The 230686-nt window shown below is 60.8% G+C and carries 207 protein-coding genes, 4 tRNA genes and 2 pseudogenes; 136 read left to right on the top strand and 77 right to left on the bottom strand.

Translation table 11 applies throughout. From position 1 onward, the window contains the following. Positions 1–60: 60 nt before the first annotated feature. The 6 genes from LBW87_RS17305 (at position 61) to gyrB (ending at position 8318) form a co-directional block, all read left to right on the top strand. Positions 61–297, top strand: coding sequence for a hypothetical protein (locus LBW87_RS17305; RefSeq protein ID WP_225202709.1), 237 nt, complete (start codon positions 61–63; stop codon positions 295–297). Positions 298–839: 542 nt separating this feature from the next. Then, positions 840–1157: a hypothetical protein gene (locus LBW87_RS17300; protein ID WP_225202708.1), complete on the top strand. Its 318-nt coding sequence runs from the start codon at positions 840–842 to the stop codon at positions 1155–1157. A gap of 210 nt (positions 1158–1367) precedes the next feature. Then, positions 1368–2135 carry a class II glutamine amidotransferase gene (locus LBW87_RS17295; protein ID WP_225202707.1) on the top strand — a complete coding sequence of 256 codons (768 nt, stop codon included), beginning with the start codon at positions 1368–1370 and terminating at the stop codon, positions 2133–2135. Between the two features lie 386 nt (positions 2136–2521). Next, entirely contained in the window at positions 2522–3925 is a 1404-nt protein-coding gene (gene dnaA / locus LBW87_RS17290; protein WP_225202706.1) for a chromosomal replication initiator protein DnaA, read from the top strand. A gap of 661 nt (positions 3926–4586) precedes the next feature. Continuing rightward, the gene (dnaN, locus tag LBW87_RS17285; protein WP_225202705.1) at positions 4587–5693 is read left to right on the top strand and encodes a DNA polymerase III subunit beta; all 1107 of its coding nucleotides are present in this window, start codon (positions 4587–4589) and stop codon (positions 5691–5693) included. 126 nt (positions 5694–5819) lie between these two features. Then, positions 5820–8318 carry a DNA topoisomerase (ATP-hydrolyzing) subunit B gene (gyrB, locus tag LBW87_RS17280; RefSeq protein WP_225202704.1) on the top strand — a complete coding sequence of 833 codons (2499 nt, stop codon included), beginning with the start codon at positions 5820–5822 and terminating at the stop codon, positions 8316–8318. A 160-nt stretch (positions 8319–8478) separates the two neighbouring features. Here the strand turns inward: gyrB and LBW87_RS17275 are convergent, their stop codons facing one another. Together LBW87_RS17275 and LBW87_RS17270 are read right to left on the bottom strand one after the other, a co-directional pair. Then, complete coding sequence (locus LBW87_RS17275; RefSeq protein WP_225202703.1) at positions 8479–8865, bottom strand: helix-turn-helix domain-containing protein; 387 nt, start codon at positions 8863–8865, stop codon at positions 8479–8481. A 30-nt stretch (positions 8866–8895) separates the two neighbouring features. Beyond that, complete coding sequence (locus LBW87_RS17270) at positions 8896–9159, bottom strand: helix-turn-helix domain-containing protein (RefSeq protein ID WP_008119144.1); 264 nt, start codon at positions 9157–9159, stop codon at positions 8896–8898. 416 nt (positions 9160–9575) lie between these two features. On the opposite strand from LBW87_RS17270, the gene LBW87_RS17265 reads away from it, so the two are divergent. After that, positions 9576–10850, top strand: a complete 1275-nt coding sequence (locus LBW87_RS17265; protein WP_225202702.1) for a DUF445 domain-containing protein — start codon at positions 9576–9578, stop codon at positions 10848–10850. 279 nt (positions 10851–11129) lie between these two features. Continuing rightward, on the top strand, positions 11130–12164 hold the full coding sequence (locus LBW87_RS17260; RefSeq protein WP_225202701.1) for a hypothetical protein: 1035 nt from the start codon (positions 11130–11132) through the stop codon (positions 12162–12164). A 191-nt stretch (positions 12165–12355) separates the two neighbouring features. Here the strand turns inward: LBW87_RS17260 and LBW87_RS17255 are convergent, their stop codons facing one another. From LBW87_RS17255 to LBW87_RS17245, 3 genes are read right to left on the bottom strand one after another with little or no spacing between them, the layout of a single operon-like run. Next, the gene (locus LBW87_RS17255; RefSeq protein ID WP_225202700.1) at positions 12356–13282 is read right to left on the bottom strand and encodes a glutaminase; all 927 of its coding nucleotides are present in this window, start codon (positions 13280–13282) and stop codon (positions 12356–12358) included. 44 nt (positions 13283–13326) lie between these two features. Continuing rightward, complete coding sequence (locus tag LBW87_RS17250; RefSeq protein ID WP_225202699.1) at positions 13327–13965, bottom strand: ATP-binding cassette domain-containing protein; 639 nt, start codon at positions 13963–13965, stop codon at positions 13327–13329. Between the two features lie 25 nt (positions 13966–13990). Continuing rightward, positions 13991–14215 (bottom strand): hypothetical protein, encoded by a 225-nt coding sequence (locus LBW87_RS17245; protein ID WP_225202698.1) that lies wholly within the window; start codon positions 14213–14215, stop codon positions 13991–13993. Positions 14216–14812: 597 nt separating this feature from the next. Here LBW87_RS17245 and LBW87_RS17240 point away from each other — a divergent pair. From LBW87_RS17240 to LBW87_RS17225, 4 genes are read left to right on the top strand one after another with little or no spacing between them, the layout of a single operon-like run. After that, entirely contained in the window at positions 14813–17116 is a 2304-nt protein-coding gene (locus LBW87_RS17240; protein WP_225202697.1) for a cellulose biosynthesis cyclic di-GMP-binding regulatory protein BcsB, read from the top strand. Positions 17117–17127: 11 nt separating this feature from the next. Continuing rightward, complete coding sequence (locus LBW87_RS17235) at positions 17128–19299, top strand: glycosyl transferase family protein (RefSeq protein ID WP_225202696.1); 2172 nt, start codon at positions 17128–17130, stop codon at positions 19297–19299. Between the two features lie 28 nt (positions 19300–19327). After that, positions 19328–21853 (top strand): bacteriophage N4 adsorption protein A, encoded by a 2526-nt coding sequence (locus LBW87_RS17230; RefSeq protein WP_225202695.1) that lies wholly within the window; start codon positions 19328–19330, stop codon positions 21851–21853. 35 nt (positions 21854–21888) lie between these two features. Further along, complete coding sequence (locus LBW87_RS17225) at positions 21889–22767, top strand: hypothetical protein (protein ID WP_225202720.1); 879 nt, start codon at positions 21889–21891, stop codon at positions 22765–22767. Between the two features lie 3 nt (positions 22768–22770). Here LBW87_RS17225 and LBW87_RS17220 read toward each other — a convergent pair whose 3' ends face one another. The 15 genes from LBW87_RS17220 to andAc all read right to left on the bottom strand — a co-directional run bounded on the left by LBW87_RS17220 (position 22771) and on the right by andAc (position 37433). After that, positions 22771–25107 carry a TonB-dependent siderophore receptor gene (locus LBW87_RS17220; RefSeq protein ID WP_225202694.1) on the bottom strand — a complete coding sequence of 779 codons (2337 nt, stop codon included), beginning with the start codon at positions 25105–25107 and terminating at the stop codon, positions 22771–22773. Between the two features lie 214 nt (positions 25108–25321). Beyond that, positions 25322–26347, bottom strand: coding sequence for a FecR domain-containing protein (locus LBW87_RS17215; protein WP_225202693.1), 1026 nt, complete (start codon positions 26345–26347; stop codon positions 25322–25324). Beyond that, positions 26344–26865 (bottom strand): sigma-70 family RNA polymerase sigma factor, encoded by a 522-nt coding sequence (locus tag LBW87_RS17210; protein ID WP_413927656.1) that lies wholly within the window; start codon positions 26863–26865, stop codon positions 26344–26346. The genes LBW87_RS17215 and LBW87_RS17210 overlap by 4 nt, the downstream gene beginning before the upstream one ends. Positions 26866–27001: 136 nt before the next feature. After that, complete coding sequence (locus LBW87_RS17205; RefSeq protein ID WP_225202691.1) at positions 27002–27550, bottom strand: DUF2325 domain-containing protein; 549 nt, start codon at positions 27548–27550, stop codon at positions 27002–27004. A 115-nt stretch (positions 27551–27665) separates the two neighbouring features. Then, positions 27666–27836, bottom strand: a complete 171-nt coding sequence (locus tag LBW87_RS17200) for a hypothetical protein (RefSeq protein ID WP_225202690.1) — start codon at positions 27834–27836, stop codon at positions 27666–27668. Then, complete coding sequence (locus LBW87_RS17195; RefSeq protein ID WP_225202689.1) at positions 27833–28978, bottom strand: PepSY-associated TM helix domain-containing protein; 1146 nt, start codon at positions 28976–28978, stop codon at positions 27833–27835. The genes LBW87_RS17200 and LBW87_RS17195 overlap by 4 nt, the downstream gene beginning before the upstream one ends. Before the next feature lie 87 nt (positions 28979–29065). After that, positions 29066–29926: an alpha/beta hydrolase gene (locus LBW87_RS17190; protein ID WP_413927655.1), complete on the bottom strand. Its 861-nt coding sequence runs from the start codon at positions 29924–29926 to the stop codon at positions 29066–29068. Positions 29927–29930: 4 nt separating this feature from the next. Further along, positions 29931–30641 (bottom strand): ABC transporter ATP-binding protein, encoded by a 711-nt coding sequence (locus LBW87_RS17185; protein WP_225202687.1) that lies wholly within the window; start codon positions 30639–30641, stop codon positions 29931–29933. After that, positions 30638–31417 (bottom strand): ABC transporter ATP-binding protein, encoded by a 780-nt coding sequence (locus tag LBW87_RS17180; protein WP_225202686.1) that lies wholly within the window; start codon positions 31415–31417, stop codon positions 30638–30640. The genes LBW87_RS17185 and LBW87_RS17180 overlap by 4 nt, the downstream gene beginning before the upstream one ends. Further along, complete coding sequence (locus LBW87_RS17175) at positions 31407–32360, bottom strand: branched-chain amino acid ABC transporter permease (protein WP_225202685.1); 954 nt, start codon at positions 32358–32360, stop codon at positions 31407–31409. Before LBW87_RS17175 ends, LBW87_RS17180 begins: the two co-directional genes overlap by 11 nt. A gap of 8 nt (positions 32361–32368) precedes the next feature. Next, positions 32369–33283: a branched-chain amino acid ABC transporter permease gene (locus tag LBW87_RS17170; protein ID WP_225202684.1), complete on the bottom strand. Its 915-nt coding sequence runs from the start codon at positions 33281–33283 to the stop codon at positions 32369–32371. 16 nt (positions 33284–33299) lie between these two features. Beyond that, on the bottom strand, positions 33300–34466 hold the full coding sequence (locus tag LBW87_RS17165; protein ID WP_225202683.1) for an ABC transporter substrate-binding protein: 1167 nt from the start codon (positions 34464–34466) through the stop codon (positions 33300–33302). A 105-nt stretch (positions 34467–34571) separates the two neighbouring features. Next, complete coding sequence (gene andAb, locus LBW87_RS17160; RefSeq protein ID WP_225202682.1) at positions 34572–35651, bottom strand: anthranilate 1,2-dioxygenase ferredoxin subunit AndAb; 1080 nt, start codon at positions 35649–35651, stop codon at positions 34572–34574. 7 nt (positions 35652–35658) lie between these two features. Further along, a complete protein-coding gene (andAd, locus tag LBW87_RS17155) occupies positions 35659–36150 on the bottom strand; it encodes an anthranilate 1,2-dioxygenase small subunit AndAd (protein WP_225202681.1) in 492 nt (163 codons plus the stop codon). A 2-nt stretch (positions 36151–36152) separates the two neighbouring features. Then, entirely contained in the window at positions 36153–37433 is a 1281-nt protein-coding gene (gene andAc, locus LBW87_RS17150; RefSeq protein ID WP_225202680.1) for an anthranilate 1,2-dioxygenase large subunit AndAc, read from the bottom strand. 339 nt (positions 37434–37772) lie between these two features. Here andAc and LBW87_RS17145 point away from each other — a divergent pair, with 339 nt between their 5' ends. Further along, positions 37773–38798, top strand: a complete 1026-nt coding sequence (locus LBW87_RS17145) for an AraC family transcriptional regulator (RefSeq protein WP_225202679.1) — start codon at positions 37773–37775, stop codon at positions 38796–38798. Positions 38799–39008: 210 nt separating this feature from the next. Then, the gene (locus LBW87_RS17140; protein WP_225202678.1) at positions 39009–40112 is read left to right on the top strand and encodes a porin; all 1104 of its coding nucleotides are present in this window, start codon (positions 39009–39011) and stop codon (positions 40110–40112) included. Between the two features lie 85 nt (positions 40113–40197). Here the strand turns inward: LBW87_RS17140 and LBW87_RS17135 are convergent, their stop codons facing one another. Next, positions 40198–41445: an MFS transporter gene (locus tag LBW87_RS17135; protein ID WP_225202677.1), complete on the bottom strand. Its 1248-nt coding sequence runs from the start codon at positions 41443–41445 to the stop codon at positions 40198–40200. 133 nt (positions 41446–41578) lie between these two features. On the opposite strand from LBW87_RS17135, the gene LBW87_RS17130 reads away from it, so the two are divergent. Next, positions 41579–42631, top strand: a complete 1053-nt coding sequence (locus LBW87_RS17130) for a LysR family transcriptional regulator (RefSeq protein ID WP_225202676.1) — start codon at positions 41579–41581, stop codon at positions 42629–42631. 97 nt (positions 42632–42728) lie between these two features. Here LBW87_RS17130 and LBW87_RS17125 read toward each other — a convergent pair whose 3' ends face one another. Next, positions 42729–44216 (bottom strand): acetyl-CoA hydrolase/transferase family protein, encoded by a 1488-nt coding sequence (locus tag LBW87_RS17125; RefSeq protein ID WP_225202675.1) that lies wholly within the window; start codon positions 44214–44216, stop codon positions 42729–42731. A 198-nt stretch (positions 44217–44414) separates the two neighbouring features. Here LBW87_RS17125 and LBW87_RS17120 point away from each other — a divergent pair, with 198 nt between their 5' ends. The 3 genes from LBW87_RS17120 to LBW87_RS17110 all read left to right on the top strand — a co-directional run bounded on the left by LBW87_RS17120 (position 44415) and on the right by LBW87_RS17110 (position 48792). Further along, positions 44415–45314: a LysR family transcriptional regulator gene (locus LBW87_RS17120; RefSeq protein ID WP_225202674.1), complete on the top strand. Its 900-nt coding sequence runs from the start codon at positions 44415–44417 to the stop codon at positions 45312–45314. A gap of 180 nt (positions 45315–45494) precedes the next feature. Further along, complete coding sequence (locus LBW87_RS17115; RefSeq protein WP_225202673.1) at positions 45495–47582, top strand: FUSC family protein; 2088 nt, start codon at positions 45495–45497, stop codon at positions 47580–47582. Between the two features lie 94 nt (positions 47583–47676). Then, the gene (locus LBW87_RS17110) at positions 47677–48792 is read left to right on the top strand and encodes a mechanosensitive ion channel family protein (RefSeq protein ID WP_225202672.1); all 1116 of its coding nucleotides are present in this window, start codon (positions 47677–47679) and stop codon (positions 48790–48792) included. 170 nt (positions 48793–48962) lie between these two features. On the opposite strand, the gene LBW87_RS17105 is transcribed toward LBW87_RS17110, so the two are convergent. Beyond that, positions 48963–49367: a DUF4148 domain-containing protein gene (locus tag LBW87_RS17105; protein WP_225202671.1), complete on the bottom strand. Its 405-nt coding sequence runs from the start codon at positions 49365–49367 to the stop codon at positions 48963–48965. Between the two features lie 460 nt (positions 49368–49827). Between LBW87_RS17105 and LBW87_RS17100 the strand changes: the two genes are divergently transcribed. Beyond that, positions 49828–50559: a glutamine amidotransferase gene (locus tag LBW87_RS17100; RefSeq protein WP_225202670.1), complete on the top strand. Its 732-nt coding sequence runs from the start codon at positions 49828–49830 to the stop codon at positions 50557–50559. Here LBW87_RS17100 and LBW87_RS17095 read toward each other — a convergent pair. Further along, positions 50547–52109 (bottom strand): methyl-accepting chemotaxis protein, encoded by a 1563-nt coding sequence (locus tag LBW87_RS17095; protein WP_225202669.1) that lies wholly within the window; start codon positions 52107–52109, stop codon positions 50547–50549. The two genes, LBW87_RS17100 and LBW87_RS17095, sit on opposite strands and share 13 nt — an antisense overlap. Before the next feature lie 208 nt (positions 52110–52317). Beyond that, a complete protein-coding gene (locus LBW87_RS17090) occupies positions 52318–53625 on the bottom strand; it encodes a Zn-dependent hydrolase (protein ID WP_225202668.1) in 1308 nt (435 codons plus the stop codon). Positions 53626–53906: 281 nt separating this feature from the next. Between LBW87_RS17090 and LBW87_RS17085 the strand changes: the two genes are divergently transcribed. The 3 genes from LBW87_RS17085 to LBW87_RS17075 all read left to right on the top strand — a co-directional run bounded on the left by LBW87_RS17085 (position 53907) and on the right by LBW87_RS17075 (position 62573). Next, a complete protein-coding gene (locus LBW87_RS17085; RefSeq protein ID WP_225202667.1) occupies positions 53907–54212 on the top strand; it encodes a hypothetical protein in 306 nt (101 codons plus the stop codon). Positions 54213–54478: 266 nt separating this feature from the next. Further along, a complete protein-coding gene (locus LBW87_RS17080; protein WP_225202666.1) occupies positions 54479–56629 on the top strand; it encodes a hypothetical protein in 2151 nt (716 codons plus the stop codon). Positions 56630–59597: 2968 nt separating this feature from the next. Further along, complete coding sequence (locus tag LBW87_RS17075; protein ID WP_225202665.1) at positions 59598–62573, top strand: hypothetical protein; 2976 nt, start codon at positions 59598–59600, stop codon at positions 62571–62573. Positions 62574–62588: 15 nt separating this feature from the next. On the opposite strand, the gene LBW87_RS17070 is transcribed toward LBW87_RS17075, so the two are convergent. Beyond that, the gene (locus tag LBW87_RS17070; protein WP_225202664.1) at positions 62589–63845 is read right to left on the bottom strand and encodes an MFS transporter; all 1257 of its coding nucleotides are present in this window, start codon (positions 63843–63845) and stop codon (positions 62589–62591) included. A 110-nt stretch (positions 63846–63955) separates the two neighbouring features. Here LBW87_RS17070 and LBW87_RS17065 point away from each other — a divergent pair, with 110 nt between their 5' ends. Then, on the top strand, positions 63956–64846 hold the full coding sequence (locus LBW87_RS17065) for a LysR family transcriptional regulator (RefSeq protein WP_225202663.1): 891 nt from the start codon (positions 63956–63958) through the stop codon (positions 64844–64846). 6 nt (positions 64847–64852) lie between these two features. Here the strand turns inward: LBW87_RS17065 and LBW87_RS17060 are convergent, their stop codons facing one another. Both LBW87_RS17060 and LBW87_RS17055 read right to left on the bottom strand, forming a co-directional pair. Beyond that, a complete protein-coding gene (locus tag LBW87_RS17060) occupies positions 64853–65332 on the bottom strand; it encodes a hypothetical protein (protein WP_225202662.1) in 480 nt (159 codons plus the stop codon). A 346-nt stretch (positions 65333–65678) separates the two neighbouring features. Further along, positions 65679–66881, bottom strand: coding sequence for a threonine ammonia-lyase (locus LBW87_RS17055; RefSeq protein WP_225202661.1), 1203 nt, complete (start codon positions 66879–66881; stop codon positions 65679–65681). A gap of 205 nt (positions 66882–67086) precedes the next feature. On the opposite strand from LBW87_RS17055, the gene LBW87_RS17050 reads away from it, so the two are divergent. After that, positions 67087–67443, top strand: a complete 357-nt coding sequence (locus LBW87_RS17050; protein ID WP_225202660.1) for a hypothetical protein — start codon at positions 67087–67089, stop codon at positions 67441–67443. Positions 67444–67480: 37 nt separating this feature from the next. Here the strand turns inward: LBW87_RS17050 and LBW87_RS17045 are convergent, their stop codons facing one another. Next, positions 67481–68071, bottom strand: a complete 591-nt coding sequence (locus tag LBW87_RS17045; RefSeq protein WP_225202659.1) for an SRPBCC family protein — start codon at positions 68069–68071, stop codon at positions 67481–67483. Between the two features lie 113 nt (positions 68072–68184). Here LBW87_RS17045 and LBW87_RS17040 point away from each other — a divergent pair, with 113 nt between their 5' ends. After that, positions 68185–68757 (top strand): methylated-DNA--[protein]-cysteine S-methyltransferase, encoded by a 573-nt coding sequence (locus LBW87_RS17040; RefSeq protein WP_225202658.1) that lies wholly within the window; start codon positions 68185–68187, stop codon positions 68755–68757. A gap of 10 nt (positions 68758–68767) precedes the next feature. Here the strand turns inward: LBW87_RS17040 and LBW87_RS17035 are convergent, their stop codons facing one another. Beyond that, a complete protein-coding gene (locus LBW87_RS17035; RefSeq protein ID WP_225202657.1) occupies positions 68768–69400 on the bottom strand; it encodes a response regulator transcription factor in 633 nt (210 codons plus the stop codon). 419 nt (positions 69401–69819) lie between these two features. Here LBW87_RS17035 and hpaC point away from each other — a divergent pair, with 419 nt between their 5' ends. Then, complete coding sequence (hpaC, locus tag LBW87_RS17030; RefSeq protein ID WP_413927654.1) at positions 69820–70392, top strand: 4-hydroxyphenylacetate 3-monooxygenase, reductase component; 573 nt, start codon at positions 69820–69822, stop codon at positions 70390–70392. Between the two features lie 91 nt (positions 70393–70483). Here the strand turns inward: hpaC and ilvD are convergent, their stop codons facing one another. From ilvD to LBW87_RS17005, 5 genes are all read right to left on the bottom strand, one after another. Beyond that, on the bottom strand, positions 70484–72343 hold the full coding sequence (gene ilvD, locus LBW87_RS17025) for a dihydroxy-acid dehydratase (protein WP_225202656.1): 1860 nt from the start codon (positions 72341–72343) through the stop codon (positions 70484–70486). A gap of 228 nt (positions 72344–72571) precedes the next feature. Next, positions 72572–73525, bottom strand: a complete 954-nt coding sequence (locus LBW87_RS17020; protein WP_225202655.1) for a PDR/VanB family oxidoreductase — start codon at positions 73523–73525, stop codon at positions 72572–72574. A gap of 40 nt (positions 73526–73565) precedes the next feature. Further along, positions 73566–74060 (bottom strand): aromatic-ring-hydroxylating dioxygenase subunit beta, encoded by a 495-nt coding sequence (locus LBW87_RS17015; RefSeq protein ID WP_413927653.1) that lies wholly within the window; start codon positions 74058–74060, stop codon positions 73566–73568. Between the two features lie 2 nt (positions 74061–74062). Beyond that, positions 74063–75349, bottom strand: a complete 1287-nt coding sequence (locus LBW87_RS17010; protein ID WP_225202653.1) for an aromatic ring-hydroxylating oxygenase subunit alpha — start codon at positions 75347–75349, stop codon at positions 74063–74065. 44 nt (positions 75350–75393) lie between these two features. Further along, positions 75394–76581 carry an amidase family protein gene (locus tag LBW87_RS17005; RefSeq protein ID WP_225202652.1) on the bottom strand — a complete coding sequence of 396 codons (1188 nt, stop codon included), beginning with the start codon at positions 76579–76581 and terminating at the stop codon, positions 75394–75396. A 260-nt stretch (positions 76582–76841) separates the two neighbouring features. Between LBW87_RS17005 and LBW87_RS17000 the strand changes: the two genes are divergently transcribed. Continuing rightward, a complete protein-coding gene (locus tag LBW87_RS17000; RefSeq protein ID WP_225202651.1) occupies positions 76842–77771 on the top strand; it encodes a LysR family transcriptional regulator in 930 nt (309 codons plus the stop codon). Positions 77772–77876: 105 nt separating this feature from the next. Here the strand turns inward: LBW87_RS17000 and LBW87_RS16995 are convergent, their stop codons facing one another. Both LBW87_RS16995 and LBW87_RS16990 read right to left on the bottom strand, forming a co-directional pair. Continuing rightward, positions 77877–78941, bottom strand: a complete 1065-nt coding sequence (locus LBW87_RS16995; protein WP_225202650.1) for a porin — start codon at positions 78939–78941, stop codon at positions 77877–77879. Positions 78942–79255: 314 nt separating this feature from the next. Beyond that, positions 79256–80773 carry an ATP-binding protein gene (locus tag LBW87_RS16990; protein ID WP_225202649.1) on the bottom strand — a complete coding sequence of 506 codons (1518 nt, stop codon included), beginning with the start codon at positions 80771–80773 and terminating at the stop codon, positions 79256–79258. Between the two features lie 232 nt (positions 80774–81005). Here LBW87_RS16990 and LBW87_RS16985 point away from each other — a divergent pair, with 232 nt between their 5' ends. From LBW87_RS16985 to LBW87_RS16945, 9 genes are all read left to right on the top strand, one after another. Beyond that, positions 81006–82166, top strand: a complete 1161-nt coding sequence (locus tag LBW87_RS16985; protein ID WP_225202648.1) for an acyl-CoA dehydrogenase family protein — start codon at positions 81006–81008, stop codon at positions 82164–82166. A gap of 44 nt (positions 82167–82210) precedes the next feature. Further along, positions 82211–82573, top strand: coding sequence for a hypothetical protein (locus LBW87_RS16980; RefSeq protein ID WP_008117768.1), 363 nt, complete (start codon positions 82211–82213; stop codon positions 82571–82573). 7 nt (positions 82574–82580) lie between these two features. Further along, entirely contained in the window at positions 82581–83324 is a 744-nt protein-coding gene (locus LBW87_RS16975) for an SDR family NAD(P)-dependent oxidoreductase (RefSeq protein WP_225202647.1), read from the top strand. Positions 83325–83385: 61 nt separating this feature from the next. Next, positions 83386–84534 carry an ABC transporter substrate-binding protein gene (locus tag LBW87_RS16970; RefSeq protein ID WP_225202646.1) on the top strand — a complete coding sequence of 383 codons (1149 nt, stop codon included), beginning with the start codon at positions 83386–83388 and terminating at the stop codon, positions 84532–84534. 119 nt (positions 84535–84653) lie between these two features. Further along, entirely contained in the window at positions 84654–85688 is a 1035-nt protein-coding gene (locus LBW87_RS16965; RefSeq protein ID WP_225202645.1) for a branched-chain amino acid ABC transporter permease, read from the top strand. After that, positions 85685–87535, top strand: coding sequence for an ABC transporter permease subunit (locus tag LBW87_RS16960; protein ID WP_225202644.1), 1851 nt, complete (start codon positions 85685–85687; stop codon positions 87533–87535). Before LBW87_RS16965 ends, LBW87_RS16960 begins: the two co-directional genes overlap by 4 nt. After that, positions 87525–88274, top strand: coding sequence for an ABC transporter ATP-binding protein (locus LBW87_RS16955; protein ID WP_225202643.1), 750 nt, complete (start codon positions 87525–87527; stop codon positions 88272–88274). Before LBW87_RS16960 ends, LBW87_RS16955 begins: the two co-directional genes overlap by 11 nt. A 4-nt stretch (positions 88275–88278) precedes the next feature. After that, positions 88279–89313, top strand: coding sequence for a ketopantoate reductase family protein (locus LBW87_RS16950; protein WP_225202642.1), 1035 nt, complete (start codon positions 88279–88281; stop codon positions 89311–89313). Further along, complete coding sequence (locus LBW87_RS16945) at positions 89310–90083, top strand: class II aldolase/adducin family protein (RefSeq protein ID WP_225202641.1); 774 nt, start codon at positions 89310–89312, stop codon at positions 90081–90083. Before LBW87_RS16950 ends, LBW87_RS16945 begins: the two co-directional genes overlap by 4 nt. 166 nt (positions 90084–90249) lie before the next feature. Here the strand turns inward: LBW87_RS16945 and mchS3 are convergent, their stop codons facing one another. The 5 genes from mchS3 to LBW87_RS16920 form a co-directional block, all read right to left on the bottom strand. Beyond that, positions 90250–90693, bottom strand: a complete 444-nt coding sequence (mchS3, locus tag LBW87_RS16940; protein ID WP_225202640.1) for an MchS3 family protein — start codon at positions 90691–90693, stop codon at positions 90250–90252. A 107-nt stretch (positions 90694–90800) separates the two neighbouring features. After that, on the bottom strand, positions 90801–91667 hold the full coding sequence (locus LBW87_RS16935; protein ID WP_225202639.1) for an ABC transporter permease: 867 nt from the start codon (positions 91665–91667) through the stop codon (positions 90801–90803). 27 nt (positions 91668–91694) lie between these two features. After that, a complete protein-coding gene (locus LBW87_RS16930) occupies positions 91695–92537 on the bottom strand; it encodes an ABC transporter ATP-binding protein (RefSeq protein ID WP_225202638.1) in 843 nt (280 codons plus the stop codon). Beyond that, positions 92518–93525 carry an ABC transporter substrate-binding protein gene (locus LBW87_RS16925; protein ID WP_225202637.1) on the bottom strand — a complete coding sequence of 336 codons (1008 nt, stop codon included), beginning with the start codon at positions 93523–93525 and terminating at the stop codon, positions 92518–92520. Before LBW87_RS16925 ends, LBW87_RS16930 begins: the two co-directional genes overlap by 20 nt. A 1-nt stretch (position 93526) precedes the next feature. Continuing rightward, positions 93527–94579, bottom strand: coding sequence for an ABC transporter substrate-binding protein (locus tag LBW87_RS16920; RefSeq protein ID WP_225202636.1), 1053 nt, complete (start codon positions 94577–94579; stop codon positions 93527–93529). 426 nt (positions 94580–95005) lie between these two features. Here LBW87_RS16920 and LBW87_RS16915 point away from each other — a divergent pair, with 426 nt between their 5' ends. Further along, a complete protein-coding gene (locus LBW87_RS16915) occupies positions 95006–96907 on the top strand; it encodes a potassium transporter Kup (RefSeq protein ID WP_225202635.1) in 1902 nt (633 codons plus the stop codon). A 76-nt stretch (positions 96908–96983) separates the two neighbouring features. Here the strand turns inward: LBW87_RS16915 and LBW87_RS16910 are convergent, their stop codons facing one another. From LBW87_RS16910 to rsmB, 7 genes are all read right to left on the bottom strand, one after another. After that, positions 96984–97823, bottom strand: coding sequence for a DMT family transporter (locus tag LBW87_RS16910; protein WP_225202634.1), 840 nt, complete (start codon positions 97821–97823; stop codon positions 96984–96986). After that, entirely contained in the window at positions 97820–98491 is a 672-nt protein-coding gene (trmB, locus tag LBW87_RS16905; RefSeq protein WP_225202633.1) for a tRNA (guanine(46)-N(7))-methyltransferase TrmB, read from the bottom strand. The genes LBW87_RS16910 and trmB overlap by 4 nt, the downstream gene beginning before the upstream one ends. Before the next feature lie 138 nt (positions 98492–98629). After that, entirely contained in the window at positions 98630–98887 is a 258-nt protein-coding gene (locus tag LBW87_RS16900) for a DUF3567 domain-containing protein (RefSeq protein WP_008117739.1), read from the bottom strand. A 495-nt stretch (positions 98888–99382) separates the two neighbouring features. After that, positions 99383–100135: a response regulator gene (locus LBW87_RS16895; RefSeq protein ID WP_225202632.1), complete on the bottom strand. Its 753-nt coding sequence runs from the start codon at positions 100133–100135 to the stop codon at positions 99383–99385. A gap of 131 nt (positions 100136–100266) precedes the next feature. Next, positions 100267–102567 carry a sensor histidine kinase gene (locus tag LBW87_RS16890; protein WP_225202631.1) on the bottom strand — a complete coding sequence of 767 codons (2301 nt, stop codon included), beginning with the start codon at positions 102565–102567 and terminating at the stop codon, positions 100267–100269. Continuing rightward, on the bottom strand, positions 102564–103097 hold the full coding sequence (locus tag LBW87_RS16885) for a DUF4390 domain-containing protein (protein ID WP_225202630.1): 534 nt from the start codon (positions 103095–103097) through the stop codon (positions 102564–102566). Before LBW87_RS16885 ends, LBW87_RS16890 begins: the two co-directional genes overlap by 4 nt. Before the next feature lie 98 nt (positions 103098–103195). Then, positions 103196–104533: a 16S rRNA (cytosine(967)-C(5))-methyltransferase RsmB gene (gene rsmB / locus LBW87_RS16880; RefSeq protein WP_225202629.1), complete on the bottom strand. Its 1338-nt coding sequence runs from the start codon at positions 104531–104533 to the stop codon at positions 103196–103198. A gap of 234 nt (positions 104534–104767) precedes the next feature. Between rsmB and LBW87_RS16875 the strand changes: the two genes are divergently transcribed. Then, on the top strand, positions 104768–105973 hold the full coding sequence (locus LBW87_RS16875; protein WP_225202628.1) for an MFS transporter: 1206 nt from the start codon (positions 104768–104770) through the stop codon (positions 105971–105973). Between the two features lie 110 nt (positions 105974–106083). On the opposite strand, the gene LBW87_RS16870 is transcribed toward LBW87_RS16875, so the two are convergent. The 3 genes from LBW87_RS16870 to LBW87_RS16860 all read right to left on the bottom strand — a co-directional run bounded on the left by LBW87_RS16870 (position 106084) and on the right by LBW87_RS16860 (position 107456). Then, the gene (locus LBW87_RS16870) at positions 106084–106428 is read right to left on the bottom strand and encodes a DUF1840 domain-containing protein (RefSeq protein ID WP_225202627.1); all 345 of its coding nucleotides are present in this window, start codon (positions 106426–106428) and stop codon (positions 106084–106086) included. A 108-nt stretch (positions 106429–106536) separates the two neighbouring features. Continuing rightward, positions 106537–107088 carry a hypothetical protein gene (locus LBW87_RS16865; RefSeq protein ID WP_225202626.1) on the bottom strand — a complete coding sequence of 184 codons (552 nt, stop codon included), beginning with the start codon at positions 107086–107088 and terminating at the stop codon, positions 106537–106539. Next, on the bottom strand, positions 107088–107456 hold the full coding sequence (locus tag LBW87_RS16860; RefSeq protein ID WP_225202625.1) for a hypothetical protein: 369 nt from the start codon (positions 107454–107456) through the stop codon (positions 107088–107090). The genes LBW87_RS16865 and LBW87_RS16860 overlap by 1 nt, the downstream gene beginning before the upstream one ends. Before the next feature lie 180 nt (positions 107457–107636). Between LBW87_RS16860 and LBW87_RS16855 the strand changes: the two genes are divergently transcribed. Next, complete coding sequence (locus LBW87_RS16855; RefSeq protein WP_225202624.1) at positions 107637–109637, top strand: OPT family oligopeptide transporter; 2001 nt, start codon at positions 107637–107639, stop codon at positions 109635–109637. A 50-nt stretch (positions 109638–109687) separates the two neighbouring features. Here LBW87_RS16855 and LBW87_RS16850 read toward each other — a convergent pair whose 3' ends face one another. Beyond that, a complete protein-coding gene (locus LBW87_RS16850; protein ID WP_320442739.1) occupies positions 109688–110059 on the bottom strand; it encodes a hypothetical protein in 372 nt (123 codons plus the stop codon). Positions 110060–110339: 280 nt separating this feature from the next. Then, positions 110340–110840: a hypothetical protein gene (locus LBW87_RS16845; RefSeq protein WP_225202623.1), complete on the bottom strand. Its 501-nt coding sequence runs from the start codon at positions 110838–110840 to the stop codon at positions 110340–110342. An 859-nt stretch (positions 110841–111699) separates the two neighbouring features. Here LBW87_RS16845 and LBW87_RS16840 point away from each other — a divergent pair. Then, positions 111700–113532 (top strand): hypothetical protein, encoded by a 1833-nt coding sequence (locus tag LBW87_RS16840; RefSeq protein WP_225202622.1) that lies wholly within the window; start codon positions 111700–111702, stop codon positions 113530–113532. A 5-nt stretch (positions 113533–113537) separates the two neighbouring features. Beyond that, complete coding sequence (locus LBW87_RS16835) at positions 113538–116651, top strand: hypothetical protein (RefSeq protein WP_225202621.1); 3114 nt, start codon at positions 113538–113540, stop codon at positions 116649–116651. A 19-nt stretch (positions 116652–116670) separates the two neighbouring features. Here the strand turns inward: LBW87_RS16835 and LBW87_RS16830 are convergent, their stop codons facing one another. Both LBW87_RS16830 and LBW87_RS16825 read right to left on the bottom strand, forming a co-directional pair. After that, positions 116671–116937, bottom strand: a complete 267-nt coding sequence (locus LBW87_RS16830) for a helix-turn-helix domain-containing protein (RefSeq protein WP_225202620.1) — start codon at positions 116935–116937, stop codon at positions 116671–116673. Positions 116938–117039: 102 nt separating this feature from the next. Continuing rightward, entirely contained in the window at positions 117040–117384 is a 345-nt protein-coding gene (locus LBW87_RS16825) for a helix-turn-helix domain-containing protein (protein ID WP_225202619.1), read from the bottom strand. Positions 117385–117638: 254 nt separating this feature from the next. Between LBW87_RS16825 and LBW87_RS16820 the strand changes: the two genes are divergently transcribed. The 9 genes from LBW87_RS16820 (at position 117639) to LBW87_RS16780 (ending at position 128807) form a co-directional block, all read left to right on the top strand. Further along, positions 117639–118469, top strand: coding sequence for a hypothetical protein (locus LBW87_RS16820; protein ID WP_225202618.1), 831 nt, complete (start codon positions 117639–117641; stop codon positions 118467–118469). Positions 118470–118829: 360 nt separating this feature from the next. Beyond that, complete coding sequence (locus tag LBW87_RS16815; RefSeq protein ID WP_225202617.1) at positions 118830–119336, top strand: XRE family transcriptional regulator; 507 nt, start codon at positions 118830–118832, stop codon at positions 119334–119336. Positions 119337–120031: 695 nt separating this feature from the next. After that, complete coding sequence (locus LBW87_RS16810) at positions 120032–120772, top strand: hypothetical protein (RefSeq protein WP_225202616.1); 741 nt, start codon at positions 120032–120034, stop codon at positions 120770–120772. 168 nt (positions 120773–120940) lie between these two features. Next, a complete protein-coding gene (locus LBW87_RS16805; RefSeq protein ID WP_225202615.1) occupies positions 120941–121339 on the top strand; it encodes a hypothetical protein in 399 nt (132 codons plus the stop codon). A 126-nt stretch (positions 121340–121465) separates the two neighbouring features. After that, positions 121466–123280, top strand: coding sequence for a DUF4209 domain-containing protein (locus LBW87_RS16800; RefSeq protein WP_225202614.1), 1815 nt, complete (start codon positions 121466–121468; stop codon positions 123278–123280). A gap of 119 nt (positions 123281–123399) precedes the next feature. Next, positions 123400–124131 carry a TraB/GumN family protein gene (locus LBW87_RS16795; protein WP_225202613.1) on the top strand — a complete coding sequence of 244 codons (732 nt, stop codon included), beginning with the start codon at positions 123400–123402 and terminating at the stop codon, positions 124129–124131. Positions 124132–124186: 55 nt separating this feature from the next. Continuing rightward, complete coding sequence (locus LBW87_RS16790) at positions 124187–128233, top strand: ATP-binding protein (protein WP_225202612.1); 4047 nt, start codon at positions 124187–124189, stop codon at positions 128231–128233. 100 nt (positions 128234–128333) lie between these two features. Next, a complete protein-coding gene (locus tag LBW87_RS16785) occupies positions 128334–128513 on the top strand; it encodes a hypothetical protein (protein ID WP_225202611.1) in 180 nt (59 codons plus the stop codon). Between the two features lie 108 nt (positions 128514–128621). Continuing rightward, positions 128622–128807 carry a hypothetical protein gene (locus LBW87_RS16780; RefSeq protein ID WP_225202610.1) on the top strand — a complete coding sequence of 62 codons (186 nt, stop codon included), beginning with the start codon at positions 128622–128624 and terminating at the stop codon, positions 128805–128807. A 76-nt stretch (positions 128808–128883) separates the two neighbouring features. On the opposite strand, the gene LBW87_RS16775 is transcribed toward LBW87_RS16780, so the two are convergent. The 4 genes and pseudogenes from LBW87_RS16775 to LBW87_RS16760 form a co-directional block, all read right to left on the bottom strand. Then, positions 128884–129825 (bottom strand): hypothetical protein, encoded by a 942-nt coding sequence (locus LBW87_RS16775; RefSeq protein ID WP_225202721.1) that lies wholly within the window; start codon positions 129823–129825, stop codon positions 128884–128886. A 210-nt stretch (positions 129826–130035) separates the two neighbouring features. Beyond that, positions 130036–130434 (bottom strand): annotated as a pseudogene (locus LBW87_RS24070) (TniQ family protein); the annotation flags it as partial. Beyond that, the gene (locus LBW87_RS16765; protein ID WP_225202609.1) at positions 130435–131202 is read right to left on the bottom strand and encodes a hypothetical protein; all 768 of its coding nucleotides are present in this window, start codon (positions 131200–131202) and stop codon (positions 130435–130437) included. A 616-nt stretch (positions 131203–131818) separates the two neighbouring features. Beyond that, the gene (locus tag LBW87_RS16760) at positions 131819–133033 is read right to left on the bottom strand and encodes a TniB family NTP-binding protein (protein ID WP_225202608.1); all 1215 of its coding nucleotides are present in this window, start codon (positions 133031–133033) and stop codon (positions 131819–131821) included. A gap of 434 nt (positions 133034–133467) precedes the next feature. On the opposite strand from LBW87_RS16760, the gene LBW87_RS16755 reads away from it, so the two are divergent. After that, complete coding sequence (locus LBW87_RS16755; protein ID WP_225202607.1) at positions 133468–133704, top strand: hypothetical protein; 237 nt, start codon at positions 133468–133470, stop codon at positions 133702–133704. A 14-nt stretch (positions 133705–133718) separates the two neighbouring features. Here the strand turns inward: LBW87_RS16755 and LBW87_RS16750 are convergent, their stop codons facing one another. From LBW87_RS16750 to LBW87_RS16740, 3 genes and pseudogenes are all read right to left on the bottom strand, one after another. After that, positions 133719–135788 (bottom strand): hypothetical protein, encoded by a 2070-nt coding sequence (locus LBW87_RS16750; protein ID WP_225202606.1) that lies wholly within the window; start codon positions 135786–135788, stop codon positions 133719–133721. A 12-nt stretch (positions 135789–135800) separates the two neighbouring features. Then, positions 135801–136562 (bottom strand): hypothetical protein, encoded by a 762-nt coding sequence (locus LBW87_RS16745; RefSeq protein WP_225202605.1) that lies wholly within the window; start codon positions 136560–136562, stop codon positions 135801–135803. Between the two features lie 1079 nt (positions 136563–137641). Then, positions 137642–138772, bottom strand: a pseudogene (locus LBW87_RS16740) (YifB family Mg chelatase-like AAA ATPase); the annotation flags it as partial. 348 nt (positions 138773–139120) lie between these two features. On the opposite strand from LBW87_RS16740, the gene LBW87_RS16735 reads away from it, so the two are divergent. Then, on the top strand, positions 139121–141727 hold the full coding sequence (locus LBW87_RS16735; protein WP_225202604.1) for a chemotaxis protein CheW: 2607 nt from the start codon (positions 139121–139123) through the stop codon (positions 141725–141727). 22 nt (positions 141728–141749) lie between these two features. Here the strand turns inward: LBW87_RS16735 and LBW87_RS16730 are convergent, their stop codons facing one another. Genes LBW87_RS16730 through LBW87_RS16720 form a run of 3 tightly spaced genes read right to left on the bottom strand, consistent with a single transcriptional unit; the run spans position 141750 to position 144474 of the window. Then, entirely contained in the window at positions 141750–142766 is a 1017-nt protein-coding gene (locus tag LBW87_RS16730; protein WP_225202603.1) for an ABC transporter substrate-binding protein, read from the bottom strand. A 24-nt stretch (positions 142767–142790) separates the two neighbouring features. Next, a complete protein-coding gene (locus LBW87_RS16725; protein ID WP_225202602.1) occupies positions 142791–143660 on the bottom strand; it encodes an ABC transporter permease in 870 nt (289 codons plus the stop codon). A gap of 22 nt (positions 143661–143682) precedes the next feature. Continuing rightward, entirely contained in the window at positions 143683–144474 is a 792-nt protein-coding gene (locus LBW87_RS16720) for an ABC transporter ATP-binding protein (protein WP_225202601.1), read from the bottom strand. 182 nt (positions 144475–144656) lie between these two features. Here LBW87_RS16720 and LBW87_RS16715 point away from each other — a divergent pair, with 182 nt between their 5' ends. The 4 genes from LBW87_RS16715 to LBW87_RS16700 all read left to right on the top strand — a co-directional run bounded on the left by LBW87_RS16715 (position 144657) and on the right by LBW87_RS16700 (position 149102). Beyond that, entirely contained in the window at positions 144657–145346 is a 690-nt protein-coding gene (locus LBW87_RS16715) for a response regulator transcription factor (RefSeq protein ID WP_225202600.1), read from the top strand. Continuing rightward, the gene (locus tag LBW87_RS16710) at positions 145346–146746 is read left to right on the top strand and encodes a sensor histidine kinase (protein ID WP_225202599.1); all 1401 of its coding nucleotides are present in this window, start codon (positions 145346–145348) and stop codon (positions 146744–146746) included. The genes LBW87_RS16715 and LBW87_RS16710 overlap by 1 nt, the downstream gene beginning before the upstream one ends. A 124-nt stretch (positions 146747–146870) precedes the next feature. Next, entirely contained in the window at positions 146871–147806 is a 936-nt protein-coding gene (locus tag LBW87_RS16705; RefSeq protein ID WP_225202598.1) for a LysR family transcriptional regulator, read from the top strand. Positions 147807–147971: 165 nt separating this feature from the next. Next, positions 147972–149102 carry an HD-GYP domain-containing protein gene (locus LBW87_RS16700; protein ID WP_225202597.1) on the top strand — a complete coding sequence of 377 codons (1131 nt, stop codon included), beginning with the start codon at positions 147972–147974 and terminating at the stop codon, positions 149100–149102. Between the two features lie 160 nt (positions 149103–149262). Here the strand turns inward: LBW87_RS16700 and LBW87_RS16695 are convergent, their stop codons facing one another. Next, positions 149263–149739, bottom strand: coding sequence for an OsmC family protein (locus LBW87_RS16695; protein ID WP_225202596.1), 477 nt, complete (start codon positions 149737–149739; stop codon positions 149263–149265). A gap of 86 nt (positions 149740–149825) precedes the next feature. Next, a complete protein-coding gene (locus LBW87_RS16690) occupies positions 149826–150071 on the bottom strand; it encodes an accessory factor UbiK family protein (RefSeq protein WP_225202595.1) in 246 nt (81 codons plus the stop codon). A 425-nt stretch (positions 150072–150496) separates the two neighbouring features. Between LBW87_RS16690 and LBW87_RS16685 the strand changes: the two genes are divergently transcribed. The 59 genes from LBW87_RS16685 (at position 150497) to LBW87_RS16395 (ending at position 198867) form a co-directional block, all read left to right on the top strand. Continuing rightward, positions 150497–151294: a TorF family putative porin gene (locus LBW87_RS16685; RefSeq protein WP_225202594.1), complete on the top strand. Its 798-nt coding sequence runs from the start codon at positions 150497–150499 to the stop codon at positions 151292–151294. A gap of 12 nt (positions 151295–151306) precedes the next feature. Further along, complete coding sequence (locus LBW87_RS16680) at positions 151307–151645, top strand: P-II family nitrogen regulator (RefSeq protein WP_006713297.1); 339 nt, start codon at positions 151307–151309, stop codon at positions 151643–151645. 15 nt (positions 151646–151660) lie between these two features. Continuing rightward, positions 151661–153187, top strand: a complete 1527-nt coding sequence (locus LBW87_RS16675; protein ID WP_225202593.1) for an ammonium transporter — start codon at positions 151661–151663, stop codon at positions 153185–153187. A gap of 262 nt (positions 153188–153449) precedes the next feature. Next, positions 153450–154748, top strand: coding sequence for a glutamate--cysteine ligase (gene gshA / locus LBW87_RS16670; protein WP_225202592.1), 1299 nt, complete (start codon positions 153450–153452; stop codon positions 154746–154748). 45 nt (positions 154749–154793) lie between these two features. Next, entirely contained in the window at positions 154794–155750 is a 957-nt protein-coding gene (gshB, locus tag LBW87_RS16665) for a glutathione synthase (protein ID WP_225202591.1), read from the top strand. Positions 155751–155817: 67 nt separating this feature from the next. Next, on the top strand, positions 155818–156228 hold the full coding sequence (locus LBW87_RS16660) for a PTS sugar transporter subunit IIA (RefSeq protein ID WP_193365691.1): 411 nt from the start codon (positions 155818–155820) through the stop codon (positions 156226–156228). Between the two features lie 37 nt (positions 156229–156265). Then, a complete protein-coding gene (locus LBW87_RS16655; RefSeq protein WP_225202590.1) occupies positions 156266–156535 on the top strand; it encodes an HPr family phosphocarrier protein in 270 nt (89 codons plus the stop codon). A 272-nt stretch (positions 156536–156807) separates the two neighbouring features. Continuing rightward, positions 156808–158598, top strand: coding sequence for a phosphoenolpyruvate--protein phosphotransferase (gene ptsP, locus LBW87_RS16650; RefSeq protein WP_225202589.1), 1791 nt, complete (start codon positions 156808–156810; stop codon positions 158596–158598). Positions 158599–158990: 392 nt separating this feature from the next. Continuing rightward, positions 158991–160130, top strand: coding sequence for a homoserine O-succinyltransferase MetX (gene metX / locus LBW87_RS16645; protein ID WP_225202588.1), 1140 nt, complete (start codon positions 158991–158993; stop codon positions 160128–160130). Next, positions 160127–160729: a methionine biosynthesis protein MetW gene (metW, locus tag LBW87_RS16640; protein WP_225202587.1), complete on the top strand. Its 603-nt coding sequence runs from the start codon at positions 160127–160129 to the stop codon at positions 160727–160729. Before metX ends, metW begins: the two co-directional genes overlap by 4 nt. 44 nt (positions 160730–160773) lie before the next feature. Then, on the top strand, positions 160774–162036 hold the full coding sequence (locus LBW87_RS16635; protein ID WP_225202586.1) for an AmpG family muropeptide MFS transporter: 1263 nt from the start codon (positions 160774–160776) through the stop codon (positions 162034–162036). A gap of 128 nt (positions 162037–162164) precedes the next feature. After that, positions 162165–162250 (top strand) — tRNA-Tyr (locus LBW87_RS16630). A gap of 68 nt (positions 162251–162318) precedes the next feature. Continuing rightward, positions 162319–162392, top strand: a tRNA-Gly gene (locus tag LBW87_RS16625). 46 nt (positions 162393–162438) lie between these two features. Next, positions 162439–162513, top strand: a tRNA-Thr gene (locus LBW87_RS16620). Between the two features lie 86 nt (positions 162514–162599). After that, positions 162600–163790, top strand: a complete 1191-nt coding sequence (gene tuf / locus LBW87_RS16615; RefSeq protein WP_225202581.1) for an elongation factor Tu — start codon at positions 162600–162602, stop codon at positions 163788–163790. A 69-nt stretch (positions 163791–163859) separates the two neighbouring features. Continuing rightward, positions 163860–163935, top strand: a tRNA-Trp gene (locus LBW87_RS16610). A 32-nt stretch (positions 163936–163967) separates the two neighbouring features. Continuing rightward, complete coding sequence (gene secE, locus LBW87_RS16605; RefSeq protein ID WP_008113051.1) at positions 163968–164348, top strand: preprotein translocase subunit SecE; 381 nt, start codon at positions 163968–163970, stop codon at positions 164346–164348. 1 nt (position 164349) lies between these two features. Then, positions 164350–164940, top strand: coding sequence for a transcription termination/antitermination protein NusG (gene nusG / locus LBW87_RS16600; protein WP_008113050.1), 591 nt, complete (start codon positions 164350–164352; stop codon positions 164938–164940). A gap of 167 nt (positions 164941–165107) precedes the next feature. Next, the gene (gene rplK, locus LBW87_RS16595) at positions 165108–165539 is read left to right on the top strand and encodes a 50S ribosomal protein L11 (protein WP_008113049.1); all 432 of its coding nucleotides are present in this window, start codon (positions 165108–165110) and stop codon (positions 165537–165539) included. Beyond that, positions 165539–166234 carry a 50S ribosomal protein L1 gene (rplA, locus tag LBW87_RS16590; RefSeq protein WP_225202585.1) on the top strand — a complete coding sequence of 232 codons (696 nt, stop codon included), beginning with the start codon at positions 165539–165541 and terminating at the stop codon, positions 166232–166234. The genes rplK and rplA overlap by 1 nt, the downstream gene beginning before the upstream one ends. Positions 166235–166555: 321 nt before the next feature. Beyond that, positions 166556–167053 (top strand): 50S ribosomal protein L10, encoded by a 498-nt coding sequence (gene rplJ / locus LBW87_RS16585; protein ID WP_225202584.1) that lies wholly within the window; start codon positions 166556–166558, stop codon positions 167051–167053. Between the two features lie 94 nt (positions 167054–167147). Continuing rightward, a complete protein-coding gene (gene rplL / locus LBW87_RS16580) occupies positions 167148–167525 on the top strand; it encodes a 50S ribosomal protein L7/L12 (RefSeq protein ID WP_050470335.1) in 378 nt (125 codons plus the stop codon). A gap of 300 nt (positions 167526–167825) precedes the next feature. After that, positions 167826–171929 (top strand): DNA-directed RNA polymerase subunit beta, encoded by a 4104-nt coding sequence (gene rpoB, locus LBW87_RS16575; protein ID WP_225202718.1) that lies wholly within the window; start codon positions 167826–167828, stop codon positions 171927–171929. A 223-nt stretch (positions 171930–172152) separates the two neighbouring features. Further along, entirely contained in the window at positions 172153–176400 is a 4248-nt protein-coding gene (gene rpoC / locus LBW87_RS16570) for a DNA-directed RNA polymerase subunit beta' (RefSeq protein WP_225202583.1), read from the top strand. A 403-nt stretch (positions 176401–176803) separates the two neighbouring features. Further along, positions 176804–177187 carry a 30S ribosomal protein S12 gene (gene rpsL / locus LBW87_RS16565; protein WP_008113040.1) on the top strand — a complete coding sequence of 128 codons (384 nt, stop codon included), beginning with the start codon at positions 176804–176806 and terminating at the stop codon, positions 177185–177187. A 145-nt stretch (positions 177188–177332) separates the two neighbouring features. Beyond that, on the top strand, positions 177333–177803 hold the full coding sequence (rpsG, locus tag LBW87_RS16560; RefSeq protein WP_008113038.1) for a 30S ribosomal protein S7: 471 nt from the start codon (positions 177333–177335) through the stop codon (positions 177801–177803). 139 nt (positions 177804–177942) lie between these two features. Further along, positions 177943–180048, top strand: coding sequence for an elongation factor G (gene fusA / locus LBW87_RS16555; RefSeq protein WP_225202582.1), 2106 nt, complete (start codon positions 177943–177945; stop codon positions 180046–180048). Positions 180049–180139: 91 nt separating this feature from the next. Continuing rightward, positions 180140–181330 carry an elongation factor Tu gene (tuf, locus tag LBW87_RS16550; protein WP_225202581.1) on the top strand — a complete coding sequence of 397 codons (1191 nt, stop codon included), beginning with the start codon at positions 180140–180142 and terminating at the stop codon, positions 181328–181330. Positions 181331–181411: 81 nt separating this feature from the next. Beyond that, complete coding sequence (gene rpsJ, locus LBW87_RS16545) at positions 181412–181729, top strand: 30S ribosomal protein S10 (protein WP_008113175.1); 318 nt, start codon at positions 181412–181414, stop codon at positions 181727–181729. 160 nt (positions 181730–181889) lie between these two features. After that, positions 181890–182561 carry a 50S ribosomal protein L3 gene (gene rplC / locus LBW87_RS16540; RefSeq protein ID WP_193365675.1) on the top strand — a complete coding sequence of 224 codons (672 nt, stop codon included), beginning with the start codon at positions 181890–181892 and terminating at the stop codon, positions 182559–182561. Between the two features lie 2 nt (positions 182562–182563). Continuing rightward, positions 182564–183184, top strand: coding sequence for a 50S ribosomal protein L4 (gene rplD, locus LBW87_RS16535; RefSeq protein WP_008113173.1), 621 nt, complete (start codon positions 182564–182566; stop codon positions 183182–183184). Continuing rightward, positions 183181–183498, top strand: a complete 318-nt coding sequence (gene rplW / locus LBW87_RS16530; RefSeq protein WP_008113172.1) for a 50S ribosomal protein L23 — start codon at positions 183181–183183, stop codon at positions 183496–183498. Before rplD ends, rplW begins: the two co-directional genes overlap by 4 nt. Continuing rightward, positions 183498–184325 carry a 50S ribosomal protein L2 gene (rplB, locus tag LBW87_RS16525; RefSeq protein WP_225202580.1) on the top strand — a complete coding sequence of 276 codons (828 nt, stop codon included), beginning with the start codon at positions 183498–183500 and terminating at the stop codon, positions 184323–184325. Before rplW ends, rplB begins: the two co-directional genes overlap by 1 nt. 10 nt (positions 184326–184335) lie before the next feature. After that, on the top strand, positions 184336–184611 hold the full coding sequence (gene rpsS, locus LBW87_RS16520; RefSeq protein ID WP_008113170.1) for a 30S ribosomal protein S19: 276 nt from the start codon (positions 184336–184338) through the stop codon (positions 184609–184611). 6 nt (positions 184612–184617) lie between these two features. Further along, complete coding sequence (gene rplV, locus LBW87_RS16515; protein ID WP_225202579.1) at positions 184618–184950, top strand: 50S ribosomal protein L22; 333 nt, start codon at positions 184618–184620, stop codon at positions 184948–184950. 9 nt (positions 184951–184959) lie between these two features. Then, positions 184960–185787, top strand: coding sequence for a 30S ribosomal protein S3 (rpsC, locus tag LBW87_RS16510; protein ID WP_008113165.1), 828 nt, complete (start codon positions 184960–184962; stop codon positions 185785–185787). A gap of 2 nt (positions 185788–185789) precedes the next feature. After that, positions 185790–186209, top strand: coding sequence for a 50S ribosomal protein L16 (gene rplP / locus LBW87_RS16505; protein ID WP_008113163.1), 420 nt, complete (start codon positions 185790–185792; stop codon positions 186207–186209). A gap of 13 nt (positions 186210–186222) precedes the next feature. Further along, on the top strand, positions 186223–186417 hold the full coding sequence (gene rpmC / locus LBW87_RS16500) for a 50S ribosomal protein L29 (protein ID WP_008113161.1): 195 nt from the start codon (positions 186223–186225) through the stop codon (positions 186415–186417). Beyond that, positions 186414–186686, top strand: a complete 273-nt coding sequence (gene rpsQ, locus LBW87_RS16495; RefSeq protein ID WP_008113159.1) for a 30S ribosomal protein S17 — start codon at positions 186414–186416, stop codon at positions 186684–186686. Before rpmC ends, rpsQ begins: the two co-directional genes overlap by 4 nt. 191 nt (positions 186687–186877) lie before the next feature. Beyond that, on the top strand, positions 186878–187246 hold the full coding sequence (gene rplN, locus LBW87_RS16490; protein ID WP_006464924.1) for a 50S ribosomal protein L14: 369 nt from the start codon (positions 186878–186880) through the stop codon (positions 187244–187246). A 9-nt stretch (positions 187247–187255) separates the two neighbouring features. After that, positions 187256–187570: a 50S ribosomal protein L24 gene (rplX, locus tag LBW87_RS16485; RefSeq protein ID WP_008113156.1), complete on the top strand. Its 315-nt coding sequence runs from the start codon at positions 187256–187258 to the stop codon at positions 187568–187570. A gap of 5 nt (positions 187571–187575) precedes the next feature. After that, positions 187576–188115, top strand: coding sequence for a 50S ribosomal protein L5 (gene rplE / locus LBW87_RS16480; protein WP_008113154.1), 540 nt, complete (start codon positions 187576–187578; stop codon positions 188113–188115). Positions 188116–188122: 7 nt separating this feature from the next. Beyond that, complete coding sequence (rpsN, locus tag LBW87_RS16475; protein ID WP_008113152.1) at positions 188123–188428, top strand: 30S ribosomal protein S14; 306 nt, start codon at positions 188123–188125, stop codon at positions 188426–188428. A 14-nt stretch (positions 188429–188442) separates the two neighbouring features. Next, positions 188443–188838: a 30S ribosomal protein S8 gene (rpsH, locus tag LBW87_RS16470; protein WP_008113150.1), complete on the top strand. Its 396-nt coding sequence runs from the start codon at positions 188443–188445 to the stop codon at positions 188836–188838. 10 nt (positions 188839–188848) lie between these two features. After that, on the top strand, positions 188849–189382 hold the full coding sequence (rplF, locus tag LBW87_RS16465; RefSeq protein ID WP_225202578.1) for a 50S ribosomal protein L6: 534 nt from the start codon (positions 188849–188851) through the stop codon (positions 189380–189382). Positions 189383–189394: 12 nt separating this feature from the next. Further along, the gene (gene rplR / locus LBW87_RS16460; RefSeq protein ID WP_008113146.1) at positions 189395–189757 is read left to right on the top strand and encodes a 50S ribosomal protein L18; all 363 of its coding nucleotides are present in this window, start codon (positions 189395–189397) and stop codon (positions 189755–189757) included. Positions 189758–189769: 12 nt separating this feature from the next. Beyond that, complete coding sequence (gene rpsE, locus LBW87_RS16455) at positions 189770–190288, top strand: 30S ribosomal protein S5 (protein WP_008113144.1); 519 nt, start codon at positions 189770–189772, stop codon at positions 190286–190288. 10 nt (positions 190289–190298) lie between these two features. After that, a complete protein-coding gene (gene rpmD / locus LBW87_RS16450; protein WP_008113143.1) occupies positions 190299–190478 on the top strand; it encodes a 50S ribosomal protein L30 in 180 nt (59 codons plus the stop codon). A 26-nt stretch (positions 190479–190504) separates the two neighbouring features. After that, a complete protein-coding gene (gene rplO / locus LBW87_RS16445; protein WP_225202577.1) occupies positions 190505–190939 on the top strand; it encodes a 50S ribosomal protein L15 in 435 nt (144 codons plus the stop codon). A gap of 19 nt (positions 190940–190958) precedes the next feature. Continuing rightward, complete coding sequence (gene secY, locus LBW87_RS16440) at positions 190959–192290, top strand: preprotein translocase subunit SecY (protein WP_008113138.1); 1332 nt, start codon at positions 190959–190961, stop codon at positions 192288–192290. A gap of 98 nt (positions 192291–192388) precedes the next feature. Next, the gene (gene rpmJ / locus LBW87_RS16435; protein WP_006464913.1) at positions 192389–192502 is read left to right on the top strand and encodes a 50S ribosomal protein L36; all 114 of its coding nucleotides are present in this window, start codon (positions 192389–192391) and stop codon (positions 192500–192502) included. A gap of 28 nt (positions 192503–192530) precedes the next feature. Then, positions 192531–192896, top strand: a complete 366-nt coding sequence (gene rpsM, locus LBW87_RS16430) for a 30S ribosomal protein S13 (protein ID WP_040501720.1) — start codon at positions 192531–192533, stop codon at positions 192894–192896. A 51-nt stretch (positions 192897–192947) separates the two neighbouring features. Continuing rightward, positions 192948–193352: a 30S ribosomal protein S11 gene (gene rpsK / locus LBW87_RS16425; protein ID WP_008113134.1), complete on the top strand. Its 405-nt coding sequence runs from the start codon at positions 192948–192950 to the stop codon at positions 193350–193352. 173 nt (positions 193353–193525) lie between these two features. Next, positions 193526–194149 (top strand): 30S ribosomal protein S4, encoded by a 624-nt coding sequence (gene rpsD, locus LBW87_RS16420; RefSeq protein ID WP_008113132.1) that lies wholly within the window; start codon positions 193526–193528, stop codon positions 194147–194149. 105 nt (positions 194150–194254) lie between these two features. Then, on the top strand, positions 194255–195232 hold the full coding sequence (locus LBW87_RS16415) for a DNA-directed RNA polymerase subunit alpha (protein ID WP_008113130.1): 978 nt from the start codon (positions 194255–194257) through the stop codon (positions 195230–195232). Between the two features lie 151 nt (positions 195233–195383). After that, on the top strand, positions 195384–195779 hold the full coding sequence (gene rplQ / locus LBW87_RS16410; protein WP_008113128.1) for a 50S ribosomal protein L17: 396 nt from the start codon (positions 195384–195386) through the stop codon (positions 195777–195779). 137 nt (positions 195780–195916) lie between these two features. Then, positions 195917–196264: a divalent-cation tolerance protein CutA gene (gene cutA / locus LBW87_RS16405; protein ID WP_225202576.1), complete on the top strand. Its 348-nt coding sequence runs from the start codon at positions 195917–195919 to the stop codon at positions 196262–196264. 32 nt (positions 196265–196296) lie between these two features. Next, positions 196297–198090, top strand: coding sequence for a protein-disulfide reductase DsbD (gene dsbD, locus LBW87_RS16400; protein WP_225202575.1), 1794 nt, complete (start codon positions 196297–196299; stop codon positions 198088–198090). A 138-nt stretch (positions 198091–198228) separates the two neighbouring features. Next, complete coding sequence (locus tag LBW87_RS16395; protein ID WP_008113123.1) at positions 198229–198867, top strand: peroxiredoxin; 639 nt, start codon at positions 198229–198231, stop codon at positions 198865–198867. 46 nt (positions 198868–198913) lie between these two features. Here the strand turns inward: LBW87_RS16395 and LBW87_RS16390 are convergent, their stop codons facing one another. Beyond that, complete coding sequence (locus LBW87_RS16390) at positions 198914–199852, bottom strand: LysR family transcriptional regulator (protein WP_225202574.1); 939 nt, start codon at positions 199850–199852, stop codon at positions 198914–198916. 202 nt (positions 199853–200054) lie between these two features. Between LBW87_RS16390 and LBW87_RS16385 the strand changes: the two genes are divergently transcribed. The 3 genes from LBW87_RS16385 to LBW87_RS16375 all read left to right on the top strand — a co-directional run bounded on the left by LBW87_RS16385 (position 200055) and on the right by LBW87_RS16375 (position 204285). Further along, positions 200055–201194, top strand: coding sequence for an iron-containing alcohol dehydrogenase (locus tag LBW87_RS16385; protein ID WP_225202573.1), 1140 nt, complete (start codon positions 200055–200057; stop codon positions 201192–201194). Between the two features lie 143 nt (positions 201195–201337). Next, positions 201338–202927, top strand: coding sequence for an aldehyde dehydrogenase (NADP(+)) (locus tag LBW87_RS16380; RefSeq protein ID WP_225202572.1), 1590 nt, complete (start codon positions 201338–201340; stop codon positions 202925–202927). A 137-nt stretch (positions 202928–203064) separates the two neighbouring features. Further along, on the top strand, positions 203065–204285 hold the full coding sequence (locus LBW87_RS16375) for an ABC transporter substrate-binding protein (protein WP_225202717.1): 1221 nt from the start codon (positions 203065–203067) through the stop codon (positions 204283–204285). A gap of 320 nt (positions 204286–204605) precedes the next feature. Here LBW87_RS16375 and hemB read toward each other — a convergent pair whose 3' ends face one another. Further along, entirely contained in the window at positions 204606–205631 is a 1026-nt protein-coding gene (gene hemB, locus LBW87_RS16370) for a porphobilinogen synthase (protein ID WP_225202571.1), read from the bottom strand. A gap of 295 nt (positions 205632–205926) precedes the next feature. Further along, entirely contained in the window at positions 205927–206682 is a 756-nt protein-coding gene (gene yihA / locus LBW87_RS16365; RefSeq protein WP_225202570.1) for a ribosome biogenesis GTP-binding protein YihA/YsxC, read from the bottom strand. 199 nt (positions 206683–206881) lie between these two features. Here yihA and LBW87_RS16360 point away from each other — a divergent pair, with 199 nt between their 5' ends. The 6 genes from LBW87_RS16360 (at position 206882) to LBW87_RS16335 (ending at position 213231) form a co-directional block, all read left to right on the top strand. After that, positions 206882–207544, top strand: a complete 663-nt coding sequence (locus tag LBW87_RS16360; protein WP_225202569.1) for a c-type cytochrome — start codon at positions 206882–206884, stop codon at positions 207542–207544. Between the two features lie 210 nt (positions 207545–207754). Next, the gene (locus tag LBW87_RS16355; protein WP_225202568.1) at positions 207755–209893 is read left to right on the top strand and encodes a cytochrome c biogenesis protein ResB; all 2139 of its coding nucleotides are present in this window, start codon (positions 207755–207757) and stop codon (positions 209891–209893) included. Between the two features lie 162 nt (positions 209894–210055). Beyond that, a complete protein-coding gene (gene ccsB, locus LBW87_RS16350) occupies positions 210056–211210 on the top strand; it encodes a c-type cytochrome biogenesis protein CcsB (protein ID WP_225202567.1) in 1155 nt (384 codons plus the stop codon). A 10-nt stretch (positions 211211–211220) separates the two neighbouring features. Continuing rightward, positions 211221–211868 (top strand): HAD family hydrolase, encoded by a 648-nt coding sequence (locus LBW87_RS16345; protein ID WP_225202566.1) that lies wholly within the window; start codon positions 211221–211223, stop codon positions 211866–211868. 79 nt (positions 211869–211947) lie between these two features. Beyond that, positions 211948–212532 (top strand): GNAT family N-acetyltransferase, encoded by a 585-nt coding sequence (locus tag LBW87_RS16340; protein WP_225202565.1) that lies wholly within the window; start codon positions 211948–211950, stop codon positions 212530–212532. Positions 212533–212997: 465 nt separating this feature from the next. Next, positions 212998–213231: a hypothetical protein gene (locus LBW87_RS16335; RefSeq protein ID WP_225202564.1), complete on the top strand. Its 234-nt coding sequence runs from the start codon at positions 212998–213000 to the stop codon at positions 213229–213231. 128 nt (positions 213232–213359) lie between these two features. Here the strand turns inward: LBW87_RS16335 and LBW87_RS16330 are convergent, their stop codons facing one another. The 5 genes from LBW87_RS16330 to LBW87_RS16310 form a co-directional block, all read right to left on the bottom strand. Beyond that, positions 213360–214361, bottom strand: a complete 1002-nt coding sequence (locus LBW87_RS16330) for an NAD(P)H-dependent glycerol-3-phosphate dehydrogenase (RefSeq protein ID WP_225202563.1) — start codon at positions 214359–214361, stop codon at positions 213360–213362. A 24-nt stretch (positions 214362–214385) separates the two neighbouring features. Next, positions 214386–214832, bottom strand: a complete 447-nt coding sequence (locus LBW87_RS16325; RefSeq protein WP_225202562.1) for an SH3 domain-containing protein — start codon at positions 214830–214832, stop codon at positions 214386–214388. A 95-nt stretch (positions 214833–214927) separates the two neighbouring features. Then, the gene (secB, locus tag LBW87_RS16320; protein WP_225202561.1) at positions 214928–215419 is read right to left on the bottom strand and encodes a protein-export chaperone SecB; all 492 of its coding nucleotides are present in this window, start codon (positions 215417–215419) and stop codon (positions 214928–214930) included. 59 nt (positions 215420–215478) lie between these two features. Further along, on the bottom strand, positions 215479–215739 hold the full coding sequence (grxC, locus tag LBW87_RS16315) for a glutaredoxin 3 (protein ID WP_225202560.1): 261 nt from the start codon (positions 215737–215739) through the stop codon (positions 215479–215481). Beyond that, positions 215736–216149: a rhodanese-like domain-containing protein gene (locus tag LBW87_RS16310; protein WP_225202559.1), complete on the bottom strand. Its 414-nt coding sequence runs from the start codon at positions 216147–216149 to the stop codon at positions 215736–215738. Before LBW87_RS16310 ends, grxC begins: the two co-directional genes overlap by 4 nt. A 172-nt stretch (positions 216150–216321) precedes the next feature. Here LBW87_RS16310 and gpmA point away from each other — a divergent pair, with 172 nt between their 5' ends. The 8 genes from gpmA to LBW87_RS16270 all read left to right on the top strand — a co-directional run bounded on the left by gpmA (position 216322) and on the right by LBW87_RS16270 (position 225982). Continuing rightward, the gene (gpmA, locus tag LBW87_RS16305) at positions 216322–217068 is read left to right on the top strand and encodes a 2,3-diphosphoglycerate-dependent phosphoglycerate mutase (RefSeq protein ID WP_225202558.1); all 747 of its coding nucleotides are present in this window, start codon (positions 216322–216324) and stop codon (positions 217066–217068) included. 203 nt (positions 217069–217271) lie between these two features. After that, entirely contained in the window at positions 217272–218636 is a 1365-nt protein-coding gene (locus LBW87_RS16300; protein WP_413927658.1) for a murein hydrolase activator EnvC family protein, read from the top strand. A 3-nt stretch (positions 218637–218639) separates the two neighbouring features. Further along, positions 218640–220127, top strand: coding sequence for a S41 family peptidase (locus tag LBW87_RS16295; protein WP_225202556.1), 1488 nt, complete (start codon positions 218640–218642; stop codon positions 220125–220127). Positions 220128–220227: 100 nt separating this feature from the next. Then, complete coding sequence (locus LBW87_RS16290) at positions 220228–220983, top strand: HesA/MoeB/ThiF family protein (RefSeq protein ID WP_225202555.1); 756 nt, start codon at positions 220228–220230, stop codon at positions 220981–220983. Positions 220984–221478: 495 nt separating this feature from the next. Continuing rightward, on the top strand, positions 221479–221925 hold the full coding sequence (gene dksA, locus LBW87_RS16285) for an RNA polymerase-binding protein DksA (protein ID WP_225202554.1): 447 nt from the start codon (positions 221479–221481) through the stop codon (positions 221923–221925). A gap of 136 nt (positions 221926–222061) precedes the next feature. After that, entirely contained in the window at positions 222062–222472 is a 411-nt protein-coding gene (locus LBW87_RS16280; protein ID WP_225202553.1) for a hypothetical protein, read from the top strand. Between the two features lie 180 nt (positions 222473–222652). Next, positions 222653–224677, top strand: coding sequence for a TonB-dependent receptor (locus LBW87_RS16275; protein ID WP_225202552.1), 2025 nt, complete (start codon positions 222653–222655; stop codon positions 224675–224677). A gap of 144 nt (positions 224678–224821) precedes the next feature. After that, positions 224822–225982: a branched-chain amino acid ABC transporter substrate-binding protein gene (locus LBW87_RS16270; protein ID WP_225202551.1), complete on the top strand. Its 1161-nt coding sequence runs from the start codon at positions 224822–224824 to the stop codon at positions 225980–225982. 27 nt (positions 225983–226009) lie between these two features. On the opposite strand, the gene LBW87_RS16265 is transcribed toward LBW87_RS16270, so the two are convergent. Continuing rightward, positions 226010–226474, bottom strand: a complete 465-nt coding sequence (locus LBW87_RS16265) for an Lrp/AsnC ligand binding domain-containing protein (RefSeq protein WP_225202550.1) — start codon at positions 226472–226474, stop codon at positions 226010–226012. A gap of 343 nt (positions 226475–226817) precedes the next feature. On the opposite strand from LBW87_RS16265, the gene LBW87_RS16260 reads away from it, so the two are divergent. The 4 genes from LBW87_RS16260 to LBW87_RS16245 all read left to right on the top strand — a co-directional run. Beyond that, positions 226818–227954, top strand: coding sequence for a branched-chain amino acid ABC transporter substrate-binding protein (locus tag LBW87_RS16260; RefSeq protein ID WP_225202549.1), 1137 nt, complete (start codon positions 226818–226820; stop codon positions 227952–227954). Between the two features lie 181 nt (positions 227955–228135). Then, entirely contained in the window at positions 228136–229146 is a 1011-nt protein-coding gene (gene lhpH, locus LBW87_RS16255; protein ID WP_225202548.1) for a trans-3-hydroxy-L-proline dehydratase, read from the top strand. An 11-nt stretch (positions 229147–229157) separates the two neighbouring features. Further along, complete coding sequence (locus LBW87_RS16250) at positions 229158–230093, top strand: delta(1)-pyrroline-2-carboxylate reductase family protein (protein WP_225202547.1); 936 nt, start codon at positions 229158–229160, stop codon at positions 230091–230093. A gap of 51 nt (positions 230094–230144) precedes the next feature. Next, on the top strand, positions 230145–230686 hold a 542-nt coding region (locus LBW87_RS16245), incomplete at its 3' end, for a branched-chain amino acid ABC transporter permease (RefSeq protein ID WP_225202546.1).

Here is a 230686-nt window from a genome sequence, read left to right as displayed (position 1 = left end):
TCTCAATTCGAGTTCTCTACACTGCAATGCAACATAACACACAACGTAAAGGATCGAATCATGAACACCATCGCTCAAACCGCAGCCCCTACCACCTTCAAGAGCAAGCTGGCAGCTGTCCTGCGTAGCATCTTCATTCACTTCGTCAAGGCGCACGAACTGCAAGCCGTGGCATTGGTTGCTGCTGAGCAAGAGCGCTCGCAAGGCACCAAGCAACTGAACCGCATGGCTGACAAGTTCGAAGCCACCCAGCCTAACCTGGCTGCTGAACTGCGCTTCATCGCTTCGCGCGGCTGATCGAGGTCGCGGCACCTGGCCGCGATGACCCCGACAGTTTCGCAGAAGTCGTACAGGATTCAAGTTTTACCAGTTGCGCGCCATCGCGTGCAATTTGGCGGCAGGCTCAAACGGCCTGTTTGCCTGGTGTAAAGGATTTCGGTTGTTCGGCGCGTACGGCGCTTGTGTTGACGCTGATTCGATCCACGCGTCTGGACACCGATCCGTTGTCTCCTCCTCCCTCTTTAGGAAGGATTAACCCCACAGGCTCAGCCTGTGGGGTTTTTTTTCGTCCCGTGACAAGCGATGGCGGTTTGAACCGCCTGCAGCGAAAAAACAACACCAAACGAATTCAGGGTGGAGGTCGATCGATCCCCCGCAGCTGACAGGTGCGCATGCGCGCGGCGGCTGATGCAGTTTCAGGCGAATCCCACGTCATATTCACATAGCCTATATCAGTTATGAGAACTCTAAAGTGGTCATACAAATTCGCCCAACCTATACTGCGACGCAGCAGAACAAATTTGAACGTCACACAGCGCATTATCAGAGGTAGAAATATCATGTCCTTCCTGACCCTGGCCTTTCCCGTCGAGACCGCGATTCCAGTCGCGCAGACGTTGATCGCCGCCGCCAGCGCGTACCTGCGTCCGGCATTGGGTTTGGGTGCACTGGTGACCTTGCTGATGGTGTTCAAGCCCTTGTTGCTGGGCGTGGCGCAAGCGGTCGTGATCATGGTCAAGCCGCGCAAGTCGCTTGAGCAACGTATTCTGGCGCATCGCTTCAGCGGCAAGCGCATGCTCGATCGCATGGCCAACGAATATAGCGCGACCCAACCGAATTTTGCTGCAGAACTGCGCACCATGGCTGCCCGCGATTGATTCGCTGAACGCGCCTGGTGGTTGTTCTGAATTAGCTGGACCGAATTTGCAGTACGTACCGTGTCTCCTCCTCCCTCTTTAGGAAGGATTAGCCCCGCAGCCAAAAGCTGTGGGGCTTTTTTTTTCTGCATTGCCTTTTGTCATCGAAGTTACGGGCGCTCTCATGGTAACTTTGCCGTTTTGGCAAAACCTCTTCACGCATCAGACATCATGTGCCAGCTCCTCGGGATGAATTGCAACACGCCGACCGATATCGTCTTCAGCTTTACCGGTTTCGCTACCCGTGGGGGACTGACCGATCACCACAGCGACGGTTGGGGCATCGCCTTCTTCGAAGGCGCAGGCGTGCGCACCTTTGTCGACCACCAGGCGGCGGTGGATTCGCCGGTGGCGCAATTGATCAAGCACTATCCGATCAAGTCGCAGCACGTCATTGCCCATATCCGCAAGGCCACGCAAGGACGTGTGGCGCTGGCCAACTGCCACCCTTTCGTGCGTGAGCTCTGGGGCCGCTACTGGGTGTTTGCCCACAATGGCGACCTGAAGAACTTCACGCCGGAACTGGACGGGCCGTTCCACCCGGTGGGCACCACCGACAGCGAACTGGCGTTCTGCTACATCCTGCAGCAACTGCGCAAGCGTTTCGGGTCCGAGCTGCCGCTGCTGGCCGACCTGCGGTTGGCCTTGCGGGAAATCGTCGACTTCATCGCCAGTCACGGCACCTTCAATATGTTGCTTTCAGATGGCTCGGCGCTGTTGACCCACTGCTCGACCAATCTGTACTACATCATCCGCCAGCACCCGTTCGCCACGGCGCGGCTGTCCGACGAAGACCTGTCGGTGGATTTCGCCCAGGTCACCACCGTCAATGACCGGGTCGCGGTGATCGTCACCCAGCCACTGACCAACAACGAAGTCTGGACCCAATATCAGCCGGGCGAGATGAAGGTATTCGTCGATGGCATGGTGGCCGCCTAATTCATAGGCAGCCTTCTGTCCCCGCCGTTGTTGTTGTCCACAGAGACGGACGGCGACCGGCTTCTTTTATCCACAGCGCGACGTGATGACGCGCCTGAATGGCCTCGCATTCTCTCTGTTACAAAAAAATCTGTGGGTAACCAGGGGAGTGGCGCGTCTGCGCATAATGACTCTGTCCCCGTGAACCTGCCGGAGTGCCTGAGTTGTCCACAACCGCTGCCAGCGGCGCTGCCTGTTGGCCTGTGGATATGATGGCCGGGAGTCGAAAATGAACTGGCTGTCCTGTGGATAACTTGGCCCGGGCGAGGTAAAATGCCCCCCTTCGTTTGCGCCAGGCCTGGTCATTGTTGTCCACACTGCGCGCGCGCCACCCTCGATAGAACGCCATGGAAAATTTCTGGCAGACATGCACGACCAAGCTCGAGCATGAACTGACTCCGCAGCAATACAGCGCCTGGATCAAGCCATTGATTCCGCTCGACTACGACGATGGTCAATTGCGCATTGCCGCGCCCAACCGATTCAAGCTGGACTGGGTCAAGGCGCAGTTCGCCAACCGCATCACCGCATTGGCCAGCGACTACTGGGAGCAGCCGATCGAAGTGCTGTTCGTGCTCGATCCGCGTGGCAACCAGGCTCGCCGTACTACCAGCAATGCCCCGCAGGCGGCACCCAACAACGGCAACGGCGCCAGCGGCCTGGGTTTGCCCACGCATGAACAGATGCATCTGGATCCGGAGCCGGTGCGCGCTGTTGCGCCCCGCCAGGAGCAGTCACGCATCAATCCAGTGCTGACCTTCGACAACCTGGTGACCGGTAAGGCCAACCAGCTGGCCCGCGCAGCAGCGACCCAGGTGGCCAACAACCCGGGCGTGTCGTACAACCCGCTATTCCTGTATGGCGGCGTCGGTCTGGGTAAGACCCACATCATCCACGCCATCGGCAATCAGGTGCTGATCGATAATCCTGGCGCCAAGATCCGCTATATCCACGCCGAGCAATATGTGCGCGACGTGGTGACCGCCTATCAGCGCAAGGGCTTCGATGATTTCAAGCGCTACTATCACTCGCTGGACCTGCTGCTGATCGATGACATCCAGTTCTTCGGCGGCAAGAGCCGGACCCAGGAAGAGTTCTTCTACGCCTTCGAGGCACTGATCGCGGCCAAGAAGCAGATCATCATCACCAGCGATACCTATCCCAAGGAAATCACCGGGATGGATGACCGCCTGATCTCGCGCTTCGACTCGGGGCTGACGGTCGCCATCGAACCGCCCGAGCTCGAGATGCGGGTGGCGATCCTGATGAAGAAAGCGGCCGCCGAAGATGTCGTGCTGTCCGATGATGTTGCCTTCTTTGTCGGCAAGCACCTGCGCTCCAACGTGCGCGAGCTCGAAGGCGCCTTGCGCAAGATCCTGGCGTACTCGCGCTTCCACGGCAAGGACATCACCATCGACGTGGTCAAGGAAGCGCTGAAGGATTTGCTGTCGGTGCAGAATCGCCAGATTTCCGTCGAGAACATCCAGAAAACGGTGGCCGACTTCTTCAACATGAAGGTCGCCGACATGTACTCGAAGAAGCGCCCTGCCAACATCGCGCGTCCACGCCAGATCGCGATGTACCTGGCCAAGGAGCTGACGCAGAAGAGCCTGCCCGAGATCGGCGACCTCTTCGGCGGGCGCGACCACACCACCGTCCTGCATGCGGTCCGCAAGATCGCCGCCGACCGGGCCAAGAGCCCCGAGTGCAATCACGAATTGCATGTGCTTGAGCAAACACTCAAGGGCTAGGCCGCTGATAGCGATGGCACCAGCTTGTGGATAAGTTTTTTTCGCGGAATGCCGCAGGGTGTCATGCCCTGCGGCATTTTTCGTTAAAAGAATGACTATTTTCGCGAGTGGGCCCAACTTATCCACAGCAACTTGCCCCAGATATGTTTTCGATGTGCAACAAAAGAGATAGTTGGTAATGGTTGCCTGGTGATTGTTCCGCCTCCAAAAACCGTAAATTTCACGCACGTTCAGCGGCCTGAAAGCTCCCTCGAAGGGGGGATGATTGGTACAATGTAAGACGATATTTCGCCGGATCTCACAGCCGTTTCTTCGGGCAAGGTGAGCCCAGTGGGGCATCAAGGAAAATTCGAAAAAAATCTGCCATCTTCGGTGAAATTTGATTCAATTGTTCCTAATGTTTTGCCAAATGCATCAAGCGGACGCTGATCGTCAACGCTATTTGCAACGCCGTAGCGACGGCGGCCCGGACACCTGCGGTAACCGGGCCCGGATGCCAGGGCTCCGGCGCTCCGCAGCAGGGAGCGCTGCTGGCAGGCGAAAAACGACGGTGCGATCCACCACTTCATCGCAGGGAGGGCACGCGCGGCACTGGTGTAAGCGAGAAGCTGGAAGCAGCCAACAGCATCCTTTGAACCACTATTAGCAAGGACACACAGATATGCAATTGGTTAAAACCCAAAGAGACACGCTCCTGCGCCCCCTGCAGATTGTGAGCGGTATTGTCGAGCGTCGGCACACCATGCCGATTCTGGCCAATATCCTCATCAGCAAGGAAGGCGAGCAAGTCTCATTCCTGTCGACCGACATCGAAGTGCAGATCACCACGCACGCCGAAGTGGGCGCTGGCAGCGATGCCGCCAAGATCACCGTGGCGGCCCGCAAGTTGCTCGATATCCTGCGTGCGCTGCCGGATTCGGGCGAAGTATCGATTTCGCTGTCCAACAAGCGTCTGACCGTGCAATCGGGCAAATCGCGCTTTGCGTTGCAGACGCTGGCCGCCGAAGAATTCCCGATCATGAAAGAGGCGGAGCACTACAACGCCCAGGTGAGCCTGCCGCAGAAGACCCTGAAGCACCTGTTCAACATGGTCCACTTCGCCATGGCGCAGCAGGATATCCGTTACTACCTGAACGGCCTGCTGCTGGTGGTCGAGGGCAAGAACGTGATCGCAGTCGCCACCGACGGCCACCGTCTGGCGTTCTGCCAGGTGGTGACCGAGGCCGAATTCCCGCGCCAAGAAGTGATCATCCCGCGCAAGACCATTCTCGAATTGCAGCGTCTGCTCGACGACAGCGACGACGAGGTCAAGCTGGAGATCGCCAACAACCAAGTCAAGCTGACCTTCGGCGACATCGAGTTGATCTCCAAGCTGGTCGAGGGCAAGTTCCCCGACTACACCCGCGTCATTCCAAGCGGCTACAAGAACGGTTTCACGATCAGTCGCGAACAGCTGCTGCGTTCGCTGCAGCGCGCTGCGATCATGACCAGCGACAAGTTCAAGGGCGTGCGTTGGGTGGTAGCACCCGGCAGCCTGAAGATCAGCTCCACCAATGCCGATCAGGAAGAAGCGGTCGAAGAACTCGAGATCGACTACGGTGGCGACAGTGTCGACATCGGCTTCAACGTCAGCTACCTGCTCGACGTGCTCAACAACCTGAAGCACGACTACGTGCACATTGCACTGGGCGATTCCAACTCCCAGGCCTTGATCACCATCCCTGACAACGCCGACTTCAAGTACGTCGTCATGCCGATGCGTATTTGACGCGACAGCGTCTGCAAGCGACCGAGGGGCCGTTCGATACGGCCCCTCGGTCGCTTTTAAGAATTCCGTTTTTCACCGTTTTTTGCAGTCTCCTAGTCGTTCGGCTAGCTCATTCAGAAGGTAACCATGTCCTCCAGCCCAGCAGACAACACCAATTCCGCGCAACAAAGTTACGGCGCCTCGTCCATCCAGATTCTGGAAGGGCTGGAAGCGGTCCGCAAGCGCCCCGGCATGTACATTGGCGACACTTCTGATGGCACCGGCCTGCATCACCTGGTGTTCGAAGTGCTGGACAACTCGATCGATGAATCGTTGGCCGGCTACTGCACTGAGATCCACGTCACCATCCACGCCGACAATTCGATCTCGATCACCGACAACGGCCGCGGCATTCCGACCGGCCTGAAAATGGATGACAAGCACGAACCCAAGCGTTCGGCGGCCGAGATCGTCATGACCGAACTGCACGCCGGCGGCAAGTTCGACCAGAACTCGTACAAGGTGTCGGGCGGCCTGCACGGCGTGGGTGTGTCGTGCGTGAATGCGTTGTCGAAGCTGCTCAAGCTGACCATCCGTCGCGACGGTCATGTGCATGCGATGGAGTTCGCTAAGGGTATCGTGCAGAACCGCGAGCTCGAGACCGTGGACGGCGTTGCCGTGTCCCCGATCAAGGTCGTGGGCGATACCGACAAGCGCGGCACCGAAGTGCACTTCTGGGCCGACGAAGAAATCTTCACCCACGTCGAGTTCCACTACGAGATCCTGGCCAAGCGCATCCGCGAACTGTCCTTCCTCAACAACGGCGTGAACATCAAGCTGTCCGACCAGCGCACCGGCAAGGAAGAGTTGTTCGCCTTCGAGGGCGGTACCCGAGGCTTCGTCGAATACATCAACAAGAACAAGAACGTGCTGCACCCCACCGTGTTCCAGGCCACCGGCGAGCGGATGTCCGACCACGGCACCAATATCTCGGTGGACGTCTCGATGCAGTGGAACGATGCCTTCAACGAGCAGGTGCTGTGCTTCACCAACAACATTCCGCAGCGCGACGGCGGCAGCCACCTGACCGGCCTGCGCGCGGCGATGACGCGCGTCATCAACAAGTACATCGAAGAACACGATTTCGCCAAGAAGGCCAAGGTCGAGGTGTCGGGTGACGACATGCGCGAAGGCTTGACCTGCGTGTTGTCGGTGAAGGTGCCGGAACCGAAGTTCAGCTCGCAGACCAAGGACAAGCTGGTGTCGTCCGAAGTCCGTGGTCCGGTCGAGGAAATCGTCGCCAAGACGCTGACCGACTACCTGATGGAAAAGCCGAACGACGCCAAGATCATCTGCGGCAAGATCGTCGAAGCCGCCCGTGCCCGCGAAGCTGCGCGCAAGGCGCGTGAGCTGACACGACGCAAGGGCGTCATGGATGGCCTGGGCCTGTCGTCCAAGTTGGCCGACTGCCAGGAACGCGATCCTGCCTTGTGCGAGCTGTACATCGTCGAGGGTGACTCCGCGGGCGGCTCGGCCAAGCAAGGTCGCGACCGCAAGTTCCAGGCGATCCTGCCGCTGCGCGGCAAGGTGCTTAACGTCGAGAAGGCCCGCTTCGAAAAGATGCTGTCGTCCGAGCAGATCACGACCCTCATCGCGACCCTGGGCACCAGCATCGGCGTGGACGAATTCAATGCCGACAAGCTGCGCTACCACCGCATCATCATCATGACCGATGCGGACGTCGACGGCGCCCACATCCGCACACTGCTGCTGACCCTGTTCTATCGTCAGATGCCGCAACTGGTCGAGCGTGGCCACATCTACATCGCCCAGCCGCCGCTGTACAAGGTCAAGGCTGGCAAGGACGAGCGCTACCTGAAGGACGATATCGAGGAAGCGCAATACATGATGCAGATCGCGCTCAACGACGCCGAGATCAAGCCGGCAGAAGACGCCGCCCCGATCTCGGGCGACGCCCTGGTCGAACTGGCGCGCCAATACAATACGGCCAACGCGATCATCATGCGCCTGACACGTGCCATCGACGAAGCGGCCCTGAGCGCCATCATGAACGGCGGCGTGGTGCTGCAGCTGGACAACCTGCAACAGGCTGAAGCAACTGCCATCGAATTGACGCGTGCCATTAACAATCCGAGCATCGAAGTGGTGGCCAAGCAGGACGATCTGTCCGAAAAGCTGGCGCTGCATATCCGTCGTCGCCAGCACGGCAACATCAAGTCCACGGTGATCGATGCCGACTTCGTGTCAGGCCCTGACTATCAGGTGTTGTCGCATGCGGCACAAACCTTCAAGGGTTTGATCCGCAAAGGCGCCACGGTCGCGCGCGGCAACGGCGACAAGCGCAAGGAATCGGCCATCATCGACTTCCGCCAGGCCATGAACTGGTTGTGCGACGAAGCCGAACGCGGCGTCAACAAGCAGCGCTACAAGGGACTGGGTGAAATGAACCCGGAACAGCTGTGGGAAACCACGATGGACCCGACCGTGCGCCGCCTGCTGAAGGTGCAGATCGAAGATGCGATCGCCGCCGACCAGATCTTCATGACCTTGATGGGCGACGACGTCGAACCACGTCGCGCCTTCATCGAGAGCAATGCGCTGCAGGCTGGCAATATTGATGTTTGATGCGTTCGACACCCACCATTGGCTAAATCACCGGTGATTTTCTGAACCGTTGAACTGCCATGGAGCAAACGAAAAAGCCAACTCTGAGGAGTTGGCTTTTTTATGTCATCGGTAGTTGGGCAAGCACCGCAGACGGGGTACTGCAACGGTACTCTATACATCAACGTTCACTCACCAGCGCTGTAAAAAGCTGCTGGTCGCACAGATCGCCGACGTTGATGCCAAGGGCTTCTCCCAGCGTTTCCATATGATGGATGGAGAAGTTCGGGCGGCCTCGCTCGAGCTCACTGAGATACTTGCAACTTAAACCGGCGCGGGCGGCGAGCTCGCGTTGAGTGAGGTCTTGCAGGCGTCGCGCCTTGCGCACGTTGTCGCCGAATATCTGGCGGGCGCTGGGCTTGCTGGGATCGGATGGCGTATCGTCGACAGGGTTGTCGATGATGTAGTCGCCGCCGCGGGACTTGCGTCCGTTGGCAGCCTCTTCGACACACAGCATGATGAACTCATGCGCGCGAAGATCGGGATAGAAGAAATCGATATTGGTCATGGCCGTCAGGAAGAATGAGTGTTGATCGACTCAGTCCAACGCGATATTTGCCGCAACTGAAAACAACGTGGGGTTGAGCAGATCGGGAAGGGTGAGATCCAGGGCGATGGCGAGCGCTTCCATGTTGTTGACGGAGATGTTGCGTTCACCGCGCTCGACTTCGCTGAGGTAAGTACGACTGATATCAGCCCTGAAGGCAAGTTCTTCCTGGGAGATTTCTTTTAATCTGCGCGCTTTTCGAACGTTGAGTCCAAATATTTCGCGAGAGCTAAGCAATGGTTTCGTCTTTTTCATCGCTCAAAGAATCCGATGTCTTGCGATGACGGTCCACCAGCTAAACTTGGTCGACTCACTACTATAAGCGACATTTTTTACATTCCAGCTGAAATTGGTTAGTGGTTCGAAAGTTGTCGATGTGCGACGTTCCGCGCACCCGACTTGTCAACCGGGAGCGCCTGCGCGACGTAGTCATCAACCGCCGATCGTGTCGCTGCGATTGCCAACTTGCGCGACCTACTCTAGTCCCTGACAGCATTCTGGCGGGTGGGCGTCGGTGATCGGCGGCTGGAACTGCTCCATGCCATAACTATCAAAACGCATCGACCCTACGCCCAGCGGATCGCGAGTTGTGCCTGATGGTTACTACTAGGGCTATCATCGACGAATACAAGAATGCCGATGCCGCCCATCTTTTTATTTCACCCAGGATCATGGATAAGACACTTGCCCTGCGTCGTGCCAAGTTGCTCGCACTGTCCTGGCTGATCGGCGCCGCAGTGGTTTTCATCGCTGCTTCACTTGCGCCGCGCATGCTATGGAGTGATCTGCTGCGCGCCATGGCCGAGGCGGCGATGGTGGGCGCCCTGGCAGACTGGTTTGCGGTGAGCGCCCTGTTCCGCCGCATTCCGATTCCGCTGCTGTCGTCGCATACCGCCGTCATCGCGCGCAACAAGGACCGCATCGCCGATAACCTGGCGGTGTTCGTCGAAGAAAAATTTCTCAATCCGCAAGCGCTGGCTACGCTGATCAAGCGCCACGATCCGGCACGGCTGGTCGCCGACTGGCTGGCGGATCCATCTCATGCGCGGCAACTGGGCAGTTATATCTGCGCCGCCCTGGCCCAGGTGCTCGATATGGCCGATGATCGCGCCATCCAGCGTTTTGCGCGCGAAGCCATGCACGCCGCATTCGACCGGGTCGACCTGTCGCGCTCGCTGGGCGCGATCCTTGATGTGCTGACCCGCGACGGGCGTCATCAGGAACTGCTGGACCAGGCCATCGGCCAGGTAGCCGCCCTGCTCAATCGAGAATCCACCCGCGCCTTCATCGCCGAGCACATGATCGAATGGCTGCGCCAGGAATATCCGAAGATCGAGAAGCTGTTGCCGTCGAGCTGGATCGGCGAGAAGTCCGCCGACACCCTGGCGGCGATCATCGACAAGCTGCTCACCGGCATTGCAAACGATCCTGACCATGCTCTGCGCCGGGCTTTCGACGCGCAACTCGCCGACTTCATCGAGCAACTCAAGCACGACCCCGTGCTGCAGGCGCGGGGCGAGCAGATCAAGCGTGAACTGCTCGAGGGCGAAGCCGTCAGCACCTATCTGTCCGGCCTGTGGGGAAATATCCGCAGCTGGCTGCAGCGCGATCTGGCGCAGCCCGATTCGGCATTGCACGCCAAGGCCAGTGGCGCTGCCCGCTGGATCGGGCAGGCGCTGCAAGATGACCCGCTGTTGCGCGCCACGCTCAACACACGCCTGGAGCAGGCGATCGGTGCCCTCGGCCCGGAGATGACCCAACTGCTCACTCGCCACATCAGTGAGACCGTCAAGAATTGGGATGCGGTCGAGCTGGCGCATCAGGTAGAACTCAATATCGGGCGTGACCTGCAGTACATTCGCATCAACGGGACCATCGTCGGCGCGCTGATCGGCGCAGCATTGTTTGGCGCCACGCTGGCGCTGCAATGGATCGTGCACCGCTGAGGCTGCAGGCGGACGCGTCCTTTACCGCTCCTGGTGGCACATAGCTGCCTTCTGTCCTACGAAATTTCCCGCCATCGTCCTATGGATGAGGAAGCGCCGCCGCCGTAAATTCTGCCTGTCGATTCGAACCGTGATGATCGCGCACGCTGCCCCTGGTGGCGTAGCCAGAACTAACAATCCTTGCAGTGAAAAACAAACGGATCAAGCGAGTCGACGCGAGCCTGGTGGCGATCATTGATCGTGCCGGGCGTGATGCTTATTGGACACTGAGGAGGCAACATGAATAATCACGTCGTATATAACGAGAGCGTCGGCGAATCAGCCGCATTGACCGGATCAGGTGTTTCCTGGGGCGCGGTACTGGGTGGCGCCGCCGGTGCGGCCGCGCTCTCGTTCATTCTATTGATCCTCGGCTTCGGCCTGGGATTTTCGTCGGTATCGCCCTGGTCGGGTGAAGGCCTGTCGGCCAAGACCATCGGCATCTCCGGCGCGATCTGGCTGGTCTTCACTCAACTCGCGGCGTCTGCCATCGGTGGCTACCTCGCGGGTCGCCTGCGTGTGAAGTGGGCTGGGGTGCATACCCGCGAAGTCTATTTCCGCGATACCGCCCACGGCTTCCTGGCATGGTCGGTCGCTACCCTGGTCACCGCCGCCGTACTGGGCACCGCCATCACCAGCGTCATCTCGGGCGGTGTGCGTGCCACCGGTGCTGCAGTCGCAGCCGTCGGTGGCGCTGGCGTGGCCGCAGCGGGTGCCGCCGGCAGCAACAGCAATATCGCCGACACCGCTTCGGGTTACTTCATCGATGGCCTGTTCCGGGCACCTAACGCTACCGCACCGGCTGCCCCGGGCGGCGCGCCAGCACCCACCGCCGATGCTGCTCCGCTGGCGCTGCCAGCGACGCGCGGACCGGATGAAGGTCGTGACGGCACCAGCCCGGCGCAACGCCTTGAAGTGGCGCGCATCTTCACCTATGCATTGAGCAATGGCGCACTGACCGATGCCGACCGCGCCTATGTCGGCCAGGTGGTGGCACGTCGCACCGGGCTGAGCCAGGCCGATGCCGAAAAGCGCGTCAATGACACGTTTGCCGCCTACAAGAAGTCTGTCGACGATGCCGCGGTGAAGGCCCGCGAAGCAGCTGACGCTGCCCGCAAGGCCGCTGCCTACGGTTCGCTGTGGATGTTCCTGTCGCTGCTGTGCGGCGCCTTCATCGCCAGCTTCTCGGCCACCTATGGCGGTCGTCGCCGTGATCTTCCCGACTTTGCCGCACCACGTGCCGTGGCACCGTCCCAACCCGTCGTCAACAACTGAGGAGACCATCATGCCTGCGATCCTGCTCTGGCTGCTGGGAGTACCTATCCCACTTATCCTGCTGCTGATTCTGGTGTTCTAAGCTAACGCTGCACCGATCTACAGCGGTACCCTGCAATTGCTCTACCATCCTTCGTGAGGTTCTTGCGCCGTGGCTAGCCACGGCGCTTTTTTTTGTACGAGGGAATCGCTCAGAAAACCGAAAATCCAGAGCGCGCCGAAAACAGTTCGAGCGCCCTGCCGCCGGCCAGCGAGTTACCGTGATAGTCCAGCGCAGGCGACCAGACGCATAGCGCCATGCGGCCCGGCACCACTGCCAGGATGCCGCCGCCGACGCCGCTCTTGGCCGGCAGGCCGATGCGAAACGCAAAGTCGCCGGCAGCGTCGTAGGTGCCGCAGGTGAGCATGATGGACGTCACCCGTCGTACCTCGCTGGGCGTGAGCAAGGTCTCGCTCACGTCGGGCGTGGTGCCGTAATGCACCAGTAGTTGCGCCGCACGAACCAGTTCGGCGCAGCTCATCTCGATCGAGCATTGGCGGAAATAGGTCTGCAACACATCATCGACCGGCGCCTTCAGGTTGCCGAAGCTCTTGATGAAATTGGCCATCGCCGCATTGCGGTAGCCATGCTGGGCTTCCGAGCGCGCCACCCGGGTATTGAAATTGATATCGTCCACGCCGCTGATCTGGCGGATGAATTCAAGAATCGACAAGTGCGCGTTGACGTACTGGCTGCACAGGATATCGCTCACCACCAGCGCACCGGCATTGATGAAGGGATTGCGCGGGATGCCCAGGTCGGTCTCGAGCTGGATCAACGAATTGAATGGCGTACCCGATGGCTCCCGCCCCACCCGCTGCCACAGCGCGTCGCCCAGCCGCCGGTAAGCCATGATCAGGGTGAAGACCTTCGAAATACTCTGTATCGAGAAACGCTCGTGCGCGTCGCCGGCGCAGAAGACGCCGCCATCGGGCAGGTACAGCGCAATACCGAGCTTGTTGCGATCGACATGCCCGAGCTCGGGAATATAGTCGGCCACCTTGCCCTGCAGCGTGAGCGGGCGAACCTCTTCAAGCACCTGCTGCAGCATCGGCGTGAAATCGGTGACAGTGGTCATGGCGGGCGTCCATCGGTTGAGAAGGAGCACATCATGCCACTAACTCAATCCCCGAGATCGATCGTAGTGGCGAGCGTGATGTCGGCCGGCGTCTCGTACATCGCCACCGCCCAGATCTGCCTGGGGTTGGCGGCTTGCGCTGCGAGCGCAGCACTGACGAAATTGATCGAAGCGCGATCGAGGCTGGCAAACGGATCGTCGAGCAGGGTCAGGGCGGCGCCGGCGGCCAGGGCCGCTGCCAGGTAGACCTTGCGCTTGCTGCCGGTCGACAGCATGAAGAGTTTCTTTTCGAGATGGGGCGTCAGCGATAGGCCCTCGCACAGCGCGGCGATGCAGGACTGGTCGAAAGAAGGATGGCGCGCCTGCAGTTCGGCAAATACCTCGGGTGGCGTGGCCTGGTCGTAGGCCTCGGTGCGCGGGTCGATATAGAACACCTGGCGCCGATAGGCGGCGCTGTCCAGGTCCAGCCGCACGCCGTTCAATTCCAGCGTGCCGGAGCGTGCCGGCAATTGCCCGGCCATCAATTGCAGCAGCGAAGTCTTGCCGCGGCCATCGCCGCCGCGAACCAGGTTCACGCCTGGCGTCAGCACGGCCGAAAAGCCGTCGAACAGTGTGTGTCCGGGAAAGCCGAATTCAATGTTGCTCAGGCTCAGCGCGCCTGGCAGATCTGCAGAAACATGCATGTCCGGGAGCCGATAGGTGCGACGATCAACGCGGCGGATGCGCCAGCGGCTTGTCCTTGCGGGAGTCGGCAATCATGGCGATGGCCAGTGCGGTCGGGGGATACAGCAGCACCAGGCCGGCCCAGTCGTGGTCCGACAGGATCATCAAGCCGGCAATGAACAGGTCGAGCACCATCACGCACATCAGCGGCCAGCCGACCGGCGCGCCGAGGAAGGTCTTGCGTCGCTTGTTCTTGAAATATAGTGCCATGGCGATGCCTGTGGTTGCTCGCGATACTTGCCGGATGCGGCGTGCGCTGCACGGCATTCGCGATGGTTGTCTCCTGCCGATGATTATAAAAGATGTCGCCATATATCGCGACGTTGCATGCAGGAAACGAGCACGACTAAATGGGTAACATTTTGATACATCTTGGCGCGGGGTAGCGTCTGCCGGCTCGCCGGTGATGTCGCGCTCGCTATCGAATCCGTACCGCTGTTCCCGATCTTGCGCGCTGATACGGGCGTAGTTCCTGTCATGGCCGGCATCGGCGCCGAAATAGTGCCTGTTTTTTGAGCAGCCGCTTTTCGACGGCACTCGCTTAGATTTGCACCTTCTCCCTCCGCATCGCACGTTATCAAAACTCCAGTTGTTGTCGTAACAACGTGCAGCCTGTGCAACCAAGTGTGACGCTACTAAGTCGTAAAGAAGCAGCACTGAAGAGTACAAAGCCACTGCCGTGCTGTTCAAGAAAAATTGCGCATCACAAAGAATCCAAGACTAACAAGCCACCGCCGCGCCACGATTGCCGGCGGCAGCCTGCGCCCGAGTGCCGGCTGGAAGGCCGCTCTTTCGTGACAGGACACCATGATCTCGCATCGCCCCCACTTCGCTCTGCCCGTTCCGCGCCGCGCCGCGCTGGTCCGCGCCAGCCGCATTGCCTCGTTGCTGCCCTTGTGCCTTGCGCTGCTGGCGCCTGCCGCTGCGCGCGCGGCGCCCCCCGCAGGCGGTGCCGCCGCTGCATTCCATCAGCTCAATGATGACAACTGGATCGAACGGCGCGAGACGCTGTCAACGCTCGGCTTCACTACCCCCTTGGTGCTGGCGTCGAACGACAGCAGCCGCGAAATCTATCTGCCGGTGCCGGCCAATGTGCCGCTGGCCGACGCCGCACTGAAGATGGATGCCAGCTACCTGCGCGCCGACGGTGGCCGGACCACCATGGTGCTGGCGGTCGATACCTTTCCGGTGGCCGCGCGCGCCATGACCGCCGACCAGGGCAATGCCGGCCTGACGCTGGGCATCGACGGCGCGCCGCGCGCCAATGGCTTCGTGCGCCTGTCGGTGAACTGGAGCACGATGCTGTCGGGCCAGACCCAGTGTTCCGACCCGCGCACTCCGGGCAACGTGCTGCGGGTCGAACCCGGCTCCAGTTTCAGCTATCGCTATGACAGCCGCGCCGTCGGCGATCTGCGCACCGCATGGGGCGCCTTGCCGGCAGTGACCGCGATCATGGTCGCCGGCCGCCAGCTCGATGCGCAGTCGTATGACACCGCATGGCGCATCGGCGTGGCGCTGGAACGGGCCGGCAAGCACAGCACGGTCTCGACCATGCCGGTGGTGGGGGATCGTATCGACCTGTCGCGCCTGAAGGTGCCGGCGGCGTTGCGCGCCATCCCGGCCTTCGCCGCGCTCTCTGGCGAAGGTACCCACGTGCTCAAGGACCAGGCCGAAATCGGCGCGTTGCTGTCGCTGGGCCAGAACGGTTTCGATGGCCAGTTGCGGGGTGACATCCTGGTGGGCGACAAGGCCCTGCTCGACAGCATCAACGGCGCGCTCGACGCGCTGGCCGCGCAGGTCGGCGCCAGCGCATCCGATGCCGCGGCCGCCTTCGCCCAGTGGCGCACGCGCCTGCAGCCCCGCGCTGACGGCCTGCAACCGAGCGAGCTGCGACTGGTGTCGGCTTTCGGGCGACCGGTGATTCTGGCCGGTCCGCAATCCGGCGCCGCCTTTGCCAGCATGTTCGACGCCTACTGGCGCAACATCAGCGGTTCGCCCGCACTGGTGGCGCGCGCCGCCCATAAACCGGTGTCGCAAGAGCCGTACATCCTGCTCAAGAACCTGGGGGGCGCGCCAGGTAGTTTCGATGTGATGAGTCGCGCCGACTGGACCGCCTCGTTCGACATCGCCGAAGTGGCCAGCGACGGTCGCCTGCCCTCCGAGCTGGTGCTCGACGTGTCGGCCGCACCCGGTGCGGGACGCACGCCGCCGGTGGTCTCGGTATTTCTCAACGACGTCTTGCTGGGCGCCTCGCATCTGCAGGCCAATGGCCAGCGCGAACGCATCAATGCCCGGATTCCGCCCAACGCATTGGCCGCGCAGAACCAGATAAAAGTGGCCTTCGTGCGCCAGCCATCGAGCGACAATTGCCGCGAGACGCCGCAATCGTTCCCGGTCGCCGTACTGGCATCGAGCCACATCAAGCTTGATAAGGCCAAGGATGAAGCCAACTTCACGGGCATGGTGCGACGCTTCGCCACCGGCGCCGAGTTGCTGGTGCCCAAGGCCTATCTGAGCGATTCGGCGGCGACGTTGCAGCGGGTCGTGATGGTCGCGGCCAGTACCGGCCTGCCGGCCGGGCGCACCACCATGAAGGTGGTCGATGATGGCGCCCAGGCCGCGCCGAGCGGCAACTTCCTGGCCTTCGACACCGGCTTCAAGGACGACAAGAGCCTGGTCGTGGTCAAGCAGAACACGCTGGTGTTGAACGACAGTAGCAACAAGCCGATGCTGGATGTGAGCGGCTTCAACCGGCTCGGCATCGTCGAGGTGACGCAGGCGAGCGGTCATGACGGCGTGGTGTGGCGCAGCGTCGGCCAGTCCGCGCCTGCCGTGGCCAAGCCGTTCCAGCTGTCCAGCGGCAACGTGGCCGCCATCGGTAACGCGGGTTTGCTGTCCGAGATCAATACCAGCGACACCAGCGGTCGGGACTACGTGCAGGACGCGCCATCGATCACCATCCCCGACATCCTGTGGTGGGTCGTGCCGCTGAGCATCATCGCCCTGTTCGTCCTGATGCTGGTGCTGGCCAGCCGTGCGCGCCGTCGTCGTGCGGCAGAGCAGGAACGCGCCCGTGAAGCCGGCCTCCAGCAGAAGAAGCGGGACCAGTAACGGGAACGGCCATGTTTACCACTGCCAATGCCACGGCCCAGCTCAACTTCCTGTTCGCCAATTATTATTCGGCGCTGGAAATTGCCGCTGCCGTGGTGGCCATCCTGATCCTGCTGTCGGCGCTGGACGATCTGTTCTTCGACCTCTGGTACTGGACCCGCCGCATCTACCGCAGCTTCACCATCGACCGCGTGCGTACGCCCCTGACGGTGGAGCAACTGCACCAGCGCGACGAGCAGCCGATCGCCATCATGGTCCCGGCCTGGATGGAGCGCGACGTCATCGCCCAGATGGTCGAAGACATGGTGGCGGTGCTCGACTACCACCAGTACCAGATCTTCGTGGGCACCTACGTCAACGACGCCGGCACCATCGAAGAAGTCGAGCGCATGCGGGTGCGCTACAAGCAATTGCACCGGGTCGAGGTGCCGCACGCCGGCCCCACCTGCAAGGCCGACTGCCTGAACTGGGTGGTCAAGGCGATTTTCGCCTACGAGCAGCGTCACGATGTCGAGTTTGCCGGCGTGGTGCTGCACGACAGCGAAGACGTGCTGCACCCGCAGGAGTTGAAGTTCTTCAACTACCTGCTGCCCCGCAAGGACATGATCCAGTTGCCGGTGGCCTCGCTGGAACGTGAATGGTTCGAGCTGGTGGCCGGCACCTACATGGACGAATTCGCCGAGAGCCACGCCAAGGACATGATGGTGCGCGAAAGCGTGGCCGGCATGGTGCCGTCGGCCGGCGTGGGCACTTGCTTCTCGCGCCGCGCGCTGCATGCGCTGATGGCCGAGTCCGACGGCGAACCCTTCAACGTGGCCAGCCTCACCGAGGATTACGAAGTCGGCACGCGTCTGTCGCAGATGGGCATGCAGACCATCTTCGCGCGCTTTCCGGTCAAGTACACGGTGCGCCGCAAGCCCTGGTTCTTCGGCAGCGGCAAGCGCACCATCGACAGCACGCTCGAGATTCCGCTGGCCGTACGTGAATACTTTCCCGACCGCTTTCGCCAGGCCTATCGCCAGAAGGCGCGCTGGGTGATCGGCATCGGCCTGCAAAGCTGGGAACAGATGGCGTGGAAGGGACCGCTGGCCGAACGCTACCTGCTGCTGCACGACCGCAAGGGCGTCATCACCGCCTTCGTCAGCATGCTGGCCTATGTGCTGGCATTGCAGTTCCTGATCTTTTCGGCGGCCACCACTTTCCAGTGGTGGGATGTGTTCTACCCGCCCCTGCTGGCCGGCGACGGATGGTGGCGCACGGTATTGCTGCTCAATGCGCTGGCCATGCTCAATCGCGCCGGCCACCGTTTTTATTTCACCACCCAACTGTATGGATGGCGGCACGGGCTGATGGCGCTGCCGCGCATGGTGGTGGCCAACTTCGTCAACTTCATGGCGGTCGCCCGCGCCTGGCGCCTGTTCTTGTTGTACCTGTTCGCGGGCCGCGCCCTGGCCTGGGACAAGACCATGCATGATTTTCCCAACGAAGGCGCGGCCACCCGCCCGCGCCAGCGTCTGGGCGACCTGCTCAAGACCTGGCAGGCGGTCGACGACAGCACGCTGGCGCGCGCCCTGGAAGAGCAGCGGCGGACCCAGATGCCGCTGGGATCGGTCATGGTGTCGCACGGCTGGCTGGATGAAGAAACCCTGGCCGAGGCGCTGGCCTATCAGGAGCGGCTGCCGCGCGTGGCGCTCACGCGTGAGCTGGTCGAGCGTCATGCCGGCCAGTTGCCCGACGAGGCATGCGCCCGCCTGCGAGCGCTCTATCTCGGCCCTGGCACCGACGGCCACCCCGATGAAGGCCTGGCGCGCATCGCGGTGGCCAGCGCCCTGAGTGAACAGGCACGCGGAGAACTGGAAACCCTATTGGGACGCGCCCCATTCGCGATGGTGGCGCGCGAGTCCGAGATTGCGGCCGGCCTGCGCCTGTTGCGCGGCCAGCGCAATGCCTTCGATCGCGACCAGACCGAGGCCCGGGTGCCGCTGCTGGGCGACCTGCTGATCACCAGCGGCTTGCTGTCGCGTCCTGTATTCGAGGCCGCCATGACGCGCTACCGGCCGGAACGACATGGCCGCATCGGCGACTACCTGGTCAACGAAGCGGTGATCTCGCGCGAGGCCATCGAACAGGCCGTGAATCAGCAGCGTAGCCTGCTGGCGCAAGGTCGCGCCGGTCCGGCCTGAAACCTGTCATCCCCATGAGAACAAGAAGATGAAACCACACCGCCTTTTTCTGACCCTGCTGGCCGCGTGGCTGGCCACGCCGCTGGCGCAGGCACAGACGCAGGTGTTGCCGCTGCCCCTGTCGGGTCCGGCCTATCAGCTGGCGCAGCAGGCCTATGCGTCGTCGGCACGCGGCGACTACCAGCGCGCGCAGGCGCAGTTGCGCGAAGCGATCCGGCTGCGTCCTGATTCGCCGGAGCTGCGTCGACAACTGCGCCAACTACGTGAACAACGGGCCGCCGGCGCCGCCTCACGCGACGCCGGTTATGCCGATGCCAGCGCGGCCTATCGAGCCACCGCCGCCGGTCGTCATGACGACGCCGTCAGGCTGGCGCGCCAGGCGGTGGCGAAGTCGCCGCGCAACGATGCCTATTGGCTGTTGCTGGGCAATGCGCTGAACCAGACCCGTCAATACGAGCAGGCGCAGCAAGCGCTGGCGCAAGGCCAGCAGATGGCGGGCAGCAGCGCGCCATTGCAGCGCCGTCAGTTGGAATTGCGGCGCGAGATGGCGGCGATGCAGGCCGCGCTGGCGATGCAGGCGCAGCAACGCAATGACGCAGCGGGCGAAGTCGCGGCAGCGCAGATGGCGGTGCAGTACGCGCCCGAGAATATTTCCTATCGCTTGCTGCTGGCCACGGCGCTGCTGCGCGACGAACAGTTGCAACAGGCCGAACAGGTGGCCGATGAGGCGCGCGCCCGTGACGAATATCGCGCCGGGCCGCTGCTGCTGCGCGCCTATGCGCGCCTGCGCCAGGGGCGCGAGCAAGAGGCCATGGCCGACTTCGCGCAGGCGCGTGCGCTGGCACGCGGCCACGAACAATTGCCGGCCAGATTGCTCGAAGCCGACGCCGAATTGGCGTTGCAACGACCCCAGCGCGCATTGGACCTGCTCGACGACGATAGCGTCGACATGAGCGACCAGATGCGGGCGGCGCAGTGGCGCCAGACGCGGCTGGCCGCGCAACAGGCGCTGACGCGTTATCGACGCGCCGCCCTGGCGCTGCATGACGATGCCGCGCCGCTGAGTGCCAAACAGTTTCCGGTGCCGAGCCTCGATTGCAGCGCGGGTGCCGCCCTTGACGGTTGCCTGGTGGCGCCGGGCGCCGTGCCGCGCGATCGCGGTTACGACCAGGCACTGATTGCCTATCGCGCCATGGATGAACGCGACTATGCGCGCGCCGCCGAAGCGGCCGGCGCTGCGGTGCAACTGGCGCCCGGCAATCTCGACTATCGCGCGCTGCAGCTTGATGCGCTGGTCGCGGCCGAGCAATGGGTCCCGGCCGAACAGGCGGCCACCGACGCCGTGTCACAACAAGCCGTCGAGTTGGGACCGATGCTGGCGCGACGTGGCGCCATTCGCGAACGACTGGGCCGCAATGCCGAGGCCCGGGCCGACTACCGCGCCGCGCTGGACGCAGGCGGCTTGCCGCTTGCATCCGAGATCACCTTGCTGGCCAATACCGGCCGCAGCCGCCAGGCGCGCGAGAAATTCATCGCCGGGCGCGACGCTGGCGCACTGGACGATCTGGATGATCTGCAAATGGCTTACCTGGCGCAACGCGCCGGCGACAGCGACGCTGCGCAAGCGGCCTTCAGTCGCGCCGATGTGGCCGGCAAGTTGCCCGACAATGCGCTGGAAGACGCCGCTTTCGCAGCGCTGCATGAGGGCGACGACAGCCGCGCCCTGGCCTGGTTCGAACGCAGCGTCGACGCCGCCGACGGCGGTCGCATCGAGCGCACTGACCAGCAGCGTTTCGACACCCGGCGCGCCATCTCGAGCGTCGACCGCAGTGTCGGCGCGACTGCCTCCATCATGCGCAGCGGCGGCGGTCCCAGCGCCGGCAACGGTGGACGCCCGGGGGCATCCAGCCGCGCCAGCACGCTGCAGGCGGGCGCCGAACTCTGGTGGCGGCCGTTCGGTTACATGGATGGCCGCACGGTTGAAGTGTTCGGTCGGGCATTCCAGACGCTGCAGGACCAGTCCGGCGGCAGCACCGGCGCGCAGACTGCGCAAGCCACCGTGGGTGCGCGCTGGAAGCCGTTTTCCAGCCAGAACGTGGTGGTCTCGATGGGACGCCTGGTGCCGCTGGGCTCACAGGCATCGGCCGACTGGCTGGCGCAACTGGCTTATTCGGACGGCATCGGCACCGACCTGCGCGCGGACCGCGCGTCGTGGTGGACCACCCAGTGGTATGCCGAGGCCGGTCGCTACCTGCAACACCCCCAGACCTACGGCGTGGCGTCGCTGCAGGCCGGACGCAGCGTGCGGCTGGACAACATCCTGCCGGGGCTGGTGGCGTTTCCGCACCTGACCCTCAATACCGACTACAACTCGCTCAACAGCAACCGCAGCGCCACCGGGTTTGGCCCGGGCATCAACCTGCGCTACTGGTTCCGGGCGGACACCTATCACGCGCCGCGCGCATCGCTCGACCTGTCATTGCAGTACCGCTTCAAGATCCAGGGCGATGAACGCGCCAAGGGATTCTTCGTGACCACTACGCTGTCCTACTGACCGGATCAATTTTCGGTGAGGTTTTCTTGTCCAGCATGCAACCTGCCGGCCGCCCGGCGCGCCGCGTCCTACTGACCGCCTTGTCGCTGGGGGCGGCATTGCTGCTGGGCGCCTGCGCCGGCTGTGATCCTTCCCGGGCCCGCCTGGGCGAGCCGCTGCAGGTCGATGGCGTGGTCTGGCAACCCGACAATGCCACCGCCATGCCCCGGGGCAACTGGGATCAACTGGGTGCGCGTGAGCTGCTGGTGCAGTGGAGCGCAGTGGATGGCATGGCCTTCGTGCCAGGCAGCGCCATGCCGGCCGCCCCCAACCTGCCGGACTGGCACCGCATTGCGCATGAACCCTGGGCGCGCAAGGTGATCATGGGCCTGGCGGGCCGCTTTGACGAAAAGGTGGCGCGCGCCGACATCGAGCAACTGGTGGCCGATTCCATCGAGCTGGCCAAGTTGCCGACGCCGCTGAAGGTGAGCGGCTGGTATTTTCCGGTAGAGATCGATCCCACCTGGTCCGAGGCGCCCCGTCTGGGCGCCCTGCTGGCCAAGTTGCCGCGTCCGCTCTGGATTACCGTCTATGACAGTGCCAATGTCGGCCCGGAGGCGCTGGCCGACGGCTTGATGAAATGGCTGCCGCCGGACGTGGGCGTGTTCTTCCAGGATGGCGTCGGCGTCTATGCGCGCCAGCCGCAGGTGGCGCTGCATTACGCCGAAGTCTTGAGCCGGCGGCTCGGCAGCGGCCGCCTGCGCATCATCGCCGAGGCTTTCCGGCCCCAGGTCGGCGGCGGCTTTCGCAGTGCCACCGCCGCCGAGATCCGACCCCAGGTCAACCTGTATCGCGACTATCACGTCACCATCTTCGACGGCCCGCATTACCTGCCGCCACCACTGGTGGATGAATTGAGCCGGCCCGAGCGCTAAGGCTCAGAAATCGACGGCAGCCGACAGCAATACCGTGCGCGCGGCGGCGACGGTCACGTAAGGCGTGGCAATCAGCCAGTAATCGCGGTTGAACAGGTTCTCGACCGTGGCCCGCAGGACCAGCTGGCGCGCGCCGATGCGGGTGCGGTAGCGAGCCCCGATATCGAAGCGGGTCCAGCCCGGCAGGCGTAGCTGGTTCCCGGCATTGAAATAGACCGGCGAGGTATGCAGCGCTCGCGCGTTCAACGCCAGGCCGGCCAGCCACGGCGTATCCCAATCCGCCCCCAGGTTGAAGGCGCGGCGTGGCACGCCCGGGGCCACATGGCCATCGTTGGCATGGTTGGTGGTACGCAATAGCCGGGCGTTGTAGAACGTGGCGCTGGCCATCAGGCGCACATCGGACATTGGTTCGCCATAGGCGGCCAGCTCCAGCCCGCGATTGCGTTGCTGGCCATCGTAGCCATAGGAGGTGGCCGACGGCGTACCCGGAAGTTGCGTGATGACGGCGCTGGGATTGTCGATCTGGAACAGGGCCGCGCTGGTCATCATGCGGCCCCAGTCGACCTTGACGCCGGTTTCCAGCTGGCGCGAGCGATACGGCGGCAGGATCTCGCCAGCATTCACCATGCCCGAGGGGACGATGGTGCCGCGCGTGAGGCCGGCGGTGTAGTTGGCATAAAGCGCGACGTCGTCGTCGGGCTTGATCACCACGCCCAGCAGCGGCGACAGCGCGCTGGCCCGGTAGGCCGACTCCTGCACGCCGGATTGGGTGTCATAGCTGTCGTAGCGCACCTGCTGCTGGCGGGCGCCGAGGAAGAGTCGGAAGTGGTCGTCGAGCATCGACAGCGTGTCGGTCAGGGTCACGCTGGTGAGCACCATCTCGTAGGCTTTTTTAGGCGCCGTGCGCGCATCCGTGATCGCGGGCAATGGCGCAGCACTGTAGATGCTGTAACGGGCCGTATCGGTCGATGTCACATAGGCGTTGCCGCCCACCTGGCGCAACTGCGTCAGGCCGGCATCGATGGCATGACGCACGCCGGCGCCCTGCAGGCGCAACCGCAGGCCCAGGTCGGCGGTGGTGGTGCGGGTGGTGGCGTCGTAGTAGGCATTGCGCAGCGTGCCATTGCCGGCGGCGTCGACCGAGCCGGTCGGCAGGTTCTGCCATGACGCGCCGTTACGGTAGCCGATGGCGCCGTGCAGGGTCAGCTCGGGACGCAGGTCGACTTCCAGCCGGGACGCCAGCACATCGTCGTACAAGCGCACCCGGGTGCCGGGGTAGAAGTTGCTATCGGCGCGCGGTGGCGCTGGGATCGCGGTGACGCCCGGCAGGAACCCCAGTTGCGGGCGGAAGTTCTCGACATCCTCGCGCTGGCTGAACGCATCGAGCGACCAGCGCAGGGTGCGGCTGCGATAGTCCAGCGCCAGCGCGCCCACGCCCAGCTGCTGGCGGCCGTCCCGGATGCCGGCCTCGCCATCCTTGTAGACGCCATTGACCCGTATGCCCCAGGCATTGTCGGGGCCGAAGCGGCGTCCCACGTCGGCCTCTAGTCCGCCCTGGGCATGGCTTTGCAGGCTGGTGGTCAGGCGCGTCAAGGGCGTCTCGCCGGCGCGCTTGGTGACGATGTTGATGCTGCCGCCGACGCTGCCACCGGGGCTGATGCCATTGAGCACCGTGCCCGGTCCCTTCAGCACTTCGACCCGCTCCATGATGGCGGCCGGCATGTGGCCGGCCGAGGAAAGACCGAACAGGCCGTTGAGCCCGACATCGTCATTGGCCAGGCTGTAGCCGCGGATCTGGAAGGTGTCGCCGAAGCCGCCGGTGGAGGTCAGCATGCGCACCGAGGCATCGTTGACGACCACTTCGGCCAGCGTGCGCGCCTGCTGGTCCTGCAGCACGGTGGCGGTGTAGTTGAGGGTTGAAAACGGCACATCCATGATGCTGGACGAGCCCAGGATGCCGAGGCTGCCACCGCGCGCCAGCTGGCCGCCGGCATACGGGGCCAGGCCATCGCGATCGGGGCTGGCGTTGATCACCACCGGTGGCAGCGGCGCGGACTGGCCGGCATCGCTGCCGGGTCGCGCCAGCAGATAGCCGCCGTTGGCCTGGCGTGTGGCCCCGAGGCCGCTATCGGCCAGCAACGCCGACAGCGCCTGCTCGATGCTGTAGGTGCCGCGCAGGCCGCCGCTGGCGAGCCCGACGGTGAGTTCCGGACGGAACGACAACAGGATGCCGGCATCGTGACCGAAGCGACTCAGCACTTCTTCCAGCGGGCCCGGGGCAATGTCATAAGGCCGCGCCAACGTGGTTTGCGCCTGGACCAGCCCGGGCAGTGGCGCCACGGCCAAGCCCGCGACGCCCAGCAGCAGGTGCGCGACGGTACAGGCAGACGCTGCGCGCTGCCGGACCGACCATGCGTAGCCCCTGCACGCCCTTGTCTGCGCCATCGAGATGCGACCTTCCCTTGCGAGGTTAGAAAACGTGGTTCTCGCCACCATGACCCGCGAAAAGCAAAAACGGATCAGCTTTGCGGCATTATTTTTATTATTTTTTCCGTCAGCTGCGTCGCAGCGCTTTTGGACCGACCCGCACCCGTCGCCCACCCAGGAAACGCTCGCGGGTCTCGACCTGGATGTTGAGGGTGGCGGCCAGTGTCTCGAGTATCCTGGCCTGGTCATCCAGCGGAAACGAGCCCGATACCCGCAACTCGGCAATCGCCGGGTCGCAGGCCAGGCTGTCGCGGCTGTAGCGGGCCAGTTCGGCGATGAAGTCGTGCAGCCGCATGCTGCGCGCAATCAGAAAGCCATCGATCCAGGCCGGCGCACTGGCTTCCAGCGGCTCGCCGGGTTCGATGTCGGTGGTGCTGAAGCTGGCCTGGTGTCCGGCCTGCACCACCAGCGCTTGCTGGTCGGCCGCACGTGGCACGATGCGCACCGCGCCTTCGAATACCTTGATCTCGGTGGAATGCGCCAGTTGGCGCACGCTGTAGCGGGTGCCGAGCGCCTGGGCGGTGCCATGCGCAGTCTCGACCAGGAACGGGCGCGCCATGGCATCCTGCGCGGTGGCCACGAACAACTCGCCGGCGACCAGTCGCAGGCGCCGCTGGCTGACGTCATAGCGCACATCGAGGGCGGTGGTGGTATTGAGCATGATCTGGGTGCCGTCGGTCAGCGCCAGCGAACGCCGTTCGCCGATGGCAGTGCGATAGTCCGAACTCCACTCGCGCCACGGCGTATTGCTGGCCACGCCCCAGGCGCCACCGCCGGCGAAGATCATCACGGCCAGGGTCTTGACGATACGGCGCCGATGCGACGAGCCGCGCGGCGCCAGCGCTGCCTGGGCGGCCGCCGAACTGACCGTGCCGGCCAGCGGCTGCAAACGGCCGCGTACCGATTCGATGCGCTGCCAGGCGCGCTCGTGGTCGTCATGCGCGGCGCGCCAGCGGGTCCATTCGATGATGGTTTCAGGGGGCAGCGGCTGGCTCTGCAATTCGATCAGCCACTCCAGTGCGCGTTCGGCGACCTGCGCCGGCACGTTGGCGGCGTCAGCGGTGGGCTGATACCAGGTGACCGGTGCCCTCATGCCAGAAACGAGATATCGGCGAAGTAGCAGCGCTGCAATGCCTTGACCAGGTAACGCTTGACGGTGGGAATCGAGATGCCCAGCGTTGCAGCGACCTCGGCGTGGCTCTGGCCATCGAGTTGCGACAACAGGAAGGCGCTGCGCTGGATCGCCGGCAATCCTTCGAGCAACTGGTCGAGCTCGGCCAGGGTCTCCAGCACCATGGCCTGTTCTTCCGGAGACGGCGCCAGGTTGACCGGGAGCTGGCCCAGCGCATCGAGATAAGCCTTCTCGAGCTTTTCGCGGCGCCACAGGTTCGACACCAGGTTCTGCGCCACCGTGGTCAGGTAGGCGCGCGGTTCGTCCAGGGAAGATGGCACCCGCTCGCTGCTGAGCAGGCGCATGAAGGTGTCTTGCGCCAGGTCGGCGGCCTGCTCTGCATTGCCGACGCGACGCGCGAGCCACCCACGCAGCCACGAATGGTGGTCGCTATAGAGGGATTCGACGTCGGTCGACGCACAGGAAGTCGGCAAGTTCAACACCTCGGCAACGCGCCGCAACGGCAAAATCGCACGCGGCTGTGAAAGGCGGATTATAAATGATAGTGATTTTTATTAACGAAGCGACCCGTCGTAGATGTCGTTGAAACGAGACATTTAGTTATTTTTAATGCAACTATTCCTGATCCACCGCGACCGCATCGCGATGGATCCGCACCACCCGGAATGTCGCTGGCTGCTCGACCATCACGCAGGTCTTGCCGGTGCGTTTGCAGTGATCCTGCACCCGCCAGAAAGCGCCGTGACTGAGGCAGCCGGTCTGGCAGATCACCAGGTCGGCGGCGACGATACTGGCCTCCAGCGTCGACAGTTCGGCGCCTGCCGCTTGCGGCGCGACCGCCCGACCGGGGAGCTGGCTCATCGGCGGGCGCAGCCTTTCGCGCATCAGGTCCTGCAGGCGGGCGCTGAGTTCGCTGACCTTGCGCGCCAGCACTACGCGTGGGGCCAGGCCAGGGGTGGCGGCGGCCAGCGCAGCGCGATCTTCCTCGGCCCAGGCCAGGGCCGTGTCGCGGGCGATGATGGCCGCGCGCAGCTTCATGTTCTCGGCGCGCATGTGGGCCATGTCGGCCGCCTGACGCTGCAGCAACTCGTCACAGCGGCGCTGCACGGTCGCCAGATGGCGTAACAGTGCGGCGTGTTCGAAGGCAAGCGGGTGGTCGGTCATCACGAATCTCCTGGCAGAGCCCCGTGGGTGATCTCATGCGGCGAGACGAGGCAGTAAGGGATTATAAATGAGAACCATTGCTATTTATATGCGTCGGCGAAAGGGGTATAGCGCGCTAGCCGGGTGGTCGCCGCCCACCCAGCAGCTTGTACCCGGCCACCACCACCGGCAGCCCCAGCCCGGCCCAGCAGAACCAGTCCCACGGGCCGTCGCCAAAGATGCCTGCGGCCAGTCCCAGGCCGGTCGACAAGGCCAGCAGCAGCGGCCAGCTCCAGGTTCCATTCATGCCTGCTCCTTCAGCGTGTTGTTGGTGGCGGTGGCGTCGATCTGGCGCATGGCGGTCTTGCTGCGCCGGCTCCAGATGACCAGGCCGGTCACCGTGGCGGCGGTGGTCAGGATGGTCAGCAGCGCCCACAATATCTTCAACGGCAGCCCGCCGTAGTCGCCGAAGTGGAACGGGCCCGACAGCAGCAAAACCTGCATGTACCAGGGCATGCTGCGCTGGGCGGCCAGCGCGCCGGTCTCGGCATCGACCACCACGATGTTGAAGACCCGCTTCTCGATTTCGGTATGGCCGCGCAGCACCACCATGTAGTGGCGCTGCGTGGCGTACTCGGAACCGGGATAGAAGATGTAGGCCAGGTCCTTGCCCGGCACCGTGAGCTCGGCCACGCGGCGCGCCTTGTCGAGCGGCACCAGATTCTTCGGCGGCGCCGCCGGCAGGTTGCGGATCAGTTCGCTCAATTCGGTCTTCTGCCACAGCCCGATGATCAATGGCGAGAACGACAGGAAGCTGCCGGTCAGGCCCACCACCAGCGCCCACACCATCACCACGATGCCGGTCAGGTTATGCAGGTCGGCCTGCACGATCCGGGTCTGGCGACCGAAGCGCACCAGGCCGAAGGCCAGCTTGCGCATGAACGGTCCGTACAGCACGATGCCGCTGAGCATGCTCAGGAAGAACACCAGCCCCACCGCGCCAATGAACAGCTGCCCCGGAAACCCCAGGAACAGGTTCACGTGCAACTTGAGAATGAAGCCGGTAAAGGTGTCGCCCGTGAACAACGCGCGGATGGCGCCATTGGTGGTGTCCATGAAGACCGACGTGCCCTCGCGCAGGCTGGCCACGCCCGGCGCGCCAACCCGCACGCCGACCATCGGCACGCCATCGTCCTCGAACATGGTGATCGACTTGGGCGCAGTGCCGGGGTGGGCTGCCAATGCGGCATCGGCCAGTTGTTGCAGGCTCGGGCGCGGCGCCTCGGAGGTCGTCTTGACCACTGCAGGCTCTTGCTCGAGCAAGTGGTCGATCTCGTGATGGAAGATCAGGATCAGGCCGGTGATGCACAGCAGCAGCAGGTTGGCGGTGCAGGCCAGGCTGGTCCAGCGGTGCACGGCGTACCAGCCGCGCAGGGTTTGGCTTTTCATGTCGGTGTTCCCGGTGCGGCGCGCCGCCCTCTTCCCGTTATCTGTTTTCGATGCCGCAGATTATAGGCGATGAGAACGGTTCTCGACTCAGTCCAGCAACGCTTGCAACACCGCCCGGCATACCGGGCTATCGGCTTGCGCCAGCGGAAACAGCACCGTGTAGTGATGCGTCTGCGGCACATCGTGATGGGCCACCACCTGTTGCGGCCAGCAGTTGGCGATCACCTGCGCCTGCAGGTGAAACTGCGCCGTCTCGTCGTGGCCGACGATGGTATGCACGCGGGTGACGCCGGGCGCGCCCATCAGCACCGGGCTGAGGGCGTCGGCGCGCGTGGCGTCAAGACCCAATGCGTGATTGAGCGAACTCGGGATCAACGGCGCCAGGTCGAACAGGCCGCTGATGGCAAACACGGCCTGCAGTGCCCGCTGGTTGCGTGCGACCCGTTCGGCGGCGACCTGCGCTGCCAGATGCCCACCGGCCGAATGACCCATCAGCGAGATGCGGGTGACATCGATGTCCAGGCTGTCGGCCTGTTGCTGCAGCAGGTCCAGCGCGGCATGCACTTCGTCGACCATCTGCTCGATGCGGGCCGCAGGCGCCAGCGAATAATTGATGACGGCCACGCTGACGCCGGCGCGCACATAGGGTGCGGCGATGAAGCCGATATCGCGCTTGTCGCCACCTTGCCAGTAACCGCCGTGGATGAACACCAGCAATGGCCGTCGCGGGCCGGGCGCCGGATAGAAGTCGAGCTTCTGCAGCGCGCCGTCGCCATAGGCGATATCGTCCTGCGCGGGCAATTCGGCGCGCATGGCGCTGGTCGCTTGCTGCCAGCGCGCCAGCACCTGCGGGAAATCGGGGAAGGCCGCCTTCAGGTTGTAGCCGGCCTCGGATTGCTCTACCGGGCAGAGCACCCGCTTGGGGGCAGCGATATCGTTCACGGTCATGTCCTCATACGCTCAGGTAGCGTTCCAGTAATTCGGGTTGCGCCACCAGCCCGGCCGAGTCGCCCTGCCACACCACGCGGCCCTTTTCGAGGATGGTGTGGCGGTCGGCAAAGCCGATCAGGCGCTTGATGTACTTGTCGACCACGATGATGGTCAGGCCATAGGCGCGCAGGTCCTTGAGGCAACTCCAGATTTCTTCGCGGATCAGCGGCGCCAGCCCTTCGGTGGCTTCGTCCAGGATCAGCAGGTGCGGATTGGTCATCAGCGCCCGGCCGATGGCCAGCATCTGCTGCTCGCCCCCCGAAAGCTGTCCGCCGCCGTTGTGGCGACGCTCCTGCAGTCGCGGAAACTGCTGGTAGACACGTTCCAGGGTCCAGGGCGACGCATGGCCGTTGCGACGCGCCGCGAAGGCGACCAGGTTTTCCTCGACGCTCAGGTTCTTGAAGATCTGGCGGCCCTCCGGCACGATCGCGATGCCGCGCCGGGCCACGGCGTCGGCGCTGAGCGCATGGATCGGCTGGCCGCGAAACAGGATCTCGCCTGCCGTGGGCCGGTTCAGGCCCAGCAAGGACCGCAGCGTGGTGGTCTTGCCCATGCCGTTGCGCCCCAGCAGCGTGACCACCTCGCCCTGCTCCACCTGCAGGTCGATGCCGAACAATACCTGGCTGGACCCGTAGCCGCCGGCCAGGCCCTTTACCTGCAACAGACTCGTCATGACGCTTGCTCCTCTTCGCCCAGGTAGGCCGAGCGCACCTCGGCATTGAGGCGGATTTCTTCGACGCTGCCGGTGGCCAGCACTGCGCCCTGCACCAGCACCGTGATGCGGTCGGCCAGCGCAAACACGGCCTCCATGTCGTGCTCGACCAGCACCACCGTCAGCTCCTGCTTGAGCGAACCGATCAGGTCGATCATGTCGATGGTTTCCTCGGGGCCCATGCCGGCCATCGGCTCGTCCATCAGCAACACTCGCGGTTGGCAGGCGATGGCCAGGCCGACGTCCAGGCGGCGGCGCGCCGCATGCGACAGTTGTGCCGCCGGCATCTCGCCCAGCGGTTCCAGGCCGACCCGTTGCGCCACCGCCAGCGCGGCCTGGCGCGACGCCTCATCACGCCGATGCCCGGCGCCAAAACCATAGCTGGCGTGGCGACGTCGTTGTGCCGCCACCTGCAGGTTCTGCAACACCGTGAGCTGGTCGAACACGCTGGTGATCTGGAACGAGCGCGTCAGGCCTGCGGCCACCCGCGCCTGCTCGGCCAGCGCATGCATCGCTTCACCGAACAGGTGGATCTCGCCGCCATCGGCAGCCAGCGCGCCCGACAGCAGCGACAGCAGCGTGGTCTTGCCGGCGCCGTTGGGTCCGATGATGGCGTGGACATGGCCGGCGGCGATATCGAGATGCACGTCGCGAGTAGCGGCCAGGCCACCGTAGCTTTTCTTGAGGCCGGTCACGCGCAGTGCGCTGGCGACCGGCGGGTGGGCTTCATGCGCCATGTTTTTCCTCCGCCCGGATCAGTTTGCCCAGCGACGTCAGCGACGCCAGGCCACGCGGCGCCACCAGCACCATCAGCAGCAGGATCACGCCCACGTAGATCTGCCAGTATTCGAAGTGGGTCGACAGCACTTCTTCGAGCAGCAGGAACACCACCGCGCCGACCACCCCACCGTAGAAATAGCCGACCCCGCCCAGCGCCACCATCACCAGCAACATGCCGGAATGCGACCAGTGCAGCAGCTTGGGACTGACGAACAGGTTGTTCATGCCCAGCAGGCTGCCGGCCAGCCCGGCGATGACGGCCGCGATCACGAACGCGGCCAGCTTGTAGCGCAGCGTCGGATAGCCGATGGCCGCGGCCCGTCGTTCGTTCTCGCGGATCGCATTGAGCGCCAGACCGAAGCGCGAATCGAGCAGGCGTCGCAGCACGATGCAACTTGCCACCAGCCACCCCAGCGCCAGCCAGTACATGCCATTGTCGGTGCTGACATCGAGCCCCAGGCCCAGCTGCGGACGCGCCGCGATCTGGATGCCATCGTCGCCGCCGTAGTAGCGCAGGCCGATGAAGAAGTAGTACAGCAGCTGCGCCAGCGCCATGGTGATCATGATGAAGTACACGGCGCGGGTGCGCAGCGCGATGGCGCCCACCGCCAGCCCGGCCAGCGCGCTGGCCAGCGCCGTCAGCAGCCAGATCAGCCAGGCGCTCTCGATGCCATGGAAGCTGGCAATGGCGGCCACATAAGCGCCCAGCCCGAAGAACGCGGCATGGCCGAAACTGACCATGCCGCCATAGCCGAGAATGAAGTTGAGGCTGGACGCGACCATGGCAAAGATCACCACGCGCGTGGCCACCCCCACGTAATAATCGAGCCCGGTGGCTTGCGCTGCCAGCGGCAGCACCAACGCGGCTGCCAGCAGCACGAACGGAAACAGACGTTGCATGAAAGACCTCAGGTACGTGCGGGGAACAAGCCGCTGGGACGCCAGAACAGGACCGCGATCATGACCAGGTAGATGATCATCGACCCCAGTGCCGGGCCGATCGAGGCGGCCGCGTCGGGGGCCAGGAACAACGAGAACAGCGCCGGCAGCAAGCCGCGTCCAAGGGTGTCGACGGTGCCCACGATGAGCGCACCCACGGCCGCGCCCGGGATCGAGCCGATGCCGCCGATGACCACCACCACGAACGCCAGGATCAATACGTCGTCGCCCATGCCGGCCTGCACCGCCACCAGCGGACCCAGCATGGTGCCGGCCAGCGCCGCCAGCACCAATCCGAAACTGAACACCAGCATGAACAGCAGCCGGATGTTGATGCCCATGGCGGTCACCATCTCCAGGTTGTTGGCGCCGGCGCGCACCCACATGCCGATGCGGGTACGGTTGATCAGCAGGTACAGTCCCAGCGCCACCACCATGCCGACCGCCATGACCAGCAGCCGGTAGCTCGAATACGGCAGCGAGCCCAGCATCACCGGGCCGGCAAATGCCGGCGGCATGTTCAGCGGCAGCGGTTGCGGCCCCCAGATCATGCGCACCCCGTCGTTGCAGATCAGGATCAGCGCAAACGTGGCCAGCACATGGGTCATGTGGTCACGCCGATAGAGGCGGCGAAATACCAGCCACTCCAGCAGCATGCCCAGCAGCGCCGAGGCCGGCAGGGCCACCGCCAGCCCCAGCCAGAACGAACCGGTGAGGCCGGCCACGGCGGCCGCCAGGTAGGCGCCGATCATGAAGAAGCTGCCGTGCGCCAGGTTGACGAAGTTCATCACCCCGAACACCAGCGTCAGGCCGGAGGCGATCAGAAACAGCATGACGCCGAACTGCAGGCTGTTGAGAACCTGCTCGAGGATCAGATTGAACAAGGGGGCCTCGTCTGGCTCATTGCATCTTGCACTGGCCGACGTAGACGTCGACGTGATCGGTCAGCAGCGTACCGGTCAACTTGTTGACGTACTTGCCGTCGGCGCCCTTGGTGACCACCCGCGAATACTGGTTCTGGATCGGGAAGTGGTTGGCCGCGAAGCGGAAGTTGCCGCGCACCGACTTGAAGTTGGCGCTCTTGAGCGCGGCGATCAGCGCTTCGCGATTGTCGGTCTTGCCGCCGGTGGTCTTGAGGGCGCTGTCGATCAGCATGGCCGCGTCATAGGCTTGCGACGAGAACATCGACGGCTGGTGGCCATATTCCTTCAGGAAGGCCGCCACGAAGGCACGGTTCTGTTCGTTGGGCAGATCGTAGGACCATTGACCGGTGTTGGCCACGCCGTCGATCAGGTCGCCGTTGGACAGCATCTGCTGGTCGGCATCATAGGCAGGCATGACGCGGGTGATCTTGGGGTCCATGCCGGCGGCGGCATATTGTTTGACGAAGTTGACCCCCATGCCACCGGGCAGGAAGAAGTACACCACGTCGACATTGGCCGCGCGCAGCTGCGCCAGTTCGCTGGCAAAGTCGAGTTGCCCCAGCTTGGGGAACAGCTCCAGTACCGGTGCGCTCTTGAGGAAGCGCTTCACGCCGGCCGAGGCATCCTTGCCGGCCGGGTAGTTGGGCGCGATCACCGCCACCCGGTTGTAACCCTTGTCGGCGATCAGCTTGCCGGCGGCTTCGTGGGTGGCATCGTTCTGGTAGCTGGTCGAGAAGAAGTACGGCGAGCAGCCGGCGCCGGCCAGTTGCGCCGGTGCGGCGTTGGCGCTGATGACGATGGTCTTGCTGGCGAATGCCGCAGGCGCCACGGCCAGCAGGATGTTGGAATACACGAAGCCGGACAGGATATCGACCTTCTCGCGCTTGATCAGACGGTCGGCGCCCTGCTTGGCCGCATCCGGGCTGAACTGGTCATCGACTGCAATCACTTCGGCCGGCACGCCGCCGAGTTTGCCGCCCAACATCTTGAGCGCCAGCATGAAACCATCCCGTTCGTCGATGCCGGGCGCACTGGCCGGGCCGCTCAAGGTGGTCAGGAAGCCGATCTTGATGGGTTCTGCTGCTTGCGCAGCACAGGCTGCGGCCATCAGGACGGCGCCTGCAATGCTGGTGATTCGGTTCATGCCAGAACTCCCCGGTTGTTGTTAAGGTTGAAAACCATCATGCGTAAAAATCGGTCGCCGGCTTGCGCCGGCGACCTGTCGACCCGATCATCGCCGCTGGCGTGTTCAGCGGTCGGCGGCCGACAGGAAAGCATCGGCCAGAAATGCCGCTGGTGCCAGGCCACAGCGTTCGGTGAAATCGCGCTGGGCTGCTGCCACCATCGCCGGCGCACCGCAAGCATAAACCTGGTGGCCACTCAGGTCTGGAAAATCCTGCATCACCGCCTGATGTACCAGGCCGGTGCGCCCTTGCCAGCTATCGGTGGCGAGCGGCGCCGACAATATCGGCTCGTATTGTAGCCAAGGCAGCCGCGCAGCCCAATCGCGGCAGAGCGCATCGTGATAAAGATCGCGTGGAGTGCGGCCACCCCAGTAGAGGCGCATCGATCGCGTGCTGCCGTCGGCAATGGCTTGTTCGACGATCGCCTTGACCGGTGCAAATCCCGTGCCACTGGCCAGCAGTATCACGGGAGCCTCGCCCTCGCGCAGCCAGAAACTGCCTGCGGGACCTTCGATCATCAATGTGTCGCCCGCCTGCAATGGGGGTTCGGTCGCGAACACCCGATCGGTAAACAAGCCACCTGGCAGGTGACGCACATGCAACTCAAGCTTGCCGTCACGAGGTGGCGTAGCCATCGAATAACTGCGTCGCTTGCCGTTTTCCAGTAATACATCGAGATACTGGCCCGCCCGGTACGGCATGGCGGCATCGTGCTGCAACGTGATGATGGCGACGTCGGCGGCGGCGCGAGTGAGGGCGGTGACGGTGGCCGAGGCTGTCACCGACGCCGGCGCGTTGCAGGTAGTGCAGCCACCGGCGGCGACGTCAGCAGGCGTGCCGACCTCGACCTCGACCTGGCCGGCCACCACCCGCACCGGAAAGCAGCGCACCGCTTCGGTGATGGGCGCACTGCGCGGCGCACCGCTGCGGATGTCGAACAGTCCCTGGTGCAACGGGCATTCGACGCAGCCATCCTCGACATAGCCGTCCGACAGTCGCGCATTGCCGTGGGTGCACAGGTCCTTGAGCGCGAACAGTTCATCGCCCAGCCTGAAGATGGCGATCTGTTGGCCGCCGGCGTGCACCGGTGTCGGCGCATCGTCGCCGAAGGCGTCGGCCGTGCCGATCTGGAACCAGTCGCTCATGACGGCCTCAGATCGGCGTGGCCAGCAGGGTGGCGACCCGCGAGGTGTCGTAGATCACCCGCTTCTGCGCGTACTTCCAGCCGCCGTCGGTGTGCACCAGGCGGTCGCGATAGCAGCCGGCCTGGTACACGAAGGACTCACCGTTCTGCAGCGTCTGCACCACCACGTAGCTCGACTCGGCCAGCACCGATCCGTCGTCCTGCAAGGCAAACACCAGCCCGGATGTCATGTGGCGATAGGTATGCGCCTCGAAGATATTGGCGTGGCGCAGCGACAGCACGCGGTCGCGCAGCATCTTCTTGCTGTCGCAATAGATGATGCCGATCGGCAGGCCGGCATCGGCGTTCTCGCGCGGGATGATCTCGTACAGGCAATCGTCGGTGAAGAAATCGGGCCAGCTCTCTAGCCGGTCGTTGTCCAGCGCGCTGGTGTAGGCCTGCTGCAACTGGTGCAGTTCGAACCACAGCATCATGTGCTGCATCTGTTTGTTCTGTTCCATGCTCATGCCTTCTCGATGCTTTCGAAGCCCATCAGTTTCTGGTAGCCGACCCAGAACCGGCGGATCAGGCTTTCCGTAATCAACGTGTCTTCCTGGTCGGGGTTGTCGCGCGCCATGTCCATCACCGAGCAATCCTGGGGATCGCGCGCGGTGCCGCGCTGGACCAGCTCGGTGGCCTCGGTGTCTTCCATCGAGATGTAGCCGGCCGGTCCCACCAGGTTGGCCTGCTTGATGCGCAGCGCACGCAATTCGGGCGTGTCGTCGGCATAGCCGAAGAAGTGAAACACCAGCTCGAAGTTGCCCGGCCCCTTGGGCAGCAACTGGCGCGCCACCAGCGTGTTGTGGATCTGCTGCACCACCAGCTGCGGGAAGATCGGCTGGATATGGTTGGTGGTCAGTTCGTCGAATTCCTTGACCTGGCCCAGCACCGACGGATCTTCCAGCGTGAAGCCTTCGTCGAAGGAACGGATTGCCTGCTGCTTGTAGGCGTCCGAGGTTTCATCCTCGTTCTTGGTGGCCGTGATGATGCTGTGCAGGCCATGTCGCTTGTCGGCCACCGAACGCGCCTTCATGCCCACGCGGAAGATATTGAAGGTGGTGTGGAACAGGTGCAGCAGGCTGGCGTGATAAGGATCCTTCACGTTTTCCAGATACAGCTTCCAGTTCGATTTCGAATACTGGCGGGTGCAACCGAGGTATTCGATGGGCTTGTGGAAGATACGGTCGATCCAGGGCCGCATCTCGGCGCCGAGATAGTCCGGCAACGGCTCGACGCTGTCGCTGAAGCTGGCAAAGACCAGGCCGCGATAGCTGTCCACCCGCAACTGGCGCAGGCCATGGCATTTGGGATCGAAATCCTTGGGCATGCCGCTCATGCCCTTCTGGCCACGCCGGAAAGGCACGCCCAGCAAGTTGCCGCGGCTGTCGAAACTCCACTGGTGATAGGCGCAACTGTGCGAACTGGCATTGCCGCGTTGCTCGCGGCACACCATGGCGCCACGGTGCGAACACTTGTTGACCCAGGCCGCCAGCGTGCCGTCTTCGGTGCGGGTGACCACCACCGGAGTGTCGCCCACGAAGGTGCTCTTGAAGTCACCGTTGTTGGGGATTTCCGCTTCCAGCGCCACGAAGTTCCAGACCGGGCCGCGGAAGATGCGTTCCTGTTCCAGATCGTAGACTTCGCGCGAGCTGAATACCTTGTAGGGAGTGCGCGAGCCGTCGGTGCGCGGAAACCGCAGCAGCGGCACGGCAGGCACGGACGCGTTCGGCGTGGGGTGGTTCATGGACTTTCCTCGATGACTGGCGATGATCCATCATAGGGAAAGGGTTTTTTCGGCAATATCCGTGGCTTGCAAGCTTGCCATCGTCGTTTGTCCGATTCTTGCAGCTTCGATATTTGGCAATGACAAAGATCAAGCCGACACATAAAATCAGAGAAAACAGGCATAAAAATTGCAATTGGAGACCCACGCGACCTTCGCCGCACCACGCCGGTGAAGAGCGCGACCGATCGATGCGCCAAGGGCGTCGATCCCTGCCCTACCAGGTAGCGAACATTCAGCAGCTTCATGGCACCCCAACGCCTTCCTGCCGCTTGCGGTGGAATCACGTCGAGAGCTTATATGCAGAATCTCAGCCACTCATTGAGTCTGGCGCCGTTGTACCGGCACCGCGTGTTTCAGTCCACGCGCAAGGTGGATAGCCACGCCCAGGTCGCCAACGAACTGTCGGACCACGACCTGTTCTGGAAGGGCAACGATGTCGACACGGTGCTGTTCAAGGCGCCCATCGAGCGCCTGCAGATATTCATGCTGAAGTATGGCGCCGAGGTGGTGGTGCGGCCGAACCTGTTCAATGGTTTTGCGCTGGTGCACGTCACCTTGTCGGGCATTGCCGAGATCGAGGCTGATGGTCGCAAGGTGTGCATCGTGCAGGGGCATACCGCACTGATTGCACCAAAGCGGAAGGTGCGGCTGTGGTGGCAAGCCGGCTCCGAGCAGTTGATCCTGAAGATTCCGCTGGCCTTGTTCGACGAAGTCGGCGGCTGTGCCGAGCTGCCCTCCCTGTTCCTGCTGCCCGAGCATGCCATGCCGCACTGGGACATGCTGATGCAGTCGCTGCTGCGGGTGCTGACGCTGCCCGAGCGTCATGCCGGGCATCGCGAGTGGATCAGTCATTTCGAACGCGGTGCGGTGCAGTTCCTGGCCTCTGAACTGGCCGTCGCCGGCGGCATGCGTGATGTCGTGGTCGCGCCCGCGCAGGCCATCGACGACCTGGCCCAGCACACCGTCGGCGCCGGCAAGCTGCAACGCCTGGATGCACTGGAAAGCTATATCCGCGCCCGCCTCTGTGCGCCGCTGTCGCTGGCCGACCTGGCCCATGCGGCCGGCGTCAGCGAGCGCTCGCTCAATGTGCTGTGCCACCAGCACCATGGCATGGCGCCCATGGACCTGCTGCGCAACATGCGGCTGGACGCGGTGCGCGCGCGCCTGCAATCGCAACCGGACGCCAACATCACCAGCACCGCCTTCGAGTTCGGCTTCGGCCACCTGGGACGGTTCTCGGCCTACTACCGTGATCGCTTCGGCGAGCTGCCCAAGCAGACGCGGGTCACTACCCGTGTCGGCAAGGCGTCATCCGGCAATTGATATAAATAGTTTACTGGTAAAGGCCGTTGCGGGAAAAAACGGATAAACCAGCATCGCACTACTGCAAGCGCCGGATATTCTCGGCGGCTCGCATTCACTAACATCCTCTAGACAATTGCTGCATGTTGTCATCGCAGGTCGCAACGTCGCGGCAAGACGGCGCGCGGCCACATCGTAACGCCATCAATATCATCAACAGAGGGTTACTCAATGAACAAATCAGTGTGCGGCGCCACGGCGCTGCTGGCGGCGCTCGCCTGCGCCTTTTGCATGCAGCCGGCCATGGCGCAGAGCCAGGTCGCGATCTACGGCATCATCGACACCGGCGTGGTCTATACCACCAACGCCAATGCCGCCGGACAGTCGGCGCTGAAGATGCCTAGCCTGACAGCGTCATTCCCGTCGCGGCTCGGATTCAAGGGCACCGAAGACCTGGGTGGCGGATTGCAGGCGCAGTTCGTACTGGAGACCGGTTTCTCGGTCGACACCGGTGGCATGGGCCAGGGCAACCGCATCTTCGGGCGGCAGTCCTTCGTCGCCCTCAAGGGCGCCTACGGCGCGGTCATGCTGGGGCGGCAGGTCAACATGACCTACCTGGCCACGGCCAAGTCGGATGTGATGGGGCCCAACATCTTTTCCATCAGCAGCATCGACGCTTACATTCCCAATGCGCGCAGCGACAATGCGATCGGCTATCTCGGCACCTTCTCGGGCGTGACGGTGGGCGCGACCTACAGTTTCGGTCGCGACAATTCGTCGGCCGGCGGCGCCAGCGCCACCAACTGTGGCGGTGAAGTCGCAGGCAATGCCCGCGCCTGCCGCCAGGTCACGGCCCTGCTCGGCTACGACAGCAAGAACTACGGCGTGACCTCGACCTACGACATCATGTACGGCAATACCGGCGCCGCCAATGGCCTCACCAGCAGCGACAACACCGACCAGCGCGTCAGCCTGAACGGCTATGTGATGCTGGGCGAGACCAAGGTGGGCGGCGGCGTGATCGATCGCAAGATCCGCGCGGCCACCGGCAAGACCGATTCCGATCTCTACTATCTTGGCGTGTCGACCCCGATCAGCGTGCAGTTGACGCTGGACGCCGAAATCGCGCGCCTGAACGTCAAGGGCACGGCCAACAAGTCGACGCTGTCGGTGGCGCGCCTGACCTATGCGTTGTCCAAGCGCACCGCGATCTATTCGTCGGTGGGGTATATGCAGAATGGCGGCACTGCCGCCATCCCGCTCGATGTCGGCGGCACGGTCGGCGTCGGCCGCAACCAGTTCGGCGTGATGGGCGGCATCCGCCACATGTTCTGAGGCCGATAAACGGATAAGCGGAAAAACGAAAAAACGGCACTGGCGGGTTGCCCCACCAGTGCCGTTGTTCATTGGCGATTCAGGCTTAGCGTGCCTTGGCCGCACCTGGCCACAACCGCACCACCAGTGCCAGGACTGCGGTGGTGGTGGCCAGGCCGACTACCCCGATCCAGCCCCATTGCGCCAGCATCAGGCTGCCCAGCGCAGCACCGGCGGCCATGCCCACGAACATGCCGACGAACAGGATGGCGTTGAGACGGCTGCGGGCACCCGGTTCGATGCTGTAGACAATTGTCTGGTGCGCCACCAGGGTGGCTTGCACGCCGAGGTCGAAACCGATGGCAGCCAGCGCGATCAGGACCAGTTGGCCATCCGTCGAGAACCAGGGCGACAGGGCCATGGCAGCGAACGACACGGTGGCCAGGCCGACGCCCAGGCGGGTCACCAGTTCAGGACCCTTCTTGTCGCTGATGCGTCCGGCCAGCGGGGCGGCCAGCGCACCGGCCGCACCTGCCAGGCCGAAGGCGCCGGCGGCAGCGCTGCCGAGGTGGAACGGCGCGCCATGCAGCATCACCGCCAGGGTCGACCAGAAGGCTGAGAAGCCGACCGACAGCAGTCCCTGGGCCAGGGCGGCGCGGCGCAGTGCGCCATGCTTCTTGAACAGGGTGGCCAGCGAACCCAGCAGCGCGCCATACGACAGGTGCGTGGTGGGATGAAAACGGGGCAGGCCGCGCCAGGCTGCCAGGCCAATCAGCGCAATGCTGGCGGCGGCGCCGACGAACATGGCGCGCCAGCCGAAGTGCTCGGCGACGAAGCCGCTCACTACCCGCGACAGCAGGATACCCAGCAGCAAGCCGGTCATCACGGTGCCGACGATGCGACCGCGATGTTGCTCCGGTGCCAACGTGGCTGCCGCCGGCACGATGTCCTGCGCCATGGTGGCGGTCAGGCCGATGGCCAGGCTGGCGGCCAGCAGCATGCCCACGCCCGAGGCGGCGCCGGCCAGCAACAATGCAGCGGTCAGGATCGCGGCCTTGATCAGGATGATGCGGCGGCGGTCATAGCGGTCGCCCAGCGGCGCCAGCAGCAGGATGCCCAGCGCGTAACCCAGCTGGGTCGACATCGGCACCATGCCCACCACGCGTTCGGTGGCGCCGATATCGTCGGCCAGCACGCCCAGCATCGGTTGCGAGTAATACAGCGAAGCCACCGCCAGGCCGGCGCCGGTGGCCAGCAGGCCGATCAGCGGCGTCGACAGGCCGTGGCTCGATGACTGGGTGGTGTGCGCCGCCACCTTGGCGGCTGCAATATGCGTCTTGGGAATGCTGTTCATGGTAAAACCCCTGTTTTTTGTTCGATTCGATGCCAGCCCGGAAATGCGGTGTTGCCAGCGTGAGACGGATTCTGCGCGCCTCGGCAGCGATCCGGTAGTAGCGCCATGAGCAGAATTGTTATACGTTAGGCGTATGACCAAATCAAGCAAACCTGACGCACCCGGTGCTCAGCCATCGGGCCTGGTGGACCGTATCGAACTGATGCAGACCTTCGTGCGCATCGTCGAGGCCGGCAGCCTGTCGGCGGCGGCGGTGCAACTGGGATCGACCCAGCCGACCATCAGCCGTCGCCTGCAGGCGCTGGAACGCTCGCTGGGCGTGCGCCTGCTGCAGCGCTCCACGCATGCCATGAAGATGACCGAGGACGGCGAGCGCTGCTATGAGCGCGCCAAGGAACTGCTGGCCGGATGGGACGAGTTCGAGAGCGACCTGCGCGGTTCGCGGCTGCAGGCCGAAGGCACGTTGAGAGTGGCGGTGCCGCATGCGTTCGGCCAGACCCAACTGATCGGACCGTTGGCCGGCTTCATGCGACAGCATCCGCGCATCACGGTCGAATGGCTGCTGCATGACCGGGCTGCCGATTTCATCTCGCAGGGGCTCGACTGCGCGATCCAGGTCGGTGAAGTGCACGACCCCTCGGTGGTGGCGATCCACCTGGCCGAGGTGCCGCGCATGATCGTGGTGGCGCCGTCGCTGATGCAGGGCCGTCCGTTGCCGCAGCATCCGTCCGACCTGGCCGCCCTGCCGTGGATCGCCATTCCCGCCTTCTACCGGCGTGAAATCACCCTCACCCATGTCGACACCGGCGAACAGCGTCATGTGGCGTTTCGCCCGCAACTGATCACCGACAGCTTGTACGCGCTGCGCAGCACGGCCATCGAGGGATTGGGGGTGGCGGTAGGATCATCGTGGGTGCTGACCGAGGACGTGGCCGCCGGCCGGCTGCTGCAACTGCTGCCGAAATGGCAGGTCGAGCCGTTGCCGGTGTCGCTGCTGTATCCCTACGCGAACTTCTACCCTGCCCGCCTGCGACACTTCATCGATACGATGAAGGAGGCGATGCCGGCAGCAGTTCGGGGCGCGGTGGGGTGGGAGGCGGTGCAGCGGATGACGAAGAATCAAGGCACAACGCAAGAATCAAGCACAACGCAAGAATCAAGCACAAAGCACGACGCTGGGTCCTGACTTTCGTCAGGACGACGGGGTATCTATAACCAACCTCGTCGTCCCTGCGCAGGCAGGGACCCAGTGTCGTGACGTCACTGCTCGTCAGGACGACGGTTCAACGCTTCATGGTCCGCTGTTGCGCATAGCGCTGATGCCACGAGAAAGCCTCGCCCAGCAGGTGTGGCGTATGGCCGCCGGCATGACAGGCGCGCTCGAAGTAATCGCGCAGTTGCGCCCGGTAGTCGGGGTGGCAGCAGTTGTCGATCACCCGCACTGCGCGCTCGCGCGGCGCCAGGCCCCGCAGGTCGGCCAGCCCCCATTCGGTGACCAGCACATCGACGTCGTGCTCGCTGTGGTCCACATGCGAGACCATCGGCACCACGCTGGAGATGGCGCCATCCTTGGCGACCGACTTCGACACGAAGATCGAGAGCTGGCCATTGCGGGCGAAGTCGCCCGAGCCGCCGATGCCGTTCATCATGTGGGTGCCGCTCACGTGGGTCGAATTGACATTGCCATAGATGTCGAACTCGAGCGCCGTGTTGAGCCCGATGATGCCCAGTCGGCGCACCAGTTCCGGGTGGTTGCTGATCTCTTGCGAACGCAGCACCAGCTTGTCGCGGTAATGGTCGAGATGGCGCATGAAGTGATCGTATTTGGCTTGCGACAGCGTGATCGACGAGGCCGACGCAAAGGCCAGCTGGCCCGAATCGAGCAGTTCGATGGCGCTGTCTTGCAGCACCTCCGAATACATGGTCAGGCCGCGGAAGGGCGAGTCGATCAAGCCGTGCAATACGGCATTGGCGATGGTGCCGATGCCGGCCTGCAGTGGCGCCAGCGAATGCGGCAGGCGGCCACTCTCGACTTCGCATTCGAGAAACCTGATGACGTGGCGTGCGATGGCCCGGGTCTCGTCGTCGGGTGGCAGCACCGACGACGGGCTGTCGGGCGTTTCGGTGACGACGATGGCCACCACCTTGGCCGGATCGAAGGCAATCGTGCTGCGACCGATGCGCTGCGCGGCCTGCGTCAGCGGAATCGGTTCGCGCTGCGGGCGCGGGCCTGGCAGGTAGATGTCGTGCAAGCCCTCCAGCGCCATCGGCACGCTGGTATTGAGTTCGATGATGATCATCCGGGCCTGCTCCACGAAGCTGGCCGAATTGCCCACCGACATGGTGGGTACGATGCCCTCTTCGGTGATGGCGGCGGCCTCGATGACGGCGATGTCGATGCGCGAAGGCGTGCCGCTGCGCAGTTGTTCGGCCGTTTCCGACAGATGCTGGTCGATGAACATGACTTCGCCGGCATTGATCCTGGCGCGCAGCGTGGCGTCGACCTGGAACGGAAGACGTCTGGCCAGCAGGCCGGCGCGGGCCATCAGGCCGTCGCTGTCGTTGCCCAGCGAGGCGCCGGTGATCACCGTCAATGACAGCGGGTCATGCGCGGCGCGGGCGGCCAGCGCGCGCGGCATGGCCTTGGCATCGCCGGCGCGGGTAAAGCCCGACAGACCGACCGTCATGCCGTCGTTGAAGAAAAGTGCGGCGGCCTCGGCCGACATGATCTTGCCCGCCAACCCTGGCTGGCGAATACGCTGGCTATCCATCTTGTGCTCCTGCTCGTTGGCTTTTTGGAAAGTCGAAATGGGTCTCGCCACCATGCCCATGGCGGACTTCTTTCATTGTTCTTTTGCGCCCAGTATAGAAGTCGCCCCTCATGCACTGTATGATTTAAATTCCGTGATTCCAGTCGGAATCGCCATGCATTGATCCGCCTCAACATCCTCTTTCGAAAGCCGGCAACCGTGGACATCCGCGCCCTGCGCTACTTCACCGAAACGGTGCGCCTGAACAGCTTCAGTCGTGCCGCCGATGCACTGCACGTCACCCAGTCGACCGTCAGCAAGATGGTCCGCCAGCTGGAACAGGAGCTCGACGCCCCGCTGCTCATCCGCGACAGCCGCACCCTGCAACTGACCGATACCGGTCGCGTGGTGTATGAACAGGGGCAGCAGATCCTGGCGGCCATGCAGCGCCTGCATGCAGAAATCCGCGACACCCAGGCGCAGCGCCTGGGGCATCTGGACATCGGCATCCCGCCGATGATCAACATTCTCTGCACGCCGGTGCTGAAAGCCTTTCGCGAACGGCATCCGGAGATTGTCCTCAAGCTGAAGGAAGACACCGGTCCGCAAATCGAACAGCGGGTCGCCAGCGGTGAGCTCGAGATCGGCATGACGGTGCTGCCGGTGGACCCGGCGCTGGAACTGGAGGTGATGCCGGTGGCGCGTTATCCGATCTGGGCGGTGGCGCAAGCCGGCAGCTTCCAGAAGGGTCGCGTCACGCTGCGCTGCCGCCAGCTCGATGGCATGCCGCTGGTCATGCTCAATAACGAATTTGGGCTCACCCGCAGTCTGCGCGGCACCTTCCGCGAAATCGGCATCGCCCCGCAGGTCGCCGCCCAGAGCGGCCAATGGGACTGGCTGGTGGCGATGGCCCTGGGCGGGATGGGCACCGCGCTGTTGCCCGAGCCATTCATCCATCGCATTGCCACCGACCAGTTGCAGGCGGTGCGCCTGACCGAACCCGAAGTGCAATGGCAAGTGGCTTATGTGACCCGCGGCGGTTACCTCTCGCATGCTGCACGGGCCTGGATGGCGGTCAGCGCCGAGCTGTTTGCGGGCGGCCCGGGCGGCCCCGGTTAATCATGCACAGCGCGACTTGATCGGGCGAACTTAAGTCATACCAGCCATTTAGGCGGCCCTCTACACTGCAGCGATTCGACCCCGGCCGCGTTGCGCGGCACGACCTTCCGTATTGCATTTCCGCATAGCATGCCGCCGCCGCTATTAGTCTCTTCGCTATCCCTCCTGCAGGGTGCTTTGATGCACCTGCGTCCGCCATTGCAGCGCTGGCTGGTGCGCTTCCCGTTACGTCATGCCAACCTGTCCGAAGGGCTGCGGGCCGCCTGCGGCGCCAGCGTGATGCTGTTGCTGGGTGAATGGCTGGGCAATCCGCTGTTCTCATGGGCCGCCATCGGCGCCTTCCTGACCTGCCTGGCCGACAGCGCCGGTTCCAATCGGGCTCGCCTGCTGTCGATGGGCGGCTTTGCGGTGCTCTCGACCCTGGGCGGCGTGTTTGCCGCCAGCGTCGCCGGCTGGAGCGTGGAGGCTGGCTTGCTGGCGATCATGGCGTGCGCCGGCGTGGCCGGTTTTTCGCGCATCTACGGCGCCGCAGTCGGCCTGGTGATGATGCTGGCCGCCGGGGTCTCGGCCATCATGGCCGATGCGCCACCGGTATTGCATCCCTTTTCGCACAGCCATGTGCTGATCTACTTCTGCGGATGCATCTGGGCCACGCTGTTGGGGCTGACGGCCTGGCGCATCCATCCATTCGCGCCGGCACGCCAGGCCGTGGCGCGCGTATATGGCGCATTGGCCGACCTGGCCGGGATGGCCGCCGTCGAAGGGGATCAGCAGGAGCCGGCGCGACTGGCGCATGCCGCCGACCTGGCAGCGCAGTCCCGGCGTCATGCGCGCATCGACCTCGATGCGGCGCGTCGGCGTCTGGGCGAAGTCGCCATCGAGCGCACCGAGTCGCGCTGGCTGTATGAGAACCTGCTGGTGCGGCTGGCGCGCGCGGGCGAGTTGCTGGACTGCCTCACCGTGCTGGTCGACTTGCGGCTGACGCATTACCAGTCGCCGCGCGCACGTCGGCGCACCGGACGCATCCTGCACGCGATGGCGCAGTTGATGCGCGCCATGCAGCGCGATTTCGGCAAGCCTGCCGGCGCCATGAAATCGCCGGCCGACGATGCGCGCGTGATGATGCGCCTGCGGCAACTGGTGGCTCGCCTGCCGGCAGCCACCACGCATCGCCTTCAGCTGGCGCAGGCGCCGTTGGCCGAAAGCGGCAGCGCCGATGCGGCCGACCTGAAACACGCCGCCCGCAGCGCCGTGGTGCGCCCGATCGGCATGCGCGCCGGGTGGGCGCGGGTGCGCGGCCTGTGGCGCCGGGCGCTGTTGCATGTCGAAGCGGGCTCTGACGAATGGCAGCACGGCTGGCGTTGTGCGGCCGCAGCCGGCGCGACCTATCTGATCGTGCATCTGCTGGAGTTGCCCTTCGGTTATTGGGCCACCATGGCCACCATGCTGGTGATGCAACCGACCATTGCCGATAGCTGGTCGCGCAGCCTGGAGCGCGCCATCGGCAGCGTGGTCGGTGGCGCGTTGGCGGTCGTGCTGTCGCTATTCATCCACTCGCCCCTGGCGCTGGCGTTGCTGGTGTTTCCGCTGACGGTGCTGACGATGGCATTGCGTCCGGTCAGTTATGGGCTGTATGCCACTTTCCTCACGCCGGTCTTCGTGCTGGTGGCCGATGTCGGTGGCGATCCGGGGCAGCAGTTGAGCAATGCCATGCTGCGCGGCGGCAACAATGTCATCGGCACGGTCGTGGCCTTGTTGGCCAGCTACCTGTTCTGGCCACGCCGCCAGCGCGCCGACCTGCCCGGGCAACTGGCGCGCATGGCGGCGCTCAATATCGCCTGTCTGCGCCAGGCCGTGCATGGCGCGGGCGACGCGGCCGCGATGCATGCCGGTCGCCGCGATGCCTGCGTGGCCAACGTCGAGGCCGGATTGATGTTGCAGCGGCTGGCGCGCGAGGGCGGCCTGCACGGCGCGCAGCGCGAGGCCGCGCGTTCGGCAGTGGCGTTGTCGCGCAGGTTGGCCGCTGCCGCCAGCCATCTCTGGTTGCATCCGCAGGGCGCCATGCCGGCGCTGGACCAGTGGCTGGGCGAAATGGCCGCAGCCCTCGAGGATTGCGCCAGCGCACGGCAGCGGCAAGCGCTGCAAACGTTGCGGGGCGTGTTGCAGGCACGCCCGGCGCCGGTGCAACTGGCCGCCGCCGATGCCGTCGAAACCCTATGCCTGCTGGCCACTGCGCTTTATCCACAAAATACGAGCCAGCGCGATTGAAACAAAAACCGGCTTCCCTGTCGAACCCCGGAACGACGCGTCATCGCGCCACGGGCGGTGATTTTGTCAAATTGACAATCACGAAAAGGAAGCCATGGATCTGGATTTTCTCTACAACATGAATGAGGGGCCGTTGCGCTCCGGCCTGATTGTGATCGGTGTGTCGCTGATCGCCATCGTGGCGGCGATCATCCTGCATCGCCTGGGCACCATGCTGGTGCGGCGCCTGGCGCGCGGCCATCCCTTTACCACCACCGCCACCGAAGTGGCGTTCAATGCAGGGCGGGCCTGCCTGATCCTGTTCATGGTGCGGCTGGTGCTGACAGGCGCGCCTGACAATACGCCCGGCCTGACCAGTGTGTCGTATGTGACATCGGTGGCGCTGGTGCTGGCGCTGACCTGGTTCCTGATGCGCTGCGTGAAGTCGGTCAGCGTCACCGTCATCAAGCTCAATCCCTACAATGTGGCCGACAACCTCAGGGCTCGTCGCATCCTGACCCAGACCCGGGTGCTCTCGCGCAGCGCCTATTTCATCATTGCGCTGCTGGGTTTGTCGTTTGTGCTGCTGACGCTGCCGGGTGCGCGTCAGTTCGGCGCCAGCTTGCTGGCATCGGCGGGTGTCGCCGGCATCGTCGCCGGTATTGCGGCCAAGCCGGTGCTGGGCAACTTCTTTGCAGGCTTGCAGATTGCGTTTTCGCAACCGATACGCATCGACGACGTGCTCATCGTCAAGGGCGAATGGGGTCGCGTGGAAGAAATCACCGGCACTTTCGTGGTGGTCAAGATCTGGGATGAGCGGCGCATGATCGTGCCGCTCCAGTGGTTCATTGAAAATCCGTTCGAGAACTGGACCCATACCTCGGCCACCATCCTCGGTACCGTATTTCTGTGGATGGATTTCTCGGTTCCTGCGCAAGAGATTCGCGCTGAATTCGAGCGGGTGCTGCGCACCCTGCCACTGTGGGACCAGCGCGTGTGCGTGATGCACGTCACCGACGCCAGCGAACGCAGCATGCAGATTCGGCTGCTGGTGTCGGCCGTCGATTCGGGTAGCGCTTTCGACCTGCGTTGCCAGGTACGCGAACACATGATCGGCTTCATCGCCAGGAATCATCCGAGCGCGCTGCCGCGCCTGCGGGCCGAGGTCGAGCCCAGAGGGAACAATGCCGATGCGCTCGATACCATCATCGATGGCTCGCCACGCGAATAAGAAGGAAGACAGGCGCCACAAAAGAAGACGGGCCCCACTACTAACGACGAGGGAGAAGCGTCGCTTTTGTGGGGCCCGTCAGGGGAGATCATGGCATTACCGGGGTCACCGGCATCTACCGTCGCCGGGCGCTTGTGGCGCCGGGCGATCAAACAATCAGTTAGTGCAAATTACAGCGGGCGATCTTGCGCGTTGCTCACGACCTGGCCTTCCGAACGTGCCTGTTGCAGTTCGTCCTTGACTTGTTGACGGGTCAGGGTCGAGTGGAATGGCTTGTCGGCAGGATATTGGTCGCTGACCAGGATTTCGCCATTGGCGCGGGCTTGCTTCAATTCAGCCACGACTTCGGCGCGGGTCACGGTCGACACCACAGGCTTGTCGGCAGGATAGCGGTCGGTGACCAGGATTTCGCCGTTGGCACGTGCCTGTTGCAATTCGGCGATGACTTCTGCGCGCGACTTGGTGGAGTGGAATTCGGTTTCAACTGGATAGGCTGCTTCGGCCATCACGGCGCCGACGGCGCTGCTCAACAGGATGCCAGCGAAAAGGTTCTTTGCAATGTTCTTGGTGTTCATGATAGTTCCTTGTGAGAGAAATGATGTGCAAGCTAGCCCGGCCCGTTGGTTGTTGGATCAGTCGCTGTTTGCTTTCATCGTGGAACCAAGTTTAGGGATTGCCGCGATCGAGAAAAAGGAGCTAAACCGGAATACATAATTCCCAAAACAAGAACAATCAGTTTTTTCGTATAGAGGTAATTGTTATTTTAATAATCTATGCGTGTCCCAGGTGCTGGCGATAAATCAGTGGAAAGCCTTTGTGGTAAAGGGATTCTGGTTGATCGGCCCAACGGAAAATGCAGGTCTGATCACTGCGGAAAATGATGGCACCAGGTAAATACTATCGTGCCGATATCTAGATTCAATGAAGTCGTTCAAGAGATTTGAAGGAGTTCTTCAGCCATTCGTTGTATACGGTAAGATATAGCGAATGACAGCAGCACCCGCCTCAACGCTCGTTTCGAACCTCTCCTCCTCCATGAAAACAGCCCTTGCTCTACGCCACGTCGCCTTCGAAGATCTCGGCCAGCTGGCGCCGCTGCTGGCCGGGAACGGCTACCAGATCCGCTATCTGGATATCGGCGTGGATTCGTTCTCCGACTGTTCGCCGCTGGATGCCGATCTGGTGGTGGTGCTGGGCGGGCCGATCGCGGTGTACGACATCGATCGCTATCCCTATCTGCGTGCCGAGATCGCCTGGTTGCGTGCACGTCTGCTGGAAGATCTGCCGACCCTGGGCATTTGCCTGGGCGCGCAGTTGATGGCCGCGGCCCTGCATGCGCGGGTGTATCCGGGCACCGCCGGCAAGGAAATCGGATGGGCTTCGCTGCAGCCTGGCGCGCATGCCGACGACGTGCCGTGGATGGCGCAATTGCTGGGGCACGACATGCGGGTGCTGCAATGGCATGGCGACACCTTCGACCTGCCCGTCGGCGCGCGTCACCTGGCCTGCAGCGAACGCTATCCGAACCAGGCCTTCTCCTGGGGCCGGCATGGCCTGGGCCTGCAATTTCATCCGGAGTTCGACGTGCGCATGGTGGAGCGCTGGCTGATCGGGCATGCCCATGAGATCGCCCACACCCGCAACATCAGCCTGAGCAGCCTGCGTGCCGATGCCGATCGCTATGGTCACGACTTTCATCGGGCTTCACAGCAATTCTGGCAAGGCTGGCTGGGCAGCCTTGCACAGAATCAGGTTCAGCCTGCCTGAACCGGCCCCAGGTTGAACTTGCGTCCTGCCTCCGCCAGCTTCTCGGCCTGCGCGCGCAACAGGTCGGAGGTGGCCGTAGCCTGCTCGACCAGCGCCGCATTCTGCTGGGTGGCGTCATCGATCTCGGTGACGGCGCGGCTGATCTGGTCGATGCCTGAACTCTGTTCGCGGCTGGCCACCGAGATCTCGCCCATGATGTCGGTTACGCGGCGGATGCTCTGCACCACGTCGTCCATGGTGGCGCCGGCCTGGTCGACCAGCTGACTGCCGGCATCGACCTTTTCAACCGAGGCGTCGATCAGGGTCTTGATCTCCTTGGCGGCAGCAGCCGAGCGCTGCGCCAGCGAGCGCACTTCGGATGCCACCACCGCAAAGCCGCGACCCTGTTCGCCGGCACGCGCCGCTTCCACGGCGGCATTCAGGGCCAGGATATTGGTCTGGAAAGCGATGCCATCGATGACGCCGATGATGTCGACGATCTTCTTCGACGAGTCGTTGATCGAGCCCATGGTCTGCACCACCTGCGAGACCACTCCGCTGCCCTTGACGGCCACGTTCGATGCGTCCTGCGCCAGCTGGTTGGCCTGCTGCGCATTCTCGGCGTTCTGTCGCACGGTGGACGTGAGCTGCTCGATGGAGGCGGCGGTTTCTTCGAGTGAGCCGGCCTGCTGTTCGGTACGCGACGACAGGTCGAAGTTGCCCGATGCAATCTCGCTGGCGGCGCTGGAGATCGAATTGGTGCCGTTCTGCACCTCGCCCACGATCACCCGCAGCGCGCTGTTCATCTCGGCCAATGCGCGCATCAGGTCGGCGATTTCGTCGCGACCCTTGGGGGCGATGTGTCCCGACAGGTCACCGGCGGCGACTTGCCGCGCCACCTGCAGCGCCCGCTTGAGCGGCGTGGTGATGCTGCGCCCGATGATGATCACCGCCACCGCGCCGATGGCCACCAGCAGGATGCCCAGCACGATCATCAATTGCATGCTGCGCGCGCTGCTGCGGTCGATCTCGGCAGCCATCGCATCGATCGACTGGCGCTGCATCGCCAGCAAGCCGTTCAATTGAGCGACGTAAGCCTTGGCGGCGGGATCGAAGACCTCCCCGTAGGCCTTCTCGGAGGCCGCCGCGTCACCGGTCTTGCGCGTGTTCATGACCAGCTCCTTGGCCGCCTGGTATTTCTTGCGCGCGTCCAGGATGCCGGCCATCAAGCCTTTCTCCTGCTCCGACTGCAGCAGCGGTTCTATCTTCTTGATGACCGCGCTGCCCTTCTTGACGCTCTCGTCGATGTCTTCCTTGAAGGTATTGGACAACTCGGCGTCGCTGCTGCGCGCAATCATCGAGGTGCGCACCACGGCCGAATAAGTCAGTACGAACCAGTCGGCCACCAGCCGTTCCTTGGCCAGCGGCACCTCCATCATCTGCCGCGTGGCGTCGGCGTTGCGTCGGGCGTCGAGCAGTGACATCGAGGTCGACAGGATGGCTAACAGAAGAACCAGGGCGAAGCCAAGCGTCAGGCGGTTGGCGATCCGCATGTTGGTCAGGATTTTCATGAATGTCTCGACGATCAGATGACGGGCGTGGCCCGTCGGGTCCCAGAATTATTGTTATTGATTATTATTGGTCGTCGCCGCTGGCGTGGGTGTGAATCACAACCTGCGGATGCTGATCCAGATTACTGGCTTTTGTAGAGACAGAGAAGAGGCGCGCATTACTATGCGCGCAAAAGCAACACTGCTGCCGTGCAGCAGCAGCGTCGACTTATACGATGTCTGTTAGTCCTGCACGTGCCGCCATCACCCGCGCCAGCACTCGGGTGCCGGCCGCGAAGTCATCAAGCTCCATGGCCTCGTCGGGATTGTGGCTGCCATTGCCGTTACGCACGAACAGCATGCCGGTCGGGATGCCCTGATTGGCGAACAGCGCCGAGTCATGGCCGGCGCCGCTGGGCAGGCGCCGCTGCGACAGGTCGAATCCTTGTGCGGCCGCTTGCAGCTGGTCCTGCAGCAGCGGATCCATTTGCGCCGGCTGGCTGCCGGTGCGTTCTCCCAGCGCAAAGCGCACGCCATGACGCTGTTCGGCGGCCGCCACCGCATCCAGCAGATGGCGTTCCATGCAGTGCAAACTGTCGATGCTGCGTGATCGTACATCGACGCCAAAACTCACTAATCCTGACACCTTGCTGATGTCGGCCTGGCCGGCGTCGGTAAACACCTGGCCGAAGGTCAGGGTCAGCTCATGGCCTTGCGCTTCCATGCTGGCCCAGTCCTGCTGCAAGCGCGCGATGACTTCAGCCAGCGCCACCACCGCATCGTGACGATGACTGCGTGGCGTCGCGCCGGAGTGCGCGTAGTCGCCGCTCACCTGGGCATGGCGATAGCGCAGGCTGCCGCAGATGCCGGTCACGACGCCCACTTGCTGGCCTGCCTCCACCAGCACCGGGCCCTGCTCGATGTGGAGTTCGAGAAAGCAGGCGATGCGGCTGGCTATCAGATGCGGCGGCGCCACGCCGATATCGTCGGGACGACCGCCGCATTGTTCAAGATGGGCGCGCAGGCTGCGTCGGGTATCCAGTCGCAGGATCTCCAGCGTCTCGGCCGGCAACAAGCCGAAGGCCGATTTGCTGCCGATATAGGACACCGGGAACCAGGCGCTTTCTTCGGCCCGGATGCCCATCACCGTGACATCGCATTGCGGCTGCAGCCCGGCAGCGATCCAGCCGGCCAACACGGCCAGCCCGGCCACGACGCCCGCGGCGCCGTCGTAATTCCCGCCGCGTGGCACCGAGTCCAGATGCGATCCGGTCATGACGACGGCGGCCGTGCGGTCGCGGCCCGGCAAGGTCAGGTAGAGATTCAATGCAGCGTCGGTGGTGACCTCCAGTCCGAGCTTGTGCGCACACTCGCGCATCAGGGCATGGGCCTGTTGCTCGCCGGCGCCATAGGTATCCCGCGTGATGCCGGGCGCGTCGCCGTTGAGATGCGCATTGTCGCGCCGCATCTGGTCGAAAAGATGGCGCGCCAGCGCCATATCTGGTTCAGCGGAGTTCGCTACGGTCTGCAAGGTCATATCGGTTTGCTTGGGTTTAACGATGTCGTGCAAGGCAGCAATTGCCATGCCAGGGCAGAAATCATACAGAGTTAGTCACGCCATGCCCGGGTTTGTCTGACGGAGAGCCATGCGAAATTGCAGCACGGCAGCAAGAACAGCTGTTTTACGTCATCGACGAAGCCGAAAATGAGCGATTGTCCGACATTAGTGAAGGTCGGCAGTCCCTATAGTGAAGCTGCAGATTCACTTACTTCACAGAGTTCATCTGTTTGATCCGACGCTAATAGGAGATAAATAATATGAAAGCACGACACATCCTCATCTCGACCCTGTTTCTTGGCATGACCGCCGGCGCCATGGCGCAAAGTGCGCCGGCCACTTCCACCACCGGTACCGCATCGAGCGACCCGTTCGTTCAGAAGCGCCAGGCCGATGCCGATGCCAAGGCAGAATACAAGGACCAGAAGAAGTCGGCCAAGGCCGACTACAAGGCCGACAAGAAGGAAGCCAAGCAGCACCTCAAGCAAGAACGCAAGGAAGCGCGCGCCAAGCGCAACGCCGACCTCGCCAATTCGCCTGCGACCAAGTCCGACAAGACACCTTGATGCGCGTGTCCTGAAGGCCTGCATGGCGCAGGTCGTATAAAGCCACCAGGGGCTGGAGTTATCCAGCCCCTGGTGCTTTCCGGCTTCTCCAGATTCAAGCCAATGGCACCTGTTTGCGCCGTCATTCCCCGGGAATCGGCGCAAGATAGGGCGTGCCAGTTTACAAAAAGTCACCGCATCATTGCTTCGAGATCTCCAGTAAATCCGAAAACCGAGGGGGATAGGCTGCCTTAACCTTGTGACTTCATTTTCAACGAGGAGCAGCCATGTCCGTTACCCCACCCGGGCACAAGCGATGTCCATCGTCTGGCACCTCGGACCAGGGCGAGCCGCCGACATCGGCCGCGCCGCCGGCCGGTCGTGTGCGAGCGGATGCTGTCAGTGCCGCCGCCCGGCCCAAGCCGAAGGTGCTCCGGCTACCGCCGTCGCCGGCCGGCGCCGGCATGCTGGATATTTCGGGTTTCGACCGGCCGTTGCGTCTGACCCTGGATCATGGCGACGACTGCATCCGGGTTACTACCCTGCCCCGCGATGCGACGATTGAATTTCCGGCCTTGCCTGCACGCTGCGTCGATGCACGTGACATCGATGTCGGTAGTGGGTCAAGCGAGCTGTCGCAGTGCCATGCGCCGTTGCCCTCGCTGGCCGTGGCGATGGCGCCGACCAGCGATGGTGCGACCACTTTCTTCATCAATCAGCCGGGCGGGCCACATGCGCTGCGGGTCGTGATAGCCGCAGACGCCGCGCCGCGCGCACGCGCACGGCTCGCTGCGTTGTTGCGTCACGCGCTACGCGATGAACGACGCTTCCAGGGTTATCTTCGACTGCTGCGCAGCGGGCTGTGCCCACGCCATTGGATCGGCGCTTTCGCGCCGATGGCCGGTCAGTTATGGCACGCCCTGCCAGATTCGCTGCGGCGCAGGGTCTGCGCATATTTCGTCAGCCCGACCGACACCAGCGAAATACACTTTCGCATCGACTTCGGCGCAGCGCTTGCCGTCGCCACCCGGGAGCATCTGACGTTGTTGCTTGAGGTGTTATCGAGTGCGCTCGGGTACTGGCTGGAGCGCTCACGCCTGGACCAGATACCGGATCCATGCTGGGATCAGGGAATCATGCACGCGCGCCCGGATCGCCCCACCAGGTCCGATTTTCTCGGTGCCTGTCAGCGGGTGTTGCAGGGCTACAGGGAAGAAACGCGCGATGGCGCACGCCAGCGCGGCGCCGATGATGGGGGGGACTGGCTGGCGGCCTTGCTGGCCGATCCTGAGGTGAGCGAGATCGTACTGGACGCCAGCACGGGCGGGACGGTCTTCATTGGACCGCTGATGCGAGATGTCACCCTCACCCTGGGCGATGTCGACGCCCGTGTCGAATTCGGTGCGTTCGGATGTGGCCGGGCCCGGCTGCAGGCAGGCAAGTCCACCAGGTCGTTGGCGATCCGTTTGCGTCAGCACGGAGACCGCTGGCCGCGCCACCTGGTGTCGGACCTGCGCCGCGATGCGTGTACCGGCCTGCACGCCAGCGTGACGGATATGCGCTGCGGCGGTGGCATGACCCTGCACGCGCCAGCGGGCGTTGCCTTCGATGAGGCGGGCTGGGAGCAGTTCAAGACGGCGGCAGATTTTCGGCTTGAGATGTGTCTGTCGACCCTGCTCGAATGGAGTGAAGTCCTGGCCCAGGGGCATCGCCTCACGCGTGAACAGGACCTGCGCCTGTCGGACCATGTGCATGAGATGTGTCCGGGATCCGATCACTGGACAATTGGTCCGGCCAATGCGCTGGTTGACGAAATGGATCCCGCTGCGACCAGTGGCACCGCAGGTTTGCGGCGCACGATCCTGATGCTGCAGCAGTTGCAGGTAGCGCAGGTCAAGTTGTACCTGAGCGGCGCGCTGTTGCGCAGGCTGGAGCCGGACCGATGGCGTGGCGGCATCAGGAAACATGCCGGATTGGCGTCGATCGCCGGGCGCATCACGGCGGTACAGGTGGATTACGCCTGGGAAGCGATGCATGCCGGACGGCACTATCAGGCACTCTGTCGTCACCTGCACGTTCTTGAGCACAGCGAGCGTGATCCGGTGCGCCGCCATGTGCTGTGTCGCGACCGCGAACTGCTGGTCATGGCGCTGCAAGCCATGACCGGTGAAATCGGCGACTGCACGCCACCGCATGCCAGCGAGCTGGTGGCATGCGCCGACGATGCCCAGTGCAGGCTGGCGCTGAAGATCATGCTGATCGGTTCGCTGGACCAGCGCCTGTTCGCTGCCAGCGATCATTGGCGAAGATCGTTATTGCGTCGATTGCGTCAGGCAGGGGCCAGCCCCCGACGCGCGTTGAACATGAGCGATATGGCGCTGATTGCCTTCTTGCGTCACGCCGATGCAGCCCAACTGGAGACGCGTTTCCAGACATGAATTGATCCACGCCATCGATGCCGGAGGGCCAGCGAAGCGCCGTCGATATTCACAAAATTTTCTCCACAAAAATCTACGGCCTCGCACAACACGCTGCCTTAACCTGTCCTCCCCCAAAAACGTGTCAATGGAGGTGTCAGGATGTCTGGTGAACCAACCGATAAGCCCATCGATTCAAGTCGGAAGACTGCTAGCAAAGGTGACGACGGCAAAGTAGCCGGTGGCCGGCCAGCCAGGTCGAAGTCTGCGGCGCATGGTCGGACGGCGACGGGACCTTCCGGCAACGTCAAGCCGCCTGTGCCGCAACCGGCTATCGATGTCGTGCTGGAACGCCGTGGGCGCGGCTACACGGTCATCAGGGGCGAGCACATGAAGCCGGCCGGCGACGACGGCGACAGCTTCTATCGTGCAGTGCTATTGGCGCTGGGCCAGACCCGCGGCGACGAGGTGGCCAGCTACGACATCCAGGCATTGCGCAACGACGTGGCCGATACCCTGATGCCCCGACTCAACTCGGGTTTGCTGCGCATCTGGTGGCAGAATCGCAAGCGGCGCACCGGGCTGACACCCGAACGTTATATCGAGCGCTACATTCGCTCCCCCGGCAGCTGGGACGAGCCCCTGGCACAGTTGCTACCGGTGATCGTCCCTTCCAGCGCCACCTGGCGTCGGCTGGGCGGAAGGCGCCTGGTGGTCGACCTGGCGGGCAATGGCCGGCAGGCCGATCCCGGCGGGAAAGCCCCGGTGGCGGCCATTCGCGCCAGCGACCTGTGGAATGCATTCGTCAAAAGCGACGCTGCCGTCTTCGGCCCGATGCAGCGCGAGGTGCTGCGTGACAAGTCGCTGTCGATCTCGTCGCTGACGCGTACGACGCGCATGACGCTGGACCACCCCCGCGATGCCATCGAGATGCGTGCGGTGCCGACCGACCTGACCGTGGTATTTGCCACATTGACCAAGGTCGATGCCGGCAAGGATCAACGCGACCTGGTCCTGCTGCCCAGTTCAACCGCCTTGGTCGACAGTCACGCCAGCCTGCCGGCCATCTCAGTCGCGCTGGCGTCCGATGCCGGGAACGGCACCCGGACCTACACCGTGACCGACACCGGTAGCGGCGCGACGGTGCGGTTTGTCTTCGGCGCCGGTGTTGCGTGTCCGGCCATCGAGGTCCTGGAGTCGCTGAAGCGATCGGCCGACGTCAAGCAGGCGTTCCTGATGACGACGCTGGACCAGCTGATGACGGCGCTCAACGACATCGAGCCCGTGGCACCAGGCGCTCGTGCGCCGGCCGAACGTGCGGCGATGGCGCGCTTGTGGAGCGACCTGTCTGATGAAGTGCGGCGTCGGGTGCAGGCCGGTTTCGGCGGTCGCGAGGGGCCGGCGGCGGCCGAGCTGGACGTCGTGCGTGAACTCAAGAACGGCAGCGATCCGGCCCGCGTCGCACTGGCAAATGACATGCTGGTCGCCGCGCTCGAGCTCTGGTCACAACGTGGCGATGTCAGCCGGATTCCCTTTGCCTTCTGGCGCACGGAGATGGCGCATGCAATGCCCGTAACGGGCGATGGTGCCGATTTCATCCACGCACGCGCGCGCGTGCAGGATAGCTTCACACGCTGGACAGCGGTCCGCGCCGACCTGCAGCGCTGGCTTGGCGATCCTGCCATTGCTGCCAGTCCGCAACTGGATGCGGCAGCGCGAGAGTGCCTCGCGGTCGTGCTGAAGCGGGCCGACGAGGCAGGATGGACCGGGTCGGTGCCACAGACAGAGGCTGCTCCACATGAACTGCGCAGCCGGTTGGCCAAATTGCACCAGACGATCATGCAGCGTCGCGAATCAACGCCGACAGAGCAGCGCGAGGTGATCGCGGCAGCGTTTGCGCATGGCGCCGCGCAGCTATGCGGCCCCGTCGTGCGCGAGATGGCCGACGACGCCAGCGTCGCCACCATTCCAGCGGTTCCTGCCGTGAGCGTGCTGTGGCCGAAGCTGGTGGCGGACACTGCACGCCAGGTGCTGCACCTGGACGCTCAGGCCGAGCGCGATGGCATGATCGACTTGTCGTTGATGAATCGCCGCGCCACGCTGGTGCTGGACCATCCCGGCGATATCCTGCAGATGACGCGCATTCCCCCTGGCCTGGAGGTACGCTTCGACCCGGCCGCGCCGGGCAGTGTCGGCAGCGACCAGCGCCGGTTGTACATCCTGCCTGGACAAGAAGCCTTCCTCGGCCACTTCGGCCCGCTGCCATCGATCTCCGTGACCCTGTCCAGGGGCAAGCCGGCGGGCTGGCACGACTACACGATTTTCGATATCGGCTTGCGTGTCGGTTGCCATTTCATCTTCACGGGTGTCGTCGCCCCCCACGCCGGAGATGTGCTGGTGGCTCTGAAGCAGGCTGCCGATGCCAAATGGGCCGCCTTCAGGGATCTTTACAGCGAGCTGAGCAACAATGCGCAGATCGGCGCATGGGCGCCAGAACGCCGCACGGTGGCGGCGACATATTGGCGCGCACTTCCAACGTCGATCCAGCAACGGGTGCTCGCTTACTATCGCTTGAATACGACGATCCGTGCGCTGTTGGAGGATATTGATATCGGTGATGCACTGGCAAGCGGAGTGGGCGCCGCGAGTGTTGCCATGGCGCGCACAGTACTGATGAGTGCATTGGATTACTGGGATGTGCATGGCGAGCTGGACGATGTGGCCGACTCCCTCTGGGATGACGTTATCGCCCAGGCGATGTCGACGCAGTTGTCACCTGCCGGCTTCAATGACCTGCTTGGCACCGTGCTGCAGGCGCATCGCCAGTGGCAGGAGACGGCGCCATTGTTCGACAACATGGTGCAGTGGCTGGCCCAGCCGGCGCTGGAAGACGATACCGGATACCAGCAACTGCGCCAATGCCTGCTGCGCGCCACCCAGCGTGCGGTGGGGCTGCCGGTCGAGGCCTCGGGCGAGGTCCTGGACAGTCTTGAGCGCACAGGCCCGGGCGCGCCTGGCGCAAGTCAAACATGCGGTGGAGCTGCCGGATGCACCGTCGATGACGCCATCCCGGATCGTGCCGCGTGTGCGCAAATGGATGACACGTATCGGTGGCGGCGAACCCATCATTGTCGATGCCGACGCCGATACGCTCGACGAATCGACCATTGAAGAGAACTGCCAGTTGGCGGGCATGGGGGTGCGCGCCGTGACCTACCGGTTGGACCCGAACCTGCCGGCTGCGCGCGTTGCCAGCCTCTTCGCGATCGGATCGGCATTGCTGGCCGACGGCACGGGGCCCTTCGAGATGCTCGACAAGTCCTACGATGGCAATGGCATCAACGATGGTCAGCTCTGGTGGCGCAGCTACCGGTTCTATAGCGCATGGAAATACGATGCGCAACGGCGCTCGTGGCGGCGAAACCTGCACGAGATGAATGTGGAGGGTTCGCTGGTCGCGCAACGGGAGGCCTTCGATGCCTTTATGGATGCGCTGTTGAAAGACATGGCCAGCGGCCAGTCGCTCTACTTCTTTTCCAACGACCGGCAGCAGATCGAACTGTCGGGGGGCGTCGGCATTATCGTGGCGCCGCAGTCGCGCTTCGAGCAGCGCACCGTACATCTGGTCGGAACCGGCGGCCTTCTGATGTTGCCGCCTCATTTGCAGGGGACCGTGACGATCGATCTTTCCCGGCTGGATAAAGATGCGATTTCGCTGATCGACATTGCGCCGCTGTTGATGGAGAAATTGGAATCGCATACGCCGGTGACGATTGATGGAAAGACCTTTCTGCGCTACCGCCGTGCAGATGACGATACCTTGATGCTGCAGATCGGCCCGCAAGAAAGCCACCATCCATTGTGCTTGACCCTGAAGAAGCAATTGCAGGATATCTGTCGCCAGCAACTCACGGATGATCTCGCCGATGAAACCCTCAGTGAGGTCCAGGTGGGGTTCGAACTGGAGGGCGACATCGTCTTGCCGCCCATGTCACGCAACGTGCTGATCTACCCCCTGGGAACGTCGCCGAACTTCATCATCCGCAAGCTGGGCGCGGGCCAATTGAAACTGTTGAGTGAGGTGCCGTTGGGCGAGACATCTGCGCAATTGCGCGTCAGGCTTGAATTTGCGCCAGAACTCCTGCCGCGCTATGGCGTAAGTGAACTGTCGCTGGGTAGTAACGCTTATCTCACCGCAGCCATCAGCGACTGTCAGGATGGCGGTACTCTCGTGCTCTGCTGCGAACCCGGGGTGACGCTGGATCGCGACACCTGGAACAGCTCGGTACAGGCCCTCACGGATGTCCACGATCAATACGTCGATACCCTGCTGGATTGGGATGAGCGGCTACGCCATGGCCGGCCTTTCACTGCAGCCGACCTGCGGGTAGCGCAGCGCTACGGCACCGCGTTGAACGTGCGTATCGACCCACACATGAGACAACAGGCGGCGCTGCTGAGCAGCACGCTGGAGCAACGACAACAGGAAGAGCTGGCCAGGCAGCAACCCGGTCGGGTACGCGATTCATCCGGGGGCGAACGTGACACGATCGGCGCGGTGCTGGCACAGATGCTGATGTTTTCATTTGCGGGCACGTTCGAGGATATCTCGCTGGCGCAATGGCAGCGCCTGATCGACGGACAAGATTCTTCGTCCATGGCCGGATGCCTGTTCGGCATGTATGTGGACATGGCATGGCAACGCGAACAGGCCGACGAGTTCTATTCCGGCCTGGCCGGCCTCTATGCTTTTCTGCAGATGTCGGCCACCGATGCCACCGCCGAAGCCGCATTGGAACGGGATGAGGCCTGCCTCGATGCCGTGCTCGACCTGATTGCCGGCGATCAGGTCAGCGATGAAGTGCTGCAGAAGGTCGGGCTGGCCGAGGTGAAGGGACATCCAGGGGGGCTGACCAGGCTCAAGCTGATCCTGGTCATGCGGTGCGAGGAAAGGCTGTTCGATGACGATCCGTTTTGGCGCGATCGTTTGCTGCATGACTTGCGCTGGGCGCATGCGAGATCGCGTCGCAACAACGTATTCAACCTGCTGACGTCGTTCATGGTCGGACGCGGCGGAAGCGATGCCGTGAAACTGGCTTACCAGCACCAGAAACTGTCACAGGCAGTCAAGCATCCGGCCTTGCCGCAGGTCCCGCCAAAGCAGGATGTGGTTATCTTCGACCAGGTCGCTACCATGCAGACCGAACGCGCCACGCTACCGGAGAGCGCCCCACGCCTCAGTCGGAGTAGTGAAAAGCCGGAAGACGATGGCGTCTGTCGATTTGTATCTGCGGTCACCATGACCGGCGCCCTGCTGATCTTCATCGGAGATGCCGGCACGGCGTGGAGCAAATGGTATATCGACGATACGGGCACCCCGCGGCAACGCTACACGACGATGTACTTCCAGATCCTGAAGGCAGTGGGTTGGGGGGGGCAGCATGCGGCGGGTTTTGCGTGCCAGCCTGCAGGCGGCGGCCCAGTCCGGTCGATACAGGTGATAGCGCCGGCGGTGGGGTTGGGCATGGCCTTCAACTACCTGGCGGGCGGGTTTGCCGAGCTGGTCGTGCGTCCACCCAAGACCCGCTGGACCTGGCGCCGGGATATGCGTCCGCTGTCGGCACGCATACCTGGCGTGCGCGGCACCAAGATCATGCAGCTGGTTGATCTGGCCGGCAACGTTTACCTGCTGATCGCCGATGGCGCCAGGATTGCCGAACTGGCCACGCACGAGGAAGATGTAGAAGGCGCGGATGTGCTCAGCGCCGGTATGTCGTGTGTTTCGTCGATATTGGGTACGTACACCGCCGGGGTTGAAATCGGGTCCAAGGCCTTGCTCAGCCCGGCCAAGCTTTTCTATCAGGTCGTAGGCGCCTCGTCGTCACTCGCCAACCTGTGCGCCTCTGCGGCAGGAGAATTGCCGGCACGGCCATTGCGTACCGATGACGATCGTGATGATCTATAGGCAGGCCTGGCTGGCTCAGGTCGTTGAGGCAACTGGCGCGCTACGCCACAGGCGTCGCGCCAGCCAGGCCGCGATGGCGGCCTGCATCAGCATGAAGGCGGTCACGGCCAGCCATCCGGAATGCTCCCAGAACCAGCCCCCCACCGACCCCAGGACACTGCCGCCGAGGTAGTACGCCAGCAAATACAGCGAGGCGGCATGGCCGCGACCGCGTTGCGCCAGGCGCCCCACCCAGCTGCTGGCGGCCGAATGCGTGGTGAAGAAACCGATCGTGATCAGCACGATGCCGGCGATCACCAGCGGCAGGATCGACGCGCAGGTCAGCAGCAACCCGACGCATGAAATGGCAATGCCGGCGGCGACCAGCGGCGCGCGCCCGAAGCGATCGGCCAGCGCGCCGGCCGAGGACGAGGCAAAGATGCCGAACACGTAGGCGCTGAAGATCAATCCGGTGGCAGTCGGCGACAGCGAAAAAGGCGCACCCATCAGGCGAAAACCGGCGTAGTTGTAGGACGTCGCAAAGATGCCCATGGCCAGGCCGCCGATGGCAAATACCAGTGGCAGCCGGTCGTGACAGAGATGCGCCTTCCAGAGCGCGAAATGATCGCGCAGCTGCATGCCGGTATTGCGCACGAAATTGCGCGAGCGCGGCAGGAGGAAGATGAACGCCACCGCCAGCATCAGGTCCAGCACGCCGATGGCCAGCATCGCCGGGCGCCATCCGAATGATTCGGCCAGGATGCTCATCGCTACCCGTCCCATCATGCCGCCGAAGGCGTTGCCGGCGACGTACAGGCCCATCGAGAACCCCAGTCCGGCCGGATCGATTTCTTCGGCCAGGTAAGCCATCGCAACGGCCGGCACCCCGCCCAGGGCCAGGCCTTCGAGCGCGCGCACCGCCAGGATCAGATGCCACGACGGCGCCACCGCTGCCAGCAGGTTGCAACAGGCGGCCACCGCCATCGAGGCGAACATCAGCTCGCGCCGGCCGTAGCGCTCCGAGATCATTCCGGCTACCGCGATCGACACCGCCAGCAGCGCCGTCGAGAGCGACAACGCCAGCGATGCGCCGGCCGCGCCGACATGAAACTCGCGGGCGAACTCCGGCAACAACGGTTGCACGCAGTACAGCAGCGAAAACGTCGCAAAGCCGGAACAGAACAACGCAATCGTGATGCGACGGTAGGCGGCCGAGCCGCGCGCGGCGCCGTTGCGTTGGGTGTTGCCTTGAGGGGGCCGGGCGATACCGGCAGTGTCGGAAAGGGAAGACATGGATGCAGCGTGCGGCAAGGCCGCCTGGACTCGGATGCATCAGTCTGGGAGAAAGCGGTTATATTGTCCAATATATATAAGCGGCCCAATCCATATACAAGACAGATACCATGGAACTCCGACATCTTCGTTATTTTCTCGCCGTGGCCGACCACCAGAGTTTCACGCGGGCGGCTGAGCAGGTTGGCATCGGGCAGCCGCCACTTTCCATGCAGATCAAGGCGCTGGAACAAGAGATCGGTTCGCCCCTGTTCAAGCGCACATCGCACGGAGTCGAGTTGAGCGAGGTGGGGCGGGCGTTCCTGCCGCATGCCCGGCAAGCGGTGGACGACGCGCAGCGCGCGCTGCGGGTGGCGCGCCAGGCCGCCAGCGGCGAAGTCGGGGTGTTGCGCATGGGATTCACCTCGTCGGCGGTGTTCCACCGGCTCGTGTCACACTCGATCCAGCAATTTCGCCAGCAGCATCCGGGGCTTGAGATCTCGCTCAGCGAAGGCATCACCGAGCAATTGCTGGCCGACATCGCCGGCGCTCAGCTCGATGCGGCCTTCGTGCGCATCGTCAGCATTCCATCGGCGGAGCTGGGGGTGGTCGAATTGCCGGCGGAACGGCTCAAGGTGGCGCTGCCTCGCTCGCATCGGCTGTCGCGGCGCAAGAGCCTGCGCCTGATCGACCTGGCGCAAGAGAAATTCATCATGGTGCCGCGCGGCAAGGGCTCGGCGCTCTATGACGGGATCTTCAGCGCGTGCCAGGCCGCAGGCTTCGATCCGCAGGTGATCCAGCTGGCGCCGCAACTGACCTCGGCAATCAACCTCGTGGCCGCAGGATTGGGCATTTCGATCGTGCCGGAAGCGATCGAGCAGGTCCAGCTCGAGCAGGTGCGTTATATCGATATCGCCGAGCCTGCCCCGCGCGCGCAGTTATCGCTGGCCTACCACCGGCAGTCGATCGCCGCGACCAGGTTCGCCGCGCATCTGCAGCGCCAGCTCACCCAGGGGCACTGATCGCCGTCAGCCGGCCTTGAATTGATTGAGCAGGGAGTTGGCCTGCGACAGGAAGGCGGTCGGATATTGCTCGACCAATTGTTCCAGTGACGGAATCATTCGCTCCAGCGCGATGGTCAGGGCGATGTCGCTGATTTCCTCGCCCCACAGCACTTTCTGGACGAAGGCTTCCGGACCGATATCGGCGATCAGGCGCATGCTCATCTGGCGTTCGATGGTATCGGTGCGGGGGCCGAACACATCTTCGAAGATATGCACGATGGCGGCTTCGAGCAGGTTGCGATAGTTTTCGACTTGATCGACCAACTGGCGCGGATCGGCCGGGGCTGGTTGTGCGCCACGCTCGTAGAACTCGCGGGCTTCTTCTGCCATACGGCTGAGATCCTGCACGTGCAGGGTAAGCTGACTGATCTCATCGATCAGTGTGCGCAGCCGCACTGGGTGCGGCAGGGCGGATTCGGCGGAGTCCGGTGGCGTGGCACTCATGTCGTTGTGATTGGATCAGGAAGTCGGCGCGGTCTCGACACGGCCCGACGACGCAGTCTTCCTTGAGTTGTTGAATCGATTGCACCTGCCAGCCCGGTGTTGGTCGGTCTGGCGGCGCTTCCCCCATTTACCTGCACTGCCCTGAACAGCGACGGCAATACTGACGAAACATTTCCCCTCGGAAATCAAGCGAAGTATAGTGCGATGCAGCAATTGCCGCATGGAAAAATGAGGCTTTTTAGGCGCCGAAGCGACAAAGTTATATCGATTATTGTCCATCTGCCAAATAAAAGGCGAAATTCCCCGTCGATCGGCGCCAAAGTGTGGTGTCTTTGCTAATGCCGAATCAATGTAACTCTTCGGCTTCGAATCCGGCTGTGCGCAACGCCTGCAATACCAGGGCCAGGTGTGGTCGGCCGCGCGTCTGCAGCACCAGTTCGATATCGACGTTCTGCGCCGCCAGCAGGGTGAATGCGCGTTGATGGTGGACCTCGTCGATATTGGCGCCCGCCTCGGCCACGATGCCGGTGATCTTGGCCAGGGTGCCCGGCACATCGCGCGAGCTGACCTTGACCCGGGCCAGACGTCCGGCGCGCACCATGCCGCGTTCGATGATGGCCGTCAGCAGCAGCGGATCGATATTGCCGCCCGACAGGACCAGCCCCACCCGCTTGCCACGGAAGCGATCCGGGTAGCGCAACAGCGCCGCCAGGCCGGCCGCGCCAGCGCCCTCCACCAGCGTCTTCTCGATTTCGAGCAGCATCAGCACCGACTGCTCGATATCGCCCTCGTCGACCAGCAGCAGGTCGTCGGCTTCGCGCGCGATGATGGCGCGGGTCAGCGTACCGGCGGTGCCCACCGCGATGCCTTCGGCGATGGTGCTGGTGCCGACCGGGTGGTCGGTGCCCTTGATGGCGTTGAACATGGTCGGGAAGCGCCGCGTCTGCACCCCCACGATCTCGATGGCGGGCTTGATGGCGCGTGCCGCCACTGCCATCCCGGCCATCAGGCCGCCGCCGCCGATGGCCACCACCAGCGTGTCCAGGTCGGGTACTGCCTTGAGCATTTCGAGGGCAACCGTGCCCTGGCCGGCGATGATGGCTTCATCGTCGTAGGGGTGCACGAAGATCAGGTTCTGCGATTCGGCCAGTTCATAGGCGTGAGTGCGGGCGGCCTCCAGGGTGTCGCCGTGCAGCACGACATTGGCGCCGAAGCCGCGGGTACGCTCGATCTTCACGCCAGGGGTGAAGCGCGGCATGACAATGGTGGCCGCCAGCCCCAGCCGCTGCGCATGGTAAGCCACGCCCTGGGCATGGTTGCCCGCCGACATCGCGACCACGCCCTGACCGCTGCCGGCGTTGGCGATGTCGACCATCTTGTTGCAGGCGCCGCGCTCCTTGAAGGATGCGGTGAACTGCAGGTTCTCGAATTTCAGAAAAACCTGGGCGCCGACGATCTGCGACAGGGTGCGGGACTCTACGCAGGGCGTTTCCAGGATCTGGCCTTGCAGCCGGCGCGCGGCTGCCTCGATATCATTGAGTGTGGTCATGCAGCGATTGTAGTTCTACCGTGCATGCTGTTTGAAAATTTCTTGTATCGGCACCATTGAAGTCCGCTGCGGCACCGACTACAGTAAATGCTCGTCGCGTCGCTGCCTTGGTTCCAGCCCCCTGCGAAGCGACACCCCGGGTTGCCATTTTGTCAGCCCTCTCCGTTGTTCGCCACGCAAGCCTTACTCATCGAAGGAGACATCAATGAGCATCGCACACCGGTATCCGGAGGTCAGGCCGTCCCCGCCGCCGCCGTTTTCATCGTTCGACACCGCACGCTCAAGCGCCTCTGTGGAGCATCGACGCAAGCCCACCCTGATGACGCTGGTCGAGCTCGATCCCCGCCAGGTGGTCGATGGCATCATGACCGAACAAGGCTTTCTGGCGCCCGACGTGGTGCCGGTCGGTCCCATGCGCGAAGCATGCCCGCATTGCCCGGGCGTGGCCTTGCAACTGGTGCTGAGGCACCGTCACGTCAAGCGCTCGCACCTGTTTTGCCGCGTCTGCACCCGTTGCTACGACGCGCTGACCGATGCCGGTCATTCGGCCCTGACGCTGTGATGCCTTGAGGCATTGATTGACGGCCTGCGGGCGACGCTCAGTCCTGATGGCTGGAGTCGTCCGGTGTCCCCTTCTTCTCGATTTCAGCCGCCACCGCGCTCAGCATCGCCGCCAGGTCGCGGCGCATCAAGGTGCTGGCAAACAGGCCCGGCACATAGAAATCCGGCGCGATCAATCCGCTGTAGCGCAGCAACACTTCCTGCGAGACATCCTGCGGCAGCAGCTCCCAGCGCGCCTGGTACTTGCGCATGTTGCCGCTTTGCAGCGACATATCGATGAGCGACATCGGCTGCTCGTGCACCTGCAGCACCAGCGTGATCGGCTGGCGCAAGAACAGCAGGCGTGCCACCGCATGTTGTTCCACCAGATAGTTGCCGGCCGCCGCGCCCGGCCAGGGCAGGCGGGTCGACGATTGCAGGTCGGGCACGAAGGACGCCAGCCGCTCGTAGTCGGTCAGCACCTGCCAGGCACGGGTAGCGCTTGCGCGCACCCGCACCTGGGCGCGCACGTCGAACTCGGCATGGCCGTCGACCATGGCGCGCACCACGCTGACCTCGGGAGCCGCCCGGGCGCTGGCCAGAGGCAATCCAAGCAACGCGGCAAGTAGCAGAACCTGAAAACGCATCATGCGGATAGTTGAAGAGCGAATGGCGAATGGCGCAGCATACCCGAGGCGGGGCCGGAGGCATGGGTGCGAAAAGCGATAGAATCGCTCGCTTCAGTCATCCAAGGAAGCCCCACATGCACCACGCATGCAAACGCATCGCATCGCCCGTGGGCGAATTGACCCTGGTCGCGCGCGGCGACGCCCTGTGCGCCGTGCTGTGGCAGCAAGACCGCGCCAGCCGTGTACCGCTTGGCGAGCTGCACGACGATCCGCAGCGTCCGGTGCTGTTACTGGCCCAGCAACAGCTGGACGAATATTTCGCCGGTCAGCGCACCCGCTTCGAGCTGCCGCTCGACTTCGCGGGAACCGATTTCCAGAAGAAGGTATGGGCGGCGTTGTTGCAGATTCCGTATGGCCAGACGCGCACCTATCTTGAGATTGCGCGCCAGCTCGGCAACGAAAAAGCGGTGCGGGCAGTGGGTGCGGCCAATGGCCGCAATCCGATCTCGATCATCGCGCCCTGCCATCGCGTCATCGGCGCACGCGGCGAATTGACCGGGTTTGCCGGCGGCCTGCATGCCAAGAAGTTGTTGCTCGCCATCGAAGGCATCGCCACCGAGGGTCATGACGCCGGCGAGGTGATCGATCCGCGTCGGCGCGCCCAGCATCGACGCAACGTCGACGATAGCCAGCTGGCGCTGTGGTGAGGGGGGCGGCTCAGGCCGCCTTGAGAAATTCCGGACCGAAGTCCAGCAGCACATCGCGCACCAGCGACGCCGTGCTCTGGCAGCCCAGCTTGTCCTTGATGCTGGCGCGGTGCACGTCGACGGTCTTGACGCTGATGTCGAGTTCGCGGGCGATTACCTTGCTCGACAGGCCGAGGATGACCTTGTCCAGAATCTGGCGCTCGCGCGCGGTCAGGGTCTTGAGCCGGTTCTTGAGATGCATGCGACGCTCGCGCGCCTGCATGTTGCCGGCTACGTTCTTGAGCGTCAGCTGGATGCGCTCGAGCATCTGCTGCGAGTTATAGGGTTTCTCGAAGAAGTCCACCGCCCCATTCTGCAGTGCCCGCACCGACATCGGGATATCGCCATGACCGGAGACGAAGATCACCGGAATGCCGGCGCCGATTTCGTTCAGGCGTTCCTGCAACTGGAAGCCGCTCACCTCTGGCATGCGCACATCCAGGATCAGGCATGACAGGCTGTTGGCGTCGAACGCCTTGAGAAAGGCTTCCGGTCCCTCGAAGCATTCGGTGCGAATGTTGACCGACGTCAGCAGCCAGGCCAGCGAAGTGCGAACGGCTTCATCGTCGTCGACGATATAGACCACAGGCGAGTTCGAATCCATGTTCATCCCGTCAGAAAATTGGCTGGCATGGCCAGCGTGATACGGCCGGTGAGGCGCACCGTCATGCGCTGTCACAGGTGGGCGGAGCCTGCCTTGATGTATAGCAAAAAGCAGGCCTGCGCCGATGGCGTAATTTAAGGCAATCACGGTGCGCGTGAAAGAGGCTTGCCACCCGGCATGATGAGGCGTTGTGCGGCGCACGATGACGGCAATTGCGTGCTGATAGCGGGCTGTACGGTGCAATGCACGCCATGCACCGTGTTGTTGTGTGCGGCGCATCTAGGTATTTATACCTAGATGAAATACGGGAATCCCCTTGCTGCAGGGCATGCGGCACGAATTGTGGAGGGCCCGTCCTTGCCTTAATCTGGTGACATCAGTAGCGCCGTGCATCACCGGCGTGCAACCAGGAGCCAAGCATGAGCGCCAACGGCCTCGCCAGCAATACCGACAATTCCCAGAAGCAGGCGCCGCGTGCGCCATTGAGCCGCGAGCAGATCGAGTTCCGCAATGCGATGGCGCACCTGCCGGCGGCGGTCTCGATCATCACTACCAACGGCCCGGGCGGCCAGTGCGGCATCACCGCCAGCGCCGTCTGTTCGGTCACCGATTCGCCACCGACGGTGCTGGTGTGCCTCAATCGCGGCAGCGCCATGCATGAGGTATTCCAGAAGAACGGCCACCTGTGCGTCAATGTGCTGGCCGACGAGCACGAGCAACTGGCGATGCATTTCTCGGGCGCCACCAAGGTGCCGATGGAAGAACGTTTCGGCTGGGATATCTGGGAGCAGCAGAGCGAACCGGGCCACCCGGGTCAACCGGTGCTGGCCAGCGCGCTGGTCAAGTTGCAGGGACGCATCAAGGAATTCAAGGATGTCGGCTCGCACTCGGTGATGTTCGTGGAGCTGTCCGACATCCGCGTATCGGAAGAAAAGGACAGCCTGATCTATTTCAACCGGCTGTTCCACAAGGTCAAGCGCATGGCGTTGTAAAGTCGCGGCTGGGCAAAAAAAAGAAGCCGCTCGATGAGCGGCTTCTTTTTTGATGCGCCGGGTGGCCAAGCCACCCGGCACGCTCACGCCATCAGTCGTCCAGCAACGACAGGTCGCGCACGGCGCCCTTGTCGGCCGACATGACCAGCTTGGCATAGGCCTTCAGCGCTGCCGACACCTTGCGCGGACGCACCTTGGCCGGCTTCCAGCCAGCGGCGTTCTGTTCTTCGCGACGGCGCGCCAGTTCTTCATCCGACACCAGCACGTTGATGCTGCGGTTGGGGATGTCGATGCGGATCCGGTCGCCATCGCGCACCAGGCCGATGGCGCCGCCGGCGGCCGCTTCCGGCGAGCAGTGGCCGATCGACAGGCCCGAGGTGCCACCCGAGAAACGGCCATCGGTCAGCAGCGCGCACGACTTGCCCAGGCCCTTGGACTTGATATAGCTGGTCGGATACAGCATTTCCTGCATGCCCGGACCGCCCTTGGGGCCTTCGTAGCGCACGATCACCACATCGCCGGCCTTGACCTTGTCGTCGAGGATGTTCTGTACCGCCTCGTCCTGCGACTCGGTCACATGGGCGTTGCCTTCGAACACCAGGATGCTTTCGTCCACGCCCGCGGTCTTGACCACGCAACCATCGAGGGCGATGTTGCCGGTCAGTACGGCCAGCCCGCCTTCCTTCGAGAAGGCGTGCTCGTAGGAGCGGATGCAACCCTCGGCGCGATCCAGGTCCAGGCTCGGCCAGCGGGTGTTCTGGCTGAACGCGGTCTGGGTCGGGATGCCGGCCGGACCGGCCAGGTAGAAGTGGCGCACCGCTTCATCCTCGGTCTGGGTGATGTCCCATTGCTCCAGCGCTTCCTTGAGCGAAGGCGTATGCACGGTCGGCACGTCGGTGTGCAGCTTGCCGGCCCGGTCCAGTTCGCCCAGGATGGCCATGATGCCGCCGGCGCGGTGCACGTCTTCGATGTGGTACTTGTTGGTGTTGGGCGCCACCTTGCACAGCTGCGGCACGTCGCGCGAGATGCGGTCGATGTCATCCATGCCGAAATCGATCTCGGCTTCGCTGGCGATGGCCAGCAGGTGCAGGATGGTGTTGGTCGAGCCGCCCATGGCGATGTCCAGCGTCATGGCGTTTTCGAATGCCTTGAAGCCGACCGAACGGGGCAGGATGCGCTCGTCGTCCTGTTCATAGTATTGGCGAGCCAGGTCGACGATGCGATGACCGGCGCGCTTGAACAGCTGTTCGCGGTCGGCATGCGTCGCCACCACCGTGCCGTTGCCCGGCAGCGACAGGCCCAGCGCTTCGGTCAGGCAGTTCATCGAGTTGGCGGTGAACATGCCCGAGCACGAACCGCAGGTGGGGCAGGCCGAGCGTTCGACTTCGGCCACTTCGGCGTCCGAGTACGACTTGTCGGCGGCGATCACCATGGCGTCCACCAGGTCGAGCTTCTTGAATTCGATGGCCTTGGTGACCGGATTGGCCAGGCGCGTCTTGCCGGCTTCCATCGGACCGCCCGAGACGAAGATCACGGGGATGTTCAGGCGCATGGCGGCCATCAGCATGCCGGGGGTGATCTTGTCGCAGTTGGAGATGCAGACCATGGCGTCGGCACAGTGGGCATTGACCATGTACTCGACCGAGTCGGCGATGATGTCGCGGCTCGGCAGCGAGTACAGCATGCCGTCGTGACCCATGGCGATGCCGTCGTCGACGGCGATGGTGTTGAATTCCTTGGCGACGCCGCCGGCGGCTTCGATCTCGCGCGCCACCAGCTGGCCCAGGTCCTTCAGGTGCACGTGGCCGGGCACGAACTGGGTGAATGAATTGACGACCGCAATGATGGGCTTGGAGAAGTCTTCATCTTTCATGCCAGTGGCGCGCCACAATGAGCGCGCACCTGCCATGTTGCGACCGGCGGTGGAAGTTTTGGAGCGGTATGCGGGCATGATGCTAGCAGTAGGAAAAGGTTGCGGGAAATGGGATGCGGGCCATGGGAATAAAGGCCCTTCGCGCGCCCGGCGGACAACCTCTTGAGCCGTGCTTTGGGCAGACCGGACCATTATATCCCACGCCCGCAGGGCATGCCCGGCGCGGCTTTTGGCGCGCTGCAGCATGGGCAGCCAATAAAAAAGCCGCTCCGGCAACGGAGCGGCCTTGTCCGAAGCCCGATCGGATCAAAGATCCAACACCAACATCTTCGACTTGGCACGCGAGACACAAGTACAAATCTGATCGTTGGCCGCCTTCTCCTTCTTCGACAGGCAGTTGTCGCGGTGATCAGGCTCACCTTCCAGCAACGGCACCACGCAGGTGCCGCAGATGCCTTCACGGCACGAGGTATCGATGACGATCCCTTCTTGCGCCAGGATGTCGATGATGGGAATGCCGACCGGAATCCGCACTACCTTGCCCGAGCTGGCCAGCTTGACCTCGAAGGCGCCCTCCTCTTCGCTGGCAGCGGCCGGCGTGGCCGCCTGGAAGTGTTCCAGGTGGATCGCGTCGTCGGTGCGATGGCGCGCCGCGCTCTTGACGACTGCATCCATGAACGGCGCCGGGCCGCAGGTGTAGACGTGCGCCTCGGTGCTGGCAGCATCCAGGCAGGCGTTGAGGTAATGATCCATGTCGCTCGGTTGCACGCCATAGTGAAAGCGCACCTGCGCGGCAAATGGCGCGCCATCCATCAGGTCGGCGAAGGCCGCGTGCTCGCGGGCCCGCACGAAATAATGCAGCGTGAATTTCTTCTGTCCAGCCCACAGCTGATACGCCATCGACAGCAATGGCGTCACGCCAATGCCGGCGCCAAAGAGAATATGCTCGGGCGCGCTGGCGTCCAGCGCAAAGAGATTGCGCGGCGTGCCTACTTCCAGTTCCGCGCCCAGCGCCACGGCGTCATGCAACGCCGCCGAGCCGCCGCGCGAGGCGGGTTCTTTCTTGACGGCGATGGTGTAGGCGCACTGGTCGTCCAGTGGCCCGCACAGCGAGTATTGGCGCATCACCCCGGTGGGTCCGGTGACGTCGATGTGGGCCCCGGGTTCATACGCGGGAAGTGCCTCGCCATCGGCGCTTACCAGACGGAAAGAGCGGATGTCGCCGGTCTCGTCGATCAGTTTGTCTACGATCAGTTTCATGTGTTGCGCCAATACTCGTGTGCGTGTTGCGTTTTGCGTGTTACAGCAGGAAGCCCAGGGCGTTCAGGCTATCCATCGAATTGACCAGCCGGATCACCTTCTGCTCCAGCTTCGGGCCCTGGGGCGTAAAGCGGATGCGGTGCGTCAGGTTGCCCACGAACAGCGTGTGCTGCTGGCGCTTGTAACCGACCAGCACCTGGGCCGACGTGATCTCGACCAGCTCGGCCGACAGGTGCACCGGCACGAAGCGCGAGACGGTGCGCACGGTGGTGGCGGCGTCGACGGCCGACATGGCAAAACCCGAAGTCAGGCGTTCGATGCGAATCTTGCGCATGTGGGCATTGTCGTAGGCGTAGTTCAGCGTCGCCGCAAAGTCGGTGGTCTGCGGATCGATCGGCACCACGTAGTAACCGTCGTCGGTCCACAGGTCTTGCCAGGCGGCGTAGTCCTTGCGGTCGAGCAGCTCGGCTTCTTTCCAGATAAAGGCAATGGCCTTGGCCATCGATTCGGGGATGCCCTGCAGGTTCTCGCTCATGCTCATTGCTCCATCATCTTTTTCCACTGGGCGTACGCTTCGCGCATCCCGGTCTCATCAGTCGAATGCGACACCTTGTCGCCGTTGTCGTCCACCCATTCACGGTTCAGGCCGCGGTTGACCAGGATCGGCACGTTGCGGCCGGCGTTCGATCCGGCCTGCACGCGTTCCCAGGCCTCGGCGTCGTCGGGGCTGCCGAAGCCGAACGGGCCCTGGAAGTGTTCGTGGATGCGCAGGCGTTCGCGGTTGGCGATCTCGGGGCCGCCATCCATGCCCAGCGCCACGTGGCGGATCTGGGTCTCGGTGACCGACACCGGATGCAGCACGCGGAAGAACGACATCGACATGGCCACGTTGGGGAACAGGTTCAGGTTGAAGCCGGCGCCGTGCAACGAACGCACGATGCGACGCACCTGCTCCGGCGGCATGGTCTTGGACAGTTCTTCGATGATGTGCGAGAAGCGTTCCTGCAATTGCTCGCTGCCGTCATCGATATCGAGGTCGACGTGTTCCGGCACCATGATCATGACGCTGTGGCCGTTGCCCAGCGAGCGGGTGATCGACTGGTCATCGGTCATGAAGGACAGCATTTCCGAGGTCTCGGCGTCGACCGACGACAGGAAGGTCTTGTGCACCACCGGGAAGTGATAGCCGTCGGTGGTGTTCTCCAGCTGGATCTTCCAGTTGCCCTTGAAGCTGAACTTGTGCTCGCCCTGCACCTTGATGGGAAAGCCCGCGCCCTGCTTCATGAACAGGTCGATCCAGTGCTTGGCGTGACCGAGGAAATCTTCCAGCGGCTCGATGTCCTGGTTGAAGGATGCGAAGATCATGCCGCCATAGGCGCCCACCCGCAGGTTCTGCAGCGGCAGGTCGGCCTTTTCGATCACGTCTTCATAGCCTTCCGGATAGGGCAGCCCGCGCAGCTTGCCGTCCAGGCCGTACGACCAGCTGTGGTACGGGCAGGTGAAGCCGGTGGCGTTGCCCTTGTGCTTTTCGCACACGGTGGCGCCGCGATGGCGGCAGCGGTTTTCGAGTACGTTGATCTTGCCGCTCTTGTCGCGCACCACGATCACCGGCTGGCGACCGATCTGGGCGGTCTTGAAGTCGCCCGGATTGCGGATCTCGCTCTCGTGGCCGACCCAGACCCAGGTCTTGTAGAAGATCTTGTCCATCTCGGCTTCGAAGATCGCCGGATCGGTATAGAGCGAAGGGTCGACCACGGCGTCCTGGACCAGGTCGGCGTAGGAAGAGTCCGGCGTTCTCGGATGGAAACGTAGCGGTGCGTTCATTGCATTCTCCAGTGTGTTGTGTCGTTCGGCGCGTGCTTGCGGCATCAGGCCGAGGTTGCTTTGAGCGCCTGTTCCAGGTGCAGACCCAGTGCGCAGATTCTTTCGTCGTCGCCCCGGCGACCCACCAGCTGCAAACCGGCGCGCAAGGTGCTGCCAGCGATCGGGACAGGCACCGTCAGTGCCGGATGACCGGACAGGTTGAAGGGGCGTACCAGTGAGCTCAGCGTCAGCACCGACGTGCCGCCACGAATCTCGGCCAGTGTCGGTGGCAGTTGCGGCAGCGTCGGCAGCAGCAGCGCATCGGCGTCAGTCAGGGCGGCATCGACGGCAGCGCTGAAACTGGCGCGCACGCGTTCGGCGGCCGCCACCGCGTCGTCGCTGGTGGTGCCGGCGGCAGTGAGACGTTTTTCGATGTCGGCGCCCAGGCGACCGCCACCGGTGAGATAGCCGAAGGCGGCCCAGGTCTCGCGATTGATCAACACCATGCCGGCCTCGAAGGCGCTTTGCATGCCGTCCAGTTCAAGCGCCTGCCCTTGCCAGCCGCTGGCCTCGAAAGCAGCCTGCACGGCAGCCAGGATGGCGGCGTCGCTGTTGGTGTGCACCAGCTTGACGCGCGCCTGCGTCTGCGGCACGGCGGCAGCGGCGCCGTCGAAGCCGGGGGCAATGGTGGCCATGGCACTGATGATGAGGTCCATGCTGCGGGCAAACGGGCCGACGCAGTCGATGCTGCTGTGACGGGGCCAGGCGCCGTTGCGGCTGACGCGGCCGAATGTGGGCTTGAAGCCGGCCACGCCGCAACAGGCCGCCGGCAGGCGGATCGAGCCGCCGGTGTCGCTGCCGATCGACAGGTCGACCAGGCCGGCGCCGACGGCCGATGCCGAGCCGCTCGACGAACCGCCCGGCATGCGGGCCGGATCTTGCGGATTGATCGGGGTACCGTTCCATTCGTTGATGCCGGTCATGCCGTAGGCCAGCTCGTGCATGTTGGCGCGGGAGGTGATCTGCCAGCCAGCATGGATGAGATGATCGACGACGTCGGCGTTGGCCGCGGCCGGCGCCGCATCGGCCAGGGCGGCGCTGCCGCCGCCGGTGACCATGCCGGCGATGTCGATGCAATCCTTGATGGCCACGGTCGGGCCGCTGCCACCCAGGTGGAAGCGCGACAGCAGCGCGTGGCCGGTGCCGGGCACGGTGCGGTCTGTCCCCTCGGGACGAATTGGCTCAGGTGTCATGGTGCATCCGTATCATTGAAGCGTTGCTGGGAGGCGCGCGGCTGGGAAACCCTTGCTGGCGCCGGATGCAATCGATCAAACCTGGAACCCGTACGGGACGGGTTCTTAGCTGCTCGATTGCATTCTAGAATCCGCATTAAAATAGATCAAATTGATGTAAAATATTTTTCTCATAAACGGCATGGATTCAGCTTCGCGTCCTCGACTGGCCGCCGTTCCCACCGTTTCCCGCCCTGCCACCGCTACCTCAGGAGACTGCAATGGCGACCTTCAACAACATGGATCTGAACCTGCTGCGCGTCTTTCAGGCCATCGCCGAAGAACGCAGCCTGACCCTGGCCGGCAACCGCCTGCACCTGTCGCAGCCGGCGGTCAGTTATGCCCTGGGCCGCCTGCGGCAGATCTTCGACGACCCGCTGTTCATCCGCACCAAGGAAGGCATGCAGCCCACGCCGACCGCCATCGAACTGGCCAAGCCCATCAGTCGCGCGCTGCAGGCGGTGCAGGATGCGCTGCGCTATACCGAGCGCTTCGACCCCGCCACCAGCACCCGGGTGTTCCGGGCCTCGATGACGGATGTCGCCGAGATGATGTTCTTGCCGGACCTGTGCGAAATCCTGACCGAACAGGCGCCCGGTTCGCGGCTTCAGGTCGAGCAGGTGGCGCCGGCCCATCTCGAAGAGGCGCTGCGCACCGGCCAGCTCGACTTTGCCTTCGGCAACCTGCCTGCGCTGAAACCGGTCACCCACTACGAACTGCTGTTTCGTGAAAACTATGTCTGCCTGATGCGGCGTCGCGACGGCCTGCCGCAGCGGCGGCACCTTGAGCTCGACGAGTTCCTGGCCATGTCGCATGTGCTGGTGGAGTCGGCCGAAAGCAGTCACCATCAGGTCGAGAACTCGTTTCGCGGGCTCGGGGTGGAGCGCAAGATCAGCCTGTCGATCCCGCACTTCACGGTACTGCCCCGCATCCTCGAAAAATCGAATCTGGTCGCGACCGTCCCCTTGCGCATCGCCAAGCTGTTCCAGAGCGAGCATCCGGAGTCGTTCGTGTCGTATCAGTTGCCGGTCGAGATTCCGACCGTAGATGTCACGCTGCACTGGCACCAGGCGTTCGACAACGACGCTGGCAACAGCTGGTTGCGACAGATCTTCATCGACCTGCTGCAGCAGTACGGACGCAGCAGCTAGAACCCATTGCGCGGCGCTTGATGCAATCAGCGCAAATCAAAATTCGAATGCCCGCCGGATGTCATTCGAGCGGGCATTCTTCCTCAGACTATTTACTGCTGACCATCAGAAGCGGTGGCGGATACCCATGCGCACGGCGCTCTGGTTGCCGGTCGCCGACTGGATGCCGCCGCCGAACACCGGATAGGCGCGATAGCCCTTATCGCGGTCATAGACGGCGCCAACGTACAGGTCGGTACGCTTGGAGATCTTGTAGTCAGCCATGGCGATGACGGCCTGGGCATTGCCGACACCGGCGATGGTGCGCTTCTGGAATTGATACGCTGCCGACAAGTCCCACATGGCGCTCAATGCATAGACCGTGCCCAGTTCATAGGTGGTGGCCTTGGCGCTGGTATTGGTGTTCTTGACCTGGGTCGCGACGCCGAACAGCTTGAATGCTCCCAGCTGGTAGCTGGCGCCGGCGCCGTACATGCGGGTCGAGAAGCTGCCGGTGGCGTCCTTGATGTCGGTGTACGACATGGCGCCGCTGAATGCGCCGGTATCGTACTGGCCGGTCGCGCTCAGGGTGCGGCCGGCGGTATTGTTGCCCGCGACTTCACCGAAGCCGTACATCGCGCCGAACGAGAAACCGCCCATCTTGTTGCTGGCGTACTTGATCGAGTTGTTGGTGCGGTCACCGGCATAGATGTGGTTGTTCAGCGCAGCGCCGTTGGCGGCATCGGCGTGCAGGCCCCAGGCGAACGAACCGGCTGGCGACAATGCGCCCATGGCGTACTGGCCGCCCAGGTTGGCCATGAAGTCATATTGGCGACCCATGCTGACCGAACCCCAGCTCTTGCTGTTGATACCCACGAACGACTGACGACCGAACAGCAGGCCGCCCTGGCCCATGCTGCCGTCGTCGGCGTTGAAGCCGTTTTCGATGGTGAAGAAGGCCGACAGGCCGCCGCCCAGGTCTTCGGTACCCTTGAAGCCGATGCGGCTGCCCTGGGCAATGCCGCTGTCCATGCGCAGCAACGACGAATTGCCGCCGGTGGCGGTGGTGCGGGCGCTGGAGTAATAGGTCAGGCCGAGGTCGATCAGGCCGTAGACGGTGACGCTGCTCTGGGCATGCGCCATTGCGGTACATGCCGTCAGTGTGGCTGCGACCAGCAGTTTCTTCTTCATGTTGATTACGCTCCCTGTAGTGTTGCCTGTTGAGTGTGTACACGTCTGTGCACAATGTGTGTCCACACAACGTGCCGCGTCGAGGTCAACGCAGATCACGACAACGTCATGCAAGTCGGATGGTAGGGACGGGCTTTGCGCCAGATCAAATTGGCGCGTTGGATCACGCTGATAAGCGCCACTGATGGGCCGCCCGCAGGGACGGGATTTTCTCTAATCAGGTGCAACAAGGGCCGCTGCAAGGGGCTGGCCGGGCGTAATGGCACCAGCCGGGTGCGCCCGATCACCAATCGGGCGCGTGACTAAAGGTATCTTTATATGTGGTTTTTCACCAACGGAAGGGCGAAGCAAAAGCTGGTGCCACGGGGTTGCGCGGGTTGCGCCCAGATGTCGCCCCGATGGCGCGCCACGATGTTCTTGCACAGTGCCAGGCCGATGCCGTTGCCGCTGACCTTGGACGAAAAAAAGCCATCGAAGAGTCGCTCCCGATGCCCGGCATCGATGCCGCCGCCCTGGTCCGACACCGTCAGCAGCGCCGTCTCGCCGACCCGCTCGCAAGCGATGTCGATGCGGCGCATGGGGGCATCGAAGCGGCTCATCTCCTCGATCGCATTGAAGGCCAGGTTCAGGATCACCTGCCCGATCAGCACCTTCTCGCAGCTCACCGGCAAGGCGCTCGGCGCTGACGTGACGGTCACCGCCACGCCGGCCTCGGCCGCCTTGAGTTCGATGAAGTAACGCACTTCGCCGACGATCTCGCACAGGTCGATCACCGCCTCGGTCTGTTCCAGCTTGACCACGTATTCGCGCACGCTCTTGATGATGGCGGCGGCGTGATCGACCTGCCGCCCGGCGTTCTGCAGGCCCCACACGATGCCCTCGGCATGTTCGCGCAGTGCGGCGTTGTTGTCGATGCGCAGCATCGAGCCTTCCAGGAAATTGCGGATCGCCGCCAGCGGCTGACTCAGCTCGTGGGCAATGGCGGTGGCCATTTCGCCCATGGCATTGTGGCGCGCGAGATATTCCAGCGCGGTCTGGTCGCGCCGCCGCGCTTCTTCGGCTTCGACCTGGTCGGTGACGTCGTGAAAGTGCAGCAGGTGTCCTTTCAGGTCATTCTCGATTTCGATGTAGCGGCAGGTGGCCTGATGCCAGCGTCTGGCGCCATTCTTCTGCACCAGCTGGTAACGGATCGGAAACGAAATGGCATCCGGCAGCGCCAGCGTCAGCAGTTCCAGCAGCTCCTCGCGCGAGCCGTCCATGCACATTTCTGCGAAGTTCTTCGGCGGGTGCTGTCCCGGGCGCACGCCCAGCAGCTTGCGTCCGGCGTCGCTGATGTATTCGATGCCGCCATCGGCCCGCAGCACCGCCACCCCTTCGTCGGAGTCCTGCATGAATTCCTTGAGGCGCGACTCCAGTCGTTTCATCTCGCGCTTGATCAGTTCTTCGCGGGCGATGTCGCGAAACTGCACCATGATCACATCGCGCTCGGACAGCGACACCAGCGTGGCGATGGCCTCCGACATGATCTCGTCGCCATTCTTGGCCCGATAGCACCACTCGACCATGTTGCGCCCGCGCAGCACCGCGTCATGCAGCCACTTGCGGCCGATCTCGCGCCGGTATTCGTGCGAGCGCCGGCTCATGTCGGGCGCCTTCAGCGGCAGCAGCTCTTCGAGCGTAAAGCCCAATACCTCGCACGCCGACGGGTTGGCCCACAGGATCGACTTGGTCTGGGCATCGTGCAGGATGATGCAGATCGACAGCGCTTCCATCATGCGCTTGAAGTCGGCCAGGTCGAAGCGCATCGGTGGTTCGGGTGTGGTGGTGGTCATGACTGGATTGGTCTGGAAGAACGCGCTCCATTCTAAGCCCACCGCGCTGCGCCGATTCCGGACTAGGGGATTTCTTTAGCTGGCTCCTCAGTTACCCCTAAAAATCCCCCGGCCGTCCCGATTGAACCGGGAAGGCGCGCTCCCTACACTCGATTTCCAACAATGACAGCTTGCCGCACGCGATGTGCTGCAGGTGGTACCCCGATGCAGCACTGTAATTTTGGAGAGCGAAATGTCCGCAATGGAAGCACCAGCCGCACTGGCGGTCAGCGAGGATGAGGCAATGGCCCAGTTGTTCAGCGAGATTCGCACCCGGCGCGACGAGTTCGGTCGCCAGCGCTTCGTGCCCCGGGAATTCATCGCCAAGCTCAAGAAGCTGGGCGTCTATCGTGCGGCCACGCCGCAGTGCTTCGGCGGCAGCGGCCTGGCGCCCACCGCTTTCCTGCAACTGATCGAAAAGATCTCGGAAGCCGACGGCTCGGTGGGCTGGGTGGCCAGCTTCGGTTCGGCCTCGGTCTATCTGGCGGCCCTGCCCAAGGAAACCCAGGCCAAGCTGTATGCCGATTCGCCGGACCTGGTATTTGCCGGCGGCCTGTTCCCGATCCAGCCTGCGACCCAGGTCGAGGGCGGCTGGAACGTCAACGGCACCTGGAAATTCGCCAGCGGCTGCAAGGGCGCCGACATGCTGGGCGTGGGCATCGGCGCCGCCGTCCCGGGCCAGGTTGGCGCCAAGCCACGCACTGCCGTATTCCCGCCCGAGAAGGTCGAGATCATCGACAACTGGGACGTCATGGGCCTGGCCGGCACCGGCAGCCACGACCTGCGGGTGACCGACCAGTTCGTGGCCGATGAGTGGACCTTCATCCGGGGCGGCGTGCCGACCATCGACGAGCCGCTGTATCGCTACCCCACCATCGCCTATGCCGCACAGGTGCTGGGCGTGGTCAACCTGGGCATCGCCCGGGCCGCGATCGACGAAATCAATCACATGTCGGGTGGCCGAGTGGCCATCACGGGCGCGCCGAAACTGGCCGACCGTTCCTACGTTCGCATCGAGGTGGCCAAGGCCGAAGCGCAGTTGCGCTCGGCGCGCGCCTTCCTGTACGACGTCACCAACGAAGTATGGCAATCGATCCTGGCCGGCAAGCCGGTCACGCCCGAGCAGGTCAGCATGCTGCGCCTGACCGCGGTCGAGGTTGCCAAGGTCGGCAATGAAGTGGTGCAAAGCATGTTCGGCCTGGCCGGCACCACCGCCATCTACAGCCACCATCCGTTGCAGCGTTACCTGCGCGACGCCGCGGTGGTGAAGCAGCACGCTTTCCTGGGCGAAGGCATCTATGACGGCGCCGGCGCCGTCGCCCTGGGTGTGCCACCGATGCCCGGTTTCCTGTAAGCCCGATAGCCCGAAGTCGACTTGAATTCCTGAAGGAGAAATGCATGACCCAAGCCACTGAAAAAGAAGCACTGCGCGTCCTGTTCTGCGTAGGCGTCACCCAGAATTTCTTCGACCTGCCGGCCACCGAGACCGGTCCGGTCTGGAAAGCCTACGGCGAGATGATGACCGCACTGGCCCGCATGGACGGCATCGACGTCATCGGCACCATGGATGACGACCGTCTGATGGTCGGCAAGTCTGACGCCGCGCCATGGACGTTCTACATCATGGCCGACGTGGTCGACATGGACACCGTGGTGGCCGCCTGTAATCTGTTCCGCACCACCATGGTGGGCGAACACCGCCTCTGGAAGTACGGCAAGATCGAAGCACGCGTCGGCCGCGCACTGATCATCCAGGCCTGAGCGCACCATGGACAAGAAGATTGCACTGATCACGGGCGCCGCCCGCGGATTGGGAGAGCGCATCGCGCGCAAGATGCACGCCGCCGGCTACAAGGTGGCGCTGGCCGACGTCGACCTGGAACTGGTCACCACCGTCGCCACCAGCCTCGACGCCAGCGGCAACAGCGCCATGGCGCTGGCGCTGGATGTGCGCCGCAAGCCCGATTTCATCGCCGCGTGCGACGCCATCGAACTGCGGTGGGGCGGCGCGGCCGTGCTGGTCAACAATGCCGGTCAATCCCGCGTGGCGGCATTGATGGACATCACGCCTGAAGAATTCGACGACGTCACCGCGATCAACCTGAAAGGCACGTTTCTTGCGTGCCAGGTGTTCGGCAAGCGCTTCGCCGAACGCGGCTACGGTCGCATCGTCAACATCGCGTCGCTGGCCGGCCAGAACGGCGGCACCGCCACCGGTGCGCACTATGCGGCAGCCAAGGGCGGCGTGCTGACGCTGACCAAGGTGTTCGCGCGTGAGCTGGCGGCCAATGGGGTGACGGTCAATGCCATCTCGCCGGGACCGCTGGACCTGCCCATCGTGCGCGAGATCGTACCGGCCGACAAGTTGGCCGCGACGATCCAGAACATCCCGGTCAAGGCCCTGGGCGAACCTGATTTCATCGCCGATGCCGTGCTGCTGCTGGCTTCACCCGAGGCGGCGGCAGCGACCGGAACCTGCCTCGACATCAACGGTGGCCTGTTCATGCGTTGAGTCCTGCCGAAAATCGATCTGCAACCTGTACCTCGCTTCACTCACCAAGGGAGAAAAAAACATGCTGCACAAAAGTTTGATCGCCGCCGCCGTGGCGCTGGCGGCCGTCGCTGCAACACCCGTCCACGCCCAGATCAAGATCGGCGTGGTGACTTCGTCCACCGGCCCGGTGTCGCTGGTGGGCATTCCACAGAAGAACACGGTGCCGCTGCTGCCGACCAAGGCCGGCGATCTCAAGATCGAATACATCTCGCTGGATGATGCCAGCGACCCGACCAAGTCGGTCACCGAGGTCAAGAAGCTCATCTCCGAATACAACGTCGATGCCATCATCGGACCCAGCGGTTCGCCCAACGCGATGGGCGTGATCTCGTTCGCGGCCGAAGCCGGTGTGCCGATGCTGGCCCCGGTCGGCACGGCAGCGGTGGTGTTGCCGATGACCGAGCAGAAGAAGTGGGTCTTCAAGACCACCCAGAACGACGACCTGATTGCCAAGGCATTGGTCGAGCAGATGGTGCGCACCAAGGTCAAGACGGTTGGCTTCATGACCATCAACGATCCGTTCGGCGAGAACTGGGGCAAGGTCTTCACCGAGCTGGCCGCCAAGAACAACATCAAGATCGTCGCCAACGAGCGCTACCAGCGCACCGATACATCGGTGACTGCGCAAACGCTCAAGATCATGGCCGCCAATCCGGATGCAGTGCTGGTGGCGGCGCCCGGTGCTGCCACCGTGCTGCCACAGACCACTTTGTTCGACCAGGGCTACAAGGGCAAGATGTACCAGACCCACGGCGCGGCGCTGCCGGCCTTCCTGCAACTGGGCAAGAACAAGGTCGAAGGCACCATCCTGGCCGCCAGCCTGATGCTGGTGCTGCCGGAAATCTTCGACGGCAATCCGTCCAAGAAGGTCGCTACCGACTACATCGACGCCTACAAGAAGATGTATGGCAGCGTGCCGGCCACTTTCGGCGCCAACGTGTATGACGCCGGCCTGCTGTTGCAACAGGCGATTCCGACTGCCGCCAAGAAAGGCAAGCCCGGCACCAAGGAGTTCCGTGCCGCCTTGCGCGATGCGCTGGAAAACACCAAGGAGCTGGTGGGCACCCAGGGCGTCTACAACATGAGCGCCGCCGACCATAGCGGATTCGACGAGCGCGGTCGCGAGTTGATCACGGTCAAAAACGGCAACTGGACGCTGTTGAAGTAAGCAAGCTTGAACCTGCCCGGGGCGCACGATCATCCACGATCCACGCGCGTCCCGGGTAGTTACGCAGTCACGTATCGAAGAACCCGCCGTCACCAGGCGGGCTCACCAAGGAAGGTGCAATGAATTTCCAAATCGCGGCCCTGCTGGGACAGGACGGCATCACCAACGGCGCCATCTATGCGCTGCTGGCGTTGTCCATCGTGCTGGTGTTTACGGTCACCCGCATCCTGCTGATTCCCCAGGGCGAATTCGTCTCTTTCGGCGCGTTGACCATGGGCATGATGCAAAACGGCCAGCCGCTGACGGTGGCCTGGCTGCTGGTGGCGCTGTGCCTGGCCGCTGCCGCCTGCGACGTGTTCGACATGTGGCGCAGCGGACGTCGCCGCATCAGCCTGTGGTTGCCCGCCAAGCTGCTCTACGCGGCGCTGGTCACCTGGGCCGCACTGGCCCTGCCGTGGGTCAGCATGCCCATGCTGCTGCAGGTCGCCATGACGCTGTTGCTGCTGGTGCCGATGGGCCCGCTGCTGTATCGCATCGTGTTCCAGCCGATCGCCAGCGCCTCGCCGCTGGTGTTGCTGATCGTCTCCATCGCGGCCCACGTGGCGCTGGTCGGCGTGGCCCTGCTGGTGTTCGGTCCCGAAGGCGCGCGCACCGCGCCCTTCACCGAAGCGTCACTGGAGGTGGGTTCGCTGCGCCTGAGCAGCCAGGCATTGTGGGTCATCTGCGTGTCGCTGCTGCTGATCGTCGGCCTGTTCGTGATGTTCGAGCGCACGCTGTACGGCAAGGCCTTGCGCGCCGCTGCGCTCAATCGCATGGGTGCGCGGCTGATGGGTATCTCGCCCGTGTTTGCCGGCAAGGCCATGTTCTTCCTGGCGTCGTTGATCGGGGTGGTGTCGGGGGTGCTGATCGCGCCGCTCACCACCATCTATTACGACTCGGGTTTCCTGATCAGCCTGAAGGGTTTCGTCGGGTCCATCATCGGCGGCCTGGTCAGCTATCCGGCCGCTGCCATTGGCGCCGTCGCCATCGGCCTGATCGAATCGTTCTCCACCTTCTGGGCCAGCGCCTACAAGGAAATCATCGTGTTTGTCCTGATCATCCCGATCCTGCTGTGGCGCTCGCTGTCGAGCCGTCACGTGGAGGATGAAGAATGAAGCATCCATTCTCTTCCCGCGCCGTATTGGCAGCGTTTGCGCTATTGCTGCTGGTGGCGCCCTTCGTGCTGCCGCCGTTCTACATGACCCTGCTCAACAACATCGGCCTGGCGTCGCTGGTGGTGCTGGGCCTGGTGCTGCTGACCGGGGTGGCGGGCCTGACCAGTTTCGGCCAGGCCGCGTTCGTCGGCGTCGGCGCCTATGTCTCGGCGGCCTTCTCGGCCTCCGTACTGCCGTTGCCCGATGCCCTGGCCTGGATGCATACGCCCTGGGCGGCATTGGTGATGGCGCTGGTGGTCACGGCGGTGCTGGCGCTGCTGGTGGGCATGGTCACGCTCAAGCTGTCGGGCCATTACCTGCCGCTGGGCACGATTGCCTGGGGTATCAGCATGTACTTCATCTTCGGCACTCTGGACAGCATGGGTGGCCAGACCGGCATGTCGGGCATTCCGTCCATCTCGCTGTTCGGTGTGTTGCTGTCGTCCGACCGTGCCATGTACGGGTTGATCTGGGTGGCAGTGATTGCGACCGTCGCCGGCCTCAACAACCTGCTCGACTCGCGCGAGGGGCGCGCCATTCGCGCACTCAAGGGGGGCATGGTGATGGCCGAGGCGATGGGCATCGACACGGCCCGCTCGCGCATCGTGATCTTCGTTATCGCGGCGGTGCTGGCAGCGTTGTCGGGCTGGCTCTATGTGCACATGCAGCGCTTCGTCAATCCATCGCCATTCGGCCTGGGCTTCGGGATCGACTACCTGTTCATGGCGGTGCTGGGCGGTGCGGCGCACGTGTGGGGCGCGGTGCTGGGTTCGGCCGTGATCGTGGTGCTCAAGGAATGGTTGCAGGGATTGCTGCCGGTGATTCTCGGGCGTTCCGGCAATTTCGAAACCATCGTCTTCGGCCTGCTGATCGTGGTCTTGCTGCAGCGTTCGCGCGATGGCATCTGGCCTTATCTGGCCAAGCTGGTGCCGGTGCGCGGCAAGCGCCTGAAGCTGGACCCGAATGCCGAACCGCTGGCGCGCCGCGAGATGCCTAATCCGGCCGAGGTGGTGCTGGATGTGCGCAACGTTACGCGGCGTTTCGGCGGCCTGGTGGCCAACAATGACATGAGCCTGAAGGTACTGGCCGGTGAAGTGCTGGCCCTGATCGGCCCCAACGGCGCCGGCAAGTCGACGCTGTTCAATCAGGTCTCGGGCGTCGATACGCCGACCTCGGGCAGCGTCCAGTTTCGCGGTCATGACGTCACCGGTCGTGGCTCGCGTCATATCGCCGGACTGGGCATGAGCCGCAGCTTCCAGCATGTGCGCCTGATGTCGCGCATGACGGTGCTGGAGAATGTCGCCATCGGCGCTCACCTGCGCGGCAAGCGCGGCGTGCTGTCGTCGGTGTTGCGCCTGGACCGCAAGGAAGAAGCCCGCATCCTGGCCGAAGCGGCGCGCCAGATCGAACGGGTCGGCTTGAAGGACCAGATGTTCGAGATGGCCGGCGCCCTGTCGCTGGGCCAGCAACGCATTCTCGAGATCGCCCGGGCGCTGGCGGCCGACCCCTGCCTGCTGCTGCTCGATGAACCGGCCGCCGGCCTGCGGCTGGGCGAGAAGCAGGCGCTGGGCGACCTGCTGCGCAAGTTGCGTGGTGAAGGCATGGCGATCCTGCTGGTGGAGCACGACATGGACTTCGTCATGGAACTGGTCGATCGCATCGTGGTGATGGACTTCGGCCAGAAGATCGCCGAAGGCTTGCCGGAAGAAATCCAGAACAACCAGGCGGTGCTGGAAGCCTATCTCGGCGTGGCCGACGAAGAGCCGCAGCAGGTCCCCGCAATGGCAGGAGCGCAGCATGGCCAATAAGGTATTGGAAGTTCGTGACCTGGCCGCAGGTTACGGCCGGGTGCAGGTGCTTTCGGGCATTAACGTCAGCGTCGAGCAGGGCAAGATCGTGACCGTGATCGGTCCCAACGGGGCCGGCAAGACCACCCTGCTGTCGGCCATCATGGGGGTGGTGCCGTCACGCGGCGCGATGGCCTTCGACGGCACCATTCGCAGCTCGCCCGAAGTCGAGGAGATGGTGGCTGCCGGCATGACGCTGGTGCCCGAGAAGCGCGAGCTGTTTTCGGAAATGAACATCGAGGACAACCTGATGCTGGGCGCTTTCCAGCGTTACCGCACCGGCTTGCGCGACCATGGCCAGACACTCGAAGAGGTCTATACGCTGTTTCCGCGATTGCGCGAACGACGCAGCCAGCAAGCCGGTACGCTGTCGGGCGGCGAACGCCAGATGCTGGCGGTGGGACGGGCGCTGATGGCCAAGCCCAAGCTGCTGATGCTGGACGAACCGAGCCTGGGCCTGGCGCCGCTGATCGTGCGCGAGATCTTTCGCATCATCGCCGAACTGCGCCGGCGCGGCGTATCGATCCTGCTGGTCGAACAGAATGCGCGGGCCGCCCTGCAGGTGGCCGATTACGGCTACGTGCTGGAGAACGGCGAAGTCAAGATGCACGGCCCGGCCAGCCAGTTGGCGCACGATCCACGCGTGATCGAAGCCTATCTGGGCCTGTCGGGAAAACACCAGGACAAACTGGCTGGTTGACACTATGAGCACTCCATACCCCACCACAGCCGCAGCAGCGCTGCGCATCTGCATCGCCGGGGCCGGCGCCATTGGCGGCACGCTGGCAGTACGGCTGGCTGCGGCCGGCCACCAGGTCAGCGTGCTGGCGCGCGGCAAGACGCTGGACGTGATTCGTGACAAGGGCCTGACCCTGCATGATCTCCACGGCGTCACGCACGCCCGTCCGGCAGCCAGCGACCGGCCCGAGTTTGGCGTCCAGGATGTGATCCTGGTCTGCGCCAAGAGTCAGGACATGGCCGGCTTGCTGCCGCAACTGGCGCCATTGATCGGCCCGCAGACGGTCGTGATCCCGACCAACAACGGCGTGCCCTGGTGGTATTTCCACCGGGAGGGCGGGCGCTTCGACGGCAATGCCGTGCAGGCGGTCGACCCTGATGGCGTGCTGGCGCAGGCGGTACCGCTGACGCAGTTGATCGGCAGCGTGCTGTTCATCACGGCCGAGGTGATCGAGCCCGGCGTGATCAAGTCGGTCAATCCGCACCTGATCGTATTGGGCGAGCCATCGGGCGAGATGAGCGAGCGCCTGTTGCGGGTACGGGCCGCCATCGAGGCCGCCGGTATCGAAGCGCGCGCCACCGATCGCATTCGCGACAAGCTGTGGACCAAGATCATCGCCAACCTCAGTACCAATCCGCTGTCGGTGATCACCGAAGGCACGCTGGAGCAACTTTACGGTCGTCCCGAACTGCGTGAAGTGGTGAACCAGATCATGCGCGAGACCTTGCTGGTAGCGTCGAGCTATGGCGCCCGGGTAGAGATCGATCCGCTGACCTTCGTGCAACTGGGCGAGGCGATGGGCTCGTTCCGCACCTCGATGCTGCAGGACCTCGACCGCGGCCGGCCGCTGGAACTGGCCGCCATTGGCGATGCGGTGCTGGAGCTGGCCGAACGATTCTCGGTGCCGATGCCGATCACGCGGGCGGTCGTTTCGCTGGCGCGCTTTCGGGGCATCACGGCGCAGAACAACAATCTTAGTCTTTCGGGAGCACAACGATGAGCATCATGCAATTCAGCTACGGCGCCGAGCAACCGGCCCATTGCAGCGACGAGGAGTGGGCGGTCCGCGTCCAGCTGGCCCACTGTTACCGGCTGGTGGATTACCTGGGCTGGACCGAAATGATCTTCAACCATATCTCGGCCCGCGTGCCAGGCGCTGAAAACCACTATCTGGTCAATCCGTTCGCGCTCAACTACAACGAGGTGACGCCCGCCAACCTGCTCAAGGTGGGGCTGGACGGCAATCTGGTCGAGCCGTCGGACTACAAGGCCAACCCGGCCGGGTTTGCGCTGCATAGCGCCATCCACGGCGCGCGGGATGACCTGCATTGCGTGATCCACACGCACACCACCCCGATCTCGGCGGTGACGATGAAGAAGTCAGGCTTCGAGCACAACGACTTCTATGGCGCCCAGTTGTATGGGCGCATCGGATATCACGAATTCGAAGGCATCACGCTGTTCGCCGAGGAAAAGGAGCGCATGCTGCAGAGCCTCGGCCAGAAGCACATCCTGGTGCTGCGCAACCACGGCGTGGCGGTGTGCGAGCGCGACATCCAGCGCACTTTCTTCTTGTTGTGGACGGTGCAACGCGCCGCCGAAATCCAGTCGGCCGGGCGTGCCATGGGCGGGGAAGATGTTCAACTCGCCGACGAAGTGCGGCAGAAGTGCGCCGACCTGACGCAGCAACTGATCCGCAACGACGGTTTTGCGGTGATCTTCTTCGAGGCGATCGTCAGGAAGATGTTGAAGGCGCAGAAGCTGGTGTGATCGTTCTTGGTCTATGCAGCATATCCGGTGGTTGAGAATGACCTCCTTGATCGCCTGTGGATGTGCGCGGGTGACGGTAGGCTGCCGGCAGTGTCCAATTGACAGATTCATGCTTCCTGCCACGTTACTCAGTCCAGATTTTTGAAGGAGTTTCATCGGTATCATCCTAAAAATCACTGCAGCCATGTTTTTCAATGCGATCAATCAAATCAGTTAGTTTCTCCTTTCTCAAAATATCTGCACGCAATACAGAGACTTCTGCATTGCGCTTACGCAGATGGGGCATTTCCTGGGTGAACAAGAACCTTGAAGAGTGCCAGAGGCCGCAAGCTGCGTAGGCCTTGCCTTCGGGCGTAGCGGAGGGCGAGCGAACAATTGCGGTGAACGCGGCAGCGGCATTTGCAGAAGTCTGTACGCTTCGGTACAGGTATTCTTCAGCGCTGATATGGCTGACAAAGCCAACGTAACCCAGCGCAAACGTGTTTACCCGGGCGAGTTCGTCGGCAGGCGTGTTTAGATTGTTCGCCAGACAGTTCAGGCGGGAAAATAGAAGAAACGCGCCAACGATGGCGCGCAATGTCTTTCGCGACGAAATAGGGGGGATTTGCATGGGGTGAAGTCTCCCTCAATGCAACGATGACCTCCGAATTTCAAGTCGACATTCGGAGGTCATCAATAAATCTTCTGCTTGTCGGTTCACGTGGTCGTTGCGAACATCTACCGCTGCATCCCCCAGCGCTTCACCGTCACCCGCTCCAGCGTGTTGAACACCAGGTTCTCGACCAGCAGCCCGATCAGGATCACCATCACCAGTCCGGCGAAAACCTTGTCGGTGTAGAGCTCGTTGCGGTTCTGGAAGATGTACCAGCCCAGGCCGCCTTTGCCGCTGGTGGCGCCGAACACCAGTTCGGCCGCGATCAGGGTGCGCCAGGCGAAGGCCCAGCCGATGCGAAGTCCTGCCAGGATCGACGGCAGCGCCGCCGGCACCAGCACCTGCAGCACGAACGACAGGCCGCGCAGGCCGTAGTTGCGCCCGGCCATGCGCAAGGTGTCGGACACCCCCAGGAAACCGGCGTAGGTGTTGACCGCCAGCGCCCACAGCACCGAATGCACCAGCACGAAGATCAGGCTGCCCTGCCCCAGCCCGAACCACAGCAAGGCGATCGGCAACAGCGCGATGGCTGGCAAGGGGTTGAACATCGACGTCAGCGTACTGAGCAGGTCGCGTCCGAACTGGGTCGATACGGCCAGCGTGGTCAGCACGAAGGCCGCGCCGATGCCCAGCAGATAAGCCTTCAGCAGTACCTGCAGCGACAGCCAGGTCTTGTTGAACAATTCGCCCGTGACCAGGCCATCGAAGAAGGCGCTGGCGGTTTGGCCGAAGGTGGGCAAGAGCAGGTCGTTGTCCTGCCAGCGGCCAAAACCCTCCCACAGCAGCGCCAGCAAGACCAGGATCAGCGTCTTGCGCACCCAGGCTTGTTGCCAGATGCGTTGCGCCAGCGAAAGCCGGCGTTCGAGTGCCACGCCGGGCAGCGGCGCCAGCGGCAGTTCATATTCGTCCCGCACGGGGGGCGTCAGGCTCATGGTGTCACCTTGGATGGGCGCGGCGGCTTAGTACGAAAAACGCACGTCGCTGAAATTGATGGGGCGCGCCGCTTCGGCCGGCGCCTGGCCTTCGTCGAACAGCAGGCGGTGAATGCGCTGCGCGGTCTGCTGGAAGCCGACCCCGCCCAGGCTGGACAGGTCGTACTGGTGACTGTTGATCTCGGCCCGCACCCGGCCCGGGTGCGGCGACAGCAGCAGGATGCGGTTGCCCACCACCAGCGCTTCCTCGATCGAGTGGGTCACGAACAAAAGCGTAAAGCGCACCTCTTCCCACAGGATCAATAATTCTTCCTGCATCTTGCGCCGGGTGAGGGCGTCGAGCGCGGCGAAGGGCTCGTCCATCAGCAGCATCTTCGGTTGCATGGCCAGCGCCCGGGCGATCGCCACGCGCGCCTTCATGCCGCCCGACAGCGTATGCGGATAGGCGTCGGCAAAGCGCGACAGGCCGACCTTGTCCAGGTAATGGCGGGCGCGCTCGGTGGCTTCACGGCGGCCCAGCGTGCGCGAGGCCAGCAGCGGAAACATGACGTTGGCTAAGACCGTCTTCCAGGGCGGCAGCTGGTCGAACTCCTGGAACACCACGATGCGATCAGGACCCGGTTGCTCGATCAGCTTGCCGTCCAGCCTGATCTCGCCCTGCGCCGGCGGCAGGAAGCCGGCCACCGACTTGAGCAGGCTGGACTTGCCACAGCCGGACGGCCCCAGCAGCACGAAGCGGTCGGCCGGATAGACGTCGAAGCTGACATCGTGCGTGGCCTGCACTACCGATTGCGCGGTGCGGTATTGCAGGCCGACCTGGCCTACCTGCAACAGCGGACGGGACGACGATTCAACTGCCGGGTTGGGCATACGCTTCCTCGAAGAAGTAATCTTTCCACGATGTGGCGCGGTTCTTCAGCACGCCGATTTCATAGAGCTTCTCGGCATACACGAAGCTGCGCTCGGGCGACACCGTGAAATTGATTTCGGGATCCTCGACGATCTTGCGCACGAACTCCGGCGACAACTTGGACTTCTGCACGCGGATGAATGTGTCGGCCGCGCGGGCCTTGTTGTTGCGGATGAACTCGGCCGCCTCCACCAGGGCGTTATAGAACGCACGATAGGTCTTGGGATTTTCGTCGTGGAATTTCTGCGTGCCGTACAGGAAGTTGAAGGTCGCCGGGCCGCCCAGGATGTCGTAGGAGCTGATCACCTTGTGCACGTTCTTGTTCTCCAGCGCCTGGTACTGGAACGGCGGGCTCGAGAAGTGGGCATTGATCTCGGAGCCGCCCGAGATCAACGCGGCCGTGGCATCCGGGTGCGACAGGCTGACCGTGATGCTGTCGAAGCGCTTGTAGTCATCCTTGCCATACAACTTGGCCGTCTCGATCTGCAAGGTCCGCGACTGGTAGCCGACAGCGGCGGCCGGCACGGCGATGCGGTCCTTGTCGCTCAGGTCCTTGACCGTCCTGACCTTGGGATTGTTCGACAGCAGATAGTTGGGCATCGAGCCCAGCGAGGCGATCGCCTTGACGTTCTGGCGCCCGCGGGTGCGATCCCACAGCACCAGCGCCGGCGGCGCGCCGGCCGACACCACGTCCAGCGCGCCGGCCAGCAAGGCCTCGTTCATGCCGGTGGCGCCTGACAGGCTGGTCCATTCGACCTTGATGTCGATGCCTTCCTTCTTGCCCTGCTTCTCGATCAGTTTCTGGTCTTGCACCACGTCCAGGATCAGATAGCCGATGCCAAATTGCTGGGCGATGCGGATCTGGCCTTCGGCGTGCGCCGCGCCGGCCAGGGTGAGCGCGGTAACACCGGCCAGCAGCGCTGGAATGAGTTGTCGGACCAACGGCATGTCAGCTACCTCCCTGGATGTGGCTGTCGTCGAAGAAGTAATCCTTCACCGAGGCCGGCTTGTTCTTGATGGCACCCACGCGATGCATGAATTCGGCCAGCGGATAAGTGTTCTGCGGGCCGATCTTGAACTGCACCTCAGGGTTCTTGATGATCTGCAGCAGCAGCTTGCGGTCGGTATTGCCCTTGTTGACCTTCAGGTAGATGTCGGCCGCCTTCTCGGGGTTGGCGGCGATGAATCTGGCCGCTTCATCCAGCGCGCCGACGAAGGCGCCGTAGGTCTTCGGGTTGTCCTTGCGGAATTTCTCGGTGGCGTACAACACCGTGGCCGACGATGGGCCGCCCAGCACCTGGTACGAATTCAGCACGATGTGCGCCTTCGGGTTGCCGGCCAGTTCCTGCTCCTGGAACGGCGGGTTGCCGAAGTGCCCGGTGATTTCGGTGCCGCCGCTGATGATGGCGGCGGTGGCGTCAGGGTGTGGCACGGCCACGCTGATCTTGTCGAGTTTGTTGAATTGCGCATCGCCCCACAGCTTGGCCGAGGCAAACTGCAGCACTCGCGACTGTACCGAGACCCCAACGGCTGGCACGGCGATGCGGTCTTTCTCGGTGAAGTCTGCGATGGTCTTTACATTCGGGTTGTTGCTCACCAGGTAGTACGGGAAGTTACCCAGCGACGCCACGCCGCGCACGTTCTGGCGGCCATAGGTACGGTCCCAGATGGTCAGCAGCGGCCCCACCCCGGCGCCGGCGATATCGACCGAACCCGACAGCAGCGCATCGTTCACCGCCGAGCCCCCCGACAGCTTGAGCCAGTCGACCTTGATGTCGACCCCGGCGGCCTTGCCGTGCTTCTCGATCAGTTGCTGGTCTTGCGCTACATTGAGCAACAGGTAGACGATGCCGAACTGCTCGGCAATACGCAACTGGCCTTCGGCATGGGCCGCCATGGGCGTGGCCAGCAGCGACAATGCCAGGCCAGCGCTGGCCGAACCTGCGATGAGCCTGGATACGAGGCGCCGGAGACGTCCCGGCGTGGGGCGAACTGTAGTCATAGTCAACCTGTCGATGTCGTTTGGAAACCGGCGCTGCTGCCGGAGGGGAGATTGGCTTTGAAGCGTTGCACGAGCGCCATCGGCGACCGCGGAACGCTCCTTAGAACCTAATTATTCGAAAAGCCCGGTTCTTTATTCCGAAGGAGTATATAAAGGGCGCTCTCGAAAGAAAAATTCGATTACTGCATATCGATATTCGGCGCCGGTATGTCGATCCGGCATGTCAGCCGGGTTGGCTTGTCAAGTTTGGGGGGCACTACAGAGGCGCGGGCGCAACGCAGGTCGTGGCAAGCGCGGCATTTTGATCGCAGCCCGGGTAGAGTGCGATAAAGTACGCGTCCTGCCCGCATGGACACCGCGCCACCCTTTCCCGAGCATGCCTGGCGCATCCAGCGGCGATAATTTCAAGATGTAAAAGGGAGTTTGATGAGTTCATCTCACACCAATCCGGATCTTTCCTTGCGTTCACGCAAACTGCATTTGATTACCCTGGCCGCTCTGGGCGTGGTGTTCGGCGACATCGGCACCAGTCCGCTGTATGCGCTCAAGGAATGCTTCAGTCCCGAACACGGCATTGCCTTTTCGCCCGATGCGGTGCTGGGCATCATTTCGATGCTGTTCTGGGCCATTACCGTCGTGGTGACGGTGAAGTATGTGTCGTATGTGCTGCGCGCCGACAACAACGGCGAAGGCGGGGTGCTGGCATTGATGGCGCTGTCGCTGCGCTCGGCCGTTTCCGGTTCGCCCCGGGCCAAGCTGCTGATGATGCTGGGCGTGTTCGGCGCCTGCATGTTCTACGGCGATGTGGTCATCACGCCGGCCATCTCGGTGCTGTCGGCGGTAGAAGGCCTCGAGATCGCGGCGCCCCAGACGGCGCGGGTGGTGATCCCCCTGACCATCGGCATCGTGGTGGTGCTGTTCCTGATCCAGCGCCACGGCACCAGCGTGGTCGGGCGCTTCTTCGGGCCGGTGATGATGCTGTGGTTCTTCTCGCTGGCCGCGCTGGGGGTGTACAACATCGTCAAGGCGCCGGAAGTGCTGGTGGCGATCAATCCCTACTACGCCTTCAATTTCATGGCCGAGCACTCGTTGCAGGCCTTCATCGTGCTGGGTTCGGTAGTGCTGGTGCTGACCGGCGCCGAGGCGTTGTACGCCGACATGGGGCACTTCGGCATCAAGCCGATCCGCTATGCCTGGCTGTACACGGTGATGCCGGCCTTGCTGATCAATTACTTCGGCCAGGGCGCCAACCTGATCGCCAACCCCAGCGCGATCAAGAATCCGTTCTACCTGATGGTGCCCGATCCGCTGGTGTTGCCGATGGTGTTGCTGGCGACCTGCGCCACGGTGATCGCCTCGCAGGCCGTGATCTCGGGGGCGTTCTCGCTGACCAGCCAGGCCATCCTGCTGGGTTTCGTGCCGCGCATGCGTATTTTGCATACGTCGGAAGACGAACAGGGCCAGATCTATATTCCGCTGGTGAACTGGATGCTGCTGGTGCTGGTCGTGGCGGTGGTGCTGGCGTTCAAGCGTTCGGACAACCTGGCCGCAGCCTATGGCGTGGCGGTGACCACCACCATGGTCATCACCACCATCCTGCTGGGGGTGGTGATGCGGCACATCTGGAAATGGCGCTTGCCGGCCGTGGTGCTCACCATCTCCTGCCTGCTCATCGTCGACCTCGCCTTCTTTGCCGCCAACCTGCTGAAGCTGACCGAAGGCGGCTGGTTCCCGTTGGTCATCGGCGGCATCGCCTTCTTCCTGCTGATGACCTGGTATTCGGGCCGCATGTTGCTGCGCATGCGCATCAAGGATGACGGTATTCCGCTGGAGCCCTTCGTCGAGGGCCTGCTGGCGCACCCGCCGCATCGGGTGGGCGGCACAGCCGTTTTCATGACCGGCAATATCAATACGGTGCCGGTGGCGCTGTTGCATAACCTGAAGCACAACCGGATCCTGCATGAACGGGTGTTCTTCCTCAAGATCAGTATCTGGGACGTGCCCTACGTGGCCGACAGCGAGCGCCTGACCATGAAGGACCTGGGCGGCAATGTCTACCTGCTGCGCGCCTCGTTCGGCTTCAAGGAAACGCCAGAGGTCAACAAGGTCATGGCGCTGACCGAACAGCAGTTCGGGCATCACTTCGACCTGATGGATACCTCGTTCTTCCTGGCGCGCGACACGGTGGTGCCGAGCAAGCTGCTGGGCATGTCGCTGTGGCGCGAGCGCCTGTTTGCGTGGATGTACCAGAACGGCGCCAAGCCGTCGGACTTCTTCAATATCCCGGCCAACCGGGTGGTCGAACTGGGTACCAAGGTCGAGATCTGACCGGCCTGGGCAGCTAATGCAAAACGGCGATGAGCAATCATCGCCGTTTTGCATTGCGCCAGTGATATCGGCGCGATCAGTGCAGCCCCAGCACCACCGCACCGGCGGCGATGACCAGGCAAGACAGCAGGCGGCGCGCGGTGAGCTTCTCGCCCAGGAAGATCCAGCCGATCAATGCGGCAAACAGCACCGAAGTTTCGCGCAGCGCAGACACCAGGCCCATCGGCGCGAGCGTGACGGCCCAGATCACGATGGCATAGGCCAGCAGCGACATGACGCCACCGAAAAGGCTGATCCAGGTGTCGCGTTGCCCCAGCACGATGGGCCAGCGACGGTGATGGTAAAGGTAGATCATCGTCAGCGGAATGCTGTCGAGCACGAACAGCCAGCCGGCATAGGCGATGGCGTCGCCGGCCAGGCGGGCGCCGATGCCGTCGGTGACGGTATAGGCGGCGATGAAGGCGCCGGTGATGAACGCGGCCAGCGGCGCCTGCCCTCCTCCCTTGCGCAGCGCGCCCAGGTTGGCCAGGCTGATGATGCCGGTCGAGACCAGCGCGATGCCCAGCACCGTGTGCCAGCCCAGCGCTTCACCGGCGAACAGCGCCGCGCCTAGCGCGACCAGCAGCGGCGACGAGCCGCGGGCGATGGGGTAGGACTGGCCGAAGTCGCCGATGCGATAGGCGCGCACCAGGAACAGGTTGTAGCCGGTGTGCAGGATGGCCGACAGGATGATGCACCACCAGCTGGCTGCCGCCGGCAGCGGGCGCATCAACACCAGCGGGATCGCGCCCACGCCGGCGCCGATGGTCATCAGCGAGAGCGAGGCGAGGCGGTCGCCACGGCTTTTGAGCAGCGCGTTCCAGGACGCGTGCAGCAGCGCCGCCACCAAGACCAGGCCGATCACGGCAAGCGTCATGCTGGCTCTCCCAGGGCCAGGCGGCAGCGCCACAATGCATGGCCCGACGCCAGGTACTTGCGCTCGAAAGGCGTGATCGGCGCATCGGTGACGAAGGCCTCGGCCGCCACCGGCCGCCCGCTGACCTGTTGCAGCGCCTGGGCGAACTCTTCGATGTAGATCTGCCAGTTGCTGCGGCACTCGATATTGCCGCCCAGCGCGACGATGGCGGGAAATACCGCATGCCCATGCCAGCGGCGCGCCAGCTGGCCGATCTTGGGCCAGGGATTGGGATACAGCAGATAGTGCTGCGCCGGGCGCACGCCGGCTTGCAGCGCCAGGCGCCAGTAGTCGACCAGATCGGCGCGCACGAAGCACAGGTTTTCCGGTTGCGGGCCGCTCCACAGCGTCTGGCGCGCCAGGCGGTCGGCCGACTGGTCGATGCCGATGACGAAGTGATCGGGATGGCGCGCCGCCAGGTGCAGGGTCGACAATCCCACCCCGCAGCCGGTATCGAGGATCAATGGCGCGTTGCCCGTCGCTTGCCACGCAGCCATGCTGTCGTCGAAGCTGCGCCGGTTGTAGTCGGTGATGGGTTTCCTGAACGGATGGGCGACGTGCCGCGCGACCAGTTCGGTGAGGGCGTCGTGCACGCCGTTCTGGGCGCTGCTGATGGGAGTGGAATTCACGGGGGCTGTACCAGGCCTGGCGACGGCAAAGGCGTCATCTTAAATGAGGATGCCGCTGTCGGCACGCGGGGCCGATACCGGGCGACCAAAAAAAAGCCGCGCTGGAGAGCGCGGCCTGGTTGCCCGGGGGCTGGTGCATCAATGCAGCGTCATCGGATGACGCATCATGACGTCGTAGCGGCTGAGGAAGTCATCGATATCCTCGATAGTCGGCTCGCTGGCGATCAGCTCCTGCACATCCTTGCGGAACAGTTCGGCGGCCGGGCCATCGATGTAGATCTCGCGCTGACCCGACTTGTCCATGATCTCGTAGCCACCGAAGCGCAGGGCTTCATGGTCGGAATCGACACCGAATTCGACGACGCTGTAGTCTTCACTGTTGTAGATCAGATTCATAGTGCCTCCTTGGCTGGAATGCTGCTTCGAAAAGGAAGTGGCGCCTTTACCCCTGATTTTCAAGAGCCAGAGCACTGGCCCCCGAACCCTGCAACTACTTCTTGCTGCGTTCCGCCGTGCAAGCCACGCGACGATTGCGTGGCCCCTGCTTCTTTTACGGCGTAAAGCCCTGAAACTTTGGTTCTTTTTACGCTACTTCAGCTGGCTGGCCGTAAAAAAGTAGATATGCCGCAACCGGCGAAGTTCACATCACCGCTGTTGCCCTACAGGAAATCCCCGGCGGCGGGCGACCTCGACCGGCAGCCTTACCGTAAAACTACGGTAGGCAAGCCGTCAAAAATTCTCTTCTCCGTCGTCTTGTCATTGAGCATGCTCGTAAAGCGAGGTAAACAAAATCAGGAAAAATCTGACTTCGAAAAGCGACATGCGCGAATTGCCGGCCTCAAACGAAAAGAGACCGCACAGCGGTCTCTTTGGTCGTCATGACGCCAGCACTTAGTGGTTCTTGCGCGAAAGCTTGCCAGGCTCTACACCCAGCTGCTTGAGCTTGCGATAGAGGTGGGTACGTTCCAGGCCGGTGCGTTCGGCGACCCGCGTCATGCTGCCGTTTTCGCGCACCAGGTGGTACTCGAAATAAGCCCGTTCGAAGGCGTCGCGCGCTTCGCGCAGTGGCAGGTCGAACGAGATGTTGGCGGCGTTGTCGGCCACCGGCGCATAAGTCGAATTGGTCGCGATGCCGTGATGCAGGTTGTCGCTGCCCAGTGCCGGCGCATAGCCTGAAATGGGCGTGACTGCATGATCGGGCGTGTGATGCAGTTCGCCGGCGTTGCTGGCCACTGACGCCACCGCAGCGGGGCGGTAGCTGGCCGGGCGCGCTGGTTCGCGGCTGTGCGAAAGGCCCTGCTGCACGGCCTTGAGCAGCTTTTGCAGCGCAATCGGTTTTTCGAGAAAGTTGAGTGCGCCGATGCGGGTGGCCTCGACGGCGGTATCGATCGTGGCATGGCCCGACATCATGATGACCGGCATGGTCAACAGGCCATCGCGCTGCCATTCCTTGAGCAGGGTCACGCCGTCGGTATCGGGCATCCAGATATCGAGCAGGACGAGGTCGGGCACGCTGGCCTGGCGCAATTCGCGCGCTTGCTGCGCGTTTTCGGCGGTAGCCACGACATGCCCTTCATCACCCAGGATTTCAGAGAGCAATTCGCGGATACCCATTTCGTCATCGACGACCAGGATGTTAGCCATGTGTTGCTTTCCTCGTTGCTAGTTCGTTGTCCAAGTTTTCGATTTTTATACCAGGAGTTCGGTCGCCGTCGCAGCTGGGGGACTGTCCGGTCTGACGATGCATCCCGGTGGCGACACTTGCATCTTGAGTCTTAATCAATAGGGGCTAACTTTACCAGCAAAATCAGTATTTTTGCGCCCCGTCCGTCTGTGCGGTTCTGGATATCGATCCTTCCCCCGTGTTCTTCCACGATTTTTTTGACCATCGCCAGCCCGAGACCCGTGCCACGCGGCTTGCTGGTGACATAGGGCTCGAATGCGCGCGCCAGGATCTTGGCCGAAAACCCGGGGCCGTTGTCCATGATCGATAGTCGCACCGCGCGCTGACGGGTGCCATCGGCCCCGGCGATGTCGATCTGCTCGGTGATGACGTCGATGTGCGGCGCCTGTTGCGCCTCGTCGGTCACGGCATCCTGGGCATTCTGCAGCAGGTTGTGGATGACCTGGCGCATCTGGGTCGCATCCCCCATGACCTTGGTCAGGCCGCCGGCCAGCCGCGCGTGGATGGTGTCGCGGCCATCGCCGGCCAGGTAGAGGTTGAGGATTTCCTCGATCAGTGCGTTCAGGTCGAGCGCCTCGGGCTTGGCCGGGGGCGTCTTGGCATAGTCGCGGAAGTCGTCGACCATGCGCTTCATGGCGGCCACCTGGTTGACGATGGTGGTGGTGCCTTTTTCCAGAATGGCGGCGTCGTTGGGCATGAGCTTGTCGGACAGCCGGTGCTGCATGCGCTCGGCCGACAACTGGATGGGCGTAAGCGGGTTCTTGATCTCATGCGCCAGGCGCCGCGCCACTTCGCCCCAGGCCAGCGAGCGCTGCACCGAGATCACGTTGCTGATGTCGTCGAACACCACCACATAGCCGACGCCGTTGTGCACCGGCAGGTGCGAGCCGCGTGCAAACAGCGTGATCTTGTCCTGGTCGGGCTTGCCGGCGTTGCCGTGGTCGCCATCGATATCACCCAGGGCGCCGGGCTGGCGGGGTAGTTCGATCTGGCGCTCCCAGTGCAGCGCGTCAGCCGGGCTTTGCGCCGGATTCTCGGCACTGTGCTGGGCGCGCTGCTCGGAAAAGGCGCGGATGATGGCCTGCGCGAAGCGGGCCTGTGGCTCGATGGTCTGCAGCGGGGTGCCGACGTCGCCGCCAAAGTCGTGACCCAGGATGCGCCGTACCGAATCGTTGCTGCTGACGATGTTGAACTGGTTATCCAGCACCATCACCCCGGCCGACATGTTGGCCAGCACCGATTCGAGGTAGGCCTTGGCGTTCTCGAGCTCGGCGCGGTTGCGTTCCACCGAGGTGCGGGCCTCAAGCAACTGGCGCGTCATGGTATTGAACGACTGGGTCAGCGTGCCGAGTTCGTCGGAGGTGCTCACGATCGGGCGTGGCGACAGGTTGCCCTCGGCCACCGCCTTGGTGCCTTCGGCCAGCAGCAGCAAGGGCTTGGCCAGATCACTGGCGATCAGGAAGGCGCTGGCGATGGCCGCGAAGATGGCCAGCAGCAGCGTCAGCGTCAGCGTCACCAGGTAGATCTTGCGCAGGCCCGAGCGCGACACCGAGCGTTGCTGGTATTCGCTATAGGCCTGGCGCAGCGTTTCGGCGTTGGTCGCCAGGTAGTCAGGCACCGGCTGCATGATCTGCAGGAAGCGGTTTTCGTTCTGCAGCGACAGCCCGCGACTGGGCGCGGGGATCATCACCACCACATGCAGGCGCAGGTTGGCGTCGGCGCTGGATTGCCCCTCCGTCGGGCGCGAGTCGTCGCTTTCGACGGCGGCAAAGCCCCGCGAGATACGGGCCTGGCGCAATGCCGATGGCGTGGGCAGCGTCGGCGAAAGGGTGCCGATGCTGCCTCCCACCGATGCCATGGCCTGACCGGCATTGCTGACGATGACCACTTCCATGTTCTGGTCGCGCTGGCGCGACAGGTAGGTGACCTGCTCGGAATCGCTCATGTCCGACAGTTCCTGGGCCATGCTGCGTGCCCGCGCCGACAGATCGGACAAGGATGAATCGAGCGCGTTGCGCCCCAGGTTCAGGCCCGACTCGAGCGCCGCTTCCATGCGCACGTCGAACCACGACTCGATCGAGCGCGACACGAATTGCACCGACATCAGGTAGATCACTGCCCCCGGCAGGATGCCGATCAGCGCAAACATCAAGACCAGCCGCGCCAGTAGCCGCGAGCCGAACTTGCCCCGCCGGTAGCGCTTGTAGAGCCGGGTCAGCAGCAGCAGCACCAGGATCAGCAGCGAGATCGCCGCCAGGCCGTTGAGAAACAGGAGCCAGGGATAATGCTGTTCGAACAGGGCCGAGTTTTCGGAGGCCGACGCCAGCAGGAACAACAACACGCTGATGACGCCGCCGCCGACCACCAGCAGATAGCGTAAGGTGCGACTCATTCGGGTTTGTAGGTGAATTCGATCCAGTCCGACGACAGGCGCCAGTCACTGTTATTGAGCGCGTTGATCTGGAACGGCTTGGGCAACTGTGCCACGTCCAGGCGCATGCGCACTCCCACCGTATAGGTATCGCCCTGCTTGAGGGTATTGGTATCGACGATGAGCCAGCGCGGCGGACGACGCACCAGTGCCATGGCATCTTCCAGTGTGCTGAAACTTTGCTGCAGCTGGCCGCTGATGGCGGTGTGGTACTGACGGGTCAGCACGTTGTATGAAATACGCACGGTACGCGAAGCCGAGACATTGGTCTCGTCGAACCAGTACCAGCGGTGGCGGGTCATCTGCACTTCGGTCGTGAAATACAGCGGCACGCCCCGCGTGAGCGCATCTTCGAGCCCACGGTTGAGTTCGAACGAGAAAGCCAGCGACAGCCGGTATCCCGGGTTGCTGGCCTCGATCGACGCCTGGTCGACCGTGATCTCGGCCGCTGATGCCGGCGCGGCAAACAGGCACAGCATCAGCGCCAGCATGATCCCGCTCGCCCAGCGCCAAAGTCGCGCGATGACAGCGGCACCGGCACCAGGGCCGGAGCGCAGACTAGGGGGAGGAGAGGCCGATTGCGTCAAATTCATGCACCAGTTTTTTGGAACAGCGCGTAAAACAGGCCATCATGGTCGGTTTCTGCGCTGGCAGTCGGCAAAAGTTGACCTGGAGCTGGCAGTCGAGTGGCGTTATTTCTTTGCGCGAAAGCATTTGCCTGCTGTTCCGATTCGAGCGGCCACAGCGAGCATGTCACGAGCAGCAATTTACCATCCGGGCGCAGCATCTGCCAAAGGTTGTCCAAAATTTGCGCAGAAAGTGTTGCAAGCTGCTCGGCGTCGGTCTTGCGACGCAGCCAGCGGATATCGGGATGACGCCGCACGATGCCCGAGGCGGTACAGGGGACGTCGGCCAGGATGCGGTCATAGGCTCGGCCGTCCCACCAGCCGGCGCCCGGCGCCAGGCCGCCGATACGCGCGTCGCCGGCGATCAGCCGCGCCTTCAGTTGCAGTCGTTGCAGATTCTCGTTGATGCGGGCCAGCCGGCGCGCGTCGTGGTCCAGCGCATCCAGTTCAATATCGGCGTATTCGAGCAGGTGCCCGGTCTTGCCGCCAGGAGCGGCGCAGGCGTCCAGCACCCGCATGCCATCGCTTACATCCAGCAGCGGCGTCGCCAGTTGGGCGGCGGCGTCCTGCACCGACACCACGCCTTCGCTGAAGCCGGGGATCTGCAGCACCGGCACCGCCCGTTCCAGCCTGACGGCCACCGGCCCCACCTGACGTGCGGCCATGCCGGCTGCGGCCAGCGTGGCCAGGTACTGGTCGACGGTGCTGCGGCGGCGGTTCACACGCAACGTGAGGGGAGGTTCCTGGTTGCCGGCATGCAGGATGGCCTGCCATTGTTCAGGATAGGCGGCCTGCAGGCGGTCGATCCACCAGGTCGGATAGTTCCAGGTGCCGGGTGGCGTCTTGAGCGCTTGCGGCATGAGCGACACGCGTTCGCGCAGGAAGCGGCGCAGGATGGCGTTGACCACGCCCTTGGCAAAGCTCATCGCAGGGCTGGCGGCGGCCGCCTCGACCGCCTGGTCGACCACGGTAAAGCCTTCGTAACCGGCGTCGTCATTGTCCACCAGCAAGGCCAGCGCGCAATCGAGCAGCCCTTGCAGCACTTCGGGCTGAGGCGGCTTGTTGGCCAGCAACGCCAGCAGGCTGTCGGTGACGCCACGGCGACGCATGGCGCGGTAGCTGATGTCCTGGATGGCGCCGCGGGTCGGGGGCGCCGCATCGATACGCTTGAAGACTGCGGCCAGCGCTTGCGGCAATGCACTGCCGGCGCGCACGGCGGCAACTGCCTGGGCCGCGTAGGCCAGCTGGTAGGCCAGCGAATCGGGCTTGGCCGAGGAAGAAATAAGGGAGATCTGGATCACGTGTAGGTCTATGTGCTGAGTGCTGGCCGAATGCCCGCGCACGACCGCGGGGCCGGTTACCGGCGAAGAGCGCAAGTGTACCAGCGACCCGTGCGCCAGCACCAATCGATCAGCTGGACATTGTCATGAAAGCCACGTTATCGGCCTGGTTTGTCGGGCATCGGCAGAAATCAGCCGCTTCGGCTACAGTGGCTGCCTTTGAAACAGGCGGTCGCAGCCGGGCCGACATCGCACATGCAAGCCGTCCCACTCGAATCGCCCTTGCCCCAGGACATCCCGCGCTGGATGGTGATGCTGCTGGCCAGCGCCTGCGGCATCATTGTCGCCAATCTCTACTACGCCCAGCCCCTGGTCGGCCCGATCAGCGCCGCCACCGGCATCTCGCCGGCAGCGGCAGGCCTGATCGTAACGCTGACGCAGGTCGGCTACGGCCTGGGCTTGTTGTTCATCGTACCCATGGGCGATCTGTTCGAGAACCGGCGCCTGGTGCTCTGCGGGCTGGCAGTCACCTGCCTGGCGCTGGTGGGTGCGGCCCTGGCCAACAGCGCGCCGCAGTTGCTGGCGTCGATGGCGGTGATCGGTCTGAGCACCGTCGGCGCCCAGGTGCTGGTGCCGTATGCCGCGCATTTCTCGCTGCCGCACACGCGCGGGCGGGCCGTCGGCAATGTGATGAGCGGGCTGTTGCTGGGCATCCTGCTGGCGCGGCCGGTGGCCAGCCTGGTCACCGACCTGTTCGGCTGGCACGCCATCTTCGCCATATCGGCCGTGATGGTCGCGGCACTGATGGTGGTGCTGGCGCGTTACCTGCCGCGTCGCCAGCCACCGGCGGGCATGCACTACGGCGCATTGCTGGCATCGATGTGGACGCTGATGCGCACCACGCCGATATTGCGTCGCCGGTCGTTTTATCACGCCATGCTGTTCGCCGCCTTCAGCGTGTTCTGGACCGCCTCGCCGTTATGGCTGGCCAGCCCCGAGCTGGGCCTGTCGCAGCGTGGGATCGCCCTGTTTGCCCTGTCCGGCGTGATCGGCGTGATCGCCGCGCCAGTGGCCGGGCGGATTGCCGATCGTGGCTGGAGCCGCCCTGCGACGGGCACCGCGTTGCTGTCTGCAGCGGTGTCTTTTCTGGTGCCGCACCTGGTGCCGGTCGGCCGCGAGTGGTCGCTGGCCGGTTTGCTGGTGACTTCCCTGTTGCTCGACCTGGCGGTGGCCGCCAACCTGGTGCTGAGCCAGCGCGCCATCTATGGGCTGGGCGCCGAGATCCGCAGCCGTCTCAATGGCCTCTTCATGGCGACTTTCTTCGCCGGTGCGGCCGCCGGTTCGGCGCTGGGAGGCTGGATCTACGCCCAGGCCGGCTGGTCCGGCGCCAGCTGGCTGGGTTTTGCGTTCCCGTGCATTGCCCTGCTGTACTACCTCACGGAGCTGCGCTCACCCCGCTGATACGGAGCATTCCCGCAGACTCGGGCGAAAAAAAGGCCGACGCGGTGGATGATCGCGTCGGCCTTTTTTACAGCTGCGCCCGGACGGCGCCGTTATTGGTTATTCGGTGATCAGACGCCCCACAGCACGTCGTGATTGCCCTTCTGCGCTTCGCGCAGCATGTCCAGCAGCGGATAGGCGCGTGCCGAAAACGTGACCGGCTCGATTCTTTCGTGGTTGTGATCATCGTGGGCGTCGTTGTGATGGGCGTGAATATCGCGCTCCAACGCTTCAACCGCTTCGTGGTTCTTGCTGGCAACAATCTGCTTTTCGAGCAAAGCCACCGCATTGCCCGCCTCGGTCGCGGAGATGACGCCACGGGCAGCGTCCTTGTGCAGCAGGTCGAGAATCGGTTTGGCGTGCGACTCGTACATCACCACATCGGCGGCCGCTTTTGATTTGAATGTAATCAGCATATTTCCTCAGGGTCTTTGATTGCTAAAAATGTTGCTCCGGCCAACCATCGGCAACGGCCTACTAGGATACTGCGGCGGTTGAAGTCCTGTCATCCGCTGGTGGGCCATTCAACTTGGTTTGAAAGAGGCGAAAAAGGTTTCAATATTGTCATTGTTGAAAGACTTTTCGTCGCCCATCATCATCACCTGAACCACCCTCCCCTGACGCGCCAGCAGGCGTACCAACAGCCGCTGGCTCCGTCCGCCTGCCGCGCCGTGGGCATCGACATCGACAGTGCGCGTATTGCCTTCGAGCTTGCCCGGCAACTGCGCCGGCGAGCCCTGCTGGGCGCCGATATTGGCCAGCAGCGCGTCGCGCATGGCGTCGAGGGTCGTTGCGGCCCGGGCGGCGTCGCCCAGATCGGCAGTCGCCACTGCAAACGTGATGCCATCGGTCTGGGCGGCAGTCATGTGCATCTCGACGCGCAGGCTGTCCAGCGTGACCTGGCGGCTGTAGTACGCGGGTTTGGCCGGCAGCAGCACGACAAAATCCGCGCCGTGGCCCGGCTGGGGGCGCACTTCACGCCAATTGTAGGTCGGCGAACATGCCGCCAGCGCCAGCGCCAGCGCCAGCAGCAGCGGCAGGATGGCCAGCGCGGCCAGTCGCCCTGCTGTTCGCATCAGTTGCATTCGTTCCGATAGCGCTGTTCGGCGTCGGCCAGCGGATCGGCGGCGACGCTGCCGACATAGGCCGACTGCCCGTTACGGCGCGCGCTATCTGACGGCAACGGCCGCGATTCTGCGTGCGGCATGCTGCGCGCCCGGTCCATGCGCATGCGTAATTCACGGCAGGCCGGGCTTTCGCTGTTGCCCTGGTTCAGCCCCGGACGTGGCGCCTCGCCCGGCTGGGGAGCGATGGCCTTCCTGACATCGGTGGCATAGGGATTGAGGTAGTTAGCGCTGCCTTGCGCCACCGCCACAGGCGCGGCCAGCAGCATGACTAATGGGAAAGAGAGCGGGAGCGACAGCAGTCGGGTAAAGCGAATCATCAGGATCCTCAGCGAGAAGGCGCGATCAGGCTGCGCTGAATAATCATATCAAAGTGGTATGAGCTCGCCTGTTCTGATCGGGCGGAATCACAAAAAAACAGAAATTGTCCGACAGTGGGAGTTCCCGGCTTCCGGTATAACGGGTAAGCGAGAAAACAACCATTACAACAGGAGGCCTTGATGCAGTCCGACCCTACCCCGCTTCCCGAACTGACCCTGCGCGGCATGATCCTGGGGGCGATGATCACGGTCGTCTTCACCGCCTCCAATGTCTATCTTGGCCTGAAGGTCGGCTTGACGTTCTCGTCGGCGATTCCGGCGGCGGTGATCTCGATGGCAGTGCTGCGCCTGTTCGCCAACGCCAATATCCTCGAGAACAACATGGTGCAGACCCAGGCATCGGCGGCCGGCACGTTGTCGGCGATCATCTTCATTCTGCCGGGCCTGGTGATGATGGGGCACTGGCATGGTTTTCCGTTCTGGCAGACGCTGGGTATCTGTGCCGGGGGCGGCATGCTGGGCGTGATGTTCTCGGTGCCGTTGCGGCGGGTGATGGTGGTGCAAGGCAATCTGCCCTATCCCGAAGGCGTGGCGGCAGCCGAGATCCTGCGGGTCGGCAGCGCCGATGCGGGGGGCGGCGAAGAAACCCGGCGCGGGTTGCGCGACATCCTGTTCGGTGGGACGTTGGCGGCCGGTTTCAGCCTGGTGGCCAGCGGCTTCAAGGTGTTCGCCGAAAGCCTCAGCCTCTGGTTTGCCGCCGGCGCCTCGATCGTACGCTTGCCGTTGGGCTTTTCGTTGGCGCTGGTCGGCGCCGGCTATATGATCGGCATCGTCTCGGGTATTGCCATCCTGATTGGCCTGGTGATCGCCTGGGGCATCGCCGTGCCTTATCTGAGCGCAGTCACGCCTCGCCCGGACGGTGCCACGCTGGCCAGCGTGGCCACCGGCATCTGGAGCAGCCAGGTGCGCTTCATGGGTGCCGGCCTGATCGGCGTGGCCGCGATCTGGACGCTGGTCACGCTGTTCAAGCCGATGGTAGCGGGTGTGAAGGCTTCGCTATCTACCCTTTCGCGTCGCGCCGAGGGCAGTAGCGAGCGTACCGACCGCGACCTCTCGCCGACCTGGATCATCATCATCAGCCTGGCCATGATTGCGTTGCTGGCGGTGGTGTTCTGCAGTTTCCTCAGTGACGCGCCGTTGTCGACCGGCTTGTTTGCCGCACTGGTGGTGTATGCGGTCGCCTTTGCCTTCATCTTCGGTTTTCTGGTGGCGGCTGCCTGCGGCTATATGGCCGGGCTGATCGGCTCGTCGGCCAGCCCGATTTCGGGCATCGGCATCGTGGCCGTGATCCTGGTGTCATCGTTGTTGCTGGTCTCGGGCGCCGTCGATTCGTTGCTGGCAACCCCTGAAGGCAGCAAGCTGGCCATTGCCATCGCCTTGTTCGTGACGGCCGCCATCATTGCCGTGGCCGCCATCGCCAATGACAACCTGCAGGACCTCAAGACCGGCCACCTGGTGGGGGCTACGCCCTGGCGCCAGCAACTGGCCTTGCTGATCGGCTGCGTGGTGGGGGCGATGGTGATCCCACCGGTGCTCAACCTGTTGTACAACGCCTATGGCTTCACGGGTGTGCTGCCGCGTCCCGACATGGATCCGACCCATGCGCTGGCTGCGCCCCAGGCCATGCTCATGACGGCTATCGCCACCGGCATATTCACCCGCGAGCTCAACTGGACGATGTTGTTCGTCGGCGTGATATTGGGCATGGTGCTGATCGCCATCGATCATTTGCTGGCGCGCCGAGGTGGCGTGGCGCGATTACCGGCACTGGCGGTCGGCATCGGCATTTACCTGCCGCCCACGGTGAGTACGGCGCTCTTCATTGGTGCGGTGCTGGGCTGGGTGATCGATCGGCAACTACGACGTCGCGCCATGGCGCTTGGCGTCGAACCCGAAGCCTATGCGGCCAAGCCGCGCCAGCGCGGCATTCTGGTGGCGTCGGGTTTGATCGTGGGTGAAAGCCTGGTGGGAGTGTTGCTGGCTGGCGTGATCGGCATTACCGGGAGTAATGCGCCATTGGCACTGGCTGGGGGGAGTTTTGAGCAGGTCGGGCAGTGGCTGGGGTTGCTGGTCTTTGCGTTGATTTTGTGGCTGATCGGGCGGCGGGTGCTGGCAGCCTGATCAGGCTGCTCCGGCGGGCCGAGGCATCCTTCTTAAGTCCGTTAATGAGCTTACCTCTCCCGCAACGCCCGCCGATACTGAATAGCCTCAGCCACATGGACCCGCTCCACCCGGGGCGCGTCTCCCATGTCGGCAATCGTGCGCGCCAGCTTCAACACCCGGTGATAAGCCCGCGCCGACCAGTCCAGTCTTTCCATGGCCCGTTGCAGCAAGGCCTCCCCTGCTTCGTCCGGACGGCAATGCTGATCGATCTCGCGCGTGCCCAGCAAACTGTTAGGTTTTCCCTGTCGTTGCAGTTGCCGTTCAAACGCGGTCGCCACGCGCGCGGCGATGGTTGCCGAATCTTCACCGGTAGCAGCAGTCGACAACTGCGCCGCCGGTATTTGGCCGACCAACACCTGCATATCGATGCGATCCAGCATCGGGCCTGAAATTCTTCCCTGATTGGACATCACCAAAATTAAGCTAACGCCTAAAACGAAATAAATCACAGACTTAAGGGGCGTGAGCTTAATAAAAAATCGGCCGAAAACGTCACAGTTGCGCTGATTTTTGTACTGAACTGCGAATTGTGTCCGAATAGCCCGATTTTTCGGCTATTCGGCGCTTGGTTCGCTGTATTGCCCTACGTTGCGTATAGCGAGATGTGAGGTGCATCCCCAGGTGGCTTTTTTATGTTTTTCGGCGCAATTCGTTCACTGCTTAACCGTTCTTGCGTTCTTTCTTCTTTTCGACGCTCTTTGCTGTTGCAAGGAGCGTTTTCATCACACTGGGATTGGCCTGCACGAGCCTGGAATCCTCAGCCTCGTACCCGTACAGTTCCTTCAATGCCTTTACAACGCCGGCCGACCTGGAAAATCCGCCTTCGCAGTGGACCACTAAGGTGTGTACAGTCTCTGGAAGCGCTTTCACAAACTCAAGAATCCCCTCCGCATCCTCCTTGGTCATGGCGTCCGGAAGCTTTTCAGCTGCCCGCGCGGAGAGCTCGCCAAGGAAATCGACGTCTGCGAAGCTGAGCCTCAACAGGTGCTCGTACTCCGGTAGCTGGGCTGGGCCTTTTTCTGGCGCCGTGATGGAAATCATGGCCACACCGCGTATCAGAGGTATCCGTTCAGCGTCACCTCTACCCAGCGCGAATATCCGTCTGCCTTGTGGAGGTGGACGGTATAGCTTGGCGACGACATCTTTGACTCTGGTGTTCATCAGATGAATCTACTCCAACGGAGTGGGTGCCGGTCAAGTCCTGGCTACCCTTATTTTCCGTCGTCGGCGCCAGTATCCGTTGTTTCATCTTTCCGCTGACGCCCAGCACGTGCCTCAGCCGAGGCTTTCGCCCGCTTTTTACCTAGCTCCATCGCCTTACGGACGTCTCGCTCAATGGCGCCCAGGTCTTGTTCAGGGTTCGCCAACTGCGCCAGTTCATGGTCTCGCCGGAGGAGCCACAGTGCGGTGGCTAGGATGCCGACGCTCACTGTTGGGTCGCCGGCCTCGAGGCGCTGGAGGGTGGGGATTGAGACGCCCATACGACCGGCCCAGACCTTGAGCGACTCCTTCCTGCGCAGGCGGGCGACTGCGAGGTCTGCGCCAAGCTTTTCGAGGGCAGATTGGGTCGACGGAGGGAGCTGCCAGATGGCGCGGGGACGCGGAGGCATATATACGAATTAACATTATACGTATAGCTATACTTTCATATTTTGCCCTGAAGAGGGTGTTTTCTTTTATTTCAAGGATGGCTTACTTACGCGATGTCTAGTCGTAGTTGCATCCAATGCTTCCACTTTCGTTTGCTGCCAGCTGTTAGCGAGTCGAGCGTGCCCGGAGGCGTTTCCCGAGTTCCGTACAGACTACAGACTTCACCCTAGGTTGCCAACTTAGGCTTCAGATTCATGAGCTTTATCTATTAAATCTCTCATTAGTGCTCAATATAGTGGGCCTTGTAGTTCTATTTTCTGCTGCAAGTTGTAATGAGCGACGAGTAGCGGGGCCTGTCAACATTACTGTTTGTCCGATGTATCATTGAGCAAAAGTGGCAACCAAACAGTGATATTGGTGGGGGGCAAGATTGGACGTTGTTTCCATTTCAGAAATACTAGCTGCGCAGGGCTTAGAGCATCCAAATTTGAATGTACTGCAAGCGACTGAAGCACAGTACACGGCATTGCTTATTCAGCCTGAGGGGAAAATTCTCATAAAGCCCGATTTCATCGGGAACGCGCGCCACAATGAGTCAGAGCGGAAGATGTATGAGTTTTTACGTCATGCTTCTGCATTGGCACCGAGTCCCGACTTGGTGGTGTGTCCGGAATACAGCATGCCCTGGAATGCGCTGAAGAGAGCCATTGATAACGGTGTCGTTCCCGGAAACGGCCAGCTCTGGGTACTTGGATGTGAAAGTTTGAGATTCGGTCAGCTCAATGAGATACGTGAAGCTCTAAACGGACAGGTCATCATTATTGATGACGAATCGTCCGTTGAAGAGCTGACTACCCAGAGCTATCGAAATCCGCTTGTCTATCTCTTTCAAACACGCGCAGTTGTAAATGCTCAGCCCGCGCTCGTGATGATTGTTCAATACAAGACCGCTCCATCTGGAGACGCAGCTAACACCGAAGCAATCGGCATGATGCGCGGACGTTATGTGTATCGATTTGGACGTGCCAATGAAGTTAGTCTAATCACGCTAATTTGCTCAGATGTGTTTGACTTCAATCAGGCGATTTGCGCCGCTGTTCATGACCGACTTCTCCTTTTACATATTCAGCTAAATAACAATCCTAGGCATATTTCTTACAAGAGATATCGCCAGTATTTGTATGAACTAGATGCCGATACTGAGCTCCTTTGTTTGAATTGGGCAGAGAATATTCAGTCGACGGACCGTGTGGATGGGGCATTTACGTCCTGGAGGAATATTGGGGGCTCATGCTGGTACACCCGTGCCCCAGAGTTCGATGCCTCTGAGCGGACAGTAAAGGCAAACCATGGTGCTGGCGTCTACTACACACGACATCAACCCTTTAGAACGCACGTATTGCAATTTGACTACCGTGAGCGCGTGTTCTTCTTTCAGGCGACGAAAGTTTTTCATCATGCTGTTCCTAAGGCTAGGTCTAGGAGAACCGGACCTAAAGCACTTAAGACTTTCGTATGGTCCAACAATACCTGGACTGAAGCGATTCATCCCCGCGATTTACCGAACGATGGCTTCAAGGCTTCTCTAGGGGCCGCGGCGGACCGATATGCAGATATCGTCAAACTTCATGAGGATTCTCCCTTGGGGTTAGAGCGGACACTAGCTGTTACTGCAGGGGAATTGGATAGCGGCTCGGAGTGGCACGCGATTCAGAACATAGATTCGATTCGTATTGGAGAGGACGAATTCATCAATAGGGTTACCTTCGCTCAGGACCCTGAAGGCAGAATGTTCAGAATGAATAGACTGAAGGCTGCAATAGTCTTAGCCGGTCTACAAAATAGAAACTACGAGTGGCCAGTGGAACTGCAGTTCTTGAACGAAGGTTTTGAATTCGTTTCTCCGCCAAGTCCGCATCAGCACCGGAACATCAAAGCAAGTGATAGCACCTTAGCTACCGTCGTGTATTTGGGAGAGGTTCTCGATACGTCGATTTTGGATATAGTCGACCAAAAAATGCGAAAGATTGTGGCGGGGGAAATCGCTGAGCCGGACCGTGTTCTGTCAGATTTGGACATGCGAAGTTTAGTCCGTCAGCACCAGGCTAGAGCCGCGTCGCGATATTGCCTTCTATATGTAGATGATACAAAAACGGTCGCATATAGAAATCCGCATTATTTATCTTACGCGCAGCCGCTCAACTCCTCTACGCCCGATTTCACAAATCCACTAGCGTCGCCACTTACTAGAGAACAACAATGAGAACCATGGACTTTCAGGTAGCTAGAGAGAAAATCGGTGTCAAATTCCAAGGCGTCACAGACGTGTCAGAAGGTATCTATCGCGGCGTCAGAAAGCGTAATCAACTTGAGTTTGCTGCATACGTTTTTGATGTGACAAATAGTCTGCCTCACACTGAGGGAGAGCTGAGCAAGTATCTTGACCGAGTGGTCGGTCACAGCTATTTCGACGAACGTAATGCCTCTGACCTTCGTTGGAATAACTATTTGTATTTTGTCGTTAATGGTGATGTGAAAAATAGTGACGGCTTCAATATAAAGAAGAGAGCTATTGAAGCAAACAGAAGCTATGCACGGAAATTCATTATCTCGGAAGAGGATTTCGATGAAGTTTTGGCAGAGTTGGATTCCGTCGCCACCAGTACGCGTCAGATTCAAGTTGGAAACGTCCTAGAAACGTGGACGGAAAAATTAGACCTGCTTGGCCTTTCTGAAGTCATATCAACTGACCGTCCCATTAGCGAAATCGTCAAGACAGTTTCTGGCGGGCAGACGAGAACAACCTCACGTAGCAAACGAGACACAGGTCTGTTGACAGCTTCGGCGCTAGTTTCAAGTCATTTATCTGCCTTAAATCTCCAGAAATTCGGACGAAACTTGGCATCAGTAGATTTTGATGACCTAGGGAGAGTGAATTTGCTCTTCGGCGCAAACGGTGTGGGCAAGACGTCGTTTATGGAGGGCCTAGAATTTCTTTTTTGCGGTCAAAACCGTCGGTCGAAGCTTGCGCAAGATATCACAGTGGAAGCGCGCCTAAAATCGGGAGAGGTCGTTGTTACAAGTAGTGTTCAAGACTCCAACGACTTTAGAACTCGCCAGCGACGCTGGTATGGGACAAATGACAAAGGCAACGAAAATTTCCTAAAAAATCAGTTTGCGCGATTCAATTTTCTAAATACCGACGCCGCCGCAGAGCTCTCTTTGCTAAGTGGAATTCAACGTCGCGGCATAAAAAGCGACGCCGAAAGTCTCGCAGACTTGTTGAGTGGACACGAAGTAACCGAGGTTTGGAAGCGTATAAACCAAGTTAACCGGGACATTATTGAAGAGCTTCGCGTACAGAAACTTACAGCTGAAACCATACGTGCGAACCTGAAAGTCGTGGAAGAGCAAATATCATCCGCTACTGATGCTCCTGTAGAGTCTGATGCGGCTTTCAGCATATTGGAGGAGGAATTAAATAAGCTCGGTTGGAAAAAATCTCCAAAATCCATCGATGACCTGAAGGAAGGTGATGTTGATGACCTTGTGCGCGTTGCCGGCAATTTAGGAATTATCAGGCAGCTCGAGTGGATGCAATCTTCGGTAACTCAGACTGCTATAAGAGATGAGTATGAAAGATTGACCCCTATTAGCAAAGTGATAGACGAACTTCTCGATGATGAGCGCGCGAACTATGAGATGGCGAAATTACTGGTTGTTGAATATGCTGGCGCGCACAACCGTGTTCAAGAAATTGACAAAATTGACTTAAAGTCGGCGGATGAATTGGTTAATCTGCGCAACAGTTTGGCGGAGAATGAGAAAGCTTTTGCAGAGGACTCTTTGGCCTTTAGCAGGCTACCGCGTGGAGACCTAAAGACTCTTAGCATAAGCACTTTCAATTCTCTTTCTATCAAGCAGGCCATAGCGGAAGTCGAAGAGCAGTGTAACCATCATCAATTGAGTTTGGCAGAATTCCAAGGTTCACTCGATACCCTGAGTAAGACTAAGTCACGACTTCAGCAAGAAATTTCGCGATTGTTCGAAGCAGCGTCCTTCGTACTTGAGCATCAGCATAGTGATGACCAATGCCCGCTTTGTAGAACGAATTTTGCTTATGGAGAGCTTGCTGAGAGGATGCGCTTGGATGTGACTTTCTTTGGGGAGGAGGACTTACGTGCCACAGCTCAAAAGGTCGAAGCTGAGCGCGAATCTTTTAACAATGCAGTCGAGAGACTAGAGCTATTGAATTCCTTGCGTTCGTTCTGTCTGGCTCGTGAAGTCGATACTTCAAAAGTGACCGTTACGCAAACTGTTGAAGAGGCCAATAGACTTAGTGTGAAAAGGACTAAGCTTCTGGCGGAAAACTTTGATATAAACACCGTGCTCGCATCTCTTGGAGAACTAGGCGTAACTGTGGAGAGACTAACCGAGCTATGCCTGCCAATTGATGGACGTATTTTGGATGAGTCGCAGCAGCTCGATTTGCGAGCTGCTCGATTGCGCGCCCAAAAAATGAGTGAAGATATTGAAAAAGAATTGTCTGAGCTTGATGAAATAAGTGCCCTAAAAAGAAAACAAATTCAAAAGCATTTTGAGTCAGCCGGGCTTACTACTAATTCGCCAGCCAACGGCCTTGCCGGTAATTTGAAGGAACGAATTACGTTACTTATCCTGGCAATGGCATCGATTGAAGAAGTATTTTCTGAGATTGCAATAAGTCAGGATTCAGATTTGAAGATGACGTTGGCCACCATTAGTTCAGCCGTTCTTTCAGCGAAAAATACTATTAGTCTATTCGAGCGAGACAAAAAGTATATGGATGCGATATCTGATTTGCTCCGAGATAGAAGTAACCATGAAGCATCGTTAGATGGGGTCGAACAAGCGATTCAAAGACTTAAAATTGCTCGTGATGGTCTTGAACCTATTATTGCTCGTGATTCGCTGGAGAACTCAACTGCAGCCGTTATAAAGGCCACTCATAAAGTGGCAGGAACTGTTTTTAATCGCATCCATATTCCAGCTGAATATCGTATCGCTGACGATGCCGCTGCTCCTTTGGTTCGGCGAGACGACAACAAGCCCGTAACTCTCAACGAGATTAGCACTGGGCAACGTGCGGCCTACGCTTTATCGATGTTTCTAGCTATGAATGCGATGGTAACTAATGGTCCGAAGGTGATTATGTTAGATGACCCGATTTCTCAGGTTGACGATTTGAATGCATTGTCATTCTTGGACTACCTTCGGAATTTGGTTTTGAGCTCTGATAGGCAAATATTCTTCGCGACCGCCGACGCGAAGATTGCAGGGCTGTTCATGCATAAGTTTGCCTTTCTTGGTGACGAGTTCAAGTTGCTCGAACTAGGGCGATAAGTTCAGAGAGTTAGATTTGCTAAGAGGTATTTTTTTGTGATGCGAGTCTTTCAATCGCAATCTGCACTTTCGTCTTGACCGCCGGCTCAGTGGGCTCCCACTCCGTTGGAAGTGCGTGCACGGCCGCTTTGGGCACGATGGCCATCTCGTAGCCCAGGCGGTCGAGTACCGCCATCAAGGTGGTGACCTTGTAATCCGATTCCCCGCTAAGAACTCCGGTCAGCGTCCTTCTGGCAATGCCGGCACGTTCCCGCAGGTCCTGCTGCGTTACCTTCTGCTTTTTCATTGCATCGCGCATGAGAGTGGCGATGTCTCCTAGATTTCGCATATATGTCTCTGGAATCTCAGTTCAGTGATGCGCAACAAAGTAGGATTTAATCGAAATATCCTACTTTAATGGCCATGTCTTGCCGTGAGCGCGGGCAAGCTTCACATCTTCATCCGCATCACGGCAGAGTTGGACGGCCTCGAGCGCTTCCCTGGTTTCCGCCTTGTCGGTCACAAGGAGATTCAGGCCTAATCCTTCAAGCACGGTGAACAGCAATTCGATGTTCGTCGACTTCCCGTTTTCCAATCTAGAGAGCGTACTCTTGGAAATGCGGAGTTGGTCTGCGGCGTCAATCAGTTTGATGCCGCCGCTCGTTCGGCGGTGCCGCAGTATTCGACCCAACGCCTCCATGCTCGATGCGTGCGGATGACTCTCTTCTTCCGCAGTCTTTATCATCCTTCCCATAATTCCCACCTTTAGTGATTAATGACGCTGTATGGCGGCGCCAAGGCAATTGGGTCTCGTAAGTGGGAATAATGGCGCCGATGCTCCACCGCCATTCCCCTTCTCTCGAGCCTATTGTAGGAGGCTCGCTGCTGAATGCTAGGTTGGGGGCAGCGCTATACCGCGTTATACCGAGTTCGGATAATTATCTGTATTCAGATAATTGGGTATAGCGGGTACAGGGAGGTGCACCTGCGTCGAGAGAAATCTCGGGTATGAGACGAAATCTGTTCCAATATCAGGATTGCCATGACAATTTCGACACCATGACTAGCCAATCTCGCAAGAAGCAGGCGCCGGTACAGAAAGGGAACCCCCACGGTCTGACGAAGAACCAGCATATCTTTCCGAAGAAAGGGCTGGAAAGGTTTGCTGTTGCTGATTTTGTTCATGTGATACTCATTAGCAATCCGAACCCTTTTCGAGTCAGTACCAAACACGAAATCTTTTGCGCATATCGTGCGTGGGACCAGAAAGCAGAAAAACTGGATGGCAAAGGGGTTGAAGATGACTTTGCGAAATTGGCCGACCAAGTAGTCTCTGGCGAGGTGCAAGAGCTGGACGCATCAATGAACATGGTGGCAGTGGATTTTTGGGACCTTATGAATGAGCGGTACAAGGCTCATATCACCCCGCTTGAAGACGTAACGTTCCCGGGCACAACTGCGAACAACTTGACTATTGACCAGCAAGAGCAGTTGGAAAGCAACTATGTTTCGTTTGTTGGCCCTGACGGGAAAATGTCTGGCCGCGTGATTGCCGGCATTCATATGTACGGCCGGCGGATGTACCGCCGGCGTAGTGAGGTTCCTTCGTGGGGAATATGGCGGGCGCAAGAGGGCGAGTTCATCGTCCCAGATAGCTTCAGCGAAGGAATGGGCATACCGGTATCACCTTCAATCTGGTTGATAGCAAACGAGCCAAACCGCACCCTTACCTTCATGGACGTTGCCGCACTGAATACGTCTCTGGTTTCACAAGCCCATAAGTATGCTTTTGCGCGCGATTTTGCCAAAGCTCCGGTCTTGGAACGTGCCGGTGGTTGAGTTTGGGCTGACGAAGGATGCGTGACTTGAATCAGGCAAGGGCTCACCAGGGGGGGATGCAGTGAGTGGCTTTCACGCTAATGCATACCGGCCCACTTCTTCCCTATGGCCACGTATGAATAATGCGCCAAAAAATCATACGTGGTTTCAGACACGGATTGAGAAATCGAAGTGCTTTTCGGACACGATTCTGAGAATCTACGTACTTTTCGGACAAAAGCACCATAAATCGAAGTAGTTTTCGGACAAGCCGGGACAAATCGGCGCCTCCTTCGGACACACGATGCCCTGCTTAGAGAGCAACTTGTTTCAGTTGTGGGACGGCCTAAACTGATTTCATCGACTCCACGAGGAAGCGACATGGAACATGAATTCACTCTTCGATTTAGCCTGGACATGGCCGATGTTGCCGGCGATGTGAACGACATCGTTGAGCGGCTCGGAGAGGCTGGCTGCTTAGACGCTTTAGTGGGGATAGGGACCCCGGGGAAGATAGCTCTGGATTTCTCTCGCAGTGCAACTTCGTTGGAGCAGGCAATTCGCAGCGCTATTGCGGATGTGAAGACTGCCATCCCGAGCGCGGAGCTGTACTCGACCGAGCCTGTACAGGGCGGAGAGAAAGTCGATGAAATCCTCATGAAGAAGCTGGCCGTCATGGAGAGTTTGATGACCGAGCTCGTGAGCTGGGTAGAGCTGAATCAGCTTACGCACGCCCAAGCTGCGGAAAGGCTCCACGCGAAAACCCAACGCGTGGACGAGATATTCAAGATGAATCCGCGAAATTTCACCATCGATTCCCTGGTGGACATGCTGCTGCGCGCGGGAAGACACGTTCGTTTTGAGATATGCAAAGCACCCACCTGTTAATCGAGGAGTTCTCAGTGCCTTCCGGCATCCACCCGGGCGAGTCGGTGCATGTGCGCATTCGTAGGGACCTGGCCTTTCGCCCTGGATGCCTGCTGAACAGCAACTATCTAGTCGACCTGCATGTAGGTGCTTCCTGCCGGCTTGCCAAGAACTACGCTGGGCTGAGTCTCCGAGTCGCCAACGAGATAGCGCTCCGGTACCTGTTGGAACATGTAGACGGTATTGCCCCCGATTTGCATTAAGGTTTGCGGTAAGAACGCCAGCTTGGTAACCTATATTAAAGGACCCCTTCAGCCGACTCGAGGGGTTGCCCGCCAGGCGCTGCTTGGCCTAGCAACCGCTAGGTAAGAGGAATCGGACCCGATGGACCAGAAGCCCCGCTAGTCGGGGCTTCTGCATTTGTGCTCAATAAATAGGCAATCCCGCCTGCGCCCAATCAGCAAGCAGCGTGGTGAGCCAACAACTTGAGTTATCCACAGATTTTTCCAGCCAAAACGGGGATAAGTACGCAGTCGGGTGCCTTTTGTGGATTGCTTGACACGAGCTCGACGGATGACTAATCTTGTTTCCAGGCTACCTGGACCCAACTTGTCGTCGAGTTAAACAGGTGATGCATTTCAGTATTTCCTGACCTTCAATCCGAGGTCGGTGCTTAAACGACGAACGCCGGCCATATAGACGATTGAGGTGTATCCATGGCGAGCATTCCGCTATCAACCCAGGCCGTTAAGGCCGTCAAAACAGACCTGACCAAATGGTTCGATGAGTGCAAATCTGCTCATCTCTCTGAAGCTCTGGCTTATGCGCTTGGCTTCAACACAAACGCTGCCTTGCTCAAAGAAATAGAACTACAGGGTAATGACCCTCTGTTCTATATCGTGGATGAAGAACGACTAACAAAGCGCCTCAATGCCCTGGGGTATCCAGTAGCGAACGACTTCTTCTTTGATGCGGCTGATATCCCCGAGATGCGGGAGACGTTGTGTCTGCGGTCGTTTGACATTGAATATAAGACCAAGCGGCAAAAGGCCTGGCGGAACCTGATGGTTTCGGCCGTCAACGAAGCGTTACGCCGTCGACTCTTTTCGCTTCGTCCTGACGACAACCGTTGGCCATCGCATCAGACCATGGGGTCTCATATTTTCGAGTTTCAGTTGACCACTGGTGACCTTGCTCGGGTCAAAGTGAGGGATATCGGCTATTCGGAAATTGCGGTCGAGGTGATGCTGAATCCACGAACGGGCGGTAGCCCCATCGCTTACTATGCGACTCTACAGGAGTGCGACGCCGTTGCGATGAGTTGGCTGGAAAGAAGAGATGGCGCTTGGCTGCAAAGTGCGATGGATTCGTTCCGCTGCAAAAGGCCGGTTTTGGAAAGGCTGTTCTCACTTGAAGTCGAACCGCTGGGCTTTGGTGATAAAGGCGCCGTGAAATAGTCCGAAGCACGTGGAGCCGACCGCTAGGTCGGCTTCTTTTCGGACGTTACACCAGCTGTTGTCGTCTCCATTAAGTCAAGATTCCCGTTATGCTTTCGCGAAAACGCAAACAAGGGGAAATGCATGGGGGCTTGCAAATTTGTCTTGAAGGCCGTAACAGGCACAATCATGGCTGCCGTGATGGGGGTATCTGCGGCGCAGGCGCCAGCACTACTTCTTTTCGGGGGGCACAGCCACGACAAGTTCTTGGGCTGCTTGAACTGCAGCGAACACGACAACGGTTCGGTCTGCAATGAGTACGGCTCGTATGGTTCAGGCTACAACTCTGACAGCATCTGGAATAGTTACGGCCAATACGGCTCAAGCTACAGCTCTCTTTCCCCTTGGAATACGTACGCTAGTGACCCACCGGTGATTGTGGACAGGGATGGTCGCTTCTATGGTTATTTGACGGCCAATGCGTACCGCCCGAAACGTACTGAGATTAAGGGGCTTGTCGCGCTTACTGATGCTGCGGAGAAATTCAATGACTTGGACAAGCTCCGTGAGGCGTTTTGCCGGAGGTGAGTTTGGGCCACTGGGGCCGATGCGGAATGAGATGGCCGCCCAATATCACGGTTAAACCGTTGGCGCCACCACTTCAGCGACCGAGTATCTTCAATGATGACGCATCTTTCTTACTAACTCAGAGCCATGCCTATCAAGACCATCCCGGCCATCGATGCCGTCATCCAGAAGTTTAACGTTGCTGATGTGCCTCTGGATTTCTACGCAGTGATTGGCGAACTCTCTGGGGCACGGAACGCACTGGAGGACGAAGAATTGCGGGAGGCGGCTTATGTTGACCTCGCTATTTTCCTTCTCAATATCAGTGTTGGTAATACGGCAGAGAATCCGTGGAACTGCTATTTTCGGCCGGGTAGTTCAGCTACAGGAAAAGACGGGGCGATTATCTATTTCCCCGATATTTCATATTTGCCGGCCGGCACTATTGACTACTGGTCTGAGCGGGCAGCCAAGGCCGTAAACCAGACGATGAAGGCTCGATATGCTGATGCAGCTTGGGAGCTCACACCAATCGTCGAGAAGGGGCGGCGGCGGAACATCGACACATGCAAAATGGCGATTGATGCGTATCTCAGTTCAGCCCGGTTTGAGCAAGGTGCGGATATTTGGGACGGTCTGAATGGCGCCAAGCGTGCTATCGACTTGGCTGCAACAATTCGTGACTCAGCACGCGTTGCCGAAGCACGTGCTGTCCTGTTGGAGCTCCATCGCCGCGATATGGGTTGGTGGCATCAGATATTCGACTATCTGATGGACAATAAGATGGCTGGGCTGACCGACAAGGAAAGGGCCGAATTGGTTGGCGATGTCGAGTCGATTCTGCTTTCGAACGCGTCTGTAGAGCCAGGAAAATTCAACCCACATGGTGCCGAGATGGCTGGGGGCGCTCTGGCGCGATACTACGGCAAGCTGTCGGAGCCGGCCGAGGTCAAACGAGTACACATTGTGGTCGCAAAGGTTTTCGAGCACGCCGCAACGCTTGGTAAGGCGCAGCTGGCAGCATCGTTCCTTCAGACCAGTCTGAATCAGTATGTTTTGGCATCTGAGCCGGCGGAGGCAGAGCGCGTGCGAATTCTGATGCAGGAGAAGATACGGCAGTCGCATGATGAAATGGGGACTTTCACAACCCGAACCGAGATTTCCAAGGAAGAAATCGAGAAGTTCATCGGCAACCATGTCGTAGATTCTGACATTCAGACTCTGGCCAACATCACCATGGAGTTTTTGCCACGTATCGGACGCTTGCGAGCACGCATTCAAGACTTGAGAACAAATGAGCCACTCTTTGCGATGTTGACTCAGGAGCTTGTGAGAGACAACATGGTCGCGGCGAAAATTGGTGGCGTGGATGATGACCCTGGCGGTCGGCTCCTCCAGGAGGCGCTAAAGGAAATGCAGTTCCGAGGGCCGTGGCTCAATTGGGTGGTTGACGCGGCTATCAAGAAATTCGATTTCAAGAGTGGCCATTTTGTTGCGTGGGCAAATCGAGGCAAGTTGTTTGAGAAGGACCGTCTGTCATTGTTGCAGCATGGCTTTGAAGCCTGGCTTCATGAGGACCATGTAACCGCACTTCACGTTCTAATTCCGCAAATCGAACATGCATTCCGCGAATTGTCTGCCAGGGTGGGTAAGGCGACGACAAAACCATACGGCGCCGTTCCGGGAACCAGTGTTGCCATCAATATGGGCGACGTGGTGTTCGCCAACGGGACGATGGACTCAATAGGTCCCGTGGGTGAGCCGCTAAAGCTTTATTTGCAGGCTTTGTATGTCGACCCGCGTGGTTGGAATCTGAGAAATAGGTTCGCGCATGGCTTATTGGGGCTCGATGATATCGCTCCGGTATCAGTGCTTTGGTTGGTTCACACGACCATGTTTTTGGGTATGGTCATGCAATTTGTGGAGAAGCATCAATCGCAGGCAGCAGAAGCCGGAGAATGAAGCGGGCGCGAGCTAGAAGAGCGACCCCGTTTCAGCAGCTGCAACGAGGTCATAACCGTCGTTCTAAATTTTATGTCTGCATGCTCCGTGACATACTTGAGAGATAAATGGAGGGGGCCATGTACTTTCAAATCGACAACACCACAGTTCGAGTGCTCGGCTCGATTCATCTTTTCCCCGCGAATGTACCTGAAGTGCCAAGATGGGCCCGTGATGCATATGCTTGGGCCGATGAGTTGGTTTTCGAGACAGATTGGGGGGCCATCGGAGATGAATTCACTTTGCCACAAGGGCAGTCGTTATCCGACCATGTGCCAAAGAATGTCTGGGAGTGGCTTGTCGCCCATTGGCCGGCGGAGCTAGGCGAGCTGCATAGGACACCTGCATGGCTTGTCTTTATGCAATTGGGGAAAGTCGGAGCAAAAACTAAGCATGGGATAGACGTCCAGTTTCGTGACCTTGCGGTCAAGGATGGGAAGGATATCCGCTATCTGGAAACCCCAGTTGAATTTGCAGATTCGATGCGCTCAGTGCCTTCCGAGGACGTGCTGTTGGCGCTGAATGAAGCGATTTCTTCAATCGGAGATAACGATAAAGGCATCAAAGGCATGTTCTCCGATTGGAACAAGCGAGACCTGGATACCATGTTTCGCCGTGTCCAAAAGAAGACAATCATTACGGTACCCTCCCTCCGCAGAGCTGCCCTCACAGGGCGCAATGAAAATTGGCTCGGAGCGATGCACGAGCTATGTAAATCTGAGCGGAAGGTATTGGTTGTAGTCGGCGGACTCCATCTTCATGGTGAGGGGAATCTTCTCCAGCTACTTGAACGTGCTATTGAGAGGCTCTAGGCAATTATCGGGAAGGCTGATTTGATGCTTAGAAGAACAAGAAATCGGGATACAAATGAATCCAAAAAAGAATAGCCAAAAATACTTGGAGCTGGGGAAGCTCCTGAAGGAGTTGAGAGAAAAGGCTGACTTCAAGGACCACAAGGAGCTGGCCGAAGCTATCCATGCAAATGCTCGTACCGTGCTTTCATGGGAAAACGGCATATCTCGGCCGCGGCAAGAGACAGTGCTGCAGCTGCAGCAGCTAGTACACGCAACTGATAACGCCTTATTGACCGCCGCAGGTTTTTCCAAAGAAGCTGCTCAAGCGAATGAAGCTAGTACGACGACGATATCCAGTGTTTTTCCTTTGTCTTCGCTAACCGCAGACGACTTTGAGGAGTTCTGCGCTACGTTTCTCGATTTTCTGTACCACCCTCGTGGCTCCGAGGTTCATCGCTACGGAGCTACTGGCCATAAGCAGCACGGAATCGACATCGTTGCCCGTGGCGAAAACTATGTGCACTCTTTTCAGTGCAAACGTGTAAGGGACTTCGGCGCTCAGAAGGTACATGAGGCAGTAAAGAAGCAGACATACAAAGCGTCATTCAAGGTTCTGTTACTGGGATATACCGCTAGTCCAGATGCTCGAGACGCAATAGCTGATTATCCCGGTTGGCAACTTTGGGACCCATTCGACATTACCCGAAAGATTCGTCTGCTTCCTCGCTTTGACCAAGTTGCATTGGTCGACAGATTCTTTGTCGGTAAGAGATTGGACTTGCTTGGAATAACTGAGCAGGGTCCTATCCAAAGTGCAGGCGAGTTCTTCGCTCAGTTCCTGGTGGGTAGTCGCTATTTCAATCATGCGTGGACACTGATTGGTCGAACCGATGAAGTTGCCAATGCTGTCGCATTTGCTAAAGAAGATGACGTTCTGTTGACATGCATCAGTGGCCCGCCGGGGGTCGGAAAAAGCCGTGTATTGCGAGAGGTCGTGGCTCGTCTTGAAGCGGATACTTCCTTGTATATCAGGTTTGTATCAGCCGGCGAAACTATAAAAGCCTCACATTTCGAAGGGGTGAGAGCAAAAGATGGTGGCGAAACCTTGCTGATTGTGGATGATGCCCACGATAGAGAGGATTTGCCTCTTCTACTCAATTTCGCGTCAGTTCCAGATAATCTCACCAAGCTCCTATTTACGACTCGTCCATATGGGATTGAACCAATCAAGCGCAATGCTGCATCGGCAGGCGTATCTGGCACCGCTATAAAATTCATTGAGATTCTTCCTCCGACAAAGGAACAGGCGCAAGCCTTAGCCGAGTACGTCCTAAAGCAATGCAACGGCCCAATAGAAGCTGCCAAGGCCATTGCGAAAGTGACCTTTACGACCCCCCTAACTACCGTGCTTGCAGCGCAGCTAGTGGCGAAGCACAACATCCCGTTAGAGTTACTTGCTCAAGAAGAGGAATTCCGAATTCATGTGCTCCGTAGCCTTCAGCAGGTCATTGCACTAGAGTTAGTTCAAGAATATGAGCGCGGAAAACTCAATGCGGTTCTTCGTACAATTTCGCTTCTACAGCCAGTCATCCAGGACGACCCGGCCTTCTTGGAGATACTGGAGAAAGTTGAGGGCGTCAGTAAGACAGATGCGACGCGCTTGATGAACGTGTTAAACGAAGCTGGGGTTCTTTTCAAGCGTGGAATTCGCTCAAGGTTGGCACCAGACTTGCTCGCCGATGAAATTATTCGAGCCAACTATATTGACCCCAATTCCCAAGCAAATGCCTTGGTTGAGCAGATATTCGAGCAGCTGGGCGTAGAGCATCTAAAAAACATGTTCTTAAATCTGGGGCGGCTTGACTGGCGCCTGCGAGAGGGAAAGACAGACCAAAGTACGTTGTTGACGAACATAGCACCTAAGCTGAAATGGCAGGGGAAATACAGTAATACGCATTTGAAAGCCGCAGAAGCTGTAGCTTTTTATCAGCCGAGATTCGCAATGGACTTCGCAAAACGTCTCATTACAGAGGGGCACGGAGACGATACGAATGTGTGCAATTTGCTTCGCTATGCTGCTTACACTTACGACCACGTTCAAGAAGCTTGCTCCCTACTGTGGCGGGCCGGAAGGGGGGCAAAAAATGGTAAGAAAACTGCGCTCAATCCTGGAATGAGTGTCTTTGCTGACTTGGCCAAGTACCAGGTGAATAAGCCTCTTGCATATATCGATGAGGTCATCGATTTCGTACTCAAATTGCTGGAAAACCCCACCACGCTGAGCTTTGAAAACAATCCATTTTGTGTTTTGGAAGGGCCATTGCAGACGGAATATCAGTCAACGACATACTCCCGTTTAGCCTTTACCATTGGGCGCTACATCGTTTCTCTGTCTAGGGTTCAGTCATTGCGAGACAAAGTTACCAATGCACTCTTTGAGTATTTAAGAAGTGGTACAGACAGGAAGGCGTTTCTTGCAGTCCAGACGCTGAGCAATGCATTGCAAGGTCCTATGCGTGCCAAGCCTGCGAATGATGAATGGACGCATGAGCATTTGAATCTGCTAAACAAGCTTCTTGCGATTGTTGAGGGAACGCATGTGCACGCGGTGGTGCTGGTGCGGATTGGCCAGGCCGTCAGATGGCATGCATACTATTCTCAGTCAATCACTGCTCCGGTTGCGTTAAAGATTCAAAGCTATCTACATCGAGATTTGCGGACTCGGCTAATCCGAATGCTTATTGATGCGTGGGGTAATAACACGTGGAAGCCTTATGACGGAGATACGGATGCCAACCAGTTTAAGATGAACTGCGAGGCTACAGCAAAGGAGCTAATCGAGGCCTTCCCAGATATCGACAATTTTTATGCAGAGATTCAATCTGCGTTACAAGAAATGTCGGTCCTTGCGCCAGGATTTGGCACCCCGTACTTGTTCCTCGGTTCTCTTTTGGATGCAGTCCCTGGTTTCGCGGGAAAGATTCTCAGAGAGAGTTTGTATCATGATGTTGGTCCGCTGAATGTAGCTATAGGCAGAGCAATATGCATTGAACTCATGTCGGGCCGGAATTCCCTTATTGCGGACTATGTGGAGTTCTCCAGGAAATCCGATGAGGCATTGATGCGGCTTGCTGACGGCTACGCATATTTTCAATCTGCACGCGCATACACGGACGAGGAGTGCTCTCTCTTTGAGCGAATCTTTTTGTCAGAGAATGAATCAGTAATTTTTTCAGCGGCGCAGCTTTCTCGTCAGATTTTTTCCCAATCTCCAAGTCTTGCCTTCGAACTTATTTGCCGACTCGACTTCGCTATCAATACTGAAGCCACTCATCACATATTTATGTTGTTGGCAGATAGTAAGGAGATGCAATCTCTTGATGTCGAAGAATGGAGACCTCGGATTCTACAAAAGCTTAGAAATCGAACTAACTTGGATGACCATTGGATTCGGTCCTTCATTGTGGAGTCAGTCAAGATTGATGCTCCAGCTGTTATGGAACTTGTTAAAGCGCGCTTGAAAGAGGCATGTAGGCTGGATGATTGGCAGTATTTGCCGCTTCGCAAGGAGCATACAAAAGGCATAGACCTTCGCGCCTCCAGTCAATATGAGCAGTTGATTCAGGAATTTCTCGATTGGGTGGTCAGTGATGCTGACGTGTCGTCGAGGCTCTCATGGATTGGGGGAGTTTTTGCAGGAATGTGCGGCAATTTCGATTTGCCACTTCTTATGCAATTGCGCGAATGGATGTCCACAGGAACTGCTCTTCGTTTAGAGCTCGTGGAGTCAATCTTGAAAGAGGCTCAGCCTTCTCTCATTTTCGATTTTTCTGACTTCATCGCAGATATCTTGAATGATGCAGATGCTATTAGTCTCGATGCGCTTAATGGAATCCGGAATGCAATTTCGATATCGGCACGCTCAGGTCCGCGCTCTGGCACTCCGGGAGAGCCGTTCCCGGCTGACGTAAGGTTGGCGGAGCACTGTCAGAAGATGCTCAGTTCTTCAAGCCGGGCTCTTCCTACCTATGACCTATATGACGAGCTATTGAGAGACGCCAAACGGGAGATGTCTCTCGAACGTCGGGCTCGGTATTCCCTGGATGACGATGATGATTAGCATATTGGTTGCCAGTTGATGTTGCTCTCTTGCTTGTTTGGCAGACGTTCAAAGTCACCGCTTCAGCGATGCTAAGATTCAACCCTCAATTGGGGAAAGCATGGTTGAAGCTAGTGACAACGAAATTACGGTTGGACAAGTGGTGGATGCGTTTGCCTCTGCTGGCTCAGCAAAAGGGTTCGAGGCATGCCTCAACACCACAACATTGGCTATTTGCCGAGAAAGCTGGCGACCTACCGAGGTCTATCCTCCTGCTATTTTGCATACCAACTTGCTTTGAATCAGAACAACGACCCAGTCGCCGGATAGTTTTCCTCTGTTTTTGACTCTTCCTTTTTCTTTGCGTTGGATTTGCTCTTCGAAGCAGCTTTCGGCCGTGGCGCCAGCAATGCCTTCATCAGTTCGCTCGGATATCTTTAAGAGTGAAGATGGCGCGGCTGGTATCGCGCTGATAAAGACCGCAACAAATGGCTTTGAGGTCGTTCATTACATCATGGCGTCGTTGATGGTACTGGCAGGATTGGTCTTTGACATCACTTTCGAGCGTCAAAAGAAATTAGGTCTCAGTCTCTGACAGCTCTTTTGATAAATCGGCCTGAGAAAAAAGCCGACACTGGACAACGGTGTCGGCTTTTTTCTGTTTTCTCAGTTTAGAGTTCGTATCTAGGATAAATCCCCAAGAACGCATCCACGCTGTTCCAGAGCTCCTGACCCAGCTCCAACCTCATCATCTTGGCGAATCGGTCGCGAACCGTGTGACCGGCAAGTTCATCTCCAAATCGACCTATAAAGCGTTGCGTCGACTCTGTATTTTGGGCGCAAATTAGGGGTTCTTCATTTTCGGCAAGATTCTTCGCGCACTCGAGTGCGGCATGAAACGCTGGCGGTACGCTGTTGCCAAAGGACTGACTGTGCAGTTGCTTAAGCAAGAGCGCAACTTCTGCATGGGTCATCTTGCATACCGTTTCCATGCTTTTGTCGCTCAGTACGCTGAGAAGAAGAATGAGATAGTCGCGGCTCAGTGTCGCTTTCTGGTCCCGCGACCGTGGCGCTTCGGTGATTCGCTGCTCAACAGCAGCGCAAAAGGTCGTGAACTCTTCGCGTGTCGCACGGTGTCGATGCTTCACCAGGGTGTGTATGGCCCTCGATTCAGTTACCTTTAGGGCGCGCCGTAGACTGGATTTCGTCACGGCGAGTCCGTCATCCTCGAGTTGACTGATTGCCGAACGCACCTCGTCCTCAGTAAGTCCCCGGCGTTTTACCGATAGATTTTCGCGGATGTAGCTTGAGAGCCAGGCAGGTTGGATGTCCCAGGTAACGGAGAAGTGAAATTTGGTTATCTTTGCTGCGCTCGTAGCTTGATGAAAATTGGCCGGCCACGAAGAAAGTAGCCAGCAAGCAGCGTTGATAATCCTGGCGCGCTGTGGGGACGGAAGCTGTTCCACATTGTGTGCGTGGTTAATGAAGGGTTCGCTGGTCTGGAAAGAGCTTGGTAATACTCTCCAAATCTGCCGGGCGCCCGACCGCAAGAGAAGCTGAGCCATCACCCAAAGGGCATCGAACACCTCCTGAGCATTGGCCGCTTGTGGCATTTCCCTCGGCACTGCTCCTAACGTTGCACAAAGCCAGAGTGACCTAGCGATTTCTTGCATCTCACTGTCAACACTGCCGGCGCCGCCAATCGTTTCCCCACAGCATTGGCAATTTGAAAATGCGGATGGAACCCTTTCAAGAAGGATGCGCTGGCTCGCCGGCCACATACCGCCACCGCATGAAGCGCAAGTCTCACTCAGCGGGCAGCCATGGAGAGGGCAGTGTGTAATGAAGGCAAACCGCCATGCCAGTCGGAAATATGGGGTGGCATCGCCGACAAGGCACATTGGGCAGCAGGAGCTCCTGTTGCTGACGGAAGAATTTGCTCGGCAGGGAACCACCCATCTCCGCCGACCAGATTGCATGAACTGCGCAGAAATATGACTTCCTAGTGAGTCAAGGCATAGTGCTTGAATCGCGCTTTTAGCCACACGGCTGACGTCGCTCAACCAACGCAGCTCCTCGTCTTTCGGATATTGGTCCGGTTCCAGAGCGTAAGAGGATGAGTTCGGCCGTGGATAGAGCCTGAAGCCATTCGCTATGCCGCCGCGCTGTCGCCATGATGAGAGCGATTCGCCGGGAAAAGGGGCTGGCCTCAGGAGAAACATCTATGTCACCGCTGCTTTAAAAAGCATACTCGCTGCGTTGCTACCGCCCTTGTAGCCTGCTAGCTTTGGGTCTTGCAGATACAAGTCATTGATGAGCGGCTCATGCACGTAAGAGCATAGCTTCCAGTTGAGTGGGCTGTGCCAAATCGAATCCAAGAAAGTATGAAACCGTACGGTGGTAGCCTTCTCGCCAAACTTCCCCAATGGAACCAGACATCGATTTTGCTTTGTCCGTATAGTGCATCGGGCTCGGACTTCCTCCAGAGCCTGACGGATATCCTTAGGGTCAAAGCGTGGGGTCCAGAGGTCTTTCTCGAGAGCTACTGCAGGAAACCACCGAGCCCACCAGAGGAGCCAAGTAAGGCTTGGCGAGCAGCCCAGTATTTCGGAGGCGCCATCTATCGATATAGTCTCCGTGTATTGAGCGTACTGATTCACCATCTTTCTCCTGGACCAACTGAAGCTGGCTTCATCCCAAAGACTAACCATCGCCTTCGCCAATTCCTTATTTCTCGTGGCGCAGATTTTTCGGATGAAGCGCTCTTGAACTTGGTAGGTCTTTACTTCATTGACGAAAGCATGGACATAATTCCGCAATGGGGTTGGCCATCCCGTTACGAAGCGCTCGAAACTCAGCATCTCATTCAGCGACACCCAGGGGTTGCCAAAGGGTTTTTGAACAGTTCCGAGAAGAATTTTTATCAAGGCCGCAGTTCGATAGCTGCCTTCGCGCGCCTCCTCAAGGCCCATATCAAGAGTGATAGGCATGCTTCGGTAGGAGAATTTCCTCGAAAATTCAGCGTACCAACTGGGGGTGGGGACTCTTTTCAAATCAGTGAGAGCGGCGCCGCAGTCGCAGCCTACTGGAGATGTCCGCATGTAGGTCAGCGGGTTCTTGCATCTGTGGCATTCATCTATCGGCATCAACCCATGCCTTACACACGGCAATGGGATATGGAATGTCGCGGAGACATCCGGAATGAGCCCCTCTGAAACACAATCGGGACAGACTCGGGCGTGCGGCATCGACTGTTGTGACCTCGAACGTCCGCGTACCGTGCTTGGCTCGGGCGATAGATGTCCGCACATCAGGTCATTCAACTCGGAAGAGGGCATCGACCTCAGCCGAGCGTAGGAAGAATCCAGAGCTCCAACTAATTCGCGCTGACTTAATAGATTGCTAGCAGCTAATCGCATAATGAAGTCTGGTCGGTTTGAATATGCAGATGCGTTTGGACGGATTAACAGTCGTGGGCGTTTAGTCGTGGTCAATTATTTTTATCTCGTATTATTTTTTTGGCGACACCTCGGCGTCTGGGAGCAGGAATGCGAGATGTCGCCGATTTGAGGATTTCAGCCAAAGAAGCGATGGCTGCTGTTGCTATTAGGCAGCCTTATCCAACGGAGGGAGCGCAGGGTTGGACGAGTCGTGCCAGTTGTGGAACATCTCGCCAACCGCGGTGATAGGGCGAGGCTCAATTTTCTTGCCGAACGGATTGACAGTCTTCAGGTGGCTGCCGAAGAGGTTCTCCAGTGCTCGCTCGAAGTCGTCGGAAGTAAGTGCTTCCCGCTTATGCTCAACAGCGACGCACACAGCCTCCGTAACGAGTTTGTTAATCACTGACATCACGCCATTGGTAGCGCAGTAGATGCGCCAAGCCATCGTGCTCTCATCAAGTTTCGACAGTTCGGCCAACGGCAGGGCCTTATCCAGTTCCGAAAGGAAGCGGAGGAAGCAGCGGATGTCTTCAGCTTTGTCCATGGAGAAATACTCGATTCTGAGGTGTTTCATGGAGCGTCTACGGAGCTGAGCATTGGTCGTAACGACCTCTGCGGCCGAAGGTGTGCCAAGCAATACGACAAGGCACTTCGACTTATCAATCAAGTCGCGAATCCAGTTGCCCAGTTGCAAAACACCCTTTTGTCCGCGGCGTTCGGGAATATCTTGCACGTCATCAATGAAGATGATTTCTGTCTCGACATGTCGGAGCAGCGTTCCGATACGGTCCAGCATATCGGCAGCGGTGCCTTTGGGCTTCGGGTCGCCGAGTGCGCGCAGAAGCTCGGAGGCAAGGCCGCGCTGGGTCGGTGCCGGCGGGATTTTGAACATCACGGAGCGCACCTTGCTGATTTCACCAGAATCATCGCGTGGCATGAGTTGTTGAATGCGGTCGGCGAGATATGTCTTTCCTGCTCCGGAGCCGGCGAGAACCAGCATAGAATCGCCCCGTTTTTCGGCTTTGCAGTTCGCTGCCATGGTACGGATGCTCGACATGGCGACACTGCATTGAGGATGTTGGACGAAGATTTCGTTGGCCATATGCACGCGACGGGAGCGGATATCTGCGCCGCGCCAGTGCGCTTTGAGTTCGGCCATAATTTTTGGGGCAAGTTTTGCGTTTTGGTTTTCAATGGCGGCAGCAACTTGTGCCGAGCTAGCGCGTTGATTGTCAGAGGAGGTAGTAGTGTTGTTCATGATTTGAGTATTCGAAAAATTGTTTGAGATAAGCACCGCGTCACCGCCCCTCTCAGCCGCCCCTGCGGCTTTCCTGGACTGCCTGGCGCCAACTTCATCGGAGGTTTCAGTGCCTTCGTTCATGGCTTCCGTCCCTTCTTCGCACGAGGGAAATCAGGCGGAGGCAACCGTGCCACCATCCCTCTGGCACCCTCGAACTCCGCCAAAACTGCCTTGAGTCGGTTCAGCTCCCCATGAGAAAGCTGTTTGCTAAAGTGCTTCAGCATCAACCGAGCATGAAACTGCCTAACAGTTTTCCGAGGCCACAGATGAGACCGCTGCTTGGACGACTCTGGAGCCGGCGCAGGTGTAGTGTTCTTTCGTTCGGACATTGGATTACCTCTTGTGTAAAGAACCCATGAACTTCCTGAGCCCACGGGTGATTCAATGAAATGATGTTCGTTAAGTGATTTGGCGAAGCATTTCGTCGAGTACCCTCATCACTCATTTCTCGGTTTAGAGCGCGCTCTCATCAGGCGCCCAATCCCCGCGGCCCGCGGCGGAACTGCAGATTTCTGGTGTTGAAGCTTGATGGGCTTCATTTGGGCTGCGCGGTCGATGAGGTATTTGCGGAACTGAAGAAGGGCAGCCAGGTCAGGAGGGCTGATGCTTTGCCGGCGAGCTATCCTCAACTGCTGGTGAGCGCGCAGGTCGAGAAAATCTGCGGCCGCACTGCCTTTAGTGCTTTTTCGTTCGGGCATTGGAATTCCTTTCGTAAAGGGCCCATGTACATCCATGGTCCATGGGCGTTTTGATGACGTGATGATGATTAGGAGAATGCAAACTGCGAACTGTCCGGCATCGCCCACCCGTCCTCATCACCACCCTTATCCAGTTCAACTTCGTCAATCTGGCGTAGCTTTGCCTCAAGTGCCGTCATCACCCGTTCCTCGGTCTTGGAAGCGCTGTTAGTAGGCGCAGAGTCATCACCGGTGTTATCGCCATCATTGGCCGTCACGTTCCCCATCCGCATGGCAACCTTCCGGTGACGGAGCTTGGTCGACTTCCGCATCTCGGCCGTGAGGTCAATGAGGTCTTGGCGGCTCTTGAGATAGTCAGCCAGGTCAGGGTGATTGCTCCTACGTTCGCGAGCCATCTTGGTAATCAAGGTGTGCTGGAAGAGAGTCAGTCCCCGTGTGTATTCAGGAATGGCGCTCGGAACCTCCAACCACAACTTGGTGACCGGATTCAGCACCCAGATGGAATTCAGGTCATTTCGGCTATATCGAAAGATGACCTTCAGAGAATTGCCGTGCTGCACCCTCCAAGCTCTCAAAAGAGCATGGTGGTACTTCAGGACATTAGAAAACTGCACCCCTACAGGCCGTAGCTGCACGCTGTCCTCACGCATGCCGGCCAGCTTGATATCGAGAACGTTGGTTGGCAGCCGCGGTCGGCGGCCTTCCATTCCGCGGATATACCGTTCCTTCGGTGTGTAGCCATCCATGCCGGCTTCATGACAGTGCACGTCGTACGCCCACTTCATGAACCCCAGCCTGAATTGCTCGGTGGTCAGAACGGCGCTGTGAAGTCCCTCCTTCACCATCTCCCGAACTTGCTTCTTGGGTCCTACAAAACCAGGCACCCACTCAAGAAAGCGGCCGACCATCCGTCCGTTGAAGTTCTCGACTTTGGCCTTCTCCGTCGGCGTACGTGGTTTGGCGAACTCGACGGCGGCGTTAGCGATGGTCACAGCCGCTGAACGAAGCTCCAGCGTATGGTTGTAGCGGGCATTGTCAAAAATGATGAGTCCAGGCCGTCCCATATATGGAATGTCATCTTTGACCTTCGCGTAGGAGCCTTCGCCCCTCAACTTCGGCATCACGCCATTAATCACTGCAGCTACCGCGGACTCGAGGCTGCGAGCTTCTGCACTCATCGAGAGCCCAGTCGGAACGTCGGAGAGCTGGTCGACCATGCTCGTTACCCATACGCGTCCAAAGGGCAATCCAGTCAGTTCGTCAACGGCAAATACTCCGGTGTCCTTGTCATCACACTCCGTGACCTGACCGGTGAACGAAGCCCTATCCCGCGGATACCATTCGCGGAATTCCCTCTTCGCAGCGGTCAATCCCTCGTTCCTTCTGCAGATGTCATATGCCCCCAGATACCGCTTAGTCTCCCGCGTGACAGTCGATAGCGATGGCCGCAGCGCAACAGCCTTCGCCGCACCGTGCGTTTCGTTCAGCTCGTGCTGTATCGCCTTCTGAATTTGCGTGAAACGGACCTTCGCGTTTTTGTCCTTGTAGATTCCGGCGAGCACTTTGTTGTAGGCTTCCTGTGCTGCAGCAGCAAGACGGCTCTTCCCGCCACCGCCACGCTGTGCGTAGTGCGGGAATGCCGCTTGCAGGTCTCCGCTGGCGCGTTCGATTTTCCGCTCGCAGGTGTAAAGCGTGGACAGTTTCGGCGGATTCGGGTCGTCGTTCTTTTTCACCAAGCGCTCTAAATCCATCTGTCGGATTTGGGTAGGCCTCATCGAGGTATGGCCGAGCTTCCGCATTGCGTTGATGTATGCAATCAACCGCAATCCGAAAGTTCGAGCCTTCTCGCTAAAGGCCAGCATGCCGCCAGTGGTTTGGATACCTTTCCATGCGTCTTGCATCTGCGCATTCAGGCCCTCAGGTGTCGCCGGCTCGGTTTCGAAGTACGGGACGAGGATGCCGTTGTTGTAGGCCTCCCAGAACATCTCCGTCTTCATCAACTTGCGTGCAAGCGTCGCGCTGTGTTCAATGACCAAGTGTGTGGACCGGACAGAGACAATCTCAAAAACAATATTGCCTCTACGCAGGCGTGTACCCGCCTCCACCGCAAAATGCGATGGCTGCTTGATAGCATTCATGGTGGCCTCCGCTCAGAAGTCGGCGAGTGCCTTCCACCAGCTGTCCGACTCCTCGCTCTCGCCAAGGAACATGCTGATGAAATCGTCTTGTGGAATGCCCGAAATACGGGTTTCTTTGCTCAATGGTTGGGTCAACGGAATGAACACATGGCCCTTCCACGCTGCCGCGTAGAGAACGTCTCGGTCCATGTCCGTGTTGAGCGAAAACTCCCCCAGGGTGGCATTGCGCCCCTGTGCCTTCACCCAGTTCATCAGACCCACGATTTCGTCATCAGTGATGCCGCTACTGCTCGCCATCCGCATGTACATGAGGTGGTCACGAACGGGCTTGCTTAACGGCGAGACGTCGGTCCACAACAGATATTTCATACCCAGCTCTTTGAACTTCGCGCGGTACTCCGCAATTTCCCATTGCTTCGCTGGCGACAGGAATCGATGCGACTTCGTCTCCAGCACGTAAAGCTGCGGCACCGGGTTTCCGGGTACTTGGAAGAGAAAGTCCGGATAAATCTCACTTCCGAACTCGTCGATGGAGGTCTTGAAAGGTTGAGCTTTCACTTTCTCGATGTACCCCATGTTGATGAGGTACTCGACGGCCAAAGCTGAACAGAATTCGTTACGGCCCTGAACGTCGACGTATTGGCCCAGCGCCTCTGATTTGTAGTGGTGGTTCTGGGTCCAGCGGGACGGACCCCTGAGCTCTCGTGACGCCTTGCTGTTGAAGACGTCATCCGCCCATTTAGGGCTGCCCATTTTGTGTGTGGATACTCGCATTACCATCCCTTTCTCTGCGCCAATGGCGCTTAGAAAAACAGCTATCGCTGTCAAATGAGTCTTGACCGGTTAGCTGCAGGACGGTACCTTGAAGGTTCCTAGGCCTTAGGTGGGGTTACCTTCCTGAGCTAAAGGCGGTGAATTACCGGCGTGTAGTTCGCCGCTTTTTCATTTCTGATGTCCTCGTAATCTCTGCTCCCTTCCTCTCTTCAGTTGCTCAAAGCTTGGCGCCAAGGCCAAACTACTTACCGCCATCCGGCGTGATTTCATCCTCATAGCTAACGCCCCATCCCCGCAGACGCTTACGGCCGCCCCGTGACGTTCCCCCCAGCGACCAATCGCCGACGACGAATTCCTCCTCGACGTGGGAGTGAATGTCTTTCTCTGATTTCCAACAGGAAATTGCATAAAGGAAATATTCGGGTAAGGCTATCGACCGAAATCTCTTTGGGCAATCTGGAGGGCATCAATTGCTAATGGGCAATTAAACTTGCGCATATCGCAACTATGACTGCCCTGGACTGTGGATTCTGCGCCACGCTCTTCAATCGCGCAGATTTCAAAGGAGGGGGATGGATTAAATATTAGCTCGTATTTAAATGAACCTTATTCTTGGCTTAATGAGGCGAGTTTAGGCACACTTTTTCGGAAAGGCAAGGTGGACTTTGCATCGGGATATGCGAGTAGAAGTCGCTCTGGTGGCGGGTCTATGTTGACAATGTAGGGTTCTCTTCTACACCACTGTTTAAATGTACAGATGCTCGATTTTTAGTTGATATATACCATTAAACTCGTATTTTGTAATTTGGAGTTTAATGGTAGAGGTCCGGCCAATGGTGGCCCTCCGGCCGATTTCGATGCGCTCGAGTTCGTCGAATAAATTGGATTTGAGGCGGTAGTTTAGGAATGGATGAGGGGTCTTCGAGGAGGAAGCGGTGCGGGGAATGCGGGGACAAAAAGGCGAAGGCACTCCCCAGCAGAAAAAGCAAGATTTGTTGCGCCGCGGAGACGACTTGGGGGCGTCGTCACAGTATGAGTCTAACTCTGATTAGTAGTTAGTTTAATTGTGATGAAGTCCACTGATAGCGGGCAATGACATCGGGCGAACACCGGCACTTGCCGCTATCGTGACCCGAGTATCCACAAGGGCAAGGATTCATCGCCGCCAGCAACTGGAATCTTGCCGGGAATTCGGCCTGCCGTGCCGCGCGTGAAATGGTGATACGGCCCGACTCCATCGGTTCGCGCAGTACCTCCAGTACATGGCGGCTGAACTCCGGCAGTTCGTCCAGAAAAAGCACCCCGTGATGCGCCAGCGAAATCTCGCCCGGGCGCGGCATGCCGCCGCCACCCACCAGCGCCGCTGCCGACGCCGTGTGATGCGGGCTGCGAAACGGACGTTGCTTCCAGCGGCGGGCATCGAAGCCCTGCCCCAGCGATTGCACCGCCGCAGCTTCCAGCGCCTGTTGCTCGGTCATCGGCGGCAAGATGCCGGGCAGGCGCGCCGCCAGCATCGATTTGCCGGTACCGGGCGGCCCGACCAACAGAATACTGTGGCCACCGGCCGCTGCGACTTCCAGCGCGCGTCGCGCCTGCAGCTGGCCTTTCACGTCGCTGAAGTCGGGCCACGTCGACGGCGAAGAACAGGCCGTGCTGACATGCGGCTGCAAGCGTTCGCTGGCGTCGCGCGTGGAGAAGTGCGCGCACACCTGCAGCAGCGACTGCGCCGGCAGGATCACGGCATCCTTCACCAACGCCGCTTCGTCCGCGTTGGCCTGCGGCAGGATGAAACTTCGGCGCTGCTGTGCGCCCTCCCCCTGTGCCATTGCGCAAGCCATCGCCAATGCGCCGCGCACGGGCAACACCTGGCCCGATAACGACAACTCGCCGGCAAACTCGTATTGGTCAAGACAGTCGCCGGGAATTTGCGATGAAGCGGCCAGAATGCCCAGCGCAATCGCTAAATCGAAGCGTCCCGATTCCTTGGGCAGATCGGCAGGCGCGAGATTGGCCGTGATCCGTCGTGCCGGAAATTCAAAGCGCGCATTCTGCAATGCGGCCCGTACCCGGTCCCGCGCTTCCTTCACCTCGGCTTCGGGCAAGCCGACGATGGTGAAACTGGGCAAGCCATTGGCCAGATGCACTTCAACTGTCACCGGCGGCGCATGCATGCCGGCCAGTGCGCGACTGCGGAGGATGGCGAGGCTCATCGAGCGAATCCGATGACGCCATCGCGAGTGAGCGGGACAACGGTGATTGGAAGAGCCGTTATTGGCATGTGCATATCGATCGCCGTCGCAAGTTGGAAGATCGCCAATATTGCCTTCAATAAACCCGATAACGCCTGATGAGCTGGTGGTTGCGGGAAGCTCTTGAGAAATTACGATGCGACCGCTGCTGCCAGTCTGATAACGCGAGCAATATTGGGAAACAAGCAAATGCTGCGGCGGCTTATCAATGCAGGAGAAAGTAACGAATCTGTCATAAAAACTTAGTAAATGCATGCTTCTGGTCCGTTTCTTGCATACATCACGGCACCCAAATTTTTAAGAGATGTCATGACCACGACATTCCACACAGCGGAATTTCTACGCTACATGCCGGCTGTTGCATTATGCGAGCGATCCCTGCGCGAACTCAATTTCGCCTGGCGCCTGATCGAGTCGACCGCCAAGATGGTGTGCCCGGCCGAGGCCAAGACCATCCTGCCGACCATGAAGGTCACGCGCGAAGGCTTCAATACGCTGGAACAGCGTCTCATCGCCAACCTGGTCGAGCAGAACATCGCCAAGACGGTGCGCGAAATCGATTTCAAGGCCAAGGTCATCATTGATATCGTGGTGCGCAACCTGTTCGAGCGCACCGCTGATGTGGGGTTTCTGGCGATGGACGACGCCATCCGCAGCTTCATCCTGGCGTGCCGGGAGGACGCCGCCGATGACGACCAGCGCGACGATATCGTTGCCCGTCTGCGTGCCTATCGCGAAAAATATACCGTCTATGACGAGATCCTCATCCTCGATACCCAGGGGCGGGTGCTGGCCAACCTGGACCGGCACAACGATATCTCGCAGTCGTACGATCCGCTGGTCGGGCAGACGCTCAAGTCCGACCACTATGTCGAGACCTTTGCCTTGTCCGATTTGCGCCAGGGCGGCGAGCGCGCCCTGATCTATTCGCACAAGATCGTCGACCCGGCCAACGGCGACGCCATCGGCATCCTGTGCCTGTGCTTTCCGATCGCAGTGGAAATGAAGGATGTCTTCAGCGGCCTGCAAAAGCCCGACGACCGATCCGTGATGCTGATGCTCGATGAGGCCGGCTGCGTCATCTCCAGCAGCGATCCGGAACACGTTGCCCCCGGCCGAACCGTGCCGCTGGCGCTGGATGACGATTATCAGGTTATCGCCTACGGCGGGCGCGAATACCTCGCCCGCACCCGCGCCGCGCACGACTATCAGGGTTACGGCGGCCCCGGTTGGTATGGTCACGTGATGATCCCCTGCGAAATGGCATTCCGCCAGCAGAACCTCGACCTGCTGGCGCAATACGACAGCGCCACCCGGGCGGGCGTGATGTCGCATGCCAAGTCGTTCTGTCCGCCGCTGCATGACGTCACCCTGATGGCCGATGCGATCAATCATTCGCTGCGCCGGGTGGTGTGGAACGGCAAGATCATGTCCTCCGGCGAGGACCGCGATCTGCTGCGCCTCAAGTCGATCCTGCATGAGATCAGCCAGACCGGCGACGAGACCAACGCCATCTTCAGAGAGTCGATCCAGGACCTGTACGGCACGGTATTGTCGGCCACGCTGCAGGACATGCAATTCATCTCGCGCCTGATGATCGACATCATGGATCGCAGCCTCTATGAGCGCGCCAACGATTGCCGTTGGTGGGCGCTCACGCCCGATATCCGGCGCATCACCGCCAATGGCCAGCGCAGCGAACCCGAGCGACAGCGCATGACGTCGATCCTGGCGTCGATCAACGCGCTCTATACCGCCTACTCCAGGCTGGTGGTGTTCGATGCCGGCGGCGCCATCATTGCCGCTTCCGATCCGCGCGGTGAAGGCCTGGATCTGTCCGATGTGCGCATGGATGAACAGTTGCTGCGCAAGACCATGCAGTTGGCCGACCCGCAGCAATATTGCGTCTCGCCGTTCGAGCCGAGCCCGCTCTACGGTGATCGCGCCACTTATATCTATTGCGCGGCGATCTTCGATCCGCAACGGCCGGGCCAGGTGGTGGGCGGCATCGGCGTGGTGTTCGATGCCGAGACCGAATTCAATAACATGCTGTCGGCGTCGCTGCCCGAGAATGACCAGGCATTTGCGGCCTATGTCGATCGTTCCGGTGCTGTTATTTCAAGCACGCATCCGGCTTATCCGCCCGCCAGCATCCTGCGCGTGGATGCGCAGGCGATGGAGGCCGACAACGGCTGCGGGTCGGCCACCATCCGGGTGCATGACCGCCAGTACATGGTGGCGGGCAGCACGGTCTCGTTCGGTTATCGTGAATACAAGAACAGCGATGGCCATGTCAATGATGTCATTGCCGTGGTGCTGGTGCCGATCGGCGCCGAAGCGGAGCCGGGTGCGGCCTTGCACAACCTGCCAGCCACAGTGTTGACTGCGCAGCATGCGGGAGAGGCCAGGGAATTCGCCACCGTCACGGTCGACGGCAATATCTTCGCGTTGCCGGCAGGGCACGTGGTCGAATCGATCGAGACCGAGCGCATGCTGACGGCCTCGACGCTCAAGCCGGTGATTGCCGGCGCGCTGAACTACCAGGACAGCAGCGGCAGCAGTTCGGCCTTCGTGCCGGTGATCGACATGCGTACCTTATTGCACCCTGATGCGCGCAAGCCGCAGTCTGCCAATGAGATCGTGGTGGTGCGGCACGGCCGCCATACCCTTGGCCTGCTGGTGGATGATCTGCACGATGTGCTGGAGTTCGGCAGCGCGCAGATCGACCCTCCGCTGAAGATGTTCCACAACCGAGCCAACTACATCTGCAATATGATCCGCACCGCCGATCCGGGGCAGACCGTGCAGGTGGTGGATATCGAGAGCATCGTGTCCAATGTCTTCGGCGAGAACGTCGAGAACCTGATGGCCGGCGAGCCGCACATTGTGCTGCTGCCGCCGGCCATTGCACATTGATTACTCAATGCTTACGCGTTGATCAGCTGCCGTTGCGACCCTTCAGCGCCGGCACGAACAGTTCGCTCCAGACAGCGGGCTTGGTCTTGATGGTGCCGGCCCGGCTCATGAACAGCACGTATTGCATCACTTCGTTGGGGGTGCTGGAAAACTGCGTGTCAGGATCGGCCAGCATCTTCTCGACTTCGTCCTGGCTCAGCTTCATCTTCGACACCCGCAGGAAAGTCTCGGCGGCGCCCTTGCGGTTCTTCGCGATATAGGCGTTGGCTTCTTCCTGCGCGGCCATGAAGGCCTGCGTCAGCTTGGGGTTCTTTTCGGTGAATGCCTTCAGCGCAAACACCACGTCGATGGTGATGTTGCCCAACACTTCGGACGAATTGATCACGCGCGTGATCTTGGGATCCTTGGCCTCCTGGTACGAGAACGGCGGCGACGTGAAGTGGGCCGTGATCTCGGTCTTGCCCGACAGCAGCGAACCCATCGCCTCAGGATGCGACAGGCTGACCGTCAGCGGGTCCAGCTTGGCATAGTTCTCGATGCCGAATGCCTTGGCTGCGGCCATCTGCAGCAATACCGCCGACAGCGAGGTCTTGATGCCGGGAATGGCGATCTTGTCCTTGGCCGTGAAGTCCTTCAGGGACTTCACGTTCGGGTTGTTGGTATTGAGGTAAAGCGATGAAGTCGACAATGCGCCCAGTCCGACCACTTCCGAACGCGGAATGCCGTGGGCCTTGGACCACAGCGTCACGAAACCCGGCGCTCCGGTGCCGGCGATATCGAGATTACCGGCCAGCATGGCATCGTTGATGACGTTGCCGCCATCGAGCAGGACCCAGTTGGTCTTGACGTCGGGAAGGCCCAGCGCCTTGGCGTGTTTTTCGACCAGGCCCTGGTCGCGAATGACCATCAGCGGCAGGTACAGCAGGCCGTAGCCGTGCGAGATGCGAACTACCGATGCTTCGGCGCGGGCAGCGCCCGAGGCGCCGAAGAGGCTCATCGCCGAGGCAATCAGAAGGGTGGAAAAATAGCGGCGTTTCATTCTTGTCTCCTGTTATTAGTTAGTCTAGTGCTGCATACCCCAGCGGTGGATGGTGCGTTTCTCGATCTGGGCGAATACCAGATTCTCTACCACCAGCCCGATCAGGATCACGAAGAACAATCCCGAGAACACGTTGGCGGTTTCCAGCTGGTTACGGTTTTCGAAGATGTACCAGCCCAGTCCACCGGTGCCGGATGACACCCCGAACACCAGTTCGGCCGCAATCAGGGTGCGCCATGCAAACGCCCAGCCCACCTTGAGGCCGGTCAGGATGCTGGGGAATGCGGCCGGTATCAGGATCGAGCGCACCAGCGAAAAGCGTCGCAGGCCATAGTTCTGGCCGACCATGCGCAAGGTATTGGATACCGCCCGGAAGCCGCCGTGGGTATTGAGCGCGACCGCCCACAGCACCGAATGCACCAGCACGAAGATGATGCTGCCGGTGCCCAGCCCGAACCAGATCAGCGCCAGCGGCAGCAAGGCGATGGCGGGGAGCGGGTTGAACATCGAGGTCAGGGTTTCGAGCAAATCGTTGCCGATGCGCGAGCTGATGGCCAATGTTGTCAACAGTCCCGCCAGCAGGATGCCGAGGCCATAGCCCACCAGCAGCGTCTGCAATGACACTGCGGCCCGTTCCAGCAACACGCCGCTGGCCAGGCCCGAGAGGAAGGCATGCAAGGTTTCGCTGAAGCTGGGAAACAGCAGGCGGTTGTCCAGCAGGCGGCCATAGACTTCCCAGATCGCCGCCAGCACCAGCAGGATCAGGGTCTTGCGCAGCCAGCCCAGGCGGTACAGTGATTCAAACGCCGATAGCGGGCGCTGGACTTCGGTGACGGCGTTGCGGTCGGGCTCGACCACGATCTCGGCGCGGACGAAGGGCAGATTATTGTTCATGAGGGTCTCCTGGGGCGCCGCTTCAGTGGTGCGCAAACAGCATGTCGTTGATGCGGGTCTCGAGCTCGGCCTGGGCCGCCGTTCCCATCTGTTCGGGGGCGATGCTGTTGAGTTCGGCGCGCACCTGCCCCGGATGCGGCGTCAGCAACAGGATGCGCGAACCGATCCGTATGGCTTCTTCGATCGAATGGGTCACGAACAGCACCGTGAACCGGGTGTCGTCCCACAGGCGCAGCAGTTCATCCTGCATCTTGCGGCGGGTAAGGGCATCGAGCGCGGCGAAGGGCTCGTCCATCAGCAGCACGTCGGGCTCCATGGCCATGCCGCGCGCAATCGAGACCCGTTGCTTCATGCCGCCCGAGAGCATGTGCGGATAGCTATCGATGAATTTCGCCAGGCCGACCTTCTCGATGTAGTACTCGGCGCGTTCGGCGGCGGCACGGCCTTGCAGGCGGCCACTGGCGTGCAGCGCGAATTCGACGTTCTGGCGCACGGTTTTCCAGGGCAGCAACTGGTCGAACTCCTGGAACACCATCATCCGGTCGGGGCCGGGTTCGTGGACCTCGCGGCCCTTCAGGCGGATGGTGCCCGCGCTCGGCTGCAGGTAGCCGCCGATGGCCTTGAGCAGCGTCGATTTTCCGCAGCCCGATGGCCCCAGCAGGATGTAGCGATCCGACGGGTGGACATTGAAGCTGACCTGCTGGGTCGCGGTGACCAGCGAGTCGCTGGTCTTGTACTGCAGCGTGACCCGGTCGATTTCCAGCAGCGGGACCGCCGCATCGGGGGGCGTCGGGACATGACTGGTGTCATTCATGCAAGTCTCCATGGTTTTTATTGATGATTGGCGTCGATGCTATGCGCCCAAGCTGTAACCAATCTGACTGAATCGGGCCGTCGGCTACTTTTTTTCGCATTTCGAGGCGACCGGGAATACAATCTGCGCCAGCCCAAGCAGCGTGGACAGCTGCGGCTTCGCAACATAACTGGAGATCGAACATGCGCATTCTTCTGGTCGAGGACACAGCGGACGTCGCCGAAGCCATCGTCAGCCATCTGGCACGCATCGGCCATACGGTGGAATGGGAGCGCGACGGCGCCACTGCCTCGCGCCGCATCGCCGACAGTTTCGACCTGGTGATCCTGGATGTCATGCTGCCCCAGCAGGATGGTTTCTCGCTGCTGGAGCAACTACGTGGACGCGGCCGGAATACGCCGGTGATGATGCTGACGGCATGCGCCGAGATCGAGGAGCGGGTGCGCGCGCTCGACCTGGGCGCCGATGACTACATGATCAAGCCGTTCGACTTTCGCGAGCTCGATGCCCGCGTGCGGGTATTGCTGCGACGTAGCGGCGGCGAGGCCACCAACCTGATCCATTGCGCCAATGTCTGCATCGACCGCAAGACGCGCAGCACCACGCTCGATGGCGCGGTCATTGAGCTGACCCGGCGTGAAGTCACCTTGCTGGAGATCATCGCGGCCCGGCCCGGGCGCATCTTCAACAAGGATGAATTGATGGAGCGGCTGTTTACGGTCGACGACACGCCCAACGTCAATACGGTCGAGCAATACGTGGCGCGGTTGCGCAAGAAACTGGCCGGCGCTGCCTTCGATATCCGTACCTTGCGTGGCCTGGGATATCAATTGATTTTGCACGCCCCTGCCGAGACCCCTTCGCTGCACTGATGCAAAGCCGTTCACCGCATGTCGTCGCCGGACGTTCCCTCTACATTCGACTGGTCACGCGGGTCGGTACGGTGCTGGCGGTCAGTGCGGCGGTGCTGCTGATTGCCATCTGGATCTCGACCCAGTTTGCGGCGCGCGAAGCCTACGATCGCATCCTCTCCGGCAGCGCACTGCAGATCGCCGAAAACACCTGGTATGAAAATGGCGCGGTCAATGTCGACGTGCCGCTGGCGGCATTGTCGATGCTGGGTGCGGGCGACCATGCCATCTATGTGGTGTTCGATCCGCAAGGACGGGTGATTGCAGGCGACGGCGAGTTCCGTCCCGATATCCCGTGGGACCAGCTGGCCGATGGCCCCCTGCTGCGCGATGGCCAGTATCTGGGCACGGCGGTGCGCATGGCCATCATCGGTCGCCGCATGCCGGTGGCCGGACCGCATCCGTGGGCCGTGATCGTGCTGGCGCAGACCAACAATGCGCGCATGTCGTTTGCCGAAAGCCTGGGCTCGCGGGCGCTGCTGGTGATCGTGGTCATGAGCGTGCTGACCCTGGTGGCGGCCATGTTCACGCTGTACCAGGCGCTGGCGCCGTTGAAGCGCATCGAAGACGCCATCCGCGAGCGCGATCTCAACGATCTGTCGCCGCTGACGTTGACCGTGCCGGCCGAGACCCATGCCCTGGTGTCGGCCATCAACGCCTTCATGCAGCGCCTCGCGGTGCACCGCGCCACCATGCGCCGGGTCATCGGCGACGCTGCCCACCAGCTACGAACGCCGGTCACGGCACTGGTGGCGCAGATGGAGCTGCTTGAATCGCAATCCAGCGGCGAACTGCGGCAGCGTCATCTGGAGCAGTTGCGTGAACGCACCCGCCAGCTGGGGGCGCTGGTCAACCAGTTGATCAACCATGCGATGGTGCAGCATCGTAGTGACAGTTTGCTGTTGCAGCGGGTCAACCTGGGGGAACTGGTCCGCAGCCAGATGACCGAGGTGTTGTCCAATCGCGAACGCTCGCCCGACCTGGCCCTGGATATCCCCGAAGAGGCCTGCTGGATCCAGGCCGATCCGATCAGCCTGGGCGAGGCCATCAAGAACATCCTCAATAACGCCCTCGAATACGGCGCGCCGCATCTGCTGCATGTCACCCTCGAACGCCACGGCGAACGTCATGTCCTGCGCTTCATCGATGATGGGCCGGGTATAGCCGCCGACCAGTGGGACCGGCTGCGCAAGCCCTTCTCGCCGCGCGGCCAGGGGCGCATGGGCGCCAGCCTGGGGCTGGCCATCGTCGAGGAAGTGATGCGGGCGCACGGCGGCAGCCTGAGCTTTGCGCAAACGCCCGGTTTTCACTTCGTGGTGTCGCTCGAATTTGCGGCAGCGCGCGTGGAATTGGCCCGTTAGCGCCGAGGTAGCCTTTCCAGATTGAAATGTTGTGGCCGGGGACCGGTCGTCACTATAATGCTCGCGTTTTGCGCAGGTAGGCCGCGTACCGCAAATAACCAATCTGAGCGCAACGAATATGGGCATGAATAAACTGGAACTGGACTGTTTGTCGCGCATGGCGATCTTTGCACGCGTGGTCGAGGTGGGTGCATTTTCACGCGCAGCAAAAGAACTCGGACTGACCTCTTCGTCGGTAAGCCAGCACATTCGCGCACTGGAAACCTACCTCGGCACTACCTTGTTGCATCGGACGACACGCAAGCTCAGTCTTACCGAGGCGGGCAGTCTTTTCTACCAGAACTGCGTCAAGGTGGTGGCCACGGCAAAGGAAGCACAACAAGACGTTGCCACCTTGCACAACCAAGCCGTTGGCGAGCTGCGGGTGGCGGTGTCCAGCTTCATGGCATCGCGCTACCTGATTCCTGCGCTGGATCGTTTCATCCGGGATCATCCCAAGGTGGCGGTTCGCATTGATGTATGCGATCACAACATCGATCTGGTGGAGCACCGCATCGATCTGGCGCTACGCGTGGGCCGCAGCCAGGCAGAGGGCGATATCCCATTGACGCGGTTGGATGACGTCCTGTGCGCCGCGCCTGCCTACCTGGACAGCAGGCCGCGCATTTCGCGGCCGGACGAACTGGCTCGACATGATTTCCTGCTCTTTACCCCGCATGGCGAGTCCACCGGCATCGATCTCACCAATGCCAGAGGCGATTGCGTCCGGGTGCGGCTGCTGCCACGCGTCAGTGCCAACAATGCACTTGCCCTGCGCCTGCTGGCCGTCGAAGGACATGGCATTGCGCGCCTGCTGCGGGTGAAGATCCAGGCAGATCTCGATGCCGGGCGCTTGCGGCAGGTGCTGCCGGATTGGCGGCTGGATGGATTCTGCGCCTTTATCACGACCCGTCATCGCGACGAGGTTCCGCTGAAGGTAAAGCGTTGTATCGAATACATCCGCGCCTATTTTTCCATGCAGCATCCGCATCCGCATCCGCATCCGCATGCGAATGCCTGATGCGTCGATTGCGCGCTTTTCGTAATGAATCATCTCAGTAAATCACGGCTAATCAAAAGGTTCCGCCTGTAATACAGTGGCCAGGAGGGCACTGTGGGCGACGCGTCCATGATGGCCAACCGAGGTCCGCCGGTGGTGGATTTACGTTGATTTACAAGGAGGTGCATGGATAACAGCAAGGCGTTCAGGCGCATCGATGTGCTTGAACTGGAGCTCGGCATGGTGTTTTGCGGCTTCGACATGCAAGGAAGAGGCAGCGCCATCAGTACCGGTGCGCGCCTGGTTTCAAGTCCTGAGGACCTGGCCCGGATCCGATCTTCCGGCGCCGCATTTTGCTGGATAGATCCGACATCGGAGCTTGGCCGAAGCCGCGCAGAAGACGCGCCGGATGCCACGTTGAGATTGCGTGAACAGGCACGCAGGGTGGCCCAGCAGGTATTTCACCAACTGCGGCTGGGCAAGGCCATCGATGTGCCGCAGTGCCTGGAACTGGTAGAGGCGATAGCGGCGGCGACTTCGCAGAGCGCCTCTGCCTTGATGTCGTTGATCCGGATCAAGAAGGCTGACGAGTACACCTTCATGCATTCGATAGCGGTGTCGGGCTTGATGATGTCGCTGGCGCGCACGATGGGGATGGAACCGCATGCCGTCAAGCTCGCGGGATTCGCCGGGTTCCTGCATGACATCGGCAAGGCCTTCATTCCGCTGGAGGTGCTTAACAAGGAGGGCCGGCTGAGTGCGGAGGAATTCGCCATCATCGCCAGGCATGCCGTGCTGGGCTATGAAAGCCTGCGTGATGACCCGCGCATCCCTGATGAGGTCAAGGATGTGTGCCTGCATCATCACGAGAAGATGGATGGCAGCGGCTATCCCCACCAATTGAGCGCGCCCGACATATCGATCTATGCACGCATGGCGTCGATCTGTGACGTCTATGACGCGCTGACGTCGGTCCGTCCCTACAAGTCGGGCTGGGATCCCGCCGTTGCCATCGCGGCGATGGCCTCCTGGCATGGGCGGTTTGATCCGTCCATTTTCCAGGCCTTTGTCAGGACGCTGGGTATCTATCCGGAGGGCTCTATCGTCAAGCTTCGGTCCGGCCGCTCGGCGGTGGTGGTGGCGCAGAATCAGGCCGACCTGACGCGGCCGGTGGTGAAGGTATTCGCGGCGGCATCCGGTCTGTCGGACGTCGACGCCCTGGCGGTGGACCTGTTGAACTCAGATGATCACATCGTGCAGAAAGGCGCAGAGAGTTATCTCGAGCTGCACTCGGCCGGCGCCTGGCGGCAGGGTTAGGCAGGAGCGGTGCGGGCGGGGCTGAAATGTCTTTCTGATGTCCGATACGGCCCAGACAGGTCAACCAGGCCGCCGCGGCGGCGCAGTCGCTCCAGGACCAGGCTCGGAACCGGTCGACCATTGTCAGTGTGTTCGAGATTGGCGAGGCGCCGGCCAGAAGTCAGGCTTCAGCCGTGGCAATCGTGGCTTCGCAGCGCACCGGAAAATTGAAGGAATTGGCGATATAGCACTGCGCATGCGCCGCGTGGTGCAGTTGCAGGGCCAGGGCCTGGTCGTCGCCACTGCGGATAGTGACGTGAGGATGCAGCACGATTTCGGTGAATCGGCCACCGTCCGGGCTTTCAAGCATGACGCCACGCGCGTCATCGACGTAGGTCATCACGCGGATGCCGGCATCCGCGCAAAGATGCAGGTACCACAGCTTGTGACAGGCCGAGGCGGCTGCCACCAGCAGGTCTTCCGGATTCCAGCGGGTCGGGTCCCCGAGAAAGGCCGGGTCCGCCGAACCCGGGATGGCCGGCTTGCTGCCGGCGCGGATGAGGTGATCCCGTGTGTACTGGCGATAACCCGATGTGCCGCTGCCCTGGTTGCCGGTCCACTCCACCGATACCTGGTACTTGTGTTCGCCCTTGGCCATTTTTCTCTCGCGGGGATGGGTATTGCCGGCGGCAGCCAGCGGCCCCGATACCTGCGCGGGGGTACTGGCCGGCGGCCGTTGAACGCTTATTGAGTCTGCTTCTGCTGCGCTTCCAGCGCGGCGACCCGGGTTTCGAGCGCTTCCAGGCGGGCACGGGTCTTGGCCAGTACCTGGGCCTGGATATCGAATTCCTCGCGGGTGACCAGGTCGAGCTTGGAAAAGCCCTGGCTCAGCATGGCCTTGACGTTCTTCTCGATGTCCTTGGCCGGCGAGTTTTCGATTGCTTTGTTGATTTTCGATTGCAGGTCTTCAAAAAATTGCGGCTTTTCCATGCTGATTCTCCTTGGTTTTGCTATGACGGCAAGTTTAGCCGTTTCCGGACACTCCATAAACCTCAAATAACTGTCGTTAGGACAGCGCAGCGGCGCAGTCGTGCCGTAATGAATGATTCTCGCACTCCCTCATTTCGTGATCCGACTTGGTGAAGCGAGGCGTGATTTCAAGCATCGCACCAAAAAATCATTGGCAGTATTACCAGAAATTGTCAAAAACTAATTTAGTTCGCACCAATACCGTGCTTTTTGCGCACCTATGCACTATTTTGGTAAAAGCCTGCGTAAAAATTGGTTACAAAACTCACATTCTTTCAAAAAGACCGGTTCCCCATGACGTGAGGACATGGCACGGCTCCTGCTACATGGTTTGGGCAAACACAAAAACGACTTTAATTGTTCAATAAACAAACCAGAGGGATGTCATGAAGAAACTGATTCTTGCAGCAGCCATCGCCGCATCGTTCGTCTCGACCGTGGCCCGCGCGGAAGACGCAAAGCCGGACAACGAATTCAGCTTCAACGCAGCCGTAGTCAACGATTACCGCTATCGCGGCCTGACCCAGACCCGTTTTGATCCCGCACTGCAGGTTGGCGCGGACTACACGCACAACCCGACCGGCCTGTACGCAGGCACCTGGCTGACCAACATCAAGTGGATCAAGGATGCCGGCACCAATACCGGCACCAACACCAAGGGCAATATCGAGTGGGATATCTACGGCGGCAAGCGCGGTGACATCGGCGGCGGCTTCACCTATGACGTGGGCGGCCTGTACTACTACTATCCGGGCAACACCCTGGCCAACAGCGGCGCCAAGAACGCCAACACCTTCGAACTGTATGGCCAGATCGGTTATGGCCCGGTCTACTTCAAGTATTCGCACGCGCTGACCAACCTGTTCGGCACCGTCGACAGCAAGAACAGCCAGTATTACGACCTGGGCGCCAACATCGAAACCTGGTACGGCGTCATGCTGGGCCTGCACCTGGGTCATCAGACCGTCAAGGGTAGCACCGCCGGCGTTGGCAACAGCCAGTACAGCTACACCGACTGGAAGGTCGGCGTGTCCAAGACCTTCGACGAACTGGCCGGCGTGACCCTGGGCGTGGCTTACCTCGGCACCGACCTGAAGAACGGCGTGAACGTGACGCCAACGTCGGATGGCGCGAAGAATGTCGGCAAGAAGGGCTTTGTCGTCTCCCTCAGCAAAACTTTCTAACAAGAGGTTCGTATGAAACTGATCACAGCGATCATCAAACCGTTCAAATTGGACGAGGTGCGTGAAGCCCTCTCGGCGATCGGTGTGCAGGGCATCACCGTGACCGAAGTCAAGGGCTTCGGTCGCCAGAAAGGCCATACCGAGCTGTACCGCGGCGCCGAGTATGTGGTCGATTTCCTGCCCAAGACCAAGATCGAGGCAGCAGTCGACGACGCCATCGTCGAACGCGCGCTGGAAGCCATCGAAACGGCAGCCCGCACCGGCAAGATCGGTGACGGCAAGATCTTCGTCCAGGATCTGCTGGACGTGATTCGGATCCGCACCGGTGAAACCGGCAAAGACGCTCTGTAAAAAAGGGGAATTCTAATGAGCATGAAGAAACTGTTTTCCAGCGCGCTGACCATCGGCGCTCTGTTGTTGGCGGTAGGTTTTACCGCGCCGGCACAAGCGCAGGACGCGCCCAAGCCAGAAGCAGCAGCTGCCGCACCGGCTGCTGCTGCAGTTGAAGCCCCCAAGGCTGTTGCTGCTGCTCCGGCTGCCGCAGCACCTGCTGCTGCACCGGCCGCTGCTGCCGCTGCCGCACCTGTCCCCAACAAGGGCGATACCGCATGGATGCTGGTTTGTACCGCATTCGTGATCCTCATGACACTGCCAGGCCTGGGCCTGTTCTACGGCGGCCTGGTGCGCAGCAAGAACATGCTGTCGGTGCTGATGCAGTGCTTCATGATCTTCTCGCTGATCTACATCCTGTGGTTCGTGTACGGCTACAGTATCGCGTTCACCGAGGGCAGCGCCTTCTTCGGCGGCTTCGATCGACTATTCCTGCATGGCTTGACGGGTGACTCCAACACCGCCACGTTCAGCAAGGGCGTCGTGATCCCCGAGCTGGTGTTCGTGGCCTTCCAGGGCGCGTTCGCTGCCATCACCGTGGCGCTGATCATCGGCTCCTTCGCAGAACGCATCAAGTTCTCGGCCGTGATCCTGTTCTCGATCCTGTGGTTCACCTTCTCGTACCTGCCGATGGCGCACATGGTCTGGTTCTGGCCTGGTCCGGATGCCTTCACCGATGCCGCCGCCGCTGAAAAGGCGACTGCGATCTCGGGTTGGTTGTTCCAGAAGGGCGCGCTGGATTACGCCGGCGGCACCGTGGTGCACATCAATGCCGCCGTGGCTGGCCTGGTGGGTGCCTATGTCATCGGCAAGCGCGTCGGTTTCGGCAAGGAAGCCTTCAAGCCGCATAGCCTGACCCTGACCATGGTCGGTGCCTCGCTGCTGTGGTTCGGCTGGTTCGGCTTCAACGCCGGTTCGGGCCTGGAAGCCAACGGCGGTGCTGCCGTCGCCTTCATCAACACCATCCTGGCAACCGCTGCAGCAGTGCTGTCGTGGAGCTTCGGCGAGTGGATCGGCAAGGGCAAGCCTTCGATGCTGGGTGGCGCTTCGGGTGCAGTTGCCGGCCTGGTGGCAATCACCCCGGCTGCCGGCTTCGTGGGTGTGATCGGCGCCGTCGTCATCGGCCTGATCGCTGGCCTGCTGTGCCTGTGGGGCGTGACTGGCCTGAAGAAGCTGCTGGGCGCTGACGATGCACTGGATGTGTTCGGCGTGCACGGCGTGGGCGGTATCCTGGGCGCGATCCTGACTGGCGTGTTCGCAGCGCCAAGCCTGGGCGGCACCGGTATCTATGACTACGTGGCCAACGCCGTGTCGCCGGATTACTCGATCGGTGGCCAGGTCTGGATCCAGTTCCAGGGCGTACTGACCACGTTGATCCTGTCGGGCGTGGTGTCGTTCATCGCCTTCAAGATCGTCGACGTCGTCATCGGCCTGCGTGTGACCGAAGAGGAAGAGCGCGAAGGCCTGGATATCTCCAGCCACGGCGAATCGGCCTATCACTGATCCGATCAAAGGTTTATTCCTTCGGGACCGGCAACGGTCTCTTTTCAAGGCGCCCTGCGGGGCGCCTTTTTTCTTGGGCGCGGCCATTTTAATCCCGACTAAATGAGTCGGACTCTTTAAAACCATCGAAGCGCCGCCATCTACAACATCCGATCCCTCCGTGCCTGGCGGCAACGGTGTGTCTTGCGCGATGCAACACGATTTCAGGAATCCGCTAAAATCAGCAATCGCCGCCGGCATTTATATATCGTTAAGGTTTTATATGGTCCCCCATCTCGTCACCGCTCTGAACGGCCCCCTGCTGGAGCTCGAGAAAAAAATCCTGGGTGCGACGCCGGCCATCGAACGCTGGTTCCGCATGGAATGGCAAGAGCACACGCCGCCCTTCTATTGCTCGGTCGACCTGCGCAACGCCGGCTTCAAGCTGGCGCCGGTCGATACCAACCTGTTCCCGGGCGGGTTCAACAATCTGTCGCCCGAGATGCTGCCGCTGGCGGTGCAGGCGGCCATGGCTGCCATCGAAAAGTATTGCCCGGATGCCAAGAATCTGCTGCTGATCCCGGAAAACCACACCGGCAACTCCTTCTACCTGCAGAACATCGGCCGCCTGATGCAGATCTTCCGGCAGACCGGCCTGAACGTGCGGCTGGGGACGCTTGCGCCGGGCGTGACCAAGTCGCGCGAGATCGAGTTGCCCGATGGCACCAGCATCAAGCTGGAGCCGCTGGAGCGCTCCAGCAACGGCCGCCGGGTCGGCCTGAAGAACTTCGATCCCTGTACCGTGCTGCTCAACAATGATCTGTCGATCGGCATCCCGTCGGTGCTGGAGGGTTTGCACGAGCAGAGCTTGCTGCCGCCGCTGCACGCCGGCTGGGCGCTGCGCCGCAAGAGCAACCACTTTGCCGCCTACGACGAGATCTGCAAGAAGTTCGCCAAGATGGTCGAGGTCGATCCGTGGATGCTCAATCCCCTGTATGCCCGCGTGGGTGAAGTCGATCTGCGGGAAGACAGCGGCAGCGACGCGCTGGCCGACAGCGTGTCGGCCCTGTTGTCGAAGATCCGCAAGAAATACAAGGAATACGGCATCAAGGAGCAGCCCTTCGTGATCGTCAAGGCCAATGCCGGCACCTATGGCATGGGCATCATGACGGTCAAGGACGCCAGCGAGGTCAAGGACTTCAGCCGCAAGCAGCGCACCAAGCTGCTGGTGGGCAAGGAAGGCCTCGAAGTCTCGGAGCTGGTGGTGCAGGAAGGCGTGCATTCATTCGAGCGCATCAACGAGGCGGTAGCCGAGCCGGTGGTCTACATGATCGACCGCTACGTGGTGGGTGGCTTCTATCGGGTGCATGCCGACCGCGACGTCAACGAGAACCTCAACGCCCCCGGCGCGCATTTCGTGCCGCTGGCGTTCGCCCAGCAGCATGCGCTGCCGGATATGATGGCCAAGCCCGGCACCACCGCGCCCAATCGCTTCTACATGTACGGCGTAGTGGCCCGGCTGGCGTTGCTGGCGGCCTCGCTGGAAATGGAAAAGACCGACCCCAACCCGGAAGTATATTGAGGCGCCGGCATTTTGCCGACCCGCCAGGACAGGACCCAAAGCAACATGAAAATCGCCTTTCTCGCTGACCCGCTCGAGACCTTCAAGACCTACAAGGACTCGACTTTTGCCATGATGCGCGAGGCTGCTCGTCGCGGCCACGTCATCTATGCCTTCGAGCAGACCGACCTGGTGCTCGAGAGCGGCCTGGTGACCGCCAATGCCTTCAAGGTCAGCCTCACCGGAGAAGAGGACGACTGGTATCGGGCCGACAAGCCGGCGTCGGTGTTTCTGTCCGAGTTCGATGCGGTGATCGTGCGCAAGGACCCGCCGTTCGACATGGAATACATCTATACCACCTACCTGCTCGAGCTGGCCGAGAAGCAGGGTGCGCGGGTATTCAACAAGCCGGAAGCGATTCGCAGCCACAACGAGAAGCTGGCGATTGCCCAGTTTCCGCAATACACGGCGCCGACCCTGGTCACGCGCGACGAAAAGCGGCTGCGTGCGTTTCACGCCGAGCATCGCGACGTCATCCTCAAGCCGCTCGATGGCATGGGCGGCATGGGCATCTTCCGCGTCAAGGACGATGGCATGAACCTGGGCGCGATCATCGAGACGCTGACCGATAACGGTCAACGCACGATCATGGCGCAGCGTTTTATTCCCCAGATCAGTGCCGGCGACAAGCGTATCCTGTTGATCGGCGGCAAGGTGGTGCCCAATGTGCTGGCGCGTATTCCCCAGGGGGGCGAGGTGCGGGGCAATCTGGCCGCAGGTGGCCTGGGGCGCGCGCAGCCGGCGTCGGCGCGGGATATCGAGATCGGCGAGGCACTGGCGCCGATCCTGTTTGCACGTGGCTTGTTGCTGGTCGGGCTGGACGCCATCGGCGACTACCTGACCGAGATCAACGTCACCAGTCCCACCTGCTTCCAGGAAATCACCCAGCAGACCGGGTTCGATGTCGCGGCGATGTTCGTCGATGCGCTCGAGGCGGCGGTGGGTTCGGCCGCAGGTGCGTAAAATGGGTTCGGTAGAGCATGACGGGCTGCTCCCGGTAAAGCGCGTCGCATTCGATGGCAACAATTCCATGGTCGGTATCATTCTTTTGACGCACGCCCCGCTGGGGCAAGCATTTCTGGCTGCGGCCACGCATGTGTTCCGTAGCGCGCCCGAACGTATCGAGGCCATTGACGTGATCGCCGACCAGAATCCGGCCGATGTGCAGAAGCTGGCCATCGAAGCCGTCAAGCGGCTCGATGACGGCAGCGGCGTATTGGTGATCACCGATGTGATGGGCGGGACGCCATCGAACTGCACCGGTTTCCTGTGCGGGCTCGAGAACGTCCAGGTGATCGCCGGGATCAGCCTGCCGATGCTGCTGCGCGCACTGACCTATCGCAACGATACGCTGGACGTGGTGGTTGAAATGGCATTGGCCGGCGGCCAGAACGGTGCGGTAAGGGTGGACAACCGCATTCGGCTGGCGAGCTCGGCCTGAGACAGATTGAAACAAGCAAAGCTGAAGAAAGAAAAAAATGATTCAAAAAGAATTAGAGATCGTCAATAAACTCGGCCTGCATGCGCGCGCCTCCGCCAAATTTACCCAGCTTGCCAGCAAGTTCAAGAGCGAAGTCTGGATGACCTTCAACAAGCGCCGCGTCAACGCCAAGTCGATCATGGGCGTGATGATGCTGGCCGCCGGCAAGGGCAGCGTGATCTTGCTGGAGACCACCGGTGAAGACGAGCAGGAAGCGCTGACTGCGCTGGAAGCGTTGATCAACGACAAGTTCGGCGAAGGCCAGTAAGCAGAAACGGTTCCGGCGCTTGCGCGTCGCAGCAATCCGGCTGGAACGTTTCTTGCGATGCGTTTGTGGTGAAGCCGTGCCGCCCATGTGCTGGTGCACGGCCCGATCACGCTTCGAAGTAACTTTTTGGTGGAACTGCCGGTCCGCTTGTATCCGATGACGCCTGGTCCGCAATCGCACTGATTGCCAAAGACGCCATTGTTCGGTAACTTCTTCGAAGCTACCGCGAACCATACAAGGCGGAATAAAAAAACCAGGCAGGAGATAACGCGATGGCGTCATTCAGCTTACACGGAATAGCGGTGTCGAAAGGCATCGCGATCGGGCGTGCCCATTTGATGGCGCCGGCCGCGCTCGACGTCAAACATTACCTGATCGCGGGCGACCAGGTCGAGGCCGAAGTCCAGCGGCTGCGCGACGCGATCAAGGCGGTGCATCAGGAATTGCATACCATCCGCAGTGAATTGCCCAAGGATGCGCCGGCCGAGCTGGGCGCTTTCATCGACGTGCATTCGCTGATCCTGTCGGACCCGATGCTGTCGGACGTCCCGCAGAACATCATTCGACATCGCTACTACAACGCCGAATGGGCGCTGGTGACCCAGATCGATGAATTGTCGGCCCAGTTCGACGAGATCGAAGACCCCTATCTGCGCGAACGCAAGGCCGATATCCAGCAGGTCGGCGAGCGCATCCTGAAGGTGCTCACCGGCAGCGCCATCCAGTTGCCACCCTCCAGCGGCGACGCTGCACCCAGCATCATCGTGGTGGCGCACGACATTTCGCCGGCCGACATGCTGCAGTTTCGCGATGGCAGCTTTGCCGGTTTCGTGACCGACCTGGGCGGCCCCAATTCGCATACCGCCATCGTCGCCCGCAGTCTCGACATTCCGGCCGCGGTGGGCATGCACAACGCTTCGGTGTTGGTCAAACACGATGACGTGCTGATCATCGACGGCGACGCCGGCGTGGTGATCGTGAACCCCTCGCCGCTGGTGCTGGCCCAGTACCGGGCACGCCAGGAGCGCATGCTGCGCGAGCGCAAGAAGCTCATGCGGCTCAAGAAGACCCCGGCGGTGACCCAGGACGGCGAGCCCATCACGCTGCTGGCCAACATCGAACTGCCGGCCGACAGCGCCGCCGCCTTCGAGGCGGGGGCGGTGGGCGTCGGGCTGTTCCGCTCCGAGTTCCTGTTCATGGGGCGTGCCGGCCACCTCGAGAAATTCCCGACCGAAGACGAACAATTCGCGTCCTACAAGCAGGCAGTGGTGGCCATGAAGGGCCGGCCGGTGACGATCCGCACGCTCGACGTCGGCGCCGACAAGCCGCTGGACGAAGATGAGCAGACGGCGCTGAACCCAGCGCTGGGTTTGCGGGCGATCCGGTATTGCCTGTCGGAACCGCAGATGTTCCTCACGCAGCTGCGCGCGATCCTGCGTGCCTCGGCCTTCGGGCCGATCAAGTTGCTCATCCCGATGCTGGCGCACGCCTTCGAGATCGACCAGACGCTGGGCATGATCGAGCAGGCCAAGCAGCAGCTGCGGGACCGCAAGCAGAAGTTCGATGAAGAGATCCCGGTCGGCGCCATGATCGAGATCCCGGCGGCGGCGCTGGCCCTGCCCTTGTTCATCAAGCGCCTGGATTTCCTGTCGATCGGCACCAACGACCTGATTCAATATGCGCTGGCGATCGACCGCGTCGACCACGAAGTGGCGCATCTTTATGATCCATTGCATCCGGCGGTGCTGTTCCTGCTGTCGACCGTGATCTCGCAGGGGCGTCGCGCCGGCATACCGGTGTCGGTGTGCGGCGAAATGGCGGGCGACGTCAAGTGGACCCGCCTTCTGCTGGGCATGGGGTTGCTGGAATTCTCGATGCATCCGGCGCAGTTGTTGTCGGTCAAGAATGAAATCCTCAACAGCGACCTGCGATTGCTGGAGCCGCAGGTCAAGAAGGTCATGCGGGCCGCTGAACCGGCGGCCATTGCAGCGGCGATGGCGCAACTGCAGGCCTTGACGGCAGAACCCGAGGCGGTCGAGGTGAAGGTGGCGCGGCGCCGATGAGGTGCTGCTGCCGGCGTGGCGAAAAAACGCCGCCGGGTGCCGCTTTCGCCGGCACGACGGGCTACCGGTGACTAAACCGCCGTCGCCCTGACCGCCGTCAGGACCCGGTGAGCGCCCGGCACTTGCTCATGGCGGCCGAGTTCGGTATTCTTGCATCACTGCGCCGATTTGAATGGTTTCACCAACCTCAGCTTGCGGGCGCCGGGACTCACCTCCCATATAAATGCGGCTAAAGCGAGCTTGGATCAGTTCCCCCAAGACGAGCCCGCAAGCAATGCTTCCGGGCTTTTTTGTTGTCCGCAAGCTGGTGGATATCCTTCGCTGAGGCCAGCGCTCATCCGTGCCCGGAGCCCCCGGCGCGTGGATGCCATGCCACTCAAGCAAAGCCGCCAATGTCGATCGGAATCGTATCGCCCCAGGTCATGCAGTTCGCCGAGCCGCTTCCCTTGCAAGGGGGAGCGACGCTGGCCGACTATTCGCTCACCTATGAAACCTACGGCACCCTGAACGCCGCAAAGTCCAATGCAGTGCTGGTGTGCCACGCCCTCAATGCCTCGCATCACGTGGCCGGCATCTACGCCGACGACCCCGACAATGTCGGCTGGTGGGACAACATGGTCGGGCCCGGCAAGCCGCTCGATACCGACCAGTTCTTCGTTATTGGCGTGAACAACCTGGGCTCCTGTTTTGGCTCGACCGGCCCGATGCATACCAATCCCGCCACCGGCAAGCCCTACGGCGCCGATTTTCCGGTGGTGACGGTGGAAGACTGGGTCAGCGCGCAGGCGCGGCTGGCCGACGCGCTCGGCATCACGCAGTTTGCGGCGGTGATGGGTGGATCGCTGGGTGGCATGCAGGCGCTGGCCTGGAGCATGATGTATCCCGACCGTCTGCGACACTGCCTGGTGATAGCCTCCACGCCCAAGCTGTCGGCGCAGAACATTGCTTTCAATGACGTGGCGCGGCAGGCGATCCTGACCGATCCGCAATACCACGGCGGCGACTTCTATGCCCACGGCGTGGTGCCCAAGAATGGCCTGCGCGTGGCGCGCATGGTGGGCCACATCACCTATCTGTCGGATGACGACATGGCCGAGAAATTCGGTCGCGACCTGCGTTCGGGCAGCTATCAATTTGGCTACGGGATCGACTTCGAGATCGAATCCTACCTGCGCTACCAGGGTGACAAGTTCTCGACCTACTTCGACGCCAACACCTATCTTCTGATCACCAAGGCGCTCGATTATTTCGATCCCGCGCGTGAATTCGGGGGCGACCTGGCGAAGGCGCTTGCCACCACCCGCGCCGGCTTCCTGCTGGTGTCGTTCACCACCGACTGGCGCTTTTCGCCGGAACGCAGTCGCGAGATGGTGCAGGCGCTGGTGGCCAACCGCCGTCGCGTCAGCTATGCCGAAATCGATGCGCCGCATGGCCATGATGCCTTCCTGCTCGACGATGCGCGCTACCTGAAGGTGGTGCGCCAATACTATCAACGTATCTGGACCGAACTGGCACAGGAGGCACGGGCATGACCTTTGACGAACTCAGCGCGTTGCGCCCCGACCTGGCTTTCATCGCGCATTGGGTGCGCGAGGGCGCCAACGTGCTCGACCTGGGCTGTGGCGACGGTGTGATGATGGATTACCTGCAGACCGACAAGCAATGCGTCGGCTACGGGGTCGAGATCGATGACGACAAGATTCCCGAGTGCGTGGCCCGTAACGTGTCGGTGATCCAGCAGGATCTCAATGGTGGCCTGGCCATGTTCGAAGACAATGCCTTCGATGCGGTGCTGTGTCTGTCGGCATTGCAAATGGTGAAGGATGTCGAGGGCACCTTGCGCGAAATCGCCCGGGTCGGGCGTGAGGTCACCGTCTCGTTTCCCAATTTTGCCTACTGGCCGCACCGCGTGGCGCTGCTGCGGGGGCGCATGCCGGTGTCCAAGACGCTGCCATACCAGTGGTACGACACGCCCAACCTGCGCTGTGCCACGATCAGGGATTTCGAGGCGCTGGCCAACGATGTCGGCCTCGAAGTGCTGGAATGCGTGGCGCTCAAGGATGGCAGGCCAGTACGCTATCTGCCCAACTGGCGTGGTAGTGTTGCGGTCTTCCGGCTGCGCAAGAAGTAGCATCGCCTGCGCCGGCCCAACGTTTCGTTTCCTTTTCTCCGAACATGACCTCTTCTGCTGTCTCGTGGCGCCAGTACCTCAACCGGCGCATGCTGATCTGCGTCTTTCTCGGGTTCTCGTCCGGCCTGCCGCTGTTTATCCTGCTGTCGCTGTTGCAGGCCTGGCTGGCCAAGGCCGGTCTCAACGTCAAGACCCTGGGCCTGTTCGCGCTGGTGATGTTTCCCTACACCTGGAAGTTCGTCTGGTCGCCGCTGATGGACCGCTTCCATTTCGGTCGCATAGGACGTCGTCGCGGCTGGATGCTGTCGACCCAGTTGCTGCTGGTGCTGTCGATCGGCGCGCTGGGCATGCTCGACCCGTTGTCGCAGGTGTCGACCATCGCCTTCATGGCGTCGGTGATCGCCTTCCTCTCGGCCAGCCAGGATATTGCCATCGATGCCTACCGGCGCGAGCTGCTGCCGGACGACGAGCTGGGCCTGGGCAGCGCCATCCATGTCAATGCCTACAAGCTCTCGGGCATGATCCCCGGCGCCCTGTCGCTGGTGCTGGCCGACCGCATGCCGTGGGCCGAGGTGTTCTGGATCACGGCCGCGTTCATGCTGCCGGGACTGCTGTGCTCGCTGCTGGTCAAGGAGCCCAAGGTCTATGGCGCGCCGCCCAAGAACCTGACCGAGGCCGTGGTGTTGCCGTTTCGCGAATTCATCACCCGCGGCGGCTGGAGCAATGCCCTGTGGGTGCTCGGCTTCATCTTTCTGTACAAGCTGGGCGATAGCATGGCCACGGCGCTGGCCACCAAGTTCTACATCGACCTGGGCTTCTCGATGACCGAGATCGGCGTGGTCTCCAAGACCACCAGCCTATGGGCCAGCGTGGCCGGCGGCATCCTGGGCGGGATCTGGATGGTGCGGCTGGGCATCAACCGGGCGCTGTGGGTGTTCGGCGTGGTCCAGGCGGTGGCCATTCTCGGCTTTGCCTGGCTGGCGCACGTGGGCGCCGATACCGCGTCGCTGGCGCTGGTGATCGGCTTCGAGGCCTTCGGCGTGGGCCTGGGCACGGCTGCGTTCGTGGCCTACATCATGCGCGAGACCGATCCCCGCTATACGGCGACCCAGTTTGCGCTGTTCACCAGCTTGATGGCGGTACCCCGTACTTTCGTCAATTCTTCGGTCGGGTTTGTGGTGGCCGAGACCGGCTGGCTGATTTTTTTCATCATTTGTTTCGTTCTTGCCTTGCCTGGAATGCTGATGTTGCCTAGAATTGCGCCCTGGAATGAAAGGCCGGTTGAGTCGCAGTCAAAAATAGTCTGAAGATTCGAAAAAACGTAGCTGCGTCATTCCAACGGGCAACTATCGCTTGAGTCGACAAAATATAAGTATTTCGATATTTATTGTTGACATCCGAAAGATGTTCATCTATAGTTTTGCGTTCCCTGCGCGGAGAGGTGGCCGAGTGGTTAATGGCAGCAGACTGTAAATCTGCCCTCTTACGAGTACGCTGGTTCGAATCCAGCCCTCTCCACCATAAGTAGGGAAGCAGAACGAAATCCGAGATCGAAAGATCCGGCGGTTGTGAAGTGAAAGTTGGTCCTCGCGGGTGTAGCTCAATGGTAGAGCTGAAGCCTTCCAAGCTTATGACGAGGGTTCGATTCCCTTCACCCGCTCCAAGTTTTGGCAGGCTGCATGTTTGGATGTTGTGCAGCCGGCAGAAATGCCCTTGTAGCTCAGTGGTAGAGCACTCCCTTGGTAAGGGAGAGGCCACGTGTTCAATCCACGTCAAGGGCACCAGTATCTTGAGTCGTTTCGCTGGGGCAAGTCAGCAATCAGTCGGGCGTATTGCCTGGACATTCTCATCAAATAGTTAGGAGTCTAAAATGGCAAAAGGCAAGTTTGAGCGGACCAAGCCGCACGTCAACGTTGGCACGATTGGTCACGTTGACCACGGCAAGACCACACTGACCGCAGCGATTGCGACCGTTCTGTCGAAGAAGTTCGGCGGCGAAGCGAAGGCATACGATCAGATCGATGCAGCGCCAGAAGAAAAGGCACGCGGCATCACGATCAACACCGCGCACGTTGAATACGAAACTGCAAACCGTCACTACGCGCACGTTGACTGCCCAGGCCACGCTGACTATGTGAAGAACATGATCACCGGTGCTGCGCAGATGGACGGCGCGATCCTGGTTTGCTCGGCCGCTGACGGCCCGATGCCACAGACCCGCGAGCACATCCTGCTGTCGCGTCAGGTTGGCGTTCCGTACATCATCGTTTTCCTGAACAAGGCAGACATGGTGGACGACGAAGAGCTGCTGGAACTGGTTGAAATGGAAGTTCGCGAGTTGTTGTCGAAGTACGAATTCCCAGGCGACGACCTGCCGATCATCAAGGGTTCGGCCAAGCTGGCGCTGGAAGGTGACACAGGCCCCCTGGGCGAAGGCGCGATCCTGGCCCTGGCCGAAGCGCTGGACAGCTACATCCCGACGCCAGAGCGCGCTGTTGATGGTTCGTTCCTGCTGCCGGTTGAAGACGTGTTCTCGATCTCGGGTCGCGGCACTGTGGTGACCGGTCGTGTTGAGCGCGGTATCGTCAAGGTTGGCGAAGCCCTGGAAATCGTTGGTATCCGTGACACGCAAGTGACCACATGTACCGGCGTTGAAATGTTCCGCAAGCTGCTGGACCAAGGTCAGGCAGGCGACAACGTTGGCGTGCTGCTGCGCGGCACCAAGCGTGAAGACGTGGAACGTGGCCAGGTTCTGGCCAAGCCAGGTTCGATCAAGCCGCACGCGCACTTCACAGGCGAGATCTACGTTCTGTCGAAGGACGAAGGCGGTCGTCACACCCCGTTCTTCAACAACTATCGTCCTCAGTTCTACTTCCGTACGACTGACGTGACCGGCGCGATCGAACTGCCAGAAGGCAAGGAAATGGTCATGCCAGGCGACAACGTGTCGATCACCGTGAAGCTGATCAACCCGATCGCGATGGAAGAAGGTCTGCGTTTCGCTATCCGTGAAGGCGGTCGTACCGTCGGCGCTGGTGTGGTTGCAAAGATCATCGCCTAAGATCAAGAAGTAAAGCATGATTGCCGCGTACGGATTTCGTTACGCGGCATTCGTGTCTAAGCGTTTCGTAGGGGCGTAGCTCAATTGGCAGAGCGTCGGTCTCCAAAACCGAAGGTCGGGGGTTCGAGGCCCTCCGCCCCTGCCACCTAATCAGGTGCAGGGTACTGAAAGTAAACAATGTCTAGCCAGCCTGTCCAAACCGTCAACACTTCCAACGACAAGATCAAGATTGCTCTGGCAATCGCTGCGGTCGTGGCGGGTGTGGTCGGTTTTTTTGTGTTGTCCGATCAGTCGACTCCCGTGCGCGCTGTTGCTCTGGTGGCTGGTCTGCTGGTGGCGATTGCGTTTGCCTGGACTTCAGCGCAGGGCCGCGGGTTCGTCGGCTTTGCCAAAGAGTCGGTACGTGAAACCAAGAAAGTCGTCTGGCCGACCCGCAAGGAAGCCATGCAGATCACAGCAGTGGTCTTCGCCTTCGTGTTGGTGATGGCGATCTTCCTCTGGGGAGCAGACAAGCTGCTGGAATTCCTGTTGTACGACGTAATTTTGGGCTGGAAATAATATGAGCGATAGCACACAGGACAGCGCACCGATTGGTGCGCAAGCCGTTTCAAGCGCAGGAAAAAAGCGCTGGTACGTGGTGCACGCCTATTCCGGCATGGAAAAAAGCGTTCAGCGCGCACTGACCGAGCGCATCACCCGCGCCGGCATGCAGGACCAGTTTGGCCAGATCCTGGTGCCAACCGAAGAAGTGGTTGATATCAAAAACGGTCAGAAGTCGGTCACCGAACGTCGTTTCTTTCCTGGCTACGTGCTGGTCGAGATGGAAATGACCGACGAGACCTGGCACCTGGTCAAGAACACCAGCAAGGTCACCGGTTTCATCGGCGGCAAGTCGAACCGGCCTACGCCGATTCCTCCGCATGAAGTCGACAAGATCATGCAGCAGATGCAAGAGGGCGTCGAGAAGCCGCGTCCAAAGGTGCTGTACGAAGTGGGCGAGATGATCCGTATCAAGGAAGGTCCTTTCACCGATTTCAACGGCAACGTCGAAGAAGTGAACTACGAGAAATCGCGTGTGCGCGTCTCGGTCACCATCTTCGGTCGTGCGACACCGGTCGATCTCGAATTCGGCCAGCTCGAAAAAGTCTGATGATGCAAGGTGGCGATCGCTTATCGACGCCGCCGTAACAGAACAAGCGCCCGCAGGAGCGCACCGGTCGGGGGTACCCGGCAGGTCAATCCGGCAACCGAGGAGCCACAGTAGGGCGTCGCAAGATGCCCGACCCGGCGCTAAACTCATTCAATACAGGAGCCGTCATGGCAAAGAAAATCATCGGTTTTATCAAGCTGCAAGTGCCAGCTGGTAAAGCAAATCCCTCCCCCCCGATCGGTCCTGCGCTGGGTCAGCGCGGTCTGAACATCATGGAATTCTGCAAGGCCTTCAACGCGCAAACGCAAGGTGTTGAACCAGGTCTGCCGATTCCGGTCGTGATCACCGCCTTCGCCGACAAGTCCTTCACGTTCGTGATGAAGACGCCTCCGGCGACCATCCTGATCAAGAAGGCAGCTGGCATCCAGAAGGGTTCGCCTAAGCCACATACCGACAAGGTCGGTTCGATCACCCGCAAGCAAGCGGAAGAGATCGCTACCCAGAAGAAGCCGGATTTGACCGCTGCTGATCTGGAAGCTGCAGTGCGTACCATCGCTGGTTCCGCACGTTCGATGGGCATCACGGTGGAGGGTCTGTAATGGCTAAGGTATCCAAGCGCGTCAAGGCATTCAAGGAAAAGGTCGATCGTACCAAGGCTTATCCTTTCGACAATGCCGTTTCCCTGATCAAGGAATTTGCAACTGCCAAGTTCAACGAATCGATCGACGTTTCCATCCAGCTGGGTGTAGACGCAAAGAAGTCCGATCAAGTGGTTCGTGGTTCCGTGGTGCTGCCAGCCGGTACCGGTAAGTCGGTCCGCGTGGCCGTGTTCGCCTCGGGCGACAAGGCTGAAGCTGCCAAGGCAGCTGGCGCCGATGTGGTCGGTATGGAAGACCTGGCAGAGCGCGTGAAGGCCGGCGACATGCCGTTCGACATCGTGATCGCTTCGCCAGACACCATGCGTATCGTCGGTACCCTGGGTCAGATCCTGGGCCCACGTGGCCTGATGCCTAACCCGAAGGTTGGTACTGTCACTCCTGACGTCGCTACCGCCGTCAAGAACGCCAAGGCCGGTCAGGTTCAATACCGTACCGACAAGGCAGGTATCATCCACGCCACCATCGGTCGCAAGTCGTTCGCCGACGCCGATCTGAAGTCCAACCTGTTGGCACTGATCGATGCACTGAACAAGGCCAAGCCGGCCAGCAGCAAGGGTGTCTATCTGCGCAAGGTCGCACTGTCGTCCACCATGGGCGCAGGCGTTCGCGTGGATCAGGGTTCCCTGACTGCCTAAGCAAGAATCAAGTCCCCGTGTTCCTGGTGAGCACGGGGCGCATCTTTGGGCTGTAGCGGTCGACGTCTGACTGCTGCAGGCAATCAAAGACCGTTGGGCCGATACCGGTGGCAGCAATGCCGGTTGACGATAAACCGGGCGCGCAAGCAACCGACCCAACGCAGATGGTGAACCCGATCAAGTTTTGTAGTCTCAGGCAGCATTTGCCGCTTTGCACTATGCTGCAATGAACTCCTAACCTCGGACGCCGTGTTCGAACCGGTGTAACGCAAGCGGATCCTTATCCGTGTTGTTGCGAAGCACTATTTTTGGAGGTTGATCTTGAGTCTCAATCTGAATGACAAGAAGGCCGTCGTCGCCGAAGTTTCCGCAAAGATTGCAACTGCGCAAACTGTCGTCGTGGCCGAATACCGTGGCATCCAGGTTGGTCACTTGACACAACTGCGCGCACAAGCGCGTGCCCAGGGCGTGTACTTGCGCGTGTTGAAAAACACGCTGGCTCGTCGCGCTGTTGAAGGTACGCAATTTGCCGACCTCGCCCCACAACTGACTGGCCCGCTGATCTATTCGATCTCGGAAGATGCCGTTGCCGCTGCCAAAGTCGTCGCCGACTTTGCCAAGACCAACGACAAGCTGGTTGTGAAGGCAGGTAACTACGCAGGCAAGCAGCTGGATAAGGCTGCCGTGACTGCGTTGGCAAGTATCCCATCCCGCGAAGTTCTGCTGGCCCAGTTGCTGGGCATCATGCAGGCTCCGGTGTCGGGCTTTGCACGTGGCCTGGCTGCTCTGGCAGCCAAGAAGGAAGCCGAAGCCGCGTGATGCGCGGTCGCCGATGGCGACCTGCTCCGCAGTTTCGACGATCCTTCGTCAATACCAATCTGATGTTATTACCGAAATAAATTAGGAGTTTCAAATGGCAATTAGCAAAGAAGACATCCTGGAAGCCGTTGGCGCCCTGTCCGTGATGGAACTGAATGACCTGGTCAAGGCATTCGAAGAAAAGTTTGGCGTGTCGGCAGCAGCGATGGCTGTGGCTGGTCCTGCAGGCGGCGGCGCTGGTGCTGCTGCTGCTGAAGAGCAAACCGAGTTCACCGTTGTGCTGGCTGAAGTTGGCGCAAACAAGGTCGGCGTCATCAAGGCCGTGCGTGAAATCACCGGTCTGGGTCTGAAGGAAGCCAAGGATCTGGTGGACGGTGCTCCGAAGCCAGTCAAGGAAGGCATCGCCAAGGCTGACGCTGAAGCCGCTAAGAAGAAGCTGGAAGAAGCTGGCGCCAAGGCAGAGCTGAAGTAATTTCTTGCCTACCAAGGCGAGGTGTTATGCCGGAGTCAAAGTGCAGAATCCCTTGAAAAAGGGATTCGGCTTTGGCTCCTTTGTCGTTTCTTATTTTTGTTCGTGTTTGATGTGCTGCAATATCCCGATGCCGGGAATAGTAAGCGCGAATGCGGCAAAAACCAAGGGTTGAAACTTGAAGATTTGAGTTGTCGGTCATTCAGGGCTGCCAGATCCATCGCAATATAGATCCTGCAGGCCGGGTGTGAATCGAATCTTGAATTCTCTATCCTTCCTGTCACTCACGGAGTGTCCATGTCCATGCACTACTCATTTACTGAGAAGAAGCGTATTCGCAAGTCCTTCGCGAAGCGCGCAAACGTCCACAATGTACCGTTTCTGCTGGCGACTCAGATCGAGTCCTATCAGACGTTCCTGCAGTCCGAAGCCTTACCGTCGGCCCGCAAGAATGATGGTCTGCAATCTGCTTTCACCTCGATTTTCCCTATCGTGTCGCACAACGGCTTTGCGCGACTCGAGTTCCTCTCGTATGTGCTGGGTGCGCCTCCGTTCGACGTCAAGGAATGCCAACAGCGGGGTCTGACCTTCGCATCGCCATTGCGTGCCAAGGTGCGCCTGGTGATCCTGGACCGCGAGTCCCCCACCAAGCCGGTGGTCAAGGAAATGAAGGAACAGGAAGTCTACATGGGCGAACTGCCCCTGATGACCACCACCGGTTCGTTCGTCATCAACGGTACCGAGCGCGTCATCGTGTCGCAGCTGCACCGTTCGCCGGGCGTGTTCTTCGAACACGACCGCGGCAAGACGCACTCGTCGGGCAAGCTGCTGTTCTCGGCCCGTATCATTCCTTACCGCGGCTCCTGGCTGGACTTCGAATTCGACCCGAAGGACATCCTGTTCTTCCGCGTCGACCGTCGCCGCAAGATGCCGGTCACGATCCTGCTCAAGGCCATCGGCATGACGTCCGAGCAGATCCTGGCGAACTTCTTCGTGTTCGACAACTTCAACCTGCACGCTGAAGGCGCCGAGCTGGAGTTCGTCTCCGAGCGCCTGCGTGGCGAAGTCGCGCGTTTCGACATCACCGACAAGTCGGGCAAGGTGATGGTCGCCAAGGACAAGCGTATCAACGCCAAGCACGTGCGTGATATCGAAGCTGCCGGCATCAAGCACATCTCGGTCCCTGAAGACTATCTGCTGGGCCGCGTGCTGGCCAAGAACATCGTCGACGCCGACACCGGTGAAGTCATCGCCAGCGCCAACGACGAGCTGACCGAAGAGCTGCTGGCCCGCCTGCGCGAAGCCAACATCGAATCGATCCAGACCCTGTACACCAACGATCTGGACCAGGGCGGCTACATCTCGCAGACCCTGCGCACCGACGACACCGCCGACCAGACCGCTGCTCGCGTGGCGATCTACCGCATGATGCGTCCTGGCGAACCGCCGACCGAAGAATCGGTGGAAGCGCTGTTCAACGGCCTGTTCTACAGCGAAGATCGTTACGACCTGTCGGCCGTGGGCCGCATGAAGTTCAACCGTCGCGTCAGCCGCGACGAGTTGACCGGCACCATGACGCTGTCCAACGACGACATCCTGGCCGTGATCAAGATCCTGGTCGAGTTGCGTAACGGCCGTGGCGAAGTCGATGACATCGATCACCTGGGTAACCGTCGCGTGCGTTGCGTGGGCGAACTGGCCGAGAACCAGTTCCGTGCCGGCCTGGTGCGCGTCGAGCGCGCTGTCAAGGAGCGTCTGGGCCAGGCCGAGGCGGACAACCTGATGCCGCACGACCTGATCAACTCCAAGCCGATCTCGGCTGCCATCCGCGAGTTCTTCGGTTCGTCGCAGTTGTCGCAATTTATGGACCAGACCAACCCGCTGTCGGAAATCACGCACAAGCGTCGCGTTTCCGCCCTGGGACCTGGCGGTCTGACCCGCGAACGCGCCGGCTTCGAAGTGCGAGACGTGCACCCGACCCACTATGGTCGCGTGTGCCCGATCGAAACGCCTGAAGGCCCGAACATCGGCCTGATCAACTCGCTGGCGCTGTATGCCCGCCTGAACGAATACGGCTTCCTGGAAACCCCGTACCGCAAGGTCGAGAACAGCCAGGTCACCAACCAGATCGATTACCTGTCGGCCATCGAAGAAGGTCGCTATGTGATCGCCCAGGCCAACGCCACCATTACCTCGGGCAAGCTGTCCGATGAACTGGTGTCGGCGCGTGAAGCGGGTGAAACCATCCTGGTGTCGCCGGAGCGTGTGCAGTACATGGACGTGGCCCCAGGCCAGGTGGTGTCGGTGGCGGCGTCGTTGATTCCGTTCCTCGAGCACGATGACGCGAACCGCGCATTGATGGGCGCCAACATGCAGCGCCAGGCCGTGCCTTGCCTGCGCCCTGAAAAGCCGCTGGTCGGCACCGGTATCGAGCGTACCGTGGCAGTTGACTCGGGTACCACCGTGCAAGCGCTGCGTGGCGGCGTGGTCGACTACGTCGATGCAGGTCGTGTGGTGATTCGCGTCAACGACGACGAGGCGCAAGCCGGCGAAGTCGGTGTGGACATCTACAACCTGATCAAGTACACCCGTTCGAACCAGAACACCAACATCAACCAGCGTCCGATCGTCAAGGTCGGCGACCGCGTGGCCAAGTATGACGTCATCGCTGACGGCGCTTCCACCGATCTGGGCGAATTGGCGCTGGGCCAGAACATGCTGGTGGCGTTCATGCCGTGGAATGGCTACAACTTCGAAGATTCGATCCTGATCTCCGAAAAGGTCGTGGCAGATGATCGCTACACCTCGATCCACATCGAAGAACTGTCGGTCGTGGCGCGTGACACCAAGCTGGGCGCGGAAGAAATCACCCGCGACATCTCCAACCTGGCCGAGAACCAACTGGCCCGTCTGGATGAGTCCGGCATCACCTACATCGGCGCTGAAGTCGAAGCAGGCGATACGCTGGTCGGCAAGGTGACCCCGAAGGGCGAAACCCAGCTGACACCAGAAGAGAAGCTGCTGCGCGCGATCTTCGGCGAAAAGGCTTCGGACGTGAAGGACACCTCGCTGCGCGTGCCGTCCGGCATGGTCGGTACCGTCATCGACGTGCAGGTGTTCACCCGCGAAGGCATCCAGCGCGACAAGCGCGCACAGCAGATCATCGACGATGAACTGAAGCGCTATCGCCTGGACCTGAACGACCAGCTGCGTATCGTCGAAGGCGATGCCTTCCAGCGTCTGGAAAAGCTGCTGATCGGCAAGGTCGCCAATGGCGGCCCGAAGAAGCTGGTCAAGGGTGCCAAGCTGGACAAGGCGTACCTGGACGATCTGGACAAGTACCACTGGTTCGACATCCGTCCGGCCGACGACGACCTGGCCAACGCGCTCGAAGCGATCAAGGAATCGATCGCCGAGAAGCGTCACCAGTTCGATCTGGCCTTCGAAGAGAAGCGCAAGAAGCTGACCCAGGGCGATGAACTGCCACCTGGCGTGCAGAAGATGGTTAAGGTCTACCTGGCCGTGAAGCGTCGCCTGCAGCCTGGCGACAAGATGGCCGGTCGTCACGGTAACAAGGGTGTGGTTTCGCGCATCCTGCCGATCGAAGACATGCCGCACATGGCCGACGGTACACCAGCCGACATCGTGCTGAACCCGCTGGGCGTGCCATCGCGGATGAACGTCGGCCAGGTGCTGGAAGTTCACCTGGGCTGGGCTGCCAAGGGTCTGGGCCTGCGTCTGGGCGAGATGGTGCAGGCGCAAGCCAAGGTCGCCGAACTGCGCAAGTTCCTGACCTCCATCTACAACGAATCGGGCAAGCAGGAAGAGCTCGACACGTTCAGCGATGACGAGATCGTCGAACTGGTGAACAACCTGAAGAAGGGTGTTCCGTTCGCCACTCCCGTGTTCGATGGCGCCCACGAAAGTGAAACCCGTCGCATGCTGGACCTGGCCTACCCGGATCCGATCGCCAAGCAACTGGGCATGACGCCGTCCAAGAACCAGGTCACGATGTATGACGGTCGTACCGGTGAAGCCTTCGAGCGCACCGTCACGGTCGGCTACATGCACTACCTGAAGCTGCATCACCTGGTCGATGACAAGATGCACGCGCGTTCGACCGGTCCGTACTCGCTGGTGACCCAGCAGCCGCTGGGTGGCAAGGCGCAGTTCGGTGGCCAGCGTTTCGGCGAAATGGAAGTCTGGGCACTGGAAGCCTACGGCGCATCGTACGTGCTGCAGGAAATGCTGACCGTCAAGTCGGACGACGTGAACGGCCGTACCAAGGTGTACGAGAACCTGGTCAAGGGCGACCACGTGATCGACGCCGGCATGCCGGAATCCTTCAACGTGCTGGTCAAGGAAATCCGTTCGCTGGGTATCGACATCGATCTGGAACGCGAATGATGTCAGGCGCGGCGGCATGAGCCGCCGCGCCGCTCGTCGTCTGGTGCGACGAGGCAGGAAATTTAGAAATGTTAGTGCAGTACGGTCGGGGAAGTCTGTCCCGGTATCGTGCGGAACCGCAGGGCAGGCAGCCCTGCTGGCTCTCCCGCCGGTGCGAACAGGGTCAAGCAGAGTGATCCGGCCACCCAAGATTTAGTTTTTTCACGCCAACCTGGAGTGATACATGAAAGCACTGCTCGATCTATTCAAGCAAGTTCAGCAAAATGAACAATTCGACGCCATCAAGATTGGCCTGGCGTCGCCCGAGAAAATCCGTTCGTGGTCCTACGGCGAAGTCAAGAAGCCGGAAACCATCAACTATCGTACTTTCAAGCCTGAGCGCGACGGTCTGTTCTGCGCCAAGATCTTTGGCCCCATCAAGGACTACGAGTGCCTGTGCGGCAAGTACAAGCGCCTGAAGCACCGTGGCGTGATCTGCGAGAAGTGCGGCGTCGAAGTCACGCTGGCCAAGGTGCGTCGTGAGCGCATGGGTCACATCGAACTGGCCTCGCCAACCGCGCACATCTGGTTCCTGAAGTCGCTGCCGTCGCGTCTGGGCATGGTCCTGGACATGACCCTGCGGGACATCGAACGCGTGCTGTACTTCGAAGCCTACGTCGTGACCGATCCAGGCATGACGCCGCTCAAGAAGTGCCAGATCATGTCCGAGGACGACTACGCCGCCAAGTACGAAGAGTACGGTGACGACTTCATCGCCTTCATGGGCGCCGAAGGTATCCGCGAACTGCTGCGCTCGATCGATATCGACCGCGACGCCGAGACCCTGCGCCAGGACCTGAAGGAATCGAAGTCCGAAGCCAAGATCAAGAAGTACGCCAAGCGCCTGAAGGTGCTCGAGGCGTTCCAGCGTTCGGGCATCAAGCCCGACTGGATGATCATGGAAGTGCTGCCAGTGCTGCCGCCGGAACTGCGTCCGCTGGTGCCGCTGGACGGCGGCCGCTTTGCGACCTCCGACCTGAATGACCTGTACCGTCGCGTCATCAACCGTAACAATCGTCTGAAGCGCCTGATGGAATTGCGCGCACCAGAGATCATCACCCGCAACGAAAAGCGCATGCTGCAGGAAGCGGTTGACTCGTTGCTGGACAACGGTCGTCGCGGCAAGGCCATGACTGGCGCCAACAAGCGTCCGCTGAAGTCGCTGGCCGAAATGATCAAGGGCAAGGGCGGTCGTTTCCGTCAGAACTTGCTGGGCAAGCGCGTCGACTACTCGGGTCGTTCGGTCATCGTGGTGGGTCCGCAGCTCAAGTTGCACCAGTGCGGTCTGCCGAAGCTGATGGCGCTCGAACTGTTCAAGCCGTTCATCTTCAACAAGCTCGAACTGATGGGTCTGTCGACCACCATCAAGGCGGCTAAGAAGCTGGTGGAAGCGCAAGAGCCAGTGGTCTGGGACATCCTGGAAGAAGTCATCCGCGAACACCCGGTCATGCTGAACCGCGCGCCGACGCTGCACCGTCTGGGCATCCAGGCGTTCGAGCCGGTCCTGATCGAAGGCAAGGCGATCCAGCTGCACCCGCTGGTTTGCGCGGCGTTCAACGCCGACTTCGACGGCGACCAGATGGCGGTTCACGTGCCACTGTCGATCGAAGCGCAGATGGAAGCCCGCACCCTGATGCTGGCCTCCAACAACATCCTGTTCCCATCGAACGGCGAACCGTCGATCGTGCCGTCGCAGGATATCGTGCTGGGTCTGTACTACGCCACTCGCGAAGCCATCAACGGCAAGAACGAAGGCATGCTGTTCCCGGACGTGTCGGAAGTCATCCGTGCCTACGACAACAAGGAAGTCGAGCTGGCCACGCGCGTGACCGTGCGTATCGTTGAAAACCCGAAGGATCCTGTCACCGGCGAATTCGTGCGCACCATCAAGCGCTACGAAACCACCGTCGGCCGCGCCATCCTGTCCGAGATCCTGCCGAAGGGCTTGCCATTCTCGGTGCTGAACCGCGCGCTGAAGAAGAAGGAAATCTCGAAGCTGATCAACACGTCGTTCCGCAAGTGCGGCCTGCGCGCCACCGTGGTGTTTGCCGACCAGCTGATGCAGTCGGGCTTCCGCCTGGCGACCCGCGCCGGTATCTCGATCTGCGTGGATGACATGCTGGTGCCGCCGCAAAAGGCGACCCTGATCGCTGCTGCCGAATCCGAAGTCAAGCAGATCGAACAGCAATACGCCTCCGGTCTGGTGACCGCCGGCGAGCGTTACAACAAGGTGGTGGACATCTGGGGCAAGGCCGGCGACGAAGTCGGCAAGGCCATGATGGACCAGCTCAAGGTGGAAGACGTCATCACCCGCGAAGGCAAGAAGACCACTCAGGAATCGTTCAACGCGATTTACATGATGGCCGACTCCGGCGCCCGTGGTTCGGCAGCCCAGATTCGCCAGCTGGCGGGTATGCGCGGCCTGATGGCCAAGCCTGACGGCTCGATCATCGAGACCCCGATCACCGCGAACTTCCGCGAAGGCCTGAACGTTCTGCAGTACTTCATCTCGACGCACGGCGCCCGTAAGGGTCTGGCCGATACCGCGCTGAAGACCGCGAACTCCGGTTACCTGACCCGTCGTCTGGTCGACGTCACCCAGGATCTGGTGGTGATCGAGGACGATTGCGGCACCGCCAATGGCGCCGTGATGAAGGCGCTGGTCGAAGGTGGTGAAGTCATCGAAGCGCTGCGCGACCGTATCCTGGGTCGTGTGGTGGCAACCGATGTCGTCAACCCGGAGAACCAGGCGACGCTGTACGAAGCCGGTACCCTGATGGACGAAGACACGGTCGAAGAGATCGAACGCCTGGGCATCGACGAAGTCAAGGTCCGCACGCCGCTGACCTGCGACACCCGTTATGGCCTGTGCGGCAAGTGCTATGGTCGCGACCTCGGCCGCGGCCAGCTGGTCAACTCCGGCGAAGCTGTCGGCGTGATCGCGGCGCAGTCGATCGGTGAGCCTGGTACCCAGCTGACCATGCGTACGTTCCACATCGGTGGCGCGGCATCGCGTGCAGCAGTGGCATCGTCGGTCGAAGCCAAGTCGAACGGCACCGTGCGCTTCACCGCCACGATGCGTTACGTCACCAACGGCAAGAACGAGCAGATCGTCATTTCCCGTTCCGGCGAAGTGCTGATCACCGATGACCTGGGTCGTGAGCGTGAACGTCACAAAGTGCCATACGGCGCCACCCTGATCGTCAAGGATGGCCTGGTGATCAAGGCCGGTACTGCGCTGGCAACATGGGATCCGCTGACCCGTCCGATCATCACCGAGTACTCCGGTACCGTGAAGTTCGAAAACGTGGAAGAGGGCGCTACCGTCGCCAAGCAGATCGACGAAGTCACCGGTCTGTCGACCCTGGTGGTGATCGACGCCAAGCGTCGTGGCCCATCGTCGAAGGTGATGCGTCCGCAGGTCAAGCTGTTGAACGAGGCAGGCGAAGAAGTCAAGATCGCCGGCACCGAACACGCCGTGACCATCGGCTTCCAGGTGGGCGCGCTGATTACCGTCAAGGACGGTCAGCAAGTGCACGTGGGTGAAGTGCTGGCGCGTATCCCGACCGAATCGCAGAAGACACGTGACATCACCGGTGGTCTGCCGCGTGTTGCCGAACTGTTCGAAGCGCGTTCGCCGAAGGATGCCGGCATGCTGGCCGAAGTCACTGGTACCGTTGCCTTCGGCAAGGAAACCAAGGGCAAGCAGCGTCTGGAAATCACCGACATGGAAGGCACCAAGCACGAGTTCCTGATTACCAAGGACAAGCAAGTGCTGGTGCACGATGGCCAGGTGGTGAACAAGGGCGAAATGATCGTGGACGGCCCGGCCGATCCGCAAGACATCCTGCGCCTGCTGGGTATCGAAGCGCTGGCCCGCTACATCGTCGACGAAGTGCAGGACGTGTACCGTCTGCAGGGCGTGAAGATCAACGACAAGCACATCGAAGTGATCGTGCGTCAGATGTTGCGTCGCGTGCAAGTGGTCGAGCCGGGTGATACCAGCTACATCACCGGTGAGCAGGTCGAGCGTTCGGAGTTGCTGGACGAGAACGACCGCGTCAACGGCGAAGGCAAGCTGCCTGCGACCTACGAAAACGTGCTGCTGGGTATTACCAAGGCTTCGCTGTCGACCGATTCGTTCATCTCGGCCGCATCGTTCCAGGAAACCACCCGCGTGCTGACCGAAGCCGCGATCATGGGCAAGAAGGACGGCCTGCGCGGTCTGAAGGAAAACGTCATCGTCGGCCGCCTGATTCCAGCCGGTACCGGCCTGGCCTACCACCGTGCTCGCAAGGAGAAGGACGTGTGGGAAGCCGAAGAGCGTGCCGCACTGCTCGAGTCCGAGCGCAGCAACCGGACGTCGGCTGCCGAAGAGGAAATCATCTCCTCGATCGAAGCCATCGGCGGTGGCGGCGAAGGCGAGGCATGAGTCACACCCTGAACGGACGGCAGCCGCCGTCGGTTCGGGCGAAAACGATGTCAGCCTGACAAAACGGTGCCGGGAGCAATCCTGGCGCCGTTTTTTTCATTGCCAGCCAGCAGTTGTCGGGAAGGAATTTAGCGTGGCAAATCAGCCTCAAAAGCCCATCCGGCCTGGCAAAATCATGCTCCCGGTTGACCCTTTGGCCGATCAGGAATATACTCGCGAGTTCTCGAATTTAGGCTCGCCCGGGCTTATGCGTTCTTTGGTCTGACGTCTCGCTACTGCGACGCTGCTCCCCTCCGGTCTTAAATCGAAGCGCGATTTTCGCGTGTTCTACCTAGTTTTCCGTGGTTCCGGGCAACCGTTTCCGGAACCTGTTTTCAATGTCGTACTTTGTTGGATTAAAACGATGCCAACCATCAATCAACTGATTCGCAAACCACGCGTCTCCGCGATCGTGAAGAGCAAATCGCCGGCGCTGGAAAACAGCCCGCAGAAACGCGGCGTTTGCACCCGTGTTTACACCACCACCCCGAAGAAGCCTAACTCGGCTCTGCGTAAGGTGGCCAAGGTGCGTCTGACCAACGGTTTCGAAGTCATTTCGTACATCGGCGGTGAAGGCCACAACCTGCAAGAACACAGTGTCGTGCTGATCCGCGGCGGCCGTGTAAAGGATTTGCCGGGTGTGCGTTATCACATGGTTCGCGGTGCACTGGATACCCAGGGCGTCAAGGATCGTAAGCAAGCTCGCTCGAAGTACGGTGCCAAGCGCGCCAAGGCAGCCAAGAAGTAATTTTTGTCCTTACCAGGCGCAAGCCAGGCAAGGTGAGTCGGCCCGGATGGGCTGAGTAAGTGGGAGCCATGATGGCTTTCCGCGAGTGCAGGCGATGTTTAGATCTGCGGTTCGCCCACTCAACTGAAGATTGAAAGGAATTGAAATGCCACGTCGTCGTGAAGTACCCAAGCGGGATATCCTGCCAGATCCAAAATTCGGTAATGTTGATGTTGCAAAGTTCGTCAACGTGCTGATGCTGTCGGGCAAGAAGTCGGTTGCCGAAAACATCATCTACGGTGCTTTCGACCACATCCAGCAAAAATCGGGCAAGGACCCGCTGGAAGTGTTTGCCGCTGCCCTGAGCAACTGCAAGCCGATGGTTGAAGTGAAGTCGCGTCGTGTTGGCGGCGCCAACTACCAGGTGCCAGTTGAAGTGCGTCCAGTGCGCCGTATGGCCCTGTCGATGCGCTGGCTGCGTGAAGCTGCCAACAAGCGCAGCGAAAAGTCGATGCCCCAGCGTCTGGGTGGCGAGCTGCTGGAAGCCGCCGAAGGCCGTGGCGGTGCGATGAAGAAGCGTGACGAAGTGCACCGTATGGCCGAAGCGAACAAGGCGTTCTCGCACTTCCGCTTCTAAGCATCACTTTTTACTAGACTGGGCGAAGCTTTTTGAGTTGATCAACTGGCTTCGTCACCATCTGAAATTGGTTCGAGCCGAGCGTTTATTTGAATAAAGTAGCGCTCGGTTTCGTGCATTAAAGACTTAGGAATAAATCATGGCTCGCAAGACCCCCATTGAGCGCTACCGCAACATCGGTATCTCCGCGCACATCGATGCCGGCAAGACCACTACCACCGAGCGCGTGCTGTTCTACACAGGCGTGAATCACAAGATCGGTGAAGTGCACGATGGCGCCGCCACCATGGACTGGATGGAGCAAGAGCAAGAGCGTGGCATCACCATCACCTCGGCTGCTACCACCTGTTTCTGGAAGGGCATGGCGAACAACTTCCCAGCTCACCACATCAACATCATCGACACCCCGGGTCACGTTGACTTCACCATTGAAGTCGAGCGCTCGATGCGTGTTCTGGATGGCGCCTGCATGGTCTACTGTGCAGTCGGTGGCGTGCAGCCGCAGTCGGAAACCGTGTGGCGTCAGGCCAACAAGTACAAGGTCCCGCGTCTGGCCTTCGTCAACAAGATGGACCGTACCGGTGCCAACTTCTTCAAGGTCTACGACCAGATGCGTGCGCGTCTGAAGGCCAACCCGATCCCGATGCAAGTGCCTATCGGCGCCGAAGAAAACTTCGAAGGCGTGATCGATCTGGTCAAGATGCGCGCGATCTACTGGGACGACGCTTCGCAAGGCATGAAGTTCGACTACCGCGACATCCCCGAGCACCTGATGGCTGACTCGCAGAAGTGGCGTGAGAACCTGGTCGAGGCCGCTGCAGAAGCTTCCGAAGAGCTGATGAACAAGTACCTCGAAGAAGGCGACCTGACTGAAGAAGAAATCAAGGCCGCGATTCGTCAACGTACCATCGCCAGCGAAATCGTTCCGATGATGTGCGGCACCGCCTTCAAGAACAAGGGCGTGCAGGCAATGCTGGACGGCGTGATCGAATACCTGCCTTCGCCGGTCGATATTCCACCTGTCCCAGGTACCGACGAAGATGAAGAGCCGGTCGTGCGCAAGGCAGAAGACACCGAGAAGTTCTCGGCGCTGGCGTTCAAGATCGCAACTGACCCGTTCGTGGGCCAGCTGTGCTTCATCCGCTGCTACTCGGGCACCCTGAATTCGGGCGACACCGTGTTGAACTCGGTGAAGTCGAAGAAGGAACGTATTGGCCGTATCGTTCAGATGCACGCCAACCAACGTGAAGAAATCAAGGAAATGCTGGCTGGCGACATCGCCGCCGTCGTGGGCCTGAAGGACACCACCACTGGTGACACCCTGTGCGACGACAAGGCTGTGGTCGTGCTGGAACGCATGGTCTTCCCTGAGCCGGTGATCTCGCAGGCTGTCGAGCCCAAGACCAAGGCCGACCAGGAAAAGATGGGCCTGGCGCTGAACCGCCTGGCTGCTGAAGATCCGTCGTTCCGCGTGCGCACCGACGAAGAATCGGGCCAGACCATCATCGCCGGTATGGGCGAGCTGCACCTGGACATCATCGTCGACCGCATGAAGCGTGAATTCAACGTTGAAGCGACCGTCGGCAAGCCGCAGGTTGCTTACCGCGAAACCATCCGCAAGACTTGCGAAGAGTCCGAAGGCAAGTTCGTCAAGCAGTCGGGTGGTCGTGGTCAGTACGGTCACGTGGTCCTGAAGATCGAACCGCAAGAAGCAGGCAAGGGCTTCGAGTTCGTCGACGCGATCAAGGGCGGTACCGTTCCGCGCGAATTCATCCCTGCAGTTGAAAAGGGTGTGCGCGAAACACTGAACACGGGCGTGCTGGCCGGTTACCCGGTGGTTGACGTCAAGGTCACCCTGTTCTTCGGTTCGTACCACGACGTGGACTCGAACGAAAACGCGTTCCGCATGGCCGGTTCGATGGCGTTCAAGGACGGTTGCCGTCGCGCCAGCCCGGTCATCCTCGAGCCGATGATGGCCGTGGAAGTCGAAACGCCTGAAGACTACGCCGGTACCGTGATGGGCGATCTGTCGTCGCGTCGCGGCATGGTGCAAGGCATGGATGAAATCGCCGGCGGTGGTGGCAAGATCATCAAGGCTGAAGTCCCGCTGTCGGAAATGTTCGGTTACTCGACCACGCTGCGTTCGGCTACTCAAGGCCGTGCAACGTACTCGATGGAATTCAAGCACTACTCCGAAGCACCGAAGAACGTGATCGACGCGATCGTCACTTCCAAGGCCAAGTAAGCTGCAATCAAATTCGGCCTGTCCCGCGTGGGATGGGCCGGCACCGATTATCGAAACATTGAACGTAACGTTCTCTTGAAGGAATTTTAAAATGGCAAAAGGCAAGTTTGAGCGGACCAAGCCGCACGTCAACGTTGGCACGATTGGTCACGTTGACCACGGCAAGACCACACTGACCGCAGCGATTGCGACCGTTCTGTCGAAGAAGTTCGGCGGCGAAGCGAAGGCATACGATCAGATCGATGCAGCGCCAGAAGAAAAGGCACGCGGCATCACGATCAACACCGCGCACGTTGAATACGAAACTGCAAACCGTCACTACGCGCACGTTGACTGCCCAGGCCACGCTGACTATGTGAAGAACATGATCACCGGTGCTGCGCAGATGGACGGCGCGATCCTGGTTTGCTCGGCCGCTGACGGCCCGATGCCACAGACCCGCGAGCACATCCTGCTGTCGCGTCAGGTTGGCGTTCCGTACATCATCGTTTTCCTGAACAAGGCAGACATGGTGGACGACGAAGAGCTGCTGGAACTGGTTGAAATGGAAGTTCGCGAGTTGTTGTCGAAGTACGAATTCCCAGGCGACGACCTGCCGATCATCAAGGGTTCGGCCAAGCTGGCGCTGGAAGGTGACACAGGCCCCCTGGGCGAAGGCGCGATCCTGGCCCTGGCCGAAGCGCTGGACAGCTACATCCCGACGCCAGAGCGCGCTGTTGATGGTTCGTTCCTGCTGCCGGTTGAAGACGTGTTCTCGATCTCGGGTCGCGGCACTGTGGTGACCGGTCGTGTTGAGCGCGGTATCGTCAAGGTTGGCGAAGCCCTGGAAATCGTTGGTATCCGTGACACGCAAGTGACCACATGTACCGGCGTTGAAATGTTCCGCAAGCTGCTGGACCAAGGTCAGGCAGGCGACAACGTTGGCGTGCTGCTGCGCGGCACCAAGCGTGAAGACGTGGAACGTGGCCAGGTTCTGGCCAAGCCAGGTTCGATCAAGCCGCACGCGCACTTCACAGGCGAGATCTACGTTCTGTCGAAGGACGAAGGCGGTCGTCACACCCCGTTCTTCAACAACTATCGTCCTCAGTTCTACTTCCGTACGACTGACGTGACCGGCGCGATCGAACTGCCAGAAGGCAAGGAAATGGTCATGCCAGGCGACAACGTGTCGATCACCGTGAAGCTGATCAACCCGATCGCGATGGAAGAAGGTCTGCGTTTCGCTATCCGTGAAGGCGGTCGTACCGTCGGCGCTGGTGTGGTTGCCAAGATCATCGCCTAAGTTTCAAGTAGTAGATTCAGGTTCGTTTTTTACCATCGCCGGGGATGATCCCATCCCCGGTTCGTTCTTTTAAGGAAAATCATGTCGGCTCCTAGTCAAAAAATCCGTATCCGTCTGAAAGCATTCGACTATCGTCTGATCGACCAGTCCGCACTGGAAATCGTCGACACCGCCAAGCGTACCGGCGCCGTCGTCAAGGGCCCGGTTCCACTGCCGACCCGTATCCAGCGTTTTGACGTGCTGCGTTCCCCGCACGTCAACAAGACTTCGCGCGACCAGTTCGAAATCCGTACCCATCAGCGCCTGATGGATATCGTCGATCCGACCGACAAGACGGTTGACGCATTGATGAAGCTGGATCTGCCTGCTGGCGTGGACGTCGAGATCAAGCTGCAATAAGCTCTGACAACCCGCAGTAAACTGTTGGAAAGGCGCACAACCCCGGTTGTGCGCTGTTTTTTTTCGGGCTATAATGCTCGGCTTCGATGTGGATTTTGCGCCTGCAAGGTCCACAATTATTGGTAGTACGAACATCAGCCCCGCCCAATCGCAGGCGGGAATGGAGAAAACAATGAGCCTGGGCCTTGTTGGTCGCAAGGTTGGTATGATGCGCATCTTCACGGAAGATGGGGATTCGATCCCTGTGACCGTGCTGGACGTGTCCAACAACCGCGTGACACAAATCAAAACGCCTGAAGTGGATGGTTATTCCGCTGTTCAGGTGACCTTCGGTCAACGTCGCGCTTCCCGCGTGACCAAAGCCGCTGCTGGTCACTACGCCAAAGCTGGCGTTGAAGCCGGTACCGTTCTGAAAGAATTCCGTGTTGACGCCGCCAAGGCTGCCGAATTGAAGGCAGGCGAAGTGGTTGGCATCGTCGGTCTGTTCGAAGCTGGTCAGAAAGTGGACGTCCAAGGCGTCTCGATCGGTAAGGGCTACGCCGGTACCATCAAGCGTTACAACTTCGCATCGGGTCGCGCGACTCACGGTAACTCCCGCTCGCACAACGTTCCTGGCTCCATCGGTATGGCGCAGGATCCGGGCCGCGTGTTTCCGGGCAAGCGCATGACTGGTCACATGGGTGACGTCACCACTACCGTGCAAAACCTGGAAATCGCTCGCGTTGACGCTGAGCGCCAGTTGCTGCTGGTCAAGGGTGCTGTTCCTGGTGCCAAGAACGGTCAAGTGATCGTTTCTCCGGCAGTCAAAGTCAAAGCGAAGAAGGGAGCCTAATAATGGATCTGAAGCTCCTGAATGACCAAGGTCAAGCTGCTTCGAACGTCGCCGCACCGGATACTATTTTCGGTCGTGATTACAACGAAGCCCTGATTCACCAGGTCGTGGTTGCTTACCAAGCCAATGCTCGCAGCGGCAACCGCAAGCAAAAAGACCGTGAAGAAGTCCATCACACAACCAAGAAGCCTTGGCGTCAAAAGGGTACTGGCCGCGCACGTGCCGGTATGTCCTCGTCGCCTCTGTGGCGCGGTGGTGGTCGTATTTTCCCGAACTCGCCAGACGAGAACTTCTCCCACAAGGTCAACAAGAAGATGTATCGCGCAGGTGTCTGCTCGATCCTGTCTCAGTTGGCACGTGAAGGCCGCCTGTCGGTGGTCGAGAACTTCGCTGTTGAAGCGCCAAAGACCAAGTTGCTGTCCCAGAAGCTCAAGAGCATGGGTCTGGACTCGGTGTTGGTGATCACTGACAGCCTGGACGAAAACCTGCTGCTGGCCTCCCGCAATCTGCCGGGCGTGCTGGTGGTTGAGCCACATCAAGCCGATCCTGTGTCGCTGGTGTTCTACAAGAGCATCCTGGTGACCAAGGCCGCGCTGGCCAAGATTGAGGAGTTGCTGGCATGAACGCAATCGTGAAATTTAGCGAAGAGCGCCTGATGAAGGTGCTGCTGGCGCCGGTCATCTCTGAAAAGGCAACCTTCGTCGCCGAGAAGAACGAGCAAGTCGTTTTTTTGGTGACCAAGGATGCTACCAAGCTGGAAGTCAAGGCTGCCGTCGAACTGCTGTTCAAGGTGGAAGTTGAGTCGGTCCAGGTAGCAAACCGCCAGGGCAAGCAAAAGCGCTCGGGTCGTACTGCCGGTCGCCGCAACCACACCCGTCGCGCGTTCGTCAGCCTGAAGCCGGGTCAAGAGATCAACTTCACCGAGGAGGCTAAATAATGGCACTCGTAAAAGTTAAACCGACCTCGCCCGGCCGGCGCGGTATGGTCAAGGTCGTTAATCCCGACCTGTACAAGGGCCGTCCGCTGGCGTCGTTGATCGAAAAGAAGTCGAAGACTGCTGGTCGTAACAACAACGGTCACATCACCACCCGTCACATCGGCGGTGGTCACAAGCAGCACTACCGTGTTGTCGATTTCCGTCGCAACAAGGATGGTATTCCGGCCAAGGTCGAGCGTATCGAATATGACCCGAACCGTACCGCGCACATCGCTTTGCTGTGCTACGCGGACGGCGAGCGCAAGTACATCATTGCGCCCAAGGGTCTGACCGTCGGTGACCAGCTGGTCAGCGGCTCGGAAGCGCCGATCAAGTCGGGTAACACCCTGCCGATCCGCAACATCCCAGTCGGTACCACTATCCACTGCGTGGAAATGTTGCCAGGCAAGGGCGCCCAAATCGCTCGTACCGCCGGCGCTGGTGTGGTCCTGATGGCGCGTGAAGGTACTTACGCCCAGGTCCGTCTGCGTTCGGGTGAAGTGCGTCGTGTGCACATCGAGTGCCGCGCCACTATCGGTGAAGTCGGTAACGGCGAACACAACCTGCGCAAGATCGGTAAGGCCGGTGCTACACGTTGGCGCGGTATCCGCCCGACCGTTCGTGGCGTCGTCATGAACCCGGTTGATCACCCGCACGGTGGTGGTGAAGGTAAGACTGCGGCTGGCCGTCATCCGGTTTCGCCGTGGGGTCAGCAGACCAAGGGCAAGAAGACTCGTAGCAACAAGCGTACGACTTCGATGATTGTCTCGCGTCGCGGCAAGAAATAAGGGATAAAACATGACACGTTCATTGAAAAAAGGTCCGTTCTGCGACGCGCATCTGGTGAAGAAGGTTGAAACCGCCCAGGCGATCAAGGACAAGAAGCCGATCAAGACCTGGTCGCGTCGTTCGACGATCATGCCAGACTTCATCGGTCTGACAATCGCGGTGCATAACGGCAAGCAACACGTGCCGGTCTATGTGTCGGAAAACATGGTTGGTCACAAGCTCGGCGAATTCGCGCTGACCCGTACGTTCAAGGGTCACGCCGCCGACAAGAAGGCTAAGAAATAAGGTCCTATGATGGAAACTAAAGCTATCCTGCGCGGTGTGCACCTGTCGGCTCAGAAGGGCCGTCTGGTTGCAGACCTGATCCGCGGTAAAAAAGTTGATCAAGCACTGAATATCTTGGCCTTCAGCCCCAAAAAGGGCGCGACCATCATCAAGAAGGTTCTGGAGTCCGCAATCGCGAACGCAGAACACAATGATGGTGTTGACATCGACGAACTGAAGATCAAGACCATTTATGTGGAAAAGGGTGCGGTCCTGAAGCGCTTCACAGCGCGCGCAAAGGGCCGTGGTGATCGTATTTCCAAGCAGTCGTGTCACATTTATGTGACCGTCGGAAACTAAGGAGTCACGATGGGACAGAAGATTCATCCAACCGGTTTCCGTCTGGCGGTTACACGTAACTGGGGCTCGCGTTGGTATGCAGGCAATGCAACATTTGCCGAAATGCTCAACGAAGACTTGAAGGTCCGTGCTTTCCTGAAGAAGAAGCTGAAGAACGCTTCGGTGGGTCGCGTCGTTATCGAGCGTCCAGCCAAGAATGCACGCATCACCATTTACAGCTCCCGTCCAGGTGTTGTGATCGGCAAGAAGGGCGAAGACATCGAAGTTCTGAAGTCGTCGCTGGCCAAGCTGATGGGCGTGCCCGTGCACGTCAACATCGAAGAAATCCGCAAGCCGGAAGCCGATGCTCAGCTGATCGCCGATTCGATCGCTCAACAGCTCGAGAAGCGCATCATGTTCCGTCGCGCCATGAAGCGCGCGATGCAAAATGCAATGCGCCTTGGCGCGCAAGGCATCAAGATCATGTCGTCGGGCCGTCTGAACGGTATCGAAATCGCACGTACCGAATGGTACCGTGAAGGTCGTGTGCCTCTGCACACCCTGCGCGCCGATATCGATTACGGTACTTCGGAAGCTGAAACCACCTACGGCATCATCGGTATCAAGGTGTGGGTCTACAAGGGCGACCGCCTGGCAAACGGCGAATCGCCGGTTCTGGTTGGCGAGCCTGAAGACGACAAGAAGCGTCGCGGCCCACGTCGTGACGACGGTAAGCCAGGTGCACGTCCTCGTTCGAAGACTGGCGCGCCAGGTGCTCCGGGCGCCGGCGCCAAGCGCGGCGGTGGTCGTCCTCAAGCTGCCGATGCCGGTGTGTCGGCTGAGAAAGCGGGAGAATAATCATGCTGCAACCAGCACGTAGAAAATATCGTAAAGAACAAAAGGGTCGTAACACTGGTATTTCGCACACCCGCGGAACAGCAGTGTCGTTCGGCGACTTTGGTCTGAAGGCAGTCGGCCGTGGCCGTCTGACCGCACGTCAGATCGAAGCTGCACGTCGTGCGATGACTCGTCACATCAAGCGCGGTGGTCGTATCTGGATCCGCGTTTTCCCGGACAAGCCAATTTCCCAGAAGCCTGCAGAAGTGCGTATGGGTAACGGTAAGGGTAATCCGGAGTACTACGTGGCTGAAATCCAGCCAGGTAAGGTACTGTACGAGATGGACGGTGTCGACGAGACTTTGGCGCGCGAGGCGTTCCGTTTGGCTGCTGCCAAATTGCCGCTGGCGACGACTTTTGTTGTTCGTCAAGTCGGTCAATAATTAGGAGCGGAATATGAAAGCATCGGAACTCCGCGGTAAGGACAAGGCTGCGCTGGATAAAGAACTGGGTGAGTTGTTGAAGGCCCAGTTCAGCCTGCGTATGCAAATTGCAACTCAGCAACTGAACAATACCGCACAGCTGAAGAAAGTACGTCGCGACATCGCGCGTGTGAAAACTGTGATCAACTCGAAGGATGGTCAACAATGAACGATCAAGTGAAACAGGCGCTCAAGCGCACGCTGATTGGCAAAGTTGTGTCCGACAAGATGGACAAGACTGTTACCGTCTTGATCGAACGTCACGTCAAGCACCCGCTGTACGGCAAAATCATCATGCGTACCAAGAAGTACCACGCACATGACGAGTCGAACACTGCCAAGGAAGGCGACGTCGTTGAAATCCAGGAAGGCCGTCCGGTCTCCAAGACCAAAGCCTGGACAGTGACACGCGTTGTGCAGGAAGCACAAATCGTATAAGTAGTTCTTGCAGGCTCGATATTATGCTGACATAATATCGAGCTCTGTCCTTGCTGCGCCACGCTGGCAAGGTTAGTAAAAAAGTAGCTTTATATTCGTCCCCTAACTAGCGAGTTCGCTTGCTAACAGGACCAAGACTGACCGAGTTTCGCATCGTGCGATTCGCGGATTAAGTTGGGAAAGAAAATATCATGATTCAAACTGAAAGCCGGCTCGAAGTGGCCGACAACACCGGTGCGCGCGAAGTTCTGTGCATCAAGGTCTTGGGTGGTTCCAAGCGCCGCTATGCGGGCATTGGCGACGTGATCAAGGTCACCGTCAAGAGCGCCGCTCCACGCGGTCGCGTCAAGAAGGGCGAGATTTACAATGCTGTCGTCGTTCGTACCGCCAAGGGCGTGCGTCGTCAAGATGGTTCGCTGGTCAAGTTCGATGGCAATGCAGCAGTGCTGCTGAATGCCAAGCTCGAGCCGATCGGTACCCGTATTTTTGGGCCGGTGACTCGTGAGCTGCGCACTGAGCGCTTCATGAAGATCGTTTCCCTGGCACCTGAAGTTCTGTAAGGAGTGGTCATGGCAAAGATTCGTAAAAACGATGAAGTCATCGTGTTGACCGGCAAAGACAAGGGCAAGCGCGGCGTCGTGAGTGCTTGCGTCAGCGCTGACTACGTTATCGTGGAAGGCGTGAACGTTGCTAAGAAAGCGACCCGTCCTAACCCGATGACAGGTGCAACTGGCGGCATCGTCGATAAGCTGATGCCAATTCACGTGTCGAATGTTGCGTTGTTCAACGCAGCTTCCGGCAAGGCAGATCGCGTGGCTTACAAGCAAGTGGACGGCAAGAAAGTCCGTGCTTACAAGTCCAGCGGCGAAGTCGTTAAGGTTTAATTATCATGGCACGTCTTCAAGAGTTTTATAAAGAAAAGGTCGTTGCCGACCTGACCGCAAAGTATTCGTACAAGTCGGTGATGGAAGTTCCACGCATTCTGAAGATCACCCTGAACATGGGTCTGTCGGAAGCGGTTGCGGACAAGAAGATCATCGAACACGCCGTGGGCGACCTGACCAAGATCGCCGGCCAGAAGCCGGTCGTGACCAAGGCGCGCAAAGCGATCGCCGGGTTCAAGATCCGCGAAGGCTACCCGATCGGTTGCATGGTGACCCTGCGCGGCGCCCGCATGTACGAATTCCTGGATCGCTTCATCACTGTCGCGCTGCCGCGCGTTCGTGACTTCCGTGGCGTTTCCGGTCGTGCATTCGACGGTCGTGGCAACTACAACATCGGTGTGAAAGAGCAGATCATTTTCCCCGAAATCGAGTACGACAAGATCGATGCGCTGCGTGGTATGAACATCAGTATCACCACGACTGCCAAGACCGACGACGAAGCGAAAGCGCTCCTCGCCGCATTTAAATTCCCGTTCAGAAACTGAGGATGCCATGGCAAAACTGGCACTGATTAACCGCGAACAGAAGCGCGCCGACCTGGTGAAGAAGTATGCCGGCAAGCGTGCTGAGTTGAAGGCTGTTATCAACGATCAATCGAAGTCGGAAGAAGAGCGTTACGAAGCTCGCCTGAAGTTGCAGGCGCTGCCGCGTAACTCGGCTCCGACCCGTCAACGCAATCGTTGCGCCTTGACCGGTCGTCCCCGTGGCACCTTCCGTAAGTTCGGATTGGGCCGTATCAAGGTCCGTGAAATCGCCATGCGTGGCGAAATCCCGGGTTTGACCAAAGCTAGCTGGTAATAGGAGAACAAGCAATGAGTATGAGCGATCCTATCGCCGATATGCTGACCCGTATCCGCAATGCACAAGGCGTGAAAAAGACTACTGTCGCCATGCCTTCTTCCAAAGTGAAGGTTGCAATTGCCAACGTCCTGAAGGACGAGGGTTACATCGAAGATTTCGCTGTTGTCGACGCTGGCGGCAAAGCAGAATTGAAAATTGGTTTGAAGTATTACGCCGGTCGTCCGGTCATCGAACGCCTCGAGCGCGTGTCCCGTCCGGGCCTGCGCATCTACAAGGGCAAGGATGATATTCCGAACGTCATGAATGGCTTGGGTGTGGCGATTGTGTCCACTCCACGCGGCGTGATGACTGACCGCAAAGCACGCGCAACCGGTGTCGGTGGCGAAGTGATTTGCTACGTGGCCTAAGGAGTGCAATATGTCTCGTGTAGGTAAAATGCCTGTTGCACTGCCAAGTGGCGCGGAAGCGACCATCACGGCAACAGCAATCACCGTCAAGGGCCCGCTGGGCTCGTTGACGCAACCCCTGACCGGTAAGGTCAAGGTTGCAAACAACAATGGCTCGCTGAGCTTCGAAGTGGCTGATGACAGCCGCGAAGCAAACGCGATGTCCGGTACCCTGCGTGCTCTGGTCAATAACATGGTCAACGGCGTCACCAAGGGCTTCGAAAGAAAGCTGCAATTGGTTGGCGTTGGTTTCCGTGCACAAGCTCAAGGCGACAAGCTGAATCTGTCGCTGGGCTTTTCGCACCCGATCGTGCACCAGATGCCTGCTGGTATCAAGGTTGAGACCCCGACACAGACCGAAATCCTGATCAAGGGTATCGATCGTCAGGTGGTCGGTCAGGTCGCCGCTGAAATTCGTGCTTATCGCGAACCCGAACCCTATAAGGGCAAGGGCGTGCGCTATAGCGACGAAGTGGTGACGCTCAAAGAAACCAAGAAGAAGTAATAGGGGTTGACGATGGACAAGAAACAATCTCGCCTGCGCCGTGCGACTCAGACTCGCGCCAAGATCGCAGAACTGAAGGTCAATCGCCTGGCCGTGCATCGCACCAATACGCACATCTACGCGAGCGTCATCGGTCCGGATTCCAACGTTCTGGCTTCGGCCTCGACTCTGGAAGCCGAAGTTCGCGCCGAGCTGGCAGCACAGTCGGGCAACGGCGGCAACGCTGCTGCTGCTGCGCTGATCGGCAAGCGCGTCGCCGAAAAGGCCCTGAAGGCTGGCGTCACCGAAGTCGCTTTCGATCGCTCGGGTTTCCGTTATCACGGTCGCGTCAAGGCGCTGGCTGAGGCTGCGCGTGAAGCCGGCCTGAAGTTCTAAGGGATATTCATCATGGCAAAAATGCAATCGAAACAGCAAAGCGACAAGCCTGATGACGGCATGCGCGAAAAGATGATCGCGGTCAATCGCGTCACCAAAGTGGTGAAGGGCGGCCGTATCATGGGTTTCGCTGCGCTGGCAGTGGTTGGTGACGGCGATGGCCGCATCGGCATGGGCAAGGGCAAGTCGAAGGAAGTGCCAGTGGCCGTTCAGAAGGCGATGGAAGAAGCCCGTCGCAAGATGATCAAGGTTACGCTGAAGAACGGCACCCTGCACCACACGGTGCACGGCAAGCACGGCGCCTCGTCGGTGTTGATGTCGCCTGCCAAGGACGGTACTGGCGTTATCGCCGGCGGCCCGATGCGCGCGATCTTCGAAGTGATGGGCGTGACCAACGTGGTGGCGAAGTCGACTGGTTCGACCAACCCCTACAACATGGTGCGTGCCACCCTCGACGGTCTGTCGAAGATGAACACTCCGGCTGAAGTTGCTGCCAAGCGCGGCAAGTCGGTCGAAGATATCCTGGGCTAAGGTGAATCAGATGTCGAACACAATCAAAGTTCAGCTGGTCAAGGGTCTGATCGGTACTCGTCAGGACCACCGCGCGACCGTGCGCGGTCTGGGTCTGCGTCGCGTCAACTCGGTATCGGTGCTGGAAGATACCCCGTCGGTGCGCGGCATGATCAACAAAGTGTCCTATCTTGTGAAGGTTGTTTCGTAAGCGTCAGCTTGCGAACGGAGCAAATCATGGAATTAAACACAATCCAACCCGCAGAAGGCGCAAAGCACTACAAGCGTCGCGTCGGTCGTGGCATCGGTTCGGGTCTGGGTAAAACCTCCGGCCGTGGTCACAAGGGTCAGAAGTCGCGTTCGGGCGGTTTCCACAAGGTCGGTTTCGAAGGCGGTCAGATGCCTCTGCAACGCCGTCTGCCAAAGCGTGGTTTCAAGTCGCTGGCAACGCCGTACAAGGCTGAAGTCCGTTTGTCCGATCTGGAAAAGCTGCCAGTCGCAGAGATCGATGTATTGGCATTGAAGCAAGCCGGCCTGGTGTCGGAACTGGCTCGTGTCGTGCGCATCATCAAGGCCGGCGAATTGACCAAGAAAGTGACCGTCAAGGGTCTGATCGCGACCAAGGGTGCCAAGGCTGCTATTGAAGCCGCTGGCGGTTCCGTCGCTGAGTGATCCGAACCCGGAGCAATAATTGGCAACTACTCCTCAATTAGCGAAGGGCGCAGCCAAGGGTTTCCCTTGGAGCCGTCTGTGGTTCCTGCTGGGGGCGTTGATCGTCTATCGCATCGGTGCACATATCCCGGTTCCGGGTATTGATCCGACGCAATTGGCGCAATTGTTCAAGCAGAACCAGGGCGGCATCCTGGGCATGTTCAACATGTTCTCGGGTGGTGCACTGTCGCGTTTCACGATCTTTGCACTGGGGATCATGCCGTATATCTCGGCGTCGATCATCATGCAGCTGCTGTCGGTAGTTTCGCCGCAGCTGGAAGCGCTGAAGAAAGAGGGAGAATCGGGGCGTCGCAAGATTACCCAGTACACCCGTTACGGCACGCTGGTGCTGGCGACGTTCCAGGCGCTTGGCATTGCGGTGGCACTTGAATCGCAAGCTGGTCTGGTGCTGGATCCAGGTCTGGCGTTTCGCATGACGACGGTAGTGACCCTGGTGACCGGTACGATGTTCCTGATGTGGCTGGGTGAGCAAATCACTGAGCGTGGTCTGGGCAACGGTATCTCGATCATCATCTTCGCTGGTATTGCTGCAGGTCTGCCGAATGCTCTGGGTGGTTTGTTCGAGCTGGTTCGTACTGGTTCGATGAATGCGCTGTCGGCAATTCTGATCTGCGTGATCGTGGCGCTGGTGACTTTCCTGGTGGTGTTCATTGAACGCGGCCAGCGCAAGATCCTGGTGAACTATGCCAAGCGTCAGGTCGGTAACAAGATCTACGGTGGTCAAAGCAGCCACCTGCCGCTGAAGTTGAACATGGCAGGCGTGATCCCACCGATCTTCGCTTCGTCGATCATCTTGTTTCCGGCGACGATTACGAGCTGGTTTACCTCTGGCGATAGCTCGAATCCCTTCATTCGTTTTCTGAAGGATCTGGCAGCGTCGATGGCGCCGGGTGAACCTATCCACGCCTTGCTGTATGCGGTAGCAATCGTGTTCTTCTGCTTTTTCTATACTGCGCTGGTATTCAACAGCAAGGAAACTGCAGATAACCTGAAGAAGAGTGGTGCATTTGTTCCGGGTATTCGACCGGGTGACCAGACGGCGCGTTACATCGACAAGATCTTGATGCGTCTGACATTGGCTGGTGCGGTGTATATCACGCTGGTCTGTCTGTTGCCTGAGTTCCTGATTGCCCGCTGGAAAGTGCCGTTCTATTTTGGTGGCACCTCGCTGCTGATCATTGTGGTCGTGACGATGGACTTCATGGCCCAAGTGCAGAACTACGTAATGTCGCAGCAATATGAATCGTTACTCCGCAAGGCGAATTTCAAGGGTGGCATGACCCCGCGTTGAGCGGTGTGTCACCCAGGGGAACGCGACAGGGAACGCTTAGTGTTCCGTGCCAAGTAACAGTGTGAATCGAACCTAGTATTGAAAGAAAGAGGGCCACAATGAAAGTGCTCGCATCAGTCAAGCGGATCTGCCGCAACTGCAAAATCATCAAGCGCAATGGCGTCGTTCGTGTGATCTGCACCGAACCCCGTCATAAGCAGCGCCAAGGTTAACTTAACGTTATTGATCGAGGAATAACGAATGGCACGTATTGCAGGGGTTAACATCCCCAACCATCAGCACACCGTCATCGGCTTGACCGCCATCTACGGTATTGGCCGTCCGCGCGCAGAGGATATCTGTGTTGCGACCGGTGTCCCGACCAACAAGAAGGTCAAGGACCTGGACGACAACGAACTCGAAAAGCTGCGTGACGAGATCGCCAAGTTCGTGGTCGAAGGCGATCTGCGCCGCGAGCTGTCCATGAACATCAAGCGTCTGATGGATCTGGGTTGCTATCGCGGTCTGCGTCACCGTCGCGGTCTGCCAGTGCGCGGCCAACGTACTCGCACCAACGCTCGTACTCGCAAGGGTCCGCGCAAGGCCGCTCAATCGTTGAAGAAATAATCCCGGCAGGCGCGTCGTCGCTAGTCACTGGTCGGATTCAAGGAAATCATTATGGCAAAAAGCCCCAATAACGCAGCAGCATCGCGTGTGCGTAAGAAAGTCAAGAAGAACGTCGCCGAAGGTATCGCGTTCGTTCACGCTTCGTTCAACAACACCATCATCACGATCACCGATCGTCAGGGCAACACCCTGTCGTGGGCGACCGCTGGCGGTGCTGGCTTCAAGGGTTCGCGTAAGTCGACTCCGTTCGCAGCCCAGGTCGCGGCTGAAACCGCAGGCAAGGTTGCGGTCGAATGCGGCATCAAGAACCTGGAAGTGCGCATCAAGGGCCCAGGCCCAGGCCGTGAATCCTCCGTGCGTGCGTTGAACAACCTGGGTATCAAGATCACCTTGATCCAGGACGTGACTCCGGTACCGCACAACGGCTGCCGTCCGCCGAAGCGTCGTCGTATCTAATTTGTAGTATAATCTTGCGCTTTGCCGGATTCAGGCTGAAAAGCCCCGGCAAAAGCAACGGATTCCACCCGCCAACGACCTTGGCGGGTTTTGTTCTTAAGCCCACTGTCTGATTTCAAGCAGATCAGACTAGCGTCCGGCAGTTCGGGACGTCATTTAACAAAGGAAATACTGTGGCACGTTATATCGGACCAAAAGCAAAGCTCTCCCGCCGCGAAGGCACTGACCTGTTCCTGAAGAGCGCACGTCGCTCGCTGGATTCCAAGTGCAAGCTGGATTCCAAGCCAGGCCAACATGGTCGCACTTCGGGTGCCCGCACCTCCGACTACGGCAACCAATTGCGCGAAAAGCAAAAGGTCAAGCGCATGTACGGCGTCCTCGAGCGTCAGTTCCGCCGCTACTTCGCTGAAGCCGATCGTCGCAAGGGCAACACCGGTGAAAACCTGTTGAAGCTGCTGGAATCGCGTCTGGACAACGTCGTCTACCGCATGGGTTTCGGTTCGACCCGCGCTGAAGCACGTCAGCTGGTGTCGCACAAGGCCCTGACCGTGAACGGCAAGGTCGTCAACATCGCTTCGTACTCGGTCAAGGCTGGTGACGTCGTCGCCATCCGTGAAAAGGCCAAGAAGCAAGTGCGTATCGCCGAAGCGCTGTCGCTGGCAGAGCAATCCGGTTACCCATCGTGGGTGTCGGTCGACTCGAAGAAGCTGGAAGCTACCTTCAAGTCGTCGCCTGACCGCAGCGAAATCGCCAACGACGTCAACGAATCGCTGATCGTCGAACTGTACTCGCGTTAATTTCGTAGCAAGCAGTATCCCTGTGCCCACCCTCCGGTGGGCATTTTCCGATTTGCCGTCAGCCTTATCGGCGTAACGAGCCGAGGGTATTGAAAAGGACATTTCATGCAAAACAGTTTGTTGAAGCCCCGTATCATCGAAGTCGAAGCACTCGCCCCTGGCCACGCCAAGGTCGTCATGGAGCCGTTTGAGCGTGGCTATGGCCACACATTGGGTAACGCGCTGCGTCGCGTGCTGCTCTCGACCATGACCGGCTATGCTCCGACCGAAGTGACCATCGCCGGTGTCGTGCACGAGTATTCGTCGCTGGACGGCGTTCAGGAAGACGTGGTCGACATCCTGTTGAACCTGAAGGGCGTGGTCTTCAAGCTGCACAACCGCGACGAAGTCACCCTGACCCTGAAGAAGGAAGGCGAAGGCGTTGTGTTGGCGTCGGATATCGACCTGCCACACGATGTCGAGCTGATCAACCCCGATCACGTGATCGCCAATCTGACTGCCGGTGGCAAGCTGGATATGCAGATCAAGGTCGAGAAGGGCCGTGGCTACGTGCCGGGTAACGTGCGTCGCCTGTCCGAAGACACCAACAAGACCATCGGTCGCATCATCCTGGATGCATCGTTCTCGCCTGTGCGTCGTGTTTCCTATGCGGTCGAATCGGCTCGTGTGGAACAACGTACCGACCTGGACAAGCTGGTCATCAACATCGAGACCAACGGCGTCATCACCCCGGAAGAAGCGATCCGCCAATCGGCACGCGTGCTGGTTGACCAGCTCAACGTGTTCGCGGCACTGGAAGGCACCGAAGCGACTGCAGAAGCACCATCGCGCGCTCCGCAGGTCGATCCGATCCTGTTGCGTCCGGTCGACGACCTGGAATTGACCGTGCGTTCGGCAAACTGCCTGAAGGCCGAAAACATCTACTACATCGGCGACCTGATCCAGCGCAGCGAGAACGAACTGCTGAAGACCCCGAACCTGGGTCGCAAGTCGCTGAACGAAATCAAGGAAGTGCTGGCATCGCGCGGCCTGACCTTGGGCATGAAGCTCGAAAACTGGCCGCCAGCCGGCCTGGAAAAGTAAGATCGTTGTTGTCCGGAGCGACCGCCTGCGGCCGCTCCGGACCAGCAGGTTGCAGCACCCGTAGTAAAAAACGTCATCACCGGTCCGCGGTCAGCCCAACAGGCGCCGATAGAAGAACTGGATCAAAACTGTTATTTAAAAGGAAATTACCATGCGTCACCGTCACGGCCTTCGCAAGCTGAATCGTACTTCGTCCCACCGTCTGGCCATGTTGCGCAACATGACCGTTTCGCTGCTGCGTCACGAAGCCATCAAGACCACCCTGCCAAAGGCCAAGGAACTGCGCCGCGTCGTCGAGCCAATCCTGACCCTGGGCAAGACCGACACCCTGGCCAACAAGCGTCTGGCTTTCAGCCGTCTGCGCGATCGCGAAATCGTGTTGAAGCTGTTCGCTGAACTGGGCCCACGCTACGCTACCCGTAACGGCGGCTACCTGCGCATCCTGAAGATGGGTTTCCGTCAAGGCGACAACGCTCCGATGGCTTACATCGAGCTGCTGGACCGTCCTGAAGTCAGCGACGACGCAGAAGTCCCGACTGCAGAATAAGTGCGGTTGTCTCACGGAAAAGCCAGGCATTGCCTGGCTTTTTTGCATTCTGAAGCGTGTATTGCCTATAAGGCGCAACGCATCGAATGCGCGGATATGGTTGAATACCGCATGTGCCGCCACCTTGAGCCACCGACATGACCTCCTCGCCCCTGAACCAGCCGTTGCTGGTGCTGACCAACGTGCCCGAGGCCGAGCTGGCCGAGCGCCTGTCACGCCAGCTGGTCGAGCAGCAGCTGGCAGCCTGCGTCAATATCCTGCCGGCGGTGACCTCGATCTACCGATGGGCCGACAAGATAGAACAAGCCAGCGAGATCCCGTTATTGATCAAGACCACCCAGGCGCGCTATGGCGAGGTGGAACGGGCCATATTGGCGGCGCATCCCTATGACGTGCCGGAAATTATCATCGTCCCGGTCGCTGGCGGATTGCCGTCCTACCTGCAATGGATGCGCGACGAAACCGCTGCCCCATTACAGACCTGAAGATCACACCCAGAACAAGCGAACCGACCTGCATGAACAAGCTCTTGAAGTCCAATCCGTCGCCGTGGGCACTGTGGTGCTGCCTGTGGACATTAGTGATCTGCTGCTGGAGCGGCGCCGCCCAGGCCGACGAAGAGTACCTGCCGCCCGAGCAGGCATTTCAGCTCAGCGCGCACATGGTCGACGCCGGCACGGTCGAACTGAGTTACCGGATTGCCGACGGTTACTACATGTACCGGGACCGCTTTCATTTCACGGCCACTGGCGCGACGCTGGGCGAACCGCAGTTTCCTGCCGGTAAAACGAAGTACGACGAAAACTTCCAGAAAGAAGTCGAGACCTATCACGGCATAGTGCAGGCGCGCCTGGCGGTGCGTGACGCCGGTAGCGAATTCACCATCAATGCAGTGTCGCAAGGTTGTGCCGACAAGGGACTGTGCTATCCGCCGATGACATTGCTGGTGAAGCTGTCGCCGCAAGCCATCGGGGCGGTCACCCGCGGTGTCGGCAGTGACGGCGCAGCCCAGCCGCAGCAGGACGCCAGCGGTGATATTGCCGGAATCACCTCGGTGCTCAAGAGCGGCCGGCTGTGGAGCGTGCTGTCGTTGTTCTTCCTGCTGGGGCTGGGGCTGTCGTTTACCCCCTGCGTCTTGCCGATGCTGCCCATCCTGTCGTCGATCATCGTTGGCCAGCAAGGCGTGGCGGCTCAACGCGGCAAGGGCGCACGCAGCTTCCTGTTGTCGCTCGATTATTCACTCGGCATGGCGCTGGTCTATACCGCATTGGGTGTCGCTGCCGGCATGCTGGGTGAAGGCCTGTCAGCCTACCTACAGAATCCCTGGGTGCTGGGCGCTTTTGCCCTGGTGATGGCAGGGCTCGCGCTGTCGATGTTCGACTTTTATCAGTTGCAGGTGCCGGCGGCCCTGCAGTCGCGATTGACCAGTGCCTCGGGCGGCGGCAGCGGTACCTGGATCGGCGTGTTCGCGATGGGCGCGATCTCGGCCTTGATCGTCGGCCCTTGCGTGGCTGCGCCGCTGGCCGGTGCGCTGCTCTACATCAGCCAGAGCCGTGACGTCGTGCTGGGCGGGAGTGCCCTGTTTGCGATGGCGGTCGGCATGAGCGTGCCCTTGCTGCTCATCGGCGCCTCGGCCGGCGCACTGCTGCCGCGCGCCGGCGCCTGGATGGATAGTGTGAAGCGCTTCTTTGGTGTGTTGATGCTGGGCACCGCGCTATGGATGCTCACGCCGGTGATCGCCGACTGGCTTGCGATGCTGGGGTGGGCGGCGCTGGGTATCGGCTACGGCGCCTACCTGCTGTGGGGCGTCCGTGGCGCCTGGGTCTCGCGCGGGCTGGGCCTGGCGGTCGCCGCGCTTGGGTTGCTGCAACTGGTCGGGCTGGCGAGCGGCGGACGCGACCCGCTTGCGCCGCTGTCGCACCTGTCGGCGTCGTCCAGTGAGGCCGCCCATGCAGCATTTGTGCGGGTACGCTCGGTGGCCGAGCTCGATGCGGCGCTGGCCCAGAACGCGCGTGGCGAACGACGCGCCGTGATGCTCGACTTCTACGCCGACTGGTGTGTCTCGTGCAAGGAAATGGAGCGCTTCACGTTCAGCGATGCCCAGGTCCGCGCCCGCATGGATCGCATGCTGCTGCTGCAGATCGATGTCACCGCCAACAATGCCGACGACCGCGCCATGCTCAAGCGCTTCAACCTGTTCGGGCCGCCCGGGATCATGTTCTTCGATGCCGAAGGGCGCGAGCAGGCGGGCCGTCGGGTGATCGGCTACCAGGATGCGGCACGTTTCCTGCAGAGTTTGCCGCCCGGCTGAGAAATGCGCCGGAAATCATCTGCCGGGCGTCATTGCATAAGGTTATTTGGTTAAGCGTTAATAGTCGTTTGACAGGCACTGGCAGCACGTTATAGTCACGATTCGATTTTTCTTCAATCCTCACACTGGGAGACATTTATGACACTGCGACTGGGCGACACCGCGCCGGATTTCGAGCAAGAATCCTCGATCGGCAATCTCAAGTTTCACGAATGGGCAGGCGACTCCTGGGTCGTGCTGTTTTCCCACCCGGCCGATTTCACCCCCGTGTGTACCACCGAACTGGGGCTGACCGCCAAGCTCAAGCCCGAATTCGACAAGCGCAATGTCAAGGCCATCGCCTTGTCGGTGGATGCCGCCGAGCAGCACACCAAGTGGATCAAGGACATCGAAGAGACACAACAGACGGTGGTCGGTTTTCCGATCGTCGCCGACGTCGACAAGAAGGTCGCCGGCCTGTATGACATGATCCACCCGAACCAGTCCGAGACTGCCACCGTGCGCTCGCTGTTCGTGATCGATCCGAAGAAGAAGGTGCGCCTGATCATCACCTACCCGATGAGCACCGGTCGCAACTTCGACGAAGTGCTGCGCGTGCTGGATGCGCTGCAACTGACCGATGGCTATACCGTCGCCACGCCGGGTAACTGGAAAGACGGCGACGACGTGATCATTCCGTTGTCGGTCAAGGACGAAGAAGTCATCAAGCAGAAATACCCGAAGGGTTACAAGTCGCCGCGTCCGTACCTGCGCATCACGCCGCAGCCGAACAAATAAGCGACCACTCGCAGTATCTTCAAGGCGCTCCTCCGGGAGCGCTTTTTTATTGCCCCACCACTTCTGCAAAATCGGTGATGAACTGGCGCGCCAGGGGCGACAGCTGGGTGCCATGACGCGTCACCAGCTGGTACGGCTCGCTGCGGGTGTGCAACTGCAACGGCAGGATGCAGGTCATGCCGAAGCGGGTGCAGAACTGCGCCACGTCGATCGACAGCAAGGCCACGAAATGGGGATTTTTCTGCAGTAGCGAAAGCGTGGTGAAGGCCGAGGTGGTCTCCATCAGATGCAGCGGAAAGCGCAGGTCGGCATCGTGGAATTCACGCTCCAGCGACAGCCGCATCGGCATGTTGGCCGAGTAGACCACCCAGCGCGAATCGGCCAGGTCGGCCAGTTGCAGCTCTTGTGCATGCGCCAGCGGATGATTGACGCTGGCCACTACGGCCAGTTGTTCGTCGTGGATATTGAAGGCGTCGTAGAGATGCGGGCGCTGGCTGATGCTGGTGCGACAGATGGCCATGTCGAGCCGGCCCTGGTCCAGCAGGCGCAGCAACCGGGCGCTGGTGTCCTCGACGATCTGCACCGACAGCGTCGGCCGCTTCTCCAGCAACTGGGTCAATGCATCGGTGAGCAGCGGCACCGCGCCCATGATGGTCCCCACCGCCAGGCGACCGCCGTTACCTTGCATGATGGAAAGCATCTCTTCGCGCAGGTGCGTCAGGTCGGTCTGGATCAGGCGCGCATAGCGGATCACGCAATGGCCAAGATCGTTCGGCTCCAGGCCGCGGTTGGTGCGCACGAACAACTGCGCGCCCAGGGTGCTCTCGATCTCCTGCAGCGCCTTGCTGGCGCCGGGCTGGGTCAACGCCACCTGCTCGGCCGCCTTGAGCAGCGAGCCGTGGTCGGACAGCGCAATGAGCAGGCGCAATTGACGCAAGTGCAGGCGCGACGTGATCGACGCCAGCGAAGGGAGCGTGGCTTGCATGACTGGCTTTCGCGATAAAAGCCTAAGTATGACTGCTGGTTATACCCATATCAACAGCTCTCATTAGCCAACGGCCTTGCATTGGCATAGAGTCTGGCATTCAAAAGCAGGACACCAGAGGGAAGAGCGGACTCTGGCGGGTGCCGTAGCCGCCCCGCCAGAGCAACCGTCCCGGCAGACATCTATAAATCAAGGCTATGTGATGGCACTCATCAATTACATTACCCAAGTGCAGTTCGACTTTGGCGCGCTGGCACTGCTGCAGCAGGAATGCGACCGCATCGGCATCAAGCGGCCGCTGGTGGTCACCGACATGGGCATCCGCAACGCCGGCATCCTCGACCGTGTGCTGGGCCAGCTCAAGGACGGCAGCAGCGTCACGGTATTCGACCAGACCCCGCCCAACCCCAATGAAACCGCAGTGCGCGCCGCCGTGGCGATGTTCCGCGAAGCCGGCTGTGATGGCATCGTCGCCGTCGGCGGCGGCTCGTCGATCGACCTGGCCAAGGGCGTGGCCGTCTGCGGCACCCATGAAGGCCCGCTGAAATCATTTGCGCTGATCGAAGGCGGCTTGTCCAACATCACGGCCAAGACCGCCGCGGTGATCGCCATTCCCACCACCGCCGGCACCGGCAGTGAAGTCGGACGCGGCGCCATCCTGATCCTCGACGATGGCCGCAAGGTCGGGGTGCTGTCGCCCTACCTGGTGCCGCGCCTGGCCATCTGCGACCCCGAGCTGACGCTGGGCTTGCCGCCATTGATGACCGCCGCCACCGGCATGGACGCGATTGCCCATTGCCTGGAAACCTTCATGGCGCCGTCGTTCAACCCGCCAGCCGATGGCATTGCGCTGGACGGCCTGTGGCGTGCCTGGGCCCATATCGAGCGTGCCACCCGCGAGCCGGGCGACCGCGAAGCGCGGCTCAACATGATGAGCGCATCGATGCAGGGCGCGATGGCGTTCCAGAAGGGCCTGGGTTGCGTGCACAGCCTGTCGCATTCGCTGGGTGGCATCAACCCCAAGTTGCACCACGGCACCCTGAACGCTATCTTCCTGCCGGCCATCATCGAATTCAATGCGCCCGCCGAGACCGTGGTCAAGGACCAGAAACTGGCGCGTATCGCCCATGCGATGGGGCTCAAGGACGCCGCCGATATCGGGCCTGCGATCAAGGACATGAGCCGTCGGCTGGGGCTGCCGGCCGGCCTGGCCGAGCTCGGCGTGAGCACCGACATGTATCCCAAGATCATCCAGGGCGCACTGGCCGACCACAGCCACAAGACCAATCCGCGGGTCGCCTCGGAGCAGGACTACGAACGCATGCTGCAGCAATCCATGTGATGCCACACAATACGTCCAGCGCGGCTTGCTGCGCGGTCACATGAAACAGATCCAAAGGCCGTCTCCGCCCACGCGGACGCGGCCTCTTTGCCCGTGACCCGCAGCAGCGGGAAGCGAATGATGAACATAGCAGGGAGTACAACGTGAGCATTCAGATTCTGGGACACAACTATATCGGCGGACAACGTAGCGGCGAGGGCGATGTCCAGCTGCACAGCGTCGACGCCACCACCGGCGCGCTGTTCGAGACACCCTTCGTGACCGCGACCGAGAAAGAAGTAGCGGCAGCCGTGCACGCCGCAGAACAAGCCTATCCGGGCTACCGCGCCACCACGTCGGCCCAGCGCGCCGCCTTCCTGGAAGCCATTGCCGACGAGATCGACGCCCTGGGCGACGACTTCATCGCCGCCGTCTCGCGTGAAACCGCCTTGCCGGCCGGTCGCCTGACCGGTGAACGCAGCCGCACCAGCAACCAGATGCGCCTGTTTGCCAAGGTGGTGCGTCGCGGCGACTTCTACGGCGCCCGCATCGACAGCGCGCTGCCACAGCGCCAGCCGCTGCCGCGTCCGGATATCCGCCAGTACAAGATCGGCGTGGGGCCGGTGGCCGTATTCGGCGCCAGCAACTTCCCGCTGGCGTTCTCGGTGGCCGGTGGCGACACTGCCGCCGCGCTGGCCGCCGGCTGCCCGGTGGTGTTCAAGGCGCACACCGGTCACCTGGTGACGTCCGAACTGGTGGCCGATGCCATCGAGCGCGCGGTCACCAAGAGCGGCGTGCCGGCCGGCACCTTCAACATGATCTATGGCGATCGCGTGGGCGCGCAACTGGTCAAGAGCGCCGGTATCCAGGCAGTCGGCTTCACCGGTTCGCTGCGGGGCGGTCGCGCCTTGTGCGACATGGCGGCGGCGCGTCCGCAACCGATCCCGGTGTTTGCCGAGATGTCGAGCATCAACCCCATCATCCTGTTGCCCGAGGCGCTCAAGGTGCGTGGCGAAGCCATTGCCAAGGACCTGGCGGCGTCGGTGGTGGTGGGCTGCGGCCAGTTGTGCACCAATCCGGGTTTGCTGATGGGCGTGCGTTCGCCTGAGCTGAGCGCGTTCATCGAGAAGCTGTCGGCGGCCGTATCGGGCCAGTCGCCGGCCACCATGTTGAACAGCGGCGGCCTGTCGCACTACAACAGCGGCGTGGCGCGCCTGACGCAGTTGCCCGGCGTGAAGGTCATCGCCACCGGTGGCAGCAGTTATACCCAGGCCGTGCCGCACCTGTTCAAGGCCGACGCCGCACTGCTGTTCTCCAAGGAAGCGCCGCTGGAAGAAGAAGTCTTCGGCCCATCCACCGTGATCGTCGAGCTGGAAAGCCGCGAGCAACTGATCGACTTCGCCGCCAACATGCATGGCCAGCTGACCGCTACCCTGCAAGCCGAAATCGGCGATCTGCAGGGCCACCAGGACCTGATCGCGCTGCTCGAACAGAAGGCCGGTCGCCTGCTGCTCAACGGCTATCCGACCGGCGTCGAAGTGTGCGATGCGATGGTGCATGGCGGTCCCTATCCGTCCACTTCGGACGCACGCGGCACCTCGGTGGGCACGCTGGCCATCGAGCGTTTCCTGCGCCCGGTGTGCTACCAGAACTATCCGGATTCGATGCTGCCGGTGCCGCTGCAAAATGCCAACCCGCTGGGCCTGTTGCGCCTGGTAGACGGCGAACAGACGCGCGCGGCCATCGGCGCTTGAGATAAGCGCTCAAGTCCGGCCCCGGCTGCGCGCAGAGGTGCGTGCAGCCGGGTGCAGTCAGCAGTCAGAACACTATAAGAATTCAAACAGGCGGCGGCACATGCCGTCGCTATTTACACCCCCAGGAGGAGACCTTGTTGCATTCAACCATCAGGCGCGCAGCCATGTCGCTGGCCGTCTCTGCATCGCTGTGCGCGGCATTCGGCGCCATCACCCCGGCCCATGCGGCCGGCGACACCATCAAGATCGGCTTCATCACCGACATGTCCGGCACCTATGCTGACTTCGACGGCCAGGGCGGCGTCGAGGCGATCCGTATGGCCATCGCCGACGCCGGCGGCAGCATCAATGGCAAGAAGATCGAGCTGGTCTTTGCGGATCATCAGAACAAGGCCGATATCGCTGCCAACAAGGCGCGCGAGTGGTTCGATCGCGACGGCGTGGACATGCTGGTCGGTGGCGTCAACTCGGCCGCCAGCCTGGCCATGGGCAAGGTCGCAGGCGAAAAGAAGAAGGTCTTCATCTCGGTCGGCGCCGGCACCACGCGCCAGACCAACGAGGAATGCAACGCCTACACCATCCAGTACGCCTACGACACCACTGCGCTGGCGCGTGGTACCGGTGCAGCCATTACCAGGCAGGGCGGCAAGTCGTGGTACTTCCTGACCGCCGACTATGCCTTCGGCACCTCGCTGGAAAAAGATACCAGCGAAGTCGTGAAGTCGGCCGGCGGCACTGTCGTGGGTCAGACCCGGGTACCGTTGGCGACCTCGGACTTCTCGTCCTTCCTGTTGCAGGCGCAGTCCTCCAAGGCCCAGATCCTGGGCTTGGCGGTGGCGGGTGGTGATGTCATCAACGCCATCAAGGCGGCCAATGAGTTCGGCGTCAACAAGACCATGAAGCTGGCCGGCCTGCTGATCTTCATCAACGATACGCATGCGCTGGGCTTGCAGGTCACGCAGGGCATGTACCTCACCGACGGCTGGTATTGGGACCTCAACGACCAGTCGCGCGCCTGGGCCAATCGCTACTTCGGCAAGATGAAGAAGATGCCGTCGATGTTCCAGGCCGGTGATGCTTCGGCGGTGGGGCAGTACCTGAAGGCGGTCAAGGCGGTGGGCAGCACCGATGCCGACAAGATCATGGATTACCTGCGCAGCAACAAGATCAATGACTTCTTCACCAGCAGCGGCGTGGTACGTCCTGACGGGCGCATGGTGCACGACATGTACCTGATGGAAGTCAAGAAGCCATCCGAGTCCAAGCGCCCCTGGGATTACTACAAGCTGGTGCAGACCATTCCCGGTGATCAGGCCTACATGACCCGCGCAGAATCGAAGTGTTCGCTGTGGAAGTGATGTGAGACCACGCAGTTTTTGAGCAGCAAGTCCGATGTGGATCGGATCATGTTCAACGCATTTCGGGTGACCGGAGTGCGTTTTTTTTATGCAGTCGAGAGGCGGGCGATTTGTCACCCAACGCCGTCGTCCTGACGAAAGTCGGGACCCAGCGACTTTTGTCACGGTAGTCGATTCATGACAAAAGTCGCTGGGTCCCGGCCTGCGCCGGGACGACGAGGTTTTTTACTTCCGCGCCAGGCCGCCAGCGTATTGAGGTGTTGCTGGTCTTCGCCGACCTTGAGCAGATTCGGCGCCGGTGGTCATGGGCGGCGGGCGGTTCAGCCCTGGCGCAGCTTGCGCGCGATGTCCAGCGCGAAGTAGGTCAGCACGCCATCGGCGCCGGCGCGCTTAAACGCCATCATGGCTTCCATCATGGTCTTGTCGTGATCCAGCCAGCCGTTTTGCGCGGCCGCCTTGATCATCGCGTATTCGCCGCTGACCTGGTAGGCAAAGGTCGGCACCCGGAACTCATCCTTGACCCGGCGCACGATATCCAGGTAAGGCATGCCCGGCTTGACCATCACCATGTCGGCGCCTTCGGCCAGGTCCAGCGCGACTTCGCGCAATGCCTCGTCGCTGTTGGCCGGGTCCATCTGGTAGGTGGCCTTGCTGCCTTTGCCGAGGTTGGCGGCCGAACCCACCGCATCGCGGAACGGGCCGTAGAAGGCCGAGGCGTACTTGGCCGAGTAGGCCATGATGCGGGTGTGGATATGGCCGCGTGCTTCCAGCATCGAGCGGATGGCGGCGATGCGGCCGTCCATCATGTCCGACGGCGCCACCACATCCACGCCGGCATCGGCCTGGGTCTGTGCCTGGCCGATGAGCAGTTCGATGGTCTGGTCATTGAGAATGTAGCCATTCGCGTCCAGCACGCCGTCCTGGCCGTGGCTGGTGTAGGGGTCGAGCGCCACGTCGCACAGCACGCCGAGCTCCGGGAAGCGGTCTTTCAGGGCGCGTACCACGCGCGGCACCAGGCCGTCCGGGTTGGTGGCTTCGATGCCGTCCGGAGTCTTCAGCGAAGTGTCGATCACCGGGAACAGCGCCAGCACCGGGATGCCCAGCTTCACGCATTCCTCGGCCACCGGCAGCAACGCATCCAGCGACAGGCGTTCTACGCCGGGCAGCGAACCGACCGGTGTGCGCAGGTTCTGTCCTTCCTGGACGAACACCGGATAGATCAGGTCGGAAGAGGTAATGACGTTTTCCTGCATCAGGGCGCGTGAAAAAGCGTCGCGGCGCATGCGGCGCATGCGCAGGGCAGGGTAGGCGGCGTGGGCTTGGGAGCGGCTATCGGAAGCTGGCATGGGAATCTCTAACTACTATCTGTCGTCAACGGAAGGCAATTTCAAATAATTTCTATGAAATCGTCGCTAATTTACGGAAATTAGGGATCTGCGGTGAAATCCGAAACTTTCCTTTGGAGGGCCTATCTTACGTTTGAGCAATTCGTTGCTCCCCGCTTCCCCTTCCCTCCCTGAGCGGGGCCCCTCGTGCAATCGAGAGGCGTTGAACCCTGGAGATTGTTCCCCTTTCTCCAGGGTTTTTTTTCGTCCCGACGCTGCGAACCGGGCGTTCGCAAGGGCGCCAGGCCGATACTAATTACTCGGGCCGGTCGCCGCCTTGTGCTACATCAGGCTCGGCGGCTTCATCTTGATCGTCCTGGCCTTCAGCGCCGCCTGCTTCGGCTTCTTCGCCATTGAGCCCCGCCAGTTCCAGGATGCGGTCATTGGCTTCGTCCAGTCCCACCCGCTTGAGCGACGAGAACAACTGCGCCGTGAACGGAAACGGATTGCCGTCGGCGTCGACGTAGCTGGCCAGGTAGGTCCGGGCCTGCGCCAGTGCCTTGGTGGCGTCGTTGCGATTGAGCTTGTCGGACTTGGACAACAGGCAATGGATGGGTTTGCCGGTGGGGGCGAACCATTCGATCATCTGGATATCGAGTTCGGTGAAGGGCCGGCGCGAATCGACGATCAGCACCAGCGCTGCCAGTTGTTCGCGATGTCGCACATAGTCGCCCAGCAGCGCCTGCCAGTGATGCTTGGCCGAGCCCGATACCTCGGCATAGCCGTAACCGGGCAAGTCGACCAGCAGCGCGCGGATTTCGTCCGGGCGCGCGACGTCGTTGCGGTGCTGCCCGACATGGGCGCCGCCGATCGAGAAATAGTTGATGTGCTGGGTGCGACCGGGCGTCTTGGAGGCAAATGCCAGGCGCTTCTGGTTGCACAGCACGTTGATGGCGGTGGACTTGCCCGCATTCGAACGTCCGGCAAAAGCGACCTCCGGAATGTCAGTCTTGGGCAGGTCCCGCAGATGATTGATGGTGTTGAAAAAGCGGGCTTGCCAAAGTTGCGACATGGTGGGGAGGGAAATTGAAAGAGGGGAAAAACGCGGAAAACCTATTGTACAATGGGCCGCTACCTCTTGCTGTGTTGCGCCGGGTTAACAAAAAATGGCGGCCATTGGAGACAGGTCAAATGACCAGCAAAAGGTATGGGGGCAGCCAGCCGCCAAACGGGCAAAATCTTCCAATTCACAATAAGTATTAGGGTGACGAATGAACCGTGCCTTTTCCCCATTGTTGCAAACCTTGTTTGTTGCATTGCTGGCAGTAACATCCCTGGCACATGCAGCCGACGTCAAAACTCCACCTGCCAAGGCCGATCCGGCCAAGGGCGAGGCGCTATACACCAACGGCGACAACAATCGCAACATCGTTGCCTGTGTGTCATGCCATGGTGCCGCTGGCAACTCGACCATCACGCAAAACCCCAGGCTGGCCGGGCAGCATGAAGCCTATATCGCCAAGCAGCTGACCAATTTCCGAACGCCGGAACGCAACAATGCGGTGATGTCGCCGATGGCCAAGGCCTTGTCCGACGAGGACATCAAGAACCTTGCCGCCTATCTGGTGACGCAGGCGCCCAAGCCGGGCGCGGCCAAGAACAAGGACACCATCGACCTCGGCAAGCAGATCTTCCGCGGCGGCATTGCGTCCAAGAACGTGCCGGCCTGCGCGGGTTGCCATAGTCCCAACGGCGCCGGCATCCCAGCGCAGTATCCACGCCTGGCGGGCCAGCACCAGGATTACTCGGTGGCTCAGCTGACCGCTTTCCGGGGCGGCACGCGCAGTAACAGCGCGCAGATGACCACCATCGCCGAACGCCTGTCGGACAAGGAAATCAAGGCCGTCGCCGACTACATCGCCGGCTTGCGCTGATCTCGCGCGGGCGAGCGCTAAAGCGAGGCGGCGCCATGCCGCCTCTTTTTTTGCCGGCGCCGGTTGCCGGCGCGGCGGACCACGTCTCAAGAGGTGCCACGACGCACTTTTGCCTGGAGCGGTAAAATTGCGGGTTTATCACGCTTAGGTCCCGCGACCGGCAACCGAATTGACAGCGGATCCGCGCGCCGGATCCGGTAAGGCAGAAATATGACCACGGGCAGTACCGAAGGAATCTTGATCAAGACCCGCCAGCGTTGGCTGGGCGAAGCCGTCGAACTGGTGTCGTCGATGCGCTTTGCGATCAGCCTGCTGACCCTGATTGCCATCGCCTCGGTGATCGGCACCGTCATGAAGCAGAACGAGCCGATGCCCAACTACGTCAACCAGTTCGGTCCGTTCTGGTTCGAGGTGTTCAACAAGGCCGGGTTGTATGCGGTGTACTCGGCGTGGTGGTTCCTGTTGATCATGGGCTTCCTGGTGTTGTCGACGTCGTTGTGCATCGCCCGCAATGCGCCCAAGATGCTGCGCGACATGCGCAGCTGGCGCGACAACGTGCGCGAGCAGTCATTGCGCAACTTCCACCACCGGATGGACTGGAACCTGGTCGAAGGCGTCCAGGCCAGCGCGGCCCGACTGGCGGCCCAGGTGCGTGGGCGTGGCTACAAGGTCAAGTTGGCCGACAAGGACGGCGCGGTCCTGATCGCGGCCAAGCAGGGCGCTGCCAACAAGCTGGGCTATATCTTCGCGCATGCGGCCATCGTCATCATCTGCCTCGGCGGCTTGCTCGATTCCGACCTGCCGATCCGTTTCCAGCAGTGGTTCTATGGCAAGGCGGCATTCAATGGCAACGGCATCATCTCGCAGATTCCGGAGCGGTATCGCCTGGGCCTGGGCAACCCCACGTTTCGCGGCAATACGCTCATTCCCGAGGGCGCCAGCAGCAGCACCGCGATCATCCCGCAGAAGGATGGCGTGATGATCCAGGACCTGCCGTTCACCATCCAGCTCAAGCGTTTCATCATCGAGTTCTACTCGACCGGCATGCCCAAGCTGTTTGCCAGTGAAGTGGTGGTGCGCGATCACGAGACCGGGCGCGAAACGGCGGCCACCATCAAGGTCAACGAGCCGCTGATCTATAACGGCATCGCACTCTACCAGTCCAGTTTCGAAGACGGCGGCAGCAAGCTCAAGCTGAACGGTTACGCCATGCGCGGCGGCGCCAATACCCGTTTCGAGCTGGCCGGCGAGGTCAACGGCAGCACGCCGCTGGCGCAGGTGCCGGGCGGCTATACGGTGGAATGGAGCGGCTTTCGCCCATTCAACGTCGAGAACATGAACAACGGCGGCGGCACCACCAGTGGCGACGCCCGTGCCGTCAATGTGGGCAAGAGCGTCAACCGCGGCTTCATGGAGGGACTCGACAAGCACCTGGGATCGAGTGCCAAGAACGCCAACAGCAAGGACTTCAAGAACGTCGGACCGACCGTGCAGTACAAGCTGCGCGACCAGACCGGGCAGGCGCGCGAATACCTGAACTACATGCAGTCGATGCAGATCGACGGCGCCTATGTGTTCCTGGCGGGCATGCGCGAGCAACCCGACCAGCCGTTCCGCTACCTGCGCATCCCGGCCGACGAAAACGACAGCATGGTCGAATGGATGCGACTGCGGGCGGCATTGGCCAACCCGCAACTGCGTCAGGAAGCGGCGCGTCGCTATGCCCAGCACGCCATCTCAAGTGGGCGCGATACTCCGGCTGCACTGCGCGAGCAACTGCAGCAGTCGGCGCAACGGGGCCTGGATATCTTTGCCGGCGACGGCAGCCAGTCCGGTTTCATTGCAGTGACCCGCTTCCTCGAGAAACTGCCGGCTGCCGAGCAGGAAAAGGCCGCCGACATCTTCATGAAGATTCTTAACGGCAGCATGTGGGAACTGTGGCAGGCGGCACGCGCCAAGGACGGCCAGGCGGCGGTCGCCAGCGACGAGGCCAATGGCCGTTTCCTGCAACTGTCGATCAATGCGTTGGCCGATGCCGGCTTCTACCCGGCGCCGGTCTTGCTGCAACTGACCGGTTTCGAAGAGATCAAGGCATCGGTGTTGCAGGTCACCCGCTCGCCCGGCAAGAAGGTGGTCTACTTCGGTTGCCTGTTGCTGGTACTGGGGGTGTTCGCGATGCTTTATATTCGCGAGCGTCGCCTGTGGATCTGGATCAAGCCGGGCGCGGATGGCCAGGGCAGCCAGGCATTGATGGCCATGAGCACGCAGCGTCGCACGCTCGACTTTGATCGCGAATTCGAGCAGATGAAGGCGCGGCTGGCGCCAGCGCCAGCCTCACCCGGTAACTGAATGGCAAAACCGGCGACGCAGCGCATACCAAGCCGGTAGCAGACATGACGGAGACCGTGCCGCCGACGGATGGCGGTAATTTTCCTGCACTCGATCAACGATGGCAGGAGCGGATGGAGGATGGCGCCCCAGGCGGCCGACTGCATTCATATGGAGAACGGAATGGAAATCACGGAAGCAACCCAAGGTTATACCCAGGAGCCAAGCTTCTTTCGCCGGTTGAGCATCGTGGACTGGATCTACGCTGCCGCCCTGGTCGCAGGGTCGCTCTATGCACTGACCCGCTTTGGCGACTATATGGATTATTACGAGAAGGCCGTGCTGTTGCTGGCGGCCCCGACCTTCGCCTGGCTCGGCTGGCACTGGAAACCGGTGCGGGCGCTGATCGCCTTGCTGGCGGTGCTGTCGCTGGGTGCCATCTCGATGTACGGTGGCGCGCTCGACATGGCAGAGAAGAAATTCTTCCTCAAGTACCTGCTGTCGAGCCAGTCGGCGATTCTGTGGATGAGCGCCTTGTTCCTGCTGTCGACCCTGTTCTACTGGGGCGGGCTGGCCACGCGCGCGGGCACCGGCACGGCAATCGGCTCCAAGCTGTGCTGGGCGGCGGTGGTGCTGGGCTTCACCGGCATGATGGTGCGCTGGTACGAGTCGTACCTGATCGGCCCCGATGTCGGCCATATCCCCATCTCGAACCTGTATGAAGTGTTCATCCTGTTCTGCATGATCACGGCGCTGTTCTATCTCTATTACGAACAGCATTACGCCACGCGCCAGCTGGGCGCCTTCGTGCTGACGGTCATTTCGGCGGCGGTCGGTTTCCTGATGTGGTACACGGTCTCGCGCGATGCGGCCGAGATCCAGCCGCTGGTGCCGGCATTGCAAAGCTGGTGGATGAAGATCCACGTGCCGGCCAACTTCATCGGCTACGGCACGTTTGCGCTGGCGGCGATGGTCGCGGTGGCCTACCTGCTGAAGTCGCGCGGCATCCTGGCCGATCGCCTGCCGTCGCTGGAAGTGCTCGACGATGTGATGTACAAGGCGATTGCAGTCGGATTCGCGTTCTTCACCATCGCCACCATCCTCGGCGCCCTGTGGGCCGCCGAAGCCTGGGGCGGATACTGGTCGTGGGACCCGAAGGAAACCTGGGCCCTGATCGTCTGGCTCAATTACGCCGCCTGGCTGCACATGCGCCTGATGAAGGGTTTGCGCGGACAGGTCGCGGCCTGGTGGGCGCTGGTCGGCCTGCTGGTGACTACCTTTGCGTTCCTCGGCGTGAACATGTTCCTCTCTGGCCTGCACTCGTACGGCGAACTCTAAAGGAGACGCAATGAACCCGGACAACGCCATTGACCTGGTCATCTTCGACTGCGACGGCACCCTGGTCGACAGCGAGGTGGTCGCCGCCGAAGCGTGGTCCGAGTATGTCGCCCGTTATGGCGTCGACCTGACGGCACGCGAGGCGCTGCAGCGTTTTCGCGGCGTCAGCATGACGCTGTGCCGCGCGCACATCGAAGCCTTGCACGGTGCGCCGCTGCCGGCCAGTTTCGAGCAGGAACTGCGCGCGCTCATGGGCACCATGCTGGAGGCGCGGCTGCAACCGATCGCCGGCGCCCTCGAGATGGTGCAGGCGCTGGCCATCCCGTATGCGCTGGCCTCCAATGCGCCGCATCACAAGATCGAGCTTTGCCTGCGCGTGACGGGCCTGCTGCCTTATTTTGCCGGGCGCATCTTCAGCGCCTACGACGTCCAGCGCTGGAAGCCGGACCCCGCGCTCTTCCTGTTCGCTGCGCAAAGCCTGGGGGTGGCGCCGGCGCGTTGCGCGGTGGTCGAAGACAGCCTGCCGGGCGTGCAGGCGGGCCTGGCAGCCGGCATGAAGGTGATCGCGCTGCAAGAGCATGGGGTGCATCCCGAGTTGCCCGAGGGCGTGGCGGTCATCGAACGGCTGGCCGATCTGCATCCGCACCTGGGCGCCTGAACCACGATTGTTGAGCACGCGGATTTTTGGGTAAGATGATGCACATCGGCGGTGCTCTTCTCAGCGCCCCATGTCCAGCATGAACCAGCATATAGACCGCGACCGCCAAATCATTTACTGCGACAGCCACATCGAAGTGCGACCGCTGGGTTTGCGCGAGGCGCCGGCCCTGTACCACGCGGTGCATCAATCGGCTGCGGCCATCAGCCAATGGGAAGCCTGGTGTTCGCTCGACTATTCGCCGGCCGACGCCAAGCTGTTCCTGCAGCGCAGTATCGAGCAATGGGGCATGCGCGTGGCCTACGATTTCAATGTCATCGCGCGCGCCTCGCGAGAGGTCATCGGCTCGGTCGCCATCAACCAGATCAGTCATCTCAATCAAACGGCCAATCTTGGCTACTGGGTCCGCGACGGCTATACCGGTCGCGGCATCGCGGTGCTGGCGGCACGGGCTGCGGCCAGCTTTGCCTTCACCCGGGTGGGCCTGACCCGGCTGGAAATCGTCGCCCAGGCCGGCAACCTGCGCAGCCAGCGGGTGGCGGAAAAAACCGGCGCCACGCTCGAATGCCTGGCCCGCAACCGGCTCATCTTTCATGGCGAACCACGCGATGCAAAGGTGTTCTCGCTGGTGCCGGCCGATCTTGATCAGCGTCCCCTCGCCTGAAATACATCCCGCATGCCGCATCCAACGCTCGTTGGATGTTGTGTTTTGGCATCATTTTTTATCGAAAAAGGCTGGTGAACGTGTGGTATTTGCGATGCAGATACGTTTGGCAACATTTGTTTCAACGGGCATCGGCGGCTGAATTTTGCACAAATCCCAGCACGGAAAGTGCCTGCAAACCTGCATGGTTAAGCCATTTTTACGTAATGCCGCATCGCAGCATAAAAATGTTGCCTAAAAATAAATTGAAATTGGCTGACAAAATCCTGACTTTTTACGTATTCCAAATCGCGACTTGAGCGTTACATAGTTAAAGCGCCAGTTAAGAGCGATCGTTTCAAATGCCAAAGGAATAAGTATTCGTACTGGGGAGCATTGCTTTTCGACAAGGTCGAAGCACTGCCGGTTTTTCGATAGGGGAATATCGAAGAACATAGAACGTCAGGTGACGTAGAAGGAAAAACGATGCAAGCCATTCAACGCAATAAACCCGTCAATCGTAACCACGCAGGCCGCGCAGCGCAGTTGGCCATGTCCGGTGAATCCCGTCCGTCGCGCCTGAGCAAGCGCATCAAGGACGAAGCAGATGACTGCTCCGCCTACGACAAGATTTCCAAGCACATGGACGACGTCGTCGAAGGCGGATCGCCGCAGCGCTTCAAGCGCCCGAAGATGCAAAGCGACATCATCGCGCGCTGACACTGAGTTAAGCGGCCGGCCAGTTGCCGGCCCCTGCAGCACCGGATGTCGTTGTCATGCAAACAGCCCCCATGAGCGTTGCCGCTGATGGGGGCTGTTGTACTTGCAGGGCTTAGACGCTTAAACGCCTATACGGTCTCTTCCCGTGCATCCCGCGCCAGCAGGCGCGTCACCATCTCTTGCACCGACACGCCATCGAATAGCGCCGCGGCGACCGCATCGGTGATCGGCATGTCGATCTGCCGTTCGCGTGCCAGTTCGCGCACCGCCTTGGCGCAGCGCACCCCTTCTGCCACGTGGCCCAGTTCGGTCACGATATCGTCGAGCTTCTTGTTTTGCGCCAGTCCCAGGCCCACCCGCCGATTGCGCGAGAGGTCACCGGTGCAGGTCAGGATCAGGTCGCCCACGCCGGACAGTCCCATGAAGGTCTCGGGACGGCCGCCCAGCGCCACGCCGAGCCGGGTGATCTCGGCCAGGCCGCGGGTGATCAGCGCCGCCCGGGCATTGAGGCCGAGTTGCAGACCATCGGCCACGCCGGTGGCGATGGCCAGGATGTTCTTGACCGCGCCGCCGATCTCGACCCCGATCAAATCGTCGCTGGAATAGATGCGGATGTTGCCGCCATGGACCGCCGTGACCACCCGCTGGCACAGTGCGGCGTCGCCACCGGCGATGGTCAGGGCGCAGGGCAGGCCGCGTGCGACTTCCTGGGCAAACGAGGGGCCCGACAAAGCGCCGGCGGCGATCTTGTCGCCCAGCACCTGCTGCACAATCTGGTGCGGCAGCAGGCGGGTATGTTCTTCCAGGCCCTTGCACAGCCAGACCAGGTTGGGGATGGCGTGCGCGCGCAGTTGCCCGGCCAGCTCGCGCAAGCCGGCCACCGACGAGGCCACGATCAGCAACGACGACGGGTCGCCGCAGACATGATCGACGGCCAGTTCGAAGTCGGCCGTGACGGTGAGCGTATCCGGTAACGGGAAGCCAGGCAGATAGGACCGGTTCTCGCGGGCCTGTTGCGCATCGACCATGGCCTCGCGGTTGCGCCCCCACAGTACGACGTCATGCCGGCGCGCCAGGGTGATGGCCAGTGCCGTGCCCCAGGCGCCGGCACCGAGAATGGTGATGTTCATGATAGGTGGCTCGGGCAGCAGGGCTTAGTCGCCCCAGACATCGCCGACCTTGGCGAAGCCGCTCTGGCCGTCGCGGTGACGAACCTTGACCCAACCGTTGTTGGGGCTTTCGATCATGTCCAGCAGCACGTTCTTGTCGGCGGTGAAGACCACCGGGCTGCCTTCATCGGCGGCCGTGAAGATGCGTGCATTGGCGGCGCTGACCACCAGCATGCGCTTGGGCGTGATGGCCTTGGACTGGATCCAGGACAAGGTGCCGGCAGCGTCGCGGACCTTGCTCCATTCGCCGTAGGTCACCACCACTTCGACCGGCATGCCACGCGGCGCGACATACACCCGCCGACCTTTTTCGGAAGGGGCGTCGTACATGATCGCCGGGGCGCCGCCGACCGATTTGAAGTCGAGCGCGCAAGCGTGATGGGCCAGGGTCGATCCCAGGACCGTGGCCGCGATGAAGAGAGGCAGTTTCATGGGGTGTCTTTCGCAGGATCGCTGGCTGCCGGTCGCACGACCGGCAGCGCAGGGTGAAAACGGTCGCGCCGCCCGATGGCGGCCGACACGCCAGATCAGTTGACTGCGTTCGAGCCGCTGACCAGGGTGGCGTCCTGTTGCTCGGCCAGTGCCTGCAGGCGCTGTTGGTAGAACACTTCGAAGTTGATCTCGGCCAGGTGCACCGGTGGGAAACCGGCGCGGGTGATGGCGTCGGCGATGTTGGCGCGCAGGTACGGATAGATGATGTTGGGGCAGCCGATGCCCAGCAGCGGGTCCAGTTGCTCGGCGGGCACGTTGCGGATCTCGAAGATGCCGGCTTGCTTGCCTTCGACCAGGAAAGCGACCTTGTCCTTGATCTTGGCGGTGACGGTGATGGTCACGGCGGACTCGAACACGCCATCGGCCAGCACTTCGGCATTGACGTCGACGGCCACTTCGATCGAGGGCGAATCCTGCTCGAGGAAGATCTGCGGCGAATTCGGTTGTTCCAGCGACAGGTCCTTCAGGTAGACACGTTGAATCTGGAAAACGGGTTGTTGTTCAGTCTGTTGGTTCTGTTCCGACATGGATCTCTTTCAGTATCGTTAAAGTCAGTTAAAAGTTTGCATCAGGGCCAGGTGCAGCTTCAGCCTTGCAGCAGCGGATCGAGCTTGCCGGCGCGTTCGAGGGCGTTGAGGTCGTCGAAACCACCCACATGGGTGTCGCCGATATAGATCTGGGGCACTGTGCGACGACCGGTCTTTTGTATCATCAGTTCACGTTGCTGAGGTTCGAGATCGACGCGGATCTTCTGGATCTCGGTGATGCCCTTGCTGGTCAGCAGGCGCTCGGCCATGACGCAATAGGGGCACACGGCGGTGCAATACATGACGATCGGGGCACTCATTTTGCATCCTTGACGGTCAGCGGCAGGCCTTGACCCTGCCAGGCAGCGATGCCGCCCTGGAGGCCATAGACGTCAGCGAAGCCGGCCTTCTTCAAGGTCGATTCGGCCTTCATGGCCTGGCTGCCGTTCTGGCACACCACGATCACCGCGCGACCCTTGAGCTTGTCGAGTTCGCCGATGCGTTGCGGCAACTCTTTCAAGGGGATATTGCGGGCGTCGCGCAGGTGACCTGCGGCGAACTGGCTGGTGTCACGCACGTCCAGCACCAGGGTCTTGCCCTGGTTGAGCATCTGGGTAGCTTGCAGCAGGGAGAGCTTGTTGCCGCGCTGTTGCAGGTAGGGCACCAGCAGTGCCACGCCCGATACCAGCGCCAGTGCGATCAGGAAAATATTGTCGATGATGAATTTCACGGCGGTCCAATGGGTTTACTGAATCCCGGCATTATAAAATAGAAGCAGTTGTCGATTCGCATTATCGGATCGCGCGGCCCTTCGGGGCCCGGAAGCTCTTCGCTGGCATGGCGCACGGCGCCGCTCGAAGACTGTCCTGCACCGCTTTTTCCATCCATCAAAAAAGCCAACTATGTACAAAATCGTATTCATGCGCCACGGCGAATCGACCTGGAACCTGGCCAACCGGTTTACCGGCTGGGTCGACGTCGACCTGACCGAGAAGGGCGTGGCCGAAGCGCGCCAGGCCGGCAAGTTGTTGAAGGAAGCCGGTTTTGCCTTCGACCTGGCGTACACCTCGGTGCTCAAGCGCGCCATTCGCACCTTGTGGACCACGCTCGACGAAATGGACCAGATGTACGTGCCGGTGAAGAACGACTGGCGTCTCAACGAGCGTCACTATGGCGCGCTGCAGGGCCTGAACAAGGCCGAGACCGCTGCCCAGTATGGCGACGAGCAGGTGCTGGTCTGGCGTCGCAGCTACGACACGCCGCCCAATCCACTGACCGCGGACGACCCGCGTGCATCGTATGACGACCCGCGCTATGCCGGCCTGGCGCGCGAACAAATCCCGCTGACCGAATGTCTGAAGGACACGGTTGCGCGCGTGCTGCCGGCGTGGAACGATTCGATTGCCCCGGCCATCCGCGCCGGCAAGCAGATCATCATTTCGGCCCACGGCAACAGCCTGCGCGCCCTGATCAAGTATCTGGACGGTATCAGCGACAACGACATCGTCAGCCTGAACATCCCCAACGGCCAGCCGCTGGTGTATGAACTGGATGCCGATCTGAAGCCGATCAAGAGCTATTACCTGGGCGACCAGTCCGCTATCGAAGCCGCGCTCAAGGCGGTAGCCAACCAAGGGAAGTCGACATAAAACTGCGTTTCTTCAGTCGCCCCGGCCGGACCATCGGGTCCGGCGACTCCCATCCTGGCGCAACCCTGCCATCGCTGCATGCCGAATCCCGATTCGGCGTGTCGATGGCAGCTGTTCGTCCATTGCGTCCGTTGAGCCAATCGTATCCGTTGCTGTGGCAGCGCGCCTGCGGCGTGGCCGCCTTGCTGCTGGCACTGGGTGTCATCGGCCTGGTGTCGGCCGGCACCGCGCAGGCCCAGGCGATTACCGAGCGCACGCGCCAGAAGCAGGCGGCCGAGAAGGAGCAGGCCGATCTGCGCCAGCGCCTCTCGGCGCTCAAGCGCGACATCGACCAGACCGAGACCGCCAAGGGCAACGCGGCCGATGCGCTGGCCGCATCCGAGCTGGCCATTTCGCGCGCCAACCGCTCGCTGCGCGACCTGGCAGTGGAGCAGCAGCAGACCGAAAGCCGGCTCACGCAACTGGTGCGGCAACTCAACGAGCTCAGCGCCCAGGTCAATGCGCAGCAGGCGCAGTTGTCGCGATTGCTGCGCGAACAGCACGTGGCCGGTAATGAAGACCGCATCAAGTTGCTGCTGTCGGGCGACAATCCCAATCGCATCAACCGCGAACTGCAATACCTGGGTTATGTCTCGCAGGCCCAGGCCAAGCTGATCGACACGCTGCGCGCCAACCAGCAGGCGATTCGCAGCAACAAGGCCGAGACCCAGAACGCCAAGTTCGAGCTCGAAGAGATCGCCCAGGAAGAGAACGAGCAGAAGCAGACCCTCGAAAAGGAAAAGGCCAAGCGCGCTTCGCTGTTGTCGCAGCTGTCGACGCGACTCAGCGCCCAGCGCAAGGAAGTCGGCCATATCGAGCAGGACCAGCAACGCCTGTCGAGCCTGGTCGATCGCCTGGCGCAACTGATCGAACAGCAAAAGAAGGCCGAAGCCGAGGCGCGCGAGAAGCGCCGCCAGGAACAATTGGCCAAAGCCCGTGCCGAACGCGAGAAGCGTCTGGCCGAACAGCGTGCGCGCGCCGCCGATAGGGCCGCGCAGGCAGCCAAGGCCGGCAAGCCGGCGCCCAAGGCGCCGGATCCATCGGACGCCATCGACGACGACGAACCGCCGCAGTCGGCCTCATTGGGACGCAACGAATCGCTGCCCGAACTGCAGTCGGAGAATTTCGGCAAGCCTTTCGCCAGCCAGCGTGGACAATTGCGGCTGCCGGTGCGGGGTGACCTGACGGCCAAATTCGGCAGTCGCCGGGGTGACGGGCCGACTTCACGTGGCTTGTTCATTCGTGCCGCCGAAGGGGCCGAAGTCAGGGCTGTGGCGGGTGGGCGGGTAGTGTTCGCCGACTGGCTGCGCGGCTTTGGCAACCTGGTGATCGTCGACCACGGCAACCAGTACATGACCATCTACGGCAACAACCAGGCCATTCTCAAGCGCGCGGGGGATGTGGTCAAAGGTGGCGAAACCATCGCCACTGCGGGCAATAGCGGCGGTAACGAGCAATCGGGTTTATACTTTGAAATGCGGCATCAGGGCCGCGCATTCGACCCACTCGGGTGGGTAACTACTAGGTGACACATGGGCAGCAAACTCAAGAATATCAGTCTGATCGGGTTGGGCATGGTGGCGGGCGCCACGGCGATGATTCAGTTCGACGCCATCGCGCAAAAGAATGTGACGGCGGCCTTGCCGCTGGAGGAGCTGCGCCAGTTGACCGATGTATTCGGTCTGATCAAGTCGGACTACGTAGAACCGGTAGAAGACAAGAAGCTGCTGACCGAAGCCATTTCCGGCATGGTGGCCTCACTCGACCCGCACTCCGCCTATCTCGACAAGAAGGCCTACAAGGAGCTGCGCGAAGGGACGATGGGCAAGTTCGTCGGCCTGGGCATCGAAGTCGGCATGGAAGACGGCTACGTCAAGGTCATCTCGCCGATCGAGGATTCTCCGGCGTTTCGCGCCGGGATCAAGGCCGGTGACTTGATCACCCGTCTCGACAGCACCCCCGTCAAGGGCCTGTCGCTGGACGAAGCGGTCAAGAAGATGCGCGGCGAACCCAACACCAAGATCACGCTGACCATCGCCCGCAAGGAAGAGGACAAGCCGATCATCCTGACCATCACCCGTCAGGAAATCCGCGTCCAGAGCGTCAAGTCCAAGGTGATCGAGCCCGGCTACGCCTGGTTGCGCGTGACCCAGTTCCAGGAGCCGACAGTTGAAGACATGTCGCGCCGCCTGGCCGCCATCTATGCGCAGGAGCCGAACCTGAAGGGTCTGGTGCTGGATCTGCGCAATGATCCGGGCGGCGTGTTGCCAGGCGCCATCGGCGTGTCGGCGGCATTCCTGCCAAAGGATTCGGTGGTGGTGTCGACCAATGGCCAGATCCCGAGCTCCAAGGCAACGTTCTATGCCAAGCGCGAGTTCTATGCCTCCAGCCCGCTCAACGACCCGTTGTCGCGCCTGCCGGACGCCATCAAGAAGGTACCGATGGTCGTGCTGGTCAACAGCGGTTCGGCCTCGGCTTCCGAGATCGTGGCTGGCGCCCTGCAAGACTACAAGCGCGCCACCATCATGGGCACCCAGACTTTCGGCAAGGGTTCGGTGCAATCGGTGATCGCGCTGCCGCCCGAGAAGAACACGGCGGTCAAGCTGACCACGGCGCGCTACTTCACGCCCAAGGGCCGCTCGATCCAGGCGCGCGGTATCGTGCCTGACATCATGGTCGATGAATTCCCGGACGGCGACGGCCTGAACGGCCTGCGCTTGCGCGAGGCTGACCTGTCCAAGCACCTCAGCAACGACACCGACAAGTCGGCCGAGGTCAAGGCGCAAGCCATGGACGAGCTGGCCGAAGAGCGCCTGATCGCCGCCGAGAAGAAGCGCAAGCCGCTCGATTTCGGCAGCCAGGAAGACTTCCAGCTGACCCAGGCCCTGAATCACCTGAAGGGTCTGCCGGTGCAGGTTTCCAAGGCCAAGCCGGAAGTGCGCAACGAGGAAGGCAAGAACGCTACTCCTGCCGCACCGGCCAAGGACAGCAAGACGCCACCGGAAAAGATCGAGAAGTGATGTGGCCCGGGATGCCGTTGACGGCATCCCGGTGCATGCCTCGTGTGGGTGCGGGTCGCGTCAGCGGCCCGTTTTCATTTGGCCAACAGAACCCTGCCCCATGGACGACCAACAACTGCTGCGCTACTCCCGCCATATCCTGCTCGATGAGATCGACATCGACGGCCAGGCGCGCCTGCTGGCCGCGCACGCGCTGGTGATCGGCGCCGGTGGCCTGGGCTCGCCGGCGGCCATGTACCTGGCCTCGGCCGGGGTGGGGCGCATCACGCTGGTCGACGACGACCAGGTCGACCTGACCAATCTGCAGCGCCAGATCATGCATACCACCGAGCGGGTCGGCCAGCCCAAGGTCGAGTCCGCGCGCCAGGCGCTGCAGCAGATCAACCCCGGGATCGAGGTCATCGGCCTGGCCGAGCGGGTCGAAGGCGAGCGCCTGCAGGCGCTGGTGTCGGCGGCTGACGTGGTGCTCGATTGCAGTGACAATTTTGCCACCCGCCACGCCGTCAACCAGGCCTGTGTGGCGGCGCGCGTGCCGCTGGTGTCGGGCGCGGCGATCCGTTTCGATGGCCAGGTCAGCGTGTTCGATTCGCGCCAGCCGTCCAGTCCCTGCTATGCCTGCCTGTTCCCGCCTGATCGCCAGTTCGATGAAGTGCAATGCGCGACGATGGGGGTGTTTTCGCCGCTGGTCGGCATTATTGGAACCATGCAGGCCGCCGAGGCGCTCAAGCTGGTGGCTGGTATCGGGCGCTCGCTGGCCGGGCGCCTGCTGATCCTCGACGCGCGCGAGATGGAATGGACCTCGATCACCGTGGGCCGCGACGCCACCTGTCCGGTGTGCGGTCAGCGGCATGCTTGATCGGGCTGTTCCCATTCGAGGCGATCTTCTGGTATAACTCTGCTGATCCGTCGTATATCAGCTGATCCTGGCACCACCATAATTTCTAAGCGGAATCAGCCGGCAATGCCTTACCCGTTTGGGGGAAGTAATGAAAGGCTCCGCGAAAGACGCTGTTTTCCGGTCCGCCGCCGCTGATGCTGGCGATGTCGGAGCGTCATTCCTGCGGCACTCCAGTAGTCTTATCAGCCGCAGTGGCGCGTCGCGACCACTGTGCGACTCCAAAAACTTGCATTGCCAGCGGTTGGTGTACAATCCTGACCGCGAAAATGGCTGTGTTTTCTACGGCCCGATCTGGCCGCAAGAGGCAACTGCGGCAGACGCTCGCTCAGGTTTCAAGCCAAGAGGTGCAAGAACGCGACAAGGGAAGTGGATTCAAAAGCGACCGGTTCCGGCAGCGAAGCATCCGTCGGGATTTGGATAGTTGAAAAACCCGTAGTATTGAAAGTAAGCGAAGTGGCAACCAAAACTCCCAAAACTACCCCTGCAGCGCAAACATTGCTGACTGAAGAGCAAATCCTCAAGATGGACGAGAAGGACTACATGAACCCGGCCCAGCTGGCGTTCTTCAAGGTCCGGCTCCAACAGCTTGAAAAGGACTTGCTCAAGAATGCGGGCGAAACCACCGAACACCTGCGCGAAACCGTGCTGGTGCCAGACCCGGCTGACCGCGCCACCATCGAAGAAGAACACGCTCTCGAATTGCGTACCCGCGACCGCGAACGCAAGCTGCTCAAGAAGGTGCAGCAATCGATCGTGTCCATCGATAGCGGCGACTACGGCTGGTGCGAAGAAACCGGTGAACCGATCGGCGTTCCACGCCTGCTGGCACGTCCAACGGCGACCTTGTCGCTGGAAGCGCAGCAACGTCGTGAGCTCAAGCAGAAATTGTACGGCGACTGATCGCTCGTGCGGGGTCGAGCCGCTCCGTTGCTGACGGAGCGATGTGCCAGCCGGCTCACTGCCGCTGGCAGTGTCTGGCTTGACCTCGCCAATCGCAGAAATTCAATGCCGCTCCCGTAGCATGTCGGCAGTCATCATGTATATCCCCATGTCCAACCAGCGTCGCGCGCGCACCCAGTTCTTCATCGCCCTGCTGGTGATGTCGTTGCTGTTCGCCCAGGCGCTGGGGCTGGTGCACGCCATAGCGCACGCCAACTGGCAGGGGAGCAGCGTACATTCGCAGATCAACGAGGCGCTGTTCGACGAAGGCCATCCGGCGGCGGTGGCGCATCATGCCGATGATGGCAGCGACCACGCCAGCGCCCATGGCGGTCGCCACCATTCGTGCGAAGCCTACGACGGCGCCACGCTGGCGGCGATGATGCACTTCGATTTTCCTGCCATGCCATTGCTGCCGCCGATGCGCGTGCTGGCACTGTGGCAGGCATTCGCGTCGTGGGACGCACCCGTCAATTGCCCCTTCCTATCGCGCGCCCCGCCGCGCTGAATTCCCGCCTGATCTGATCGGGGCCGTCAGGCCCCTCGTTGCCGGTTGTCCTGCGTGACTCCGATCGTGTTGCCATCAGCGCAGCCGGCCGGTACGCGTCGCGACGGCCGGCCTGAATGCGCCGCGCGCCGCCATGCCCATGGAGCGCCGCGCGGCGCGCATGCACTACAGGGAATTCAAATGATTAACCAACGCCAACAATATCTGGCAGCCGCCGTGCTGTCCGCTCTCGCTTCATGGTCGGTCTCGGCTTCGGCCCAGGCCACCGACGGCGACGCACCGCAAACGCTGCAACCGATCGTGGTCACCGCCAACCCGTTCGGCTCCGATGAAAACGTGCAGGTGCTGACGCCGGCCAAGGTGCTGGCAGGCGACGAACTGCGCAACAAGCTCGGCAACTCGCTGGGCGACACCCTGTCGTCCGAACTGGGCGTGTCTGCATCGGCCTTCGGCGCCGGCGCCTCGCGCCCCATCATCCGCGGCATGGAAGGTCCACGCGTGATGATCCTGCAGAACGGCATGGCGGTGTCGGATGTCTCCACCGTCTCCAACGATCATGCGGTGTCGACCGAAGCGGCCACGGCGCGCCAGATCGAGATCCTGCGCGGCCCGGCCACGCTGCTGTATGGATCGGGCGCCATCGGCGGACTGGTCAACGTGGTCAATGACCGCATTCCGACATTGCTGCTGCCCAAGCCGACCGGCACGGTGGAAGGCCGTGTTGGCACCGTCGATGGCGAGAAGAACGGCTCCTTCGTGCTGGATACCTCGGCCGGCCCGATCGGCCTGCACATCGATGGCAATTATCGCGACACCGACAACTACAAGATCCCGGGCAACGCCACCCAGGGCAATGCCGGCAGCGCCAGCGGCCGCCTGCCCAATAGCTTTACGCATGAAACCAGTGGCGGCGTGGGCGCCTCGTATATCACCTCGTGGGGCCATGTCGGCCTGTCAGCCTCGACGCTGGACGACCACTACGGCATTCCCACCGCCGAGAAGTCGTTCATCGACCTGCACCAGAGCCGCTACGACATCGACACCCTGGTGCGCGACCCGTTTGCCGGCATCGAGAGCATGCGCTTCAAGTTCGGTTACACCGACTACACCCACGCCGAGAAGGCGCAGGATGGCACGCCCGCCACCATCTTCAAGAACCGCGCCCTGCAAACGCGCTGGGAGTTGACGCATGCCCCGCTGGCCGGCTGGCATGGCACCTTCGGAGTCCAGACCGAGCAGAGCAATTACTCTGCCTTGTCGGCCCAGTCGGGCAGCTCGGAGTTGACCCCGCCGACCCGATCCAGCTCGTTCGCCGGTTTCCTGGTCGAAGAGCGCCAGTTCGGACCGGTACTGGCCAGCGCCGGCTTGCGGGCCGAAAGCGTCAATCGCCGTCCCGATGCCGGCAGTGGCCTGGCCGGACGCGATTTCAGCCTGCTGTCGTGGTCGGCCGGTGCGCTGTGGACCTTCACGCCCGGCTACGGCGTGGGCCTGACCTATTCGCTGGCGCAGCGTGCGCCGACGGTCGAGGAGCTGTATTCCAACGGGCCGCACGAATCGACTGCCACCTTCGATGTCGGCGATGGACAGCTCAAGAAAGAGACTTCACACAATCTCGAATTGACGCTGCAGAAGACCGAGGGCCTGGTGCGCTGGAAGGGCAACCTGTTCCAGAACAAGGTCAACAACTATATCTACGGCCGTACCAACGGCCAGGTCGATGACGCAGGCAATCCCGATCCTGCCGGCGAATTCACCCAGCGCTTCTGGTCGCAGGGCGACGCCACCATCCGCGGCGCCGAAGTGGAGGTGAGCTACAACTGGAACGGTGACGGCTTCGCCGCCCGGACCTTCGCCGATACCTCGCGCGGCACGCTCGACAACCAGGGCAGCCTGCCGCTGCAGCCGGCCACCCGCTACGGCGTCGAACTGGCTTACCGCACCGGTCCGTGGGCCAGCGGCATGAAGGTATTGCGGGCCAAGAAGCAGGACCGCCTGGCCTCGTTCGAAACCTACCAGACCCCGTCCTACACCCAGCTCGACGCCAATCTGTCCTACACCCAGAAACTCAATGGCGTGAAGCTGACCTGGTTCGCACTGGCGCGCAACCTGCTCAACCAGGATATTCGCCTGTCGACGTCGGTATTGAAGGAATCGGTGCCCCTGGGTGGCCGCAACTTCATCCTGGGCGTGCGTTCCAGTTTCTGACGCTGTCCCTGGTCATGCCGGTGCACGCTCTGCCGGCATGACCATTCACCACCGATGCCGGTAGTGCAGGGCGGCATCGGTTGTGTTTGTCCAGAATTGCTTCTAGTATGGGTTTGCCCCCCTTCCTTTCGGTTTCCCGAACGCATGCAAACCATTGTCCTTGCCCGCGTCGTGCTGGCGGCTTCCCTGATGTTCGACGTGCTGGTGGCGCACGCCGAGGTGATTGAAACGCCAGAGCGGGTACAGGTCGTGCGTATCGGCTTCAGTGGGCCGCTCAGCGGTCCCAGCGCGCCGATCGGCATCGATGCGCTCAACGGCATGCAGATCGCGATTGATCGACTCAACCAGCAGGGCATGGAGCTCGATGGCAAGTCGCTGCGCTTCGAGACCGTGGTCCGTGACGACCAGTCCGACCCGCAGCGCGGCGCGGAGATCGCGCGCGAAATGTCAGCCATTGGCGTGAGCGCAGTACTGGGGCCGATCAATTCAGGCGTCGCGCTGGGCGCGGCCCGTGCCTACAACGATGGCCAGACGCCCGCGCTGACTGCCGCATCCAACCCCCGCGTGACCCAGCCGGGACAACCCTATATCTTTCGGATCGTTGCCAGTGATGGCGACATCGGCGCCAAGATGGCCCACTATGCGGCGCGCACGCTCAAGTTGAACAGCGTGGCCGTCATCGATGATGGCAGTCCCTACGCCGATGGCCTCATCGATGCCTTCCAGCGCAGCGCCCGCTCGCTCGGCCTGCAGGTCGCACCGCGCGAAAGGATCGCGCCCGGCGCCGACGACGCGACGACGGCTGCAGTGCTGCGCCGTATCCGCGACAGTCAGGTGGAGGCGGTCTTCATCGGCGCCTATTCATTGCATTCGGCGCGCCTGATCAAGCACATGCGGATGATGAAGATCAGTCGGCCGGTACTGGGCGGGGATGCACTGTGCTCGGTGGTGGTGGCGCACGCGGCGGGCGCTGCCCTGGGCGACAACACCTACTGCGTGCTGGGTGGAGAGTGGTTGACCAAGGCCACCGATGGCGCCGTTTTTGCGGCCGGCTTCCAGCGCAAGTTCGGGCGCGCGCCAGACGTCTATGCCGCCTCGTATTTCGATGGCGTCATGCTGCTGGCCCACGCGATCCGATCGTCGGGCTCGATCGAAGGCCGGCAACTGATGCCGGCCCTTGCGCGGGCACGCTACAAGGGCATCACGGCCAGCTATGAATTCAATGCCCAGCATGACCTCAAGGAGTCCAGTGTCACCATCCTGCGCTTCAAGGACGGCGAGATGGTGCCGCTGGCCAGTTACTGATCGGTTGCCGCATGGCGGTCATGGCGCTCAGCGAATCGGCAGGCGGATGGTGTTCTTGACCTCTTCCATCACCGCATAGGTATGGGTCTCGCGCACGCCCTTGAGTTGCAGCAGCGACTTGCCCAGGAATTCGCGATAGGCATTCATGTCCTTCACCCGCGACTTCACCAGATAGTCGAAACCGCCGGCGACCATGTGGCATTCCATGATCTCGGGGATGCTCTGCACGCTCTTCTTGAATTCGGCGAACACATCCGGCGTGGTACGGTCGAGCACCACTTCGATGAAGACCAGCAGCGACACGTCCAGCAGTTCCGGATTGAGCTGGGCGGCGAAGCCGAGGATATAGCCGGCCTCCTGCAATTTGCGCACCCGTTCCAGGCATGCCGCCGGCGACAGGTTGACCCGCCCCGCCAGATCGACGTTGCTGATGCGACCGTCGTTTTGCAGTTCGGCCAGGATTTTCTTGCTGATTTTGTCGAGCGCCGCCATAAATCCGAATTTAATTTAGTGCAAAAATTTTTTGGAGAATTTAATTTTGATTATAAAGGCAATAAACGCGCCTAATATCAGTAAAGAGTAAATAGAATCCTCCCTCATAAAAACATACAACGTAATGCGGGCATGGTGCGCCAACGGCGGTGCATCTGCGCGGATAACAGCAGTATTCCGGCAAACTTATCAACAGGTTTCATATGTTCGACCCTGCAACGGCGCAGTGTGTACAGCATCGACGGAATCGCTCCCATGGTTTCATGGCCAGCGAGATATCCTGCTATCCCGGCGTCTCAACCGATTTACCCGCAGTCTGACTTCTAGAGAGAGGAAACACTCAATGTTCAAGCGCGTCACCGGACTCAACATCATCGCCGCATCGCTGGCCCTGATCCCCGCCTTCGCCATGGCGCAGGAAACGCAAGTCGTCAAGATCGGCTTTTCCAGCCCGCTGACCGGCCCCCAGGCATCGGCCGGCAAGGATAACCAGGGCGGTCTGATGCTGGCCGTCGAGCGCCTCAATACCCAGGGTATCGTGGTGGGCGGCAAGAAGCTCAAGTTCGAAGTGATCGCCGAGGATGACCAGGCCGATCCGAAGTCCGGTGTGGGCGCTGCCCAGAAGTTGGTCGACCAGGGCATCAAGGCCATCGTCGGTCCGTACAACTCGGGTGTGACGATTCCTGCCTCGCGCGTGTTCAACGACGCCGGCGTGGTGGTGGCCACCGTGGCCTCCAACCCCAAGATCACCCAGCAAGGGTTTGCCACACTGTTCCGCGTTGCGGCCAGCGACAGCCAGCTGGGCGGCAAGATGGCCCTGTATGCGGCCAAGGAACTGAAGGTCAAGCGGGTGTCGGTGATCGACGATCGCACCGCCTACGGCCAGGGCCTGGCTGAAGAGTTCAGCAAGGTGGCCAAGGCCAACGGCATCGAAGTGGTCAGCAAGGACTTCACCAACGACAAGGCGACCGATTTCACCGCCATCCTGACCTCGATCAAGGGCAAGAAGCCAGACGCCGTGTTCATCGGTGGCTATGCACCGCAAGGCGGCCCGATCAAGCGCCAGATGAAGCAGCTCGGCATCAATGCCACGCTGATGGGCGGCGACGGCATCTGCTCGCCTGAAATGGGCCGCCTGGGTGGCGACGCCATCGGCGAGACCGTCTACTGTACCCAAGGCGGCACGATGCTGGACAAGGCCAAGGAAGGCAAGGTCTTCGCCGAGGACTACCAGAAGAAGTATGGCCGTCCTGCTGAAACCTATGCCGTGTCGTTCTATGACGGCATGATGCTGATCGCCCAGGCCATGAAGACCGCCAACTCGATCGAACCCAAGCAGTTCGGCCCGGCACTGGCCAAGATCAGCTACAAGGGCGTGGCCGGCCAGTACGACTTCGATGCCAATCACGACCTGAAGCAGTCGCCCGTGACCGTGTATCGCTTCAAGGACGGCGTGCCTGTCCCACTGACCAGCTACTAATTGCCAGTCAAGGCAGCGGGCATTGCGCCTGCTGCCGCTGCCTCGCTGCCCGACCGGGGCGTGCAGGGTGGCCGTGGTTGAAGCACTTTCTACCGTATTCTCATCGTACGTTCCCGTTGCCGACCGTGTTCGCCCGTCGTGGGCGGGTCATGGTCGCGGCCAGCGGAACCAAGGATTTTCCATGCTCAGTTATACCCGTACCGTCCAGACCATCGACGCGCACACTGGCGGCGAACCGCTGCGCATCGTGGTCTCGGGCCTGCCGCAGGTGCCCGGCGCCAACATCCTGCAAAAACGGGCGTGGCTCAAGGAAAATCGAGACGACCTGCGCCAGTTCCTGATGAACGAGCCGCGCGGGCATGCCGACATGTACGGCGCCTACCTGTTGCCGCCGGTGACGCCCGAGGCCGACTTCGGCGTGATCTTCATTCATAACGAAGGTTATAGCGACATGTGCGGCCACGGCATCATTGCGTTGGGCAAGGTACTGGTCGAGATGGGCTATGTCGAGCGCACCGCGCCCAGCACCCGCATCTGTTTCGATGCACCGGCCGGTTTCATCGAAGCCTTCGTCGAATGGGACGGCACCCGCGCCGGACGCGTGAGCTTTCGCAACGTCCCGGCCTTCATCTATCGCCGCGACGTGGTGGTCGACACCCCCAGTTTTGGCCGGGTGCAGGGTGACATCGTCTTCGGCGGCGCCTTCTATTACTACATCAACGCCGCCCAGGCCGGCCTGACCGTCAAGCCCGAACTGGTGCGCCAGCTGATCCAGCTGGGGGCCGAGACCAAGGCGGCGGTCAAGGCGCAGGTGGCGATCCGGCACCCGCTGGAGCCAGGACTCGATTCGCTGTACGGCACCATCATCGACAGCGAGCCCAATTTCCCCGGCGCGGACCAATCCAATGTGTGCATCTTTGCCGATCGCGAGGTCGATCGTTCGCCCACCGGTACCGGCACCTCGGGGCGCGCCGCGCAACTGTTCCTGCGTGGCCAGCTGGCGCTGGACCAGCACTACGTCAACGGCAGCATCGTCGGCAGCAACTTCGGCGTGCGCGTGATCGGCGCCACCCGGGTCGGTGAATTCGACGGCGCCTTGACCGAAGTCAGCGGCCACGCCCACATCATGAGTACCAATCAATGGGTGCTGGAAGATTCCGATCCGTTCCCGACCGGGTTCTTCCTGCGCTAAAGGCCACCCACATGCATATTCTCGACGCCCGGCAAACCGCCGCCGCGCTGCCCTATGCGCAACTGGTCGACGCCCTCGACACGGCAGCGCAACAGTTCACCAGTGGCGCGATCCGCGCCCCGGATCGCCAGGTGGTGCCGATCGACGCCTCCAGCGTATTGCTGGGCATGCCGGCGATTGCCGACGATCTGTCGGTCACCAAGCTCATTACCGTGCATGCCGACAATGGCCGGCACGGCTTGCCGGCGATCCAGGGCGAAGTGGTGGTCTTCGAGACCCACACCGGTCGCCGCATTGCGCTGCTGGATGGCCCCACGGTGACCGGTCGCCGCACCGCCGCCATGACCATGCTCGGCATTCGCACCTTGCTGCCACGCGCGCCGCGTTCGGCGTTGCTGATCGGCACCGGCGCCCAGGCTGCAGCCCACGCCGATGCCCTGGTGGTCATCTTCGGCGTGCGCCAGTTCTGGATTGCCGCGCGCGACCTGGCGCGCATGCAGGATTTTTGCGCCGCGCTGGCGCAGCGTCATCCGGATGTGGTCGCCAGTCCGTTGCCGGCGCACCTGCTGCAAAGCGAAGCGCCTGTGACCGACGTGGTGATCGCGCTGACCACATCGCGCCAGCCGGTGATTCCAGAGAACATCGGCGCCGATACGCTGGTCGTCGGCGTGGGCGCGTTCAAGCCCGACATGGCCGAGTTTCCTCCGGCCTTGCTGCATGCGCGCCGCATCGTGGTCGACGACCCGGCCGGTGCCCGGCATGAGGCGGGCGACTTGATACAGGCCGGCATCGACTGGCAGCAGGTGGTGGCCATCGGCGACGTGTTGTCGGGCAAGGTGGCCAGTGCGGCCCTGTCACGCGACGGCGCACTGCCGGTACTGAAGACGGTCGGCCAGGCCTCGTGGGATCTGGCTGCGGCCCGCGTGGCGCGGGCAATGCTGGGCTAAGTCGCATTCATTCGCAATTCCATAAGTCATACAGACAGGAGACTTCGTTTCATGGACATTTTCATCCAGCAGATCATCAACGGCCTGGTTCTGGGCAGCATGTATGCGCTGATCGCCCTGGGCTACACGATGGTGTACGGGGTATTGAACCTGATCAACTTCGCCCATGGCGACATCCTGATGGTGGGTGCGATGGTGGGCCTGTGGCTGCTCAAAGTGGTGCAGCAGTACGCGCCGCAATTGCCGGGCATCGTGCAGTTGATCATTGCCATCGTCGGCGCCATTCCGGTGTGCATCGTGGTCAGCCTGCTGATCGAGCGGGTGGCCTACCGGCCGCTGCGCAATGCGCCGCGCTTAGCGCCCCTGATCACCGCCATCGGTATCTCGATCCTGCTGCAGACTGCTGCCATGATGATCTGGGGCCGCAGCCCCTTGCCGTTCCCGCAGGTGATGCCGTCGGATCCGATGCATATCGCCGGCGCGCTGATCTCGCCGACCCAGATCATGCTGCTGGTGCTGGCGGTGCTGGCCATGGTGGGCCTGGTGCTGATCGTGGAGAAGACCAAGATGGGCCGCGCCATGCGCGCCACCGC

The organism is Herbaspirillum sp. alder98, assembly GCF_020179755.1.
Classification (GTDB): Bacteria; Pseudomonadota; Gammaproteobacteria; order Burkholderiales; family Burkholderiaceae_D; genus Herbaspirillum.
Note: the sequence above shows the minus strand (reverse complement) of the source record. Positions and strands in the feature narration are given on the sequence as shown.

Excerpts from the sequence above, each read along its gene's own strand:
- LBW87_RS17305 (WP_225202709.1), top strand. The coding sequence starts at position 61 with ATGAACACCATCGCTCAAACCGCAGCCCCTACCACCTTCAAGAGCAAG.
- LBW87_RS17300 (WP_225202708.1), top strand. The coding sequence starts at position 840 with ATGTCCTTCCTGACCCTGGCCTTTCCCGTCGAGACCGCGATTCCAGTC.
- LBW87_RS17295 (WP_225202707.1), top strand. The coding sequence starts at position 1,368 with ATGTGCCAGCTCCTCGGGATGAATTGCAACACGCCGACCGATATCGTC.
- dnaA (WP_225202706.1), top strand. The coding sequence starts at position 2,522 with ATGGAAAATTTCTGGCAGACATGCACGACCAAGCTCGAGCATGAACTG.
- dnaN (WP_225202705.1), top strand. The coding sequence starts at position 4,587 with ATGCAATTGGTTAAAACCCAAAGAGACACGCTCCTGCGCCCCCTGCAG.
- gyrB (WP_225202704.1), top strand. The coding sequence starts at position 5,820 with ATGTCCTCCAGCCCAGCAGACAACACCAATTCCGCGCAACAAAGTTAC.
- LBW87_RS17275 (WP_225202703.1), bottom strand. The coding sequence starts at position 8,865 with ATGACCAATATCGATTTCTTCTATCCCGATCTTCGCGCGCATGAGTTC.
- LBW87_RS17270 (WP_008119144.1), bottom strand. The coding sequence starts at position 9,159 with ATGAAAAAGACGAAACCATTGCTTAGCTCTCGCGAAATATTTGGACTC.
- LBW87_RS17265 (WP_225202702.1), top strand. The coding sequence starts at position 9,576 with ATGGATAAGACACTTGCCCTGCGTCGTGCCAAGTTGCTCGCACTGTCC.
- LBW87_RS17260 (WP_225202701.1), top strand. The coding sequence starts at position 11,130 with ATGAATAATCACGTCGTATATAACGAGAGCGTCGGCGAATCAGCCGCA.
- LBW87_RS17255 (WP_225202700.1), bottom strand. The coding sequence starts at position 13,282 with ATGACCACTGTCACCGATTTCACGCCGATGCTGCAGCAGGTGCTTGAA.
- LBW87_RS17250 (WP_225202699.1), bottom strand. The coding sequence starts at position 13,965 with ATGCATGTTTCTGCAGATCTGCCAGGCGCGCTGAGCCTGAGCAACATT.
- LBW87_RS17245 (WP_225202698.1), bottom strand. The coding sequence starts at position 14,215 with ATGGCACTATATTTCAAGAACAAGCGACGCAAGACCTTCCTCGGCGCG.
- LBW87_RS17240 (WP_225202697.1), top strand. The coding sequence starts at position 14,813 with ATGATCTCGCATCGCCCCCACTTCGCTCTGCCCGTTCCGCGCCGCGCC.
- LBW87_RS17235 (WP_225202696.1), top strand. The coding sequence starts at position 17,128 with ATGTTTACCACTGCCAATGCCACGGCCCAGCTCAACTTCCTGTTCGCC.
- LBW87_RS17230 (WP_225202695.1), top strand. The coding sequence starts at position 19,328 with ATGAAACCACACCGCCTTTTTCTGACCCTGCTGGCCGCGTGGCTGGCC.
- LBW87_RS17225 (WP_225202720.1), top strand. The coding sequence starts at position 21,889 with ATGCAACCTGCCGGCCGCCCGGCGCGCCGCGTCCTACTGACCGCCTTG.
- LBW87_RS17215 (WP_225202693.1), bottom strand. The coding sequence starts at position 26,347 with ATGAGGGCACCGGTCACCTGGTATCAGCCCACCGCTGACGCCGCCAAC.
- LBW87_RS17205 (WP_225202691.1), bottom strand. The coding sequence starts at position 27,550 with ATGACCGACCACCCGCTTGCCTTCGAACACGCCGCACTGTTACGCCAT.
- LBW87_RS17200 (WP_225202690.1), bottom strand. The coding sequence starts at position 27,836 with ATGAATGGAACCTGGAGCTGGCCGCTGCTGCTGGCCTTGTCGACCGGC.
- LBW87_RS17195 (WP_225202689.1), bottom strand. The coding sequence starts at position 28,978 with ATGAAAAGCCAAACCCTGCGCGGCTGGTACGCCGTGCACCGCTGGACC.
- LBW87_RS17190 (WP_413927655.1), bottom strand. The coding sequence starts at position 29,926 with ATGACCGTGAACGATATCGCTGCCCCCAAGCGGGTGCTCTGCCCGGTA.
- LBW87_RS17185 (WP_225202687.1), bottom strand. The coding sequence starts at position 30,641 with ATGACGAGTCTGTTGCAGGTAAAGGGCCTGGCCGGCGGCTACGGGTCC.
- LBW87_RS17180 (WP_225202686.1), bottom strand. The coding sequence starts at position 31,417 with ATGGCGCATGAAGCCCACCCGCCGGTCGCCAGCGCACTGCGCGTGACC.
- LBW87_RS17175 (WP_225202685.1), bottom strand. The coding sequence starts at position 32,360 with ATGCAACGTCTGTTTCCGTTCGTGCTGCTGGCAGCCGCGTTGGTGCTG.
- LBW87_RS17165 (WP_225202683.1), bottom strand. The coding sequence starts at position 34,466 with ATGAACCGAATCACCAGCATTGCAGGCGCCGTCCTGATGGCCGCAGCC.
- andAb (WP_225202682.1), bottom strand. The coding sequence starts at position 35,651 with ATGAGCGACTGGTTCCAGATCGGCACGGCCGACGCCTTCGGCGACGAT.
- andAd (WP_225202681.1), bottom strand. The coding sequence starts at position 36,150 with ATGGAACAGAACAAACAGATGCAGCACATGATGCTGTGGTTCGAACTG.
- andAc (WP_225202680.1), bottom strand. The coding sequence starts at position 37,433 with ATGAACCACCCCACGCCGAACGCGTCCGTGCCTGCCGTGCCGCTGCTG.
- LBW87_RS17145 (WP_225202679.1), top strand. The coding sequence starts at position 37,773 with ATGCAGAATCTCAGCCACTCATTGAGTCTGGCGCCGTTGTACCGGCAC.
- LBW87_RS17140 (WP_225202678.1), top strand. The coding sequence starts at position 39,009 with ATGAACAAATCAGTGTGCGGCGCCACGGCGCTGCTGGCGGCGCTCGCC.
- LBW87_RS17135 (WP_225202677.1), bottom strand. The coding sequence starts at position 41,445 with ATGAACAGCATTCCCAAGACGCATATTGCAGCCGCCAAGGTGGCGGCG.
- LBW87_RS17130 (WP_225202676.1), top strand. The coding sequence starts at position 41,579 with ATGACCAAATCAAGCAAACCTGACGCACCCGGTGCTCAGCCATCGGGC.
- LBW87_RS17125 (WP_225202675.1), bottom strand. The coding sequence starts at position 44,216 with ATGGATAGCCAGCGTATTCGCCAGCCAGGGTTGGCGGGCAAGATCATG.
- LBW87_RS17115 (WP_225202673.1), top strand. The coding sequence starts at position 45,495 with ATGCACCTGCGTCCGCCATTGCAGCGCTGGCTGGTGCGCTTCCCGTTA.
- LBW87_RS17110 (WP_225202672.1), top strand. The coding sequence starts at position 47,677 with ATGGATCTGGATTTTCTCTACAACATGAATGAGGGGCCGTTGCGCTCC.
- LBW87_RS17105 (WP_225202671.1), bottom strand. The coding sequence starts at position 49,367 with ATGAACACCAAGAACATTGCAAAGAACCTTTTCGCTGGCATCCTGTTG.
- LBW87_RS17100 (WP_225202670.1), top strand. The coding sequence starts at position 49,828 with ATGAAAACAGCCCTTGCTCTACGCCACGTCGCCTTCGAAGATCTCGGC.
- LBW87_RS17095 (WP_225202669.1), bottom strand. The coding sequence starts at position 52,109 with ATGAAAATCCTGACCAACATGCGGATCGCCAACCGCCTGACGCTTGGC.
- LBW87_RS17090 (WP_225202668.1), bottom strand. The coding sequence starts at position 53,625 with ATGACCTTGCAGACCGTAGCGAACTCCGCTGAACCAGATATGGCGCTG.
- LBW87_RS17085 (WP_225202667.1), top strand. The coding sequence starts at position 53,907 with ATGAAAGCACGACACATCCTCATCTCGACCCTGTTTCTTGGCATGACC.
- LBW87_RS17080 (WP_225202666.1), top strand. The coding sequence starts at position 54,479 with ATGTCCGTTACCCCACCCGGGCACAAGCGATGTCCATCGTCTGGCACC.
- LBW87_RS17070 (WP_225202664.1), bottom strand. The coding sequence starts at position 63,845 with ATGTCTTCCCTTTCCGACACTGCCGGTATCGCCCGGCCCCCTCAAGGC.
- LBW87_RS17065 (WP_225202663.1), top strand. The coding sequence starts at position 63,956 with ATGGAACTCCGACATCTTCGTTATTTTCTCGCCGTGGCCGACCACCAG.
- LBW87_RS17060 (WP_225202662.1), bottom strand. The coding sequence starts at position 65,332 with ATGAGTGCCACGCCACCGGACTCCGCCGAATCCGCCCTGCCGCACCCA.
- LBW87_RS17055 (WP_225202661.1), bottom strand. The coding sequence starts at position 66,881 with ATGACCACACTCAATGATATCGAGGCAGCCGCGCGCCGGCTGCAAGGC.
- LBW87_RS17050 (WP_225202660.1), top strand. The coding sequence starts at position 67,087 with ATGAGCATCGCACACCGGTATCCGGAGGTCAGGCCGTCCCCGCCGCCG.
- LBW87_RS17045 (WP_225202659.1), bottom strand. The coding sequence starts at position 68,071 with ATGATGCGTTTTCAGGTTCTGCTACTTGCCGCGTTGCTTGGATTGCCT.
- LBW87_RS17040 (WP_225202658.1), top strand. The coding sequence starts at position 68,185 with ATGCACCACGCATGCAAACGCATCGCATCGCCCGTGGGCGAATTGACC.
- LBW87_RS17035 (WP_225202657.1), bottom strand. The coding sequence starts at position 69,400 with ATGGATTCGAACTCGCCTGTGGTCTATATCGTCGACGACGATGAAGCC.
- hpaC (WP_413927654.1), top strand. The coding sequence starts at position 69,820 with ATGAGCGCCAACGGCCTCGCCAGCAATACCGACAATTCCCAGAAGCAG.
- ilvD (WP_225202656.1), bottom strand. The coding sequence starts at position 72,343 with ATGCCCGCATACCGCTCCAAAACTTCCACCGCCGGTCGCAACATGGCA.
- LBW87_RS17020 (WP_225202655.1), bottom strand. The coding sequence starts at position 73,525 with ATGAAACTGATCGTAGACAAACTGATCGACGAGACCGGCGACATCCGC.
- LBW87_RS17015 (WP_413927653.1), bottom strand. The coding sequence starts at position 74,060 with ATGAGCGAGAACCTGCAGGGCATCCCCGAATCGATGGCCAAGGCCATT.
- LBW87_RS17010 (WP_225202653.1), bottom strand. The coding sequence starts at position 75,349 with ATGAACGCACCGCTACGTTTCCATCCGAGAACGCCGGACTCTTCCTAC.
- LBW87_RS17005 (WP_225202652.1), bottom strand. The coding sequence starts at position 76,581 with ATGACACCTGAGCCAATTCGTCCCGAGGGGACAGACCGCACCGTGCCC.
- LBW87_RS17000 (WP_225202651.1), top strand. The coding sequence starts at position 76,842 with ATGGCGACCTTCAACAACATGGATCTGAACCTGCTGCGCGTCTTTCAG.
- LBW87_RS16995 (WP_225202650.1), bottom strand. The coding sequence starts at position 78,941 with ATGAAGAAGAAACTGCTGGTCGCAGCCACACTGACGGCATGTACCGCA.
- LBW87_RS16990 (WP_225202649.1), bottom strand. The coding sequence starts at position 80,773 with ATGACCACCACCACACCCGAACCACCGATGCGCTTCGACCTGGCCGAC.
- LBW87_RS16985 (WP_225202648.1), top strand. The coding sequence starts at position 81,006 with ATGTCCGCAATGGAAGCACCAGCCGCACTGGCGGTCAGCGAGGATGAG.
- LBW87_RS16980 (WP_008117768.1), top strand. The coding sequence starts at position 82,211 with ATGACCCAAGCCACTGAAAAAGAAGCACTGCGCGTCCTGTTCTGCGTA.
- LBW87_RS16975 (WP_225202647.1), top strand. The coding sequence starts at position 82,581 with ATGGACAAGAAGATTGCACTGATCACGGGCGCCGCCCGCGGATTGGGA.
- LBW87_RS16970 (WP_225202646.1), top strand. The coding sequence starts at position 83,386 with ATGCTGCACAAAAGTTTGATCGCCGCCGCCGTGGCGCTGGCGGCCGTC.
- LBW87_RS16965 (WP_225202645.1), top strand. The coding sequence starts at position 84,654 with ATGAATTTCCAAATCGCGGCCCTGCTGGGACAGGACGGCATCACCAAC.
- LBW87_RS16960 (WP_225202644.1), top strand. The coding sequence starts at position 85,685 with ATGAAGCATCCATTCTCTTCCCGCGCCGTATTGGCAGCGTTTGCGCTA.
- LBW87_RS16955 (WP_225202643.1), top strand. The coding sequence starts at position 87,525 with ATGGCCAATAAGGTATTGGAAGTTCGTGACCTGGCCGCAGGTTACGGC.
- LBW87_RS16950 (WP_225202642.1), top strand. The coding sequence starts at position 88,279 with ATGAGCACTCCATACCCCACCACAGCCGCAGCAGCGCTGCGCATCTGC.
- LBW87_RS16945 (WP_225202641.1), top strand. The coding sequence starts at position 89,310 with ATGAGCATCATGCAATTCAGCTACGGCGCCGAGCAACCGGCCCATTGC.
- mchS3 (WP_225202640.1), bottom strand. The coding sequence starts at position 90,693 with ATGCAAATCCCCCCTATTTCGTCGCGAAAGACATTGCGCGCCATCGTT.
- LBW87_RS16935 (WP_225202639.1), bottom strand. The coding sequence starts at position 91,667 with ATGAGCCTGACGCCCCCCGTGCGGGACGAATATGAACTGCCGCTGGCG.
- LBW87_RS16930 (WP_225202638.1), bottom strand. The coding sequence starts at position 92,537 with ATGCCCAACCCGGCAGTTGAATCGTCGTCCCGTCCGCTGTTGCAGGTA.
- LBW87_RS16925 (WP_225202637.1), bottom strand. The coding sequence starts at position 93,525 with ATGCCGTTGGTCCGACAACTCATTCCAGCGCTGCTGGCCGGTGTTACC.
- LBW87_RS16920 (WP_225202636.1), bottom strand. The coding sequence starts at position 94,579 with ATGACTACAGTTCGCCCCACGCCGGGACGTCTCCGGCGCCTCGTATCC.
- LBW87_RS16915 (WP_225202635.1), top strand. The coding sequence starts at position 95,006 with ATGAGTTCATCTCACACCAATCCGGATCTTTCCTTGCGTTCACGCAAA.
- LBW87_RS16910 (WP_225202634.1), bottom strand. The coding sequence starts at position 97,823 with ATGACGCTTGCCGTGATCGGCCTGGTCTTGGTGGCGGCGCTGCTGCAC.
- LBW87_RS16900 (WP_008117739.1), bottom strand. The coding sequence starts at position 98,887 with ATGAATCTGATCTACAACAGTGAAGACTACAGCGTCGTCGAATTCGGT.
- LBW87_RS16895 (WP_225202632.1), bottom strand. The coding sequence starts at position 100,135 with ATGGCTAACATCCTGGTCGTCGATGACGAAATGGGTATCCGCGAATTG.
- LBW87_RS16890 (WP_225202631.1), bottom strand. The coding sequence starts at position 102,567 with ATGAGTCGCACCTTACGCTATCTGCTGGTGGTCGGCGGCGGCGTCATC.
- LBW87_RS16885 (WP_225202630.1), bottom strand. The coding sequence starts at position 103,097 with ATGCTGGCGCTGATGCTGTGCCTGTTTGCCGCGCCGGCATCAGCGGCC.
- LBW87_RS16875 (WP_225202628.1), top strand. The coding sequence starts at position 104,768 with ATGCAAGCCGTCCCACTCGAATCGCCCTTGCCCCAGGACATCCCGCGC.
- LBW87_RS16870 (WP_225202627.1), bottom strand. The coding sequence starts at position 106,428 with ATGCTGATTACATTCAAATCAAAAGCGGCCGCCGATGTGGTGATGTAC.
- LBW87_RS16865 (WP_225202626.1), bottom strand. The coding sequence starts at position 107,088 with ATGCGAACAGCAGGGCGACTGGCCGCGCTGGCCATCCTGCCGCTGCTG.
- LBW87_RS16860 (WP_225202625.1), bottom strand. The coding sequence starts at position 107,456 with ATGATTCGCTTTACCCGACTGCTGTCGCTCCCGCTCTCTTTCCCATTA.
- LBW87_RS16855 (WP_225202624.1), top strand. The coding sequence starts at position 107,637 with ATGCAGTCCGACCCTACCCCGCTTCCCGAACTGACCCTGCGCGGCATG.
- LBW87_RS16850 (WP_320442739.1), bottom strand. The coding sequence starts at position 110,059 with ATGCTGGATCGCATCGATATGCAGGTGTTGGTCGGCCAAATACCGGCG.
- LBW87_RS16845 (WP_225202623.1), bottom strand. The coding sequence starts at position 110,840 with ATGAACACCAGAGTCAAAGATGTCGTCGCCAAGCTATACCGTCCACCT.
- LBW87_RS16835 (WP_225202621.1), top strand. The coding sequence starts at position 113,538 with ATGGACTTTCAGGTAGCTAGAGAGAAAATCGGTGTCAAATTCCAAGGC.
- LBW87_RS16830 (WP_225202620.1), bottom strand. The coding sequence starts at position 116,937 with ATGAAAAAGCAGAAGGTAACGCAGCAGGACCTGCGGGAACGTGCCGGC.
- LBW87_RS16825 (WP_225202619.1), bottom strand. The coding sequence starts at position 117,384 with ATGGGAAGGATGATAAAGACTGCGGAAGAAGAGAGTCATCCGCACGCA.
- LBW87_RS16820 (WP_225202618.1), top strand. The coding sequence starts at position 117,639 with ATGAGACGAAATCTGTTCCAATATCAGGATTGCCATGACAATTTCGAC.
- LBW87_RS16815 (WP_225202617.1), top strand. The coding sequence starts at position 118,830 with ATGGAACATGAATTCACTCTTCGATTTAGCCTGGACATGGCCGATGTT.
- LBW87_RS16810 (WP_225202616.1), top strand. The coding sequence starts at position 120,032 with ATGGCGAGCATTCCGCTATCAACCCAGGCCGTTAAGGCCGTCAAAACA.
- LBW87_RS16805 (WP_225202615.1), top strand. The coding sequence starts at position 120,941 with ATGGCTGCCGTGATGGGGGTATCTGCGGCGCAGGCGCCAGCACTACTT.
- LBW87_RS16800 (WP_225202614.1), top strand. The coding sequence starts at position 121,466 with ATGCCTATCAAGACCATCCCGGCCATCGATGCCGTCATCCAGAAGTTT.
- LBW87_RS16795 (WP_225202613.1), top strand. The coding sequence starts at position 123,400 with ATGTACTTTCAAATCGACAACACCACAGTTCGAGTGCTCGGCTCGATT.
- LBW87_RS16790 (WP_225202612.1), top strand. The coding sequence starts at position 124,187 with ATGAATCCAAAAAAGAATAGCCAAAAATACTTGGAGCTGGGGAAGCTC.
- LBW87_RS16785 (WP_225202611.1), top strand. The coding sequence starts at position 128,334 with ATGGTTGAAGCTAGTGACAACGAAATTACGGTTGGACAAGTGGTGGAT.
- LBW87_RS16780 (WP_225202610.1), top strand. The coding sequence starts at position 128,622 with ATGCCTTCATCAGTTCGCTCGGATATCTTTAAGAGTGAAGATGGCGCG.
- LBW87_RS16775 (WP_225202721.1), bottom strand. The coding sequence starts at position 129,825 with ATGCCACAAGCGGCCAATGCTCAGGAGGTGTTCGATGCCCTTTGGGTG.
- LBW87_RS16765 (WP_225202609.1), bottom strand. The coding sequence starts at position 131,202 with ATGCCTATCACTCTTGATATGGGCCTTGAGGAGGCGCGCGAAGGCAGC.
- LBW87_RS16760 (WP_225202608.1), bottom strand. The coding sequence starts at position 133,033 with ATGAACGAAGGCACTGAAACCTCCGATGAAGTTGGCGCCAGGCAGTCC.
- LBW87_RS16750 (WP_225202606.1), bottom strand. The coding sequence starts at position 135,788 with ATGAATGCTATCAAGCAGCCATCGCATTTTGCGGTGGAGGCGGGTACA.
- LBW87_RS16745 (WP_225202605.1), bottom strand. The coding sequence starts at position 136,562 with ATGCGAGTATCCACACACAAAATGGGCAGCCCTAAATGGGCGGATGAC.
- LBW87_RS16735 (WP_225202604.1), top strand. The coding sequence starts at position 139,121 with ATGACCACGACATTCCACACAGCGGAATTTCTACGCTACATGCCGGCT.
- LBW87_RS16730 (WP_225202603.1), bottom strand. The coding sequence starts at position 142,766 with ATGAAACGCCGCTATTTTTCCACCCTTCTGATTGCCTCGGCGATGAGC.
- LBW87_RS16725 (WP_225202602.1), bottom strand. The coding sequence starts at position 143,660 with ATGAACAATAATCTGCCCTTCGTCCGCGCCGAGATCGTGGTCGAGCCC.
- LBW87_RS16720 (WP_225202601.1), bottom strand. The coding sequence starts at position 144,474 with ATGAATGACACCAGTCATGTCCCGACGCCCCCCGATGCGGCGGTCCCG.
- LBW87_RS16715 (WP_225202600.1), top strand. The coding sequence starts at position 144,657 with ATGCGCATTCTTCTGGTCGAGGACACAGCGGACGTCGCCGAAGCCATC.
- LBW87_RS16710 (WP_225202599.1), top strand. The coding sequence starts at position 145,346 with ATGCAAAGCCGTTCACCGCATGTCGTCGCCGGACGTTCCCTCTACATT.
- LBW87_RS16705 (WP_225202598.1), top strand. The coding sequence starts at position 146,871 with ATGAATAAACTGGAACTGGACTGTTTGTCGCGCATGGCGATCTTTGCA.
- LBW87_RS16700 (WP_225202597.1), top strand. The coding sequence starts at position 147,972 with ATGGATAACAGCAAGGCGTTCAGGCGCATCGATGTGCTTGAACTGGAG.
- LBW87_RS16695 (WP_225202596.1), bottom strand. The coding sequence starts at position 149,739 with ATGGCCAAGGGCGAACACAAGTACCAGGTATCGGTGGAGTGGACCGGC.
- LBW87_RS16690 (WP_225202595.1), bottom strand. The coding sequence starts at position 150,071 with ATGGAAAAGCCGCAATTTTTTGAAGACCTGCAATCGAAAATCAACAAA.
- LBW87_RS16685 (WP_225202594.1), top strand. The coding sequence starts at position 150,497 with ATGAAGAAACTGATTCTTGCAGCAGCCATCGCCGCATCGTTCGTCTCG.
- LBW87_RS16680 (WP_006713297.1), top strand. The coding sequence starts at position 151,307 with ATGAAACTGATCACAGCGATCATCAAACCGTTCAAATTGGACGAGGTG.
- LBW87_RS16675 (WP_225202593.1), top strand. The coding sequence starts at position 151,661 with ATGAGCATGAAGAAACTGTTTTCCAGCGCGCTGACCATCGGCGCTCTG.
- gshA (WP_225202592.1), top strand. The coding sequence starts at position 153,450 with ATGGTCCCCCATCTCGTCACCGCTCTGAACGGCCCCCTGCTGGAGCTC.
- gshB (WP_225202591.1), top strand. The coding sequence starts at position 154,794 with ATGAAAATCGCCTTTCTCGCTGACCCGCTCGAGACCTTCAAGACCTAC.
- LBW87_RS16660 (WP_193365691.1), top strand. The coding sequence starts at position 155,818 with ATGGTCGGTATCATTCTTTTGACGCACGCCCCGCTGGGGCAAGCATTT.
- LBW87_RS16655 (WP_225202590.1), top strand. The coding sequence starts at position 156,266 with ATGATTCAAAAAGAATTAGAGATCGTCAATAAACTCGGCCTGCATGCG.
- ptsP (WP_225202589.1), top strand. The coding sequence starts at position 156,808 with ATGGCGTCATTCAGCTTACACGGAATAGCGGTGTCGAAAGGCATCGCG.
- metX (WP_225202588.1), top strand. The coding sequence starts at position 158,991 with ATGTCGATCGGAATCGTATCGCCCCAGGTCATGCAGTTCGCCGAGCCG.
- metW (WP_225202587.1), top strand. The coding sequence starts at position 160,127 with ATGACCTTTGACGAACTCAGCGCGTTGCGCCCCGACCTGGCTTTCATC.
- LBW87_RS16635 (WP_225202586.1), top strand. The coding sequence starts at position 160,774 with ATGACCTCTTCTGCTGTCTCGTGGCGCCAGTACCTCAACCGGCGCATG.
- tuf (WP_225202581.1), top strand. The coding sequence starts at position 162,600 with ATGGCAAAAGGCAAGTTTGAGCGGACCAAGCCGCACGTCAACGTTGGC.
- secE (WP_008113051.1), top strand. The coding sequence starts at position 163,968 with ATGTCTAGCCAGCCTGTCCAAACCGTCAACACTTCCAACGACAAGATC.
- nusG (WP_008113050.1), top strand. The coding sequence starts at position 164,350 with ATGAGCGATAGCACACAGGACAGCGCACCGATTGGTGCGCAAGCCGTT.
- rplK (WP_008113049.1), top strand. The coding sequence starts at position 165,108 with ATGGCAAAGAAAATCATCGGTTTTATCAAGCTGCAAGTGCCAGCTGGT.
- rplA (WP_225202585.1), top strand. The coding sequence starts at position 165,539 with ATGGCTAAGGTATCCAAGCGCGTCAAGGCATTCAAGGAAAAGGTCGAT.
- rplL (WP_050470335.1), top strand. The coding sequence starts at position 167,148 with ATGGCAATTAGCAAAGAAGACATCCTGGAAGCCGTTGGCGCCCTGTCC.
- rpoB (WP_225202718.1), top strand. The coding sequence starts at position 167,826 with ATGCACTACTCATTTACTGAGAAGAAGCGTATTCGCAAGTCCTTCGCG.
- rpoC (WP_225202583.1), top strand. The coding sequence starts at position 172,153 with ATGAAAGCACTGCTCGATCTATTCAAGCAAGTTCAGCAAAATGAACAA.
- rpsL (WP_008113040.1), top strand. The coding sequence starts at position 176,804 with ATGCCAACCATCAATCAACTGATTCGCAAACCACGCGTCTCCGCGATC.
- rpsG (WP_008113038.1), top strand. The coding sequence starts at position 177,333 with ATGCCACGTCGTCGTGAAGTACCCAAGCGGGATATCCTGCCAGATCCA.
- fusA (WP_225202582.1), top strand. The coding sequence starts at position 177,943 with ATGGCTCGCAAGACCCCCATTGAGCGCTACCGCAACATCGGTATCTCC.
- tuf (WP_225202581.1), top strand. The coding sequence starts at position 180,140 with ATGGCAAAAGGCAAGTTTGAGCGGACCAAGCCGCACGTCAACGTTGGC.
- rpsJ (WP_008113175.1), top strand. The coding sequence starts at position 181,412 with ATGTCGGCTCCTAGTCAAAAAATCCGTATCCGTCTGAAAGCATTCGAC.
- rplC (WP_193365675.1), top strand. The coding sequence starts at position 181,890 with ATGGAGAAAACAATGAGCCTGGGCCTTGTTGGTCGCAAGGTTGGTATG.
- rplD (WP_008113173.1), top strand. The coding sequence starts at position 182,564 with ATGGATCTGAAGCTCCTGAATGACCAAGGTCAAGCTGCTTCGAACGTC.
- rplW (WP_008113172.1), top strand. The coding sequence starts at position 183,181 with ATGAACGCAATCGTGAAATTTAGCGAAGAGCGCCTGATGAAGGTGCTG.
- rplB (WP_225202580.1), top strand. The coding sequence starts at position 183,498 with ATGGCACTCGTAAAAGTTAAACCGACCTCGCCCGGCCGGCGCGGTATG.
- rpsS (WP_008113170.1), top strand. The coding sequence starts at position 184,336 with ATGACACGTTCATTGAAAAAAGGTCCGTTCTGCGACGCGCATCTGGTG.
- rplV (WP_225202579.1), top strand. The coding sequence starts at position 184,618 with ATGATGGAAACTAAAGCTATCCTGCGCGGTGTGCACCTGTCGGCTCAG.
- rpsC (WP_008113165.1), top strand. The coding sequence starts at position 184,960 with ATGGGACAGAAGATTCATCCAACCGGTTTCCGTCTGGCGGTTACACGT.
- rplP (WP_008113163.1), top strand. The coding sequence starts at position 185,790 with ATGCTGCAACCAGCACGTAGAAAATATCGTAAAGAACAAAAGGGTCGT.
- rpmC (WP_008113161.1), top strand. The coding sequence starts at position 186,223 with ATGAAAGCATCGGAACTCCGCGGTAAGGACAAGGCTGCGCTGGATAAA.
- rpsQ (WP_008113159.1), top strand. The coding sequence starts at position 186,414 with ATGAACGATCAAGTGAAACAGGCGCTCAAGCGCACGCTGATTGGCAAA.
- rplN (WP_006464924.1), top strand. The coding sequence starts at position 186,878 with ATGATTCAAACTGAAAGCCGGCTCGAAGTGGCCGACAACACCGGTGCG.
- rplX (WP_008113156.1), top strand. The coding sequence starts at position 187,256 with ATGGCAAAGATTCGTAAAAACGATGAAGTCATCGTGTTGACCGGCAAA.
- rplE (WP_008113154.1), top strand. The coding sequence starts at position 187,576 with ATGGCACGTCTTCAAGAGTTTTATAAAGAAAAGGTCGTTGCCGACCTG.
- rpsN (WP_008113152.1), top strand. The coding sequence starts at position 188,123 with ATGGCAAAACTGGCACTGATTAACCGCGAACAGAAGCGCGCCGACCTG.
- rpsH (WP_008113150.1), top strand. The coding sequence starts at position 188,443 with ATGAGTATGAGCGATCCTATCGCCGATATGCTGACCCGTATCCGCAAT.
- rplF (WP_225202578.1), top strand. The coding sequence starts at position 188,849 with ATGTCTCGTGTAGGTAAAATGCCTGTTGCACTGCCAAGTGGCGCGGAA.
- rplR (WP_008113146.1), top strand. The coding sequence starts at position 189,395 with ATGGACAAGAAACAATCTCGCCTGCGCCGTGCGACTCAGACTCGCGCC.
- rpsE (WP_008113144.1), top strand. The coding sequence starts at position 189,770 with ATGGCAAAAATGCAATCGAAACAGCAAAGCGACAAGCCTGATGACGGC.
- rpmD (WP_008113143.1), top strand. The coding sequence starts at position 190,299 with ATGTCGAACACAATCAAAGTTCAGCTGGTCAAGGGTCTGATCGGTACT.
- rplO (WP_225202577.1), top strand. The coding sequence starts at position 190,505 with ATGGAATTAAACACAATCCAACCCGCAGAAGGCGCAAAGCACTACAAG.
- rpmJ (WP_006464913.1), top strand. The coding sequence starts at position 192,389 with ATGAAAGTGCTCGCATCAGTCAAGCGGATCTGCCGCAACTGCAAAATC.
- rpsM (WP_040501720.1), top strand. The coding sequence starts at position 192,531 with ATGGCACGTATTGCAGGGGTTAACATCCCCAACCATCAGCACACCGTC.
- rpsK (WP_008113134.1), top strand. The coding sequence starts at position 192,948 with ATGGCAAAAAGCCCCAATAACGCAGCAGCATCGCGTGTGCGTAAGAAA.
- LBW87_RS16415 (WP_008113130.1), top strand. The coding sequence starts at position 194,255 with ATGCAAAACAGTTTGTTGAAGCCCCGTATCATCGAAGTCGAAGCACTC.
- rplQ (WP_008113128.1), top strand. The coding sequence starts at position 195,384 with ATGCGTCACCGTCACGGCCTTCGCAAGCTGAATCGTACTTCGTCCCAC.
- cutA (WP_225202576.1), top strand. The coding sequence starts at position 195,917 with ATGACCTCCTCGCCCCTGAACCAGCCGTTGCTGGTGCTGACCAACGTG.
- dsbD (WP_225202575.1), top strand. The coding sequence starts at position 196,297 with ATGAACAAGCTCTTGAAGTCCAATCCGTCGCCGTGGGCACTGTGGTGC.
- LBW87_RS16395 (WP_008113123.1), top strand. The coding sequence starts at position 198,229 with ATGACACTGCGACTGGGCGACACCGCGCCGGATTTCGAGCAAGAATCC.
- LBW87_RS16390 (WP_225202574.1), bottom strand. The coding sequence starts at position 199,852 with ATGCAAGCCACGCTCCCTTCGCTGGCGTCGATCACGTCGCGCCTGCAC.
- LBW87_RS16385 (WP_225202573.1), top strand. The coding sequence starts at position 200,055 with ATGGCACTCATCAATTACATTACCCAAGTGCAGTTCGACTTTGGCGCG.
- hemB (WP_225202571.1), bottom strand. The coding sequence starts at position 205,631 with ATGCCAGCTTCCGATAGCCGCTCCCAAGCCCACGCCGCCTACCCTGCC.
- yihA (WP_225202570.1), bottom strand. The coding sequence starts at position 206,682 with ATGTCGCAACTTTGGCAAGCCCGCTTTTTCAACACCATCAATCATCTG.
- LBW87_RS16360 (WP_225202569.1), top strand. The coding sequence starts at position 206,882 with ATGAACCGTGCCTTTTCCCCATTGTTGCAAACCTTGTTTGTTGCATTG.
- LBW87_RS16355 (WP_225202568.1), top strand. The coding sequence starts at position 207,755 with ATGACCACGGGCAGTACCGAAGGAATCTTGATCAAGACCCGCCAGCGT.
- ccsB (WP_225202567.1), top strand. The coding sequence starts at position 210,056 with ATGGAAATCACGGAAGCAACCCAAGGTTATACCCAGGAGCCAAGCTTC.
- LBW87_RS16345 (WP_225202566.1), top strand. The coding sequence starts at position 211,221 with ATGAACCCGGACAACGCCATTGACCTGGTCATCTTCGACTGCGACGGC.
- LBW87_RS16340 (WP_225202565.1), top strand. The coding sequence starts at position 211,948 with ATGAACCAGCATATAGACCGCGACCGCCAAATCATTTACTGCGACAGC.
- LBW87_RS16335 (WP_225202564.1), top strand. The coding sequence starts at position 212,998 with ATGCAAGCCATTCAACGCAATAAACCCGTCAATCGTAACCACGCAGGC.
- LBW87_RS16330 (WP_225202563.1), bottom strand. The coding sequence starts at position 214,361 with ATGAACATCACCATTCTCGGTGCCGGCGCCTGGGGCACGGCACTGGCC.
- LBW87_RS16325 (WP_225202562.1), bottom strand. The coding sequence starts at position 214,832 with ATGAAACTGCCTCTCTTCATCGCGGCCACGGTCCTGGGATCGACCCTG.
- secB (WP_225202561.1), bottom strand. The coding sequence starts at position 215,419 with ATGTCGGAACAGAACCAACAGACTGAACAACAACCCGTTTTCCAGATT.
- grxC (WP_225202560.1), bottom strand. The coding sequence starts at position 215,739 with ATGAGTGCCCCGATCGTCATGTATTGCACCGCCGTGTGCCCCTATTGC.
- gpmA (WP_225202558.1), top strand. The coding sequence starts at position 216,322 with ATGTACAAAATCGTATTCATGCGCCACGGCGAATCGACCTGGAACCTG.
- LBW87_RS16295 (WP_225202556.1), top strand. The coding sequence starts at position 218,640 with ATGGGCAGCAAACTCAAGAATATCAGTCTGATCGGGTTGGGCATGGTG.
- LBW87_RS16290 (WP_225202555.1), top strand. The coding sequence starts at position 220,228 with ATGGACGACCAACAACTGCTGCGCTACTCCCGCCATATCCTGCTCGAT.
- LBW87_RS16280 (WP_225202553.1), top strand. The coding sequence starts at position 222,062 with ATGTATATCCCCATGTCCAACCAGCGTCGCGCGCGCACCCAGTTCTTC.
- LBW87_RS16275 (WP_225202552.1), top strand. The coding sequence starts at position 222,653 with ATGATTAACCAACGCCAACAATATCTGGCAGCCGCCGTGCTGTCCGCT.
- LBW87_RS16270 (WP_225202551.1), top strand. The coding sequence starts at position 224,822 with ATGCAAACCATTGTCCTTGCCCGCGTCGTGCTGGCGGCTTCCCTGATG.
- LBW87_RS16265 (WP_225202550.1), bottom strand. The coding sequence starts at position 226,474 with ATGGCGGCGCTCGACAAAATCAGCAAGAAAATCCTGGCCGAACTGCAA.
- LBW87_RS16260 (WP_225202549.1), top strand. The coding sequence starts at position 226,818 with ATGTTCAAGCGCGTCACCGGACTCAACATCATCGCCGCATCGCTGGCC.
- lhpH (WP_225202548.1), top strand. The coding sequence starts at position 228,136 with ATGCTCAGTTATACCCGTACCGTCCAGACCATCGACGCGCACACTGGC.
- LBW87_RS16250 (WP_225202547.1), top strand. The coding sequence starts at position 229,158 with ATGCATATTCTCGACGCCCGGCAAACCGCCGCCGCGCTGCCCTATGCG.